Source organism: Mycobacterium sp. ITM-2016-00317 (assembly GCF_002968295.1).
Classification (GTDB): domain Bacteria; phylum Actinomycetota; class Actinomycetes; order Mycobacteriales; family Mycobacteriaceae; genus Mycobacterium.
In genome coordinates, this window is record NZ_CP134399.1 from 4,738,582 (window position 1) to 4,969,267 (window position 230,686).

Consider the following 230,686-nt stretch of genomic DNA (forward strand, 5'->3'; position numbering starts at 1 on the left):
GCATCAGGCCGGCGGTGCCGCCGTGCACTCCCCAGGCGATGGACCCGGGGCCGCCGTTGCGGAGCACGATGGCCGCATCGGCCAGCGGAATCACCGTGGCGGCCAGGATGACCCAGCCCAGCAGGTGCGTCGCGCCGGCAGCCAGGAGAATCAGGACGAACAGCCCCGAAGCGATGTCCCGGACGCCCTTCACGCTCAGATAGGCGCCTACGGAGGGCTGTCCGAGATCCGGTTGCACCCCGTATCCGGCCGCGGCGACGCGCGGCGCGACGAGGAATCGGGCACCGACGAAGATGATGGCCGCGGCGATGAGTCCGGCGAGGACGTAGCCGATGGTGGTGGTCATGGTGAAAGCTCCTCAGCTGTCGGCGGAGATCGATGATCCGCGAACGATGCTGTCCTGCAATCGATCCGCCGGCACAGAACCCCCCGTCAGACTGTCAGCGCCACGCACAGGGCGGCCACTGCCAGGCCCTGCAGTGTTGCGCGGGCGTCGATGATCCGTTCCCACCGGGCCTGCAGTGCACGGCCGTCCGGTAGCGACTCGCCGGCGGTCGCCGCCGCTGTCAGTTGCCGGTTGATGGGTGCGCTCACCCGCACGTAGAGCACGATCCAGACCGACAGCAGGACCAGGGCTGCCCCTGCCGCGATCGCCTGGGCCCAGTGGGCGGTGACCGTGGCCAACACGGCGGTCGTCGCCGCGCCGACGATCCCGATCACCCCGGGCACCGGCATCCGCCGGTCCCCGAACCGGTGCATGTTCCCCATCGCCGCGACCAGGGCACCGTCGTCGACGCGTGCCATCGCGGGCCGCACGACGATCGCGCAGAACACGTCCGTGCCGTAGACGACCGCGGTGGCCAGCACTGCGATCAGTGCGGCCGCGCTGGCGATGTGACCGAAGACCATGTCGGCATCTCCTCGGAAGTAGGTGCTAGCAACGCTAACCCCGAGATCGGCTTCGGTCAATAGCGGCGCTAGCACTTCTAGCGGTGCTACTGTGCGGTATGGCCGCCGAAGACCGCCGGGAACGCGAACGCGCCGCACGACGGTTGCTGATCATCACGACGGCGCGTCGGCTGGCCGAAGCCGAAGGCTGGGACGCGGTCACCACGCGTCGGCTGTCCACCGAGATCGAGTACAGCCAGCCCGTCTTGTACAAGCACTTCACCGGCATGGAACAGATCGCCGAAGCCGTCGCCCTCGACGGGTTCGGCGAGCTGACGGACGCGATCCGCGCCGCCCGCTCCGACGACGGCCCGCCACGGGACGCCCTGGCCCGGGTCGCACGCGCATACCTCGACTTCGCGGGCGACAACCCGGCCGTCTACGACGCGATGTTCACCCGCGCGACGACGTTGCGGTTCGCCGCCGACGACACACCGCCGCAGCTGACCGCGGCCTTCGCCGCGTTGCGCCACGCGATCGGGCGAGTGGCCGACGCACAGAGCATCGACACTCACACCGAGGTGTTCTTCGCCGCGCTGCACGGACTTGCCACCCTCGACCGTGCCGCACGATTGCGTCCCGACGCCGAATCGGACCGTCTCGACCAGCTCGTCGAGCAGTTCACCCGCGGCCGGTGAGACCGGCCGCGCGCGCCGGTCGGAGTCGGTGCGGCGGCGCGAGGCGAGGGCTACCGTCGACCAGGTGACGGTGCCAGGATCGCGGATGGCACGGGCGTGCGGAACGGGAGCCGTTCTCGTCGTCCTCGCCGCGGTCCCGTCGTGCGGCCACACCGCGCAGCCGCCCCCGGCGACCGATACGGCCGCGACGGCACCCACGACGACCGTGCCCACCACGAAGATGCCCACCACGAACCCGCCCGTGGCGCCCGCGCCCGAGTTCGCCCCCATCGCCCAGCTGGTGAACGACGCGATCGCGGCACACCGGCTGCCCGGCGCGGTCGTGATGGTCGGGCACGGCGGAAAGATCGTGTTCCGCCAGGCCTTCGGGCAGCGCAAGCTCGCCGGCGAACCCGGGCTGGACGGGACGCCCGCGCCCGCCGAGCCGATGACCGAGGACACCCTCTTCGACCTGGCGTCGCTGACCAAGAGCGTCGCGACGGCGCCGTCCGTCATGCAGCTGTATGACCGGGGCCGGGTGAAGATCGACGAGTCCGTGCAGACCTATCTGCCCGATTTCAACCCGCACAACGACCCGCGGCGGGCCCGGGTGACACTGCGCATGCTGCTGACACACACCTCGGGCATCGCCGGAGATCTGAGCCTGGACGGCCCGTGGGGGCTGGACCGGGCCGACAAAGCCGACGGTCTTCGCCGCGCGCTCGGCGCCTGGGTGGTGTACGAACCCGGCGAGCAATTCCACTACTCCGACATCAACTTCATCCTGCTCGGCGCGATCGTCGAGAAGCTCACCGCCCAGTCACTGGACACCTACGCCCGCGACCACGTCTTCACCCCGCTGGGCATGCAGGACACCCGATACCTGCCTGCAGCCAAAGCCTGCGGGCCACACCGGATCCGGGGCACCGCGCTCGTCGCCGATCCCGGGGCTCCTGCGGCCCGCGACTGCCCGGCGGGCACGTGGAACACCGAACTGCTGTCGCGCGTCGCGCCCACCGCGATCGACGAGGACACCCCGGGCATCAACCCCGACTTCGGCCATCCGCTGCGCGGGACGGTGCACGACCCGACCGCGCGCCGGATGGGTGGCGCGACCGGCAGCGCCGGGGTGTTCTCCACCGTGCACGACCTCGGCCTGTACGCGCAGGCCCTGCTCGACCTCCTCGCCGGCCGCCCCGGCACGTTCCCCCTCGACCGCTCCACCGCACAGCTGATGACGACCCCGCAGCAGCCCGGGCACCATCCGGGCCAGATCGACACGGCGAACGCGAAAGACGCTGTCAGCGTTCACTATCCGGCCATACCGGGACAGAACCTGCGCGGCTTCGGCTGGGACATCGACACCTCGCACTCCCGGCCCCGCGGCACCATCTTCCCCGTCGGCAGCTTCGGCCACACGGGCTTCACCGGGACGACGCTGTGGCTGGACCCCGGCTCGGACACCTACGTGATCGTGCTGGCGAACGTGATCCACCAGCGCGGCGGCCCACCCATCACCCGGTTGAGCGGCGACGTGGCCACCGCTGCGGCCCGGGCTCTACGCCTCTACGGAAGCTGACCGCACGCACCGGCACGCCCTTCTGGATTGGCGATCCTGCACACCCGCCTGGCCCGGTTGACAGGCGACGGATACACCAAATCAGAGACCGCGGCTCATCTGTTCATCAGGCCGCGCACCGTGGAATGGCACCTCGGCAGGATCTTCGCCAAGCTGGGGTGTCTTCGCGGCGGTCAGGCGGCTTGGTTGTCGGGTGGTGCGGGTCCGCCGGGTTGGCCGGGATCGTCGGTCCGTTGAGGGGCGTCTGACGCTGTGTCGCCGGTCTTCCCACCGTCGGCGGGTTCGGCCGGCGCGGCGATGTCGTCGGCAACCGCGGGTTCCGGATTGTCGGGTGGGCGGAGAAGCCGTTCGGGTCGGTGGTAGAAGTTGAGCCGGGTCTGGCCGGTGTCCAGGTGCGGTGGTGGGTCCCATTCGACCTCGCAGCGCTCGTTCATCCGCGTGGTCCAGCCGCCGTGTTCGTCGACGCTGCGGTTGTGCGGCCCGCAGGCCAGGCCTAGTTCGTCGACATTGGTGTTGCCGCCCTTGGCCCAATCAGCCACCACGTGATGGACCTGGGAACCGTACGCCCCGACGGTGCAGCACGGTTTGGTGCACCCGCCGTCACGGGCGATCAGCATGATCCGCTGCGCCGGGGAAGCGACCCGCCTGGTGCGGAACAACTCCAGCGCCGATCCGGTCGCCCGGTCGAACACCGCCAGATAATGATTGGCATGCCCGGCCATCCGGATCACCTCAGCGATCGGCACCACCGTGCCCCCGCCGGTGACACCGACCCCGGCCCGCGACTCCAGATCCTGCAGCGTGGTCCGGATGATCACCGACACCGGTAACCCGTTCAAGTTCCCGAGTTCCCCACTCATCAACGCAATACGGCCAGCCGCAACCAGCGCGTCGTGCTGACGCTGGGCCAGGCTGCGCTGATCGTTGTCGATCTGCGCCTGCGACGGGGTCCCCGACGTACACGGTTCCGGATCGTCGGGATTACACATCCCCGGCGCCGCGAACTTCGCGAAGATCGCCTCCCACACCGCCCACGCCTCCGGCGTCAACGTCGCAGACAGGTCGGTCATCCCGTCGGGGCGTTGCTTGCTCCTGGTCACCGCGCGCTTGCGGGCGCGTTCGGTGTCATCCGGCTCCGGACCGTCCTGATCGAGCAGGAACAACGTGCGGTCGGCCGAGTCCTTCAACTCCTTGGGTCCATTGCCTACCGCAGTACGGACAAGGTCGACCTCGATCTGCTCCCGGGTGGCCGCATCAACCCAGCTCGGCACCTTGTTGAGCGATCGGCGAATCACGTCGACGTGTTCGGCGTTGATCAGCCCGTGTTCCTGGGCGATCGCCGTCGCGGGCAACACCGGCGGCAGGGTCGGCCCGGTCAACGATGGCCGCGGCGCCAACACCGCGGCCTCGGTCAGCCGGCGGTGGGCCTCACCAGTCGAGATCCGCCACCGGACCGTCAACACCTCTTTCCACGACTTCGCACCCATCTGCTGCGGAGTCGCCTCGACCTGCAACCGCGCCAACAACCGATGACCGACCGCCGGCAGCCGACACCACAACGTTTCCAGTTCATCCAGGGCCCCAACAAGATCGGGCCGCGTCAGTAGATCGACCTCACAGCCGGCCACCTCATCGAAGGCAGCCCGCAACGCGGCGATCGCGTCCTGCAGGTCCCCACCCGACATACTTCGAACATACATTCGACCACCGACAAATTTCGTAGACTCGTCGATCGCCGCGGGCACGATCAGTCCGCCGCCCTCGGCCAGCGCCTCCAGCAGCCGCCGACGGTCGGAGTACCTGGCCTTCACCAGCGACCGGCCTTCGAGATACAGGATGTCGAACGCCCAGAACTCCACCCGGGTCGAGCGCGCCCGGTTCTGCATCTGACCGAAGTCGGGTACGCCGGACTCGTCGAGCGCCACCGCCTCACCGTCGAGGACGACATGGTGATCGGCGAGGTCGACGCCGAGCGCCTGCAACTGCGGGTACTCGCCGCTGAGCTCTAGCTGCGCGCACTCACCCCTGAGAGTGTGTTTCACACAGGGGAATCGAGAATTTTCTCACTCAGCGCGGATCTGATCTAGGGATCTCGACGCCTGCGGTGCGCAGTCTTGCCTCAACGAGCGATGCGAATCGGGCGGTCGCGGAGTCGTGTTCTTCGCCGTGGTGGGCGATCAGCCGGTACCGGGTCGCGGTCTCGGTGCCTGCTTGCAGGCCGGTCACGATCCTCAGTCGCTCCGGGTTGGCGAGGTAATACTCGGCCATATCGCCGGCTAGTTCAGCGACACGGGGATCATCCGCTGCCCATGTCGCCAGTTCGGCGCTGCGCTTGATCAGAGCAAGGAACCGGGGGTCACTCAAGGCGTGCTCGATATCAGTGAGGTAGTCGTCGAAGCCCTCGGGGACCAGCGCCTTGGCGAGCACAAACGATTCTCGGGCGGTCTGTACGTCATCCGGTGCGAAGCCGACGCTCGGCATTCCCTCCAGCATCGCTATTGCACGGTCGGGCAACAGGGTTCGATCACCGGATGTGAGCCGACGGAGCATGTCCCGCTGCTGGATCAGCTCGGCAATGCACGCGGTGAGGTGCCGCTCGACATCGGCAAGTTCGTCGGCGAACTGAGCGTCCTCGGAGTCGAGCAACACGGCGATGTCGGCCAACGGCACCCCAGCGACTGCCAGAGTTCGGACTTGCACCAACCTCAACAAGTCGGCCGAACCGTATCGGCGGTAGCCTGAGCCGTCTCGCGAGGGTTCGTCGACCAAGCCGAGCTTGTGGTAGTGCCGCACCGTCTTGATCGTGATGTCAGCGAATGCGGCCGCCTGGCCGATGGTCACCCCGACGGTCATCGACTCAGCGATCCTCTCGATCCAGTGCAGCGACCTCCCGTACGGCAGCGGCGACTGCCCGGAAGTCTTTACGCAAGATTTGTGTGTGGTTGCTTCTAACCTTCGCGCTGACACGCAGATTCGAATTCCGGCGCAGCACCGGCTCGAGGGAGGCACGCATCTTCTGGATCTCCTCCGCGCCACCACCGAGACTCGAACCTGAGCCCAGGACGTAGCGCACCGGGCAGCGTAGTCGCTCCAGCACTGGCTCTATGGCAGCACAGACTTCATTGATCTCGATGTTGACCTCTGCGTGCTGAGCGGCACTCATCGAAGCAGCCAGGCCGAACGGTCGAGCCAGCGGAAGGCCCCACCGCATCATGCGGAACGCACGCCGAATGCGTTCCCGGTTCGCCTGCCCGGTCAGCCCAAAAGGAACCGCGCCGTCGACCGAGACCACACCGGCAACCCGATCCGGATTGCGGTCGGCCCAGTGCACGGCAAGCGCCGCACCGTAGGACCACCCGACCAACAGCGGCCGGTCAACGCCCGTCGCGTCCACAACCGCATCGACATCACGCAGACACCCCTCAAAGGAATAGTCCAGCGAACGCTTCGACCCGCCACGGGCTCGCTCGTCATAGGTGACGTGTCTCCACCCGGGCCCGAGTTCGGCTATCACGCGGAACCAGGAACGCTGACTGGCGTACGAGCCGTTGAGATAGAGAACGGCAACCCCGGCGCTACGGGTGTCGGTTACCGACAAGGCCGTGTCGTCGAAGGGCACCATCCTGCTCCTTGATGCGGTGGACGAACGAATCATGCGCTCAGCATCCACCCTGCCCTCGGGTCAAGGTCAAGAACTGCCGGCGCAATAGACCTCGACGCCAGCACCCGGCGGGTCGCAGACGCGCTGACCGTGGCTACCACTACCAACACACGACCGGTATGCGACACCCGTCGCCTCCACGATGGGATTCAACGATCTGGACTTCATTTGTGTGCACAGACTTTCACCGGCAACTCAATTCCTGCACAACTGGCGGAGGTGCAGTACTCGAAGTGTGCGTTGCGCCAAAAGGTATGGACTCCCCTGCACCCCTACCGGCGCGTATCGTCCAAGCCGGCGAATTGGATCGCCACCTTCATGGGTCGTGCCTGCAGCTACGACATCACCGCTGCAAGAATCGAACTCGGCTACCCTCCGGCGGCGAACCTGGCCCAGGGACCGGCGCAGCAGTATCCGCTCACTCCCACCTGACGTCCTCGGGCACCTTGTCGGTGCGCAGTCCGCGCCAACTCGCCTGTCTCAGCCGGTTGTCCGACGTGCGCTCGCTGTAGCGCACTTCCCCGACCAGCTCGGGCCGCACGAACGTCACCCCCTTGGCATCCTGGGTCGGAAGCCTTGCTGCAAAGGGTGATTCGTCGGTCTGCAACGGCGCCAGCGTCTTCTTCAGCGCCGCCAGTTCCTTGTCGGTGAACCCGGTGCCGACCCGGCCGACGAACTGCAGGCCGTCGGCCACACCGCCTGAGCCGGGGATGCCGAGCATCAGCGCACCGATGCCGCTGGTGCGTCCGCCCTCCCCCTGGCGCCAGCCGCCGATCACCACCTCCTGGGTGTTCCAGATCTTGTCCTTGATCCACGCCGACGACCGGCGGCCCGGCTGGTAGGTGGAGTCGCGCTTCTTCGCGATGACGCCCTCCCACCGCTTCTTGCGGGCAAGCTCAAGCGCTTCGGGCCCGTTCTCGGCGTCGATCGCCGGCGGCACGATGAGACCACCGCCCTCGGCGAGCGCCTCCAGCAGCCGCCGGCGGTCGGAGTAGGTGGCCTTCACCAGTGACCGGCCGTCGAGGTAGAGGATGTCGAACGCCCAGAACTCCACGCGGGTCGAGCGCGCCCGGTTCTGCATCTGACCGAAGTTCGGCACGCCGGACTCGTCGAGCGCCACCGCCTCGCCGTCGAGGACGACGTGGTGCTCGGCGAGGTCGGCGGCCAGCGCCTGGAACTGCGGGTACTCGCCGGTGACGTCGCGTCCGCGCCGCGACCGCAGCGTGAGGTTGCCCCGGTCGGCGTCGACGAGCAACCGGTAGCCGTCCCACTTGCCCTCGAAGGCCCACTGCCCCTTGGTCATCCGCTGCACGGACCCCTCGGTGGCCAGCATCGGCGCCAGATCCGCCGGGGTGGGCTTGTTCTGGTCCTTCATCCGGTGGGCCAGCCAGTTCTTGCCGTCGGTCTGGATCAGCGCGTAGCGGCCCTCGATCTTCTCGCCGTGCAGCGTGACGATCACCTCGCCGCCCTTGGCCGGGCCGTCGGGCGGGTTGTCCCTGAACTTCTCGGTCTCGTAGGTGCCGGTGTCCCAGACATAGACCTCGCCACCGCCGTACTCCCCCTTGGGGATCTCACCGGCGAATGTCAGGTACTCCATCGGGTGGTCCTCGGTGTGCACCGCGAGGTGGTTCTGCGACGGCGATTCGGGCAGGTTCTTCGGTACCGCCCAGCTCACCAGCACCCCGTCGCGTTCGAGCCGGAAGTCGTAGTGCAGCCGCCGGGCGTGGTGTTCCTGGATGACGAACTTGTCGTTGTTCCCGGTCTTGGGCGCATCGGCGGGCACCGGCTCCGGCGTCTTCGCGGTGTCGCGCATGCTGCGGTAGCGGGTGAGCCGGTCGGGAACCGGCACCGGCGGATCGAGGTCGGCGAGCAGGTCGCCGTCCCGGTCGAGCCGGTCGAGCACCTCGTCGAACGTCAGGTGCTTGAGGTCGGGGTCTTCGATCTCCTCCCAGGTGCGCGGCGCCGCCACGGTCGGGTGTTCGCGGCCGCGAAGCGAGTACGGCGCGATGGTGGTCTTGTTGCCGTTGTTCTGGCTCCAGTCCACGAACACCTTGCCTGCACGCAGGCTTTTCGTCATCGTCGCGGTGACCTGCTTGGGCATCGCCTGTTCGAGTTGCTGGGCGACGCGCTTGGCCAGCACCGAGGCGCCGCGGGAGCTGATCGGTTCGTCCAACGGGACATAGAGGTGCACGCCCTTGCTACCGCTGGTCAACGGGAACGTCCGCAGCCCGATGTCGGTGATCAGGTCGCGGACCTCGTGGGCGACCTCGCACAGCTGCCGGAACGTGACCCCTTCGCCGGGATCCAGGTCGAACACGATCCGCGTCGCCGGTCCCACATCACCGTCGGCCGTGAAACGCCACTGCGGCACGTGGACCTCCAGCGCCGCCTGCTGCGCGATCCAGGCCAGTCCCTCCACGGTGTCGATCACGGGGTAGGTGGTGGTGCCGGATTTGTGCACGATGGTCGCGCGGTCCAGCCAGTCCGGCGCGGACGAGGCCAGCTGCTTCTCGAAGAACGCCTCGGCTTCGACGCCGTTGGGCCAGCGTTTCCGCGTGACCGCCCGGCCGGCGATGTGCGGCAGCATCGCCGCAGCGACGTTGATGTAGTACTCGAAAACCTGCACCTTGGTGGTCCCTGTCGCCGGGTACAGCACCTTGTCCGGGTTGGTCAGCTTCACCCGGTCATAACGGTCCACCACAACACGGTATTACCCGCTCTGGGCACGGTAGCGTCGAAATCATGCGGGCACTGGTCATCGGTGAGGCACTCATCGACATCGTGGAACGCGACGGGCAGTCTGTTCGCGAGCACGTCGGCGGCAGCCCCCTGAACGTCGCCGTCGGGCTGGCGCGGCTCGGGCGCGACGTCGACTTCCTGACCCACATCGGCACCGACGAACGCGGCCGGCGGATCGCCGAGTACGTCGAATCCTCAGGCGCGCAACTTGTCCCGGGCAGCACGTCGGCAGCCCACACCGCCACCGCGCGGGCGGTGCTCGACGCGCAAGGTTCGGCGACGTACTCGTTCGACATCGACTGGCAGCTCAGCGGCATCCCGGAGGTGGCGCCGCCGCTGGTCGTGCACACCGGTTCGATCGCGGCGGTGCTGGAACCCGGCTGCCTGGCCACCGAGGCGTTGGTGGCCACCTATCAGCTCTCGGCCACGGTCACGTTCGATCCGAACATCCGTCCCGCGCTGATCGGCGACCCGGACGCGGCCCGTGCGCGGATCGACCGCCTGCTCGAACGGGCCGACCTGGTCAAGGTCAGCAGCGAGGATCTGCACTGGATCGATCCGACGCGCACGCCCGAACAGATCGCCGGCGAGTGGATGGCACTGGCACCGAGGATCGTGGTGGTGACGTTCGGCGGCGAAGGTTCGCTGGCGATGTGTGCGGGCGGAACCGTGCGGGTACCTGCCGGGCATGTCGACGTGGTGGACACCGTGGGTGCGGGCGATGCGTTCATGACCGGCCTGATCGACGCGCTGTGGTCGATGGACCTGCTCGGCGCCGACCGGCGCGACCAGCTGGCCGGGATCGGAACCGACGCGCTCACGGGTGCGGTGCGCGCGGCGACGGTGGCGTCGGCGCTGACGGTGGCGCGTCCTGGCGCTGATCTGCCTGATCGTGTCACCCTCGATCGAGCCGCCGCATCGGACATACTGGGCTGATGCGGTCCATTTGGAAGGGCTCCATCGCGTTCGGACTGGTCAACGTCCCGGTCAAGGTGTACAGCGCCACCGAGGACCACGACATCAAGTTCCATCAGGTGCACGAGAAGGACAACGGCCGCATTCGCTACAAGCGGGTGTGCGAGGTGTGCGGCGAGGTGGTCGAGTACCGCGACATCGCCAAGGCCTACGAATCCGAGGACGGCCAGACGGTGATCATCACCGACGACGACATCGCCACGCTGCCGGAGGAACGCAGCCGCGAGATCGAGGTGCTGGAGTTCGTCCCGGCCGCCGACCTCGACCCGCTGCTGTATGACCGGTCCTACTTCCTGGAGCCCGAAGGCAAGTCGTCGAAGTCCTACGTGCTGCTCGCCAAGACGTTGATGGAGACCGATCGGGTCGCGATCGTAAACTTCGCGCTGCGCAACAAGACCCGGCTGGCGGCGCTGCGGGTCAAGGATTTCAGCAAGCGCGACGTGATGGTCATCCACACGCTGCTGTGGCCCGACGAGATCCGCGACCCCGACTTCCCGGTGCTCGACCAGAAGGTCGACGTCAAGCCCGCCGAGTTGAAGATGGCCAGCCAGGTGGTCGATTCGATGACCGACGACTTCAACCCGGACCGCTACCACGACGACTACCAGGAACAGCTGCACGAGTTGATCCAGGCGAAACTCGAAGGCGGCGAGGCGTTCACCACCGAGGAACAGCCGCAGGACCTCGACGAGACCGAGGACGTCTCCGACCTGCTGGCCAAGCTCGAAGCCAGTGTGAAGGCGCGCAAGCAGCAGAGTTCGTCGAGTAAGTCCGACACCGACGACGGTGACGGTGACGGTGACAAGCCGGCCAAGAAAGCCCCGGCGAAGAAGGCCGCTTCGAAGAAGGCCCCGGCCAAGAAGACAGCGAAGAAGGCGCCCGCCAAGAAGACAGCCGCCAAGAAGTAGACCCACGCCGGCGGCACGTGACGCGGCAGATCGGCCGGCCGCCGGGTACGGCCCATCAGTCCCGCCTATCCGCTTTTTGCGGCACACCACTCGCACGTTCGCTGGGAACAACGGATTCCTGTTACTCATGTGAAGAAGCGGCGGATGACCGGAGCGACGAGCCACCCGAGCGGTCATAGCGCCGAACGCTCCGATTAGAACGTGTTCCAGAATCAGCTCACATCGATCCGGTGTCCTTGCTAGCGTGACGCCCCGTGAGCACAGGGAGGCGCGCGTGATTCTGGACCGGTTCCGACTCGACGATCAGGTGGCCGTGGTGACCGGCGCGGGCCGCGGCCTCGGCGCGGCGATGGCGCAGGCCTTCGCCGAAGCGGGCGCTGACGTGCTGATTGCCGCACGCACGCGGTCCCAGCTCGAAGAGGTCGCCCAGCAGATCGAGGCCGCCGCCGCGCGCGCACATCGTGGTCGCCGACCTCGCCCGGGCGGAGGACACGGCGGCGCTGGCCACGCAGGCCGTCGACGCCTTCGGCCGACTAGACATCGTCGTCAACAATGTCGGCGGCAGCATGCCGAACGCGCTTCTCAACACGTCGGTCAAGGATCTGCGCGACGCCTTCGCGTTCAACGTCGCGACGGCGCACGCGTTGACCACCGCCGCGGTCCCGCTGATGCTCGAGCATTCCGGCGGCGGCAGCATCATCAACGTCACCTCGACCATGGGGCGCCTCGCCGGTCGCGGGTTCGCCGCCTACGGCACGGCCAAAGCCGCGCTGGCGCACTACACCCGGCTCTCCGCCCTCGACCTGGCGCCGCGTATCCGGGTGAACGCGATCGCCCCCGGCTCGATCCTGACCTCGGCGCTGGAGATCGTCGCCGACAACGACGAACTGCGCGATCCGATGGAGAAGGCCACGCCGCTGCGGCGGCTCGGCGATCCGCTCGACATCGCCGCCGCCGCGGTCTACCTCTCGTCGCCGGCCGGCAGTTATCTCACCGGCAAGACACTCGAAGTCGACGGCGGCCTCACCTTCCCGAACCTCGACCTGCCCATCCCTGATCTGTGAGGAGGCGTGATGGCCATCAGAGTCGCCGCCGTCGGCACCGGAAACGTCGGCAGGCACGCGCTGGCGCAGTTGATCACCGATCCCCGCTTCGAGCTGACCGCGGTGTGGGTCTCCTCGCCGGCCAAGGCCGGCAAGGACGCCGGCGAACTTGCCGGACTGCCGGATCTGACGGGGGTTTCGGCCACCACCGACCTGGACGCGGTGCTGGCGACGCAGCCGGACTGCGTGGTTTACACCGCGCTCGCCGACAACCGGCTGCCCGATGCGCTCGAAGACTATCGGCGCATCCTCGCCGCGGGCATCAACGTGGTCGGCAGCAGCGCGGTGTTCCTGCAGCACCCATGGCAGGTGCTGCCCGCTGAGCTGATCTCGCCCATCGAGGAGGCCGCCGAGACGGGCTCGTCGACCATATTCGTCAACGGCATCGATCCCGGTTTCGCCAACGACCTGCTTCCCATGGCGCTCGCAGGTACCTGCCAGCAAGTTCACCAGATCCGCTGCATGGAGATCATCAATTACGACACCTACGACAGTGCCGCGGTGATGTTCGACGTGATGGGTTTCGGCGGGAATCCGGACGACACGCCGATGTTGCTGCAGCCGGGCGTGCTCAGCCTGGCGTGGGGGTCGGTAGTACGGCAGTTGGCGGCCGGGTTGGGCATCGAACTCGACGAGGTCACCGAGACGCACGTGCGAGTGCCCGCGCCGGAGGCGTTCGACATCGCGGCGGGCCGGATCGAGAAGGGCACCACCGCGGCGATCCGTTTCGAGGTGCGCGGGATGAAGGACGGAAACGTCGCTGTAGTGCTCGAACACGTCACCCGTCTGCGCGACGACCTGTGCCCGGACTGGCCGCAGCCGGCCCAGCACGGCGGTTCGTACCGCATCGAGATCACCGGCGAGCCGTCCTACACGCTCGAGCTCTGCCTGAGCAGTCCCCACGGCGACCACAACCACGCCGGACTGGTCGCGACCGCGGCCCGGGTGGTCAATGCGATTCCGGCGGTGGTCGTAGCTGCGCCCGGAATTGTGACCGCCCGGGAGTTGCCGCCTATTACGGGCCAAGGTCTGTACGCTGGAGCTTGACAATCGCTGGAAGGATCCTGAAATGAAGGCTCGCCTGACTACTCTCGCCACTCTTCTCGTCGCTGGCGGCGCCTCCGTCGCGATCGCCGTGGCCCCCGCCGCGGGCGCCCAGCCGAGATGCTCCACCACTTCCGCCGGCGCCGGCGGCGAAACGCAGGTCTGCGAATCGCCCGGCAACGCTCAGATCAGTTCGACGCCCGGCATGTACGCCTTCCCGTGGTACGGCGGCGGCATGTTCCCGTGGGAGGGCTACGGCCCTTACATGTTCTGATCGGACATGAAAGTCCCTTCGCGAACTGCCGCAGTGTTTTTCGCGGGCTTCGGCGCGCTCGCCATGCTCGTAGCCCCCACCGCTGCGGCCTCCCCTGACTGCACGGACGTCGGCAAGACGGTGACGTACTGCACGACCAACGGAAGCACTCAGATCACCAGCACGCCGCCGCCCTGGAACTACGGCGGCTGGATGGGCTTCGGATTCTGGCCGCTGGTCGGCGCGTACGGTCTCGGCCCCTAAGCGCTCAGCCCGGTAACCGCCGGAGCCGGACGCTCCTATCACCTGCCGCGGCGGGTCCCCGGTGCAAGAGTGGGGACCGTGACGCGGGAAATCCGGCCCGGGGCCCGATCGCGCTTTGCGCTCCTCGGGCCCGCGTTCGTCGCGGCGATCGCCTACGTCGACCCCGGCAACGTAGCGGCGAACGTCAGCGCCGGCGCGCAGTTCGGTTTCCTGCTGCTGTGGGTGATCGTCGCCGCCAATCTGATGGCCTGTCTGGTGCAGTATCTTTCGGCCAAGCTCGGCCTGGTGACCGGCGCCTCGCTGCCCGAGGCCGTCGGTGCCCGAATGGGGCGTCCGGCGCGGCTCTCCTTCTGGGTCCAGGCCGAATTGGTCGCGATGGCAACAGATCTCGCCGAAGTGGTCGGTGGCGCCATCGCGCTGTATCTGCTGTTCGATCTGCCGCTGCTCGTCGGCGGGGTGATCACCGGTGCGGTCTCGCTGGCACTGCTGCTCGTCAAGGACCGCAGCGGGCAGCGGGTGTTCGAGCGGGTCATCACGGGTCTGCTGCTGGTCATCGCGATCGGATTCCTGACCAGTCTGTTCGCCTCCCCGCCGCCTGTCGACGAGGCGGTCGCCGGCCTGATCCCGCGTTTCGACGGCGCCGAGAGCATCCTGCTCGCCGCGGCGATGCTCGGGGCGACGGTGATGCCGCACGCGGTGTACCTGCATTCGGGTCTGACCCGGGACCGGCACGGTCATCCGGACGCCGGACCCGCACGCAAGGCACTGCTGCGCATCACCCGCTGGGATGTCGGCATCGCGATGCTCGTCGCGGGCGCGGTGAACCTGTCCATGCTGCTCGTCGCCGCCACCAACCTGCAGGGGGTCGACGACACCGACTCGATCGAGGGCGCGCACGCCGCGGTGCAGACCGCGCTCGGCCCGACCGTCGCGCTACTGTTCGCGATCGGTCTGCTGGCCTCGGGGCTGGCCTCTTCCTCAGTCGGGGCCTACGCCGGCGCGATGATCATGCAGGGTCTGATCCGCCGGTCGGTGCCGCTGCTGACGCGCCGGCTGGTCACGCTGCTGCCCGCCCTGGTCGTCCTCGCGGTCGGTGTGGACCCGAGCCGTGCACTGGTGTTGTCCCAGGTCGTACTGTCGTTCGGCATCCCGTTCGCGCTGATCCCGCTGATCCGGCTCACCGCCGACACCGGGCTGATGGGCGCCGACGTCAACCACCGGGTCACCACGACGTTGGGCTGGATCGTCGCCGCGCTCATTACCCTGTTGAATGTGGTGTTGATTTATCTGACCCTGACCGGCTGAATGGGTGCCCGGCACTTTTACTTCGCGTACGGCTCGAATCTGTGCGTGCAACAGATGGCGCGCCGCTGCCCCGACGCCACCGAGCCGCGCCGGGCGATGCTGGCTGACCACGACTGGCTGATCAACGAGCGCGGGGTCGCCACCGTCGAACCGTTCGCCGGCGCCGAGGTGCACGGGGTGCTGTGGCGGCTCTCCGATCGCGACCTGGCCACCCTCGACAGCGCCGAGGGGGTGCCGGCGCGGTACCGGCGCGACGAGCTCACGGTGATGACCGAGCACGGGCCGTCGAAGGCGTGGGTCTACATCGACCATCGCGTCGAGGCGGGGCCGCCGCGTCCGGGCTACCTGGAACGGATCCTCGACGGAGCCCGCCACCACGGCCTGCCGCACCGATGGATCCAGTTCCTGGAGCGGTGGGATCCCAACCGCTGGCCGCAACGCTCGCAGCACACCGCGTCCGTTGCGCCGCAGAGCCTCTCCGAGCTCCTCGCCGATCCCGCCGTCGCCGAAGACTCGGTGCTGCGCTCCCGGTTCGGGTTCCTGGCGATTCACGGCGGCGGGCTGGAGCAGATGACCGACGTGATCGCCGAGCGCGCCGCCGACGCCGCGGGCGCGTCGCTGTACGTGGTCCGCCATCCCGATCACTATCCGCACCACCTGTCGTCGGCCAAATACGATCCCGCGCAATCGGATCGGCTCGCGGAGTTCCTCGACCACGTCGAGGTCGTGGTGTCGCTGCACGGCTACGGCCGGCTGGGCCGCAGCAACCAGATCCTGGCCGGCGGGCGTCACCGCGACCTGGCCGCACATGTCGCCGGCCACGCCGACATCCCGGGGTACCGGATGGTCACCGATCTGGAGGCGATCCCGAAGGAGTTGCGCGGACTGCACCCGGACAATCCCGTCAACCGCGTCCGCGGTGGTGGCACCCAGCTGGAACTGTCGGCCCGGGTACGCGGCATCAGTCCCCGCAGCGGGCTGCCCGGTGACGACGGACTGTCCCCGGCCACCTCCGCGCTGGTTCAGGGTCTGGTGCGCGCCGCCCGCTCCTGGCAACTACCGTCGCGGTAGTGCGTCTCACCGCCGCTGCTGCCGCCCTGGTGTTGGTGACCGTCACCGCTCCGGCCGCCGGCGCCCAGCCGGACCCGGTCGAGGCCGCCGTGGCGGCCGTCGTCGCCGCCGACGGCCTGGCCGGCGCGGTCGCAGTGGTCCGTCACGGTGACGACATGACGACCACCACCGCCGGATACGCCGACGACGAGGCCGGGGCCGCATTCGTGCCGAACACCCGTGTCCGCGTCGCCAGCATCACCAAAACCTTTGTCGCCGCGGCGATCCTGCAACTCGTCGGCGAGGGCAGAGTCGACCTCGACGCGTCCGTCGAGCGGTATCTGCCCGGCCTGTTGCACGGTCGGGGCATCGACGGCAACGCCGTCACCGTGCGGCGGCTGCTGCGCCATCAGAGCGGCCTGCCCGAGTACTACGGCGCGGACACCGAACCGCTGACCGGGCCGGTGGATCCGCGCGACCTCGTGGCGCGGGCCATGGCCCGTCCGGCCGCGGACCCGTCTCCTCCGGTGGCGATCTACACCAACACGAACTACGTCGTGGCCGGGCTGCTGCTGGAGTCGGTGACCGGCCGCCCGGCGGCCGAGGAGATCACCCGGCGCATCATCGACCCCCTCGGACTGACCCACACCTACTTCCCCGCTGCCGGGGACACCTGGCTGCGCGCACCGATGGCGCACGGCTACGAGAACGTCGCCGGGCAACGACAGGACGTCACCGCCGGGGAGCCCTCGGACGAGTACATGGCAGGGTCCTTGATCTCCACCAACGAGGACACCACCACCTTCATCACCGCGCTGCTGGCCGGACGAGTGGTGGCCGCGCCCGAGCTGGCGCAGATGACGGACACCGTGCCGTGGCCCCTGCACGGACCCGGGTTCCGCTACGGGCTCGGGCTGGTGAGCATCGACCTCGGATGCGGGGTCACGGTCTGGGGGCACAGCGGGGACCTGGCCGGCTACCACAGCATCATGGTCGCGGCACCAGGCCACCCGGCGGTGTCCGCGACGTTCACCCAGGGCAGCCCAGGAGTGAAGACCCTCGCCGACGATCCACGGGCGCAGGTGCTGGCCGCCACATACTGCCCGGGTTAGCCACACCCATCCGGGGCCGTCCCGGTACCGAATACAGGATGTGAAATCCGAGTGTCGAGGCCCGGACCGTGCGAGGGTGGCCCTGTACCGCACGCGCATCACCCACCTGCGCCGCGCGCCCGTCCACCACTACTTCGAGCATCGCAGCTACAGCTGGCTCGTCGATCTCGATGCGTTGCCCCGGTTGCCGTGGTGGCTTCGGCCGTTCGCCCGTTTCGACGCACGCGACCACCTGTGGGCGGCACCCCAGGACACGCTGCGCGGACGGGTCGACGCCTTCCTGGCCGAGCGAGGAATCCACCTCGACGGCGGCACGGTCACCGCGCTGACGCAGGCCCGGGTGCTCGGTCATGTGTTCAATCCGCTGACCCTGTACTGGTGCCATGACTCGCGGGGAGTGCTGCGCTGCGTGGTGGCCGAGATGCAGAACACCTCCGGTGGCCGCCACGCCTACCTGCTTCCGCCGTCGGGAGACCGACCGGCCTTGGTGGACAAGACTTTTCGCGCGTCCCCGTTCAACGGCGTGGACGGCCACTACCTGGTGCGGGCGCCGCAACCCGACGAGCACCTCGACGTGACGATCTCACTGCACCGCGACCAGCAGCCCGCCTTCGTCGCGACGATGCGCGGTTCGCGCCGCCCGGCCGGTGTCCGACAGATCCTCGCGCTGCAGGTGGTCGCGCCGCTCGCGCCGTTGATGAATCTGCTGAGCATGCGCGTGCAGACCACGCTGTTGCGGCTGCGCAGGGTGCCGATGGCGCCCGAGGGCTCCGCCGGCGAGCGCGCGGCAGTCCGGGAATGCCCGCGCGAGCGGGTGCCGATCAGGAATCCGCAGGAGACACGGTCTCCGTGACCACATCGGTCCTGGTAGCTGCCGCTAGGCTACCGGTCGTGACCGCCGAACTCGACGCACTTCTGCGCCAGGTGGCCCACCGCGACGCCGAAGCCTTCGCCGCGTTCTACGATCTGACGCGCGCGCGGGTGTACGGCCTGGTCACCCGGGTGCTGCGCGACCCCGGCTACAGCGAGGAAACGACGCAGGACATCTATCTGCAGGTGTGGCGCAACGCCGCCAACTACGACCCTGCGGCGGGTTCACCGCTGGCCTGGCTGCTGACCCTGGCCCACCGGCGCGCGGTGGACCGGGTGCGCTCCGAGCAGGCGGCCAGCACCCGGGAGTCCCGGTACGGCGCCACCACGGTCGAGCCGCCGTCGGATCACGTGGCCGACGAGGTGATCCTCGACGACGAGCGGCGCCGGGTCGCCGACTGCCTGGGCTCGCTGACCGACACCCAGCGCGAATGCATCCAGCTGGCTTATTACGACGGTCTGACCTATGTCCAGGTGTCCGAGCACCTGGCGGCGAACCTGGCCACAATCAAGTCCAGAATGCGCGACGCGATCCGGGGTCTCCGCAGATGTTTGGGGGTGGCATGACCAGCCCGCAGAACGACCTTCTGTCCCTCGCCGCGCCGTATGCTCTGCACGCCCTGAGCGCCGACGAGCGGGCGGAGGTCGACCGGCAGCTGGCCGACGCGCCGACGGAAGTCGCCGAGTCGTTTCTCGCCGAGGTCCGCTCCGTGCAGGAGACCATGGCGGTGCTCGCCAGCGTCACCGCCGTCGAACCGCCGGCACATCTGCGCGACACGGTGCTGCGCCAGATCACCGACGACCGGGTGCGCACACTGCCCACCCAGCCGCGTTCCCGCCGGCGGGCGGCCGCGGTGCTGACCGCTGCGGCGGCCGTCGTGATCGGGCTGGCCGCCGTCGGGGTCGGCTACGCGCTGCGACCGGCCCCCGCGCCGACCACCGCCGAGCAGGTTTTCGCGGCGCCCGACGTGCGCACGATCTCCGGTGAGATCCCCGGCGGCGGCACCGCCACCGTGGTGTTCTCCCGTGAACGCAACTCCGGGGTGCTGGTGATGAACAACGTTCCCCCGCCACAGCCTGGCACCGTGTACCAGATGTGGCTGGTCGACCCGGACGGTTCGCATTCGGCGGGCACCATGGACGCCGAGGCGGTCGCTCCGTCGACCACCGCCGTACTGCCCGATCTCGGGTCGTCGAAGGCCCTGGCGTTCACCGTGGAGCCCCCGGGCGGTTCTCCGCAGCCGAGCGGCCCGGCGTTCGCCGAACTACCGCTCACTTAAGGTCTTCCAGCGTCGCGGCGGCCGCCTCGGCCAGCACGTCGGCGATGTCGTGATTGCGCTGCCAGGCCCGCCGCTGGCGGACCGCGCCGTTCCCGACCTCGGCGATGCGGTCCAGCCCGGCGGTCACCACGGCCAGATCGCCTGCGGTTTCCAGGGCGGGGCGGATCTGCTCGACCAGCCCGGTGAGCAGCGCAGTCATGGGCGCCGCGGTGTGGTTCTCCAGGTCCACCCCGTCGCCGTCGACCCCTTCCCGGGCGGCCTTCCAGTACGCCGCCTTGAGCATGTAGGGCGTCAGCGGGAGCACCGGCTCGCCGTGACGTTCGGCCTCCAGCGCGGTCATCACACAGCCCCGGACCACCGCGGCGAACAGGACCGTCTCGGCCACCGTCGCCGGCACGTCGGCGACGCGCACCTCGACGGTCGGGAAATTCGCCGAGGGGCGCACGTCCCAATAGACCATCCCGTCGTCGCGGATCACGCCGGTGTGGGACAGCATCTGCACCGCGGCGTCGAACTCGTCGGCGGACTCGAAGTGCGGCGGCGGACCGGCACTGGGCCAGCGTGCCCACAGCACGCTGCGCCAGCTCGCGTGCCCGCTGTCGGCGTTGCGGTAGATCGCCGAGTTCGCGGTGAGCGCGAGCAGCAGCGGCAGCCACGGTCGCAGCCGGTTGCTGACGGCGACTGCGGCGTCGCGGTCGGGCACCGCGACGTGCACATGACAGCCGCAGATGCCCTGCTCGCGGGCGATCATCCCGTACCGCTGCCCGATGTCGCGGTAGCGCGGGGTGTCGGTGACCGGGAACTCGTGCGGCAGCGTCGGGGGCAGCCCCACCGCGAGCAGCCGCGCGCCGGCGTCCTGAGCCGCCTCAGCTGACGTACGGCGCAACCGCACCAGCTGCTCACGCAGGTCGCCGACGTCGTCGACGACGCCGGTGGCGGTCTCCACCTGGCAGCTGGTGAGCTCGAGCTGCAGCTCGACGTCCTTGGCGGCGGCGCGGTCGGCGACGTCGCGGTTGCGGGCGACGGGTGCGCCGGAGGCCGGGTCGACGAGGAGGAACTCCTCCTCGACCCCGAGGGTCGGAACGTCTGCCATACCTGCCTTACATTGAAAAATTTGATCCGGCCCGTCGGATAATTCGACGACGGGCCGGATCGGGGTGATGAAAGCCGACGCGTATATGCCCGTGCCCTTGCCGGTTCAAACCTCGACCTACGATCACGATGTGGCAAAGACGTTCCGCTTCGGTGTCGGGTTGACCCGCACCGGCTCGCGGTCTCAGCTGGTGGACAGCGCGCGACGGGCCGAGGACCTCGGGTACGACGTACTGCACGTGCCCGATCACCTGGGCGGTCCGGCGCCGTTTCCGGCACTGGCGGCGGTGGCGATGGCGACCTCGACGTTGCGGGTCGGCACGTTCGTGCTGAACGCGGCGTTCTACCGGCCGGCACTGCTGGGGCGCGACGTCGCGGCGCTGCGCGACGTCAGCGAGGGACGCTTCGAAGTGGGGCTGGGCACCGGCTACGTGCGGGAGGAGTTCGAAGCCGCCGGGATCCCGTTTCCCAGTGCCGGCGAGCGCGTCGACCATCTGAAGCTGACGACGGAGTACCTGGCCGCGCAGCTGCCCGACGTCCCGATCATGATCGCCGGCAACGGCGACCGGGTGCTGCGGATCGCGGCGCGCTCGGCCCAGATCATCGGCCTGACCGGCGGGGATCGCGCGGCGTCGGGCGACGAGGATCCGCTCGCCGAGCGGATCGCGTTCGTGCGGGACGCTGCCGGCGCCCGGTTCGACGACCTGGAGCTCAACCTCGCGATCACCGCGATGCCCGTCGACGGCAGCGGCCGGCCCGATCTGACGATCCCGCGGATCTCCCTACCCGGGCTGTCCGACGAGGAGCTGCTGCGCCATCCGGGGGTGCTGGCGGGATCCCCCGACGAGATCGCCGAGCGGATCGGCCGGTACCGCGATGTCTACGGCATCAGCTACCTCATCGTGCAGATGCGCCACGCGGAGGCGTTCAGCACGGTGATGGAGCTGCTCAGGTAGCACCCACCCCGGCGCGAGCCGTCCCGGAGTCCGCCGGTGTCGGCGCGGCGCCGCGGGCGGGTAAGCTGCCTCCGGCAATGCCCTCGTAGCTCAGGGGATAGAGCACGGCTCTCCTAAAGCCGGTGTCGCAGGTTCGAATCCTGCCGGGGGCACTTTTTTCGGTGTATTTGATGGCTGACCCGCGCGGCTACCCGTGCCGGTGCGGCGGCTCGGCGCCGATCGCGCCCTCGCCCAGGGTGGCGACCTCCTCTTCGGCGGGCAGCTCCGGGACACCGCGGCCGCGAGCCACGTTGACGCCGAAGATGATCGCACCGATCGCCAGCCACACCAGGCCGCCGATCTTGGCCAGGACGTCGGCGTTGAACAGGACGTAGGCGATGATCACGAAGCCCAGCGCAGGCACCACGAGATGCAGCAGGTAGTTCTTCGATTTCTGTTTGACGATGTAGTACCAGAACACCGAGATGTGCAGCAGACAGAATCCGAACAGCGCGCCGAAGTTCACCAGCGATGAGATCAGCCCGATCTGTCCGACGAAGAACAGCACCAGCACGAGGCTGAGCGCGCTGACCGTCAGCAGCGCCAACGTCGGCACCTGGCGGCTGCTGATACGTGACAGGTAGTGCGGCAGCTGCCGGTCCCGGCTCATCGAGTACAGCAGCCGGCTGGTGGCCGCCTGCGCGGCCATCGCGTTGGCGAATCCGACAGCGAGCACGTTGACGACGAAGAAGGCGTTCATCCAGCCCGTGCTCGACGCCGCCTGCACCAGCGTGAAGAACGCGTTGCCCACCTCGTCGTCGCTGAAGGATTCCCGACCGCCGGCCAGCAGGCTGGCCAGCCAGGTCTGCGTGATGAACAGGGTGGCCACCACGAACAGCGCGATGATCATGGCCCGGCCCGCGGGATTGCGCCGCCCCGTCGACTCCTCGGCCAGCGTCGAGATGCCGTCGAAACCGAGGAAACTCAGCACCGCGATCGACAGTGCCGCGGCGAGCAGCGGGGCGCTGACCAGGTTGGAGTCCCAGATCGGGGTGGTGCTCCAGCCGGCGTCGGGCAGCGACTGCCCGTTCAGCGCGCGTACCGCGATGACGATGAAAATCGCGACGAACACCAACTCGATGGCCAGAAAGACCCGGTTGGCGAGTTTCAGCGAGCTGATGCCGGCGACGTTGATCGCCGTGTTGACGAGGACGAACACGACCGCCCACAGCCACCGCGGTGTGCCCGGGAACAGGCCGATCATCGATTCGGCGGCGAACACGTAGAGGAGCGTCGGGACGAGCAGATAGTCCAGCAGGATCGCCCACCCGGCGAAAAAGCCTGCGGCCGGGTGGATTCCGCGGCCGACGTAGGAGAACACCGATCCGGCGAGCGGGAAGGACCGGGCCATCTGCGCGTAGGCCAGGGCGGTGAACACCATGGCGACCAGGCCGATCAGATAGACCAGCGGCACCATGCCCGACGCGCTGTTGTACACGGTGCCGAAGATCGCCCAGGGCGCGATGGGCACCATGAACACCAGGCCGTACACCACGAGGTCGGCGGTGGACACGGACCGCTTGAGTTCCTGCCGGTAGCCGAAGGATTCGAGGGCGCGCTGCCCCTCGAGTCCCGTCTGGGCAGCGCCGTGAGCGTCGTTGATGGCCATGGGTCGTCCTGTCGCTTCGGGCCGTCAGGCCTGGGTGTCGTGGGCGGCGAGGAATTCGGCGACGACGGCGCGGAACTCCCCGGGTTTCTCCAGATGGCTGCAGTGGCTGGCGTCGGCGAACACATGGCTGCGGGCATCGGGGATCAGGTCCACATACGGAGCCCACGTCGCCGGGGTGGCCTCGTCGAACTCACCGGCGATCACCAGCGTGGGGACGGTGATGTTCGGCAGCCGGTCGACGATGCTCCACTCACGCAACGTGCCCAGCACGTGGAACTCGTTGGGGCCGTTCATGGTGTGGTAGACGGTGGGCTCGGCTTCCATCTGCTCGACGGTCTCCACGAAGTCCTGCGGCGGGGGCACAATCCGGCACACGTGACGGACGTAGAACTCCTCGGTGGCCGCGAGGTACTCGGGGTCGGTGACCGTCCCGGCCTGCTCGTGCCGGTCCAGGGCGGCCTGGGTCTCCGGCGGCAACTGAGCCCGCAGCTCGGCGGCACCCGCCATCCACAGGGCCATCGAAGCCGGCGAGTTGCAGATCGACAGCGAGGCGAGGCCGGGGGGCTGCAGCGCCGCGATCTCGGCGCCGAGCATGCCGCCCCAGGACTGCCCGAGGAGGTGGTAGTGCTCGATGCCGAGTGCCGAACGCACCGTGTGGAATTCGTCGACGAACAGTGCGGGGGTCCAGAAGTCGGCGGGCGCGTCGGGCAGGTGCGTGCTGTTGCCGCAGCCCAGCTGGTCGTAGTGGATCACCGTGCGACCGGTCTCGTCGGCAAGTTCGGCGATGTTGCGCACGTAGTTGTGCGCCATGCCCGGGCCGCCGTGCAGGACGAACAGCGGCAACAGGCCGGGTCGCTGTTCCTCGGGGGTGGTGATGCGGACCCACGTCTCGTACTCGCGGAAGGGCACCATGCGTGTCGCAACGGGCATGGCGCTCAGCATGGACCCGATAAGGTCTCATCGCAAGACCATTAAGGCGAATTAACATGCCCGTATTCGAGAAGGACGGGGACGATGACGGACGGCGTCACAGTGATGACCGGGCTGCTGGGTCAGCAGCTCGACATGCCGTCGCGCGTCGACGAGATCACCGATCGCCTGGTCACCGCGATTGCCATCGGCGAGTACCTGCCCGGTGCCCGGCTGCCCGTGGAGCGTGACCTGGCCGCGTCGTTGGGCGTGGGGCGGATGACGGTGCGGGCCGCGCTGGCCCGGTTGGTCGACGGGGGCCTGCTGGAGACGCGCCGCGGCCGCGGCGGCGGCTCCTACGTCCTGCAACAGTGGCGCGAGTCGTCCACCGACGCCGTCAACCGGACGCTGGTCAGCCGGCTCGGTGAGCTCAAGGACCGGTGTGACGCGGTGTGCCGCATCCACGGCGCGGTCTGCCGTGCGGCCGCCGAATCACGCACCGACGCCGATGTGACCGCCCTGTCCGACGCGCTCGAGAACTTCCGCACCGCCCGCAGTGGCGCCGACGCCCAGCTCGCCGACAGCCGTCTGCATCTGGCGATCATGGATGCCGCGCACAACCCGGTCCTGAAGAAGGTGCTGATCGATCTCGAGGCCTCGGTGAACGTCGGCGCCCCGGTTCACCCGTGGGGCGAACCCGACACCATGGCCGCGATGGAGCGCCGGGCGCTGCACGACCACGAGCACCTCGTCGCGGCGATCATCGCGGGCCGTGCGGACGAGGCCGAGAGCATCGCCCGCGCCCATGTGGCGATCGATTTCGAGGTGATCGTCGCCGCCTCGCGCCGCGCGGGGACCACCGGCTGATCGATGATCAATCCTCCCCCAGCAGTTGATGATTGAACGTCTCGAGGAGCCACCCGTGGTAGCGGCGTTGGCTCCAACCGCGCACTTCGACAAGCGCGTAGTGCATGCCGGGATCGTTGTAGACCCAGATGAGGTCACGGGCGATGGCCGTGGTGAGTCCCTTTCGTAGCCCGCCCTTCTTCTTCAGCAAGGTAGCGAGGACGTTCGCCGCTTCCAGTCGCTGACTGCCGACCTCGGTCCACAGTTGATGCACCTCGCCGTCCACCCCGGCAGCTGAGCGCACCACTTCGTAGAGGCGCGACACGCGCAGCGCAGCCTCACTGAGGACCTCGACATACCCCTCGACGATCTGCGCCGGATCGGCCATCGAGAACAGTCTCTGAATGCGCGGGCGGTCGACCATGGGGACCTGTTCGTCGTCGCCGACGATCGCCCTGTCGTAGGCGGTCTTCAGCAGCCACGGCTTGCCGCCGGCGGCAGTGAAGACGGTGGAGCGGGCGACGCCCGCGGTTTCGGCGATCAGGTCGATCGACGTGGCGGTATAGCCGCGTTCGATGAACAGCCTGGTCGCGGTGTCGAGTATCAACTGCCGAGTCGCCGACGCCTGCTTTGCCCGCAGTGTCGAGCGGTAGGGATGCCTGGTCGCCGGCTCGGGTTTCATCGGACCTTCCACGCATCGGGAATTAATCGTCACTGCAGATCATTCATCATACCGACAGTCTGATTCAGCACACGGACGATGACGCCCGTGGAAATGCACACCCAGCACCACAGGAGGAGTTCCACCATGAAGATCGGAATCATCGGGGCCGGCAACATCGGCGGAACGTTGACACGTCGCCTGCGGGCACTCGGTCACGATGTGGCCGTCGCCAATTCGCGGTCTCCGGAGACTCTTTCCGCTCTCGCCGAGGAGACCGGCGCAACGCCCGTGTGGGCCGCGGACGCCGCCGCCGACGCCGATCGCGTCATCATCAGCATTCCGCAGAAGAACGTTCCCGACCTCGCCGACGGAATCGTCGACAAGCGCAAACCGGACGCTCCGGTAATCGAGACCAACAACTACTACCCGCAGCAGCGGGATGGCTACATCGGCGCGATCGAAGACGGCCTCACCGAGAGCGAGTGGGTGGCGGAACAGATCGGCGCGCCCGTCTACAAGGCCTTCAACGGGATCTGGTGGAAGCACCTCCTGGAGAAGGGAACACCCAGCGGGACACCGGACCGTATTGCCATCCCGGTCGCCGGCGAGGAGGGGCCGGGCCGCGAGCTGGTCCACGACATCATCGACCAGCTCGGATTCGACCCGGTCGACGCCGGTCCGCTTTCCGAATCCTGGCGCCAGCAACCCGGAACCCCCGTGTACGGGAAGGACTTCGACTCGGACGGTGCCCGCACGGCACTGGCCGAGGCGACGCGCGAGCGCACGCCGGATTGGCGCGCGCTCCCCGACTGAGAAACGGCCCTCACCCCGTCCTGCGCCGGGCGGGGCGAAGTGCCGCCCGGCATCCGCCGGCTAGCCCGCTGAATCCGAGGTGAAAATGCCCGCCGTCGCAACCGCCACGCGCCGGCGCGCCGCTTCAATGTCATCTCCGAAGCGGTCCACGCCCCATGACAATGCGGTGACCAACTCGAATATCTCGCCGGCGGTGATGGATTCGATCGCATCTCCGGTGGACTTGGCCGCGTCCAAGAGGGTTGCCGTCTGAGTGAGCAGCGGATTGCAGGCTTCGTTCATGGGCGATGCGGAGTCGACGCGTGCGGTGGAGATGCAGTACGGCAGGTCGTGCCAGATCCGCATCTGCCATGTCAGGCGGAACAGCCACTCGGCAAGGGCTTCGCGAGGGGTGAGCGAGCGCGACAGTTCCTCGGCTTCGGCGAGAGCTGTTTCGGTATTCGCCTCCATCACCGCCGCGAGCAGATCGTCGCGGGTGGGGAAATTGCGATACAGCGTTGCGTTGCCGACCCCAGCGCGCAGCGCGATGCCGTCGATCGAGGCGAGCACGCCCTCTTCGTCGAATGTCTCGCGGGCGGCCGCGAGGATGGCGTCGCGGTTTCGTCGGGCATCGGCACGCATGGGGCGCGCCGACTTCTGGGCGGCACCGTGTGCAGCTGCCATTGCACTCCTTGACTAAGTGGGGAGTATCCCCACATAGTGGTACTGGGGATGGACCCCACTTGTTGAGGAGTTTAGATGAACCAGTCACTCGTTGGTCGCACAGTGCTCGTGACGGGCGCAAACGGCGGCCTTGGTGAGCAGTTCGTGCGGCAGGCGCTCGATCGCGGCGCGAGCAAGGTGTACGCGGCAGCACGCGCACCGCGCAGCTGGGAGGACACCAGGATCCGACCGCTGAGCCTCGACATCACCGACCGAGACGATGTCGCGAGTGCGGTGGCAGCGGCACCCGACGTCGACCTGTTGATCAACAATGCCGGGATCGCACCCGCCGGGGATTCGATCTCCGGGCCGGAGGAGGAGCTTCGCCGGATATTCGAGACCAACTTCTTCGGCACCGTCCGCGTCGCGAACGCGTTCGCCCCGGTTCTCGCCGTCAACGGTGGAGGAGCCATGTTGAACGTCTTGTCGGCAGCGAGCTGGATGAGCGTTCCGACCGGTTACGGCGCATCGAAAGCCGCGATGTGGTCGGCGACCAATGCGCTGCGGGTGGAACTGCTGGGCCAGGGCACGCAGGTGATCGGGCTGCTGGTCGGAATGGTCGACACCCCGATGGCGGCTCGGTGGGACGTCCCGAAAGTCAGCGCTGCCGACGTCGTGGCCCAGGCATACGACGCGGTGACGGACGGCTCCCTCGAAGTCCTGGCCGACGAGTCCACCCGCGACCTCAAGAGGCGGCTGAGCACCAGGGCCGAAGTCATCTACCCGTGGATGATGGAAGAACTCGCGTCGTTTGTGTCGTGATCCGGTTGTCCGACTACCACGGCACTTCACCGGCGTCTTCGAAGAACCGGCCGGTAGGACCGCCATCGGGCAGGGAGGCGAGGCGGACGGCGACGGCCGCGCCCTGTTCCGGGGTGCGCACGCCGCGGAAGCCGTTCAGATCGGTGGCGACGTAACCCGGGCAGGCAGCATTGATCAGGATGTCGGTGTCGGCCAGTTCGCGGACGTACTGCAACATCACGGCGTTGAGGAAGGCCTTCGACGGCGTGTAAGCCACTGCTATGGGCCCCATCTGAGCTTCGGTGCCCGCGCCCGCCTGACGGGTCGACGACCCCGCGCTGCTCGACACGTTCACGATCCGTGGGGAGGCGCCGCGACGAAGCAGCGGCAGCATCGCATTGGTGACGCGGATGACGCCGATGACGTTCGTCTCGACCACGGTGCGAATGACGGCCGGATCCACCGTGGTCGGCTGTTGGTCTGCGCCGCCGGTGATCGCGGCGTTGTTCACCAGAGCGTTGAGGTGCCCTTCGCGCTCTGCGATCAGTTCGGCGGCGGACGTCACGCTCTCGTCGTCGGTCACGTCCAGCGGCACCCCGAAGGCGTCGACGCCGGCAGCGCGCAGTCGCGCCACGGCGTCGTCTCTCCGGTCTCGGTCGCGGGCTCCTACGCCGACGGTCCATCCCAATGCGCCGAGACCGTTCGCAATCTCGTAGCCGATGCCCTTGTTCGCCCCGGTCACCAGCGCCACCTTGTTTTCATCCATGCCGTCGATGGTGCGAGGCATCGGCCGGCACGGTCCAACACCGAACGGGTCTCGACCATTACTTTGACGGTATCGGCTGTGGTCACACGCGGTTAGCCTGGCGGTGTGGAGACCAGAGAGCTGCGCTACTTCGTGGCCGTCGCCGAGGAGTTGCATTTCGGGCGCGCCGCCCAACGACTGGGTATCGCCCAACCGCCGCTGTCCCGAGCAGTCAGTCAGCTCGAACGGCGTCTCGGCGCCAAACTGCTCCACCGCAACAGCCGGTCGGTCACCCTCACGGAAGCGGGCGCGGTCCTGCTCCGCGAAGGACGCCTCGTCCTGGAGGCTCTGGAGGCCGCGGAGCGCCGCACGCAACGGGCCGCGCTCGCCGCGACGGGCGAGCCACGGCTCGTGCTGGCCGCCAAGGCAGGCGCCTCCAGCGATCTGCTCGCGAAGCTGTTGCACGCCTACGCGGCCGAACCCGGGTCGGTGCACGTGGACGTGGTCCTGTGCGGACCCGGCGAACAGGAACCGCTCCTGAGGAACGGGCGGGCAGACGTCGCTCTGTTGCATCGCCCTTTCGACCGGACGACGGGACTCGATGTGGAGGAGTTGATCACCGAAGGACAGGTCGCGGTCCTTCCCGCGGGGCACCCATTCACCGCGCAGCGGTCTCTGCACCTGAGCCAACTCGACGAGCAGGCCGAACTCCCCGCACCTCGCTGGCCGAATCGGGACGGAAAGTATCCAGACGGGCCCGGGCCCGCCGTTCGCGACCACGCCCAGTTGCTCCAACTGATTTCGCTCGGGCGCACGTACATGCTGGCGCCGGAGTCGTACCGGGCCCAGTTGCGCGAGGGCGTCGCCGCCGTCCCGGTCCTCGACGCGCCGCAGGTGACCACCGTCATCGCCTGGCCACCTCACAGCCGCTCGCGCCCCGTCGCGGACCTGGTGCGTGTCGCGACGAGCACCTGACGCCGTCTCGATTCGGTTCCCCGCGGCGGACCAGCCACGTGTTTCCCCCGATCTGGGGGATGTCCACGTGCGCCGTGACCGGCAGATTGAGCGTCAGCGCAGCCGGTCACCGGCCCGCGCGGCGTCGGTTGATCGGGGGTCGGAGGTAGTGATGCGCAAGTCGTACTACGCAATTCCGTTTCTGGTAGCTGCAGGTGTGTTCACCGCGTTGACGGCGGCCCCGTTGGCCGGTGCCACGCCGGCGTTGTCCGGCCCGTTGCCCACCGAGTATCCGTGGTGCGAACTGGACCTCTACTGCTACGACGACGACATCGACATCGCGCTGAACCCGGCGCGCGATCGGCGCGACGTGGAGTACGGCGGCGGCTCCGCATTCGGCGGCAACTGATCAGCACAGTCCGGCACATTGACTCGACCAGGTAGAGGAGTGGGTATGTCTGTTCTCGTCCGATCCGCAGGCGCGGCGATGCTCGTCGGCGCGGCGTTGCTCGGTTCCGGGGCCGTGGCCACGGCGCAGCCGACCCCGACCCCGGCGCCCGCTCCGCCCCAGAACTGTTCCGTCGCCGACCAGTCCATCGTCCTGTCCGGGGTGTCGGCGTCGTTGGCGGATTACATGTTCTCCCACCCGGATGTGAACGGATTCTTCACCAGTCTGCGCGGGCTCCCGCCGGACGAACGCCGGGACAGGGTCACCGACTACATGGAGAAGAACCCCCAGGTGGCCAACGAGCTGCAGGGCGTCCGGCAACCCATGACCGACTTCCGCGCCCGCTGCGGGTTGCCGCCGGCGAGCATGCCGGACGAATAAGCGACATTGCTGACGCGGCTTCCCGATAGCCGGTAGTGCGGTCTGCCGGATTCCGAACACCGGGATGGCGGTCACCGTTGACGACATCGCGGCCGGTTCGGGTCAGAGTCAGATCCGAACCCGCGGAACCAGACCGCGGGTCGTCAACGAAGGAAGCCGGTGATCCCGATGTCCGATGAGAAGACCGTCCACGACGTCACCTACAACCTCCTCCGGAAGCTGGGACTGACAACAGTTTTCGGAAATCCCGGGTCGACAGAGCAGACATTTCTGAAGAACTTTCCCGACGATTTCACCTATGTCCTTGCGCTGCAGGAAGCTTCGGCATTGGCGATGGCCGACGGCTTCGCGCAGACCACCGGCAAGCCGGCACTGGTGAATCTGCACACCGCAGCAGGCACCGGGAACGCTATCGGCAGCCTGGTCGCGGCGTACAAGGCCAATACCCCGATGATCGTCACCGCCGGTCAGCAGACCCGTGAAATGCTTTTGAGCGACCCGTATCTGGCCAATCGTGACGAGACGACGATGCCCCAGCCCTGGGTCAAGTGGGCGTATCAGCCGGTCCGCGCCGAAGACGTGCCTGCCGCGTTCATGCAGGCCTACACCGTGGCCATGCAGCCTCCGATGGGACCGGTGTTCCTGTCCATCCCGCTCGACGACTGGGACAAGCCCGCTCTCGGTCCCGCGGTGGTCCGCACCGCCAGCCACCACACCGAACCCGATCGCGCGCGGCTATGCGAGTTCGCCGCCAGGATCGACGCCGCGCAGCGTCCGCTGCTGGTCGTCGGTCCCGAGGTCGACCGCAACGGCGGCTGGGACGCCGCGGTGACCTTCGCCGAGAAGCTCGGCGCGCCGGTACTGGGAACCGCTCTGCCCGACCGCATCTCGTTCCCCGAGGATCACGAACTGTGGGCCAGGCCAACTTCCGATGAGCATCGCCGGGGTCAACCAGGCGGTCTACGGCCACGACCTCGTCATCGTGGTCGGGGCCCAGGTCTTCCGGTACTACCCCTACATCGCCGGCGAGTATCTCCCGGAGGGCACCGGCCTGCTGCAACTGACCGCCGATCCGCACCTGGCCGCGGTGGCGCCTGTCGGCGACAGCACGCTCGGCGATGTCAGGGTCGCCCTCGAAGAGCTCGTGGACATGATCGGCGCCCGCTCCGACCGCTCGGTGCAGACGCCGCCGCTGGGCGCGATCCCGGTCGAGGACTCCGAGCGCACCGCACCGATGACGGCCAACGCCGTGTACCACACCCTGGGCGCCCATAAGCCCGACGACGCCGTGGTGGTGATGGAATCCACCTCGACGATGCTCGACCAGAAGCGCTGGCTGCCCACCACGCGCTCGGCCAGCTTCTTCGCCACCGGCAGTGGCGGCATCGGGTGGGGTGTGCCTGCGGCCGTGGGTATCGCGCTCGGCGACCGCGAGCGGGGGGTCAAGCGCACCATCGTCGCGACCATCGGCGACGGCTCGTTCCAGTATTCGGTACAGGCGATCTGGACCGCGGCCCGGCACAAGCTGCCGATCGTGTTCGTGGTGCTGCGCAACGGCGAGTACTCGGTGCTCAAGTCGTTCGCCGCGCTCGAGGAAACCCCGGGCGTTCCCGGTCTGGAACTTCCGGGGCTCGACATCGCGTCGCTGGGCACGGGTTTCGGGTGCCGGGCGGTGACGGTCGACGACACCGACGGACTCGCGCGCGAGTTCACGGCGGCCGTGCAGGCCGACGGCCCCACGGTCATCGTGGTGCCGACCCGTCCGCAAGACGCCGGCCTGAGCTGAGAGACGACCATGCCCGTCCACCGACGGCATACCTGCCGCGCCGGTGCTCGCCCTTCAGACCCCCGAGGTCACGTGCCCCTGGTGTCGATCACCTTGGCCGCGACGTCGACGAGCTTGGTGTTGGTGTCCTGCGAGAGGCGCCGCAGCATCTCGAATGCCGCCACGTCGTCGACGTTGAAGCGCTCCATGATGATGCCCTTGGCCTGACCGATGCGGTCCCGTGTCGACAGCGCCGAGACCAACTGCTCGCTCTCCCTGCTGGCCAGGATCGCTGCGGCCGCGTGCGCGGCCAGCACAGCGCCGATCGTCTCCGCCTCACCGTCGAACGCGTTGGGCGTGAGCGCGAAGAGGTTCAGCGCGCCCGCGGTCTGAGCGGTGGTGTACAGCTTGAACGACAGTCCGCTCAGCACGCCGATCTTGAGGACCGCGGCGGTATACCGGGGCCAGCGCTGCTCGGTCCGGAAGTCGTCGGTACGCACGATCAACTGATCCAGGGCCGCGTCCAGACACGGTCCTTCGTGGTACAGCATCTGCAGCTCGTCGAGCTTGTGCGGCAACTCGGAGGTGCCCGCCACCGATTCGAACCGGCCCTCTTTGCCGACGAACAACACGCCCGCGGCATCGGTACCGGGGATCAGCTCCATGACCTCCTTGGTGACATCGGAGAGCACATCCTCGACGCGGCGAGGGGCTGCCACCGATCGCGCCAACTCCGCCATTCGCGTGGCGAGGGCATGGCTCACTGTTTCGTCCATGGGGTACACACTCCCCTACTCGGCGCCCCCACGTACACACCGCCGGGTTTGCGTCACCCGGATGGGGGCAATGCAGGGCGGCAGACACCGACGATGGTCGACCGTCTTCGGTGTTGAGGTCTCGTCGGTTCAGACAGCAGCCGACGGGGCCGCCCTTTTAGTCACTCTGTTAGTTGTAGTACGTTCCCAACTGTGAGCGGTGCGACCGGTGTGTGGATCCTGGGCGGCTACCAGAGCGATTTCGCGCGCAACTACGCCCGGGAAGGGCTCGATTTCGCCAGGCTGACCGCCGAGGTCGTCGACGCGACATTGCACGCGGCGAAGATGGACGCCGAGGACATCGGCGTCGTCCATGTCGCCAACGCGTTCGGTGAGATGTTCGCCCGCCAGGGTCACCTCGGCGCCATGCCCGCGACCGTCAACGCAGGTCTGTGGGGCACTCCCGCGGTGCGCCACGAAGCGGCATGCGCATCGGGCAGCGCCGCGACACTCGCCGCGCTCGCCGATCTCCGGTCGGGCGCCTACTCCAGCGCCCTGGTGGTCGGGGTGGAGCTGGAGAAGACGGTCCCCGGTGACACCGCGACCTCGATCCTCGGAGCGGCGGCCTGGACCGGGCACGAGGGCCTGGACGCGAAATACCTGTGGCCGCACATGTTCGAGGCCGTCGCCGCGGAGTACGACCGGCGCTACGGACTCGACGAGGCCCATCTCCATGCCATCGCGGCGCTGAACTACGCCAACGCCAAGGCCAACCCGCGGGCACAGACCCGGCACTGGTCCGTCCCCGATCCCGTCACCGCCGACGACGTCACCAACCCCGTGGTCGAGGGCAGGCTTCGCCGCCTGGACTGCAGCCAGCTCACCGACGGCGGCGCCGGCGTGGTACTGGTCAGCGACGACTGGCTGCGCGAGCACCCCGGCGCGCGCCCGCTCGGCCGCATCGACGGCTGGGGGCACCGCACCGTGGGCCTGGGATTGCAGCAGAAGCTGGACCACTCCGCGGGGGACCCCTACGTGCTGCCCCATGTGCGCGCCGCCGTGCACGACGCGTTCGGCCGCGCCGGCGTCACCCTCGACGACGTCGACGGTTTCGAGGTACACGACTGCTTCAGCCCGAGCGAGTACCTGGCGATCGACCACATCGGCCTCACCGGGCCCGGTGAGTCGTGGCAGGCGATCGAGCAGGGCGAGATCCAGATCGGCGGCCGGCTCCCCATCAACCCGAGCGGCGGGCTGATCGGGGGCGGACACCCGGTCGGCGCGTCCGGGGTGCGGATGCTGCTGGACGCGGCGCGGCAGGTCAGCGGCACCGCCGGGGGCTACCAGGTCGACGACGCGAAGACTTTCGCCACCTTGAACTTCGGCGGCAGCACCGCCACCACCGTCAGCTTCGTCGTCGGAAGGACCCCGTGACCATGGCTTTGCGCCCCCACCCCGAGATCGTGGGCAAGTTCCTGTCGACACTTCCCGAGGACGACGACCACCCCTACCGCACCGGACCGTGGCGGCCGCAGACCAGCGAGTGGGACGACGACGACGTGCGCGTCGTGGAGGGGCAGATCCCGGCCGATCTCGACGGGGTGTACCTGCGCAACACCGAGAACCCACTGCACCCGGCGCTGAAGTACTACCACCCGTTCGACGGCGACGGCATGCTGCACATCGTCGGGTTCCGGGACGGGAAGGCGTTCTACCGCAACAGGTTCGTCCGCACCGACGGGTTCGCTGCGGAGAACGAGGCCGGCGGCCCGCTCTGGCCCGGGATCGCCGAACCGATCGAGTTGGCCCGCCGCGACCACGGCTGGGGCGCGCGCACCCTGATGAAAGACGCGTCGTCCACCGACGTCGTCGTGCACCGCGGTGTCGCGCTGACCAGCCACTACCAGTGCGGCGACCTCTACCGCATCGACCCCTGCACCGGTGCGGACCTCGGCAAGGAGGACTGGCACGGCACCTTCCCGGCCGATTGGGGGGTGTCCGCTCACCCGAAGGTCGACGACCGCACCGGCGAACTGTTGTTCTTCAACTACAGCAAGCAGGCGCCCTACCTGCGTTACGGCATCGTCAGCCCCGCCGGCGAGGTGGTGCACAACGTCGACGTGCCGCTGCCCGGCCCGCGGCTGCCGCACGACATGGCCTTCACCGAGAACTACGTGATCCTCAACGACTTCCCGATGTTCTGGGACACCGCGCTGCTCGAGCACAACATCCATCTGCCCCGATTCCACCGCGACCTGCCCTCACGGTTCGCCGTCGTCCCCCGCCGCGGGGACACCTCGCAGATCATGTGGTTCGAGACCGACCCCACCTACGTCCTGCACTTCCCCAACGCCTACGAGGACGGCGACGAGATCGTGCTGGAAGGGTTCTTCCAGGGCGATCCGGAGCCGACCCAGGGCGTCGACAACGGGATGAGCCGCAAGTGGCAGCAGATCTTCCGCAGCCTCTCGCTGGACGGCATGCAGACCCGGCTGCACCGGTGGCGCTTCAACCTCGTCACCGGGCAGGCGCGCGAAGAGCGGTTGTCCGACAGCTTCACCGAGTTCGGCATGATCAACCCCGATTACGCCGGACGGCCGCACCGCTTCACCTACGCGGCCAGCGGTAAACCGGGCTGGTTCCTGTTCGACGGTCTGGTCCGCCACGACCTGCACACCGGTGCCGAACAGCACTTCGGATTCGGCGACGGGGTCTTCGGCAGCGAGACCGCGATGGCGCCGCGGGTCGGCGGCCAAGCCGAAGACGACGGCTACTTGATCACGCTCACCACCGACATGACGGCCGACCAGTCGTACTGCCTGGTGTTCGACGCGGCCCGGGTCGAGGACGGCCCGGTCTGCAAACTGCAACTGCCCGAACGGATCTCCAGCGGCACGCACTCAACGTGGGCGCCGGGCGCCGACCTGCCCCGGTGGCGCGACGCCGACGAAGCGGCCGCCGCGATCGGCCTGTAGTTGCCCGCGCCGCCCAACGCCGTCGCCCGCATGCTGGGCCTGCTCGCCGACGAGTGGACGCTGCTGATCATCCAGCGGGCGATGTTGGGGGCGCGCCGCTACGGCGACTTCGTGGAGGCGCTGCCGGTGTCCAACGCGGTGTTGTCGGGCCGGCTGAACTCGCTGACCACCGACGAACTCCTGGTCCGCAGCCGATATCAGGACAACCCTCCGCGTTTCGAGTACCTGCTCACCCCGAAGAGCCGTTCGCTGTGGCCGATCCTGACCTCGATCTGGGAATGGGAACGCCGCTGGGTGCCCGAGCACACCGAGCCGCTGCCCGGCATGCGCCACCGCGGATGCGGGCGGCCGTTCCGGCCCGAGGTGACATGCCGGTCGTGTGACGAGCGGCCGGGGCAGACGACGTGGCCGCCCGGTGGGGCCCCAGCGGATCGTGGGAGCGGTCGATACCGTCGGGCACCAACCGCAGGCGGTCCAGCGGCCGCCGCTCCGGTGCCGCGCTGCTGTTTCCACAGACCATGAGCGTGCTCGGCGATCGGTGGGCGTTCGCGCTGCTGGTCGCCGCGTTCGTCGGAGCCGGCCGGTTCACCGACTTCCAGACGCAGTTGGGTGCGCCACCGGCCACCATCGCCGGGCGTTTGGCGGTGTTCACCGACGAGGGAATCCTCACCCAGCACGACAACCGTTACCTGCTCACCGACAAGGGGCGGGCCTTCTTTCCGGTCCTGGTGTGCGCGCTGGCGTGGGCGCAACGGTGGTTTCCGTCCCCCGAGGGGCGGGCGGTGGCGCTGACCCACGCGTCGTGCGGACGCACGTTCACCCCGGCCCTGGTCTGCGATCAGTGCGGGGGCCGCCTCCGCGGCACCCAGATCGAACCCGTTTCGTAGTGCCGGCACCGCCTGCGGCGGACAATGTGGTGATGACCTCCTTCGAGAACCGGCCCCACAGTGCACTTCTCGTCGTCGACGTGCAGAACCTCGTGGTCGACGGCGCCCACCGCAGTACCGAGGTCGTCGCCACCATCGCATCGCTGATCGAGCGGGCGCGCCGCGAACACGTGCCTGTGGTGTGGATCCGCCATCACGATGCCGACCTCGTCCGGGGCAGCGCTGGCTGGCAGATCGTCGACGAATTGTCCCCCGGCGACGGGGAACCGGTGATCGACAAGAGCTACGGCGACGCGTTCGAGGACACCGATCTGGACAGCGTGCTGGCCGACAGGGCGGTGGGGGCTCGTGGTCACCGGCGCGGAAACCGATGCGTGCGTTCGCTCGACGCTGCACGGCGCCTTCACCCGCGGCTACGACGTGACCCTGGTCCGCGACGCGCACACCGCCGGCGACAAGACGCAGTGGGGTGCCCCGCCGGTGGACGCGGTGATCGCCCACACCAACCTGTACTGGGCGCATCAGGCCGCACCGGGGCGGACGGCCGAGGTGGCGGATGCCGCCGACGTCGTGCTGACGGCCGCCCCCTGAACAGCCCCGCACGCGGAGAAAAATTGCCGGGCAGACGGCCGGAAAACTCTTGGCACTCTCTCGCCTCGAGTGCTAATCTCGCTGGTGCACAGTGATTTAGCGGCCCGTCGGGGTGGCGGGCCCTGAGTGACATAGGAGGTGGATTGCTGTGCTCCGCTTTGATCCGTTCAGTGACCTTGACGCGTTGACCCGGGGCTTGCTGACCAGCCAGGCCGGATCAAACCGCGCTCCTCGGTTCATGCCGATGGACCTCTGCAAGATCGACGACCACTACCTTCTGACCGCCGACCTGCCCGGCATAGATCCCGGCTCGGTCGACGTGAACGTCGACAACGGCACCCTCACGATCTCGGCGCACCGCACCGCCCGGTCCGAGGATTCGGCGCAGTGGCTGGCCAACGAACGATTCTTCGGCAGCTACCGCCGCCAACTGTCCCTCGGCGACGGCATCGACACGTCGGCGATCTCGGCGACCTACGAGAACGGCGTGCTGACGGTGACGATCCCGGTCGCGGAGAAGGCCAAACCGCGCAAGATCGAGGTCAGCCACTCCGGTAACCAGAAGTCGATCGAGCCCACCACGGTCGAGGCCGGGTAGGCCCGTTGTCGGTCAGCCGTGGCGGTCCAGCCTGAATCGCAGGTTGGACCGCACGGCCGGCCATTCGTGGTCCAGGATCGAGTACACCACGGTGTCGCGGCGGGATCCGTCGGGCATCAGCTGGTGACTGCGAAGAATCCCGTCGCGTTTGGCGCCCAGGCGTTCGATCGCCGCGCGGCTGTCGAAGTTCAGGAAATGCGTCCGGAATTCCACTGCCACGCAACCCAACACGTCGAACGCATGACCCAGCATCAACAGCTTGGTCTCGGTGTTGACCCCGGTGCGTCGCACTGCGCCGACGTACCAGGTGTTGCCGATCTCCAACCGCCGGTTGGGTCCGTCGACGTTGAGGTAACTCGACGACCCGACCAGCGTGCCGTCACGCCCGCGCACCACGAACGTCAGCCCCGAGTCCGGCCGCTGCACAGACAACCGCATGTCCACCCAGTCGCCGGCCCGGCCCGCCTTCGGCGCCGCGGTGAACCACAACCGCCCCAGCTCGCCGTCCGCTGCCGCCGCCTCGACCTCCGGGAGGTGTTCACGGGCAAGCGGTTCCAGCGTGACCCCGCGTTCGCCGGTCAGCGTGACAGGTTCGACGAAGCCACTCACAACGGCGCGTGCGCCTTCGGGACCGGCGACTTCCACGCCGACAGCATCGCCCACACCGACAGCAACACCGACGCCAGCGCGAGTCCGCCTGCGACATAGAGGCCGTACCCGGCCGACACCGGCGGGTAGACGTAGAGCCGATAGAACCACGCAGTCAGCACGACCAACACCACCGAGATCGCCAGCGCCGCAGTGGAAGCCATCCGAGCCGAGATACCCCGGGCCGCCATCGCGCCCGCCACCACCAACGTCGAGGCCAGCAGCACGACCAGCTGACCCACCCCGAATCCGGGCGGCGGCACCGGCATGGCGCCTGCCACGCCGCCGATCGCGTTGGCCCGCCCACCGCCCTCGGCGGATCTCAGCCACGGCAGCCACGCACTGACCGCTACCAGCGCAGCACACAGCGCAACCAGCCACCCCGGAAGCGCGCGACCCATGCCCGGCAGCCTACTAGGGTGGTCCGATGACCGATCTCCCCGAATGGGCGCGTCGTCTGGACCTTTCGCCACATCCCGAGGGCGGCTGGTTCAAGGAGACGTGGCGCAGCGAGCTGACGATCCCGCAGTCGGCTCTCCCGCCCGACTACACCGGGGTGCGCAATGCGGGGACAGCCATCCTGTTCCTGCTCATGCCGGGGCAGCAGTCCGCGTGGCACACCGTGCGCAGTTCCGAGCTGTGGCTGTTCCATTCCGGCGGGCCGCTGGTGCTGGAGGTCGGGGCGGAGCAGGACTCCGCGACCGCCCACCTGCTCGGCGCCGACATCGCGGCCGGCCAGACGCCGCAGTTCGTGGTGCCGCCGGGACACTGGCAGCGCGCCCGCCCCCGGGACGATCAGCCCTGCCTGGTCAGTTGTGTCGTGGTGCCGGGATTCGACTTCGCCGACTTCGCGCTCGGGGCCCCTACCGGCTGAGCAGTTCGACCGCGGCGGCGACCAGCGCCGCGTTGCCGTCGGCGACGGTACCGTCCGGCAGCAGCAGCGTGTCCTCCAGGCCGATCCGCGCCTGCACGCCGCGCGCACCCGCATGTCCCAGTAGTGGCCAACAGCTTTCGTCGAGCCCGTGCAACAACACCGGCGCCGGCGAGCCGGCCGACGCGACGATGCCCAGCAGTTCGTCGGCCGTCGCCACGTCACCGTCGGCGCCGAGCTCGATCATCACGCGCATGCAGTGCGCCGCGATGTCGGACGCCGCCCACGACCGCGCCGCCTCTGCGTGGAAGATCCCGGCCTCCACACCCAGCCCCCGGCCCAGCAGCACTTCGGCCAGCTCCGGGGAGCCGGGTTCGTGCCAGTTCAGCGACGCGAAGTCCGGCAGCACCGTCCAACTCTGCACGGCCCGCAGACGTTGGCCGGGGTCCGGCAACGCCCAGAATCCGGTCGTCACGCCCAGCGGCAGCCCCGGCAGCGCCTGCCGCACCGCGGCCACCGCCGCGTCGACCTCGGCAGCGTGCAACGAGTCCACGCCGTCGGCGTTCTTCGGATGCATGTGCACGGCCCTGGCCCCCGCCCGGTGGGCGGCCACCGCTTCGGCGGCCAGTTCCTCGGGGGTGACCGGCAGATTCGGATGCTGGTCAGGGGTGCGGGCGCCGTTGATGCACGCTTTGACGTAGATCTGCGGAGTCGGGGTCATGGACACCATCTTCGCGTCGGTTGGCGTGGGACGTGCGGCACAGCACAGTCTCCGCGTACATTCAGATCCGGACCGTTTCGCGTTCCCCGGCAGGGTAGTGGAGACCCAGCGCCCCGCCCGGGCGTGATATCTGCATGTCGACAGGACACTCGATGCCGAACAGTTCCACCGAACAACCGAACGAGACCGCCGAATCCGCCTGGCTGTCCAAATCCGCGTCTCAGACCCGCGGTTCGGACAAAAAAGAAGTCCAGTTCCACTACGACATCTCCAACGACTTCTTCAAGCTCTGGCAGGACCCGTCCCAGACCTACAGTTGCGCCTATTTCGAGCGCGACGACATGACCCTCGAAGAGGCCCAGCTGGCCAAGGTGGACTTGTCCCTGGGCAAGCTCGGCCTGCAGCCCGGGATGACGCTGCTCGACATCGGCTGCGGCTGGGGTTCGACGATCGCGCGGGCAGTGGAAAAGTACGACGTCAACGTCATCGGGCTGACGCTGTCGGAGAATCAGAAGCAGCACATCGAAGACAACCGGTTCCCTCAGCTCAAGAGCGACCGGAAGATGGAGGTGCGGCTGCAGCCCTGGGAGGAGTTCGACGGCAAGGTCGACCGCATCGTGTCGATCGGCGCGTTCGAGCACTTCGGGTTCAACAAGTACGACGACTACTTCAAGAAGACGTTCAGCTGGATGCCCGACGACGGGGTGATGCTGCTACACACGATCATCATCCCCAGCGACGAGGAGATCAAAGCCAAGAAGCTGCCGCTGACCATGTCGAACGTGCGCTTCATCAAGTTCATCATGGACGAGATCTACCCCGGCGGACGGCTGCCGCTCGCCGCTCAGGTCACCGACGCGGCCAACCGCAACGGCTACAACGTGACGCGCGAACAGCACCTGCAACCGCACTACGTCAAGACGCTCGACACCTGGGCCGCGAACCTCAAGGAGAAGAAGGACGAGGCCATCGCGATCACCTCCGAGGAGATCTACGAGCGGTTCTACAAGTATCTGGCCGGCTGCGCCGACCTGTTCCGCGACGGCTACACCGACGTCGTCCAATTCACCTGTGAGAAGCCATGACTGACCGCGGTGTAGTAATTTGAGTACACGCGTTACCTGATTTGCACACGCAACGAGGATCCGTTTTGTCGGATGGAGGTCGGTCGGGGATGGCCAAGCAAACGGTGAGCGCAGCCGAGACGGGCAAGGGCATGGAGCCCCATTTCGAAGAGGTCCAGGCGCACTACGACCTCTCCGATGAGTTCTTCGGGCTGTTCCAGGATCCGTCCCGGACCTACAGCTGCGCCTACTACGAGCGTGACGACATGACGCTCGGCGAGGCGCAGATCGCCAAGATCGATCTGGCGCTGGGGAAACTGGAGCTGCAGCCGGGCATGACGCTGCTCGACATCGGCTGCGGCTGGGGCTCGGTGCTCAAGCGTGCCGTCGAGAAGTTCGACGTCAACGTCATCGGTCTGACGTTGAGCCGCAACCAATGCGGGTTCGCTCAGCAACTGCTGGACGGCCTCGACACCGACCGGTCCCGCCGCATCCTGCTGCGCGGCTGGGAGCAGTTCGACGAGCCCGTCGACCGCATCGTCAGCATCGAGGCGATCGAGGCGTTCCCGCAGGAGCGCTACGCCCCGTTCTTCACGATGTGCAGTAATGCGCTGCCCAGCGGCGGCCGCATGCTGTTGCAGGCCATCCTCGGTCATCCGCTGAAGAAGTGGCCGGAGATGGGCATCCCCATCACGATGACCGATCTGAAGTTCATGCGGTTCATCGCCAAGGAGATCTTCCCCGGCGGCTCGGTGCCCGGCGAGGAGAACATCGTCGAACTGTCCGCCGACGCGGGATTCACGCTGGCGGACAAGCAGTACCTGAACCAGGACTACGTGCGCACGCTGGACACCTGGGCCGAGGGGCTGGAAGCCCATCACGACGAGGCGGTCGCCGCGACGTCCGAAGAGGTGTATCAGCGCTACATGAAGTACCTGACCGGTTGCAGCGACTTCTTCAACCGCGGCATCAGCGAACTGGCGCAGTTCACGCTCGTCAAGAGCTGACGGTCAGGGCAGGCCGAACACCAGCGACACGTTGTGCCCGCCGAACCCGAACGAGTTGTTGATCGCGTAGTGGTAGTCACCCGGGCGCGGGCTGCCTGCCACCACGTCCAGATTGATCTCCGGGTCCAGGTTCTTCAGATTCCGGGTCGGGGGGATGACGCCGTCGCGCAGGGCCAGCAGCGTCAGGATCGACTCCACCGCGCCGACCGCGCCGACCGAGTGCCCGAGCGCGCCCTTGGGCGCGTACACCGCGGGCGCGTGGCCGCCGAGCGCCTTGTTGATCGCCACGGATTCCGCGAGGTCACCCACGCTGGTGCCGGTCGCATGGGCGTTGATGTGGTCGATGTCGGTCGGTGACAGACCTGCCAACTGGATTGCGCGCGTCATCGCGTATCCGGCTCGTTCGCCGTTCGGGTCGGGCGCGACCATGTGGAACCCGTCCGACGTGATGCTCGCCCCCATCACCCGGCCCAGGATGTTCGCGCCGCGTGCTTTGGCGTGCTCTTCGGTCTCGATCACCAGCAGCGCGCCGCCCTCCCCGAACACGAAGCCGTCGCGGTCCCTGTCGAACGGCCGGCAGGCGCCGGCGGGATCGTCGTTGTTGGTCGACATCACGATGCGCATCTGGGCGAACCCGGCGATCGGGACGGCCTCGATCCGCGACTCCACTCCCCCGCAGATCGCGACGTCGGCCTCGCCCAGGATGATCTGCCGCCACGCCTGCGCCACCCCCTCGGAGCCCGACGCACAGGCCGAGACCGGGGTCAGGATGGCTGCGCACGCGTGGCGTTCGACGGCGACCGACGTGGACGGAGCGCTCGGGATGTACTTCTGCACCGTGGTCGGGGAGATGACCTGGTACCCGCGGTCGCGCATGTCGTCGTAGGCGAAGGCCATCACCTCCAGGCCGCCGATCCCGGTGCCGATGGACACCGCCAGCCGCAGCGGATCCACCTCGGGTGCGCCGGCGTTCTCCCAGGCCCGCCGGCCGAGCACCAGCGCCATGCGCTGAACGTACGAATTGCTCTCGACCTCTTCGGGGGTCATCTGTTCGTCGAAGGTCTCCAGCAGATGCCCGCCGATGCGGACCGGCAGGTCGAATTCCTCGACGAAGGGGTCGTCCAGGGTTCTGATGCCGCTGTGCCCCGCCAGCAGCCCCTGCCAGGTCGATTCGACGCTGGTGCCCAGTGCGGTGGTCATGGCGACCCCCGTCACCACCACGTCCGGAAACTTCGCCATGGTCCCCCCATGTTGCCGATGCGGTCGACGTCATTGCCCCCCACCCGCCATCTTCCTCGCGCGCGGGCGGTCCCGCTACGGGGTATTCGCATCGGCTCACCGGGGAGAGCCCCTCAGCCCTCCACCGACGACAGGTTGAAGGCTGCGCCGGTCGGATCCGTGACCGCCGCCAGCCTGCCGTACGGGGTGTCCTCCGCGCCGCGCAGGACCCCGCCGCCGTTATCGGTGATCAGCTGCACGGTCTTGTCGACGTCGTCGGCGCCGAGGAAGAAGCTCCAGTGGGACGGCCAGTCCCCCGGGAGGTTGCCGCCGTCCATCACGCCGATCAGCGCCTCCCCGTCGAAGGTTGCTGTGCTGTAGCGGAATTCGTCGGAGTCGGCGACTGTGTCGGTGGTCCAGCCGAAAACGTCCCGGTAGAAGGTCAGCGCAGCGCGGTAGTCGCGGGTGGTGAGTTGGTGATAGACCGGAGCACCGGGTTCGCCGACGACGTCGTAACCGCGGTGGCCGGTAGGTTGCCACAGCCCGAAGAGCGCGCCCGCAGAGTCGGCTGCCATGCCCATCCGGCCCTTGTCGGGGACGTCCATCGGGGGCACGCACGACGTGCCCCCGGCCGCGACCGCTTTGGCGACGGTCGCGTCGGCGTCTGCGGTGTGCAGGTAGGTGGTCCAGCCGTCGGGCGCGTTCCACTGCGGTTCGTTGGCCATCAATCCGGCCACCGGCCGTCCGTCGAGTAGCGCGGTGACATAGCCGCCGTACTCGGGCGCGGCGGTGTCAAAGGTCCAGCCGAAGACCGTGCCGTAGAAATTCCTTGCGCGGTCGAGGTCGGAGGTGGCCAGGTCGACCCAGATGGGTGCGCCCAGCGGGGCGGTGGTGCGGACGGGCATTGGATTCTCCTCGGTGGTGGTGGTCACCGATGCAGACCAGGCGCCCCGCGGGAACTCATCGCGCCCCCGCTCACGACCCTTCTGCGAATCGGGCGCGCTCGAGCACCGTGAGGGTGCCTGAGCGCGCCCGATTCACCTGACTAGGCGGGGGTGTACCCCAGCGCGGCCTTGACCTCGAGGAACTCGTCGAACGCGAACGGCCCCCACTCGCGGCCGTTGCCGCTGCGCTTGTAGCCACCGAACGGCGCGGCCAGGTCGAAGCCGTGGTTGATCGCGACCGATCCGGCCCGGATCCGGCGGGCCACCGCGCGTGCCTGCTCCAGGTCGGCGCCCGAAACATAGCCGGCCAGACCGTATTCGGTGTCGTTGCCGATCGCGACGGCCTGGTCGAGGTCGTCGTAGCCCAGGATGCACAGCACCGGGCCGAAGATCTCCTCGCGTGCGATCGTCATGTCGTTGGTGACGTTGGCGAACACCGTCGGCTTGACGAAGTAGCCCTTGTCGATGCCGTCGGGACGTCCGGTGCCGCCGACGACGAGCGTGGCGCCCTGGTCGATGCCGCTCTGGATCAGGCCCTGGATCTTCTCGAACTGTGCCCGCGACGCGACCGGCCCGATCGCGGACTTGTCGGACGGGTCACCGACCTTGACCGCCGACGCGGTGTCCCGGGCGACCGCGATGGCCTCGTCCATCCGCGAGTTCGGCACCAGCATGCGCGACGGCGCGTTGCAGCTCTGCCCGCTGTTGACCATCATCACCGAGGTGCCCGCGGCCACGCTCTTGGCGAAGTCGTCGTCGTCGAGCACGATGTTCGGGCTCTTGCCGCCCAGTTCCTGGGTGACGCGCTTGACGGTCGTGGCTGCGTTGCGGGCGACCTCGACGCCGGCGCGAGTCGAACCGGTGAACGACACCATGTCGATGTCGGGGTGACTGGAGATCGCCGCACCCACACCGGGCCCGTCGCCGTAGACCAGGTTGTACACACCGGCCGGAACCCCGGCGGCGTCGATGATCTCGGAGAAGATCTGCGCCGAATACGGCGCCACCTCGGACGGTTTGAGCACCATCGTGTTACCGGTGGCCAGCGCCGGGAACACCTTGCACGCGATCTGGTTGATCGGCCAGTTCCACGGCGTGATCAGCCCGCAGACCCCGATCGGCTCCTTGACCACCAGGGTGCTGCCGTGCTGTTCCTCGAACGCGAAGTTCTTCAGCGCGTCGATCGCGGTGGCCAGGTGCCCCATGCCGAGGTTCACCTGCGGCCCGGACGCCAGTGACGCGGGTGCGCCCATCTCCTCGGTGACGGCCTCGGCCAGTTCGCCTGCCCGCTTCTGGTACTCGGCCATGATCGCGCCGAGCAGCTCGAGGCGCTCCTCCCGGGTGGTCAGCGCCCAGCTGTCGAACGCCCGCCGCGCCGCGGTGACCGCGAGGTCCACGTCGGCCGACGAGCCCAGTGCGATCCTGCCGGAGATCTCCTCGGTGGCCGGGTTGTCGACCTCCAGGGCGTTGGGCCGTACCGGCTCGACCCACTGCCCGTCGATGTAGTGCTTCAGATAATCACGCATGTCCCTACTCTTCCCTAGAACGCATCTCTACTGTGTGCCTTCGGCATACCAGGTACGGAAACGGTCGTATTTCGGCATCTCCTCGGAGTTCGCCTTCGGGTCGATGCACACATGCACCACCGCGGTCTTGCCGCTGGCGTACGCCCGTTGGATGGCCGGGCCGATCTCGTCCTCCTTCTCGACGTATTCGCCGTGGCAGCCGAAGCCCTCGGCGATCTTGTCCATCCGGACGTCCTTGCTCCAGTGCACGCCGGGCTGCGGTGACGGCTGCTCGAACGTGCGCTTGTACACGCCCACTTCCAGACCCCACTGGTGGTCGACGCCGACCACGCAGACCAACGGCAGGTTCTCCCGGGCCGCGGTCTCCAGTTCGGCGATGTGGAACAGGAACGCCGAGTCGCTGGTGAGCAACATGACCGGCCGCTTGCGACCCTCGGCGACCGACGCGCCGACGGCGTAGGGCAGGCCGGTGCCGAGGTGGCCGAAGTTCTGGTTCCAGATCACGTCGCGCGGCTTGGTCTGCGAATAGGTCCACTGGAAGATCACCGTCGCCCCGCCGTCACGGACCATGATGCCGTCGGGCGCGTACTCGTCGAACGCCTTGGTGGCCTCGACGACGAACCGGGCCGGGTGCACCGGGGTGCGCCCGCTCGGGGCCTCTTCGGCGACCCGGGCCAACTCGGCGGCATCGTCGGCAATCAGCTTCTGCAGGTTGGCCGACGCGGTCCGTGGGGCGTCCCGCAGCGCCTCGACCAACTGCGGCACCACCCCGCGCAGATCGCCGACCAGCGGCACGTCGAATCGGCGGTTCACCCCGATCGCGGTGGGATCCTGTTCGACGTACACCCATTTGCGGTTCGCGTCGTTGGCCGCCCAGTGCTGGGTCCGGCCGTAGTGCATCGGTTCGCCGAGTTCGGTGCCCAGCGCCACGCACAGGTCGGACTCCTCTACCGCGGCGTTGGCGGCCGGGGAGAACAGGTACGGGAAGGTGCGGTCCTCCAGGCCGGGGATGAACGAGGTGCCGCCGGAGGTCTGGATCACCGGGCAGGCCATCAGCTCGGCCAGCTCGCGAACCTGCTCCTGGGTCCGTGAGGTGTGAACGCCGTGGCCCACCAGCAGGATCGGGCGCTCGGCCTGCCGGATCAGTTCGGCCGCCTCGGCGACCTCGCGGGCGCCGGCGCCCTGGTTCACCAGCCGGTACGCCGACGGCTCGGGCGCGTCACCGAGGTCGAGTTCTTCGAGGATGACGTGCGACGGGAACTCGATGTAGGCAGGCCCGGGGGTGCCTGACATGGCCCGGCGGATGGCCTCGTGCACGATCTCATCGGTCTGGTCGGCGTACTCGATCGAGCTGCTGTACTTCACCGACGGCGCGAAAAGGCCCTCCTGCTGGACGAACTGGATGCGACCGCGGCGCACCCGGCGTTCGGTGATGCGGGCGCGCTGCCCGCCGAGGAAGATCACCGGCGAGTTCTCCACCAGTGCGCACATCATCGCCCCGGCGATGTTGGCCACGCCCGGGCCGAGCGTGCCGATGCACAGGCCCGGCGCGCCGGTCATCCGGGACGCCGCCTCCGCCATGAAGCCGGCGCTCAGTTCGTGGTGCGGCGCGACGACCGACCACCCGCGGGCGTCCGCCTCGGTGAACATGTGCACGAAGTTGGGGTCGGGGATCCCGAACAGCGTGTTGACGCCCTCGGCCTCGAAGAGGTCGAGAATGCGCTTGTACACGGGTACACCCATGGTCATATCCCTTTCGAATATCTCTGCGAGAGTCTTTTCCGTTGTGCTGCAGCAGAACCGAACAACGACCGGTTCAGCGTGGCGCGTTTGAGGTAGACGTGGATGCCGCTCTCCCACGTGTAGCCGATACCGCCGTGCAGCTGCATCGCCTTGCCTGCCACCTCGACCGCGGCCGAGCATGCGTAGGACTTCGCCATTGCGGCCGACACGGCGGCGTCGCCTCCGTCGGCGAGCACACCGACCGCATCGGAGATCAGCCTCCGGGCCACCTCGACGGCGACGAGCATGTCGGCACACGCATGCTTGACGGCCTGGAACGATCCGATGGGCAGGCCGAACTGGTGCCGCATCTTCACGTAATCGACAGTGGCGGTGAGCATCTGCTCGGCCAGACCGAGGCTGTCGCAGGCGACGGCGACCTCGGCGCGATGCCGTAGCGCCTCCGGGTCACCGTCGAACGTCAGCAGTTCGGTGATGCCTGCCGCGTCGGCGGTGACGGTCGCGAGCCTGCGTGTCTCGTCGACGACGGGCTGTGCCGCGACGGTCACCTGCGTGCTGTCCACCACCGCCATCGTGCCGCCGGCCAGCACCAGCAGCCGGTCGGCGCCGATGGCGTCGGGGACGAACGCCGCTTGTCCGGTCAGTCTCGCCCCGTCGACGGTGAACCCGTCGGTGACCACTGCCAAGCGGCCCCGTCCCGACGCGACCCCGGCCAGCAGCTCATCCCGACCAATGCTGGGCGCCGACAGGTTCAGCGCTCCGGCGGCCAGTACCGCGCTGCCCAGGTAGTGGCTCGCGGCTGCGGCCCGCCCGATCTGTTCCAGGACCAGCGCGGCCTCGACGAACGTCGCCCCGGCCCCACCCAGTTCGTCGGGAACCTCCAGGCCGGTCCATCCGGCCTCGACCAGCACCGCCCAGTCGGGTGCGCGGTCCTTGGCCAGCAGTTCTGCTGCGGCCGAGCGGAGTTCGTCGTGGAACTCGGAGAACGCGGTGGCTGTCACGCGACGCTCGGTTCCCGCGGCAGCCCGAGCCCGCGCTCGGCGATGATGGTGCGCTGGATCTCGCTGGCGCCGCCGGGGATCGTCCACTCCCAGGAGCCCACGAAATCGAGCACCCACGAACCGGATTCCCATCCGCTCGACATCGGCTTGGCCAGCACGGTGTGCGCTTCCAGACCGCCGATCTCGGCGCCGAAGTCGGTGAGTCGTTGCAGCAGTTCGCTGTAGTACAGCTTGACGATCGACGCGTCGGCCGGCCCGGCCGCCCCGTGTTCGACGATCTGCCTGCACAGCCCCCGCAGCCCGGTGATCTCGGTGTCGAACGCAGCCAGCCGGTCGGCGACGACCGGGTCGTCCAGCGGCGCGGTCTCGACCAGCCGGCGGAACCCGGCGTTGCCCAAGCGTTCGGCGAGCTCCAGCATCGTCATCCCGCGTTCGGCGCCCAGCGTCGCCTGCGCCACCTGCCAGCCCTCGTTCTCGGCGCCGACCAGGTTGGCCGCGGGGATGATGACGTCGTCGAGGAAGATCTCGCAGAAGTGGGAGTCGCCGACCGCGTTGCGGATCGGACGGACCTCCACCCCGGGGCTGGTCATGTCGAGCAGGAAGTAGGAGATGCCCTTCCGCTTCGGCGCACCCGGATCGGTGCGGGCCAGCAGCAGGCACCAGTCGGCGTGCATCCCGCCGCTGGCCCAGACCTTCTGCCCGCTGACCACGAACTCGTCGTTACCCACCCGGCGGGCGGTGGTGCGCAGCGCGGCCAGGTCGGAGCCCGCCTCGGGTTCGGAGAAGCCTTGCACCCAGATCTCGCCGTCGAGGATCGCGGGCAGGTGCCGCCGACGCTGTTCCTCGGTGCCCGCGATCAGCAGCGTGGACGCGGCGTGGTGGATGCCGACGAACGCCAGCACCAGTCGCGGTGCGTCGTGGGCGGCCAGCTCCTGGTACAGCACCACCTGCTGATCGACGGAGAGCCCGCCGCCCCATTCCGCCGTCCAGTGCGGCACCGCGTAGCCGGCGCTGTGCAGTTCGGCGAACCAGGCTTTCTGGAAGCGGACGAACTCGTCGTCGCTCGCGCCGGTCTGGGAGGCACGCCAGTCGGCCGGGATGTGTTCGCGGCACCAGGCCCGCACCTGCTCGCGAAACTGAGCTTGTGACTGAGAATCCGCCGGATGATCGCGTTGATCTTCAGTTTCGGCGGTCATGCGAACAGCCCTGTCAGGCCGCGTGTTCCGGCCGCCCGGGTGAGGTGGTCGCGGGTGCCGGACGCGCCGAACGGCAGCCGGCGCAGCGGCTGGCTGTACCGCGACAGCCACGACAGCGTGGTCTCGTCGCAGAAGCCGACCGCGCCGTGGAGCTGATGGCACACCCGGAACACCACGTCGGCCGCCTCGATCGCGGCGAGCCGCAGCGCCAGCGCATCGGTGACGGCGTGCGCTTCGTCGGTCGAGATACTCCACAATGCGTGCTTGGCCAGGATGTCGAGGCCGCTGCGCTCGACTTCGGCGTCGGTGAGCTGGAACTGCACGCCCTGGAACGACGACAACGTCTGGCCGAACTGCTTGCGCAGGCCGACGTGTGCGACGGTCAGCTCCACGGCGCGATCCAGCATGCCCAGCAGGGTCCAGCACGGCAGGACCAGTCCGAGTGCGACGTCTGCAGCCCCGGACACGTCCGCCGGTGTCAGCTCCAGTTCGGTGACGAACCCCGGCTGTGTGTCGCCCCGGCCGGTGACCGTCGACCGCCGACCGTCGAGTGTCACTGCGGCCCAACGTGTCCGGAGCCCGGCGAGGGCGCCGGCCGGACGGGGGCCGCCGACCACGACCAGTCCGTCGACGTCCGGGTCGGCGGGGGCGGCCAGCCGCTCGGCCAGCGGGTAGGGCACCGCCCAGTAGCCCGCGCTGCGGCACAGCGCAGCTGCCGCCTCCAGCCCGTCGGCGTCGGTGCGGGGGTCCAGATCCCACGCGCCGAGCCCGTCGAGCACCGGTGTCACCATCGCTTCCCGGTCGTCGGGTGCGTCCTGCGCGTGCATCACCAGCGCATCGCCGCCGGCCGCACCGAACGCCTGCCGCGCCTGCCTGCCGTACTCGAGGGCGTCCTCGCTGAGCTGAGGATCACCGCGACGCCCCCTTCAGCATCGACCTAGACAGTAGAATACGTTGCATCTCAATGCTTCCCGACGACACCGTGGACGCCTGCGAGTAGCGCCAGTGGTCCTCCACCTCGCCGAGGAACCAGGCTGCCCGCGGTTGGCCGCGCTCGACCTCGGCCGCGATGTCCATCAGCACCTCGGCGCTGTCCTGGTCCAGTGTGGTCACCGCGATGCGGTAGGCCGCCGCATCACCCGGGGTGACGCGGCCGCTGCTCTGCTGAGCGACGACGCGGTAGGCCATCAGGCGGGCCCTGCGGCAGTGGGTGAGCATCCGGATCCAGCGCCCGCGGAGCTCGTCGGACAGCATGTCCCAGCGCTCGCCGAGTACTGCAGGCGCCGCGGCGAGCAGCCGTTCGCACCGCGCGTATCTCGCGATACCGACCCGCTCGAAGGCCATCACGTCCTGCACGATCGACCAGCCCTGGTCGACGGTGCCGAGCACGTCGGCCTCGGTGACCCGCAGGTCGTCGAAGAACACCTCGTTGAGGTGGTGCGGACCCATCATGCAGTCGATCGGGCGGACCGTGATGGCCGGATCGTCCATCGGCACCAGGAAGATCGTCAGGCCCTGCTGTTTCTTGTCCCCGCGGGAGGTGCGGGCCAGCAGGAAGCACCACTGCGCCATCGTCGCGTAGGACGTCCAGATCTTCTGGCCGCTGACCGACCAGCCGCCGGAGCCGTCCTCGACCGGGCGGGCGTGGGTGCGCAACGACGCCAGGTCCGAGCGGCCTCGGGCTCGGAGAAGCCCTGGCACCAGATCACCTCGCCGGCCGCGATCGGCGGCAGATGCCTGCGCTGCAGCTCCTCGGTGCCGTGGCGCATGATGATCGGCCCGACCCAGTTCACCCCCATGTACTGGGCACCGCGCGGTTCGTGGTGGGCCCACATCTCCTCGCGCACGACGGTCTGCTCCCACACCGACGCGCCGCCGCCGCCGAACTCCGGCGGCCACGCCAGGCACAGCAGGTTGCGTTCGGCCAGGATGCGGCAGAACGCCTGGGCGGTTGCCAGATCGGCCGGGTCGTCGGTGAACGCACCCAGAAAGTGTTCGGGCACATGGTCCTCGACCAGTTGCCGCAGTTCGCGGCGCAGGTCCGAAGCCCGCTTGCCCATGTCGAAGTCCACGATGCCTCCTACCCCGCACCGAGGCCGAGTTCGTCGAGCACCGCCGCGGTGTCGGCGCCGAGTTCCGGTGCGGGCCCGCGCACCTTGCCCGGTGTCCGGGAGAACCATGTCGGCACCCCGGGGAACCTGACCGGCCCCTGCGGGGTGTCCACGGTCTCGAACAGCCCGACCGCGTTGAGGTGCGGGTCGTCGAACAGCGCGTCGGGGGTGTTCAGTGGGGCGGCGGGGATCTCCAGCGCCCGGAACAGATCCAGCCATTCGGCGGTCGTGCGTTCGGCCAGCGTCTCGGCGACCAGTCCGTAGACGGCGTCGATCTGATGTGCGCGGGCTTCCAGCGTCGCGTACAGGTCCGAGTGCCACGACGGTTGCACGGCGTTGACGAACGCGTTCCAGTGCTTGTCGTTGTAGATCAGCGCGGCGATGTAGCCGTCCTTGGTGCGGTAGGGCCGCCGGTTGGGCGCCACGGTCCGTGGATAGACGGCCGGCCCGAGCGGGGGGTCGAACATGGCGCCGTTGGCATGCTCGACCAGCATGAAGGACGCCATCGTCTCGAACATGGCGACCTCGACCTCTTGCCCCTGCCCGGTCCGCTCGCGGTGGAACAGCGCCATCATCGTCGCGTACAACGCCGTCAGGCCGGCGACCTTGTCGGCCATGATGGTGCCGACGTAGTCGGCCTCACCCGTGAGTTGTCTTTGCACCTCCGGGATTCCGCACTCGGCCTGGATGGTGTCGTCGTAGGCGGGACGGTCCCGCTCCGGTCCGCGCCTGCCGTAGCCGTAGCAGTTGGTGTAGACGATCGACGGGTTGAGGGCCGCGACGTCGTCGTAGCCGAGGCCGAGCTTGGTGATCGCTTTGGCGCGCATCGAATGGATGAACACGTCGGCGCGTTCCACGAGGGCCCGGATCGCGTCACTGCCCTGGTCGGTGCGCAGATCGAGCACCACGCTGCGCTTGCCGCGGTTGACGTTGACGAACACCCCACTCATCCCGGGGATCGGGCCGACCGAGATGAACCGGGTGTTGTCCCCTTCGGGTGGTTCGACTTTGATCACGTCGGCGCCCATGTCGGTCATGATCTGCGTGCAGTAGGGACCCATCACCATCGCGGTGAGGTCGACGACGCGGATGCCTGCGAGTGGGCCGTTCTCAGGCATGGCCAGCCCCCTGGGCTGCCATCCCGAAGCTGTAGCGGATGTGTTCGTTGTGGCCGTCGGGCACCACCGGGAACAGCACCGGCTCGGAGAAGTCCCGGATCGCGTCGATCTGCCCGGCGAAATCCTCGATCGTCCACGACGGCCGGTACACCCCCGGTGTCTCGGCGATCACCGCGCGCGCCATCCGTCCGGCCAGCGCGATGAAGATCTCCCCTGTCACCGAACACGATTCGTGGGCCAGCCAGCCGACGGCGGGGGCGACCAGCTCCGGCCCCATCGGCGGGTAGGCCGAGGTGTCGATGCCCTCGGCCATCCGGGTCACGGCCGCGGGAACGATGACGTTGCTGCGCACCCCGTGGGCCGCGCCCTCGACGGCGGCCACGTTGGACAGTCCGATCACGCCGGCCTTCGCGACGGCGTAATTGGCGACGTCGTGGTTGCCGTACAGCCCCCCGATCGAGGACGTCAGCACGATGCGGCCGTAGCCGTTGTCGCACATCACCGGGAACACCTGCCGCACCAGGTGGAACGCGCCGCGCTGGTGCACGTCGACCACGGCGTCGAAGTCCTCGTAGCTCATCTCCCGCAGCGAACCGCGCCGTACGTTGCCGGCGTTGTGCACGAGCACGTCGGCGCGGCCGTAAGCCTCCAGCGCGGCCGCGACGATCGCCTCGCCCCCGTCGGCCGTGGCCACCGAGTCGGCGTTGGCGACCGCGTCGCCGCCCGCGGCGACGATCTCGTCGGCGACCTGCGCGGCAGGCCCGGCGTCGGCGCCGTCACCGGTCAGGCTGCCGCCGGCGTCGTTGACGACGACCTTGGCGCCGCGCGCGGCCAGCGTCAGCGCGTAGCAGCGGCCCAGGCCGCGGCCGCCGCCGGTGACGATCGCGACCCGACCGTCGAATCGCAGCTCAGCCACGGAGTTCCAGGCCTTCGAGGTCGCCCTTGGCGCGCCAGCCGGCGATCAGTTCGTCGAAGGCGTAGAAGCCGGGCGAGTAGAAGTCGCCGAGGAACGAGCCGTTGCCTTCCGCGCCGCCGCGTCCCTCGTTGTTGTAATAGCCCGGCGTGCAGGACAGTTCGAACGCGGAGTTGTCGATCGCGAGCTCGCGGACCGTGTGCACCCAGTCGTCCTGCCCTTCCTGGGTCGGCTCGACGACGGTGGCGCCCCGGTTCTGCGCCTCGGCGATGATGTAGGCGATGTGCTCGGCCTGCTGCTCGAACATCGCGGTGGTGTTCGCAGACACCCCGCCCTGGATGAACCCCATGAAGAACTGATTCGGGAAGCCGCGGCTGGTCATCCCGTGCAGGGTCTTGTAGTCGTCGCGCCAGTAGTCGAACAGCGAGAGCCCGTCGCGGCCGACGATGCGGTCGATCGCGTAGCGGCGGCTGATCTCGGTGGAGATCTCGAAGCCGCTGGCGAAGATCACGCAGTCCACCTCGTACTCGACGCCGTTGGCGACGATCCCCTTCTCGGTGAGCCGTTCCACGCCTTTGCATTCCGACACGTCGACCAGCGTCACGTTCGGCCGGTTGAACGTCGACAGGTAGTGCTCGCTCGAACAGGGCCGCTTGCACATGAACCGGTAGTACGGCATGAGCGCCTCGGCGGTCGCGGGGTCCTCGACCACGGCCGCGACGCGGCGCCGCAACCGCTCCATGATCTTGTAGTCCTCTTCCTCCCGGAAGGCCATGATCTGCTCGATGGTCACCGCCATGGGATCCGCGCTGCCGGCGATGCGCGCGGTCAGGTTGCGCCCGAGCTCGGTCCAGAAGTCGCACACCAGATCGGGCTCGCCGAACACGACGCCGACGAACGGCGACCAGTTGTGGAAGTTGCGCTTGCGCTCCTCCTGCCAGCCCGGCTGCAGCGAGGCCGCCCAGTTCGGATCGGTGGGTGTGTTGACCCGCTCGTCGACCGACGAGGGCGTGCGCTGGAACACGAAGAGCTGCTTGGCGTCCCGGCCGAGGTGCGGCACCAGCTGGACGCCGGTCGCGCCGGTGCCGACGAGCGCCACCCGCTTGTCGGCCAGGTTGACCAGGCCGCCGTCGGCGTCGCCTCCGGTGTAGTCGTAGTCCCAGCGGGCCGAATGGAACACATGTCCCGTGAAGTCTTTGATGCCGGGGATTCCCGGCAGTTTCGGGCGGTTGTAGGAGCCCTGCGCCATCACCACGAAGCGGGCCCGCACGTCGTCGCCGCGGTCGGTGCTGATCCGCCACCGCTGCAGGTCGTCGTCCCAGTGGAGTTCGCGAACCTGGGTGGAGAACAGTGCGCCGTCGTAGAGGCCGAAGTGCTTGCCGATGTTGCGGCAGTGGCCGAAGATCTCGGCGCCGTCGGCGAACTTCTTGCTCGGCATGAAGCCGAGCTCTTCGAGCAGCGGGACATAGCAATACGCGTCGTTGTCGCACTGGATTCCAGGGAACCGGTTCCAGTACCACACGCCCCCGAAGTCGCCGGCCATCTCGATGACGCGGATGCCAGTGACGCCGGCCTTCCTCAGGTACGCGCCGGCGAGCAGCCCGGCGAAGCCCCCGCCGAGGATCACCACGTCGACGTCCTCGGCGACCGGATCGCGTTCGGTCACCGTCGTGTACGGGTCCACCTCGTAGAACTCGGCGAAGTCGCCCTCGAGCTCCAGGTACTGCGAGCCGCCCTCCGGACGCAGCCGCTTGGCCCGCTCCTGGGCGTACTTCTCGCGCAGTGCCGGGATGTCGATGTCGGTGGGCGTGTCAGTCGGCCCGCAAGTCTCCACAGTTCCTCCTTCTCGGGGCGGATTCGGCGCGCAATACGACGCTGAGGGTGCTTCAGCGCGCCGGATTCGCTAAAGCTCGCGGGGCGCGCCTGTCCCCATGTACTTGGCCAGCTGGTGGTGCAGGTTCACGGTGCTGCGCTCGCGGTACGGGTTGGGCCGCGTGCCCGGGAAGCCCGCCGACTTCATGCCCTGCTGCACCGCGGCCATGTTCGAGAAGTCCTGGGGCAGCACCGACAGCCAGTTCGGCGAGTCCTTCGGGGTGTAGGCCCATTCCGTCGGCGGCTCTTGGCCTTTCGGGTACAGCTCGAAGACCGCGACCTCGAAGATGCACTTGTTCGGGTCGTAGCTCGGATCGGGGCGCGCGCTGTAGCACAGCGCGCTGGTCAGGCCCTGGCCGATCTGGAAGTTCGGGAACAGCTGCCACGCGGTGCCGCTCTGCCCCAGGATGTCCGGCGGGATCGTCGGCCAGATCACGCCGCGGGTCTCGTCGTCGCGTCGTGCCGAGGCCAGCCAGTGCTGCAGCACCTGGTCGGCCGGGGTGCCCTCGGGGAGTTCGTCGACCAGTCGCTTGGCGGCGTTCACCAGCGTCTGCGTGGTGGTCGCGTTGGTCTCCTCCATGGTGTAGACCTGCATCTCGGCGGTCGAGATGCGCGGATCACCGGTGCCGAGGCGGATCTTCGACTTGGTCTCGTCCATGCCCTTGGGCGCGTCGTAGCCGATGTTGCTGTGCCTGCCCTGCGCTTTGGCCCAGCCCTTGAACTCGCCGAACTTGTTGAACTCCGGGTGGGTGGTGAACACGTGGTAGGTCTCGTTGAAGGCCTCCATCGCGACTTTCCAGTTGCAGTCGAAGTTCAGCCATTTGCGCCACTTGTAGCGCATGTTCTCCAGCCCGAACGGTTCCAGGATCTTCGATGCCGGGAACAGGTAGTCGGCCAGCGGCTCGCACTCCGGGTCCATGTTGACGAACAGCCAGCCGCCCCAGGTGTCGACCTGCACGGGGGCCAGGTGAGTGTTGCGTGCGGTCAGCGTGCCCTTCCAGTCGTCCTGCTCGCGGATGTGGGTGCACGTGCCGTCCAGCCCGTAGGTCCAGCCGTGGAATCCGCAGACGAACGACTTGCGGGCCCGGCCGACGGCGTTCTTCGCGCCGTCGGGGGTGTCGACGAGCTTGCGCCCGCGGTGCATGCAGACGTTGTGGTGGGCGGCGAAGGTGTTGTCACCGGTGCGCACGATGATGATCGAGTCGTCGAGGATGTCGTAGGTCAGGTAGCTGCCGACCTCGGGGATCTCCTCCACCCGCCCGACCTGCTGCCACACCTTGCGCCACAACCGGTCTCGCTCGGCGCGGGCGTACTCCTCGGAGATGTACGCCTCGACCGGGATGGTCGTCGGATCCGACAGGTCCTCGGCGATCCGCCCCGTCGAGTCGTCCGGATCGGCTTCGACCTCGATCGCGGCGTCGAGATCGGATTCTGTGTGGGTCATTGCTCTTCCTTTCAGGGCCTGCTGATGGCTTCTCGGAAGGACTCGTCTTTGAGGAACAGCGACGTGTTGTCGGCGCCCAGGTGGCTCCACTTCAGGTTCAGCCCGCCGTCGACGAGCAGGGTCTGGCCGGTGATGTAGCTCGACAGGTCGGAGAGCAGGAACAGGATCGCGCCCGCCTGTTCCTCGGGCGTGCCGCGCCGGCCCATCGCGATGGCGGTGCGGTCCCGCTCGGGGTCCTCGTCGACATACATGCGCGACGCGGCCGTCTCGGTGACGCCGGGAGCCACGGCGTTGACCCGGATGCCGGCGGTGGCCAGTTCCACGGCCATCGTGCGGGTCATCGCGACGACGGCCGCCTTGGCCGTCCCGTAGGCGATGTGGAACGGCGCGGTGTTCATGCCGCTGATCGAAGACACCGAGACGATCGACCCCGTCAGCCCTTCGGCGCATAACTCCCGACTCACGGCCTGGCTCATGAAGAACGCGGTCTCGAGGTTCGCCGCGAACAGTGCCCGCCAGTCCTCACGGGTGACGCGGGTGGACGGCATCCACGTCGACGGGGCGGCCCCGCCGGCGATGTTCACCAGCCCGTAGAGGTCGCCGTCGAGGCCACGCACCCGATCGAGGACCGTGGCGATCCCGTCGTCGGTGGACGCGTCGGCGGCGACGGGCACCACGGCGAGGCCTCGGTCGGCCAGCGGTGCGATGTGCTCGTCGAGGTTGTCCGCCGACCGACTGACCGCCACGACGGTGGCCCCGGCCTCGGCGGCCAGCCGGGTGACCGTGGTGCCGATACCGCCGCCGCCCGCGCCGGACACGACCACGATGCGGCCGTCGAGGGTGAGTGCGATCCCGGTTGCTGTCACGTCACTTGTCCGGACAAATAATGATGCTCTGCATATTGCAGAACACTATTCCGCAGGCATTATGCGGGCGTCAAGCCCTCTTTGAGCGTCGGCGGCGACCTATTGTCTGGACTAGAGACGCTTGCTAACGTCCGACGCATGAATGCCCGGTACGCCGCGTCCGACCCGTCTGTCGCCGAGGGCTGGCAGGTCCGCAGGATGACCGCGCCGAGCCGCTTGTTCGGCGCGAACGGCCTGCGCACCGCGCCCGACGGGCGCGTCTACGTGGCCCAGGTGACCGGCAGCCAGATCAGCGCGCTGGACCTCGCCACCGGGGAACTGGCGACGGTCAGCGCCAAGGGCGGCGACATCGTCGCACCGGACGACGTGGCCTTCGGCGACGACGGCACCTTGTTCGCCACCGAGGTGATGGACGGCCGCGTCAGCGCCCGCGACACCTCGGGCCGCACCCGGGTGCTGCGCGACGACCTGCCCTGCGCGAACGGCATCACCGTGCACCGCGGGCGGTTGTTCATCGGCGAGTGCCGGGACGGTGGCCGGTTGATGGAGTTGCCGCTCGACGGCGGGACGCCCCGTATCCTGCTGGAGAACCTCCCCTCCCCCAATGCGATGGAGGTCGGCCCGGACGGGCTGCTCTACTACCCGCTGATGACGGCCAACGAGATCTGGCGGGTGGACCCTGACGGGGGCGAACCGCAGCGGGTGGCCGCCGATCTCGGGGTGCCCGATGCGGTGAAGTTCGACGCCGAGGGCTTCATCGTGTCCACTCAGGTCGCCAGCGGCCAGGTGCTGCGCATCGACCCGCGCACCGGCGAGAAAACCGTCCTCGCCCAACTCAACCCGGGGCTGGACAATCTGACCCTGGTCGGCGACCGGCTGTTCGCATCGAACTTCACCGGGGAGATCACCGAGATCCACCGGGACGGGCACACCTCGACGCTGCTGCCCGGCGGGCTGAACTGGCCGCTGGACCTGACCGTCTCCGACGGCGTGCTCCACGTCGCCGACGGCACTTATTTCTACCGGGTGGCCCCGGACGGGTCGTTGCAGACCGCCGGGATGCTGTTCTCCCCCGGCTATCCCGGGTTCCTGCGCGGGGTGACGGCCGCCGGCGACGGCGAGTTCGTGGTCACCACCTCGGGTGGCCAGGTGGCCCGCTACCGGCCCGCCGACGGTGAAACCGACTTCCTGGCAATCGATTTCGATCAACTCTACGGGGTCGACGTCGACACCGACGGCACGATCGTGTTCGCCGAGCTCGGGACCGGCCGGGTGCTCGCACTGCGCAACGGCGCGACCGAGACACTGGCCTCGGGACTGCGGGAACCCGTCGGTGTCGCGATCGACCCGCAGGGAGCGCCGCTGGTGGCCGAGTCGGGGGCAGGGCGGGTGGTGCGCATCGGCCCCGGCGGGGTGGACACCGTCGTCGACGGGCTGCAGCGGCCGCAGGGCCTGCATGTGCGCGACGGCAGGCTCTACATCGTGGACGCCGGCGCCAAGGAGCTCGTCGAGTTCGACCTGGACACCAAGGCGCGCAACACGATCGCATCCGGCCTCGCGGTGGGGCCGCCACCCGGGGTCGAGCCCAAACCGCTCAAGGGCATGCCGCCGTTCTCCGGTCCGCAGGGCCCGTTCGCCGGGATCACGTCCGGACCCGACGGCACGCTCTACGTGTCGGCCGACGGCGACGGCAGCGTGCTGGCGGTCGCCCGGATATGACCGCCACGGCCGGGGATCACCGCTACCTGCAGGTGGCGCGCACGCTACGCAAGGAGATCGTCGACGGGGTGTACCCGGTGGGCTCGCACCTGCCCACCGAGCACGAACTGTGCGAGCGGTTCGCGGTCAGCCGGTACACGATCCGCGAGGCGCTGCGCCGGCTGCGGGATGACAACCTGGTCGAATCCCGGCCCCGCTCCGGCACTCTGGTGGTGCCCCGGCCCAGCACGAACTCCTACGCCCAGGATGTCGTGTCGATCGACGACCTGCTCGCGTTCGCCCAAGGTGCGAAGTTCGCGATCGAGACTAATGCGATGCTGACCGTCGACGACGCCCTGGCCGCGCGCACCGGGTTGACCGCGGGCTCGGAATGGCTTGCGGTGACGGGCTTTCGGCGCGTGGACGACGCCACAGCGCCGATCTGTCGCACCGAGTACTTCATCAACCGCAGTTTCGCCGCGGTGGGCCGGCTGCTGCAACGCCACAGCGGCCCGATCTTCCCGTTGCTCGAGGACCTGTTCGGTGTCAGCATCGTCGAGGTGCACCAGGAGATCTCGGCGGTGGTGCTCAACGCCGGCCTCGCTGCCCGGCTGCAGTCCGCGACGGGCACCGCCGCACTGCAGATGCAGCGCAGCTACACCACCTCCGACGGGGAGGTCGCCCAGGTGACGGTGAATACGCACCCGTCGTCGAGGTTCCGGCACACGATGACGATGCGCCGGGTGAACCCGTCAAGCCAGACCCGGGACGCGTCGTGAGTGTCCTGCTGGCCGACGCGCTGCGCGACGCCGCCCGTGACACTCCGGACCGGGTGCTGGTGCGCGACGGCGCTGTAGCGCTGGGTTGCGCGGAGCTGCTCTCGTCGGCGACGGGTCTGGCGCATGCGCTGCTGCGCCGGATGCCGGTGGGCAGCGTGGTGTCGTTCATGATGCCGAACTGGCACGAGGCCGCGGTCGTCTATCTCGGCGCGACGCTGGCCGGCATGGTGGTCAACCCGATCCTGCCGTCCCTGCGCGACCGTGAGCTGTCGTTCATCCTGGCCGATGCGGGCAGCCGCGCCGTCTTCATCCCGCAGACCTTCGGCGGCCACGACTACGCCGCGATGCTCGACCGCGTGGTCGCCGCGCTGCCGTCCCCGCCGGAGGTTCTCACCGTCCGGGGTGAGCCGGGACGCCTGTCGCTGACCGATCTGTGCGCCGGGGAGCGCGACCAGCCGCTGTCCGAACCGGACCGGGCTGCCACCCGGATGATCATGTACACCTCCGGCACCACCGGGCGGCCGAAAGGTGTTCTGCACAGCCATGAGTCGCTGGGTGCACTGATCGGACAGCTCGGCACGCACTGGCGCATCGACCCGGGCGACACCTTCCTGGTCCCGTCCCCGATCGCGCACATCGGCGGGTCGATCTACGCGTTCGAATGCCCGCTGCTGCTCGGTACGCAGGCCGTGCTGATGGACCGCTGGGATCCTGACGCGGCGGTGGCGTTGATGTGTGAGCACCGGTGCACCCACATGGCAGGGGCCACCCCGTTCCTGGACGGGCTGTTGGCCGCCGCCCGCCGGGCCGACACCAGGCTCCCGGACCTGAAGGTGTTCATCTGCGGCGGCGCGTCGGTGCCGCCCGCGCTGATCCGCGACGCCACCGACTATTTCGACAAGGCGGCGGTGAGCCGGGTCTACGGCTCCACCGAGGTTCCGGTGACCACAGTCGGCTCGCTCGACGACGTCGACCGCGCCGCCGACACCGACGGCCGCCCGGGTATCGCCGACGTCAGACTCATCGACGGCGAGATCCGGACCCGCGGCCCGCAGATGTTCACCGGATACCTGCACCCCGAGGACGGCGACGAATCGTTCGACGACGCCGGCTATTTCCGCACCGGCGATCTCGGCCGGCTGACCGACGACGGTCATCTCGTGGTGACCGGCCGGGCCAAGGACCTGATCATCCGCAACGGTGAGAACATCTCGCCCAAAGAGGTCGAGGACATTCTCGTCACGCATCCGCAGATCGCCGAGATCGCGGTTGTCGGCGTCCCCGACCCGCGGACCGGGGAGCGGGCGTGGGCGGCGATCGTGCCCGCCGGTCCGCAGGCGCCCGGCGTCACCGAACTCAGGGATTTCCTGGTGGCGCACGGCGTCGCGAAGTTCAAAGCCCCCGAGCAGGTGCTGTGCGTCGACACCCTGCCCAGAAACGATGCGGGCAAGGTCCTCAAGCACGCGCTCAGAGCCGTGCTCGTCGGAAACCCGCGCGAAGGAGAAGCATGACATGCAGGTAGCGATCGTCACCGGCGCCAGCAGCGGAATCGGATTCGGCTGCGCGACGACACTGGCCGAGCAGGGCATGGCGGTGCTGGGCACCGGCCGCGATGCCGGCTCGCCGAACTGGAGAAGGCCGCGCCGGAGCCGGGCCGGATCGCCACGCTCGCGGTCGACCTGACCGACGACGACGCCCCGCAGCGCATCGTCGCGGCGGCGCTGGAGCGTTGGGGCCGCATCGATTTCCTGGTCAACAACGCCGGTATCGGCAGCCCCAAGCCGCTGCACGAAACCGACGACGAGACCCTGGACCGCTTCCTGGGGATCATGCTGCGGGCGCCGTTCCGGTTGGCGCGCGACGTGCTCGCGCACATGCAGCCCGGCTCGGCGATCATCAACGTGACGTCGACGTTCGCCGTGGTGGGCGGGCTCCGTGGCGGGGCCTACTCGGCGGCCAAGGGCGGGCTGGCCGCGCTGACCAATCACATTGCGTGCCAGTACGGCGCGCAGGGGATCCGATGCAACGCCGTGGCGCCCGGTGTCACCCTGACCCCGATGGTGGCCACCCGGCTGGAGGACGAGCGCTTCCGCAAGATCAACACCGAGATGACCCCTCATCAGCGGCTCGGCCGCGTCGAGGACATCGCGTCGACAGTGGCGTTCCTGTGTTCGGAGGGCGGCAGTTTCATCAACGGGCAGACGATCGTCGTCGACGGCGGCTGGAGCTCGACCAAATACCTGTCCGAGTTCGCACTCACCTCGACCTGGGTTCCGGACGGGTCTGCGTCGTGAACCTGTTCGCCCTGCTCGACCAGGCCGCGGCCAGGCACGGCGACCGCGGCGCGGTGTATCACGGTGAACACCAGGTCCATTCGTGGACGTCGCTGCGCGACCGGGTGTTACGGCTCGCCGGCTCGTTCGCAGGGTTCGGTCCGGGCGCGCGGATCGCGGTGGCCGGCCAGAACAGCCCCGAGATCATCGAGCTGATGTTCGCGATCTGGGCGGCCGAATGCGTGTTCGTCCCGGTCAACTACAAGCTGCATCCACGGGAGATGCAGCAGATCCTCGACGACTCCGGTGCGGCCCGGGTGTTCGCGTCACCGACGATCGGCGCCCGGCTGCGGCCCGTCACGTCGGTCCCGATCGAGGTGTTCGGCGCCGCGGAGTACCGGAGCCGCCGCGCCGCAGCGCCGCTCACCCCGCCCCGGCACACCGACCCGGGTTCACTGGCCTGGCTGTTCTACACCAGCGGCACCACCGGGCGGTCCAAGGGCGCGATGCTGTCCCATCGGAACCTGATGGCGATGACGGTGTCGCATCTGGCCGACTTCGACTCCCCCGACCAGAACTGCAGCCTGGTGCACGGCGCCCCGATGTCGCACGGCTCGGGTCTTTATGTGCCGCCGTATGTTTCGCGCGGTGCGCGGCAGGTGGTGCCTGCGTCGGGGGCGTTCGATCCCGACGAGTTCCTGGACTTGTGCGAGCGGCATCCGGGCTGCAGCGCGTTCCTGGCGCCGACGATGGTGGCACGGCTGGTGCAGACCGGACGCGCGTGTCCGGCGAACCTGAACACGATCGTCTACGGCGGCGGGCCGATGTACGTCGACAGTCTGAAGAAGGCGATGGCGGCGTTCGGTCCGGTCTTCGTGCAGCTGTACGGGCAGGGTGAGGCGCCGATGACGATCACCGGGCTGCGGCGCGCCGACCATCTCGCCGGGGAGGGGTGGGCGCCCGACGCGCTGCTCGGCTCTGTCGGCTACGCGCGCTCGGGCGTCGAGGTCGCGGTACTGGGCGCCGACGGCGCGCCCGCGGCGATCGACGAGATCGGCGAGATCGTCTGCCGGGGGGACGTGGTGATGTCGGGTTACTGGAACAACCCGAGCGCGACCGAGGCGACGTTGCGCGACGGCTGGCTGCGCACCGGGGACATGGGGTCGTTCGACGCGCACGGGTTCCTGACCCTGCGGGACCGGTCCAAGGACGTGGTGATCAGCGGCGGCAGCAACATCTATCCGCGCGAGGTCGAGGAGGTGCTGCTGGAGCATCCCGGCGTCGTCGAGGCGGGAGTGGTCGGGGCGCCCGACCACGAATGGGGCGAGGTGGTGGTCGCATTCGTCGTCGGTGAGGTCTCCCCCGCCGACCTGGACGCCCATCTGCTGGAGCGCATCGCGAGGTTCAAGCGCCCCAAGCGTTACGAGTTCCTCGACGAGTTGCCCAAGAACAGTTACGGCAAGGTACTCAAACGCGAACTGCGCGACCGGCTCCGGTGAGAACTCTGCGCCCCGTAGCCGGGCGGGCACCGGCGGGGTGACCCGCTCGTGGTGTCTGCCCCACCGCGCGTGGCCGAGCCACCCGATACCGGCGGCCCCGCCAGCTAACATGTCGACGTGGGGTGGGTGCGGGCTGGGCAGGCCGCGGTGAAACGCGCGCAGAGGTGGCCGGGCATCGCGACGCCGACGCTCATGGCCCGCACCGCCGGTGCCTGCTTCCTCCTCGGCGGGGTCCTGGTCGCCCTGGTGACCACGGTGGCACCCGCTCACTTCCACAGCGCCGAGGTGCAGTACCGCAACGCCGCCGTCGCCGCGTTCATCGGGGTATGCGTGCTGCTGATCGGAGCGCGGCTGGCGTGGTGGCATTTCCATCTGCTCGTGCTGTCGGCGATCGCACTGATCACCGTGTCCGTCAACGGATCCATCGGGCCGGCCGCGGTGTCTTTCGCGACGCTGTATGTGTTTGTGGCCTGCGCGGCGTTCTTCGTCACCTGGCGCACCGCGGTGGTGTACCTGGGACTGGCGATCGCGTGCTGTCTGACCGTGCTGACTTTCACCCCGGGAGTGCCCCGCTGGTCGGGCGTGATCACGTCCGCTGTGGCGACCGCGATCGGGACGGTGATCGTCATCCTCGGCCGGATCGTGTCCAAGGCCGAGCTCGACGAGGTGACCGGTGTACCCAACCGCCGTGGGTTCGATCGGGCGGTCAACGCCGAGATCCTTCGGGCTCCCTCGTCCGGGCGCGGACCTGCGGTCGTCCTGATCGCGGTCGACGACTACACCGCGCTCCACGACGGATTCGGCGACCGGGCCTGCGGTGCACTCATGCGCCAACTCGCCGCGACATGGCAGAGCACCCTGGCCCCGGACCAGGTCCTGGCCCGGCGCGGCGAGAACGAGTTCGCGCTGCTGCTGCCCGGAGCGACCGAGCAGTCCGCGTTCGAACTGACCGAGACGCTGCGCGCCGACTCCGCACGGGAGTTCTCGGCCGGGGTCAGCGCGTGGGATCACGGAGAGTCGGCGTCGCCGGTGGTGGAACGCGCCGAACTCGCACTGCGCCGGTCACGATCGATCGGCCGTGGCCGCACGATGGTCGAATCCTCGCGGCTGCCGCCGCTGGCACTGCAACTGCACGACGCGCTGGCCGCCGAGACCATCGGCGTCCGGTACCAGCCCGTCGTCCGCCTGGCGGACGACTCCGTGGTGGGAGTCGAGGCGTTGCTGCGGTGGTCGCCGGCGCTGGGACCCGAGCTCAATGCCGCCGAGGTGGTCCGGCTCGCCGAGGACAACGACCTGATCGGTCCGCTCGATCTGTACGTGCTGCGCCGGGCCTGCCTGGACGCGGGCTGGATGCAACAGCAGTGTCCGGAGCCGGAACTGTCCCTCAGCGTGAACGTGTCCGGGCTGGAACTGGTCGAACCGGGCTACGTCGGCCGGGTGATCCAGACGCTGGCCGCGACGGGCTGGCCTGCCGGGCAACTGGTCCTGGAGGTCACCGAGAGCGTGCTCGACGTCGACAGGCCCGCGTCGATCGACGCCCTGCTGCAGCTTCGGCGGCACGGAATCCGGATCGCCATCGACGATTTCGGCACCGGTTATTCGTCGCTGTCGAGGCTGCAGAATCTGTCCACCGACCTGTTGAAGCTCGACGCGTTCTTCATCGCCTCGATCACCCCGGCGTCGTCGCCACCGCCGCTGCTGCAGGCTGTCGCGAGCCTTGCCGACGCGCTCGGCCTGCCCGTCGTCGCCGAGGGCGTGGAGACCGAGCACCAGGCCGACGTGCTGCGGGAGATGGGCTGCGACCTGGCTCAGGGCTACTACTTCGGGCGGCCGCAGACCCGCGAGGACGTGGTGGCGGCGATCGTGCGCGCCACGCGCTGACCGCCACCGGTCAGCGGCGGCCGAGTCGACCCTCCCACGGGTTCCACGACCGGCTGCCCTCGACCACGTGCAGGTAATAGGCGTAGTTCGCCGTCGCCATCGCCAGCACGGGCACGGGCACAATCAGGACGACAGCCCGCACCAGGGCGGCGCCGGGATCTACGGCCAGCACAGCCGCCGACAACGCACACGCCACCAGCAGGAGCGTCACGCCCTTGCGCCACATGCCTTTAGCCAGGAAGTAAGCAGGCCCGAACAGGAACGCCAACACATTCCACGAGATGCACACCCTGTCCCAGGCACTGAGGGCACGATAAGCCTGCTTGCCCTCCGGGGTGGACCACACGGAGCCGTAGGTCTCGAAGTACGCGAAGCGGATGCGCCACGACTCCGACAGTTGCCAGACGTCGTAGCCCCCCATCCACCCAGCCTAAAGTCCGACGGAAGGTGCGTGAGACAGTATTCTGTCCGGGCCCCACCCACGTCGGCCCACAGATCATCTCGGCGGGCGGGTTGGTCCCCGTTGAGTCCAGCGACGTCTAGCTGTACTGACCACGGACGTTAGGTACGGCGTGGCGTGGTGACATGACGAAGACCTCCGAGTGAAGTGCGAGCTGTCTAGGAACACACCGCTCACTCCGGAGGTCTTCGTGGTCCACCGTAATGCCCCTCTGTCAGAAACAGGCCGTCTGCGGCTGGCTCAGTGTGTTGTCGATCAAGGTTGGTCGCTTCGACGAGCTGCTGAGCGCTTCCAGGTGTCGGTCAGCACCGTGCGCCGCTGGGTCGATCGGTACCGCCTCGAAGGTTCGGCCGCCATGGTCGACCGCAGTTCACGACCCCATAGCAGCCCCAACCGGACGCTGACGCGCACCGAACGGCGCATCATCAAGATCCGTGTGCTGCGCCGATGGGGACCAGCGCGGATCGGCTACCTCCTGGGGATCCACCCCTCCACGGTGCATCGGGTGTTGACCCGCTTCGGCCTGGCCAGACTGCGCTGGCTCGACCGCCCAACCGGACGGGTGATCCGCCGGATGGAGTCGGCTCACCCTGGCGACCTGGTGCACATCGACGTCAAGAAGCTGGGCAAGATTCCCGCCGGCGGTGGCTGGCGCATGCTCGGGCGCACCGCCGGAAAACGCAATTCTCAAGCCGATAAGACAGGAGTGAGCAACAAGTACCGCCAGCCACTACGGGGCTATCACTTCTTGCACACCGCCATCGACGCGCACTCTCGGCTGGCCTATAGCGAGTTGTTGGCTGATGAGCGCAAGGAGACCGCCGCGGCGTTCTGGCAGCGCGCCAACGCCTGGTTCAACCATTGCGGCATATCGGTGCAAAAAGTGTTGACCGACAACGGATCCTGCTACCGATCGCATGCTTTCCGCGATGCCCTCGGAGGCATCGAGCATCGCCGGACCCGACCCTATCGACCCCAGACAACGGCAAAGTCGAGCGTTTCCACCGCACCCTGGCTGACGAATGGGCCTACGTCCGGCTCTACACCAGTGACGCCGAACGCTGCAACGAGTTCCCCAAGTGGCTCCACACCTACAATTACCACCGCGGCCACACCGCACTCGGCGGCCAACCACCCGCCACCCGGGTACCTAACCTCTCAGGTCAGTACATCTAGAACAGCTCACCGTATCTGCGCATCAGGTCGGCGATGTCGCCGTCGAGTGGGAGTTCCAACGAACTGAACAGGCGCGCCAACGTGTCGTAACCACACACGGTGAAGATCAGGTCGAGCAACTGCTGGATGTCGAGTTCACCGGCCAGCGTGGCCCAGGTCGGTTCTCCGATGGCGCCCTCATGGATCAGTTCGTCGGTGGCCCGCAGCATGGCGGCCTCCAACGGCGTCCAGAACGGTGCGTCCGGTCCGTAGGCGATCCGCCCGATCTCTTCGTCGGTCAATCCGGCGTCGCGAGCGACAAACAGGTGTTGGGCCCATTCATAGCCGCACTTGCGCACCGCCGCGACGCGCATGACGAGTAGCTCGCGCTGGCGTTCGGACAGTGTGGTGGCCAGCAACAGATGCCCGTTGAAGGTGAAGTAGGCCTGCGCCAGCGCAGGATGATGAGCCAGCGTCCCCAAGACGTTGAGCGCTTTAGGGCGATCGTCGGTGGGCAGCGAAGGGTGCCGGGGGTTCGGCGGTCGTAGCGCAGCGAGTGCCGCCCGCATCTCCGGCGGATACTGCCCAGGGGCGAGAGGCTGGATGCGGGGGCCGGTCATGAGACGGCCTCCTCGCCAACCAAGGTGGTGCGGTGCATAAGCCGTCGTGAGGTCGGCTCGTACGGTATCGCGCGGTGCAGCATCCCGGTGTTGTCCCAGACCACCAGATCCCCCACTGACCATCGGTGGCGCAACACGAACTCGGGTCGGGTGGCCCAGTCCAGGAGTTCGTCGAGGAACTGCCGCCCCTGCGCGACAGGCATCCCCACGATCTCGGCGGCCGTCGCGCCGATGAGCAGCGAGTCCCTGCCGTCTCGGTGCCGCCAGACCAGTGGATGCTCACGCACCGGGATGCGGTTCCAGCTGGCCCGTTCCTCGTCGCTCGGATCGGGGTTGAGCAGCAGCTGTGAGGCCGCGACGCTGTGGATCACCCGCAGCTGTCGCAGTTCGGCCTTCTTGTCTTCGGGCAGTGCCGCGAAAGCGGCGTAGGTGTTGGCGAACTCGGTGTCTCCGCCGTCGTCGGCGACCTCACGCGCCGTCAGCAGCGTGGCCTTCTGCGGGATCTCGTCTGTCAATCCGTCGGTGTGCCAGAAGACGGTGCTGCGCCGCAAACCGGCGAGAACGCTCTTGGCCGGATCGAGGGTGACCGGCGAGATTTCCGGGTGATCCGGGTGGGCTCCGGCTTTGGCCATGACGACCTCGCCGAGCCCCCGGCTGAAGGCCACCAGATCGGCATCGGAGATGTGCGCGTCACGGTAGACCACCACCCCGTGTCGGGCGAGCAGGTTTCGGCATTGCTCGGCTGCCTGTGCGGTGCCGAAAGCATCGCTGGTGAAACCACAGACCTGCACCCCGATCCCGTCCGAGATCGGCGAGACCGTCGTCGAGGCCATCAGTTCTCCTTGTCAGTGATGTTCATTCCACCGCAGCCGGCTACTGCGCGGCCGTCGGAGACTGGAGATAGACCCCGAGGTGGCGAACTTGCCGCCGTCGTTGCCGCACCTATCCCGAAGTAAGGGTACGGGCCGGTGACGAGCGCGGTTTCGGTGAAGAAGTCGAATTCCTCGATCTCCCTTGTAGCCGTGGCCATTCGGTCGTCGACAGATCTGTTCTCACTCGCCACGAACCCCTGCTTCCGCTCATCCCAAGTGCTTGTACACCTGCATAGTCCATACGGGTGTACAAGCGCAAGGAGTACCGCTAGCCCCACGGAATCGGCTCGCGGAGAATGCCTCACGCGTCAGCGGTAGTGCGAAAGACGCTCTCGCCAGGGCCGGGTGATGTGCCAGCGTCCCCAGGATGTTGGCGCCTCTCGGGCGCCCTTCGCTGACCAGCTGGTACCGCGGATCGGGTGGAGTCAGCGCCGCCAGCGCTTCGCGCATCTGCGGCGACCACCGGTTGGGGGGTACAGGCTCCGTACATGGGACATGGGCGACCTCTCGGGATCGTGGGGGGCAGCGGGTATCACGGGTCAAAGCCGTTGCACAGCTTCGGAGATACGAAGCCCGGTGTATAAATCGCCCGCGGTGGGGCCGCATGGCGTGCTATTAGGCCTACCATCGTGCCATGAGCACGTTCGACTCCCCGATACCGCGGTTTCATCTCGCAATGCCGGTTGACGACCTGGACACAGCCCGACACTTCTACGGGGAGGTCCTCGGTCTACCCCAGGGTCGCAGCGCGGATACCTGGGTGGACTGGAACCTGCGTGGGCACCAGTTCGTCACACACCTGGCACCGGACCGGACCGCAGCCGTGCACAACCCGGTGGACGGCCACGACGTCCCGGTGCCGCATTTCGGGTTGATCGTGACCATCCCGGAGTTCCAGACGCTCGCCGAGCGACTCCACGCCGCAGGCGTCACCTTCGTCATCGAGCCGTATGTGCGGTTTGCCGGCGAACCCGGCGAACAGTGGACGATGTTCTTACTCGATCCCGCCGGGAACGCTCTGGAGTTCAAAGCGTTCGCCGACGACGCGCAGGTGTTCGCCACCTAGCTGTGCTGCGGTGCTTCACCACATCACCCCGCGGATCATCGCCGTCGGCGGAATGTCCTCCACCGCAACCAGCCCCGGAGGTGCGGCGCACACCCAGTCGATCGCGTTGACGGCCCTGGCCGCCGTTGAGACACATCCGGCGTCGGTCACGTCGAGCACCGGATGGGACAGGTGCGTACTGACCTCGACGCGTGGCTCCCCGGCAACGATGACCTTGTGTACGCCGACCTGGCCGTCTGGCGGATATTCCCAGTCCGGGGCGGCCGCCGGGGTCAACCGGGTGGTGTGTTCGACGGTGATGACAGGGATCCCGCCACGCATGCCTTCTACGGCGAACCGGACGCCGGCGAGCTGCCCAGGCTCGACGGTCGTCATCGTGCACTCGATGCGCTTGTCGGTGTACCACGGTTCATAGCGCTGACGGACGTCCTCGAGTTCCACATCCAGGTGGCGGGCGAGATTGGACACCAAGCCCCCGAACATCGACGTGATCACTCCGGGTCGAAACGCCATCGGCAGGTCATCGTCCGGCGTCGTCCCGAAACCCATTGCCGTTCCGGTGTATTCGTAGTCATCATAGTTGCCGTAGTCAAAGATCTCCTTGACGGTCACCGACTCCGCGCGGGTGGCCAGGCTCAACGCCGCATGGACCGCGGTGTCGGCCGAGTAGCCCGGGTCGATTCCGTTGACGTACAGCGACGCGGCGCCGGCCTTGCACGCTTCCTCCAATGGGCCGCGCAGCCAGTCGTCTGCCTGATGCGGCGTCACCAACCACACCATCGACGTGCCGACGACGTTGATCCCGGCGGCGAGCAGTTTCGACATCTGTTCGATCGCCTCGATCGGCCGGGTCTCGCCCAGCGCCGTGTACACCACGCAATCAGGTGCCAGCGCAATCAGTTCGTCGAGATCGCCGGTGGCGACGATCCCCGTCGGTTCGGTGAGCCCGCACAACTCCGCGGCATCGCGGCCGATCTTGTCGGCACCGGAGGCATGGACGCCGACGAGGTCAAGGTCCGGGCGCCCGATGATGGCGCGCAACGAATGCCTGCCCACATTGCCGGTGGAGAACTGCACGACTCTTCGCATCGATGCATCATCGCCGGGCCCTCCTCCTCCGCGCCACAGAACGCCGAACTTACGTTCCGCCCGCGGAAGAGCCAGTGCACGTCTGCCCACGCTCACGTTCGGCGCAGCGGTGGTATGGCGCCAAGACGATTGACTCAGCCCATTCACTGACTATAGTCAGTCTCCATGAATCTGCCGACGCGGAGCAGGGGCAGCGGTGGCGCTACCCCGCGACTGCCGGCCGGTGGGCTCGACGAACACATGGAGGCCTCGCGGCGGGCGCAACGACAGGCCGACAAATGGCTCATCTGCGGCAGTCTGCTGATCGGCACCGCCGCCCTCGGGATCTTCGGCCTGCCGCTGTTTCTCCGCGGCGTGTGGTTGTTGCGCAAAGCCCAGCGTGACGGGCTCACGGTCCGGCCGATGCTGGTCACCCTCATCGGCTACCTGGTGATCATCGATGCCGCGATCAACACCGTGGGCTGGGCACTGGACCTGGTCGCCAGCCACACCATTCTGGCCCGAATCCTGTTGAACGGCTGGGGTGCGATGTTCAACGCCGGCTACTTCTGGCACTACAACGAGCTCTGGCTCGGCGGGGCGGCGGGCCCCGGCGAGAAGGCGATGGAAGTCGGCATGATCCTGACCGTCTTCACCATGCGGATTGCCGCGGGCATCGGGTTTCTGCAGATGAAGCGCTGGGGTCACCAGTGGATGATCGTCACCTGCTGGATGGGAGTGCTGATCTGGTGCCTGTACGTGTTCAACATGACCATGTACGCCGACGTACGCTACGCCGGCGTGGTGCTGCCGGTGGTGGGTTGGTGGCTCTACGACATCTTCTACATCACCCCGTTCCTGGCGATCCCGTACCTCCATTCGGTCAACCGCGAGATCTTCACCGACTGAACTCAGTGACCATGCCCCCCGATCCGATGACGACACCGAAACACCACGACGACAACGACGACGACGACGGGAATTGACGTGAGCGGCTGGCTATTCGAGATATTGCGCTATGTGGCCGCGTGGGGCGGCACCGGACTGATCATCTGGTTCTGGTACTGGATGTTCTCCAACATCGGGACGTTCTGAGCCTGATGGACGAACTCTCGCATGCCATGGCGTTGGAACGCAGCTGTGCGGTGACTGCCGTCGCGCTCAGCGAACAGCGCCGCAGCGGCGTCCGCCTGGTCAGTGGGCAGCACCGCGGCTTCGGGCTGAGCTCCGCGCTCGATGTCGTCCATGTCCCGTACCCGGTGCCCAACCGGGATTGGACCCGCAGAAGCGTGACATGTGGTGTGGCCCTGCAGTGTTCGCCCAGCAAGGAACGCCTGTCCGAGTACCGGCTCAACGAACTCTCCGCTCGCGAGCTCAACGCGCTGTCCCTCGTCGAAGCCGGAGTGGCTCTGGGCTGGATAGCCGCGACCTGGCCCGGCCTGCTGCCCGCGGTGCGCCGACATGTTCCCGCGCTGGTGCCCGCCGACGCGGAGATGGACGCCGAGGAGATGCTCAACCGGGCCGTCGTATTGGCCCGCATCTCGCAGTCACTCGACATCGACCCGCTGCTCGGGACGCTGCCGCGCGCGTTCATCGCGCCGCAGGGGCTGACCGACAGATTACGCCGCACCTTCGGGCGGATGCCCTGGACGACGAACCAGAAGCGGCTCCCGCGGCCTTACTCGGTGCGCCGGCGGCGACGGCGGCGTCCGCAACTCCAACCTGCCGCCGCCGAGCCGGCCCCAGGACAACGACCTCGACGTCACCCCCGAACACCGCCCGGGCATCCCCTATCCGGAATGGAACGAGTGGACCAGCAGCTTCATGCCCGACCACGTCGCCGTCGTCGAACGCACCCATGACGGCCGCACCGGCGAGGCCGGTGTCATCACGGTCGACGTCCGGAAGTGGTTCGAGAAGAACACCCACCGGGCGATGAAGAACCGCCTCGAAGACGGATCCGACATCGACGTCGACCGATACGTCGGCCACTACCTCGACGTGTCCATCGGCGAGGCCGTCGAACCGCGCATCTTCCGCGAGCTGATGCCGGCCGGCCGCGACGTGACGACCGCCCTGCTGCTCGACGGAAGCTCGTCGCTGGGCGTGCACGGCGGCTCCATCTTCAGGCTCGAGCTGGCGTGCGCCGACGCGCTGTCCAGGGCGATGACGGCTGCCCGCGAACGGCACGGCATCTTCGTCTTCACCGGCAACACCCGCCACCGCGTCGAAGTCGACTGCCTCAAGGACTTTGCCGACCGACGCTTCGTCCCGCCGAGCAGCCTGGGTCTGTCCACCGGCGGCTATACCCGCCTCGGCGCGCCGTTGCGGCACCTGACCAGCAGGTTGCTCGCTCAGCCGTCCGAGCGCCGGCTGCTCATCGTCATCGGCGACGGGCTGATCTCCGACGAGGGCTACGAAGGCCGCTACGCGTGGGCCGACGCCGCCCACGCTGTCGAAGAGGCCGATGAGGCCGGCGTGGCGGTGTACTACGTCGGCATCGGCCCCGCGACGGTCGACCCGTTGCCGGAGGTGTTCGGGCCCCGACGATCCCAACGGATCCGCCGGGTCGAAGACCTACCGCGTGTCCTCGCCCATGTCCACAGAGAGTTGGTTTCGGCATGAACGACACCTACTACGCGAACGGCGCCGAGGTGCGGCTGTTCGAGCAGGCCTACCGACAGCGCTTGCCCGTCATGCTCACCGGCCCGACCGGCTGCGGCAAGACGCGGCTCGTCGAGCACATGGGTCTGCTGCTGCGCCGTCCCGTTGTGACTATCAGCTGCCACGACGATCTGACCAGCTCCGATCTGGTCGGCCGGTTCATGGTCACCGGCGGTGACGTGGTGTGGACCGACGGGCCGCTGACGCGTGCCGTCAAGGCCGGCGCCATCTGCTACCTCGACGAGGTCGTCGAGGCGCGGCACGACTCGCTCGCCGTGCTGCACTCACTGACCGATCACCGGCGCACTCTCTACCTCGACCGGGCGGGCGAAGTGGTGCAGGCGCCCGAGACCTTCATGCTGGTCTGCTCGTACAACCCCGCCTATCGCAGCTCCCTCAAGGAACTCAAACCCTCGTTCCGGCAACGCTTTGTGACGCTGCCGATGAGCTACCTGGCGCCCGACCGGGAGGCCGAGGTGATCGTCGCCGAGGCAGGCATCACGCCGGGCAGTGCCCAGCGGCTGGTGCGGTGTGCCACGGCGATCCGTACCGCTGACGAAGCCTTCCGCTTCGAGCCGCCGTCGACCCGGGTGCTGGTCACCGCTGCACACCTGATCGCCGCGGGCGCAACCGAACTCGAGGCCGCGCAGGCATGCATCCTGGCCCCGCTGTCCGGTGACGGCGCCGTCACCGACGGACTGCGCGAGGTCGCCGCGGCCGGCCTGGCCGACGCAGACAGCCCCATCTAGAGCACGAGGAGGAGACCGAGATGGTGGACCAGAAGGAAAAGAAGCGCAAGCGGGCACTGATCGTGTTGCAGATCGTCATCTACGGCTACCTGCTCACGATGTTCCTGATCCAGCTCTACATGTCCTTTGCGCGCGGATGGTGGTATCTGTGAATCTCCCCATGCTGAAACGGAAGTCGGGGGTAAAGGTCACGGCCGGTGTCCCGGCGCAGGGCTCGGGCAATCTCGAAGAGCACCACGAGCGGTCCCGGCTGGCCCAGCGCGGGGCGGACAAGTGGATGATCGCCGGTGCCGCGCTGATGGGGATGTGGGCGCCCGGTCTCATCGGGCTGCCGATCTTCCTGCGCGGCGTGTGGCTGCAGCGGCAGGCGCTGCAGGCAGGGCTTTCGGTCCGGCCGATGATCGTCACGCTGATCGGCTATCTGGTGTTGATCGACGGCATGCTCAACAGCCTCGGCTGGGCGCTCGACCTGGTCGCCAACCACACGCTGATCAACCGCGTGCTGATGGTCGGCTGGGGCGCCATGTTCAACGCCGGCTACTTCTGGCACTACAACGAGGCGTGGATCGGCGGGGCCGCCGCTCCGGGCGAGAAGTCGATGGTGTTCGGCATGATCCTCACGGTCTTCGCTATGCGGTGCGCCGCGGCGATCGGCTTTCTGCAGATGAAGCGCTGGGGCCACCAGTGGATGATCATCACCTGCTGGATGGGCGTGCTCATCTGGTGCCTGTACGTGTTCAACATGACCATGTACGCCGATGTGCGCTACGCCGGCGTGGTGTTCCCGGTCATCGGCTGGTGGCTCTACGACATCTTCTACATCACCCCGTTCCTGGCGATCCCCTACCTGCACACGGTCAACCGCGAAATCTTCACGGACTGAACACCTTCAAGGAGCCGATCATGACCACCACAGACGAGAAGACCGCCGAGGACCTGCCGCCGGGCACCACCCCGTATTACGCGCGGATGCACAAGTGGATCAAGCGCGCGGTGCTGGTGTGCCTGGTCGCGCTCGTCATCGAGGGTGCGTTCACGTTGCCGTTCATGGCCGTGTACTACGGCTACCCCACCCTGAGCCTCACCGAGATCTGCAGCGAACTCCTCAAGGTCCGGTACTCCGACGACGCACTCGAATGCCAGGTGCCGTATCCGGCGTTCGGCCCGCCGGAGGGCGCGGAGGGTAAGGACACTGCGCAGGACCAGTGGGGCATCCAGCCGGTCCCGCAGTACAACCGGATCGGTTTCCGTGAACTGGTGCGCATCCATGAGGAGCGCGAAGCCCGTGCGGCGGTGTCGCCGTGACGCTGACGCCGGACCAGCATGCCGACAACTGGGATCTGCGTCATGAGGACTTCAACGACCCCGACCTGATTTACGACGTCTACTCGGTGATGCGGAAGGGATGCCCGTTCCCCCACACCGGCACACCGTTTCTCGGCGACCCGCCAGGCGGCGCGTGGGTCGCGACGCGCTACGCCGACTGTTACCGGATCGCCCAGGACTGGGAGCACTTCTCCAGCAACCCCTTACCCGGATCCGCCGAGTTCGTCGTCGGGGATCTGGTGGTGATGATGGATCCGCCGCGCCAGCAGAAGTTCCGCAGGGTGCTCAACCCGTACTTCTCGCCGGCGCGGATGAAGGCGCTGCGGCCGCAGATCACCGCCGAAACCGACATGCTGATCGACGATTTCGCCGCGGCAGGCGTCGGTGACCTTGCCCGCGTCGCGTGGCTTCAGCCCGGCATCGTGCTGTTCAAGTACGTTCTCGGCATGCCGACCGAGGACGTGACGGTGTGTTTCGACCTCACGGACACCGCGCTCAACGGCGACACCGAGCCCATCCGCATGTCCGCGTGGGGCGAGCTGTACCAGCACATCCACGACACGGTCACGGCGCGCGGCGGGCGACCCGCACGCGACGACATGGTCGACGTGCTGCTGTCGGCCGAGATCGACGGCGAAAAGCTGACTTTCGAGGATATCGTGGCCAACGCGATGCTGCTGGTGCAGGCCGGGCTCGAAACCACGGCCAGCGCGATGTCCTTCGCCTTCCATCACTTCGCCGCCCATCCCGAGGACCGGCAGCGGATCCTGTCCGAACCCGATCTGCTGCCGCGTGCTGTCGAGGAACTGATCCGCTACGCCGGGTCGATCCACGGGCTGCACCGCACCGTGGTCGAGGACGTCGAACTCGACGGCCACCTCTTCCGCGCCGGCGACACCGTGGTGGTGAACTTCGCGTCGGCCAACCGTGACGACGACGTGTTCCCCGATGCCGACCAATGCCTCCTCGACCGCAGCGAGAACCGCCACCTCGGCTTCGGCGCCGGAGTGCACCGGTGCCTCGGCTCCAACCTGGCCCGCCTCGAGCTCCAGGTCGGCGTGCAGCAGGCGCTCACCAGACTGCCGGACCTCGCGCTGGACCCCACCCGTCCGGCCCGGTTTCGCGGCAACTCGATCACCCGCGGATTCCTCTCCGTCCCAGTCACGTTCACACCCGCTGGCCGCGACGCCGGAAACCACGACTGAACCGGCGGGGTTACGATGCGGCGGCCGGCACGTCGCGGTCCACCATCGTGGATACATTGGTGGTGTCGCTCGTGTTCACATCTGGGAAAGAGGTAGGTCATGCGGGTCGTCATCGCCGGCGGGCACGGCAAGATCGCTCTGATCACCTCGCGACTGCTGTCGGCGCGCGGCGATTCGGTGGCGGGCTTCATCCGCAATCCCGACCAGGCCGACGACCTTCGTGTCGCGGGTGCCGAGCCGATCCTCCTCGACCTGGAGAACACCACCAACGGCGTGGTGTCCACCCATCTGCGCGGTGCCGACGCGGTCATCTTCGCCGCCGGCGCCGGACCGGGCAGCGGGGCGGCCCGCAAGGAGACCGTCGACCGTGACGCCGCGATCCTGCTGGCCGACGCCGCCGAAGCCGCCGGTGTGCGGCGCTACGTGATGATCTCGTCGATGGGCGCCGACGCCGAGGCCCCCGACGACGCCGGCGATGAGGTCTTCGTCGCCTATCTGCGCGCCAAGGGCGCCGCCGACGACGTGATCCGCGCGCGCACAGGTCTTCTCACCACGATCGTGCGGCCAGGACTGCTCACCGACGGCGACCCGACCGGTCGGGTCACCATTGGCGAGCACACCGGCCGTGGCAGCATTCCGCGCGCCGATGTCGCGGCAGTGCTGGTCGCGGTGCTGGATGCGCCGGCCACGGCGGGCCACACCTTCGAGGTGATCGCGGGCGCCACCGAGATCGCGGTGGCGCTGGCCGAGTCAGTCGGCGACGCGTAGCAGCGCCACGTCGGAGGCTCAGGACGGCGCGAAGACGGCCTTGAAGCGGTTCAGCGACTCCTGGATGTCACCCTTGAGCGCACCGGCGACCACCATCCCGATCGGCCCGAACAGGGCGGGCCCACCCAGATGGACGTCGAACGTGACGGTCGACGCCGCCGGATCTTGCGGGCTCGGCTTGATCTTGCCGATCAGCTTGACCTTGACACCACCCTTGCCGTCACCGTTGAGCGTCATCGCCTCCGGCGGGCGGTAGTGCACCACCGTCCAGCTCACCCGGTTGGGCATACCTTTGACCTCGACGATCGAGTCGAGCTTGGTGCCCTTTTCGATGACGTCGGGCAGCTTGGACCGCCACACCCGGTGGATGGACAGCCACTCCTTGTAGCGGGACAGATCCGACGCGCTCTCCCACGCCTTCTCGGGCGGCAGCGGAACGTCGACGGAGACCGAGAGTTTGGCCATACCTCAATGTCCGCCTACGAGGTCGGCGGGGCCGTCGGCGGCTGCTGCGGAGGCGTTGTCGGCGGCGGGTTGTTCGAGGGCGGGCTGCTCGGGGGCGGCGTGCTCGGGGGCGGCTGAGTCGGCGGCACCTGGCCGGAGTCCCCGCCCGGCGGCACGTCACCGGCATTGTTGGCGACGGCCTTCCTGGCCGCTTCCTGCACCTTGTCCACGTGCGACGCGTACTTGCCGTGCGTCCGCTTGTCGACCATCTCGCCGGCCTTGTCGATCACCGTGTCGACCTTGTCAGCATTCTTCGAGAGAAGAGCCTTCGCCTTGTCCAGAAATCCCATACCCAACCTTAGCCCTCGCGCGGTCGCCACAGTCTGCGACTTTCCCCCAGCACCCGGCCCTCGACCCACCACAACAACTCGATCGCCGCGGCGCCGGCGAACCCGATTCCCAATGCCATCGACGTGATCGCCGCATTCGACGGATCAAGGATGAACAGCTCGCATGCGGCCGGGATGCTGAAGATCACCACATAGGCCAGGGCAGAGACCGCCACCAGCAACACGCGCCACCATTCGTAGGGGCGTGCCACCACCGAGAGCACCCACACCGCCGACACCAGCAGGGTGATCAGCGCCGCGGTGGAGGCCTGCGTCTGCTCGGTCTCGGTGGCCGCCCGCCCCTGGTAGGCGAGCAGGTACGACGTGAACGTCGCCGCGCCGACGACGATGCCGGACGGCAGCGCCGCGGTCATCACGCGGCGCACGAAACCCGGTTGCGCGCGTTCGTTGTTCGGTGCCAGCGACAGGATGAACGCCGGGATACCGATGGTGAACCACGCCGCGATCGTGACGTGGATGGGCTGGAACGGGAAGAGCAGCGGATCGGAGCCGAACAACTTCGCCGACAACCCGGCCAGACCGACGAGCACCGCCAGCAACACCGAGTACACCGTCTTGGTGAGAAACAGATTCGAGACCCGCTCGATGTTGCCGATCACCCGCCGGCCCTCACCCACGACATAGGGCAGCGTGGCGAACTTGTTGTCCAGCAGCACGATCTGCGCCACCGCACGCGAGGCCGAGCTGCCCGAACCCATCGCGACGCCGATGTCGGCGTCCTTGAGCGCGAGCACGTCGTTGACGCCGTCCCCGGTCATCGCCACGGTGTGCCCACGGGACTGCAGCGCATGCACCATCGCGCGCTTCTGGTCGGGCCGTACCCGGCCGAACGTCGTGTACTCCTCCAGCGTCTCGGCGAGCGCATCCTGCTGCGCCGGCAGCCGGCGGGCGTCCATCGTCTCGCCCTCCAGCCCGAGCGAGCCCGCCACCGCCCCCACCGACACCGCGTTGTCACCGGAGATGACCTTGATGAGGACCCGCTGGGCGGCGAAGTACTCGAGGGTGTCCCGGGCGTCGGGACGGACACGCTGCTCCAGCACCACCAGCGCGGCCGGGGTCACCGTGCCCGGGGCGTCGGGCGCGTCGACCGGCCGGTCGCTGGACGCGAGCAGCAGCACCCGCAATCCCTGCGCACCGATCCGCTCCGCCTCCTCGGCGACCGGCGAGGCCGGGTCCAGCAGCACGTCCGGCGCCCCGATCACCCAGTTGCCGTGGTCCCGGTAGGTGGTCCCGCTCCACTTGGTCGCCGATTTGAACGGTGCGGCGGCGGTCGCGGTCCAGCCGGGTGGGCTCGGGTAGGCCTCGGCGATCGCGGCCATGCTCGCATTGGGCCGGGCGTCGTCGGCGGCCAGCTGGGCCAGCACGTCGGTCACCGCCGACTCACCGAACTGTTCGAGGTTGCTGACCCGCATGCCGTTCTCGGTCAGCGTGCCGGTCTTGTCCGCGCACACCACGTCGACGCGGGCCAGGCCCTCGATCGCGGGCAGCTCGTTGACAAGACACTGACGGCGGCCCAGCCGGATCACCCCGACCGCGAACGCGATCGAGGTCATCAGCACCAGCCCTTCGGGCACCATCGGCACCAGTGCGCCCACCATGCGCAGCACCGACTCCCGCCAGCCGGCGTCCGTGGTGAACAGCTGGGTGTAGATGATCAACGCGCCGGCCGGGACCAGCAGGTAGGTGATGAACTGCAGGATCTTGTTGATCCCGTTGCGCAGTTCGGATTTCACCAACGTGAACTTGCTGGCCTCCTCGGCGAGTTTCGCCGCGTAGGCCTCCCGGCCCACCTTGGTGGCCCGGTAGGCGCCGCTGCCGGCCACCACGAAGCTGCCCGACATCACGTGGTCGCCGACGACTTTGGCGATGGGGTCGGCTTCCCCCGTCAGCAGCGATTCGTCGACCTCGAGGTTGGCGTCCTCCAGGATCACGCCGTCGACGACGATCTGGTCGCCGGGGCCCAGTTCGATGACGTCGTCGAGGACCACCTCGCTGGGCGGCAGCGGAGCGGTCCCGGACTGCCTGCGCACCAACGGTTTCGCCTGCCCCACGATGGCGAGCTGGTCCAGGGTCCGTTTGGCCCGCAACTCCTGGATGATGCCGATCGCGCTGTTGGCGACGATCAGCAGCCCGAAGGCGCCGTTGATCACCGACCCGGTGGAGAGCACGATGATCAACAGCACACCGAGGATGGCGTTGATGCGGGTGAACACGTTGCCGCGGACGATGTCCGACACGCTTCGGGCCGCCCTGGTGGGGACGTCGTTGGTCTTGCCCTCAGCGACACGCTGGGCGACCTCGGCGTCGGACAGGCCGGCGACCACCGACGTCGTCATCGGGTGAAGACCCCCCTGCCCTCGTCGTCGAAGTACTCCAGAGTGAGCGTGCCCCCGGCGAAGGTCGCCATGGAAATCGTTCCGGGCGGGGCGTTCTCCGACGACACCGGGAACGTGAACACGTCACCGTCCCACGGGGTCAGCTCGAAGACGCCGCGCGGGCCCATCGTGAGCTCCAGCCGTCCGTCGCGTTCGGCGACGGTCGCGGGCCCCCAGTACTCGTTGCGGTACACCCCGGTATAGGACGGCAGCGGTGCGGACGGCTTCGCCGCGGCGGGCCGCTCACGACCGACGAGACTGCCCACCGGCTCGTCCATGTCCCCGAAAGCCTTGCCGTACAACCCATACCAATCCTCGCGGACCTCCCCGAACTGCACCAGGTCGGCGAACTGCGCGGTCAGCGCCTCCGGGATGCCTGCGGGGGTCGCATTGGTGAGCGCGATGATCGCGACGTCGGCCGCGGGCAGGAAGACCACGGTGCTCGCCGCCCCGAGTTCGAACGCGCCGGAATGGCTGAGCTGGGTGCGCGCACTGGAGGTGGTGCTCACGTTGAAGCCGTAGCCGTAGAAGCCCGACCTCATCGCCGGCTCCGTGCCGCGCGCCGAGACCACCTGCGGGGTGAGCGCGGGCAGCAGCGCCTCCGGGTCGACCAACGCCTTGCCCTCGTGCTGCCCGTCTGCCAGCACCATCGCCATCCACCGGGTCATGTCGTTGACCGACGAGCTCGCACCGCCGGCCGGTGACTGTGCCTGCGCGTCGCGAACATAGCGCGGCACATATTTGCCGTCGAGGTGGATGTGGCCCACCGCGCGGTCCGGCCTGGCCGCGTAGTCGCTGAACTGGTAGCTGGTGACGCCCATGCCCAACGGATTGAGCATCGTCTCCCGCGCCAGATCCTCCCAGCTCTTCCCGGTGCCGGCCGCCACCGCCTCGGCGCCCGCGGTCAGGCCGAAGTTGGTGTAGGCATAGGAGATCCGGAACGGGTCCAGTGGCAGGTCGCGCAGCCGTTCCAGGATCTGCCGCCGGTCGTAGCCGAGATCTTCGAGCCGGTCCCCGGCGTGATCGGGCAACCCGGAACGGTGCGAGAACATGTCCCCCACCGTGACCATCTGGGTGACGGCGGGATCCGACAGCGCGAACCACGGCAGCCTGGACACGATCGGGGTGCCCCAGCCGACCTGCCCCTGCCCGACCAGCCCGGCCACGACCGTCGCGCTCAGCGGCTTGGACAGCGAGGCCAACTGGAACACGGTGTCGGCGTCCACCCGATTGTCCGGGCCGTCCGGGAGGTCGAGGTTCTTCACCCCGAACCCCTTCGCGTACACAGTCTTTCCACCCTGTACCACCGCTACGGCCATGCCTGGGATCCCGGACTCGGACATCAGCTCCTCGGCGATGCCATCCAGTTTGCCGACGGCGTCCGCGACGGCGTTCTCCGGTAGCGGCATCGCCGGGACCAGGGGCGGCGGCACGTCGGAAACCGGACTCGCCGACGGACCCGCGGCAGGCGTCTCGGCGTCCTTACCGCCGCACCCTCCCAGTAGCGCGACTGCCAGGACGAGCGCGCCGAACCTGACCGGTGAATTCATCCCAGCACCGTAGCGTGTCGCCGCGGTTCAGAACCGCCACCACGGGTCGAATGTCGACTCCGGGTCCACCCGCTGACCGGGAATCGGCACGGTCAGGCGTACCCGCTCGGCATCGGCGGCGCTCAGCAACCTCTCGGCGGGCTCGGCCCACGGATGCGGCGCGAGGCGGAACGTGGCCCAGTGGATCGGCACCATCAGGCTCTTGTCCACCTCGGTCAGGTCCAGATGCGCGCGCACCGCCTCCTCGGGGTTCATGTGGATGTCGGCGAACGCGGGATGGTAGGCCCCGATCGGCAGCAGGGTCAGATCGAACGGACCGTACTGGTCGCCGATCTCGGCAAAGCTCTTCGTGTATCCGGTGTCGCCACCGAAGAACGCCTTGTGCGACGGGCCGGTGATCACCCACGACGCCCACAGCGTCGAGTCGCGGGAGAACAGCCGGCCGGAGAAGTGCCTCGCCGGGGTGCAGATCAACGTCAGGTCGCCGATGCGGTGGGCTTCGTGCCAGTCCAGCTCGACGATCCGCCCCCCGGGGATGCCCCACTTGCGCAGGTGCGCGCCGATGCCCAGCGGCACCACGAACGGGGCCCGCTGCGTGTGCGCCAGCGCGACGATGGTGTCGATGTCGAGGTGGTCGTAGTGGTCGTGGCTGATCACGACGGCGTCCACGGCGGGAAGTGCCTCCAGCGGCACCGGCACGGCGTGCAAGCGCTGCGGTCCGACCGCACGCGAGGGCGAGCACCTGTTGCTCCACACCGGGTCCGCCAGCACCCGGTACCCGTCGACCTCGACCAGCACGCTGGAGTGGCCGTACCAGCTGGCCGCCGCAGGCACGGGCGTCGGATCCATCGCCGGCGGTGCGGCCAGCGGGATCGGCCCGGGCGGCTTGCCCTGGGACGCGGCGTTGGCGAGGTCGCGCAGCAGCATGCGCTGCAGGTCACGATCCATCGTGATGCCCGACGGCGGCTCCAGGTTGACGAACTTCCCGTCCCGGTAGTGCGGTGAGCGGCGGGCCACCGGCGCGACTTCGGCCGGGGTGGCCCCCAGCGAGGCGGGCGTGCCCTGCAGGGCACGCAGCACCCATCCACCGGCAAGCAGTGACGCTGTCCCGAACCCGTAGCGCAGAGCCGTCCGCGTCATGATCAGGCGCCCGTGAACCGGGGTGGGCGCTTCTCGATGCGCGCCACCTGCGCCTCGATGATGTCCTGGCTGGCCCACGCTCGGTCGAAGAGTTCCTGGTGCGCCGGCCAGGGGTCCTCGTAGGCGCCGTCGTCGTTGAGCACCCGCTTAGCGTGCTGCAGGGCCAGCGGCGCGAAGCCGGCGATCTCCTGCGCCCACGCCTGTGCGTCGGCCAGCGTGCCGATCCGGTTGGCCATGCCGGTCTGCAGCGCGACGTCGGCGGTGAGCCGCTCGGCGGCCAGCAGCATGCCCCGGGCTCGGCCGGCCCCGACCAGCGAAGTCAACCGGCGGATGCTCCAGTTGTCCAGCGCGATACCGTATTTCGCGACGGGGAACTGGAAGTAGGCTTCGGGCGCGACCACCCGCAGGTCGCAGATCATCGACAGGATGACGCCCGCGCCGATCGCCGGGCCGTTGATCGCGCCGATGACCGGCAGCGGGGCGCGGTCGATCGCGAGGTTGAGCTCCTTGGCCTTGCCGGGCAGCTCGTCGGCGACGCCCTGACCGCCCGACAGATCCGCCCCCGAGCTGAACACGTGGCCGGCGCCGGTGATCACGATCGCGCGGACGTCCTCCGTCGCGGCCTTCTCGATCGCGTCGCGCAGGCCGTCGACGAGTTCGGCGTTGAGCGCGTTGCGCCTCTCCGGACGCTGCAGCTCGAGTGTCATCACGTTGCCGTCGCGGGTGACTCCAATCATGTGGACAGACTATTAGCCTTTTCCTGTGAGCCGGATCCGCGCCCTTGCGCTGCGTGACGCCCTGCTGGACGAAGGGTCTTTCCTCAGCTGGGACGGACCTCCGCTGGCCGTGCCGACTTCGGCGGCCTACCGCGAAGAACTCGACGAGGCCGCGGCCGAGACCGGCCTCGACGAGTCGGTGGTGACCGGCGAGGGCCGGGTATTCGGCCGGCGGGTGGCGCTGGTGGCCTGCGAGTTCGACTTCCTGGCCGGCTCCATCGGGGTGGCCGCGGCCGAACGCATCACCGCCGCGGTGCAGCGCGCCACCGCGGAGCGGCTGCCGCTGCTGGCGTCCCCGAGCTCCGGCGGCACCCGCATGCAGGAGGGCACGGTCGCGTTCCTGCAGATGGTCAAGATCGCCGCCGCCGTCGAACTGCACAAGAAGGCCCACCTGCCCTACCTGGTGTACCTGCGGCATCCGACCACCGGCGGGGTGTTCGCGTCGTGGGGTTCCCTCGGGCACGTCACCGCCGCCGAACCCGGCGCGCTGATCGGTTTCCTCGGTCCGCGGGTGTACGAGCACCTCTACGGCGAGCCGTTCCCGTCTGGAATCCAGACCGCGGAGAACCTGCAGCGACACGGCGTCGTCGACGCCGTCATCCCACTCGACGCGCTGCGCGCCACGCTCGACCGCGCGCTCAAGGTCGTCTCCGACTCCCCCGGCGAGCCGCCCGAGACCCCGGAGCCCGAACCGCAGCCGGACGTGCCGGCCTGGGAGTCGGTGGAGATCTCCCGGCGCCCGGACCGGCCCGGGGTCGGCGCGCTGCTTCGGTACGGCGCCACCGAACGGGTGCTGCTGTCGGGGACGGGCCAGGGAGAGGCGGCGACCATGCTGCTCGCGCTGGCCCGGTTCGGCGGTCAGCCGGCGGTGGTGCTCGGGCAGCAGCGGGTGGTCGGCGGTCTGGTCGGCCCGGCGGCGTTGCGGGAAGCGCGCCGAGGCATGGCGCTGGCGGCCGGCTTGAAGCTGCCGCTCGTGCTCGTCATCGACACCGCGGGCCCGGCGTTGTCGGCCGAGGCGGAAGAGGGTGGGCTGGCCGGCGAGATCGCCCGCTGCCTGGCGGAGCTGGTCACCCTCGACACCCCGACGATCTCGGTGCTGCTCGGGCAGGGCAGCGGCGGCCCGGCGCTGGCGATGGTGCCCGCCGATCGGGTGCTGGCCGCGCTGCACGGCTGGCTGGCGCCGCTGCCGCCGGAAGGGGCCAGCGCGATCGTCTTCCGAGACGTCGACCATGCCCCGGAACTCGCTGCCGCCCAGGGTATTCGGTCGGTGGACCTGCTGCGCAACGGCATCGTCGATGCGATCGTGCCCGAGCACCCGGATGCCGCCGACGAGCCCAAGGCGTTCACGCAGCGGTTGTCGGCGACGATCGCTGCCGAACTGCACCGGATTCGCGAAGTTCCCGACGAGCAGCGACTGGCCGCCCGGCTGGAGCGCTACCGCCGCATCGGCCTACCCACCTGAGCGCGCCGAAATTGCATTCCGTGCGGGCGATTTCGTGAAATCGGCGCACGGAATGCAATTTCGGCGCTTGACCGGGTAGGTGCGGTCAGGGGGTGCGGCTACTCGCCGGCGTCGGAGCCACCGGTCGAGCCCGAGTCGCTGTCCGAGCCGCTGTCCGAGTCGCCATCGGAGTCGCTGCCTGCGTCGTCGCTGCCCGCGTCGGCTGCATCGCCGGCCTCGTCGTCGGCTGCATCGCCGGCCTCGTCGTCGGCTGCATCGCCGGCCTCGTCGTCGGCTGCATCGCCGGCCTCGTCGTCGGCTTCTTCGTCGGGCACGGTCTCCTCGTCGGCACCCGCGTCGAGCTCGGGCTCGGCGGCCTCCTCGGGCTCGTCCCCGACGGCTTCCTCCTCGACCGTCTCATCCTCGGCGGATTCGGAAACCACTGGCACCGTGACGAACTCGGGGTCACCACCGGTGGTGACGGCCGGGTCGGCCGTCACCGCGTCATCGGCGACCGCCTGGTCATTGGTGTCCAACGTGATCGTTTGGCCGGCAAGGATCGACGTGTCAGCGGCATCCCGCAGCGACGGCGCGGGGGTGGTCAGCGGCGGTGCCAGCGGGTTGCCCTCGCCGTCCCAACCGATGGCCTTCGCGATGGCCTTGGTCAGGCCGATCAGGGATCCGATGAACCCAGCAGCCTGCCCGGGAAGCACCTCGGCGGGATTGTTCGGATCGAAGATGATGTCGAGGCTGTTGAACATCGAGCCGCCCGGGCTGAGCAGGCCACCGAAATTCAGCTCGACCTCCATGCCGGGGATCGGGAGATTCAGCCCGAGCGCGGTCAGCAGCGGCGTGACATTCATCGACTGCCCACCGTTGAGGAACGCGTTGATCATCGTGGTGGGGATGTTGATCAACGTGTTCAGAGCAGCTGCGAAGTCCGCGTTCTCCCCGCCAAGGCTCTGGAAGACCGAGTGGATACTCCCGCCCAAGGCCAGCACCGGGTTCATCACGAGGCCGGCCAGTCCGACCAGCGCACCGCTGAGGTAGGTGGTGGTGAACTTCAACAGCGGCACCAGCTGCGGCGGCGCGGGCTCGATCGCCCCTGGCACTCCGTCGAGGATGAGGTCGTAGACGGACGCGTGCAACGGCGCGAGCGTGCTCATGTCCTCGGCGAACGGAGCCTGGAGCGCGGCGCCGACGTTGGTGCCCATCTGCCTCAGAATCGCGCCGATGTCGGGCAGCTCGCCGAGGTAGCCGATCTGGTTGGCGATGATCTGCTGCAGGATCGGCGCCGGGGCCTCCAGCCAGGCGCCGGCCAGGTTCGCGAAGTTGACCTCGGACTTGTTGAACAGGTCGAGCAGCGGCGTCAGCGGGTCGATCGCCGCACTGAGCGCCACCGCCGGGTCTGCCACCCTGAGGTCAGGCATCGCCGGGGCCACCACCACGGGGGCGATGGCGATGGCACTCGCGCCGAGCATCGCGACACCGGCGGTCGCATACGGACGAAGGGTGGTGTACATACAGCTCCTGTTTGTCGAGTTGGATCCAGCAAGCCGCGATATTACTGCGAAGTAAGTTCAAGTTGTTGTGTTTTCACGAATGTTGCTGGAAGTTTTTTCGACGACGTCAGAATCGCCCTCGATAATGCAATGCAGTGTCCTCAGCTGCACAAATATGGCGTCGACGGCCATATCACGCACGCATGTTCCCAGCTGCAGGCACTCAGTGGGTTCGCTACGCAGAGTGGAGCGTCATACCTCTATCGGAGGGTGCAGTCGATCCATCGTGTACTGCCGGTTGCGGTGTGCCGCCCACGCGCTCGCCGCCAACGAGATGACCAACAGACCTGAGAGCACCGCGATCGCGATCCACAGCCGCGAGTCGATCCCACCGACGGTCAGCTGACGCAGACCGTTGACCGCATAAGTCATCGGGTCGAACGGATGGATGATCTGGAACGGTTTGGCGGTGGTCTCCACCGGATAGATGCCGCCGGCCGAGACAAGCTGCAGCATCAGGAAGGCCAGGGTCACGACGCGGCCCACGGCAACCCCGAAGAGCGCGTTGAACGCCTGGATCAACGCCAGGAACGTTCCCGCGATCAATACCAGGAATGCCAGGGTGGCCCACGGGTACTTGGCGTTCAGGCCCACTCCGAAGTGCACGACCGCGTACATCACGGCCACCTGGCAGACCGCGACCAACAGCCCGGGCCAATAGGAGGCCAGCACCACGCGCAGTACCCCGAGGCCGTTGACGACAGGCCGGGATTGCAACGGGGTCAACAACATCCAGATGATCAACGCACCGATGAACAGTGCCAGCGGCATGAAGAACGGGGCAAAGCCGGTGCCGAACGTGGCCGCCGGGTTGGTGTTCACCACGTCCAGCCCCACCGGCGCCGCCAGAGTCTGTGCGACGTCGGCGCGCTGCTGCGGAGTCCACGACGGCACCTGCCCGGCGCCCTCCTGCAGCTTGGTGGCCAGCTCCTGGCTGCCGTCGCGCAGCTTCCCCGTTCCGTCCGCGAGTTGACTTGCCCCCGAGTGCAGCTCGCGTCCACCGGCGGCCAACTGCACCAGCCCGGAGTCGAGTTGCCGTGCGCCCGCGTTCAACCGGTGCACCCCGTCTCGCAGCGTGACGACATCGGAGCGCAGCCCGCCGTTGAGCGCTCTGGTCAGGAAGACACGCAGTTTGCTGCCCGGGTCGCCGAACTCGCTCTCCAGCCGGGCTGCGCTGTCACGCAGCCGAAGCAGGCCCTCATCGGTGGTCGGGTCGATGCCCTGAGACCGCAGCAGCCGCTGCGCCGCGGCCAGCGCCTGGCCCGCGTCGCGCACCGTCGGATCCGGATTGGTCTGCAGGAACCAGACGGCTTGATCGACGATCGCCGCCGCCTGCGCGCTGTTGAAGTTCAGCGCGGCAATGCGTTCGGTCGTCGAGCGGACTGCCCCGGACAGATGCTGGGCGGCGATCGCCACGTCGTCGGGGTTCAGTTGCAGGCCGCCGACACGATCCAGGACCTCCAGCAACGGGTCCGTCGCGGTGTCCACGGCATCCGTCAGTTGTTTTGTGCCCGAGGCCAGCTCGGCTGAACCGGCGCGGGCACTGTCCAGACCCGACGACAACGTGCCCGCGCCGGTGGTCAGCCGTCGGGCGCCGTCGTCGGCGGTATCCAGGCCGGTGGCCAACTGCTGCGCGCCGTCGGCGGCCTGTTCGAGTCCACGGCCCGCGTCACCGAGTCCGGTCAACACATTGCCGACCGTGCCCTGGCCGATCTTCGCGTTGACCTCGTTGAGCACATCCCGGGACGCGTTCTGCCCGATGATGGTGGCCAGGTAGTTGTTGGCGTCGTTGAAGGTGAACCGGATCTGGGCCTGCTGCGGGTCATCGCCCTCGGGCGACGCGACACGCTCGCTGAAGTCCGGTGGCAGGGTGATCGAGAAGTAGTAGTCCCCGCGCGCCACCCCCTCGGCGGCCTGCTGCCCCGACACCTCGGTCAAGTCGAGTTGCCCCGACTGCATCAGCGCGGTGGCGACCTCGTCGCCTGCGCGCAGCGGCTGACCCTGAGCCGACGCACCGCGGTCCTCGTTGACCAACGCCACCGGCACCTTGTTCACCTCGGCGAACGGATTCCAGAACGCCCACAGATACATCGCGCCGTACAGCAGCGGCATCAGGATGATGGTGATCAACGCGACCCGCGGCATGAGCCCTCGGGAGTAGCGCTTGAGATCGGTACCCAGCGACATTCCGGCAAGCGCCATCAGGCACCACCTTTCTGAGGTTCCGCAAGCTCGGCGCGGGTGACGTTCTCGACCGCGATCTGGACGACGGGATGGCCGCGCACCTCGTTGACGCCGGCGGTGACGACGGTCTGGTCGCGGCCGAGTTCGACCAGCCTGGCCACCAGCAGATCGCGGCTGCGGTCACTGGTGACCTGCTCCAGGTTGCCGACCACGAGCAACGGCGGCCGGGCGGTGTTCGCCAGCGCGACACGGAGCAGCAATCCGTCGAGTTCGGTCAGCTCTTCGACGAACTCAGACAACGGGGGCAGTGGCAGCTCGCCGAACACCGGGCCGCACACCCGCGCCAGGTCGTCCTCGTCGGCGCGTCCGATCAGCTTGTACCACTTGGCATCCCAGCGCAGTTGCTCGGTGATCAGGTCCCGCACCGTCACCGATTCTGCAACGGTGTCGAGTTCGTCGATGCCTGCGAGGGCGGCGTGGGCGAAGATGTCCCGGGCCCGGGTGTGCCCGAACACCGACAACGAACCAGAGATGGGGCGCATCCGGCCCGCCAGCGTCATCAGCAGCGCGGTGCGTCCCGAACCAGGCGGGCACAGCAGCACCGTGACCCCGCCTGCGGTGATGTCGAGGTTCACTGGACCGTAGACCGGGCCCCACGGCCCTCGCATCGTGATCGCCCGCGCCGTTACCGCCATTTCGGGCGTTGAACCTTCTGACACCTGCCAATCCCATCACACCGGCAGCGAGAGTCCCATACTTCGCCGGTCGCGATCAGGCGAGTGTCAGCGCGGTCAGCATCGCGCCCGACGTGAGCATCAGCAATGGAAGCCGCAGCAGGTTCCTCCTCGTCCACCGGACCGCAGCGACTCGTCGACGGCGGCGGGGTCGGTGCGTTCGAACTCCGCCGCCCGCGGGATCAGGTCGAACAGCGCCCACAACCGCATCACCACCTGGCCGGCCAGCGCGATCAGCAACGCGACCCCGACCTCGGGGTCACCCCACGTCACGACCAGGGTGACGACCAGCAGCACCCCGAAGACCAGCGGTGCGGGCAGCAGAACCGGACGCGCGCGATGCCGCCGTTGCGCGACTGGATGATGCCCGGCCGCCTGGGCCAATACGGGTCGACGACGAGCGCCTCGTAGATCGCGGCACCGAGGCAGACGCAGGCGGCCAAGGTCGTCGCGGCGATCAGCATGAGCGTCGGGGTCCCCACAACCTGTGATTATGCAAGTGTCAGAAGGGACGTGGGCCGGCATGTGGCCGCTGTGCCAGGATGTGTCATGAACCCCATCCAGCCGTTCCGCATCGATATCGCCGACTCGGTACTGACTGACCTCGAAGACCGTTTGCGGCGCACCCGCTGGCCGGAACCCGAGTGCGTCGACGATTGGACCCAGGGCATCCCGCTGGCCTACACCCAGCGGCTGGCGGACTACTGGCTGACCGAATATGACTGGCGGGCAAGGGAAGCCGCTTTGAATCGATTCGATCAGTTCACCACGGAAATCGACGGCCTCGACATTCACTTCATCCATCAGCGCTCGGCACGTTCCGATGCCTTCCCGCTGGTCATCACCCACGGGTGGCCCGGCTCAATCGTGGAGTTCCACAAGGTGATCGGTCCGCTCGTCGACGCCGGCTTCGACGTGGTGTGCCCGTCGCTACCCGGTTACGGGTTCTCCGGCAAGCCGACCGCCACCGGGTGGGGGGTGCAGCGCATCGCCGCCGCGTGGGACGAACTCATGGTGCGGCTGGGGTATGACCGCTACGGCGCACAAGGCGGCGACTGGGGCGCCGCGGTGACCACGCAGATCGGACGCGACGTCGGGCACTGCGTGGCGATCCACACGAACATGCCGTTCGGGCGGCCGCCGAAGGATCTCACCGATCCGACCGCCGACGAGCAGGCGGCGTTGGAACGGCTTGCCCACTACCGGAAGTGGGACTCGGGATACAACAAACAGCAGTCGACGCGGCCGCAGACGCTGGGCTACGGGCTGGTCGACTCACCGGTCGCGCAGTTGGCCTGGATCGTCGAGAAGTTCTGGTCATGGACGGACTGCGACGGTGATCCCGAGAACGTGCTCACCAAGGACGAGATGCTCGACAACGTGATGCTGTACTGGGCCAACGGCGCAGGCGCCTCGTCGGCGCGACTGTACTGGGAGAGCTCGGGCGCGTTTGGTGCCGGCGACCGCGTCACCTTGCCCACCGGGGTGGCGTCGTTCCCGAAGGAGATCCTGCGTTCGCCCCGAGATTGGTGCGAGCCCAACTACGACATCACCCGGTGGACCGACATGCCGCGCGGCGGTCACTTCGCGGCGTTCGAGCAACCGGAGTTGTTCGCCGAGGACGTCGCCGCCTTCTTCACCGACTTCCGCTGATCGAGTCGAAAGACCGCTTCCTGAATGCGATTTAGGCGAAAACGACGCTCACAGCGCAGTGGGGGCGGTGAACGTGCGCACCGTCGTCACGAAGGCGCCGTCGACACGCTCCGACACCGTCACGAACGCCCTGCCGTCGGGTCCGAACTTCACCGGCTCGACGAGCTCGCCGGGTCCGAGGTCGAGGTCGAGGACCTGCACCGGCCCTGTCGACGTCAACGCCCAGACCCCCTGATCGGCGCCGGTCAGGGTGACGTACGGCGTGCCGTCGGGCCCGAACACCACCCCTTCCTGCCAGGAGACGTAGTCCTGTTCGGCCGCCTGCAGGAACCCGGAAAGGTCCCCGGTGGCGATCGTGTCGCCGTTCTGATCGAACCGCAGGAAGTGGTATTCGAACGGCGACTGGCCGGATTCGACCGTGATCAGCACACCGCTGCCGTCCGGCCCGAACTGGATCGCCGGGAAGTTCGGGCGCAGCGGATTGCCCGGCAGCGCGGGCGTCACCGTGTCGTTGGCCAACGCGAGCACCGCCCGTGACGTGACCCGGCCCTGCGCGTCCCGAGTTTCGATGACCTGGTACGCCGCGCCGTCCGGACCGAACTCCACCGGGGTGGCGACCGTGGTGCCGGCGGGCAAGGTCACCGTGCGGGCGATGGTCCCGCCGGGGTTCACCACGGCGAGGTGGCGGACGCCGCCGGACTCGTAGACGACGTAGCCGTCGTCGCCGGTGTTCGGGCTGGCGTCGTAGCCGCCGACCACCGGGCTCACACTCGGCAGCACCGGGACGATCGTGCCCGGGATCTCGACGATGACCAGGTCACCGGTATCCCTGATGACCGCGACGCTGTCGGTGCCGGTCGCGGAGTCACGCACCGACACGTACACCGTGCCGTCGGGGGTGACGCTGATCGGGTTGATGACGCGTCCGTCGAGCGCAGCGAAGGTGGTGATGGCGTCCGCGGTGACCCGGGAGATGTAGGACGTCCCGGTCGACTCGTCGTAGGTGTACTGGTAGACGCCGTCTGCGGTGATCACCGTCGCGCCGTCCGGCGTGCCGGGCAGGCGCCGCACGGTGTGGGCCGTCCCGTTGAACGTGTACACGCGAGTTGTATTGACTCCCAGTACGTTTCGCTCGACCGCCAGGTAGCCCCGACCGTCCTGACCGATGACGACGTCGTTGACGATGCCCGCACCCCACGGCAGCGACACCCGCCGCGAGTCGCCGCCCGGGCCGACCGCCAGCACCGACGTGACGCCGAACGAACGGGACACGAGGTAGACACTGCCGTCGGGTGCGACACTGGGCGTGTCGGCGGCGGTCCCGAGCCGATAGACCCGCGGCCAACCGGCGGCGGAGACGCGGACGAGCCGGTCGCCGGAACCCGACGGGAACTGCCGGGTCGTGAAGAACACCACCCCGTTCGGAGCGAGCACCATCGGCGCCGACGGTTGCCCGATCACCGTTCCGACCCTCTGCACGGCACCCTGGCCGTCGACGATGGAGATGGTGGACGTGTTGGACGACGCCTTGAAGGTCGTCACCACCAGGCTGCCGTCCGGCCGGACCACCGGAAGTGATTGTTCCACCGGGTATCCGGCCAGGACGTCGGTGGTCCTGAGCACCCGACCGTCCTCGTCGAGGATGCTGACCCGGGTGCGGATCGGTGTATTGGTCGAGTCGAGATCGTAGGTGACCTGGTAGATGGTGCCCGTGGAGCTCACCAGGACCGGGCCCGCGGCCCGCCCCGGGGTCGACGCGCTCGCCTCGACATAGGCGGCAACGACCACATCCACTGTGGCCGTTCGGATCCCGCCGTGGCCGTCATCGACGGTGAAGGTCAGGGTGTCGATCCCGGCACCAGCCGGCGCCCCGACCGCACCTGCGGCTTCCCGGGCGGCGGCGGTCGGAGTGTAGGTGAAAGTGCCGTCACCGTTGTCGACCAGCGTGCCCTTGTCGGTCGAGAGAGGCCCGGTGATGTGCAGTGTGTCCCGGTCGAAGTCGTAGGCACTGACGCTGACGATCGCTGTGCCGGTGGTCAGGCTCGGGTTGCCTGCGCGGGCGCGTGCACCGATCGGATCGGCGTTGCGGGGCAGGATTTCCACGGTGACGGGGACTTCCACCGCGTTGCCGGCGGCGTCCCTCACCGTGACGGTGAAGCTGTCGGCCTTGTCCTGTGCGCTCGCCCCAGCCGCAGCGGCGGCGTGGCGGGCCGCGGCGGTCGGGGTGTAGCGGAAGGTACCCCACGCCGTGACGGTGACCTTGCCCTTCTCGGTGTCGGCCGAACCGCTGTAGGTGAGCCAGCCGCCATCGGGATCGGTGGCGTTGACGCGGCCGCTGACCGAGCCGGTGAAGACACCCGGGTCGCGGGTGGTGACCTGTCCCGGTTGCGGGGCGGCACTGCTGCTGCCGTCCGCGAGTCCGGTCGTGCCCGTGGGTGTGCCGCCGTCACCGAGTTCGGTTCGCGGCTGCCCGAACTGCCGCCGGGCGAATGCCAGCAGCGCCCACAGCAGAGGCGACTCGACCGGCGCGGTCGGCGCAGGTCCGTCGGACGACTGCGGGGCGAACAACGTCCTGACCACCGGGGCCGGTGTCGACGTCCGCTCGCGGTCGGGTTCTTCGGAAATCTCGACGGCGTGTTGCGGTGTCACGTCCTCGGCGGGCGGGACGGGCTCCTGGGCCGGTTCTGCGGCCGCGTCCTCGGCTTCGTCGCGGTCACCCTCGACCGGGTCCTCGGCTTCGGCGTCCTCGATCTGCGTGTCGTCAGGGCCCAACTCCTCGTGCTCGCCCCCGTCACGATTGCTGCCGTACGTGCCTTCCTTCCCGTCCTCGGCCGGTGGCTCGTCGTCGGTCTCGTCCTCGACCGCGGAATCCTGCGCGTCGGCGTCGTCCGCGGAATCGACATCAGCGTCAGCATCATCGGTGGGCCGGGCGCCGGTCTCGGCGGTCGAATCCTCGGAGTTGTCATCTATTTGCGCATGCTCGGCGCTGGTCGAAGTGTCGGTCTCGCCAGGTTCGGCCCACGCCACCCCCGGCAGCGTGACCGTCGCCGCACCGATGCCGAGGGCGACCGCCAACGCCCCGACCCGTCCCACGAACCGTGCATGCCCCATACGAACCCCCCGTTTGCTGATGGCAGGGACAGCGTAGGGCGCGATGTTGCCAATTGGAACAACTTCGACATTTCCATCCTCGGCGAAATTGCATTCTGGTAGGCCGCCACCCGGATTTCGGCGCGTGGAATGCGGTTTCGGCGAGAAGGGGGCGCTACGCCAGCGACTGCACCCAGGAGCGGTGCAACGCCGCATAGTGCCCGTCGGTGCGGGCGGTGAGTTCGTCGGGCGCGCCGTCCTCGACGATGCGACCGTGCTCCAGCACCAGCACCCGGTCGGCGATCCGCACGGTCGAGAGCCGGTGCGCGATCACCACCGCGGTCCGGTCGGCCAGCACGGTTTCCAGCGCGCGCTGCACCATCCGTTCACTCGGGATGTCCAGCGATGACGTCGCCTCGTCGAGGATCAGCACCGCGGGGTCGGCCAGGAACGCCCGCGCAAACGCGACCAGCTGACGTTGCCCGGCCGACAGCCGGCCGCCGCGTTTGGCGACGTCGGTGTCGTATCCGTCGGGCAGCGCCTCGATGAAAGTGTGCGCCCCCACCGCGCGGGCCGCTGCCCGCACCTCGTCGTCGGTGGCGTCGGGCCTGCCGAACCGGATGTTGTCGGCGATGGTGCCGCCGAACATGAAGTTCTCCTGCGTCACCATCACGACGTTGCGGCGCAACTCGGACTGGGTCACGTCGCGCAGGTCGACCCCGTCCAGCGAGACCGTGCCGGACACCGGATCGTAGAACCGGGTGATGAGTTTGGCGATGGTCGTCTTGCCCGCGCCGGTGGTGCCGACCAACGCGACGGTCTGCCCCGGCGGGATCACCAGATCCAGCCTGGGAAGCACCGGTCTGCCCGGGACGTACTCGAACCGCACGTCGCGCAGGGCGATTTCGCCACGTACCGCGCCGAGCTCGACCGGATGAGCGGGATCGCTGATGCCCGGCTTCTCGGCCAGCACCCCGGCGAGCTTCTCCAGCGCCGACGCCGCCGACTGGAACGTGTTGAAGAACTGCGAGATCTCCTGCATCGGCTCGAAGAACATCCGCAAATACAGCAGGAACGCCGCCAGGGTGCCGATGGTCATCTCGCCGTGCAGCACCCGGTAGCCGCCGTAGATCAGCACCACGCCGGTGGTCAGGTTGCCGACCAGCTTGACCGCAGGCATGAAGACGGCCAGCAGCTTGAACGTCTTCTCGTTGATCTCGCGGTAGCGATCGGCGATGTCCTCGAAGATCTGCTGATTCCGCGGCTCGCGCCGGTAGGCCTGCACCGCCTTGATGCCCGTCATCGTCTCGACGAACTGCACGATCACCAGTGCCGAGACCTCGCGGACCTCACGGTAGGTCTTGGACGACTCCCGCTGGAACCACCACACCAGCAGCACCAGGATCGGGAACGCGGCCAGGCACATCAGGCCCAGCTTGACGTCGAGCACCACCAGCAGCACGGCGGTGCCGAACATGGTGAGCACCGCGGTGATGAGGCTGTCGAAGCCGGTCTCCAGCATGTCCTGGATGGCCTCGACGTCGTTGGTGGACCGGCTCACCACCCGGCCCGAGGTGTAGCGGTCGTGGAAGGCGATGTCGAGCCGGACGAACTGGCGGAAGACCCGGCGCCGCAGTTCCAGCAGCACCTTCTGGCCGATCCGCCCGGACCGGCGCAGGAAGTACATCCGGCTGGTGGCCTGAACCACCACCACCGCGCACAACGCGACGACGACGGTCAGCAGGGTGGTGGCCGGTCCCCCGTCGAGCAGCGGCGGGATCCCGTCGTCGATGCCCTTCTGCACCAGCAGCGGAACCGATAGGCGCGCCGCGTTCTCCACCACGACGACGACGGCGAGCGCGGCGACCACCCAGCGGTAGGGACGCAGCAGCGAGTACAGCAGCGACCGCGCCTCGCGCTGCCGCGGCACCGTCTCGTCGATCGGCAGATCCTGGCGTTCGTCGAACTTTCCGCGCCAGTCGGTTCCGGAACTCACCCGCGCCTCCCCAGGATCTCTTGGTCGAGGCGGCCGAGTTCTTCGTCGTGGTCGAGTCGGGCGCGCTCCTCCTGTCCGATCGCCTGTTCTTCGCGCGAACGGTCGTCCTCCCAGTCGCATTCGCGTTCGCTGCCGTCGTCGAGCTCGTCGTCGGCGGCCAGCAGGTAGCGGTACGCGGGCACCCCGGCCAGCAGTTCGGCGTGGGTGCCGGTGTGGGTGATGGTGCCGTTCTGCAGCAGCGCCACCCGGTCGGCGAGAAGCACCGTCGACGCCCGGTGCGCCACCACGATGCCCGTCACCTGGTGCAGCACGCGGCGCAATGCCTCCTCGACGATCGCCTCGGTGTGCACGTCGAGCGCGGACAGCGTGTCGTCGAGCACCAGGATGCGGGGTGCGGCCAGGATCGCGCGGGCCAGCGAAAGACGTTGGCGCTGACCGCCGGACAGGCTCATGCCCTGCTCGCCGATGCGGGTGTCCAGGCCGAACGGAAGGTCGTAGACGAACTGCGCGGCAGCGACCTCGACGGCGCGGCGGACCTCGTCGTCGGTGGCCCGATCCTCACCGGAACGGCCCAGCGTGAGGTTCTCGGCGACCGACATCGAGAACAGCGTCGGATCCTCGAACGCGGTGGCCACCGTGCGGCGCAGCGCGTCCAGCGACAGCTCGCGGATGTCGTGCCCGTCAATGAGGATCTGGCCTTCGGTGACGTCGTAGAGCCGCGACATCAGCCCGGCCAGCACCGACTTGCCCGACCCCGTCGCACCGACAAGCGCCACCGTCTCCCCGGGTTCGACGGTCAGGTTCACGTGCCGCAGGACCCATTTGTCCGGCTCGCCGGACGGCGCCACTCGGTCCGAGTCGGGGAACCGGAAGCCCACGTCGACGAGTTCCAGCCGGCCGCTCTGCGGGGCCTGCGCGCGCGGGCCGTCGGTGATCTCCAGCGGCGCGTCGAAGATCTCGGCGATGCGGTTGGCCGCGGTGAACGACTCCTGGGTCATCGACAGCAGAAAGCCCAACGACGCGATCGGCCACACCAGCGACAGCATCATCGTGATGAACGCGACCAGGGTGCCCATCGTGACGTATCCATGCCCGGCCGCGTAGGCGCCGAAGCCGAGCACCACGATCAGGGTCAGGTTCGGGATGATCTCCAGCAGCGTCCAGAATTTCGCCGACACCGACACCCGGCTGACCTGGGTGTCGTACAGGTTGGTGAGCTGCTGGTCGAACCGCTCGTAGACGTAGTCCTCGCGGCCGAACGACTTGACCACGCGCAGGCCCAGGGCGGCCTCCTCGACGTGGGTGGCGACGTGGCCGGCCTGGTCCTGCGCGAGCCGGGACAGCCGGGTGTACTCCTGCTGGAAATGCAGCACCGTCAGCGTGATCGGCACGATCGAGACCAGCACGACCACGCCCAGCGGCCAGTACATCACCAGCAGGATCGCCGTCACGATGGTGATCTGCAGGACATTGAGCATCAGGAAGATCAGACCGAACGACGAGAACCGGCGAATCGTGCTCAGGTCGTTCATGATTCGAGACAGCAGCTGACCGGACTGCCACCGGCCGTGGAACGACATCGGCAGGATCTGCAGGCGCGCGTAGAGCTGCTTGCGGATGTCGGCCTCGACGCCCATCGTGGCGCGGGCCACCAGCCAGCGGCGGATGAACCACAGCACCGCTTCGGTGACGCCGACACCGACCGCCGCGGCACCGACCACCCACAGGCCCTGCTGGTCCTGGTGGCGCACCGGACCGTCGATCACGGCCTTGGTCATCAGCGGGATCGAGATGGTGGCCGCCAGGCTGGCCAGTGCGATGACGATCATCGCGATCCAGCGGCCCCGGTAGGGCAGCAGGTATGGCAGCATCCGCCACAGATCCGAGCTCGGCTTCACCCGTTCGGGTGGGGGCGCGATCGCGGGCGGCGCATACAGGGAGTCCCGGGTGTCAGCCACTTAGGACATCTTCCCATTGCGCGCAAGCGGTTAACTCCTCCGCCGAACCGCCGTTCCGGCACCGGGAGCTTGCGTGCGTGCCTGCCGGCGGGCACGTCCCGCGGGAGATCCCGAACTGGGTGCGGTACAGCTCGGCGTACCGGCCGCCGCGCGCCAGCAGCTGCTGGTGGTCGCCACGCTCGACGATGCGCCCGTCCTCGACGACGAGGATGACGTCGGCGGCGCGCACCGTGGACAGCCGGTGGGCGATCACGATCGACGTGCGCCCGGCGAGCGCCTCGGCCAGCGCAGCCTGCACCGCGGCCTCGGACTCGGAGTCCAGCGACGCGGTGGCCTCGTCGAGGATCACCACCTGCGGGGACGCCAGCAGCACCCGCGCGATCGTCAGGCGCTGCCGCTGCCCGCCCGAGAGCCGGTAGCCGCGCTCCCCCACCACCGTGTCCAGACCGTCGGGCATCGCCGCGACGACGTCGTCGAGCCTGGCCCGGCGCAGCGCCTCCCACAGCTCGTCGTCGGTGGCGGCCGGCACCGCCAGGGTCAGGTTGGCGCGGATGGACTCGTGGAACAGGTGACCGTCCTGGGTGACCATGCCGACGGTGCGCTTCAACGACGCGAACGTCACGTCCCGGATGTCGACGCCGTTGAGTCGGATCGCACCGTCTTGGACGTCGTACAGGCGGGCCACCAGCGACGCGATCGTGGACTTGCCCGCCCCGGACGATCCGACCAACGCCACGACCTGCCCGGCCCGCGCGGTGAACGAGATGCCGTGCAGCACCTCTTCCCCGCCTCGGTCGTCCAGTTCGGCGACCTCCTCCAGCGAGGCCAACGACACCTGGTCGGCGGCCGGATACGAGAACCGGACATCGTCGAATTCCACGGTGACCGGCCCCCGCGGCACCTCGACCGCCCCGGGACGTTCCCGGATCAGCGGCACCAGGTCCAGTACCTCGAAGACCCGCTCGAAGCTGACCAGCGCCGTGGCGATCTCCACCCGGGCGTTGGCCAGCGCGGTCAGCGGCGCGTACAGCCGGGTCAGCAGCAACGCCAGCGACACGATCTCGCCCGCCTGCAGGTGCCCGCCGAGCGCGAGCGCGCCGCCGAGTCCGTAGACCAGCGCCAACGCCAGCGCCGACATCAACGTCAGCGAGTTCATGAACGTCGACTGCAGCATCGCGGTGCGCACCCCGATGTCGCGCACCCGACCGGCCCGTACGGCGAACTCGCGTGACTCGGCGCCGCTGTCGCCGAACAGTTTCACCAACGTCGCGCCCGGCGCGGAGAAACGTTCGGTCATCTGGGTGTTCATCGTCGCGTTGTGGGCGGCGGCCTCGCGTGAGAGCCGGGCCATCGCGGAGCCGATGCGGCGCGCGGGGATCAGGAAAAGCGGCAGTACCACCAGCGCCGAGAGCGTGATCTGCCACGAGATGCTGAGCATCACCGCCAGCGTCAAGGTCAGCGTGACCAGGTTGGACACGATGCCGGACAAGGTGTCGGAGAACGCGCGCTGAGCGCCCATCACGTCGTTGCCGAGTCGGCTGACCAGCGCGCCGGTGCGGGTGCGGGTGAAGAACGCCACGGGCATGCGCTGCACATGGTCGAACACCGCGGTGCGCAGGTCCAGGATCAGGCCCTCACCGATGTTCGACGACAGCCACCGGGTGAGCAGCGCGACGCCCGTCTCGGCGACCGCGACGGCGGCGATGATCCCGGCCAGCGCAACCACCACGCCCACGCTGCCCGCGCCGGTGATCTCGTCCACCACGCGCCCGGCCAGCAACGGGGTCGCCACCGTCAACACCGCACCCACCACGCTGACCGCGACGAACACCGCTAACCGCCGGTGGTGGCGGGCGGCGAACCGCCAGATCCTGCCGAGCAACCGGCGGTCGGCCAGCGAATGCAGGTCGCCGCCGCGCGCGTGGGTCTGCCGGTACAGCGACTGCCGGGCGACCGTTTCCAAGCTCATATTTTCACCGTAGAACCTCAACGAACATTGAGGTCAATCGCTTCCCCAGGCCACCGTCGGCGATCCGCGGGCACTACCTCCCACGACGGCGCCGCTTCATCGGGCAAGATTGCGTGCATGGAAAGTGGCGTGGGCTCACCCAGGGTGCTCGTGGTCGACGACGATCCCGACGTGCTCGCCTCGCTCGAGCGCGGCCTGCGACTGTCCGGATTCGAGGTCTACACCGCCGTCGACGGCGCCGAGGCGCTGCGCAGCGCCACCGAGACGCGACCGGACGCGATCGTCCTCGACATCAACATGCCCGTGCTGGACGGGGTGTCCGTGGTGACCGCGCTGCGGGCGATGGACAACGACGTGCCGGTGTGTGTGCTCTCGGCGCGCTCGTCGGTCGATGACCGGGTCGCCGGGCTGGAAGCCGGTGCGGACGACTATCTGGTCAAGCCGTTCGTGCTGGCCGAGCTGGTGGCCAGGGTGAAGGCGCTGCTGCGGCGGCGCGGTTCGACGGCGACGTTCTCGTCGGAGACCATCACGGTGGGCCCGCTCGAAGTGGATATCCCCGGCCGGCGCGCGCGGGTGGACGGCGTGGACGTCGACCTGACCAAGCGTGAGTTCGACCTGCTGGCCGTGCTCGCCGAGCACAAGACCGCCGTGCTGTCCCGCGCGCAGCTGCTGGAGCTGGTGTGGGGATACGACTTCGCCGCCGACACCAATGTCGTCGACGTGTTCATCGGCTACCTGCGGCGCAAGTTGGAGGCCAACGGCGCCCCGCGGCTGTTGCACACCGTGCGTGGGGTGGGATTCGTCCTCAGGCAGCAGTGATGAGCGCTTGCGCGAAGAACAGACGGCAGTAGGACATGGTCGCGCTGTCCCGCATCTTCCGTCGCACACCGTCACTGCGCACGCGGGTCGCGTTCGCCACCGCCATCGCCGCCGCGATCGTCGTCGGGATCGTCGGCACCGTGGTCTGGGTCGGCATCACCAACGACCGCAAGGAGCGGCTGGACCGCCGGCTCGACGAGGCGGCCGGCTTCGCCATCCCGTTCCTGCCCCGCGGGCTCGACGAGATCCCGAAGTCGCCGAACGACCAGGACGCGGTCATCACCATGCGCAGTGGCGGGCAGGTGACCTCCAATTCGGACGTCGTGCTGCCCGAACTGGAACCGGGTTACGCCGACACCTATGTCGACGGGGTGCGGTACCGGGTGCGCACGGTGCAGTTGTCGGCGCCGGAGCCCATGTCGGTGGCCGTCGGCGCCACCTACGAGTCGACGATCGCCGACACCAACAACCTGCACCGCCGGGTGCTGATCATCTGCACGCTGGCGGTCGGGGCCGCGACGTTCGGCGGGTGGCTGCTGGCTGCGTTCGCGGTGCGCCCGTTCCGGCGGCTGGCCCAGCAGACCCGCCAGATCGACGCGGGCGACGAGGCCCCGGACATCGACATCCGCGGCGCCACCGAGGCGGTGGAGATCGCCGACGCGGTCAAGGGACTGGTGGAACGGGTGTGGGAGGAGCAGGGCCGGACCAAAGCCGCGCTGGCGTCGGCGCGCGACTTCGCGTCGGTGTCGGCGCACGAACTGCGCACCCCGCTGACGGCGATGCGCACCAACCTCGAGGTGCTGGCGACGCTGGACCTCTCCGAGGAGGGCCGCAAGGAGGTCGTCAACGACGTCATCCGCACGCAGTCGCGGATCGAGGCCACCCTCGGCGCGCTGGAGCGTCTCGCCCAGGGTGAGCTGTCCACCCAGGACGATCACGTGCCCGTCGACATCACCGAACTACTCGACCGGGCGGCGCACGACGCGATGCGCGTGTATCCCGACCTGGAGGTGTCGTTGGTGCCCGCGCCGACGGTGATCATCGTCGGACTGCCCGCCGGGCTGCGGTTGGCCGTCGACAACGCGATCGCCAACGCAGTCAAGCACGGCGGCGCGTCCCGGGTGCAGTTGTCCGCGGTCAGCTCCCGTGAAGGTGTGGAGATCGCGGTCGACGACGACGGCGTCGGGGTTCCCGAGGAGGAACGCACGGTGGTGTTCGACCGGTTCGCGCGCGGGTCGACGGCGTCACACTCGGGTTCGGGCCTTGGTCTTGCGCTGGTCGCGCAGCAGGCCGAATTGCACGGCGGCACAGCGACGTTGGAGCCCAGTCCGCTGGGCGGGGCGCGCCTGCTGCTGCGCCTGCCCGGACCGGGCGGGCAGCGCTAGCGGGCAGTTCTTATCGGGCGTTGAGCAGGTCGATGACGAAGATCAGAGTCTTGCCGGAGAGCCGGTGCCCGCTGCCTGCCGGACCGTAGGCCAGCTCCGGCGGGATGATGAGCTGGCGGCGACCACCGACCTTCATCCCGGGAATGCCCTCCTGCCAGCCCTGGATCAGGCCGCGCAGCGGGAACTCGATCGACTCACCGCGGTTCCAGGAGCTGTCGAACTCCTCGCCGGTGTCGTACTCCACCCCGACGTAGTGCACCTCGACGTTGCCGCCCGGGACCGCCTCGGCGCCGTCGCCCACCACCAGGTCGGTGATGACCAGCTCGGCCGGCGGGGGTCCGTCAATGAACTCGATCTCGGGTTTGGAAGCCACGACGCCACAGTACTGCGTGGCGGAACCGGCCGGTCGCGGCACAGGCGGGCGCGCAGACGAGCGATCCGTTTTACCTGTGAGCGCTGAGGGTATGCGCCGCAGATCGTGGGGACATTCGGAGACAACGACGACGGCAGGCCGGCACCGCCTTCAGCAGAGAGCGGTTCCTAGGCACGTGTCGGCGCGCCGGATCCGGTAGTGGGCGAGGGGGTGGAGATGTCGTCAGAGACCGGCGCGGCCCCCGTCCAGAGCATCGTCGATGCGTGGCGTGCGCGGGTGCGGCGCCACCCCGAACATCCCGCACTCGCCTACTTCGACACGGTGCTCACCGCCCGCGAGGTCGACGACGCTTCCGATGCGCTCGCCGTTGCGTTTTCGGACATGGGCGTCTCCCGTGGTGACCGCGTCGGGATCTATCTGCAGAACATCCCCCAGTACGCGATCACGTTCCTCGCGCTATGGAAGATCGGTGCGGCTGCGCTGCTCCTCAACCCGATGTACCGCGGACGCGAACTGCGCACCATCGTCGACGACGCGCAACCGGTGGGAATCGTCTGCGACGAACACGACGTCGAGGCCACCACGGAAACACTGCGCGGCAGCAGCGTCCGGTTCACGATCAGCACCAGCGGTCTCGATTTCCAGTCGCGCAACGACCCACGGGTGTTCCGGTCCACGGCGCGGCCCACAACGGCCGCCGACGATCTGGTGGATCTCATCCGGCGCAACCGCGGCCGCAGGCCTGCAGCGGACCCGCCCGCCGGTGCTGATCTGGCGCTGCTCGCCTACACCTCGGGTACCACCGGTCCGCCCAAGGGTGCGATGAACTCCCACGCGAACCTGCTCGCCACGGCACTCGACTTCGGCGAGCGCGTCGGCCTCGCGGACGGCGACGTGGTGTTCGCCGTCGCTCCGCTGTTCCACATCACCGGCGCCATGCTCAACGCCGCGGTGGCGCTCGTCCGCGACTGTCTGCTGGTGTTCGCGAACAGGTTCGACGCCGCAGTGACCCTCGACGCCTTCGTCGAGCACCGGGTGACCTACACCATCGGCTCGATCACGGTGTTCAACGCGATCTCGGCGCTGCCGGAGGCGAGCGCCGAGCACTTCGAATCGGTGAAGGCCTTGTACTCGGGCGGCGCGCCCATCCCGCCAGCCACCGTCAAGGCGTTCGCGGCACGCTTCGGCCATTACATCCACAACGCCTACGGCATGACCGAGACCACCGCCGGCGTCGTCGCCGTCCCCCCGGGCACCGAGGCACCGGTGGACGCGACCAGTGGATCCCTGTCGGTCGGGCTCGCCCTGCCCCGGGTGCGCCTGCGCACCCTCGATCCGGCCGGGGAGCCGACACCTCCCGGGATCGCCGGTGAGCTCGAAGTCTCTGGGCCGCAGGTCGTTTCCGGCTACTGGCGCAACCCCGACGCATCCATGTCGACGATGCCCGATGGCCGGCTCCGCACCGGTGACGTCGCAATCATCGACGAGCAGGGCTGGGTGTACATCGTGGATCGGCTGAAAGACCAGATCAACGTGTCCGGCTACAAGGTGTGGCCCCGCGAGGTCGAGGACGCCCTCTACGAACATCCCGCGGTGTTCGAAGTCGCAGTCGTCAGTCACCCCGACGACTACCAGGGCGAGGCCGTGGTCGCCTACGTCGCGCTGCAACCAGGCGCGACCGCAAGCGAAGACGAGCTGATCGACTTCACGCGCGAACGACTCGCCGCCTACAAGCGACCGAGAACCGTGCACGTCATCGCCGAACTCCCCAAGACCCCCACCGGAAAGATCAAACGAGCCGAACTCCGGCAATAACCCCGCGATGCTGCGGTATCTCGCGAGAAAGTGACCCACGATGAGCACCAGGATCACCGGCGAGACAAAAGCCGCGCCGACCATGTCCTCCCGCAAGAAGTCCCTCGTCGCGAGCTCGGTGGGAAACGTCCTGGAATGGTACGAGTGGAGCGCTTACGCGGTCTTCGCGCCCTTCATCGCGGCCGCCATGTTCAGCCAGGACAATCCGGTGTCGGCTCTGCTGTCGACGCTCGCCGTGTTCGCCGTCGGTTTCCTGATGCGCCCGTTGGGCGGCATTGTGTTCGGACGGATAGCGGACAAACGGGGCCGCAAGTTCGTACTCGTGACGACCATGCTCATGATGGCCACCGGCAGCCTGCTGATCGGAATCATGCCGACCTACGCCGCGATCGGCACATGGGCCTCAGCCTTTCTGTTGCTGGCCCGCATGATGCAGGGGTTCGCCCACGGCGGCGAGTCGGCCACCGCGTACTCCTACGTCGGCGAGATCGCCCCACCCGATCGTCGCGGCATGTGGGGCAGCGTCGCCTTCATCGCGATCTTCGGCGGTTCGATCCTGGCGTACACCGTCGGCGGGGTCATCACCACCACCCTCACCGAATCCGCTGTCGGCCAATGGGGTTGGCGCATCCCGTTCCTGCTGGGCACCGTTCTGGCCCTGGTCGCGCTGTACCTACGCCGCAGCATGGACGAGAGTGACGTCTTCGACGCCGACCAGCAGACCGCCGAGCCACCCTCGGTGCCGCGCAGGACGGTGGTACGGGCCATCCTGCTGATGATCGCCATGACCTCGGGAATCACTGCGGCGCATTACACCTGGACGTCGTATGTGTCGACGTACGCGATCACGCAGCAGGACATGGATCCGGACACCGCCTACTGGATGCTGGTGATCGCGCAGGCGGTCGCGTTGCTGTCACTGCCGTTCCTGGGCCGTCTGTCCGACTCGATCGGTCGCCGGCCCATGCTGGCCGCGTTCGCCGTGTTGATGTTCGTCCTGCAGATCCCGTTGACGATGCTCATCTCGTCGGAAGGTTGGACGTTGCTGGTCGCGACGACGGTGGCGCTGCTGGTGGTCGCGATCCCGGCATGCATCCTGTCCTCGACGCTTTCCGAGAGCTTTCCCACCCACCTCCGCACGCAGTCCATCGGGTTCGCCTACTCGTTCTCGGTCGCAGTATTCGGCGGTACCGCACCGTATTTGAACCAGTTGCTGCTGAGCTGGGACCTCGGCTGGGTGTTCGGCGTCTACATCATGGTCCTGTCGGCACTCACCGGCCTCGCGTGCATCTTCATGAACGAGACCAAGGGCATCAGACTGGAGGATGTCTGACGCCCACGAGCGATCAGTCCTCAAAGCACTGGGCAGACAGGACCAGGTGGGGCAGACTGGCGGAGTGGCATCTGACCGAGACATCCTCGAACGGGTCAACGAGTTGATCGCCGAGGAGAAGACCCTGCGTGACAAGATGCAGCACCGCGAGATCGACGAGTCCGAGGAGCACAAGCGGCTCCAGTCGATCGAGGTGCAGCTCGACCAGTGCTGGGATCTGCTGCGGCAACGCCGGGCCCTGCGCGCCAGCGGAGGTGACCCGCAGGACGCGGCGGTCCGGCCCGAAGGCGAGGTCGAGGGCTACCTCAACTGAGCCGGAATCGACGTGACACGTGTTGACGTCGTCGTGGTCGGCGGCGGGCACAACGGGCTCGTCGCCGCGGCCTACCTGGCGCAGGCCGGGCGCAGCGTGCGGGTCCTGGAGCGTCTCGGCCATGTCGGCGGCGCCGCGGTGTCGCAGCACCCGTTCGCCGGGGTGGACGCCCGCCTGTCCCGCTACTCCTATCTGGTCAGCCTGCTGCCGCGGCGCATCGTCGACGACCTCGGCGCGCGGGTACGGCTGGCCCGGCGCCGGTACTCGTCCTACACACCCAACCCGTCCGACGGCGGCCGCACCGGCCTGCTGATCGGGCCCGAGCCGACGTTCGCCGCGATCGGGGCGGCCGCCGACGAGACCGGCTTCGACGAGTTCTACCGGCGCTGCCGGGCCGTCACCTCGACGATGTGGCCCACGCTGACCGAGCCGCTGCGCACCCGCTCGGAAATGCTCGCCGCGGTGACCGGCGCCGCCGGCGACGAGGCGCGGACCGGCTGGCATCAGATGATCGAAACCCCCGTCGGCCGAGCGATCACGTCGGCCGTGCACGACGACCTGGTCCGCGGCGTGATGGCCACCGACGCGTTGATCGGGACGTTCGCCCGCCTCGACGACACCTCCCTGGCGCAGAACCGCTGCTTCCTCTACCACCTGCTCGGGGGCGGCACCGGGGACTGGGACGTGCCGATCGGCGGGATGGGGGCGGTGTCCGGCGCACTGGCGGCCGCCGCCAGCGGATTCGGCGCCGAGATCGTCACCGGAGCGGAGGTCTCCGCGATCACCCCGGACGGCGAGGTGCGCTACCGCTACGGCGAGGCCGAGCACGTCGTCGCCGCCGGGCATGTGCTGGCCAACGTGACACCTGCGGTGCTCGCCGGCCTGCTCGGCGAGGACGAGCCCGAACTCGCTCCCGGCGCGCAGGTCAAGGTGAACCTGATGCTCACCCGCTTGCCCCGGCTGCGGGACGGGTCGGTGACGGCAGAACAGGCTTTCGGCGGCACCTTCCACATCAACGAGACCTACGGGCAACTCGACACCGCGTACCGGCAGGCGGCAGCCGGGTCGGTGCCCGATCCCCTTCCGTGCGAGATCTACTGCCACACACTGGCCGATCCGACGATCCTGTCCGAGCCGCTGCAGGCGGCGGGTGCGCACACGCTGACGGTGTTCGGCCTGCACACCCCGCACGACTTGACCGCAACGGCACTGCCGGAGCGCCTGCGCGACACCTTGACCTCGGCGGCCTTGAAATCGCTCAATTCCGTTCTTGCCGAACCGATCCAGGACGTCCTCATGCAGGACGGCGAGGGCCGGCCGTGCATCGAGACCAAGACCACCGCCGATCTGGAGCACACCCTGGGCATGACGCGCGGCAACATCTTCCACGGCGCGCTGTCGTGGCCGTTCGCCGAGGACGGCGAGGAACTCCGCACGCCGGCTCAGCGCTGGGGCGTGGCCACCGCACACGAACGAATCTTGTTGTGTGGATCGGGTTCACGCCGTGGTGGCGCGGTATCGGGAATCGGCGGGCACAACGCCGCGATGGCCGTGCTGAACAACTAGCCCAGCTTGTCCAGGATCGCGCGCAGCGCCGCGAGGTCGGCCGGGTCGAGCGCGGCCAGCACGTCGGGCGCCGGGTCGTGCACCGCGGCGATCGCCCGCACCGTGTCGCGGCCTGCGTCGGTCAGCGACACCAGCTTGCACCGCCGGTTCGACGGGTCGGTCCGGCGTACCACCAGCCCGCGCTCCTCCAGATCGTTGACCGCGACCGTGGCCGCCGGCGCGTCGACCGTGGCGGCCGCGGCGAGCTGCTTGACCGTCATCGGGCTGCCGCTCAGCCGCTTGAGGATGCGGATCCGGCTGAACGGCAGGCCGGTCTCCTCGACCACCGCGCGTCGCCACCCGTCGCGGTGATCGAGCACCAGCGACGCGAGGTCGCGCCAGACGTCGTCAGCGGCCGGGTTACCGGACATGAGCACCGGTCACCGGATCCGCCGCGCCGGCCACCAGCGGCGCCAGCCGCTCCGCCGAGCGCATCGCCCGCTGCGACGTCGCGAACAGACCCACCCCGAGGATCACCAGCCCCAGCGCCATGCAGACGAACCACAGCGGACGGGCGGCCGCGGTGAAATCGGCGCCGCCCACGGCCATCGCCGACCCGGCCAGCGAACCGCACAGCGCCACACCGACACTCACCCCGACCTGGCGGCTCGTCGACGTCACCGCCGACGCCGCCCCCGCCCGGTCCAGCGGCATCCCGCTGACCGCCGCGTTGGTGATCGGCGCGTTGACCATCGAGAACCCGATGCCGAACACCGCGAAGATCACCAGCAGCAACCACACCGGCGTCGTCGCGGTCAGGAACGTCAACATCGTCGCCGCCGCGGTGATCAACACCCCCGCCACCACCAGCGAGGGCCGCGCGCCGTAGCGGCCGACCAGCCGGCCCGACAACGGCGAGAACAGCAGCGCACCCAACGCGATCGGCAGGTAGATCAGGCCGGTGTGCATTGCCGAGAACCCGCGCTCGCCCTGCAGGTACAGCGACATCATGAACAGGAACGCACCCCACGCGGCAAAGGCACTGACCGCGTTCACGGTGGCAGTGGCGAACGGGATGCTGCGGAAGAACCGCAGATCCAGGAACGGGTCGTGGCGGCGCGATTCGAACCGCAGGAACACCGCCAGCGCCACCACGGCGACGACCACGATCGCGATCAGGCGCGGATTGGTCCACCCCAGCACCGGCCCCTCGATCAGGGCGAACACCGTGCCGAACAGGAACAGGATCGCCAGGCCCTGACCGATCGGGTCGACGTTGCGCATCGTGGCCGATTTCGACTCCGGGACGAACAGCGCGGTGAGCAGGATCGCCGCCGCGCAGATGGGCAGGTTGATCCAGAACACCCAGCGCCAGCCGATGGTCTCGATGATCAGACCGCCGACGATCGGACCGGCGGCCATCGAGATGCCGGTCACCCCGCCCCAGATCCCCAGTGCCCGCGCGCGCTCCACCGGCTTGCTGAAGATCTGCGAGATGATGGACAGTGCAACGGGATTGAGCATCGACCCGCCGATGCCCTGCAGGAAGCGCGCCCCGATCAGCGCGTCGATGGTGGGCGCCAGGCTGCACGCCAGCGATCCGAGCGCGAACAGGGCGAGTCCCGTCTGGAACACGCGGCGGCGACCGAACCGGTCCCCCGTCGCCCCCGACAGCATCAGCAGCGAGGCCAGCACCAGGGTGTAGATGTCCACGACCCACTGCATCTGCGCCGGTGTCGCGGACAGATCCTGGCGGATCGACGGGATCGCGACGTTGACGATGGTCGCGTCCATCGACACGATCAGCAGGCTCAGGCAGCAGGACACCAGGATGGTGGCCTTGCGCCTCGGTGTCATCGCGCCGACGGTGGTACTCACTCAACGATTGTGAAACTACAACTGTCGTGACGGCAAGTGACGCTGCTGTGACATTCGTCAGTGACGAGCGTGCGCCGAATCACCCCAGTCCGCGGCGTGCCGCCCGCAGACACGCACACTCGCGGCTGGGGAGCCGGCGGTGGTGGGCTAGCGGGAGTCGATGGGGTTGTAGTCGCGCTCGGTGTAGCCGGTGTAGATCTGCCGCGGCCGGCCGATCTTGTTCGGCTCGCCGTGCATCTCCCGCCAGTGCGCAATCCAGCCCGGCAGCCGCCCGAGCGCGAACAGCACCGTGAACATCCGGGTCGGGAAGCCCATGGCCCGGTAGATCACGCCGGTGTAGTAGTCGACGTTCGGGTAGAGCTTGCGCTCGACGAAGAAGTCGTCGGTCAGCGCGATCTCCTCGAGCTCCTTGGCGATGTCGAGCAGCTCGTCCTGGACGCCGATCTTGCCGAGGATCTTGTCGGCCTGCTCCTTGACGATGCGCGCCCGCGGGTCGTAGTTCTTGTACACCCGATGGCCGAAGCCCATCAGCTTGACGTTGTCCTCGCGGTTCTTGACCTTCTTGACGAAGGTCGCGACATCGTCGTCGCCGTCGCGGATCTTCGACAGCATCTCCAGCACGGCCTGGTTGGCGCCACCGTGCAGCGGACCCCACAGCGCGTTGATGCCGCCGGAGATCGACGTGAACAGGTTGGCCTGCGACGAACCCACCAACCGGACTGTCGATGTCGAGCAGTTCTGCTCGTGATCGGCGTGCAGGATGAACAGCATGTCCAAGGCCCGCACGATCTCCGGATCCACCTCGTAGGGCTCGGCCGGAAACCCGAACGTCATCCGCAGGAAGTTCTCCACCAGCGTCAGCGAGTTGTCCGGGTACAGGAACGGCTGCCCCTCGGACTTCTTGTACGCATACGCCGCGATGGTCGGCAGCTTGGCCAGCAACCGGATGGTCGACAGCTCGACCTGGTGCGGGTCGAACGGGTCCAGCGAGTCCTGGTAGTACGCGCTCAGCGCGTTGACCGCGCTGGACAGCACCGGCATCGGGTGCGCGTTGCGCGGGAAACCGTCGAAGAATCGCTTGAGGTCCTCGTGCAGCAGCGTGTGCCGCTGGATCTGCGTGGTGAACTTCTCCAGTTGCTCGGCGGTCGGCAGTTCGCCGTAGATCAGCAGGTAGCTGACCTCGATGAACGTCGACTTCTCGGCAAGCTGCTCGATCGGGATTCCGCGGTAGCGCAGGATGCCGGCATCACCGTCGATGTAGGTGATGGCGCTCTTGGTCGACGCCGTGTTGACGAAGCCACCGTCGTACGTCGTGTAGCCGGTCTTGGCCAGCAGCGAACCCAGCGCAATGCCGTCTGCGCCTTCGGAAGCTTTGACGATGTCGAGTTCGAGCTCGCCGCCTGGGTAGACCAGGGTGGCGTGCTCCTGCCCGGCGTCGGCGTTATCGGCCACTGGATTCCCTTCAAGTTTGTCGGGTGGGTCGCAAGTCGCGGAGTCTGCCTACAGAAGGTAGTCCCATTCCAGGATGCACGCCCGCGGGGGGCCGCCACAGCGTCAGACGGGCTGGCCGAGACCCGCGATTTCGCCGATGAACTCCGCATAGGTCGACTCGAACGCCGCGATGAGGTCGTCGACGGTGACCGGTGCACCCGCGGCGGCCTGGATGCCCAGGTCCTGCAGCGCCGTCAGCAGCAGCGCGCCCCAGACCGCGGCGAGCAGCTTCACCCGCCGGTCGTCGACGGTGGCGCCCATGCGCGCCGCGACCGCCTGGTCGACGGCGCTGGCACGGTATTCCACGGCGGCCTGCCGCAACGTCGGCGAGGATCCCGTGATCCGCAGGATCTGCAGCAACCGCTTGGCCGACAGTCCGTGTTCCGGGGCCCGCTTGGTCGCCTCGGCCATCGCCACATAGGCGCGCCGCAGCGCCTCCAGGTGGGTCAGGTAGCGGGGCTGCACGGTCAACTCGGCGGCGGTGCGGGCATGCACCTCGTCGATGAGGGCGAGTGCGATCGCGTCCTTGGTGGCGAAGTAGCGGCTGAACGTCCTGGGCGACACCTCGGCGATGGAGGCGATCTGGTCGACCGTGGTGCGGTCAAATCCCTGACGGTCACACAGCCCGAGCGCGGCGTCGATCAGCGTCGCGCGGGTCCGGCGCTTCTTGCGTTCCCGCAAACCGAGCGCCGGTTCCCCCCACGAATCACCCACGACCCGGATGCTATCCCGGTAAAGGCTGCCCACAGGGCGGAACGAGCACCTTGCGACGAATGCCCGGGCCGCCGATTCAGCAGGTCAGGGCTGAAGACGCTCGAGGTGCCCGTCTCGGACGCGGATCCTGTTGTGCACCCGGTTCTCCCGTCCCTGCCAGAACTCCACCACCTCGGGTGCGATCAGGTAGCCGCCCCAGTGCGGCGGCACCGGAACCTCGTCGACGTCGGCGAACCGCTCGGTGACGTCGACAAGTTGCTGCATCAGCTCGGCGCGCGACGCGATCGGACGGCTCTGCCGGGACGCCCACGCCCCCAGCTGCGAGCCGCGCGGGCGCTTGCGCCAGTAGTCGACGGTCTGCTCGGCCGACACCTTGGTGACGGGGCCCCGGACATGGACCTGCCGACCGACCAGGTACCACGGGAAGGTGGCCGACGCGTACGGCACGGCGGCCAGTTGCTCGCCCTTCTCGGAGTCGTAGTTGGTGTAGAACGAGATCCCGCTCTCGTCGACGCTCTTGCACAGCACGGTGCGGGTGACGGGGCGGCCCCGACCGTCGACGGTGCCGACCACCATCGCGTTGGGTTCTGCGACACCGGCCTGCTCGGCGTCGGCCAGCCACCGGTGCAGCAGCGCCACCCAGCCCTCGTCGAGCCAGTCGGTGTCGAGGTCGCCGCTGCCGTCTTTCTCCACCGACCCGTACTCCACGCGCATCCGCGCCAGGTAGTCAGAAGTGCCCACATGCCAGACGCTACGCCGCGATTGGGTGCAACAATCGGCCCATGACCACGGTGCCGAAGGATTTCGCCCCCGGACTGGCGGGCGTGGTGGCGTTCGAGACCGAGATCGCCGAACCGGACAAGGACGGCGGCGCACTGCGCTACCGCGGCGTCGACATCGAGGACCTGGTGGCCCACCGGGTCACCTTCGGTGACGTCTGGGGGCTGCTGGTCGACGGCCGCTTCGGCCCGGGGCTGCCGCCCGCCGAACCGTTCCCGCTGCCCATCCACAGCGGCGACGTCCGCGTCGACGTGCAGGCCGGATTGGCGATGCTCGCGCCGATCTGGGGTTATCCCCCGCTGCTGGACATCGACGACGACACCGCGCGCGACCAGCTCGCCCGCGCGTCGGTGATGGCGCTGTCCTACGTCGCCCAGTCCGCGCGCGGGATCTACCGGCAGGCCGTGCCGCAGCGCGCCGTCGACGAATGTGACACCGTCACAGAACGTTTCATGACGCGGTGGAAGGGCGACCCGGATCCGCGGCACGTCGAGGCGATCGACGCGTACTGGGTCAGCGCCGCCGAGCACGGGATGAACGCGTCGACGTTCACCGCCCGGGTCATCGCGTCGACCGGGGCCGACGTCGCCGCCGCGCTCTCGGGTGCGGTCGGGGCGATGAGCGGCCCGCTGCACGGCGGGGCGCCCGCGCGGGTGATCCCGATGATCGAGGAGGCCGAGCAGACCGGTGACGCGCGCGCCGTGGTCAAGGGCATCCTGGACCGCGACGAGAAGCTGATGGGTTTCGGGCACCGCGTGTACCGGGCCGAGGACCCGCGGGCCCGGGTGCTGCGCGCCACGGCCGAACGACTGGCCGCACCGCGCTACGAGGTCGCGGCGGCGCTGGAACAGGCCGCACTGGCCGAACTGCGGGAACGCCGACCGGACCGGGCGATCGAAACCAACGTCGAGTTCTGGGCGGCGGTGATCCTCGATTTCGCGGAGGTGCCGCCCAAGATGATGCCTGCGATGTTCACCTGCGGCCGCACCGCCGGCTGGTGTGCCCACATCCTGGAGCAGAAACGGCTCGGCAAGCTCGTGCGGCCGTCGGCGATCTACACCGGCCCCGAACCGCGCGGCCCCGAGTCGGTGCCGGGCTGGGACCTGCTGAACCGCCGATGACCGCGCTCGGGCCGCAACTGGTGTTCGCTTCGGCGGCAGACCATTTCGTGGGCCTGGTCCGGCAGATCCCGGATGCCGCATGGGGCGACCCGGGTCTGGGCGAGTGGAACGTGCGCGACCTCGTCGGCCACGCCTCGCGATCGCTGATCACGGTCAGCACCTACCTGCAGGCCCCGGCACAGCGCGAAGACGTCCCCGACGCAGTCGACTACTACGTCAGGATGCGCTCCTACGCCTCCGACATGGGCGAGGCGGCCGTCGTGGAACGCGGCAGGCAGGCCGGCCGGGGGCTGGGCGACGATCCGGCCGCCGCGGTCGAGACGCTCGCAGCGCGGGTGCAGGCGGAGCTGGCGGCCGTCGACGACCCGCTGATCGAGGTGATCGGCGGCCTGGGCATCCGGCTGAGCAGCTACCTGCCCACCCGGACCTTCGAGCTGGCCGTGCACGGTCTGGACATCGCACGCGCAGTCGGCATCGACGTCGAACCGCCTGTCGAGGTGCTCGCCGACGCCGCGGCGCTGGCCGCCCGGATCGGTGTCGCGCTCGGCCAGGGCCCGACAGCCCTGCTCGCGCTCACCGGGCGCACCGCTCTACCCGTCGGGTTCTCCGTGGTCTGACCGCGCCGATGAGTTCTTCGACCGGTGGTGGTCTGTATCGGAAATCCACCACCGGTGAGGAGAAACCATGGCGATCGACAACCAACCCATGCTGGTACCGCATCTCGTCGTCGAGGACGCCGCGGCCGCGCTCGACTTCTATGCCAAGGCGTTCGGCGCCGAGGAGATGGTGCGGATGCCCGGCCCGGAGGGCAAGCTGATCCACGCCGCCACCCGGATCAACGGCGCGATGGTGTTCCTCAACGACGACTTCCCCGAGTTCAACGGCGGAAAGGCGAGCACGCCGACCGCGCTGGGCGGGTCGCCGGTGACCATCCACCTGCACGGCCCCGACGTCGACGGCCGGTTCCAGCGGGCCCTCGATGCCGGGGCCACCGTGGTCAATCCGCTCGAGGACCAGATCTGGGGCGACCGCTACGGGGTGCTGCGCGATCCGTTCGGTCACCTGTGGTCGCTGGCCGAGACCGTCCGCGAGGTCGACATGAACGAGGTGATGGAGCAGATGTCCGCGAGCGGCTAGCTCGGGATGTGGTTCTGTAGCAGCGCGACGGGCAGACCGTTCGCGACGGTGATCCCGCTCAGCGCCGCGATACTGGCCGGCTTCGGGATGCGTTCCAGCTCAGGGGTGTCCGGGTCCGAGCCGTACAGTCCGAACTGCAGTTCGTAGCCTTCGGACCATTCCAGATTGTCGACGAATGACCAGTAGGTGTAGCCGCGGATGTCGGTACCGTGGGCGACCAGGTCCTGCACCACCGCGACGTGGTTGACGATGTAGGACGGCCGCTTGGTGTCCTCGTCGTCGGCGATCCCGTTCTCGGTGACCCACAACGGTTTCCCGTAGGACGCCGCGAGTTCGAGCACCTCCCGGAAACCACCGGGGTCGGTGGGCTGGTTGAAATCACTGCAGGTGGGTTCGTCCGCCGAGCACCGGATCGGGAACCCGCGCAGGAACGGGAAGCCCGGCAGCGGTGCGACCCCGAAACCCACCATCGGCTGCGACCCGTAGTACTGCACGCCGAGGAAGTCGACCTTGCCTGCCATGTCGGGATCGACCTCGTCGGCGGTCTTGATTCCGTCGAAGTTCGCGTCGACCCAGCCGTCGATCACCGCGTTCGGGAACCATTGGTTGTAGAAGTGGTTCCAGGCGTCGGCGGCCTGCACGTCGAGCGGGTTGACCGGATTGGCCGGCCGGGCCGGGATCATGTTGTGGGTGAAGCCGACGAACGCCGCCGGCCCTCCCGGAGTGGTGGCGGTGATGTCCCAGGCGTGGATCGCGTCGTAGGCGGCGACGTGGCCGACGGCCTGGTTCACCAGGAACGTCGACGCCAGATCGGGCCGGATCACCCCGGGCGGCCAGTTCGGCACTACCCACGGGATCGCGAGGAACTCGGTGAGCACCGGCGGGAACGGCTCGTTGAGCGTGGCCCAGTTGTCCACCTGGTCGCCGTACTTCCATGCGACATAGGCGGCGTACTTCTCGAATTCGCGGGCGGTGGTCGGCGACAGCCAGCCCGCCGCGGGTGCGGGCAGACCGAGCTGGATCAGCGGCCGCGCGACGATCGGGTCGTGTACCCACACCGGCAGCGTGAAGTGGTTGACGGTGACGAACGGGTCCAGGCCGTACTGCCGAAGCGTCGCGAACACCGACCGGTAGTGCGCCACCTCGTCCTGGTCGGCGAGCGCGTCGAGGGCCTCCAGGTCCGCGAGGCTGAGCGTTCCGCCCTCGTCGGAGATGTCCACCGCCGCGGTGGAGTCGGGGAAGATACGGCTCCATTCGATGCTCATCCGGAAAGTGTTCATCCCGAGCTCGTCGCGGGCGAGCGCCGCATCGCCCTCGTAGGAGACGTAGGCGCCCGGCCCGTTCTCCGGCACCCCCTTGACGAGGCCGAGCAGCCGGTTCAGCGGGTCGTGCACCCAGCGGTACCAGTCCGAGCGGGTGTCCACGGGCGAGCCGGGTCCGCCTTCGGCCTGGAACCCTGAATGCGCGACACCCCAACGGAAGTCGTCGGGCAGGGACAGGTCGACACCGGCCACAGGCGTGACCTTGACGGTCACGGTGACGGTGCGGCCGTGGCCGCCGCCCGGGTTGAGCAGGTTGCCGAGGATCGGGACGAACTGCAGCAGGCCGAACAACCCGTGCACGTGCGAGCCGTCGTGCTCGTCGCTGACGGCCACGGTGAACGTGTCCGTGCCGCCGACCGCGGCCATCGCGTTCATCGGCCGGTAGACGAAGTTGCCGTCGGCGTCGACGGTGACGGTTCCGCCGTTGTGTGGGCGTCCGATCACCGTGTAGGTCAGCTCATCGCCGTCGTTGTCGACGATGCCGAGGTTCCCGGTGATCCGGACCTCGCCGTCGGCGGTCAGGCTCTGGGTGTGGGGCGGCGGATCCCCTGCGAGAGTGGGCGTGCTGTTGAAGAACTCGCGGCGCACCCAGGCCAGCAGCGCCCAGCCCGACGGGTCGGCCGGCGGCCGGGGCGGGCCGGCGGCGAACGGCTTGAACACCGCGCCCAGGAAGCCGGTGGCGAGGTCCACCACGTAGGTCACGGCGCTGCGTAGATCGAACGCGGTCGGCCAGGGCCGCCATGACGGCACCGCCGGCGGGGTGGCCAGGGTCGTCGAGACGGTCGAGGCCGCGCCGGCCGACTCCGGGGTCAACGGCTGTGGGGTGGACGGCTCCGGAGTGGATCGCTCTGCCGCGGTGCGCATCTGGACCGATGCGGCCCCGTCATCGTCGATCGTGGCGGCGTCGGATTCAGCAGCGTCGGATTCAGCGGCGTCGGATCCGGCGTCGGATCTATTGTCGGCCACGGCATCCCCGAGCGCGGCGTCGCGCCGCGGGCCGTCAGGGTCGCCGGTTCCGGCGGCCGTCTCTTCGCGAACCGCGGCGGGCTCGTCGTCCTCGACCGGAACGTCGGGTGGCCCGTCATCGGGCACCTCACCCTCGGCCTCGCCGTCAGCCGGCTCGGGCTCGGGGTCCGGTTCGTCGACGTCCTTGGTGTCGTCGACGTCCTTGGTGTCGTCGCCATCCTCGGTGTCGCCATCGGCCTGGTCGGCCGATTCGCCGACCGGGCCGGCCCGTTCGCCGGTGGCACCGCCGGCCTCCGAAACCGTTGCTGCGGGGCCGTCCTCACCGGCCCATGCGACGCCGGATCCGGTGAGGACCGCTGCACCGACCCCCAGCGCGACCGCGAGAGCTCCGACCCGACCCACGCACTGCGCAGAACCCATGTCTTTGCATACCTCCGGCAGTTGGTCCCGGTTGGCGGTTTGCTCAAACTCAGGCTGAAGGTACGTGCCAACGGTAATAATTGGCGGGCTGCGTCGCGCACGCCGGTGCAGTTTCAAGGGGGGCAGGTCCGTGCTGTGGTTACTCCAGATTCCTCCGCTTGTGCTGGGCACGTTGTGGGTGACCGTCATCGTCGGCATCTCCGTCGGCGGGCTGCTGCTGTTCCGCAAGGTGATGCCGGCAGAACGGTTCGACAGCGCCAACACGGTGTCCACCACCATGTTTCAGCTAGCCGGCACGCTGTATGCGGTGCTGGTCGCGTTCGTCGTGGTGGTGGTCTGGGAGCAATTCAGTGACGCCGAGGACGCCAGTGGGCAGGAGGCCGCCGCAATCGCCGACCTGCTGCGCGACTCGGCGGCGCTGCCGGCGCAGTCACAGTTGGCGGTGGAGCAGGCCCTGATCGACTACACCAGAACCGTGGTCGACAGCGAGTTCCCGCGCATGCACCACGGCGAACACGTCGCCGAGCAGTCCCCCGAGCTGATCGCGGTGTGGGAAAACTATCTGCAGGTACAGCCGGAGACCCGTAATCAGATCGCGTTCTTCGACCACGCCATCGTGCGGCTGAACGACATGACCAGCTTTCGCAAGGCCCGGGTGTCCACCGGCGACTCGTCGGTACCCGTCGAGCTGTGGGTGCTGCTGGTTGGCGGCGGCGGCGTCGTGATGGCGTTCACGTTCCTGTCCGGCACCCGGGACCGGCTCGTGCACTCGCTCGGGGTCGGGCTGACCGCGGCGCTACTGTCATTCGTGCTGTACCTGATCTTCGCGCTGGAGCACCCGTACGTGGGCAAGCTCTCGGTGCAACCCACCGCCTACCTCAGCGTGCTGCAGTCCTGGGCCGACTGATCACCCCTAGCGACGCAGCGCGGCCAGCACCCGTTTCGGTATCGGCGACGACGCCTCGCTCGCGGCCTCGGTCATGTCGGCGATCGAGGTGAACTTGTCCCGCGGGCGCAACCCGGCGCCCCGGGCGGTCTCGGCCTCGTCGATGGCCTTCCAACCGGCGGCGTCGATGACTGCCGGCTGCCTGCCACGGACGAAGCGAGGCAACGCGGACGGCTTGTGCACCGGCGCCGGGAGGCGGCCGTCGTTGTAGTCGGCGACAAGGTTGTGCACGGTCTCGGCGGCACAGGATTTGTTGGTGCCGATGAAGCCGGTGGGTCCGCGTTTGATCCAGCCGGCCACATAGCTGCCCCGCACCGGTTCGCCCGCCTCGGGCTCGATCACGCGTCCGCCGTCGTTGGGCACGACCGCGGCCACCTCGTCAAAGGGCAGCCCACGAATGGGCTTGCCGCGGTAGCCGATCGAGGTCAGCACCAGCCCCGCGGCGATGTCACAGGTCTGGTCGGTACCGGTCACACCGAACCGCACCCCGGCGGCGCGCTGCTCCCCCAGCACCCGCTGCGGGGTCAGGTGATAGGCCAGCCTGATGCGCGGCCCGGTGATCGGTGCGGTCGCGTCACCCAGTTTGGCCAGCACCTCGAGCTTGTTGCGGGTGAGCGGATCGGTCGTCTCGGCCAGCGCGGTGAGCACGCGGTCGTGATCGGCAGGGTCGAGCACCACCTCACAGGTCGAGGTCAGGCCGATCAGTTCGGGCAGCGTGAACGCCGACGCTTCGGGTCCGCGCCGCGCCGCGATCACCACCTCCCGCACGCGTGAGCCACGCAGCGCCGTCAGCGCATGATCGGCGATGTCGGTGCGCGCCAGCACGTCCGGATCCGTCGTCAGGATCCGGGCCACGTCGAGGGCCACGTTTCCGTTACCGACGATCACCACGCGTTCGTCGCCGAGGTCGACCGGCAGATGCGCGAAATCGGGATGGGCGTTGTACCACGCCACCACCTCGGTGGCCGTCGCCGTGCCCGGCAAGCCCATGCCGTCGACGTCCAGGCGGCGGTCGTCGGGGGCGCCCACCGCGTACAGAACAGCGTGATGGTGGGCCAGCAGCTCGTCGTGGGTGACGTCCGAGCCGACCTCGACGTTGAGGTAGAACGTGAACCCCGGCCGGGCGGCGATCTTGTCGAACAGCCCGGTCACCCGTTTGGTGCTCTGGTGGTCGGGCGCGACACCTGCCCGCACCAGCCCGTAGGGCGTCGGCAGTTTCTCGAACACGTTGACCCGCACACCCTTCTGGGTGAGCAGTTCGTCGGCGGCGTACATCGCCGCGGGTCCCGACCCGACGATCGCGACGGTCAACGGACCACCCGGTCGCGGATGGACCACGGGCGCTTCCTGCACCGGCGCCAGCTTCGACGTCGGCGGCAACTTACCTTCGCGCTTCGGGTAGAAGGCGGCGTTGAGCTCGACGAACGGCAGCTGCTCGGGTTCCAGCCGGGTGTCCGCGGAGATGGCCCCGACGGGGCAGGCCGAGACACACGCCCCGCAGTCCACACAGGCCACCGGGTCGATGTAGAGCATCTCGGCGGTCGCGAAGCCGGGCTCGTCGGGGGTGGGGTGAATGCAATTCACCGGGCATGCGTAGACGCAGGACCCGTCGCTGCAGCACGACTGGGTGATGACGTGAGGCATGGCTCAGGCGGCGCTCACCACGTGCTGGCGGGCGGGCTCGCTGCGGTACCGGCTGGGCGGGCCGTCGATCTTGCAGATCCGCCACATCAGCTTCGCGAACGGATTCATCAGACCGGTGTCGTGACACAGCATCCGGACGTCGCCGAACATGTCGCGCAGGAACTGGCGCGCCTCCGGGGTGCCGAAGAAGATCTCCTTCTTCACCGAGCGTGGGATGTCGAACTCCCGCCAGAACGCCTTCGGCGGCACGATGATCGCCTGGCACAGCACCCGCATGATGATCGGCACGTTCACCGACAGCAGGAACTTCTGCCTGCGGTTCAGCTGCGGCACCCGCTTACGCAGGTACTCGTGTGCGAACGAGATGTGCCGGGCCTCCTCGGCGACGTGGATGGCCATCACGCGTTCCATGATCGGATGCACGGCCTTGCCTTCGCGCAGGACGTTCTTCTGGGTGTGGTCGATCGGCTCCTCGCCGGCCAGCACGCCGAAGAAGAACGGGATCGGCAGCGGACCCGCCACCAGCGGGATGAACGGCGACAGCCACTTGAGCATCCGCGGCATCCCGGGGACGTCGGCGCCGATGCGGTTGACCATCTCCTGGAACATCATCGTGTGGTTGCACTCTTCGACCGATTCGTGCAGGCAGTAGCGGTACTCCGGGGAGCCGTTGGGCACCCAGAACGCGTAGTTCATCAGCCCGCGGATCAGGATCGACTCGAAGTGCAGACCGACCTTGGCGACGTTGGCCTGCCGCCACATGCCGATCTCGATCTGCTTCTTCCTGGGCTGGGCCTGATACCAGGGATGCTTCCCGAACGGGTCGGTGGCGGGCAGGATCCACCGCTCGTCGTCCGGCGTCACCGCGAACTCCGGCGAATCCCAGTCGATGTCGGTGTAAGGGTCGAAATTCCGGCGCACCGAGCCCTCGGACAGGGTGTTGAGCATGTCCACGTACTCGGTGTCGTCGAGCACGTCCATGTTCCTGCGCCAGCGCCGGATGATGCGCGTCCGAGCTTCCTTGACAGCCATTGCGGCCTCCCGTCGGGGTTTACATACTTCTGGTCGCTGTCCAATGACAGTACCCGCGGTCCCAGTAATTCACCAGGCCCTTCCGAGCGGGTGTGCGCCAGCCGGGTAATCCACGTCACATGTGCCCCGGATCACAGGACAGGCCGGTCGGCGCGGTCCCCGCGACGCTCGATTTCTTCAGGCTGACCTCCGGTTCTAGGCTTGTCCGCATGGCCGAGAACCTGACCATCCCCGCCGACCTGAAGCCCGCAGACGGACGATTCGGCTGTGGGCCGTCCAAGGTCCGGCCGGAGCAGCTGCAGGCGTTGGCCGCCGCGGGCCATCTGTTCGGCACGTCGCACCGGCAGGCCCCGGTGAAGAACCTCGTGGGCCGCGTCCGCGACGGCCTCCGCCAGCTGTTCTCGCTGCCCGACGGCTACGAGGTGATCCTCGGCAACGGCGGATCGACGGCGTTCTGGGACGCCGCCGCGTTCGGCCTGGTCGACAAGCGCTCGCTGCACCTGACCTACGGCGAGTTCAGCGCGAAGTTCGCCTCCGCGGTCGCCAAGAACCCGTTCGTCGGCGACCCCATCGTGATCAAGGCGGACCCGGGCAGCGCGCCCGCCGCGCAGTCCGACCCGTCGGCGGACCTGATCGCCTGGGCGCACAACGAGACGTCGACGGGCGTCGCGGTGCCGGTCGTGCGGCCGGACGGCGCCGGCGACGCGCTCGTGGCCATCGACGCGACCTCCGCGGCCGGCGGCCTGCCCGTCGACATCACCCAGGCCGACGCCTACTACTTCGCGCCGCAGAAGAACTTCGCCGGCGACGGCGGCCTGTGGCTGGCGATCCTGTCCCCCGCCGCGCTGGCCAGGGTCGAGGCCATCGCCGGCAGCGGACGCTGGGTGCCGGAGTTCCTGTCGCTGCCGATCGCGATCGAGAACAGCCTCAAGAACCAGACCTACAACACCCCGGCGATCGCCACGTTGATCCTGCTGGCCGAACAGATCGACTGGATGCTCGGCAACGGCGGTCTCGACTGGGCGACCTGGCGCACCGCGGACTCGTCGGCACGGCTGTACTCGTGGGCCGAGGCGTCGTCGTTCGCGACCCCGTTCGTCGCCGATCCGGCGCTGCGGTCGCAGGTGGTCGGCACCGTCGACTTCTCCGACGACGTGGACGCCGCGGCCGTCGCCAAGATCCTGCGCGCCAACGGCATCGTCGACACCGAGCCCTACCGCAAGCTGGGCCGCAACCAGCTCCGGGTCGGGATGTTCCCCGCGGTCGAACCCGACGACGTCAGCGCGCTGACCGCGTGCGTCGACTGGGTTGTGCAGCGGTTGTAGCCGGCTGCCGCGTGTCATCGCGGTTACGGGTTGATAACGCAGTAGGGTGACCTCTGTATCGGGCTCGCGCAAGCCCGGAGGAGGTCGCTATGAGAGAACTCAAGGTCGTCGGTCTGGATGTCGACGGCAGGCGCATCATCTGCGAAACCAGCGACTCCGACGAGAAATTCATCCTGCGGACCGACGACCGGCTCAAGGCCGCCGTGCGCGGCGACCGCGCCGGCTCGAACCAGACAACGATCGATGTCGAGGTCCCCAACTTGCTGCGTCCCAGAGAGATCCAGTCGAAGATCCGCGCCGGCGCGTCAGTGGAGCAGGTCGCCGCGGCCGCCGGCGTCGACTTCGCCCGGGTCGAACGCTTCGCCCACCCGGTGCTGCTGGAGCGCGCCCGCGCTGCCGAGCTGGCCACCGCCGCGCATCCGGTGCTGCCGGACGGCCCGTCGGTGCTGACGCTGCTGGAGACCGTCACCTCGTCGCTCATCGCGCGCGGCCTGGATCCCGACGGCACGAACTGGGACGCCTGGCGCAACGAGGACGGTCGGTGGACCGTGCAGCTGTCCTGGAAAGCCGGCCTGTCGGACAACGTCGCACACTTCCGGTACGCCCCCGGTGCGCACGGTGGCACCGTCACCGCCTTCGACGATGCCGCAGCCGAGCTGATCGATCCGAACTTCGCCCGCCCGCTGCGCCCGCTGGCCGCGGTCGCGCAGCTCGCCCTGGGCGAGCCCGAAGAGGTGCACGCCCCGGCTCCCGAACCTCAGCGCGCGCCCGAGCCCGAGCCGCAACCCGAGCCGGTCGAGGTGGCCGAAACCGCCCCGGCCGCGAAGGCAACCCGCCCACGCAAGAGCCGGCCCACCGTTCCCGCCTGGGAGGACGTGCTGCTGGGTGTCCGGTCCAGCGGAGGCGGACAGCGCTGAAGTCCTACCCGGACAACGTTTTCACACGCCCGAAGCGGTAATCGCGACCAGCGCGATCCACGCCACGGCGACCCCGACACCGGTGCCGAGCACGAACCACCGCCACACCGGGATCCGGCGCCACCCCCACACCGTGGGCGCCAATCCGCCCACCGCAACCAGATTCAGTCCGGCCGCGAGCAGCGGATGCACCCGGATCAGCCCGATGCTGAGCACGATGACCGCGGCGGCGACCACCGCCGCGACGAACGCCGCGACCGTCAGGCCGGTCGCCCACGGCGTCTGATCGCTCACCGGGCGAGCCTATCCCGCTCATAGAACGCCAGGGCCGCGGCCGTGGCGACGTTGAGCGAGTCCGTGCCCCGCGACATCGGAATGCGCACGCGCACATCGCTGGCCCGCATGGTGTGTTCCTTCAGCCCTGGCCCCTCGGCGCCCACCAGGATGGCCAGGCGTTGCTCGGCGAGACCCGTCATCGCCTGGGCGAGGGTCTGCGCCGCAGGATCGGGGGTCATCGCGAGAATGCGAAAGCCGTTCTCCCGCAACAATTCCAGATCACCGGGCCAGTTCCCGGCCTTGGCGAACGGCACCAGCAGCGCATGCCCCATCGACACCCGCACGGCCCTCCGATACAGCGGGTCGGCACAGCCGCTGCCGAAGATCACCCCGTCGACGCCGAGCCCGGCGGCGTTGCGGAAGACCGAGCCGAGATTCTCGTGGTCGTTGACGCCTTCCAGCACCGCGACGGTGCGCGCCCGGTCCAGCACCTCGGGCACGGTGAGGTCGGGCGCGCGCGAGGCCGACGCGAGCACGCCGCGGTTGAGGTGGAAGCCGACGACCTCGGCCATCACCTCCGCCGACGCGCGGTAGAACGGTGCGGCAACGCCGTTGAGGTCGGCGCCGAGCTCGGTCAGCCGTCGATCGGTGCCCAGCAGCGCCCGCGGCACGAACCGTGACGCCAGCATGCGCTGCACCACCAGCACACCCTCGGCGATCACCAGACCCTTGCCGCTGGGCAGATCCGGTCTGCGGTCGACACTGTTGAGGTCGCGGAAGTCGTCGAGTCGCGGGTCCGCCGGGTCACTGACGTCGACGACCTTAACGTCGTTGACGATCACGCTGTTTCGAGACGGACGGCGACGAACACAGCGCTGAGAGTACCTACCACCGCGCGGTTGTTAAGTTGGAGGCGATGGACACCGACTCCGCACCGCAGCCACCTCCGTTGCCCGCGGCGCTGCTCACACCGTGGCCGGTCATCGTGGTGATCGCGTGCGGGTGGCTGGTCGCGGCGGTGCTGGCGTTCACCGTCGGCGCGCTGCACGAATGGCGTCCGATCACGGTGGCGGGGCTGGGCGTCGGGGTGCTTGGCACGACGATCTTTCTGTGGCAACGTCACGCGGTGCGCCGCGGGCACCGCGGTGCGCAACAGGGCTTGACCTAGGAGGAAATACGATGGCAGCGCCGGTCTTGCAGGCCGAGATCGACATCAACGCGCCGGTGTCCAAGGTCTGGGCGCTGGTCTCGGACCTGAGCAGGATGCCGCAGTGGAGCCCTCAGTGCCGGCTGATGAAGCCGCTCGGACAGCTGCGCCAGGGTGCCCGCACCGTGAACTTCAACAGGCGCGGATTCCTGTTCTGGCCCACCACATGCCGCATCACCGAGTTCGTCCCGGAGGAGAAGCTGGCGTTCCGGGTCAACGAGAACCACACGGTGTGGACCTACGAGCTGGAGCCGACGGAGGCCGGGACCCGGCTGGTCGAGACCCGCCACGCCGAGAACGGCACGACGGCGGTGTCGAACTTCCTGGTCGGCAAGTTCATGGGCGGCGTGCCCAGTTTCGAGCAGGAACTCCTCGAGGGGATGAACGCGTCGCTGACGCGCATCAAGTCGGCCGCCGAGAGTTAGCGCTGCCTACTCGCTCCGCTCGGAGCTGTCTACTCGCTCCGCTCGGAGCTGTCTACTCGCTCCGCTCGACGAGATCGAGGACCCCGTCGTCGTACGGATCGAACTGCGGGGACCCGGTACCCGGGGGTGCCGGCGTCTCCGAGTGCGCACCACACCCGTATTCGGCGTCCACGACATGGCCGTCCGCGGAGTACTCGTTGGCGCACACCCCGAACATCACGCCGAGCGCGCCGCCGAGCGGCAGGTAGAAGCCGCAATCGCGGCACATGCGGCGGGTCGCGCGGGCCATCGCGGAGCCAGGGCCGTACTCGCCGTCGTGCCAGCGCTGCGCGGCGTCGCCGCGGCCCCACAGGCTCAGCACCTGACGCCGGCCCAGGCCCACCTCGACCGCGACCTCGTCGATCTGCGGGTCGCCGGTGGCGGTGTAGCCCGGCACCAGCCGCGGATCCTCGGCAGGCGGCGCGAGCAGATCACCGGGACCGAGGTCGCCCGGGCGTACCCGTTCGTCCCAGGGCACCCACTTCGGGGCCAGCAACGCCGTCGGGCCGGGCACGAGGACGACCTCGCTGATGGTGGCGTGCGCCGCGCCGGGGCAGGCGGCCACCACGACGGCCCACTGCCACCCGCGATAGCCGGGCATCTCCGCCAGGAATCGGTGGGTGGCCGAGCTCGGATCCTCGAACTCCACGCCGAGGTACTCGCCGACGGCGTCCTCGCCGCTGCCCTCGATGATCGCGGCGCGGGCCTGCTCGACCGCGCCCGAGAGCACGGCCTCCTGGTCGGGGCCGGGGGCGTCGAGCGCCGGTTGTTCCGACGCGTGCCCGGGGTCGGTTGCCTGCGGATCGGGTTGGGTCATGCTGTCCATCGCCTCCAATACTGCCTGAGCCGGGCTGGGGCCAGCCACACCGGTCGGCCAGACGGCCGCTGTCGTTCGCATAGGGGAGAATCGACGGCGTGACCGGATCGCGGAGTGACCACCGGGACCCTGACGGTCAGCAGGGCGGACGCTACTACCCGCCGCGCCCCCCTGCGGGCGAACATCCGGGAATGGCGAACTACCCGAGTGACCCGGCGATGCGTCCGGGCAATCGCGGATCGCGCCCCTACTCGCCCAGCCAGGGCGGCAACCGGTGGCTGCCGCCGCTCGACGACCACGGCGGCGATCACGACCGCTACCCGCCGCCACCGCCGGGCCGGGCCGGCGACAAGGTCACGGTGACGCGCGCGGCCGCACAGCGCAGCCGGGAGATGGGCTCGAAGATGTACGGCCTGGTGCACCGGGCCGCGACCGCCGACGGCGCCGACAAGTCCGGGCTGACCGCGCTGACGTGGCCGGTGGTGGCGAACTTCGCGGTGGACGCCGCGATGGCCGTGGCACTGGCCAACACGCTGTTCTTCGCGGCGGCCTCCGGTGAGAGCAAGAGCCGGGTGGCCCTGTACCTGCTGATCACCATCGCCCCGTTCGCCGTCATCGCGCCGCTGATCGGACCGGCGCTGGACCGCCTGCAACACGGTCGACGGGTCGCGCTGGCGGCGTCGTTCGCGCTGCGCACGGTGCTGGCCGTGGTGCTCATCGCGAACTTCGACAGCGCGACAGGCAGTTTCCCGTCGTGGGTGTTGTATCCGTGCGCACTCGGGATGATGGTGTTGTCCAAATCGTTCTCGGTCTTGCGCAGCGCCGTCACGCCGCGTGTGCTGCCACCGTCGATCGACCTGGTCCGGGTGAACTCCCGGTTGACGACGTTCGGGCTGTTGGGCGGCACGATGATCGGCGGTGGCATCGCCGCGGCCGCCGAGTGGGGATTCCAGCTGTTCCGGATGCCGGGCGCCCTGTATGTCGTGGTCGCCATGACGATCGGCGGCGCGGTCCTGGCGATGCGCATTCCGAAGTGGGTGGAGGTCACCGAGGGCGAGGTGCCCGCGACGCTGAGCTATCACGGCCAGACCGAGGTGCTCGGGCGTCCACCGCACGGAGGCGTCTCCGCCAAGGCCCGCCAGCCGCTGGGCCGCAACATCATCACCTCGCTGTGGGGCAACTGCACCGTCAAGGTGATGGTCGGCTTCCTGTTCCTGTACCCGGCCTTCGTCGCGAAGGCCCATGACGCCGGCGGGTGGGAGCAACTGCGGATCCTGGGAATGATCGGCGCCGCGGCGGCCATCGGGAACTTCGCCGGAAACTTCACCGCGGCCCGGCTCAAACTCGGGCATCCCGCCCGCCTGGTGGTGCGCTGCGCGGTTGCGGTCACCGCAGCGGCGCTGGTGACCGCGCTGACCGGCAGCCTGCTGGTGGCCGCGGTCGCGACCTTGATCACGTCGGGCTGCAGCGCGATCGCGAAGGCGTCGCTGGATGCGTCACTGCAGGACGATCTGCCCGAGGAGTCGCGCGCGTCGGCGTTCGGCAGATCGGAATCGCTGCTGCAGCTGGCCTGGGTCGCCGGCGGCGCCACAGGGGTGCTGATCTACACCGAGCTGTATGCGGGCTTCACCACGATCACCGCGATCCTGATCCTCGGATTGGCCCAGACGGTGCTGAGCTATCGTGGCGAGTCACTGGTACCGGGCTTCGGCGGCAACCGACCGGTGCTTGCCGAACAGGAAGGTGTACGGACGGATGCGGCGGTGACCCGGGAGTGAAACGTGTGGTCGCTGTACTCGCTACGGTGGCACTGCTCTCGTCGATCGGTACCGGCGTACTGATTTGGCAGATGTCCCGCGATCATGGTCCGCAGTACCCCGAGATCTCGGCGTTCTCGCACGGTGAGCTGACCCGGGTGGGCCCCTACCGGTTCTGTCAGGTGCTCAACCCGACCGACTGCGTGGTCCCCGCCGACCAGGGTGAGCTTCCGATCTCCGGCGGCTACCCCGTCCAGCTGTCCATCCCGGGCGAGATCGGCCAGGCGCCGTGGGTGCTGATCCGGGCCTACGAGGACGCGGACGTGATCGAGGAGTTCCGCCCCGGCACCCGGCTGGCGGTGACGATCCCGACCGTGGACGCCCAGCACGGCCGGCTCACCGGGTTCGCGGTGCAGCTGCCGACGCTGGTCCGCGATCAGGACGGAAACGAGTTCCCGGTGCCGCACGCCGAGTGGTCGGTGCGCACGGTGTGGCAGCAGGCCTAGCCAGACGACGGTGGCGCGGCCGCTGAGTGGGCGTCGGGCACGCGCTCGGACCCACGCGGCGGGCCCGGCGGTGTGCCATCACCGAATGGTCTGCCGCCCAACGCTTCCCGACCGTGCGGGGTCAACCAGTTCGACAGGTCCGGCCCCTTCGGCACGACGCCGGTCGGATTGATGTCCGAATGCACGATGTAGTAGTGCTGCTTGATCTGGACGAAGTCGGTGGTGTCGCCGAACCCTGGGGTCTGGAACAGGTCACGCGCGTAGGCCCACAGCACCGGCATCTCCGAGAGCTTGCTGCGATTGGTCTTGAAATGGCCGTGATAGACCGGGTCGAACCGCGCCAGCGTGGTGAACAGCCGCACGTCGGCTTCGGTGATGGTGTCCCCGACCAGGTAGCGCTGGTTCTCCAGTCGCTCCGTCAACCAGTCCAGCGCGGTGAACAACCGGTCGTAGGCCTTCTCGTACGCCTTCTGTGAGCCGGCGAACCCGCACCGGTATACGCCGTTGTTCACCTCGGTGTAGATGCGCTGGGCGACCTCGTCGATCTCGTCGCGCAGCGGCTCGGGGTACAGCTGCGGCGCGCCGTCACGGTGGTAGGCGGTCCACTCGGTGGAGAAGTCGAGGGTGATCTGAGCGAAGTCGTTGGTCACCACCTGCCCGGTCTCGATCTCGACGATCGCCGGAACGGTGACGCCCTTCGGATAGTCCGGGATGCGCTTGTTGTAGGCGTCGCGCAGGAAGTGGATGCCCAGCACCGGGTCCACCCCGCCGGGGTCCAGGTCGAAGGTCCAGCTGCGTTCGTCGTGGGTGGGTCCGCAGAAGCCGATGGACAACGCGTCCTCCAGCCCCAGCAGCCGCCGCACGATGATCGTCCGGTTGGCCCACGGGCAGGCGCGCGCCACGATCAGCCGGTAGCGGCCGGCCTCGACGGGGTATCCGTCGCGCCCGTCCGCGGTGATCCGCGTGGCGATGTACTCGGTGTCCCGGCTGAACTCGCCGTCGGAACTCGAGGGGTCGGCGACATAGCTCATAGCTGCCTTGATACCCGCATCCGGCGCCCAATCTGAACTTGATGACGATTCCCGGCCGCGACATGACGAACAACTTCAGAGTCGGGCACGGAGGAACCCGCGGGCCGACGCCCACGTCCTATAGCCGTGGACCCGTTCCTCGGCACAGAAGCCCTCGACGCGGGCACGGTCACCCGCTACCAGCTCTCGACGCGGTACCGGTCGGTGCACCGGAATGTCTATGTGCCCAGGGATCAGCACCTCGACCCGGTGCAGAGAGCGAAGGCAGCGTGGCTGTGGTCGCGGCGGCGGGCCACCGTGGTCGGAGTGTCCGCCGCCGCGCTGCACGGCGCGCTGTGGATCGACCGACGGCTGCCGGCCGAGCTGAACCAGGCAAGTCAGCACAAGACCGCCGGGATCGTCCTGCACAACAACACCCTTGCCCCGCACGAGCTGGCGCGCCTGCGAGGTATCACGGTGACGACGCCGGCGCGGACGGCCTTCGACCTCGGCCGCCGGGCAGGTCTCACCCGCGCCGTGGTCCGGCTGGATGCGCTCATGCGGGCGACCAGGATCACCGCGGCCGACGTGCGTGGCGTCGCCGACCAGCACGGCGGCGCCCGCGGGATCGTGCAGCTGCGCGCGGCTCTCGACCTCGCCGATGCCGGCGCCGAGTCACCTCAGGAGACGCGCACCCGCCTCGTCCTCGTCAAGGCCGGGTTGCCGCCGGAGCACACCCAGATCGACGTGTACGACCGGTACGGCTACCACGTCGGCCGCGTCGACATGGGCTGGGAGAGCTGGAAGGTCGGCGTCGAGTACGACGGAGAGCACCATTGGGCCGACCCCCGGCAGCGCGCCCGCGACATCGACCGCATCGCGGAGTTGGAGAATCAGGGCTGGCGGATCATCCGCGTCAGCGCCGAGATCCTCCGCAACCGCCCGGCCACCATCGCAGCCCGCACCTACGCGGCGCTGTGCGCGGCGGGGGCGCCGGTGCGGCCGCCGAATCTGAACTTGTGAGCGTGTTGCCGGCCCCGGCTCGCGAACAAGTTCAGTCTCGGCCGCAGCGGACCGACGGTTTAGGCGTCGAGCTCGCGGGCGACGGCCTTCACCACTTCGGACACCCGGCGGGCGACCTTGCGGTCCGGGTACTTGCCCTTGCGGAGCTCGGGCTGCACCGCGCTCTCCAGCAGCGTGATCATGTCCTCGACCATGCCGTGCAGCTCGTCGGGAGTGTGCTTGTGCTCGACGGTGGTGGCTTCGCGTCGGGTCTTGCTCAGGCTCGGCGGCGGGTCGATCAGCTTCAGGCTCAACGCCTGCGGACCGCGACGGCCCGCGGCCACCCCGAACTCCACACGCTGACCCGCCTTGAGCCCCTCGACACCGGCGGGCAGCGCCGAGGAACGCACATAGACGTCCTCTCCCTCTTCCTGCGAGAGGAATCCGAAGCCCTTCTCGGCGTCGTACCACTTCACCCGGCCGGTCGGCACTGGTCTCACCTGCTGTCTGTCTGAACCGATAGATATCTGCACCCGTACGGGTACATAAAGTAAGCGTCCCGCCTGCGTCGGGACGCGTCCTGGGAGATCCTACTCGGACGGCAGCACAGCCAGCATCCCCTTATGTCGGTAGGCTGCGGTTCACCGCTGGAGGAAGAAAATGCGACTGATCCTGAACGTCATCTGGCTCGTCTTCGGCGGGCTGTGGCTGGCTCTCGGCTATCTTCTCGCCGCGCTCATCTGCTTCGTGCTGATCGTCACGATCCCGTTCGGGTTCGCCTCCCTGCGCATCGCGGCCTACGCGCTGTGGCCGTTCGGCCGCACCATCGTCGAGAAGCCCGGGCCCCGTCCCGGCGCACTGATCGGCAACGTCATCTGGGTCATCGTGGCCGGGGTGTGGCTGGCGATCGGGCACATCGTCAGCGCGGTCGCGATGGCCGTCACCATCATCGGGATCCCGCTGGCGCTGGCCAACCTGAAGATGATCCCGGTGTCGCTGATGCCGCTGGGCAAGGAGATCGTGCCGGTAGACGAGGCGCAGGCGCAGGGCCGCGTGGTCGGGGCGGTGCCGTGACAGTCGTCGGCCTGGGCGTGCCGTCGGTGCACCGGCCGTCGTCGCCGGCCCCGGGCGAGGGGCCGCTGGTCGACACGTTCGGCCGGGTCGCGACCGATCTACGGGTCTCGCTGACCGACCTGTGCAATCTGCGCTGCACCTACTGCATGCCCGCCGAAGGGCTCGACTGGCTTCCCAACGACCAGAAGCTGCACCCCGACGAACTGATCCGGTTACTCGGCATCGCGGTCACCCGCCTCGGCATCACCGGTGTCCGGTTCACCGGCGGCGAGCCGCTGGTGGTGCCGCACCTGGAACGCATCGTGGCCGCGACGGCCGCGCTGCGACCGCGACCCGAGATCACCCTGACGACCAACGGCATCGGCCTGGCCAAGCGCGCAGTCGCCCTCAAGGCGGCCGGACTGGACCGCATCAACGTCTCGCTGGACACCGTCGATCCCGCGCGGTTCGCCGCGATCACGCGTCGCGACCGGTTCACCGACGTGGTGGCCGGGCTGCAGGCGGCGCAGGACGCCGGCCTGCACCCGGTGAAGGTCAACGCCGTGCTGGATCCGGTCACCGGCCTCGACGACGTGGTGTCGCTGGCGAGGTTCTGCGTCGACCACGGATACCAGTTGCGGGTCATCGAACAGATGCCGCTCGATGCCGGACACTCCTGGCAGCGCGAACGCGCACTCAGCGCCGAGGCCATCCTGGGCGCGTTGGAGGCTCACTTCACGTTGACGCCCGACCCACGTCCGCGGGGGTCGGCGCGGCCCAGCTGTGGCAGGTCCACGAGGGCGGCGAGGTGGTGGGCCACATCGGGGTCATCGCGTCGGTCTCCCACGCGTTCTGCGCCACCTGCGACCGCAGCAGGCTGACCGCCGACGGGCAGGTCCGCAACTGTCTGTTCGCGCGTGAGGAGACCGATCTGCGTGCGCTGCTGCGTTCCGGCGCGGACGACGCCGCGCTGGAGGCCGCGTGGCGTACCGCGATGTGGGAGAAGGCCGCGGGTCACGGCATCAACGATCCGGGTTTCGTCCAGCCGGATCGCCCGATGAGCGCAATCGGAGGATGAGTGGCGTCAACTGACAGCGGTACCCGGGTCACCATCCGCTATTTCGCCGCCGCGCGCGCGGCCGCGGGCACCGAATCCGAGACGCTCGACATCGGCGACGGCGCGACGGTGGCCGACCTTGTCGGCGTCCTGACCGCGCGGGATGCCGCGCTGGCCCGGGTGCTGGCCCGCTGTTCTTATTTGCGTGACGGAGTTGCGGTGCGGGACATGGATTCTGAACTGCGTGATGCACAGACCATCGACGTGCTTCCACCGTTCGCCGGGGGTTGAGCCGGCCTAACCGTTTCTATTTCGTGATTTGCATCACATAACGGAATGGTCACGAGATGGCTACAGCGCGGTTGAGGCGTGGTGCACCTGCAGGAACAACGGTCCTTCCAGGTCTTTTAGAGAATTTTTAGTATTTGCCGCCGCCGGACACACGGCGTCGAGCAAAAGATGACGGGACCCAGGCGAGCCGTTACGGTCTTGAATCAGGCCGATCAACCCCCCACTTCGCGACCGGCCTGCCGCGACACCAATTGCGCCGAGCTCCATCCGTTGGTGCGCGGGGACAACGAGATACAACTTGGATGGAGGCGGGGGACCCACCGGTCCACCGACATCAGGACCAGGGACTTCGGTTCCTTGGGGTGAAGCCGTCGCCGTTTCGACGACGCCGGCCGGGCGACCTCTCCAGCCCGAACCCGACAGCTGACCTCGCGGGCGCTTCAGAGAGGACCACACACACGTATGAGTGGACGACACCGCAAGCCCACGTCTTCTGCCGTGAACGTCGCGAAGATCGCGTTCACCGGCGCGGTCATCGGAGGCGGCAGCGTCGCCCTCGCCGGACAGTCCGGCGCGGCGACCGACAACGAATGGGACCAGGTCGCCCGCTGCGAGTCCGGCGGCAACTGGGCCATCAACACCGGCAACGGTTATCACGGTGGCCTGCAGTTCTCGCCGAGCACCTGGTCGGGCCACGGCGGCGGCGAGTTCGCCCCGGCCGCCTACCTGGCCACCAAGGAAGAGCAGATCGCGGTCGCCGAACGGGTCCTGGCATCGCAGGGCAAGGGTGCGTGGCCGACGTGCGGCGGGCCGCTCTCCGCCGCAACGCCGCGCAACGTCATCGAGGAGCCGCCGGCCCCGGTCGATCCGCTCGGCCTCAACGGGCTGCTGCCGCCGCCCCCGCCACCGCTCGACCCGTTCGCTCCGCCGCCCCCCCGGCCGCCGCACCGTTCGATGCGATGGCCGCCCCTGCCCCGGCTCCGCCGCCGCCCGCCCCCGAGATGCTGCCGCCCGCGCCGCCTGCCGATCTGCTGGCCGCCCAGGCGCCGCTGCCGCCGGCACCTGAAGCCCTGCCGCCCGCTCCCGCGCCGTTTGACGCGATGGCCGCCCCGGCCCCGCTGCCGCCGGCACCTGAAGCCCTGCCGCCCGCTCCCGCGCCGTTTGACGCGATGGCCGCCCCGGCCCCGCTGCCGCCGGCACCTGAAGCCCTGCCGCCCGCTCCCGCGCCGTTCGACGCGATGGCCGCCGCGGCCCCGCTGCCGCCGGCACCTGAGGTGCTGCCGCCGGCCCCCGCGCCCGTCGAGCCCGTCAACGTCGCGCCCCTGGACGCACCCCTGCCGCCTGCCCCGGCGGACGCGCCGCCGAGCGCAGTGATCATCGCGGCTGCCAACTGGGACACCGCCCCGGCCTCCGCGGACCATCCCCAGACGTGGTCCCTGGGTGTGGACGCGCCGCTGCAGCCCGCGCCGGCGCTCGACCCGCTCCTGCCCGCACCCGCGCCTGTGCCCGCCCCGCCGGCACCCGCACCCGTGCCCGCCCCGGCACCCGCTGCGGTCGCTGCACCAGCACCCGATCCGCTGGCCCCGATCGGCGCCGTCGACGTGCCTGCCCCGGTGGGCGACATCGTCAACCAGGCGGTCAGTGGTGACCTGCCGGTGCCGACCGAGGTTCCGCATCTCGCCAGCCCCGAGAACCTGCCGCCCGGCACCGCGATGGCACCGCCGGACGCCGATCGCAGCCCGAACGTGACGTACCTCAAGGAGATCTGGCACGCCATCCAGACCCAGGAGATCTCGGGCGCCGACGCGTTGCTGGCCCTCACGCAGCGGCCGCTGTCCACCCCGGATCCCGGCGGTGTGCGGCCGAACGCTCCGGTCGGCCCGGTTCCGCCTCCGGCCGCGGCGCCTGAGCCGGTTCCGGCCCCCGTGCCGCCGCCCGCCTGACTAGGCGGAGTTGACCCACTCGTCGGAGCCGTCGGCGAAGTGCTGGTGCTTCCACACCGGTAGCCGTTCCTTGACCCGGTCGACGAGGCGCGCACAGGTGTCGAACGCCGCGCCGCGGTGGTCTGCCGCGACCGCGGCGACGAGTGCGGCGTCCCCGATGTTCAGTGTGCCCACCCGGTGGCTGACGGCGATCGCGCGGACGCCCTGACTCTCGGCGGCGATCTCGGCGGCCACTTCGGCCAGGGTCTGTTCGGCCAGCGGGTGCGCCGAGTACTCCAGCCTGGTGACGGTCCGTCCACCGTCGTGGTCACGCACCACTCCGGCGAAGGCGACCACCGCGCCGGCGGCGTGGTGGGCCACGAGACTCTCGTGCTCGGCCGAGTCGATGGATTGATCGGTCAACGCGGCGCGCAGGACGGCGGTCATCGCGGGTGATCCTTGCCTTGGAGTTGGTCCAGGGCATGCTCGAGCACCTCGGCGAGAACGGCGATGCCGTCCTTGACGCCGCCCAGCGAGCCCGGGAGGTTGACGATCAGCGTGTGGCCCGCGACACCGCAGACCCCGCGGGACAGGACGGACGTCGGCACCTTGGGGAGCCCGGAGCGCCGGATAGCGTCGGCCAGGCCGGGGATCTCGTAGTCCAGCAGTGCGGCGGTCAGTTGTGGGGTGGCGTCGGTGGGCGAGATTCCGGTGCCGCCGGACGTCAGGATGACGTCGTGCCGGGCGCTGATGCCCGCGCGCAGCGCCGCGGCGACGGGCTCACCGTCGGCCACTACGACGGGCGCGGCGGTCCTGATGCCCCGTTCGTTGAGCCAGTCGGCCAGGACCGGGCCGCACCGGTCTTCGTACACACCGCCCGCGGCCCGGGTCGACGCGATGATGACCAGGCCCGAACGCGTCATCTGACCCAGGTCCCTGTCTTGCCGCCTTCCTTGCGCACGACGCGGATGTCGTCGATGCGGGCCGCGCGGTCGACGGCCTTGATCATGTCGTAGACGGTGAGCGCGGCCACGCTGACCGCGGTGAGCGCTTCCATCTCCACGCCCGTGCGGTCGGTGGTACGCACGGTCGCGGTGATTCGGACCGCGCCGGGGTCGTCGTCACCGCCGACATTGAAGTCGATGTCCACGCCCGTGATCGCGAGCGGGTGGCACAGCGGGACGAGGTCGCTGGTGCGCTTCGCGGCCAGGATCCCTGCGACACGGGCGGTCGCCAACGCGTCGCCCTTGGGCAGCCCGTTGGCCGTGATCATCGCGACCACGTCCGAAGTGGTGTGCACGGTTCCGGCGGCCACCGCGACCCGCTTGGTGGCGTCCTTGGCCGTGACGTCGACCATGTGAGCCGCGCCGGTCTCGTCGAGATGCGAGAGGCGGTCGGTCACCGTTACCTGTTGACGACGGTGACGGCCTGGATGAAGGGCAGTTCCTCGGCCGGTAGCGGGAACGTCACGTCACCGAACGGCGACAGTGCGCCGGTGCGGTCGGTCGCGAGCTCGCTGACCGCGTGGTCGTCGGGGTCCGTCGTGGGCCAACCCGGGTCGACGTATCGGTTCTTCTTGTCATCAGCCACGGTGCCATTGTGGCAAACCACTCGTCGGCGGGCGACCTCGGGAGCCTCCTTTACGCTGGTCAGCAATGAGCGCGAAGAGTCCGGGTGTTCCGCTGGGCGCCTGGTTGGCCGAACTGGACGACGAGCGGCTGATCCGGCTGCTGCGGTTGCGGCCCGATCTGACCCAGCCGCCGCCGGGCACCGTCGCCGCGTTGGCGGCGCGCGCGGCCTCACGCCAGTCGGTGAAAGTCGCGACCGACGACCTGGATTTCCGCCACCTGGTGGTGCTCGACGCGCTGCTCAGCCTGCATGCCGACACCACGGTGGTGAGTTTCGCCGAGCTGGCGGGAGCCTTGGCCGGGCGGGGCGCAGATACCGCGGACGTGCGCGCCGCGGTCGACGATCTCGCCGCGCGCGCTCTGGTCTGGGGTGATCTTGAGGGCGGGGGTGCGCTGCGGGTGGTGGCCGAGGCGGCGTCGAGCCTGCCCTGGTACCCCGGGCAGGCCACCGCCGAGAACACGTCGCAGACCGGCGCCGAGATCACCGCGGCCCTCGAGTCGGTGGACGAGACCGCCCGGGATCTGCTGGACAAGCTGTTGGAGGGGTCGCCGATAGGGCGGACCCGCGACGCCATGCCGGGAACCCCGCCGGACCGCCCGGTCCCCCGCCTGCTGGCGGCCGGGTTGCTCCGCAGGATCGACGACGACACCGTGATACTCCCCCGCCTCGTCGGCCAGGTGCTGCGGGGCGAGCACCCGGGTCCGGTCAGCCTGGCCGATCCCGACCCGACCGTGACGTCCACCACCGCGACCGACGTGGACGCGGTGGCCGCAGGCGCTGCGCTCGACTTTCTCCGCGAGGTCGAGGTCGTTCTCGAAACACTCAGTGACACACCGGTTCCCGAGCTGCGAAGCGGCGGGCTCGGCGTACGCGAGGTCAAACGGCTGGCCAAGGTCACCGGTATCGACGAGCGGCGTCTCGGACTGATCCTGGAGGTCAGCGCCGGCGCCGGGCTGATCGCCCCGGGCGTGCCGGAGCCGGACCCGTCCGACGGCGCGGGGTCACACTGGGCGCCGACCGTGGCGTTCGACCGGTTCGTCGAGTCCCCCACCTCCGCGAAATGGCACCTCCTGGTGTCGGCGTGGCTGGAGCTGCCCAGCCGCCCGAGCCTGATCGGCACCCGGGGAGTGGACAACAAACCCTATGCGGCGCTGTCGGATTCATTGTTCTCGACCGCGGCGCCGCTGGACCGCCGACTGCTGCTCGAGCTGCTCGCCGAGCTGCCGCCGGCGCCGGGGTCGATACGGACAGCGCCTCGCAGGCGCTGGTCTGGAAGCGGACGCGCTGGGCGGCGCGGCTGCAACCCGGTCCGGTCGGCGACATGCTCACCGAGGCCCACGCCGTCGGCGCAGTCGGCCGGGGCGCGATCGCGTCCCCGCTGCGCCGCCTGCTTGCCGGTGACGGCGACGATGCGGTGGTCGCGGCGATGGCCAAGGTGCTGCCCGCGCCGATCGATCATTTCCTGTTGCAGGCCGATCTGACGGTCGTCGTGCCCGGCCCGCTGGAACGCGGGCTCGCCGAGCAATTGGCGGCGGTGGCCAACGTCGAGTCGGCGGGCGCGGCCATGGTGTACCGGATCGACGAGGCGTCGGTGCGCCGCGCCCTCGACAGCGGCAAGACCGCAGGCGAGATCCACGCGTTGTTCGACCGTCATTCGAGAACGCCTGTGCCGCAGGCGCTGACCTACCTGATCGACGATGTTGCGAGGCGCCACGGCCAGCTTCGGGTCGGGATGGCATCAGCGTTCGTGCGGTGCGAGGACGCCGCGCTGCTCGCCCAGGCCGTCGCGGCGCCCGCAACCGAGTCGGTGGAGCTACGCCTGCTGGCGCCGACCGTGGCGGTGTCCCAGGCGCCGATCGCGGACGTGCTCACCGCGCTGCGCACCGCCGGCTTCGCCCCGGCGGCCGAGGATGCGAGCGGCGCGATCGTCGATCTGCGCAGCCGGGGCACCCGCGTGCCGTCCCCGGGCCGACGGCGCGGATACCGGCACAACCCGGTGCCCACAGATCAGACCCTGGCCGCGATCGTGGCCGTCCTGCGTAAGGTCGCGTCGACGCCGTCGACCGGCTTGCGGCTGGATCCCGCGGTGGCGATCTCGGAGCTGCAGCAGGCGGCGCACCTCCAGGAGTCGGTGGTCATCGGCTACGTCGATCCGGCGGGTGTGGCCACGCAGCGGGTGGTGGCCCCGATCAACGTGCGGGGCGGCCAGTTGACCGCCTACGACCCGGCGTCTGGCCGGGTGCGCGAGTTCGCCATCCACCGGGTCACATCGGTGGTGTCGGCGGAATCCGGATAATGGGTGGGATGACTTACCACCGAGGTGCCGCGTGACTGACGGCCCGCTGATCGTGCAGTCCGACAAGACGGTGCTGCTCGAAGTCGACCACGAGCTCGCCGGGGAGGCCCGCGCGGCGATCGCGCCGTTCGCCGAGCTCGAGCGTGCGCCTGAGCACATCCACACCTATCGCATCACCCCGCTGGCGCTCTGGAATGCCCGCGCCGCAGGTCACGACGCCGAACAGGTGGTGGATGCGCTGGTCACGTACTCCCGCTACGCGGTGCCGCAGCCCCTGCTCGTCGACATCGTCGACACGATGGGCCGTTACGGACGGCTGCAGCTGGTCAAGCACCCGGCGCACGGCCTGACCCTGGTCAGTTTCGATCGCGCCGTGCTCGAAGAGGTGCTGCGGAACAAGAAGATCGCGCCCATGCTCGGCGCCCGCCTCGACGACGACACCGTCGTCGTGCACAACAGCGAGCGCGGCCGGGTCAAGCAGATGCTGCTCAAGATCGGCTGGCCGGCGGAGGACCTCGCCGGCTACGTCGACGGGGAAGCCCACCCGATCGAGCTCGCGCAGGACGGCTGGCAGCTGCGCGACTATCAGCAGATGGCCGCCGACTCGTTCTGGGACGGTGGATCCGGTGTGGTGGTGCTGCCCTGCGGTGCCGGAAAGACGCTGGTGGGCGCCGCCGCCATGGCCAAGGCGGGGGCCACCACGTTGATCCTGGTGACGAACACCGTCGCCGGCCGGCAGTGGAAACGCGAGCTCATCGCGCGGACCTCGCTGACCGAGGAGGAGATCGGCGAGTACTCCGGCGAGCGCAAGGAGATCCGGCCGGTTACCATCGCGACCTACCAGGTGATCACCCGCCGCACCAAGGGCGAGTACAAGCACCTGGAGTTGTTCGACAGCCGGGACTGGGGCCTGATCGTCTATGACGAGGTGCACCTGCTGCCCGCGCCGGTGTTCCGGATGACGGCCGACCTGCAGTCACGCAGGCGCCTCGGCCTGACCGCCACCCTGATCCGTGAGGACGGGCGCGAGGGCGACGTGTTCTCGCTGATCGGCCCGAAGCGCTACGACGCGCCGTGGAAGGACATCGAGGCGCAGGGCTGGATCGCCCCCGCCGAGTGCATCGAGGTCCGCGTCACGATGACCGACAACGAACGCATGCTCTACGCCACCTCCGAACCCGAGGAGCGGTACAAGTTGTGTGCGACGGCACACACCAAGATCGCCGTGGTGAAGTCGATCCTGGAGCGACATCCCGACGAGCCGACGTTGGTGATCGGCGCCTACCTCGATCAACTCGACGAGTTGGGTGCCGAGTTGGACGCCCCGGTGATCCAGGGGTCGACGAAGAACGCCGAGCGTGAGGCTCTGTTCGACGGTTTCCGGCGCGGTGAGATCCGCACCCTGGTGGTGTCCAAGGTGGCGAACTTCTCCATTGATCTGCCCGAGGCCAGCGTGGCCGTGCAGGTGTCCGGGACGTTCGGGTCGCGGCAGGAAGAGGCGCAGCGGCTGGGGAGGTTGCTGCGACCGAAGGCAGACGGCGGCGGCGCGGTTTTCTACTCGGTGGTCTCCCGGGACAGCCTGGACGCCGAGTACGCCGCACACCGGCAGCGCTTCCTCGCCGAACAGGGGTATGCCTACATCATCAAGGACGCCGACGACCTGCTCGGGCCCGCGATCTGACCGTCCGGCCCGTCCGCGCGCGGTCGAACCCTGATGTAAACCTGGGCACGAGCGAAGTGCAAATCGAATTCAGGACCTTGCTGGGCGATAACCTGAAGTCAGTAATGATCGCCAGAAAATATTTGCTAGCCAACGATCAAGCATCTCTACATCAGTAGAGCCGAGGGACTATCGGCATCGGCGCACAATCGGGCACCGACGGCTCAACACATATGCCAATCGAGTACATCGGCACTGCCAGACCATAATTCCGTCACGTCTTGCTGAGACCCTGGAGAGTGGCTGACCAAACAGCCGCCACCGCGTCCCCACCTCGCCATTAGCGCTCAGTGGAAATTCTGGCAATGACATTCGGGTTTGCTCTAATTGCGTTTATGTGCGCGGAGTTCGAAATTGCTGCACAAATTCTTCTCATGGCAGAGCATGTGGATGCCGGGGCTGCAGCCAGGGGAGATTTCTACATCACGGGGGTCGCACATGGACCGCGTCGTTCGCGATACGAACAACACGGGGAACATTCCGTCACCGCCAGTCGCTCAGCAGCCCCACCGGCGCAATCACCGCAAACACCGACGGGTCGAGCCCTATGCGTGGCTGGCCGCGGGCGCGGTGAGCGTCGGTATCGCCGCCGCGATCTCCGGCTCCGGAATCGCCTACGCCGACGAGACGGCCGGATCCGTCGGGCCGGCCAGCAGCCCGTCGTCGCAGAGCGGTGCGACATCCGGTGGAGCCGCCGACGCCACGGCTGACCAGGATCCTGAGCCGCAGGATGACAGCGACTCCGAAGAAGAGGCCACCGACCTCGACGACACCGACGGCGGGCACACCGAACAGGACACGCCCGAGGTTCCGGCCGAGGACACCGTCGACGACGATTCCGACGCCCCGATCGACCCGGATGCCGATGACGAAGCAGCCGACTCGGACAACGACGGACCCGCACCGACCCGGCCGGACGCCGCGGAGGTCGAGGAACGCGACACCACACGACCGAAGAGTGACGCCGACGAGGACCTGGTCTCCGAGGGTTCGGCTTCCGAGGACACGGTCTCCGGGACCGACTCCGAGCCGGTCGTCGACGCCGATCCGGAACCGGTCACCCCGCGCGAGGAGGACGCGGCCGCGAGCGAGCCGGCGGCTGCTCCGGCGGTGACGGTGGCGCCGGCCGCCGCCCAGGCCGGCCGCTCGACGGTGTCCCAGGCGTCGCGAACGGTCACGACCCTGCAGACAGCGGCCGTGTCGGCGGCGGAGACACCGGCAGCGCCGAAGACTCTGGCGGAACTTCTCCGAGCACTCTTCCTGAACTTCCAGCGCACGTACTTCAACAAGACGCCGACGGCGAAACCTGTTCAGAAGCCAGGCCAGTCCAGCCAGGGTGTGGTCACCGGCACTGTCGGCGCGAAGGATCCCGACGGGGATCCCCTCGAGGTGGAGCTGTCGACCGGACCCAAGCGCGGCAGCGTGCAGGTAGACGCTGCCGGCAACTACACCTACACCCCCTCGGAGTCGTTGGCGGCCAGCGGAGGGACCGACACGTTCACAGTGGTGGTTCGCGAAACCAACGCCGACTCCCACACCCACGGTTTCCAGGGCATGTGGAACAAGATGGTTCGCGCGTTGACCGGCGCGACGGTGGGCATGCCCGACGGCACCGTCCTGCAGACGGTGACCGTGACCATCGCGAAGGTGGGCACGGGCACGCCGGGCGGTGGCCCGGGAGAACAGCCCTCCCAGAGTCCGGGCGGCTACGACGCAGGGCTGAAGGATCCGTTCCAGCACCCCGACGAGGCGACCGGAAAGACACACAACGTCCGCGATTACGGTGCCACGTCGGACAAGCGGGGCGACAACGACGCCGCCGCGATCCAGCGGGCCATCGACGCCGCCGAAGCCGGTGACGTCGTGTACATCCCCGACGGCGTGTATCACGTGAAGTCGAGGATCACGCTCAAGACCGGGGTTTCGCTGATCGGTCAGTCGCAGGAATCGACCGTACTGGCCAGCGCCTTCTCCGGACTCTCCTATCTGTTCACGAACCCGTACGCGGTGATCTATGCAGGCGCCGGCACGACCAACCTGACGGTTTCGAGCTTCACCATCACGAAGGCCTCGGGCAAGATCTACAACGCCGCGGTCAGTCTCGGCTCGGAGAACGGCGGTCAGGTCTCGCGAATCGCGGTCAAGGACCTGTTCATCGAGAAGCACCGCCGCTTCGGCATCCAGCTGCAGAACGCCGACAACGTCCTGGTCGACGGGAACGTGATCAGGAATGCCTCCGCACTCGACGGCGGCGGGTCGGGGTACGGCGTGATCATCGATCAGGCGGGCTCGCACAACAATTGGGTCAGGAACAACACCATCGGCCCGGTCATCCGTCACGGCATCCTCATCCAGGAGTATGCGCACCACAACCTGATCGAGCACAACACCATCACCGGCGCGGTGTCCGGCGCGATCGACCTGCACGGCGAGGACGAGTACAGCAATGAGATCCGGTACAACACCGTCTCCGACTGTGTCCGCAACGGAACCTCGGTGAGCCCCAACGGGGCCGGTATCGAGATCGGTGAGTACAGCGGAGTCATCGGGACCGACAAGTTCCACGACAATTCCGGACCCAACAACTGGATTCACCACAACATCGTCTACAACTGCACCTGCGGCCTGCGGATCGTCAACAACAGCAACAACACCTGGATCGAAGACAACATCTTCTACGACAATCTGGAAGCCGGCATCAAGGCCGACCTGGCCCCGCTCGAAGACCTCTACATCCGACGCAACACGATCTACGGCAACGGCAACGGCATCCTGCTCAACGATGTCCGCGGCGCCGTGCTCGAAGACAACAAGGTGACGGACAACCGCAAGTACGGCATCTGGACCAACAGTGGTGTCACCGAATTCCTCATCTCCGGCAACACCGTCACCGGCAACGGGACGAACCTCGTCATCGGTAGCGAAGACGGGACGGTGACCTAGTCGCAGCGATGACAATGTCGGGCCCTGCCTGACCGGACCGTGTGGTCACGGTTGCTACAGACTCGATCGAAGTCAAGCCTCCGAGACCGGCCCAGCGACGGTGGCGGTAGGAGCATTCGATCCAGATTTACCGTTGAGCGCGCGGAGAAACGTTTCAGCTGCGAACCGACTCGCCGGGTCGGTCACGTCGCCGATCAATTCGCTAGGCTGCAGACAGATATCAGACTTCGCCACCAGCCCGCCTCGGCCGGGCACAACGGGAAAGGGCTGACTGCGATAGCTACTCGTGCGGTTGACTATCGCGGCGCCGGTGGCACACTCCGCGGTAGCGAATAGATGCGTCATCGTCAGAGCAGCAGAAGTACTGCGCCACGCGCGGCGCTGGCAGCTTTCGCCAGATCGAGCTGGCGTCTGGTCTTTCCACTTCTCTTGATTCTTTCGATGTTCGGCTTGACCACCGCTGACCCGCCGTTTCCGTCCGCACCGATCGCTACCCCGATCGTGGTGCCGTTGCCTGATGTCCCCGCAGATGTCTGGCAGAGCCGTGGCCTGATCGTCCGCAAGGAATCCTACGACCCGCCGCTTGCTGACCCTGAGTCGGTACTTGGTGGCGCGTGGCGTGCCGTCTATAGGTCGGTCTCCGGCGTGGACGGCGGAGAACGCGAGGTTACCGGGGCATTCTTCCTCCCCGCGGAACCCGCCGGCTGATGGCTGGCCGGTTGTTTCGCTTGCACACGGAACGACCGGCATCGGCACCGACTGCGGTCCCTCCTACCAGCCGGATCTTCAGGGATACTCGCCGATCGTCGAGTCATTGCTCGACAGGAAGTACGCCGTCGCGCTCAGTGATTACGAAGGACTCGGCCCCTTTGGTACACATCTGTACCTCGAACAACGGACTGCGGCATTCAACACGATCGATGCCGTCCGTGCCCTACGCGAGATCTCGCCCACTGTGTCCACACGCTGGGCAGCGATCGGTTATTCACAGGGCGGACAGGCGGTGTGGGCCGCCAACGAGTTGAACCCGTACTACGGCGGTGGTCTCGACCTGGTGGGGAGCGTCGCGCTCGCTCCAGCGGCGAATGTGACGGCCACGGCGGACCTCATCTGGTCGCGTTCGGTCACGGAAGAACAGCTAGCGCTGTACCCGCTGTTCATCGTCGGCTTGGGCCGGTACAACCCAGATCTCGACCAGAAGGCCTTTCTGCATGGTGCAGCCGAGGCCCAGCGGAAACGCCTGAGCCACTGTGCGCAACGGCGTGAGCCGCAGCAACCCCAAGAAGCATCCCAGCGCCGGTCCCGTGGAAAACCGTCGTCGATCAGCTGAGCGGGACGAACGAGACCACGCCGAACTCCCCCCACGACATCGCCGACCTGCGGAATGCGATGCGCAAAATCGCGCTACCCCAACGCCCCTTGGACCGGCCGATGCTCGTCGTCTCCGGTGCCGTGGACACCCTCGTCTTTCCGCAATGGGTGCGCACCGCGGTAGCCGGCAGCTGCTCACTAGGCGGACACGTCGAGTACCGACAGATTCCGGGCGCCGATCACGCCAATGTTCTGTGGAAAGCCTCCTCGATAGTGGCGAGGTGGGTGGCCGCTCGATTCGACGGGGTCCCTGCGCCATCGAACTGTCCAACCCGGCATTGAGGCTGAGCACGTCCGCCGGCCAAGGGTAAGAACGCGATCACCCGCCTGCAACGGCTGTTCCGGTTATCCGGCCAACGCTCCGGCGAGCGCGGACATTTGGCTTGGGTTGACCGGTGTTGGAACAGCAGGCCTAGCCGGTCAGAATAAGTTGTTTGCCGAAGTATGTTGCGGCGGTGCGCAGATAGTCGCCTTTGGCGTGGGCTCCGCTACGTGGATCACACCCGCGCTAATGCGCAACTACCCGCTCAGCCGCACAACTGTTAGGCGAAGCTCCCCTCCAGGGGTTCGAAGGTGACGCGCTGACGAAACAGGCGCCAGCGCTCCACGCGTCTGAATTGTCGTGTCCATCCGGCTCTTTCAGCCACCTTGAACGTGCCGAGATTCTTCTCGCCCGCGACGCCGATTGCAGATCGCATGCCGAGTTTTCGAGCCTCGTCCAATATCTTGGTGCCGGCATCCATGAACACCCCCAGCCCTCGATGACGCTCCGACGTGAAAATGCCCTCGACCAACGCTTCACCCGGCTTGAGCACCGGAGCCAGTGGGCCCCACAGCGCTTGCATGCGCGGGTTGTCTTCGGCCGTGAACAGATACGCGATAAAACACACAGCTCCGTCGGGATCGACGGCGACCCAAGGCGCAGGAAGGTCGGAGTTCAACAGCCAACGCTGGTCCGCGCGATGTCGGGCAACCTCTGGGGGCAGGCCCGGGACGTCGGCGACCAGCGAAAGGTCATCGTCGGGTTGAAGCTTTCGCACGACCAGGGGAATCTTCGCCGACGGCGCAGGAAAAGGGACACTCAGGTCATCGCGAATTCCGATCGACACCGTAGTCGAGTGGAAACGCTTGCGCGCGGTCCGCCATAGCCACCGGCGTCCCCGCCCGGTGCGCAGGAGCTCGATGAGGAGTCCGATGTTGTCCCGGAGTCGCTTCATGCGGTTTCGCCACCGCGTCCGGGGCCTGCTTGAACATCGCCGGCTCGACAACCGAAGTTCGCCCAAACCATCGGAATCGGATCACTCGCCACGTCTTTCCCCCTCAACGACCGTGTGCCCAGATGTCAACCACGCCCCCCGTTGCGAGACGCTATCACGCGCCATGATGTGGTGTTTTCGTCTCAGCGAACTTCGTTCGGTGAAACGACGACCGATATGCAACGGCCCATCCTCAACGGTTGATCTGACCACCGGTGACGCACTCAGCCTCCGTTGCTGTGCTCTCCGCTGCGGTACCGTATCGACATGCCAGAGGTCCGCCCCGTGGAGGTCCTGCCGATTGCCGAAGCCGACATACCTGAGGTGGCTGAATTCCTGCACAGCGAGATCGGGCCGGAAGTGTCAGCGGCCGACTGGCGTCGCGCCATGACCGCGACATGGGATTTCGTCCAACCCAACTACGGTTACCTCCTGCGCGATAACGGGCGCCTCGTCGGCGCGCATCTGGCGTTGTATTCAAAACGAACGATCGATGGCCGAGAGCACCGCATCTGTAACCTCGGGACCTGGTGCGTCGCAGAAGAACACCGCGCTGCCGGATTGCGATTGCTGCGGAAACTGCTTCGCCAGAAGGGATACACCTTCACCGACCTGACGCCGAACCGCAAGATCGTGGCACTGAACGCCCGCCTCGGGTTCGCAAAACTCGACACGACGCGATCGCTGGCCCCCAACATTCCGTGGCCGTTGTGGTCGAGTGGGGTACGAGTTGTCCGTACCCCGAAGGGGATCGAGGACTTGCTCCACGGGCAAGACCGGACGATATATCTCGACCACTCCCGGGCTGCCGCTGCTCACCATGTGGTGCTCACCAAGGGTGAGCGCAGCTGTTACGTGATGTTCCGGCTGGACTATGGCCGGATCAAGCGTCGACCGACGTTCGCGTCGATCCTCTATGTCGGCGATCCCGACGTGTTTCGGGACTGTGCGCCGCACTTCTACCGTTACCTTCTGCTGCGGCACGGGATACCCGCTACCTTGGGCGAGATCAGGGTGGTGGGGCACCGACTGCCGAGGTCGGTTCCGGTGGCAGGTCCGGCGAAGATGTACCTGTCCGATGACCTTGAGGCGGCCCAGATCGACGATCTCTACAGCGAGCTGACCTGTTTCGAGTTCCAGGGCCGCTTTCCCCATCACGACGCACCGAAACCCGGCCTGTCGCACGTCTCGGAGAACGCGCTCGGCAGTTAGTTCGTACTCTGCTCGACGAATTCGGCGAGAGAGCCGATCGTCTCGAAGACGTCTCCAGTGAAGTCCTCGTCGTCGATCTCGAAGTCGAACTCTTTCTCCAGATTGACGGAGAGGGCGACAACGGCCATCGAATCGAGTTCCGGCATGCTGCCGAACAGTTCAGTGGACGCATCAAGGGTGTCGGCGCGATCCTGGATCGCGAGGGTCTTCACGAGTACCACCTTCACGCGTTCCAGCGTGTCCGTGCTGTAGGTCATCGAACTGCTTCCTCCCTAATGCGTTACAAAGCCTATAACCAGTGTGCGACCCGCGGTGCGGCCCCGGGGCGCGCGGTCGCTCAGTGGACATCTCGGTTCGGTGCTTTGCAGACGAATTCGTCATTGAAACTGGCGCTCAAAATTTTCACCGCCTGCTCGCTCTCGGCCTTACCGAGGTGATTGGGCGGGCCACACGGAGTGTTGTTCACATCGACGATGTAGATCTGCCCGTCGTCGACGTCCCTGAGGACGTCGAGCTCACCGAAATCCAGCCCGAGTTTCTTCGCGAATTGCCGTATCAGGACCAATTCGTGATCCGAGAACGCCGAATCGGGGGATCCGACCTTGGCGCGGGCGTTCCGGTTGCTGAACCGATATCTCGCGTCGCGGTACTTCCAATAGACAAGCGGTATCGAGCTGCCGACGATCGGAACCCTGATGTCGACAACCTCATCTCCGGTCGTGTTGTTTATCAGTCTCTGGAACACGACATCGTTTCTCGTAGTGATCGTCGGACATTCGATGAGAGTCCCGTCATGCATCGCGTTGTCGTCGGACTTCATGACACATGCCCCCTCGTATGTGCGGGGATCGACGAAAGTGCCGTAGCCAAAGACGTCTCGAAAGACCTTCTCCACGTGGGTCTTGCTGATGTCGTTGCAGTGTTGATTCACCACGAAGTGGTCGTCGGAGAGTTCGGCGAGGAGTGGGTTGTGCCGACGTTTGGTCACATCCTCGAAGGACACCACCACATCCGGGCGAATCGTGGCCGAGGACGTGATCGTAAGGCCCAGTGAGTTGCAGATCTTGTAGAGGATCTGAGAGTAATCGGGGCGGTCCGGATGGAACAGAACGGTGGCGGCACGATGATTCTGGTCGAACCTCTTCCGAAGGTATTTCGTGCGGTATTTGATTCTCACTGTCGTTCCGATGATCCTGTCGTGATAGATCTTTCCCGCGTACTTGTAGGCAGGGTGCTCCTGGAGTTCTTTCACGGTGAACCCCCTGTCAGAAATGAAATCTCTCAGTCTCATCGCGCTACACCAGTACTTCGGCGGGTGCGGGATGGCCCAGGAATGCAGTGGGGCTTGCGGTCAGACCGTAGGCGCCCGCCTGGAACAGCACGATCGAGTCGCCGATCTCGGCGTCCGGCAGCCGGACGCCGTCGCCCAGCAGATCCAGCGGGGTGCACAGGCAACCGACCACGGTCACCTCCGAGTCCGGCGCCTCGGTGAGGCGGTTACCGACCGCGATCGGGTAGTTCCGCCGGATCACCTGCCCGAAGTTTCCGGATGCGGCCAGCTGATGGTGCATACCGCCGTCGACGACGAGGTATGTACGGCCACGAGATATCTTGCGGTCGACGATCCGGGTGACGTAGACACCGCACTCCCCGACGATGTAGCGGCCGAGCTCGATCACCACCTTCGTATCCGGCAGCTGCGGCTGGATACGATCCTGTACGAGCTCGGTCAGATTGTTCCCGATCGCGCCGAGGTCGAGCGGAGAGTCCTTGTCGAAGTAGGGGATACCGAAACCGCCGCCGAGATTCACATACCGGACCGGGGCGGGCGACTTGTCGGCCAGTCCGAGAACAAGCTCCACCGTCTTCTGCTGTGCCTCACAGAGAATCTCGGCATTGAGGTTCTGCGAACCTGCGAACACATGGAACCCGAGGAACTCCAGATCGGCGGTGTCGACCAGGCTGAGCAGTTCGGGCACCTGTTCGGCGTCGACACCGAACTGCTGTGGCCCCCCGCCCATTCGCATCCCGGAGCCCTTCACCTGGAAGTCGGGATTCACCCGGACCGCGACGCGCGGTCGCACCCCCAACATCTCTCCGGCCTCGATGACACGTCGGGCTTCCGTCGAGGATTCCATCTCGATGGTCACACCCGCCGCGACGGCCTGTGCGATCTCCGCGACGGTCTTGCCCGGTCCGGCGAAGCTGATCCGGTCCGCGGACAGCGGAGTGTCCAGGGCGGTTCGCATCTCGAGCGTCGAGGCCACATCCAGGGCATCGACCAGGCCGGCGAGGTGTTGCACGACCGCCGGCATTGGGTTTGCCTTGACCGCGTAGCTCAGATGTATCGCCGACGGCAGCGCGGCGCGCAATGCCGCGACACGATCACTCAGCAAGCGCCTGTCGTAGGCGAAATAGGGCGTCGACCCGACGCGGGCGGTAAGTCGGTCGAGTGGCATTCCACCGACCGCGAGTTGCCCTTCGGCGGTGCCGAAGGCAGCGATCATCGGGCGCAGGTTCATGTGGCAAGCTCCTCGCGCAGTGCTGTCCGGTCGAATTTCCCGTTGGGTGAACGGGGGATCTCCGCACGAATCACGACGGAGCCGGGCACCATGTAGAGCGGCAGCCCGGAGCGCATCGCATCGAGCAGGGCATCGATGGCAAAGTCCTCGGCGGTCGGTGCCACCACCAGCAGCACCCGTTCCCCTAGCGCGGCGTCCTCGACACCGAGCGCCACCGCGTCGCGGACCATGCCGGTGGCATAAGCGGCTTCTTCTATCTCGGTCGGGCTGACGCGGTACCCGGACGTCTTGATCATGTCGTCGCGGCGGCCGACGAAGTACAGGTATCCGTCGGCGTCGGCGACCACCGCGTCGCCCGAAAAGACCGCGAGCTCCGGTGTGCGCCAGGGCTCGTCGCGCCCCGGAACCGGACGAAACCGTTCCGCGGTTCGTGCCGGGTCGTTCCAGTAGCCCAGCGCCACATGTGGACCTCGATGGACGAGTTCGCCCTCTTCGCCCGGATCACATGTCGACCCATCGGGCCGGACCACGAGGATCTCGGCACCCGGGATGGCCTTGCCGATTGAGCCGGGCCGTTGATCGATCTGGGCGGGATCGAGGTAGGTAGATCGGAATGCCTCGGTGAGCCCGTACATGAGATACGGCTTCGCCGTGGGGAACACCTCACGTAGTCGGTCCAGGACCGGCTTGGGCATCCGGCCGCCGGTGTTCGCGAAGTACCGTAGCGAGGCCCGCGCGTTATCGGGCCAGTTCTGCTCTGCGATCTGGATCCACAGTGGTGGCACGCAGGTGAGGCCGGTCACCCGGTGCCGAGCGCAGAGCCGGGGAATGTCGCCGGGCAGAAGGTAGTTCGTCAGGATGACGTGGGCGCCGACCGAGAAAGATGTCGTCAGCTGGCTGAATCCCGCGTCGAAACTCAGCGGCAGCGCGGCCAGTAGGATGTCGTCCGCCGAGTTCTCCAGATACGTCGACACGCTCTCCGCGCCGGCGATCAGATTGCGGTGGCTGAGCACTACGCCTTTGGGCTTGCCCGTACTCCCGGAGGTGTACAGGATGGCCGCGATGTCGAGGTCGATGGCCGCGACCGGGTCAGGGCTGCCACCGTGTGCAGCGACCAGCTGATCCCAGCTCAGGGTCGGCAGTCGCCCGCCGGGGCCAGGCCCCCCGGCTCGGGCACCCACGAGCACGATGTTCTCGAGTGCCGGACAAATCGCCAGTTCGTCGGCCAACAGCGTCAGCCGATCGGGAGTGGTGACGAGGACGCTGACGTCGCAATCGCGCAGGATGTGGCCGACCTGCGGGGACCTCAGCAACGGGTTGATCGGCACAAACACGCCGCCCGCCGACGATGCACCGAAGATGGCCGTCACCGTCTCGATCCTCTTGTCGAGGTAGACCGCGACTCGCTGTCCGCGCCCGACGCCGAGCTCGGTGAACCCAGCCGCCACGTCCTGCACCTGCGACCACAGCTCACCGTAGGTGAGCGTTGCCTTCTTGAACGTCAGCGCGGCGAGCTCGGGACAGGACAGCGCGCGATCCTGAACGAGGTGATGGAGGTTTGTCCGCACAGTTCACCCCGCTGCCGCAGGAGGCGCCGACAGCGTCTCCCGCCACGTCTCGACCGCGCCTTGGTAGCGCGGATTGATGCACTCGATCGCCCAGAGTGTCGGTAGCGGGCCGAGGTGCGTGTGGCTGTGGATCTCCAGCGGTCTGGTCGCCAGTGCCGGCGCGAGGCGCAACAGGTTCAGTTTGCGCAACACGCGGTAGGTGAAGGATCGCGACGATTCGGCTGCCGCGTCGAGGAGGTAGCTCAGGCGGGTACGCAGCGGCAGCCGCTGCGCCCGGGCGTAATCGCGAACGGCGTCCCGCGTCCGTGCCGTCCACGCGGCGTCCCCCGGCACGTGCAGGAGCGCGGTCGTCGCACGCTTCTTGTGCCCGAAGTCGTCGCGTGGCACACCGGCGTCCTCGGCGATGCGACGGGGAACGGGGCGGTCGTAGTCGGTTCCGGTCGACCAGGCCTTCATCGTGTCGCTCCGGGCAATCTCAAGGAGCTTCGGATGCCGGCGCGCGCCGATGAACGGAGCCGGCACATGAACGAAATCGGTTCGCAGCCGGAACTCGTTCATCGAAGCGCCGCTCATATCCCCCCGGCGCAGCAACTCGTCGGGATAGGTGTGCAGGTCCCAGACCCGGCCTCCGTAATGGCCACTGAAGAAGACGGTCCGGCCTACCACGTTCTCCAATCCCGCCATGTTCAGATCTTCACCACTCATACCGGTCGCGAGGAACTCGGCTTCGGGGAATCCACCGGCGTCGCGGTACGCCATTCGGTCGAACTCCTCGAGTTCATAGCCCAGAGCCGCCGCTATCGGCTTTCCGGAGTCGTCCTCCTGATGGCCACCCCGGGTGCGGGCGTGGGTGAAGGTGAACGCCTTGTCGCAACCGACCCGGCGGGCCAGGGCTGCCACCGCCGGGGAGTCGTAACCGGAGGAGATGGACGCCAGCGGCGAGTACGTCACCGAACGGCACGGCGCCACCGCGTTGTCCACCGTTCGCTCCAGGACGTCGGCGAGCAGTGCGACGTACTCGTCGTACGTCTCGTATGGCCGCCCTGAGGATTTGTCCAGGAAGGAGATCCGGCCGTCGTGGTGAAAGCGCACGTTGTGCACATAGACGAGGTGTGCTTCAGCCCCGCCCGGTCCGGGATCCCCGGTGAAGCGGACGGGGATGATCGTGTCGAACTCGCGGATGCCGTCATAGATGATCCCGGCGAAGTCGGTCGCGTAACCGGGATGGTGCGGATCGAGTTCTGCGCGGGCGGCCGCCAGGAGGAACACCAAGGAATTCGAGACCAGGATCTCGGCCCCGCGCCTGATGTACTGGATCCGCTCCAGGGTGTGACTCGGGGGCACGACGATCAGATCATCTCCGGCGATCCGGCCGCCCGAGCCGAAAACGTCGACCGCATCGGCGAACCCGAAGGAGCGCGCGTCGCCAGCCCACGCTCCTTCGAAGAAACCGTCGTCACGGACCTCGACGCTGGTGCCACACAGGAGTTCGGCATCGCCGCGACCCAGCCTCACACACCACGCCAACGGTGGGAGACCGGGTTCACAGCTGACGCTCATTCGCATAGCGGATCCTTACGTGACGGGTGGAGCGGACCTGAGGTGCCCTGCAGCCAGGTGTCGTGCGCACGCTCAACTGATCGAGTCATTCCAAACACGTCAATTCGCTGTAGAGATAGTCCACCTGTGCTGCGTCGACGTCGTCGCTGAAGTACATCCTGGGACGGCCCGGAACCGATACCGACCTGGGTGGGCGTCGCCCGGCGACCCTGACCTCCACCAATGTCGCCAGAATTCGTTGCCTCACCAACAGGTACCGGTGGAAATGCGGCGCCCACCGCGTGAACAACTCGGTGTCGCCGACGTGAAGTATTGAGGCGAGAACCCAGAGATGCCTGTACCGCTCACGCCGGTACATCACATAGCAGTTCTGATCGCCGTCGGTGAGCACGACGTGGCGCGCGGCCGTCGTCGCGTGGTCGCGGTAAATCTGTTGGTCCCGGCCCGAGAGCAGCCCATCGATTTCGTTCGTGGTGTCGATGACCCGGACCCCTCGCGACCACACCGGCCAGGGCAAATTGGGCACCAGCATCGTCGCGGTGTCGAGCGCGGCGAACCCGAGCCGCGTGTTCAATGTCACGACATTCGGGTTCGGGGTGAGATCCGTGAAGGTGTAACCCTTTTGGCGGAGCAGCGACCGGAGCAGGCGCATTCCGGACGCGCGGTGCGGTTCTTCAACACACCACACACCGAGGTTGCAGATACGTCGCACGCGGTCATCGATTACACGTTCCGAGTACAGCGCGAGATGCACGCCGACGACACGCCCGTTTTCGCGCAGCAGATAGCCGTGGTTGGGCTGCTCAACGGCCCAGGGCGGGTTCATCACCCGTAGCCAATCGGTGACCGGTCTGGTTCTCGTGACGCCGAGGTTCAAGAACTCGGCATGCAAGAACTCGGCAACCGTCCGCACGTCGGCATCGGTGATCGGCTTGACCTCGAGGACTGGAACGTTTGACACGAACAGCTTGGACACCGTGGATGCTCCTACTCCATAGCGGGTGCAAGTGCCTCGGCGACGGCACCGCTGAGGTAAACGGCGTACCTCTTCGTGAAGTGGAACGGGTTGTAGTAGACGATGGTGTCGGCGACGACCGGCTGGCATTTCTCGGCGCACACCCATGGCACGGTGTCCACGTAGTGAGCGCCCGCCGCGGCCGCCGCCGCCTTCTCGGCGTCGAAGAATTCCGACACCGCATTCGCGCGGTCGGTGCTGCATGCCTGGACGTCCTGGGTGTGGGCGGCGAGGCATTGCGCATCGTTGTTGGCCCAGGTGGGGATGGCCCCGAGCATCGCAAGCCGGGTGCCCGGCTGCGTCAACTTCTGGAATGTCGACACCCACGCGTCCTGCCATTGGGCGGGTGTGGGTGTTTCGCCAGTGGCGAGTTTGTGGCCGACGTTGCTCGCGGTGACCACGAGCTGCGGATGCAGTTTGTTGATCTCGTCGATCGCGGTCGCGTGGAACTCGTCGCACGCGGCATCCGGCACCCCCGTTCTGTTGTCCCGGAATTGCAGATCCGCCACGGGGCAGCCGCCCTGCGCGAACATCCGCACCTTCCAGCCGGTGATCGCGCTGACTCTCTCCAGGGCGCTCACCCACATCTGGGCGCGCGAATCCCCGTAAATCACCATGAGTTTCGTTCCGTTCGGATCGCCGTACGCGCAGTCGCCGAGACTCGTGTAGGGCGCCGAGGACTTGATGTCGAGCTTGTCGAAGCACTTCTCCGGCCCGGCTTCCTCAGCGTTGCTGTTGGAGCGGGCCACCTGACTCATCGCGACCAACTGTTCGGAGGCGCCGGGCGTGAGCGCCTGGGTACTTTGGGCGGCGGTCACGGCCGCCAGCACTTCCGCCGTGGTGGCGTACTTCTGGTTGGTCAGATCAGTGTTCGCCGATTCGGCAGCGTACTGGTCCGACTGGTATGCAGGCATGTCGGATCCCCCGCCGGACGACGAACACGCCGCCAAGGCGACGACGACACCCGCGAGCAGCGGGATGATTCGCCCGAGCCGCCGCCTGCCCGACGATGAACGACGGATTGAATCAGTGCTCGTCACGATCTTTGCTCTCCCGTTCTAGTTCCAAACTCGACGACAAGGTTGACATCCCGCTGGGGATCAGTTGAACAGATCCCACGACCCGTAGTGGGACGCGATAAGCCACTGCGCGGCAAGAATTGTGATGGCCACGAGGGATGCGCCCATCGCCAAACTCAACCCGGTACGTGCGGACAGGAATCTGGATCTGCGGATCGGGTCCTCCACCAGACGAAACGTGAGCGCGGACGCCAGCACGGCCAGCGCAACCAGACCGGTCGTCTGCAGTAGGTCGAGATCCTTGTTCAGATACCGGGCGGGAATGATGAGAAGTGGCCAGTGCCAGAGGTACATCGAGTAGGACCGGGCGCCGATCCACTGCATCGGTCGTACCGAAAGCACCCGACCGATCCAAGTGGGCTTGGCGATGCAGCCAGCCGCGACCAATGCCGCGCCACCGGCGACGGGCAGGATCACAGCCGAGCCCGGATAGCGGGTGTCGGGAGTGAGCAGGAATGCGGCCACGGTGATTGCGCACAGACCCCCAACCGACAAAACCGTTGGCAGCCAGGCATATTTCAACCGAGCGATACTAGGCGCCAGCACGGCGACCAGCGCGCCCAGTGCCAGCTCCCATGCTCGTGTCAGAGGCGAGAAGTAGGCCCAGGTCTCATTGATCGCCGTCTGGAGGATCGACCAGGACAAGGAGGCGACGATGATCACCGACAGGGCCCCGGCGAGTGCCCGACGATGCCGGGCGCCGCGGGCAATGAAGACCAGGATCAGGAACAGGGCCGGCCACACGAAGTAGAACTGCTCCTCGACACCGAGCGACCACATGTGCTGCAGCGGCGACGGGGGCAACTGGGCGCCGAAGTAGTCCGTCCCGAGGACAGCGAAATGGACGTTGGCCGCGAATATCGCGGTCCATTTGGCGTCCTCGGCCACGTTGTTCCCATTGATGAACCCCAGCCAGTGATACGTCGCCAACACCGTCACCAGAACCACCACGGTCGACGCCGGCAGTATTCGCCGCACGCGTCGGGCATAGAAGCGGGATATGGAGACGCGACCTTCTCTTTCGCTCTCTCTCACAAGCAGACTCGTGATCAGGAAGCCGGAGATCACGAAGAAGATGTCGACGCCGACGAAGCCGCCGGTGAATGGCTGGTGGTAGGCGTGGAACAGGATCACCAGGACCACGGCGATCGCGCGCATACCCTCGATGTCCGGCCGGAACTGTGCCCGAGCCCTGTCTACCGTCGCACGGTGTCTTCCCGGGGCCGCGACTGTGCTCACGGAGCCTGCAAGGGGCTCCGCGGTCACGGTGCCCACCACCGGCGTATCACGGCTTCGGCTTCCTTACCGCGAGGCGAGAAATCCAGTGGTTCGGCTTCGGTGTACGGCGGGGTTGCCCACACCCACCAGAAGATCCCGGCCCAGAACGGCTGGTCGCTGGCGGCCGCCAGCAGCGCTTCATATGCCGCCGCCTGCTCAGCCTGGGCCGGTACCGTGCTGATCCGCCAACTGGAGGGATCGGTCGCCGTCCCCCGCTGGCTGGTGTAGCCGGCCTCGGTGAAAAGGATCTTGCGGTCGTATCTCGCCGACAGCGCGGCGATTCGGGGAATGAAGGATTCTGCGGCCTGCTGCAGCGCCTGTACGTCCGTCGTGGGCGTAGCGCTCAACGGCGCGTAGGCGTCCAGGCCGATCAGATCGAGGGCATCCCAGAACGGGACCCGCTCCCAGTCGGTGCTGGACGCGTAAGTCAGTTGGCCGTCGTAGCGTTCGCGCACGGCCTGGATCACTTGCAACCACGCCGGGCGGTCGTCGGTCATCCGGGCCAGCTCTGTGGCGATGGCGAACTGCTCGACCCCGAGGCGCTGCGCTATCGAGGCGTAGTGACTGATGAATGCGGTATATGAGGCGAACCACGCCGGACGGTCCTGCGCGGCGATCTTGTTGCTGCCGTGCGGTGACAGATTGAGATGAGGCTTCAGCAGCACCTTCAACCCCAGATCATGGGCCAGCGTGATCGCCCGCTCCTGGCCGGAGTCGCTGACCGTCCTGTCCGTTCGGTAGATGTCGCTGGAAGTTGTCGTCTGCTGATACCAGGTGGGCGTGAACTGCACCCAGTTCGCGCCCAGCGCACGGATTTCCTTCAGGGACTGCTCAACCGCGGGTCCGTCGTAACCGTTGACCTCCCAACTCGGTAACGCGAATCCTCGCTGTTGTCCTGCGGGCACCTCGGCACCCGAAGGCTGGCAACCCAGCGACATAGCCAGCACCGACATGATTGTCAGGAAGATCGCGACGACCGTCGCCGGGCGTGCTGTCCGGCGCTCAGAGATGCATGACACGGGGACCCCTGACTCGGTGGCGGCAATCGAGGACGAGTCTCGAGTGCTCGACGACCGCGTCGTACTCGAACGCATCGTGGTCGGTGAGCAGCACGACGGCGTCGGCTGCCGCGAGTTCCTCAGGGGTGACTTCGACGCGCGTCAGCAGCCCGTCGACAGAGGCGGTCTCGACCACATGGGGGTCGGCGCCGCAAACCTCGGCGCCCATCCCGGCGAGCAGCTGGGCAACCCGCACCGCCGGCGACTCCCGGGCATCTCCGGTGTTCTTCTTGTAGGACAGGCCCAGCAGCAGAATCCGCGACCCGTTGACCGAACATTTCTGGTCGTTCAGGGCTAGCGTGACCCGGCGTACCACATGGTCGGGCATGTGCTCGTTGATGTCGTTGGCCAACTCGACGAATCGGAAACTGTGACCGAGTGTCCGCTCCACGCACCACGACAGATAGGACGGATCGATCGGAAGGCAGTGCCCGCCGACTCCCGGTCCGGGCGTGAATCGCATGAATCCGAACGGCTTCGTCGCGGCGGCGTCGATCGCTTCCCAGACGTCGATGCCGAGTTCGTGCGCGAATATCGCGACCTCGTTGACGAGCGCGATGTTGACGTGCCGAAAGGTGTTCTCCAGCAACTTGGCCAATTCGGCCTCGCGTGGCGAGGCCACCGGGATCGTGGTGTCCACGATCGTGTCGTAGAACGCCTGAACGGATGCCAGTGAGGCCTCGTCTACACCCGAGATGATCTTCGGTGTGTTGACCAGGGTCCAGGTGACGTTGCCCGGGTCGATGCGCTCGGGACTGAACCCGAGGTGGAAGTCACTACCGGCGAGCAGGCCGGAGCCATCCTCGAGGATGGGCGCGACCAACTCCTGGGTGGTCCCCGGGTAGGTGGTCGACTCCACGATGACGGTCGCACCGGGCCGGAGGTAGCGCGCGAGTGTCTGCGCGGATTCCTCGATGTAGCGCAGATCGGGCACGCCCTCGCGAAGCGGCGTCGGTACGGCGATGATCGCGACGTCGAAATCGACGCAGGCGCCTGCGTCTGACGACGGGTGGAAGGCGCCCGACTCCAGGATCGCGCTGAGGACGTCGTCCGCGATGTCCTCTATGTACGAGTCCGCGGCCAGGAGCCTCTTCATGCGATTCTCGTCGATGTCGTACGCCACCACGCGATGGCCGACCTGGGCGGCGCGAACCGCGAGCGGCAGGCCGACATAGCCCTGCCCGACAACAACGACTCTCATCAGTGACCTCCCCGGTACCGTCGGACGCCATGGCGGTTACCGACCGTGAGCAGTGAGACGACCCGCTTCGCGTCGAGGCGCCACGTCGTGTCCCCCTCGTGCACCAGCGTTCTGGGTATGGCGTGGCGGCCGATCTCGGGGCCCGCCTTCACCGCGCATGCGTAGTCGTAGCCCGCGCCCCGAGCAGCATCCACGACGCGCGCATCCAGGTATCCGTACGGGTAGCAGAAGCCCTGCACTGGTCGAGAAATCAACTCCTGCAGCACCTCTCGGCTTTGTGACACTTCCGATGTGAGCATTGCTTCGTCCGCCTTCAGCAGTGAGATGTGCTTGAGCCCGTGCGACCCGATCTCCATTCCGGCCTCGGCAATCTGCTTCACCTCGTCCGCGGTCAACAGTGCCTTGTTCGGTCCGGGACGGCTCCACTCGTTCTCCCCGCCGAGCCGCCCTGCAAGAATGAAAACTGTTGCGGTGTAACCATATCGTTGCAGCACCGGCAACGCGTTGGGGATGAAGTCCTGGTAGCCGTCATCGAACGTCAACCCGACCAGCCCGCGCGCCCGGCCCTCGGCAGAGGCTCGGAGGAGTTCCTGCATCGAGACGCCGCGCAGTCTCCTTCTCCGCAACCAGCGCATCTGACTCTCGAATCGCTGCGGAGTCATCGTCACTTCGTACGGATCCTCGTCGTAGGTTGCGATCGAGTGATACATCCACACCAGCGGGACAGTGTCCAGGTCGCGAGATGTGGACGCCCCTCCAGCGATCGAAGCGGTCATGTTCGACTCCCATCTCTGCCGCAAGGCTGACCATCTACCACACTGATAGGGAACGGAATTCGCGTGGGGAGGGCGGACGCCGCCTTGTGGTCCAGGGCTCGTAGGTAGACCTCGTCGAGCGCAGGTATCACCTGAGACAGCGTGAAACGAGCGGCTTTGGCAGGTCCGGCCGCGCCCAGTCGCAGCCGCAGCGGTTCGTCCTCCAGAATCCGCCGGATGGCCCCGGCCAGGGCCGCCGCGTCTCCCGGCGGCACGTGAAGCCCATCCACCTCGTCCGTGACGATGTCCAGCAGACCACCCAGGGCTGAGACCACGCACGGCGTTCCCGCCGCCAGGCATTCCACAGCCACTCGACCAAATCCCTCGGGAACCACGCTCGGTACGACCCCGACAACGGCGTGCCGCCATGCAGCGATCACATCCGGCATTGCGACGTTGGTCGCGACCATCACCCCCGGTCGGTTGTCGATCTGGAAATCTTCACGGGGCAGGCCCGCGAGGACCAATGGGATGTCGAGACCGCCCGCACGAAGGCGTTCGTGGGCATCGAGCAGGACGTCTACTCCTTTGTGAACGCCCAGCGCGCCCGCGTAGAAGATGTACTGCCCGTCCGCAGGGACGAAGCCGGGGCGCCGTACAGTTCGCTCGTCGTTGACGAGCGCGATCAGCTGATCGTCGATGAACGTCGGAATCACCGTCAGGGGCCCACTGTCCGCGGGGCGCGGCGCCGAGCCGCGGGCTGCGAGAGCAGACGACGTAGCCGTCCACTGGGCCACGCCCCGGTGCCGTCGGGATCCCAGTTGATGCAGCCCGGCGGCCAGGGGAATTCCTTTGAGTCCGTACTGCGAGCGGGCGCACCCGATGCACTTGCTCAGACCCGGTTTCGAACAAAGGCTTTCGCCCCGATAGAGCATCACCTTGGTGGCGCAGACCTGACTGTGATCGTGTGCGCTCGCCACCACCGGGATGCCCATGCGGCGGGCGGTGCCGAGCACGCTGTAGAGGATCCATCCGCGGACGTTGATGACGTCCGGCCGGAATTGCCGAACGAGTCGAGCGAAAGCGCGCGCGAACATGGGGTCCGGCACGGGTGGGAAGAACCGATGGGTCGTTGACTCGTAGGCGCCGGGAAGATGGGCCATCGCCATCGGCAGCCGGTGCACCTCCACACCGTCCATGTCTTCGCGGGCGGCGCATCCGGGTGCTCGGCCGTCACCACTGCCACCGAACGGCCGTGCCGCACTTGCTCGCGGGACAGTGCGTGGATCGACAGCTCCAGGCCCCCGACGTTGGGGAGGAAACTGTCGGTCGCGTGCAGGATGCGCAACCCGTGGAGCCGGTCATTCGTCATGACAACCCTTGTCCTCCAGCGATGAGGGGACTGGGCGCCGGGATCGGCGTCGCAAGCGGCGCGACCGGCGCGACCGGCGGTGGTTCGAAGAGGAAACGACGTGCGCCAACCGCAGCGAATGCCGCCGCGGTGACCGTCTGCGCGGCCACGGCAGCCAGGGCTGCGCCGATGACCCCGGTATGCAGCATCAGGAACCACGCCCCGCCGACGATCATGATCGCCTGGGTCACCGTCAAGATGGTGATGATGCGCAGTCGTCCCTGCACGCGCAGGATCGACATGGAGACGTTGATGATCGCGTCCGGGAACGTCGTCAACAGCAGCACGATGAGAAGCGTGCTGCAGCTGGTGTATTCGCTGCCGAAGAAGCCGAGCACCTGCTTGGCGAACACGCAGGTTCCGGCTACGGGCAAGACCAGCAACAACCCGATCAGGAGCATCGCGCGACGTGCCTGCGCCTGGAGCCGTCCGGGATCGTGGGCGCAGTCGGCCAGCAGCGCGTTGGACACGGCGGCGGAGATAGCGAGGAAGACGCTCGCGATCATCACGGTGACGGCGTAATAGCCGAGTTGCGTGGCGGGGAATATCGCGGCGGCGAGGATCGGGATGATGAACGCCGGCGATCGGACCGCGAGAACGGCGATGTGATCCCACCCGACTGTCCGGCTGATGCGCGTCAGCCACTCCATGCGGGGCCGGAACCGGAAATCGGGGTTGGCACGGCGCAGCAGTAAGAGGGCTACGGTGTCGGAGACCACCAGAGAAGCCACGTAGATGACGAGCATGGTGTGCGTCGCGCCGCTGTCGATGGTCGCCGCAAGTGCCCCGAGCGCCACCATCGACGCGATGGCGCCCAGCCGTAGTACGGCTCCTGCGCTGCTGGCGTACAGCGAGAACTCAGCCCGGCGTACGCCCAGCAGTGACGAATTGATCACCATCTGCATCGCCGTGGCCACCGAACCGATTGCCAGCAATGCCACGAGCCAGCAGGTGCCGACTGTGGTGTGCAACCGGGTGGGCAGGAAGAACGCACCGACGGCACCGACCGTTCCGGAAGCGATGGCGACGACGACGAACGCTGTGCTGCAGAGGCCGCTACGTTCGTCCGGACTGGCACCCGGCAGCAGTCGCGTGAGGTACGGCAGGAAGCCGGCGACACAGACGATCGACACCAGGCTCATCCCCGAGATCGCCGTGTTCGCGATGCCGATTGCGCCTGGGGAGACATTGCGCGCGCACAGCGTCCAGAAGACGAAGCCGAGGACCGATGTGACGTTGGTGAGGGCCAGCAAGGCGAAGCTGTTCCCCACCATTCCGCGAGTCTTCTGTGGCTGCGTTGTGCTCATCTGGCGCACCAACCGTCCGGGACGAAAGCCTGCACCTGCAAGCCCGACGCCTGGTCACGCACGGTGACTTTGGCAGCCTGGATCGATGTGCACAGCATCGGCCGCGCATCAGGGGCCAGAACGACGTCCAGCGTCCCCTGGGCCGCCGAGGTCTCCGATGCTTCAATCCGGGTGGAGGCGGGCACCGGGCGCCCGGTGTCATCGACAACGGTGAAGGCGGCGTGCTCGAAGAGACGGACACCCTCCGGGCCGATGGCGTTCAGTGTGAAGGTCAGTTCTGTACCGGGCCGTGCAGTGACTTGCTCCGCGCTGATCACCGACGGCATCTGCTGCGCCGGGGACCACATGGCGCTCGTGAGCCGGATCGCCCCGAAGGTGGCCGCTACAACGGCGATGGCCACCAGGATCTGCACGAGCTGGCGCTTCGTCCTGACCGCAGGCATCTTGGGCTTGGTCAGCGTCCCGAGGATCACGAACAGAGCGCCGCAGAGCACGATCAGCCAGTCCAGCCGCCGGATGTGCTCGTAGTTCATGTCGAATGTCCAGACCCGCATCCACACCCAGATCGTGGTTTGCGCGCCCACGGCTCCGACGATGGCCGGGATGAGAAGACGCATCCACAGCCGGGAGGGCCACCGCGACAGGCCGAGCGCGACACCGATCAATACGGCGGTGGTCACTGCCACGGTCGCGATGAGCAGGCCGCCCGTGGTGACCTTGGCGCCCTCTGCCGACCGGTGGATTACGGGACCCAGCAGCGCGTACCAGACCAGCGTGGTCGCTATTCGAGCTCCCAGCCACGCCGGCTGGCCTGCACCGGTGCGTGCGACGAGCGCCGACAACCACAACCCGGGAACCAGCGAGAGCCCGGCGATACCGAACAGCAGTGCTGTCCAACCGACGGGATCCCCAGGTAGCGCGAACAGTAAGCGGTGTTCCGGTTGCATCCAATGTGCTGTCAGCAGGCATCCGATGCCGAACACCGACCACGCGAGCAGTCGCACTCTGTCTCTCGACTCTGGCGTCAATCGGTGTCGTGATTCCGTAACCCGTCGGCGCCGGCGGTGTCGCGCGCGCCGCTGGGTCCGACTCTCCGTGGCCAGGTCGTTCGACTGCTCGTCCTGTGAGGACTCCGCGAACGGACCCGCTGCCTCGCCGTCCGTCCGATAGGTCACGCTCATATCGCCGGCCTCTCGCAACTGAGAGCTTCCGTGCGGAGCAGGGCATCGCGGTCGACCTCGTACACCGTCAACGTCCCCGCCGCGAACACACCCGTCAGCCACGGCAGGCAGTTGAAGCGGTCGAGGGCTGCCTGTGAAACCAACGAATTGGTCCCGCGCCCCGGCTCGTCCTTGACGAACCAGGTACCGCTTTTCGGCCGAATGGTCGCCATTCGGGAGTCGACAACGAAGTAGCCGATCTTGGAATCCCAGATCATCTTGAGCACCTCGGGACGTAACGGGCCGGGGGTCATATAGATGTCCCAGACCGGGAACGCCTTGCTGGGCCGCAACGCAGAGACTCGTCCAAGCGAACCGACCAGGGTCGACACGTACCGGTCGGCCATCACCGGGGTGTCGGCCGGTACGTGTGCCGCGAACCAGTCGGCGACCGCCCGGCCCTCGTTCGTCGCCGCCCGGGCGTCGTCGCCCACGCTCGAGCTACCCGGGAATCGGTGCGACACAGTGACGCCCAGCGCTGCGCCACCGAAGACCATGACGACGTAGACGGCGACCGCGATGCCGACCCGGAAACTGGGCTGGGCCAACGTGAGCGCTGCCCGTGACCACCTCGCGGCAAGCAGGCCGGGGGTCCGGGGGCCGAACGACCACGCGAAGCCGCACAGCACCGCGATCCCGATGAAGCTGAAGCCCCAGGATCGGTGCGCCCCTTCGGCACCGCCCGAGGTCAGCAACATCGGCATGCTCCCGAAGAACATTGCCCCGACTACGGCGAACGCCCACGGCGTGGAGCCGACCCGGTGCCGGTTGCGCCACAGAACCGCGAGAGCCCACAGGAACAGCGCCAACGTCACGAAAGGGAACAGGTAACCGCTGGCGATTTCGTAGATTGGGTTCTGGGAATTCGCGAACAGAGACCGCTGACCGCTCGTGGACTTGCTGACGCCTTCGAGGATGCGTTGCAGCTGTGCGTAACTCTCGCTCAGGGCAGGACCGAGGTAGCTGATCAGCCAGTCGTACTTACCGGCCCACCAGAAGGCGATCGACGCGATCAGAGAGGACCAGATCAGTACCAGCGGCCAGATCCGCTCCCGGCGGATGTCGAGGGTGCCGGCCGCCGCCCTGGGAAACCACGGCACCAGCCTGGCGCCGATCAGCACCACCAGGATCAGCACGAGCATGATCGTGCTGAGATGGTGCGTCATCGGCAACACCGCCACGACCAGCATGGCCGCCGCGATCGCTCTGACGGGCAGTCTTTTCGTCCCGCGTCCGGCCGCGACTGTTGCCGCCAGGCACCACACGAGCAGCGGCGAGGCCAGGCTCTCGTAGGAGAAGGCGACGTTGAAGTACATCCAGGACGGGTTCAGCGAATAGATGACCGCGCCGACGGCCGCGCCTGCGGCAGGGACGTTGACCATTCGGACGAGCTGGTAGATGCCCAGCATCGACAGGACGTGTGCCAGCACGACTACCGACACGGCGGCGACCCAGAGCGGGATTTCGCCGAGGTGACCGAAAGCGCTTGTGGCTTGGTGAAGACCGAAGAATTCCTTGGTGATCGGCAGCAGCTTCAAGGTGTGGCCGACGTCGCCGTAGAGGTAGGTCTCCATGGCCTGCCGTAGGTGGATGTACTCGTCGGAACCCACGGGCACGAAGTGCACCGCCCTCGGCAGCATGCTGAACAGGCCCATGCCAATCAGGGCAAGTGCCCGGATCGCACCGGAGGTGCCCCGTGCGCAGGCCAGCCAGATGAGTGACATCATGCCGACCAGAAACCCGGCCCAGAACAGGGCGAACATCAACTCGTCAGGTTGCTCCAGGCCCGCCGCATGGTGATGAGAGAGCACGATCAGGAAGGCCCCGATCGGGGGCATCACCACAGCCATTGCGATACGGAGTTGGTGTACGTGCGATCCAGTCCGATGGGGACGGTGAGCACGGGCCGACGGCCCGGCCGGTTCGGAGTCGGTGACCGTGTCAAGCGTCGTCGTCACACCCGACTCTCAATCTGACTGACCGCCGAAAGTGTCGCGAGTAACTGCTGCCCCACATCCGCGGAACGCGGCAACGCACATTCGGCCGCGCGCTGCGTGCGCGACCCGGGGGTCGACAACATCCGAACGATTGCCTCGGCATAGAGCGAGGCCGCATCGGAGTCAGAGGCGGTGTGCGCACACAGGCGGACAGCGGCGCGCGGTCCCGCGCGGTCAGCGACCTCTCGATGAGCAGGAATGCCGCTCGCGACCACCGGTAGCCCTGACAGCAGTGCTTCGGCGAGTCCGATCCCGTACGCCTCCTGCTCACTTGCTGTGGCGTACAACGACGCCGACGCCCACCAATCCCCCAGCGTGTCCTCGTCAACGAAGCCGGTAAATGTCACTGTCCGGTCTGCGTTGAGCTGAGACGTGAGGGCGCGCAGCGAGCCGAGTGCGGCACCGTCTCCGATGACCACAAGATGCACGGGCTCGCCTTCGTCACGCAGGCGAGCGACCGCACGGATGAGAAGGTCGGTGCGCTTGTACGTTTCCTGCCGGGCAACGGTCAACACGACGCGTCCATCTGCGTACGGTCGGGGCAGGCCGAGTCTGGGTTTCGCAACGGCCGGCGGAATGATCACGAGGTTGGCCGCCGACACCTGGCCGGCGAAGTCCCGGAGAACCAACCTCGCTTCAGCTTCCGTGTCGACGACTACACGTCGACTCGCCGCCATCAGCCGACGTCCGGCAGGCCGATAGGCGAAGTGAAGCACATGACGTAGAGGGGTGTGTCCGACACCGTGGTAGTGCGGAGTGAAAACGACTGGCGCCGTAGCCCGCTCAGCGCCGAGCCATGCCAGCGGGGTGTGGTAACTGTGCAACCAGACGACCTCGAAGCGCCCGGGTGTGGCTGCGGCACGCGCCGCCGCAGGCGCAGATACATCGAAAAAATCTCCGAGCGGAAGCGGGTACCGCTCGATGGCGTATCCGTCGCACAACTCCCGCCGGGGCAGCGCCGCACTACGCGGCGCCTGGGTGATGACGGTGACCTCTGCGCCTTCCGCTGCCAGCGCGGCGGCCGCGGAAGCCACGTAGGTTTCCATGCCTCCCCGGAAAGGTGCGAAGCGCGGGACGAGAATGCCTACGCGCAATGCGGACTTCGTCATGCCCACCGCGCCTTGTCGGCCCGGACGTTCCGTCTGCTCGGCGCTCGTACGGCTCGGCATGCAGCGCTCAGGGCTCAGCGCCGTCCAATCACGTCCACTAGGCATCGATCCACTCCCCCGGTCCAGCTTCTGAGTGACGGGCCCGCCTCCCCTAGCGCGCCCGTCGATCACGCAGTGACCCCGACGCGCTCGCCGGCATGGACCTGTCTGCGCACCGACTGGACCAGTCGGCCACTGAGGCCGGAACGATGCCCGCGCAGCACGGTCCGCAGTACGCGGATGCCGTCCCGGATCGAATTCAGGTTGGACTTGCCCGCACGCCGCGGCAACTCAAGGCTCGGCACCTCGGCCACCCTCAGGCCCGCCTGCATCGCACGCACGACCATCTCGGCCTCGATCTCGAATCCGTTGGCAGACAGTGCGAGGACCTCCAGATAGCGACGGTGGAATCCGCAGAATCCGTAGCAGAGATCCGTCAGCTCAGCGTCGTACAGCGTATTGAAGACACCGAGCAGAAACTTGTTGCCCAGGCGCCGAAACCTCGTGATGTCCAAGGACCCACCGCCGGGTATGAAGCGGGAGCCCTTGACGAAGTCATAGCCGTTCGCCAGGAAGTGCAGATAGTGGGTGATCTCGTCGGGCGTCATGCTGCCGTCGGCGTCCATCATCACGACGACGTCGCCCGTCGCTGCCAGAAAACCGGCCCGGAGCGCATCGCCCTTGCCGACACCTTCTTGCAAGACCACTTTGAGGTCCGGACGGCAGCTGCGGGCCGTTATCAGCGTCGCGTCTGTCGAGTTGCCATCGACCAGGATCACCTCGTCGACGTCGTCGGCGATCTGCTCCAGCACCCAGGCGATATTCCGAGCCTCGTTCTTCACAGGGATCACCAAGCTGACGGTCATAGCCTCGGCGTTTGGCACCCGGTCCCGCTTGTGCGCGCCCCCGACGTGGGTAACGGCGTCTGCGACGTAAACGCTCCGGTTTGCCATGTGCGTTGAAGTTGCCGCCCCGCCCTGTCCGTTATTGGAAAGATGCCCCGCCATACTCGCCCCCTGCGTATTGGCCTGCGAATTCAGTGAAGGCCAATTGATTAGCTATAACGGCACACTTCGGCCCGTTAGCCCTGCAACGGACCCGACGCTAGCACCAAGATATGTGGCCTGCAACACTGCTAGAGCCCGCTTTTTAGCCAGTGACTCCAACACTGGTTGCGATTGCAATAAACAGCACAGTCAATATTAGCTGCGCACTGACGCAGCGATTCTTGCGACATCAACAGTCGCCCTTCCGGCAGGAGCCGCTGTTACCCCACCGTGACCTGCGCGTTCTGCCGGGACGTTCGTAACTTCAGTCATGCGTCAGCGGATGGTCCGACCATCACTGGGTCCGCAGCCGCCCTGGCAGCTTCCGGTCAAAATTGATGCGACTGGAAGGGAAGATGACGGCGAACGAAATTGCTCCCACTCACGCGACCGGTGGGGGCACGGCAACGGACCCGGCGCTGTGCGGCACCTCGACCGGTATTGCTGGCGGATGTCCCGCGACACCACGAACCCTGGTCAGCTCGCGCTGGGTTCGACGCCGGCGCCTCGCTAGAACTGCACGCTGAGCAGCGACGTACCCGAACCCGTCCGCCCCGTCTCGTCCGTGACCGTCCAGGACAGGTTGCGAACCGCGCCGAAGCCGCTTTGGGACGCCGAGAACTTCACTGCTTCCATGGCGGCTTCGTACTGATTCTTCGTGGCGACGCCTGTCAGTGTCAGTGTGTGTGTGGACGCGTCGAACACCGCGGTGATCGGATTCCCCGAGATCGGTGTGAACATCAGCTTGTCGTTGCTGCTGGCGTTCGTGATCCGCACAGTCGCTCCGGCCATGTAGTCCGAATCCGTGTCGAAGATGCTCGCCGAAGCCAACGCTGTGGTGGCCGAGCCGTTACGCGTGTGCGAGGGCCACCCCGTCGTTGTCAGAGTGGGCGATACAGGGTTCCTGACCCCAGCCGTCGCCACCCCGTTGAGCAACCCACTGCTGCTGACTCCGGTCTCGTCGGATACCGAGATGGAGAAGCCCCGGATGAGCCCGGCTCCCTGGGTGGCCGAGAACGTCACCGCCTTGAGCGCTTCTTCGTACTGAGCCTTGGTCGCCGATCCCGACAGTGTCAATGTTCTGCTCCCGGCATCCCATTCCGCTGTGATCGGGTTGCCTGGCTGGATGTAACCGAGCCTATCCCCCGACTGGCCAAGGGATTCGATCGTCACCCGAGCTGAGGACAGGCGGTCAGAGTCGGCGTCGCTGATCGACGCGGAGGACAGCAATCGAGTCGGTGCCCCGCCGATTGTGTGGGTCGGCGCACCAACCGTCACGACCGACGGCGGCAACGAGTACCGGACGTTGGCCGTCGCCACCCCGGGCAATGCGCTGTCCACATCGGTGTCGTCCGTCACCGTCACCGAGATACCGCGGACCAGTGCAGCTCCCCCGGTTGCGGAGAATGTCACAGCCTCGAGGGCCTGCTCGTACTGTGCCTTCGTCGCGATCCCGGACAGTGTCAATGTGCGACTCGTGGCATTCCACGTCGCGGTGATCGGATTACCCGATATAGCAACAAACCCCAGTACGTCGCCGGACTGACCCAGGGAACTGATTCTGACGGTCGCCCGCGACATGTTGTCCGAGTCGGCGTCAGCGATGCTGACCGACGCCAGCAGCTTCACGGGTGCGGTCCCGATGGTGAAGGTGGGGGCGCCGATCGTCGTCACCGATGGCGGCAACCCCACCACGGTGACGATCGCAGATCCCGGCAGCACGCTTCTCACGTTTGTTTCGTCGATGACGTGGATCTGAATGCCCCGGGACACACCACCCTGATCAGTCGTGAAGGTGACGGACTTGATGGCCTGCTCGTACTGAGCCTTGCTCGCTACACCCGACAACGTCAGAGTGCGCGTGGCCGCATCCCAGTTGGCCGTGATCGGGCTCCCCGACGGCACGACGTACCCGAGCACGTCGCCGGACTTGTACGCCGTCGCGACCACGATCGTCGCGCCAGAGAGGTTGTCCGAGTCCAGATCACTGATATCGACCGACGACACCACCTTCACCGGCGCCCCACCCAACCGGAAGATCGCAGCGCCCAGCGCCGTCACCGAGGGCGGCAACCCCACCACCATCACCGTGGCAGCCCCGGGCACCAGGCTCTCTTTGTTGGTGTCGTCGGTGACGTTGACCGAGATCGACCGTGACAGACCGCCCTCGGTTGCGGTGAAGGTGACCGCCTTGATCGCCGCCTCGTACTCGGCGATCGAGGCCACCCCCGACAGCGTCAACGTCCTCGTGGCCGCATCCCAACTCGCGGTGATCGGACTTCCTTCAACCGCGTTGTAGGCCAGCACGTCACCGGACTTATAGCCGACCGAACCGATGGTCAGCGTCGCCTTCGACAGACTCTCTGAGTCGGCGTCGGTGATCGTCACCGACGAGACCACCTTCACCGAAGTGCCGCCCAGCCGGAAGATCGGAGCACCCAGAACAGCCACCAACGGGGGCAGTCCGATCACGGTGACCACCGCAGCACCCGGGACCAGCGACTCCTTCTCGGTGTCATCAGTTACCGAGATCGAGATCCCCCGTGAGACTCCGCCCTCGGTCGCGGTGAAGGTGACCGCCTTGATCGCCGCCTCATACTCGGCAATCGAGGCCACACCCGAAAGCGTGAGCGTGCGGGTCGCGGCATCCCAGCTCGCCGTGATCGCGCTTCCCTCAACAGTGTTGTACGACAACACGTCGCCGGACCTATAGCCGGCCGCACCGATCGTCAGCGTCGCCTTCGACAGATTCTCCGAATCAACGTCGGTGATGTCCACCGACGACACGACCTTCACCGCAGAGCCGCCCAGCCGGAAGATTGGCAGACCACCCACCACCACCACCGGCGGCAGACCGATAACCGTCACCACCGCAGCGCCCGGCCCCAACGACTCCTTGTCCGTGTCATCAACCACCGACACCGAGACCGAACGTGAGACTCCGCCCTCGGACGCCGAGAACGTCACCGCCTTAATCACCGCCTCATACTCGGCAATCGAGGCCACACCCGACAGCGTCAACGTCCGGGTCGCCGCATCCCACGACGCAGTGATCGCGCTGCCTTCACCCGCGGTGTAGGCGAGCACGTCGCCGGCCTTGTAGCCGGCCGGACCAATCGTCAACGTGGCCTTCGACAACTGATCGGAGTCTCCGTCGGTGATGTTCACCGACGAGACCACCTTCACCGGAGCGCCACCCAGCCGGAAGATCGGCAGACCGCCCACCACCACCATCGGCGGCAGACCGATCACCGTGACCACCGCAGCACCCGGAACCAACGACTCCTTCTCCGTGTCATCGGTGACGCTGACCGAGACCGAACGCGACACTCCACCCTCGGACGCCGAGAAGGTCACCGCCTTAATCGCCGCCTCATACTCGGCAATCGAAGCCACACCCGACAACGTCAACGTCCGGGTCGCCGCATCCCAGCTCGCCGTAATCGCGCTTCCCTCAACAGTGTTGTAGGACAACACGTCACCGGACCTATAGCCGGCCGGACCAATCGTCAGGGTGGCCTTCGACAGGTTCTCCGAATCAACGTCGGTGATACTCACCGACGACACCACCTTCACCGGAGCGCCACCCAGCCGGAAGATCGGCAGACCACCCACCACCACCACCGGCGGCAGACCGATCACCGTCACCACCGCAGCACCCGGAACCAACGACTCCTTCTCCGTGTCATCGGTGACGCTGACCGAGACCGAACGCGACACTCCACCCTCGGACGCCGAGAAGGTCACCGCCTTAATCGCCGCCTCATACTCGGCAATCGAAGCCACACCCGACAACGTCAACGTCCGGGTCGCCGCATCCCAGCTCGCCGTAATCGCGCTTCCCTCAACAGTGTTGTAGGACAACACGTCACCGGACCTATAGCCGGCCGGACCAATCGTCAGGGTGGCCTTCGACAGGTTCTCCGAATCAACGTCGGTGATACTCACCGACGACACCACCTTCACCGGAGCGCCACCCAGCCGGAAGATCGGCAGACCACCCACCACCACCACCGGCGGCAGACCGATCACCGTCACCACCGCAGCACCCGGAACCAACGACTCCTTCTCCGTGTCATCGGTGACGCTGACCGAGACCGAACGCGACACTCCACCCTCGGACGCCGAGAAGGTCACCGCCTTAATCGCCGCCTCATACTCGGCAATCGAAGCCACACCCGACAACGTCAACGTCCGGGTCGCCGCATCCCAGCTCGCCGTAATCGCGCTTCCCTCAACAGTGTTGTAGGACAACACGTCACCGGACCTATAGCCGGCCGGACCAATCGTCAGGGTGGCCTTCGACAGGTTCTCCGAATCAACGTCGGTGATACTCACCGACGACACCACCTTCACCGGAGCGCCACCCAGCCGGAAGATCGGCAGACCACCCACCACCACCACCGGCGGCAGACCGATCACCGTCACCACCGCAGCACCCGGAACCAACGACTCCTTCTCCGTGTCATCGGTGACGCTGACCGAGACCGAACGCGACACTCCACCCTCGGACGCCGAGAAGGTCACCGCCTTAATCGCCGCCTCATACTCGGCAATCGAGGCCACACCCGAAAGCGTCAACGTCCGGGTCGCCGCATCCCAGCTCGCCGTGATCGCGCTGCCTTCACCCGCGGTGTAGGCGAGCACGTCGCCGGCCTTGTAGCCGGCCGGACCAATGGTCAGCGTGGCCTTCGACAACTGATCGGAATCAAGGTCGGTGATGTTCACCGACGAGACCACCTTCACCGGAGCGCCACCGAGCCGGAAGATCGGCAGACCACTCACCACCACCATCGGGGGCAACCCAATGACGGTCACCACCGCAGCACCGGGAACCAGCGACTCCTTGTCCGTGTCATCGGTAACCGACACCGAGATCGAACGAGAGACTCCGCCCTCGGACGCCGAGAAGGTGACCGCCTTGATCGCCGCCTCATACTCCACAATCGAGGCCACACCCGAAAGCGTCAACGTCCGCGTCGCCGCATCCCACGACGCAGTGATCGAACCGCCCTCGGCTGCGACATAACTGAGCACATCCCCCGCCCTATAGCCGGCCGAACCGATCGTCAACGTGGCCTTCGACAACTGATCGGAGTCTCCGTCGGTGATACTCACCGAGGAGACGACCTTCACCGGGGCGCCACCGAGTCGGAAGATCGGCAGACCACCCACCACCACCACCGGCGGCAGACCGATCACCGTCACCACCGCAGCACCCGGAACCAGAGACTCCTTCTCCGTGTCATCAACCACCGACACCGAGACCGAGCGTGAGACTCCACCCTCGGACGCCGAGAACGTGACCGCCTTAATCGCAGCCTCATACTCAGCAATCGAGGCCACACCCGACAACGTCAACGTCCCCGTCGCGGCATCCCACGACGCGGTAATCGGGCTTCCCTCAACAGTGGTGTAGGACAGCACGTCACCGGACCTAAAGCCGGCCGGACCGATCCTCAGCGTGGCCTTCGACAACTGATCGGAATCAACGTCGGTGATCGTCACCGACGACACCACCTTCACCGGAGCGCCACCCAGCCGGAAGATCGGCAGACCACCCACCACCACCACCGGCGGCAGACCGATCACCGTGACCACCGCAGCACCCGGAACCAACGACTCCTTCTCGGTGTCATCAACCACCGACACCAAGATCGAACGCGAGACTCCACCCTCAGACGCAGTGAACGTGACCGCCTTGATCGCCGCCTCATACTCGGCAATCGAGGCCACACCCGACAACGTCAACGTCCGCGTCGCCGCATCCCACGACGCAGTGATCGAACCACCTTCGGCTGCAACATAACTAAGCACATCACCGGACTTATAGCCCAGCGAGCCGATCGTCAGGGTCGCTCTCGACAGGTTGTCCGAATCAACATCGGTGATACTCACCGAGGAGACGACCTTCACCGGGGCGCCACCGAGTCGGAAGATCGGTAGACCGCCCAGTGTCACTATCGGCGGCAAGCCGATCACGGTCACCACCGCAGCACCCGGGACCAGCGACTCTTTCTCGGTGTCATCAGTCACCGAAACCGAGATCGAGCGCGAGAGTCCACCCTCGGACGCTGAGAAGGTGACCGCTTTGATCGCCGCCTCGTACTCGGCAATCGAGGCCACACCCGACAACGTGAGCGTGCGGGTCGCGGCATCCCAACTGGCCGTGATCGGACTATCTGCCGTCGCGTTGTAGGCCAGCATGTCACCGGACTTGTAGCCGGCCGGACCAATCGTCAACGTGGCCTTGGACAGGTTCTCCGAATCAACGTCGGTGATACTCACCGACGACACCACCTTCACCGGGCTACCGCCCAACCGGAAGATCGGCAGACCACCCACCACCACCACCGGCGGCAAGCCAATGACGGTCACCACCGCAGCACCCGGAACCAGAGACTCCTTCTCCGTGTCATCAACCACCGACACCAAGATCGAGCGTGAAACTCCACCCTCGGACGCGGTGAACGTGACCGCCTTGATCGCCGCCTCATACTCGGCAATCGAGGCCACACCCGACAACGTCAACGTCCGCGTCGCCGCATCCCAACTCGCAGTAATCGGGCTTCCCTCAACAGTGTTGTACGACAACACGTCGCCGGACCTATAGCCGGCCGCACCGATCGTCAGCGTCGCCTTCGACAGATTCTCCGAATCAACGTCGGTGATGCTGACCGACGACACGACCTTCACCGGGCTACCGCCCAACCGGAAGATCGGCAGACCACCCACCACCACCACCGGCGGCAGACCGATCACCGTCACCACCGCAGCCCCAGGAACCAGAGACTCCTTGTCCGTATCATCGGTGACGCTGACCGAAATCGCCCGAGACACTCCACCCTCGGATGCCGAGAACGTCACCGCCTTGATCGCCGCCTCATACTCGGCAATCGAGGCCACACCCGACAACGTCAACGTCCGCGTCGTCGCATCCCAACTCGCAGTAATCGGGCTTCCCTCAACACTGTTGTAGGACAACACGTCGCCGGACCTATAGTCCAGGGAACCAATAGTCAGGGTCGCTCTCGACAGATTCTCCGAATCAACGTCGGTGATGCTGACCGACGACACGACCTTCACCGGGCTACCGCCCAACCGGAAGATCGGCAGACCACCCACCACCACCACCGGCGGCAGACCGATCACCGTCACCACCGCAGCCCCAGGAACCAGAGACTCCTTCTCCGTATCATCGGTGACGCTGACCGAAATCGCCCGAGACACTCCACCCTCGGATGCCGAGAACGTCACCGCCTTGATCGCCGCCTCATACTCGGCAATCGAGGCCACACCCGACAACGTCAACGTCCGCGTCGCCGCATCCCAGCTCGCAGTAATCGGGCTTCCCTCAACAGTGTTGTAGGACAACACGTCACTGGACCTATAGCCGACCGGACCAATGGTCAGGGTGGCCTTCGACAGATTCTCCGAATCAACGTCAGTGATGCTGACCGACGGCACGACCTTCACCGGGCTACCGCCCAACCGGAAGATCGGCAGACCACCCACCACCACCACCGGCGGCAGACCGATCACCGTCACCACCGCAGCACCCGGAACCAGGCTCTGGGTGTCGGTGTCATCAACCACCGACACCGAGATCCCCCGCGGCAACCCCCCACCTTCAGTCGTGGAGAACGTCACCGCCTTGATCGCCGCCTCATACTCGGCAATCGAGGCCACACCAGACAACGTCAACGTCCCCGTCGCCGCATCCCACGACGCGGTGATCGGACTGCCGTCAGCGGCAACATAACTCAACACGTCGCCGGACTTGTACGCGGTGGCGATCACGACCGTGGCGCCGGAGAGGTTCTCCGAATCCCCATCGGTGATGCTCACCGAGGACGCAACTTTCACCGGCGCGCCGCCCAGTCGGAAGATCGGCAGACCACCCACCACCACCAACGGCGGCAAACCGACCACCGTCACCAGCGCAGCACCCGGAACCAAACTCTGCACGCCACTGTCATCGGTGACGGATATCGCCACCCCGCGAGGCAAACCACCCTTGGTCGCGGAGAACGTGACCGCCAAGAGTGCTTGTTCGTACTGCTGGGCCGTCGCTAGCCCCTCCAACGTCAGGGTCTTCGTCACCGCATCCCACGACGCGGTGATCGGGCTTCCGTCCGGGGCGACATAGTTCAGCAGGTCGCCGGTCTGTCCCGACGTGGCGATTTTGATCGTGGCCTTGGAGATCCGGTCGGAGTCGGCATCGGCGATGACGGCTGAGGAGAGCAGTCTCACCGGTGAGTCCCCGAGCTTGAACACCGGCAGTCCCCCGGTGACCACCGTCGGCGGCAGCTGAACGATGGGGTTGATGGTGACCGGAACGGTCACGGTCACGTTGTCCTTCTGGGCAAGACCGAAAAGCCTTGCCACACCGTGCAAGAACTTCTGGAAGGACCCCAACGGGCCGGTGAGGTGTTCGGAGTCATCACGGATCACCACCTGGAACGTGTCCTGACGCGGTGTGCCGGTGACGATGGACGTCGGCGTGTAGATGAACTTGCCTGTGATCAGGTCCCGCACCACGAGCCCGTACTTCGGCTGGATTATCTCGTAGGTCAGCGGATCGCCGTTGGGATCGGTGGCGTTCAGATCGATGAAGAGCTGCCCGGGAAAGAGCTCTTCGATCGTGATCGGTCCGTAGATGGGAGTCTTGTTCGAGAACGTATGGGTGATCTGTCGCCGGACCCATGCCAGCAACGCATCGAACCAGGGCGCTTGCGCGGGCGCATTCGGATTGGCGAACGGCGACACCACAGTCGACACCAACGCAGAGACGATGTTGACCTTCTCGGCGCTCTGCTCCGGCGCAGCGGAAGCCTGTGCGACGGGTTCGACCACAGGCGCGACGACGTCGACAATCGCGACATCCCGCGACGGTTCTGACTCGTCGGATTGCGGTGACTCGATCACGTCGTCGTCGACGGCGGGTGGCTCGTCGTCGGGAGCGGTCGCCTCCTCGACGTCCCGGGCCGGGACCGAGTCGCCGGCTGAAGGCTGTTCCACCGGCGCATCGTCGACGTCGCCGTCTTCCGGTGCCTCCTCGTCCGTGCCCTCCGGCGGCCTTGTTGCGGAGTCGCCGGGTTCCAGATCCGTTCCGTCAGAGGGCTCTTCTTCGCCGTCCGGATCGATGGCGGTTTCTTCGTCCTCCGGGAGGTCCTCTCCGGCGTCGGAATCGGCGTCGTCTGCCGAGTCCTCGTCCGCATCGTCCTGCGGCGCGGGCGCCTGTAGCGGACCGTCGTCGGATTTTGGACCGGTCACCGATGTGTCCGGATCGCTGTCTGCATATGCCACACCGGCATTGGCCACCGCCAGCCCTACGCCCAACGACACAGCCAGCGCGCCGACGCGTCCGATGTGCAGAGCGTATCGGGACGGCGCTCTCCGCGCGTGCTTGCCTGACCTGCCGGCAGTGGCAGAGCCCAGGAGTTCCTTGGCCTCCCAGAAGCCGCAGCCGACAGACGACTCGTCATTACGCTGGGCGCGGTGGCGGGCCGGGTTTGCACACATACGCAGTCCTTCATCGTGCATCGAGTTCGATCCCTTTGCAGGGACACGGTTCCGGAGGCCTCGAGGGCCCTGTGCGCACCGAGAGTGCGCAAGGTGGGCAGGACCCGGCGGCCCATGGGCCGCCGGGCGTGAGCCGGGAATCTAGATGATCACCACACCGACAGAGTCAGCAATCCTGCCGCACTCTGGACACCGGCGTCGTCGGTCACCCTGATCGCCAAAGTCCTTGTGGTCCAACCACCGCTGGTCGCGGTGAACGTGATCGCTTTCAGTGCCGCTTCGTACTGCGACTTGGTGGCGGTGCCCGACAGGGTCAACTTCCTGCTGCCCGCGTCATAGGTGGCGGTGATCGGCACGCCCGCCAGTCCGCTGAACTGCAGGACGTCTCCGGATCTGCCGAACAGGGTCACCTCCACGGTGGCGCGTGTCAGGTAGTCCGAGTCTGCGTCGATGATGTCCACCGCGGCGACAGGTTGCACCGGTTGCTTGCCGATGGTGTACGACCGGCCGCCGAACGGGGTGACCAGGGGCGGTAGCGGGTTCCTGGCGCCGGCGAGAACGATGCCGGATGTCAGTGTCTGTACGCCGGTGTCGTCGCTGACGTCGACGGTGATGGTGCGGAGGATGCCCACCCCCTGGGTGGCCGAGAACGTCACCGCCTTGATCGCTTCCTCATACTGGGCCTTGGTCGCGACACCGGTGAGGGTCAGGGTCCGGGTACCGGAATCCCACACTGCGGTGACCGGATTGCCGGCCGGTGCGACGTAACCGAGAGCGTCCCCGTTCTGACCGAGGAGCGCGATCCTCAGTACCGCTTTGGAGAGATATGCCGAGTCGCCGTCAGCGATGTCCACGGCGGAGACGAGCTTCACCGGTGCCGAGCCAACAGTGTAGGTCGGCGACCCGACCGGTGTGACCAGCGGCGGCAGCGACCATCGCACCCCGGCCAGCACCACGCCAGAGGTCAGGCTCTGCACCCCGGTGTCATCGGTGACATCGATGGTGATGGTCCGCACGATTCCGGCGCCTTGGGTGGCCGAGAACGTCACGGCTTTGAGCGCTTCCTCGTACTGCGCCTTGGTCGCGACACCCGAGAGCGTCAGCGTCCGTGCGGCCGCATTCCACGACCCGGTGACCGGACTGCCGGTGGGTGCAACATAGCTCAGCAGGTCGCCGGACTGCCCCAGCAGCGCGATCCTGAGCACCGCTTCGGACAGGTACTGCGAGTCGCCGTCGGCGATGTCCACTGCGGCCACGACCTTGACCGGGGTCGAGCCGAGCGTATGGGTGGGCGCTCCCACCGGGGTCACCAACGGCGGCAATTGTGTTGCCATCCAGACGCCGACGGTCACGAATCCGGGCGTGATGTTCTCGACCCCGTCGGCGTCGGTGGCCGAGATCGTCACACCACGCACCAGCAGCGCGCCCTGGGTCGCCGAGAACGTGACCGCCTTGAGCGCTTCCTCGTACTGCGCTTTGGTGGCCACCCCGTTCAGGGTCAGCGTCCTGGTTTCGGCATCCCAGGACCCGGTGATCGGATTACCCGATGGCGCAACATAATCGAGCACGTCGCCGGACTGCGCCAGGGTGGCGATCTGGAGCACCAGCTTCGACAACGAAGACGAGTCCCCATCGGCGATGTCCACCGCCGAAACCAGCTTGACCGGAGCTCCGCCGAGCGTATAGCCCAGTCCGGGGAGAGGGGTCACCAATGGCGGCAACTGAATTGCGGGCAGGACCGCGACGGTCACGAATCCCGGCGTGAAGTTCTCCACGCCGTCGGCGTCGGTGGCCGAGATCGTCACACCACGCACCAGCAGCGCGCCCTGGGTCGCCGAGAACGTGACCGCCTTGAGCGCTTCCTCGTACTGGGCCTTGGTGGCCACCCCGTACAGGGTCAGCGTCTTGGTCTCGGCATCCCAGGAACCGGTGATCGGATTATCCGAGGGCGCAACATAACCGAGTACGTCGCCGGACTGCGCCAGCGTGGCGATCTGGAGCACCAGCTTCGACAACGAAGACGAGTCGCCGTCGGCGATGTCCACCGCTGATACCAGCTTGACCGGATCGTCTCCGATCGTGTGGCCGAGGCCAGGCAGCGCAGTCACCAACGGCGGCAACTTGATCTCCGGCCACACACCGACCGTCACGAAGCCGGGCGCAAGGTTGTCCACACCGTGTTCGTCGGTCGCCGAGAGCGTCACACCGCGCACCAGCAGCGCGCCCTGGGTCGCCGAGAACGTGATCGCCTCGATCGCCTGCTTGTACTGTGCCTTCGTCGCCACCCCGCTGAGGGTCAAGGTCTTCGTCTGCGCGTCCCACGCCGCGGTGATCGGATTGCCGTCGATGGCCGCGTACTCGAGCAGGTCGCCATCCTGGGCCAGAGTCGCGATCTTGATGATCACCTCGGCGAGATGATCCGAGTCCCCGTCGGCGACAAGGACCGACGAGACCAGCTTCACCGCGTCGCCGCCGAGCGTGTAGCCCAGACCTGGCACCGGTGTGAGCAGCGGCGGCAGCTGGATCACCGGGTCGACGTACACCGGCACGGTGACGGTGACATTGTCCGCCTGGGCGAGGCCGAACATCCGGGCGACATTGTGCAGCAGACTCTGGATGCTTCCCAGGGCGCCGGTCAGGTGGTCGGAATCATCGCGGATCACCACCTGGAAGGTGTCCACGAGCGGATCACCGGTGACGAGTTGGTAAGGCGTGTAGATGAACTGACCGGTGAGGACGTCCCGGAACACCCAGCCGTGCTCGGGCTGAATGATGTCGTAGGTCAGCGGGTCACCGTTCGGATCGGTGGCGTGCAAGTCGATGAGCAGTTGACCGGTGAAGATCTGCTCGGTCGTGATCGGTCCGTAGATCGGTGTCTTGTTGAAAAAAGTGTGGTTGATCTGGCGGCGGACCCACGCCAACAGCGCGTCCAGCCACGGAGCGCGGGCGGGGGTGTCCGTATCGGCAAACGGCGCGACCACGTTGGAGACGACCGCGGTGAACAGGCCTACCGAATCGAGGCTCTCCTGCTCAGCAGCCGACTCCGGCGCCACCGCTCCGACGCCTGTCAGCGGCACCACCTCGGTCACCGCTCCTGCGGACTCCTCCGCATCCGACGGCTCGTCGGCATCGGCGCCCGGGACCGTCTCGGCGAGATCATCTGTGGGCTCGGCCTCCCGGGGAGGTGCAGACGATGGCGCCGGTGACGTCGACGCCGGAGTGTCGTCGGACTCGGCCGGATCACCCGCGTGATCGGCACCGGGCTCCTCGCCCGGCGGCTCACTCTCTGACTCGGGGTCGAGATCGGTAGTCTCGTCGTCCCCGGCACCTTCCCCGTCCTCGTCGTCGGCGTCCTCGTCGATCTCGGCGTCGGCATCGTCCTCGATGTCATCGTCACCTGCGTCGGCGGCGTCCTTTTCGCCATCCTGCGCGGACTCGTCGGCGCCTGGAACGGAGGGGCCCGGGGCCGCGGAGTCGTTGCCCGGGCTCGACACCGATGACTCGGTGTTGCTGTCCGCGTAGGCCACGCCGGACGAGGAGTTCGCGACAGCCAGACCCACGCCGAGCGAGACGGCGAGGGCGCCGACCCTGCCGATGTGGCTTGAGTAGGTCGTGGTCTTGCGTGCATGCCTGGCGGACCGTCCCCGCCCCGCGTCGCTCAGGTCCTCGGTGACCCAGAAGTTCGACTCGGAACCCGAGGCGCCCCTTCGTGCGGCGCGGTGACGGGCTGGGGCTGCACACATATACACGACCTCCGTTGCTGAAACTGCATCCCGCTGGATGTTCAGTTGCCCCCGCGGAGTAGAGCTCGGGTGACCGAGGTGATGCCGCCGCCGCACGCGAGCCTGTACATCCCCAGGCTCACCCACAACTCCCCGGCCGGTCCGTGCCCACTGCGCTTGGTTTGCTGGACGTGCACCGTGGCGTCCAGTGCACGCCCAGCTACGGGTGAGCTTAAGACAATAACGTGACCTGGATAACGAAATTTGCAATGTTTTTTGCAGTTGCAACTATCCGGCTATCGGCACGCACGCAGTTGTCCGGGCAAATATCAAGGTCAACACAGCCGGCGCGGCGCCGGCCGCAAATTTGCCGCAGCGAAAATTGTGATCGAAACGAGTCCTGGTACTGTGCTGGAAGTGCGACTATCCGGCATTTTTCGCCACCCGCCGGGCAAGAGCGACGGAATCATTCGCGCGGTCCGCCCGCAGCCGATGGTGCGTCGCCAAATCCTCACCTAGTGGCATACGACGTTGCTCAAAATGCGCAGCTCGGCCGCACCGCAGCGGGCTTCGATCATCAAGCCGCCACGTTGCGTCCATCGGGACGGCACAATCGGCCTGCTGCGGACATGACTGTTGCCGCGTTCATTTACCGAAGGCGTCAGTATTTGCCCAGGTGACGGCCCAGCCGAGCCCGCCGATCACCCGAGCGCCGGAATGATCTCCCGCTCGAACATCTCGATCCCGGAACGGTCGTAGGCGGCCTCGGGGAAGTAACAGATCACGTACTCGCACCCCAGGTCGCGGAGGCGCTGAAGTGTCTCGACCAGCTGTTCGGGCGTTCCGCTTCCGGCCTGTGGGCTGCTCATCGAGCTCAGCATGGCGTCGGCGGCCGCCTCCCCGGTCAACCCACTGATGCGGGATCGCACCTGCGCCAGCCGGTCCTTGACGTCGCCCTCGGTGGCCCCGACGACGACGTTGATGTTCGCCGAACGGACGATGCCGTCGAAATCCGTTCCGACGTCACGGCAATGACCGGCGAGAACCTCCGACTTGTGCGCGAAACCCTCAGGGTCGGAGGTGAAGTTCGTGTACTGGGCGTACTGCGCGGCGATGCGGAGGGTGACCTTCTCGCCGCCGCCGGCGATCCACATCGGGATGCCGTCACGCTGCAGCGGCCGGGGCTCCACGATGGCCCCGTCCGTCTGATAGTGCTTCCCGTCGAATGAGACGATGCCGTCGCGCCAGGCGGCCTGCATGATCTGGACGCCTTCGTCGAGCCGTGCCAGCCGCACCCCGGCGGATGGAAAGCCGTATCCGTATGCCCGCCATTCGTGCTCGTACCAGCCGCCGCCGATGCCCATCTGGATGCGCCCGCCGGAGATGATGTCGGCGGTGGCCGCCACCTTGGCGAGGTAGGCCGGATTGCGATAACTCATCGCCGTGCACATCTGTCCGAGCTTGATCCGGGATGTGGTGGCCGCGTAGGCCGACATCAACGTCCACGCCTCGTGGGTGGCCTCGGCAGTGGGCACCGGCACCGTGTGAAAGTGGTCGTACACCCACAGCGAGTCCCACACGTTGCCTTCGTCCGCATACGTCGCCAGATCACGCATCACAAGCCACTGGTCCCGCGGTTCGATTCCGACCAGGTCGAGTCGCCAGCCTTGGGGGATGAAGAGTCCGAAGCGCATGAATCCGACTCTATGCTCTTGGCCGAGGTCACCTCGAGAGTCAACGCCGATCAGTAGCTTGAGAGTTATGGCCCTTTCCAAAGACGAGCGCGAGAGCTTCCTCGCCGAACCCCATATCGCAGCCCTTTCCGTGTCCGCGGGTGACGGACGCGGCCCGTTGACAGTTCCGATCTGGTATCAGTACACCCCCGGCGGTGACCTGTGGTTCACCACCGGTGCCGGATCACGCAAGCACCTGCTTATCCAATCCAGCGGCTACGTCTCGCTGATGGTGGACCGCGCCGAGCCCACCGTGCGCTACGTCGCCGTCGACGGTCCGGTGCTGCGCATCGAGCCCGGCACCGACGAACAACTCGTCGAGATGACCAAGCGCTACCTCGCTCCCGAGAAGGTGGACGGCTATCTCGAATTCGCGCGACGCGAGCACGGCGAGAGCGTGGCCGTGTTCGTCGAGCCGAAGCACTGGCTGTCGGCCGACTTGGGTGCGGTGTAAGCCTCAGTCTGCGGCGTGGCCGGCATACAGTGCCGCCACGGCGGGCAGGCTCACCTTCAGAGCCGGAGTGCGTGGCAACTCGTCGACCGTCGCGACCGCAACGGGCACGTTGTAGACGGGAAGTGTCTGGCGCACCAGGTCTTTGAGATCTTCCTCGCTGGGTGCGGCCGCACCCGCGGCGACCTCGACGGCCGCGAACGGCACCTGCCCGAGGCGCGCGTCGGGAACCCCGACCACGCACGCGTCGCGCACCGCGGGATGCGCGACGAGGACCCGCCTGACGGTTTCCGGCAGCACCTTGAACCCGCCGCGGTTGATGGCGCCGTCGGCCCGGCCGTGCAGGTAGACGAAGCCGTCCTCGTCGATGCTGGCGATGTCGGTGGTCCTGATCCAGTCCGGGCCGATCGGGCCGACCCTGGCCTCCAGCAGGCCGGGGATGCCCACGGCCACCTCGGTGCCGCTGTCGGGATCGACGACACGCAACTCGGTGTCGGGCAGCGCCCGCCCGACACTGTCACGCTTGGACTCCTGGTACGCCTGCACCATGTCCGGGGTCCACGCACACAACGAGCCCCCGAATTCTGTTGCCCCGTAGGCCAATCGGATCGGTATCTGGTACTTCTGCTCGAACTCGTCACGGGTCTCGGGGTCCAACGGCCCGGACGCACTGATGAGGAACTCGAGCGAGGCGAGGTCCGCCTTGGGCACGTCGGCGTCGAGGAGCATGCGGATAACGGCCGGCTGCACCCCGCAGCGCGCCACCCGGTGCCGGCGCACGGCGTCGACCCACCCGTCGACGGTGAACCGCTCCAGCATCGCGATGCGGCGCCCGTTGTAGAGCCCCGCGATCAGCTGGCACACCCCGATGCCGCCGAACTGCCAGTAGGCGAACTCCGGGGGCGCACCCACAGACGCCTTCTCGCCGGAGGTGACGCTGAAGACCGTGCGCTCCAGCACATTGAATCTGATCGCCTGCCGTTTGGGTGGCCCGGTGGTGCCACTGGTCAGGATCTCCAGCGCCACGCCGGGCTCGGCGGTGGCGTGCGGTCGCGCACCGTCAGACCGTTCGAGACCGGGCATGATGGTCACGGTCGGCTCGGTCAGCGAGATCGCCACTCCCGCGGAGCCGGCCCGGGAGGCCGCGGCCACTACCGGCTCCGTCCAGTCCTGCGGGTCGGCCACCACCGCGGACAGGTTCAGCCTCTCGACATCCCCGGCGATCGTGTCCGGAGACTGAAATGAATAGATCATCACCACGGCGCGCCCGGCGGCGAGGAACCCGCCGATCGTCGCCGCGTGCGGTAGCCGGTTACGGACGATGAGGCCGACGGGAGCGTCCTCGGCGACCCCGGCGCCGGCCAGAAGCGCCGCGATCTGCGTGCCGTAGGCCACCACTTCTCGACCCGAGTACCAGCGTCGGTCGAACTCGATGCACGGCCGGTCACCGTAGCTGTGCAGTGCTGCCGCGAAGCTTCCGGTAAACCCTTCGGTCACGTTGCCATTGTGGGGCACCCGAGCGCAGAGTCAAGACACCTCACGGCCGGTGAAGGCTGCGCGATAGTCACTCGGGGTGGTGTGCATCTGCCGGACGAAGTGATGCCGGAAGGTCGCGGGCGACTCGAATCCGACCCGAGCGGCGATCTGCTCGATCGACAACGCCGACGCTTCCAGCAGCGCCAGACTGGCCTGGATCCGCTGCGCGATCAGCCATTTGATCGGTGTGGTTCCGGTGGCCTTGGCGAACTGCCTCAGGTAGCTCCGCCGCGACATCGCCGACTGCTCGGCCATCTCGTCGAGGGTGATCGGCCTGTCGAGATTGGCCACGGCCCAGCTCATTCCGGCCGCAATGCGGCCGTCGTCGGTCGGCTCGGGTACTGGAGACTCGATGTACTGCGCCTGCCCGCCCGAACGGTGCGGCGACACGACCAACCGCCGTGCGACGTCGTTGGCCACCCGGCCGCCGTGATCGGAGCGCACGATGTGCAGGCAGAGATCCAGCCCGGCCGCGCAGCCCGCGCTGGTCAGCACCCGCCCGTTGTCGACGTAGAGCGGCGCTGCGTCGATCTCGATGGCCGGGTAGCGCCGTGCGAGCAGGTCCGCGTAGATCCAGTGCGTGGTGGCCCGACGCCCGTCGAGCACGCCGGCAGCGGCGAGCGCGAACGCCCCAGAACAGATCGACACCAACCGGGCGTTGCGCGCGTCGGCGGCCTTGATCGCGTCGATGAGTTGCGGGGACACCGGTTCGGTGACGTCGCGGACGCTCGGGATCACCACGGTGTCCGCGGCGGCCAGATCGTCCAGCCCGTAGGAGGTGCGCACGACCGCGCCGCCGAGGAGACCGATCTCCTCGCGTTCCGCGCATAGCTTGACCGAGTACCAGGGCCGTACCAGCCCGGCGGAGAACCGCTCGGACAATTCGGTCATGCCGAAGATCTCGGCGGCCAGGCCCGATTCGAATCCCGACATGCCGTCGTAGGCGAGGACCGCGACAGTGTGCATGTCACTATCTTAACGAACGGCGGCACCAGGGCCACTGTTGTCGGCGGAGTTCTGCAGGCAGCATCGACGGTATGTTCCGCAAACGACCCTCACCCTGGACACGGACTCGATCGATTCTCTTGCGCCACAGAGTGTTACGACCGGTCGTGAAGTTCGCCTCCGGGGTGCACGACGGTAATGGGCTGGCGCACGGGGTGCAGCCGTCGCCGGAGTCGCAGGCACGCCCCAGATTGAGGGGCACGCGCTGATCTGCGGGCTCACGCCCGGGCGAATGCCGCCCAGAAGTCGTCGAACCCTTCCTGGGCGTCGGCGAGCATGCGCTGGGACAGGAAGATCGCCACCCCGCCGTCCGGCTGCACGTGCGCCGTGGTTCCGGTGCCGCCTATCCACCCCCACCGGCCGGGCGCCAGCCAGGGCTGCGTCGACTCGACGGCGACGGCAGTGCCCAGACCCCAGGAGTGCCCGTCGCCGAGGATGTCCTGTCCTTGTCGGCGTTGGTCGTCGGAGAGATGGTCGGCCGTCATCAGCCGCACCGACTCCGGGCGCAGCACAGGATCACCGCCGTCGGCCAGCGCCGAGAAGAACCGCAGCAGATCCGGGCCCGTGGACACCAACCCGCAACTGAGATCCTCGAATGCCGGGGGCTGCGCGAAGATCCCGTCGGGACGGTCGAACACCTCCAGCCCGCCGTCGGGCGTCGGCACGTACTGGGTCGCCAGCCGGGCCGGCGACCGAGCCCAGAAGCCGGTGTCCGCCATGCCCAGTGGGCCGGTGATGTGTTCGGTGAGCAGCTCCCCCAGCGACTGGTCCGTCACCCGGTCGAGCAGCACGCTGAGCACTTTGATCGGCATGTCGTAGAGCCACCCGGTACCCGGCTGGAATGCCAGCGGAAGCTCGGCGAGACGACGCACGTATTCGTCGCCGGACATCGGCGGCGGCACCGGGCCCGGACCCAGTCGGCGGTCGTCGACAGCCGATTGCAGGGGCGAGGCCTCCAGCAGCAGTCCCCACCCGGCCGTCGACGTCAGCAGGTCCGCGATGGTGATCGGCCGGTCGGCGGGAACCGTGTCGTCCAGTGTGCCGCCGGGCCGCCGCAACACCGCGGGCGTGGCGAACTCCGGCAGCCAGCGGCAAATCTCGTCGTCCAGGCTCAGCACCCCGCCGTCGACGAGCGCCAACGTCAGCGCCGCCGCGAGCGGCTTCGACAGCGACGCGATGCGGAAGGGAGTGTCGGGAGCCATGGGTGCGGCGTTCGGGTCGAAGGACACGTGGCCCGACGCGTGTACTTCGGAGGTGCCGCGACATCGCACGGCGGCCACATATCCCGGGATGCGGCCGTCGTCCACCCGCCGGTCCAGCACTGCCCATATCGAATCCGCATGCACAGGGGTTCTGACCGGGAATCCTGCCGGAACTCATCGCGGCCCGCAAACGAAAGTGCCCCCGGCCGGTGGCCGGGGGCACTTCGCACATCGCGTTAGCTGGTCAGCGACGCGGGCGGGTTGAACCGCTCGCCGTAACGCTCGGCGAGCTGCTTGGCACGGGCGACGAACGCCTCCTTGCCGACGCCCAGCTCACCCTGGTAGCCAACGATGAACTGCGCGCTGCCACCGGTGTACGGCGGGAAGCCGATACCCATGATCGAGCCGATGTTCGCGTCGGCGGTCGAGGTGAGCACGCCCTCGTCGAGGCACTTCTGGGTCTCCAGCGCCTCGGCGAACAGCATCCGATCGATCATGTCCTGCAACGGAATGTCGGTCTTACCCGAGCCGAAGGTGTCGGCGAGGCCGGGCCACAGGCCGACGCGCTTGCCGTCGACGTACTCGTAGAAGCCCGCGCCCTTGAGCCGCGACGGACGACCGATCTCGATCATCTTGTTGACGACCTCTTCGGCCGGGTGCGCCACGTGGGTGCCGCCGGCCGCCTCGGTCGCCTTGCGGGTCTCGGTGGCGATCTTCTGCATCAGCTCCAGGTTGAGCTCGTCGGAGAGCTGCAGCGGAGCCGCCGGGTAGCCGGCCTGCGAACCTGCCTGCTCGATGCTGGCCGCGGGCACGCCCTCGCCGAGCATCGCCAGCGCCTCGTTGACGAAGGTGCCGATGACGCGGGAGGTGAAGAAGCCGCGGCTGTCGTTGACCACGATCGGGGTCTTGCCGATGGCCAGGGTGTAGTCGAACACCCGGGCCAGCGCCTCGTCAGAGGTCTTCTCGCCCTTGATGATCTCCACCAGCGGCATCTTGTCGACGGGGCTGAAGAAGTGGATGCCGATGAAGTCCTCCTGGCGCTTCACGCCGGTCGCCAGACCCGTGATCGGCAGCGTGGAGGTGTTGGAGCCCAGCAGCGCGTTCGGCTCGACGATGTCCTCGATCTCCTGGAACACCTTGTGCTTGAGTTCCTGGTTCTCGAAGACGGCCTCGATCACGAAATCGACGCCCTTGAGATCGGCGGCATCGGCGGCCGGGGTGATCCGGGCCAGCAGCGCGTCGGACTTCTCCTTGGTGGTGCGACCGCGCTCGAGCGCCTTGGCCTCGATCTTCTCCGAGTACGCCTTGCCCTTCTGGGCCGCCTCGATCGTGACGTCCTTGAGCACGACGTCGTAGCCGGCCTTGGCCGACACGTAGGCGATACCGGCGCCCATCATGCCCGCACCCAGCACACCGATCTTCTTGATCTCCTGCTTGGCGATGCCGTCGGGCCGCGATGCGCCGCCGTTGATGGCCTGCAGGTCCAGGAAGAACGCCTGGATCATGTTCTTCGCGGTCTGGCCGGTGACCAGGCCGACGAAGTAGCGGCTCTCGATGCGGGTGGCGGTGTCGAAGTCGACCTGGGCGCCTTCGACCGCGGCGTCGAGGATGGCCCGCGGGGCCGGCATCGGCGCGCCCTTGAGCTGCTTCTTCAGCAGCGCCGGGAAGGACGGCAGGATCGACGCCAGGCCGGGGCTGCTCGGCGTGCCGCCGGGCATCTTGTAACCCTTCTGATCCCACGGCTGGGTGTGTGCATCCGGATTGGCCTTGATCCAAGCCTTGGCGGCGGGCACCAATTCCTCGACGCTGCCGACCAATTCGTCGACCAGACCAATCTCCTTGGCCTTGCCCGGCTTGAACCGCGTGCCCTGGCTCAGGATCTCCATGAAGGCCTTCTGGATGCCGAACATGCGCACGGTGCGGGCCACGCCGCCACCGCCGGGCAGCAGGCCCAGGGTGACTTCGGGCAGGCCGATGACGACGCCCCTGGTGTCGGCGGCGATGCGGTGGTGACACGCCAGCGCGATCTCCAAGCCGCCGCCGAGCGCGGCGCCGTTGATGGCCGCGACGACCGGCACACCGAGGGTCTCCAGCTTGCGCAGGTCGGCCTTGATGAACTCCACCTCGGCGAAGGACTCCGCGGCGTTGTCCGGGCCGACGTTCATCATGCCCTTGAGGTCACCGCCGGCGAAGAAGGTCTTCTTCGCGCTGGCGATCACCACACCGGTGATCGAATCCTTCTCGGCCACAAGGCGTTCCACCGCATTGTGCATGGATTCCTTGTAGTGCTCGTTCATCACGTTGGCCGACCCGGTCGGGTCGTCCAGCGTCAGCGTGACGATGCCGTCGGCATCTTTGTCCCACTTGATCGTGTTCTCAGCCATTGGTTTTCAGACCTCTCTAGACGCGCTCGATGATGGTGGCCACGCCCATGCCGCCGCCGACACACAGCGTGATCAGCGCACGGCGAGCGCCGCGGCGCTCGAGCTCGTCGACCATGGTTCCGGTGATCATGGCGCCGGTGGCGCCCAGCGGGTGACCCATCGCGATGGCACCACCGTTGACGTTGAGCTTCTCGTCCGGGATGCCCAGATCCTTCTGGAACTTCAGCACCACCGACGCGAACGCCTCGTTCAGCTCGAACAGGTCGATGTCATCGACCGTCAGACCCGCGCGGTCGAGCACCTTCTTGGTGGCCGGGGTCGGGCCGGTCAGCATGATGACCGGATCGGCGCCGCTGGTGGCGGTCGCGACGATGCGCGCCCGCGGCGTCAAGCCCTGCGACTTGCCCGCAGCCTCGCTGCCGATCAGCACCAGCGCGGCGCCGTCGACGATGCCCGAGCTGTTGCCACCGGTGTGGACGTGGTTGATCTTCTCGACGTAGTGGTACTTCTGCAGCGCCACATCGTCGAAGCCGCCCATCGCGCCGACACCTTCGAACGCGGACTTCAGCTTGCCCAGGCTCTCGACCGTGGTGCCGGGGCGGATGTGCTCGTCGTGGTCGAGGACGACCAGGCCGTTCTGATCCTTGACCGGCACGACCGACTTGGCGAAGTAGCCGCCCGACCACGCTGCGGCCGCGCGCTCCTGCGAGCGCGCCGCGTAGGCGTCGACGTCTTCGCGGGAGAAGCCCTCGATGGTGGCGATCAGGTCGGCGCCGATGCCCTGCGGCACGAAGCCGATGCGGTAGTTCGTTTCCGGGTCGGCTGCCCAGGCGCCGCCGTCCGAGCCCATCGGCACGCGGCTCATGGACTCCACGCCGCCGGCGAGCACGAGGTCGTCCCAGCCGGAGCGCACCTTCTGCGCGGCCATGTTCACGGCCTCCAGGCCGGAGGCGCAGAACCGGTTCAGCTGGACACCGCCGGTGGTCTCGGGCAGGTTCGCGACCAGGCCCGCGGTGCGGGCGATGTCGCCACCCTGGTCGCCGACCGGCGAGACGACGCCGAGGATCAGGTCGCTGATCAGGTTCTCGTCCAGGTCGGGGAAACGGGTGCGAATCTCGTCGATCAGGCCGACGACAAGGTTGACGGGCTTGATCTCATTCAGGGCGCCGCCGCGCTGCTTGCCGCGCGGGGTGCGGATGGCCTCATAGATGAAGGCTTCTTCGGACATGTGTTCTCCAGGTCCTGTTCAGGGGTTTCGCGGATTTGGTACCCGCGGGGAGGCTGCTCCTCTGTGCGCGATGCTAGCAGCCTCGCCCAACCGCTTGGTTGGGCGGCCTGGAGCGCGTCTCCTGCGCGAGCAGACACAAACTCGCACGATTCAGGTGCGAATCGTGCGAGTTTGTGTCTGCTCGTGCAGGGACTGTTAGTTCGAGGTGCCCTCGGTGTCGTCGAAGAACGACCACTCGCCGTCGTGCTCGACCTCCATGCGCCACCCGAGCTCGGAGTTGTCGGCCTTCTGATCGACGAACCAGGCGTGCGCGTCGTCGGCGCTCTCGATGTCCTTGGTGTCGACGACGTCGCCTTGGGGATTCAGAACACGGTAGGTAGCCATGCAGGAGGTGTTTCCACTCCCGACCGGTTCACACCTACGCCGACCTTGGCGTCAGCAATTCGTCGAGCGTCGGGTAGTCGATGTAGCCGGCCGGGCCGGGTGCGTAGAAGGTCGCCACGTCCGGCGCGTTCAGTCCGGCGCCGACCCGCAGGCGCTGCACCAGGTCCGGGTTGGCGAGAAAGGCCCGCCCCACCGCCGCGGCGCTGATCACGCCCCACTCGGCAAGGTTCTCCAGCAGCGCGAAATCGGTGTCGACCTCCCGCGGCGTGTTGAGAACCAGCCGGCCCTCCCACTGCGTGCGCACCGCCGCGAAGGCCGGCTGCGACGGCTCGATCAGGATGTGCAGGTATGCGATGTCCAACGGGGCGATCCGGCACAGCAGCGCCTCGTAGGTGCTGATCTGGTCGATCTCCCGCACGTCACCGGCGCCGTTGCCGGGCGAGATGCGCAGCCCGACGCGGTCCGGACCGATCTCGGCGGCGACGGCCTCGACCACCTCGGCGGCGAACCGGGCCCGGTTCTGCGGGGACCCGCCATAGGCATCATCACGTTGGTTGACGACATCGGACAGGAACTCGTGGAGCAGATATCCATTGGCCGAATGGATTTCGACGCCGTCCATGCCGGCGTCGACGGCGCGCCGGGCGGCGGCGCGGAATTGACCGACGATCTCGCCGATCTCGCGCACGGACAGGGCACGCGGCGTCGGCAAGGGCTTCTTGCCGGTCGGCGTGTGCGCCAACAGGTCCGCGGCGACCGCGGACGGCCCCACGTTCTCGAAGCCGCTGATCTCCGGGTGCGCCATCCGGCCGACGTGCCACAACTGGACGAACATCGTCCCACCGGCGCGATGCACCGCCGACGCGATGTCGGACCACCTGTCCTGCTGGCGGTCGGTGTAGAGGCCGGGCGTGTTCAGGTATGCGCCGTTGGCCTGCTCGCACACCGCGGTGGCCTCGCTGATGATCAACCCCGCCGCGGCACGCTGGGAGTAGTACTCCGCCGCCAGTGCCGACGGGGTGCCGTCGGCATCGGCACGCGAACGGGTCAACGGCGCCATGAAAATCCGGTTGCGCAGTGTGGCGTTCCCCAGAGTGACCGGGGCCAGCAGGGCAGAGTTCTCACTGAGCGTGAAGGCCATGACTCACTCAAGCGCCTGGACGCCCCGGTTCATTCCCCCTCAGCGGCCGACGATCGCGGTCACCCGGATCTCGACCCGCATCTTCGGAGCCCCGAGCGCCGCGACGCCGGTCTGCGTCCAGATGGGCGGCTGGTCCGGCATCCGCTTGCGCAACTGGTCGGCCATCACGTCGTTGTGCGCGTCGCCGATCGAATCGTCCGCGCTGGGAAGGTGATAGGAGTTCACGTGCACCACGTCGCGCCATGTCGCCCCCGCGGTCGCCAGGGTGCGCTCCACATTGTCGAACGCCCGCACGATCTCTTCCTCGAGCGACTCGGGAAAGTTCAGGTCGTCGTCCCAGCCGCCCTGGCCCGAGATCTCCACGCGGTCGCCGATCCGCACCGCCTGGCTGTAGTGCAGTAGTTGCCGCATCTTCGCGCCGTAGCCGGGGGTTTCGAAGAACGTCACGTCAGTTGCCTCTTTGACTTCATTCATGAAGTGAACGTAGCACGCGATTACTTCAAGCGTAAAGTCATGGCTCGCTCGATAGAGTGCAGGGATGGCGCCCTCGGACGACGACACCCAGTGGCTGACTCCCGACGAGAAGGAGGCCTGGACGGGTCTGGTCTCGTTGATGATGCTGCTGCCCGGCAAGCTCGAGTCGCCGCTGCGCGAGGTCGATCTGACCCTCTTCGAGTACCTCGTGCTCAGCCACGTCTCCGAAGCGCCCGATCGGCGGATCCGGATGAGCGAGTTGGCATTTCTGACCGGTGGTTCGCTGTCGCGCCTGTCCAACGTCGTGAAGCGGTTCGAAGAGCGCGGCTGGATGATGCGCTTTCCCGATCCCACCGACGGCCGCTACACCCTGGCAAGTCTCACCGACGTCGGCTACGCACTGGTGGTCGAAGCCGCACCGATCCACATGCGCTCGGTGCGACAGTTCGTCCTCGACCCCCTCACCACCACCGACAAGAAGGCGCTGGCCAGGATCGCGGCCAAGTTGCGGGTCCGACCAGGCGACCTGACCTGACGCGCTCCCCCGCCGGGTTCGGCGCTCTCACGCGGTCAGCGACACGCCACTTCCGAAGCCGCACAACACCCGCGCTGAGAGCAGGCCCAGCGACACCGCGCGCGAGGCGCACGACGCACGGTTGGTGGCGCCGAGTTTGGCCGACGCGCTCTCCAGATGATGGCCGGCGGTGCGTGCGCTGATGAACAGCCTGGCCGCGATCTCGGTGTTGGTCAGCCCGCACACAGCCAGGGTCAGTGCATCCAGCTCGCGCGGGGTGATGCCCGCCGGCAGCGGGCTGCGGGTCACCAGCAACACCGCCCCCAGACTGTCGCCGCGGTATCTCGCGGTCGTCGCGATCCGCCGTACGTACAACCAGGACACGCCGTCGTGGTGACGCAGCACGTCCGGTTTGACGCCGGCCGCCGACGCCACGAACGCTGCGGCAAGGTCGGCGATCAAAGCGGGATCCAACACCTCGTCGAAGGTGTTCCCGCCCCGCAGCAGTAGAGCCCGCCCGAGGTCATCGACGGCCCAGGCCTGGGCATCGGGAGCAATCAATTCGGCGACCATGCGGGGTCGAAGCGCGAAGTCCAGTTGCTCGGCCATCTGGCGGCGCAACGCGTTGATCTCGGCCACGTCGTCGTCGCTGGGGTACCGCGCGTCGTCGCAGTTGACGTGGATCGTGCCGACATAGGCCCCGTCGCTGGTGACCAGCCGCGCCGACAACCCCTCGTCGAACCCGGCAGGCCGGAACACGTTGCTGACCGAGTATCCGCTGCGATACTCGGGGAAGTCCCGCCAGCGCAGCGCGCCCAGACCGTGGACCCGCATGGCGTCGAACAGCGGGTCGTTGTCGACGAACCAGCTGTTGAAATGGTCCATCACTGCGTCTGGATAGTCGTGGTTGGCCACGCCGACGTGCCTGCGCTGGATCGGATCCCACAGACAGATCGCCGAGGCCGAGGATTCGGCACGAGCGGATAACAGATCGAGGAGGTCGTGGGCGCGGTCCTCCATACTGGCGCCACTGCTCAGCACGTCACCGTAGATGCCCGACATGGCACGCGTCCTCCGCTCAGCGCTCGCTGTGTGCGCACATCATCGGCAGGTCATGTTTCGGCCACGTTTCCGGGTTGAGGCGGTGGCGAAAACCGTTCGCGGAATTGGGAGATTCCTCCTATAGGCACTGTCCCGCACTCGTTTCTACGCTGACGGGCACCGACCATGCGGCACAGTGCAGTGCCTTACCCGACAGCACGAAGCAAAGGGCATCAGGATGTTCAGGTCATCGAGACGTTCCATGAGCGATTTCCGGCGTTGTTCCGTCGCGGTGCTGGCAGCGGCGGCACTTCTGACCGCCGGGTGCGGCAGCCGGGCGGGCGACGAGGGTGCGGCCGCAGCGCGCGAAAGCTGCGTCGACACCTCCGGCGACACCATCAAGGTCGGCGCCATCAACTCCCTCTCGGGCGGACTGGCGGTCAGCGAATCGGTGATCCGCGACGCGATCACGCTGGCCGTCGAGCAGGTCAACGCCTCCGGCGGCGTGCTGGGCAAACAGCTCCAGCTGATCAGCGAGGACGGCGCCTCCGAGCCCACCATCTTCGCCGAGAAGGCACAGAAACTGGTCCAGTCCGACTGTGTCGCCGTGGTTTTCGGCGGCTACACGTCCGCCAGCCGCAAGGCGATGCTGCCCGTTTTCGAAGACAACGACGCCCTGCTCTACTACGGCCAGCAGTACGAGGGGCTGGAGAGTTCGCCGAACATCTTCTACACCGGCGCCACCACCAATCAGCAGATCATCCCGTCGCTGGACTACCTCAAAGAGCAAGGGGTGAAGTCGCTGTACCTGGTCGGCAGCGACTACGTGTTCCCGCGCACCTCGAACGCGATCGTCAAGGCCTACGCGCAGGCCAACGGCATCGAGATCAAGGGCGAGGACTACACGCCGCTGGGCAGCACCGACTTCTCCACCATCGTCAACAAGATCCGCACCGCCGACGCCGACGCGGTGTTCAACGTCGTGGTCGGCGACTCCCTCAACGCGTTCTTCCGGGAATACCGCAGCGCTGGCCTGACCGCCGAGGCCATGCCGGTGATGTCGATGTGCGTCGGCGAGGAAGAGGTGCGCAGCATCGGCGCACCGACGCTGGTGAACCAGCTGTCGTCGTGGAACTACTACCAGACGCTGGACTCGCCGGCGAACAACACGTTCGTCGAGGACTTCAAGGCGCGCTTCGGCGCCGACCGGGTCACCTCCGATCCGATGGAATCGGCCTACGCGGCGGTGATGCTGTGGAAAGCGACTGTGGAGAAGGCGAACTCGTTCGCCGTGCCGGACATCCAGGAAGCCGCCGACGGCGTCACCGTCGACGTCCCCGAGGGCACCATGACCGTCGACGGCGAGAACCACCACGTCACCAAGACCGCACGGATCGGGCGCGTCGCCCAGGACGGCCTGATCTACCAGGTGTGGGAGTCCCCGGCGCCCATCGAGCCGGACCCGTACCTGAAGGACTACCCGTGGGCCGCCGGGATCACAGGCTGACGCGATGCATCTGACACCGAAGGACGAGGACCGGCTGCTGCTGTTCCTGGCCGCCGAGCTGGCGCGCAAGCACCGCTCGGCGGGCCTGGCCCTCAGCTACGCCGAGGCGCGGGCCCTGATCGCCGACGAAGTGGTCGAGGCCGCGCGTGCGGGTGCCAGTGTCGCCGAGGCCGCCGCCCACGGCGCCTCGGTGCTCACCGACGACGACGTGCTGCCGGGCGTGCCGACACTGCTGGGTTCGGTCCAGGTCGAGGCGTTCTTCGAGGACGGCCAGAAGCTGGTCACCGTGCACGACGCGATCGGCCCGGGCAGCGGAGCAACACCGCAGCCCGACGTCGTTCCCGGCGAGGTCCTGCCGTGTGACGGCGAGCTGGAACTCAACGCAGGCCGCGCCGGGACGACGGTGGTGGTCGACAACACCGGCGACCGCCCGATCCAGGTCGGTTCGCATTTCCACTTCTTCGAGGTGAACCGCGCGCTGCGTTTCGACCGGGCCGCGAGCTTCGGCATGCGCCTGGACATTCCGTCCGGCACCGCGGTGCGCTTCGAACCCGGTGAGCAACAGGAGGTCCGGTTGACCAGCTACGGCGGTCAGCGCACCGTGATCGGCCAGAACGACGTGACCAACGCCGACACCTCCGGACCTGCCGGCCCCGAACTGATGGCCCGCATGCACGAGCTCGGGTTCCTCGACGCCCCGAGGAGCAGCTGAGATGGGCCATCGGATCTCCCGCAGCCATTACGCCGAGCTCTACGGCCCCACCACCGGGGACCGGGTCCGGCTCGCCGACACCGAACTGCTGGCCAAGGTGGAGCACGACGCCACCGTGTACGGCGACGAATCGGTGTTCGGCGGCGGCAAGACCATGCGCGAGGGCATGGGAGTACACGGGGACATCACCAACGGCCAAGAGTCCAACGGCGAAGGCGCACTGGACTTCGTCATCACCAACGTGCTGATCATCGACGCGGTGCTCGGAATCCGTAAGGCCGACATCGGGATCCGCAACGGGCGCATTGCCGGGATCGGCAAGTCCGGCAACCCCCGCACCATGGACGGGGTCGACCCGGACCTGATCATCGGTGCAGGCACCGACATCCGCGCCGGCGAGGGCATGATCGCCACGGCGGGCGGCATCGACGTGCACGTGCACTTCGACAGCGCCGGGCTGGTCGAGGAGGCGATCTCCAGCGGCATCACGACGATGATCGGCGGTGGCCTCGGCCCCGTGACCGTCGGCATCACGTCGTCCGGGCCCACCAACCTCGCACGGATGCTGCGTGCCGCAGAGGGATTCCCGATGAACTTCGGGTTCATCGCCAACGGCAGCGCGTCGAGCACCGCGCCGCTGATCGAGCAGGGCCTCGCGGGGGCGATCGGGTACAAGATCCACGAGGACTGGGGTGCCACCCCGGCCGCGATCCGCGCATCGCTGGACGCCGGCGACGAACTCGACCTGCAGGTGCAGATCCACACCGACACCCTCAACGAGTCCGGCTTCTTCGAGGACACCATGCGCGCGATCGGCGGCCAGGCCGATCCACACCTACCACGCCGAAGGCGCAGGCGGCGGCCACGCACCGGACATCATGCGCGTCGTCGGCGAACCGTTCTGCCTGCCGTCGTCGACCAACCCGACCAACCCGTACACGCTCAACACCTTCGACGAGCACCTCGACATGGTGATGGTGTGCCACCACCTCAACCCGCGCATCCCCGAGGATGTCGCGTTCGCGGAGTCCAGGATCCGCCGCGAGACCATCGCCGCCGAGGACGTGCTGCACGACCTCGGTGCGATCTCGGCGATGGGATCGGATTCGCAGGGCATGGGGCGCATCGGTGAAACCATCGCCAGGACCTGGCAACTCGCCTCCCACATGCGCGCCACCCGCGGCGCGCTGCCCGGCGACGAGGGCACCGGCGCCGACAACGCGCGCATCCTGCGCTATGTCGCCAAGCTGACCATCAATCCGGCGCGGCTGTTCGGCATCGACCACGAGGTCGGGTCACTGGAGCCCGGCAAGCTCGCCGACATCGTGCTCTGGGAACCGAAGTTCTTCGGCATCAGGCCCGAGGTGGTGTTCAAGGGCGGCTTCCCGGCGTGGTCGGTGATGGGTGAGGCCAACGCGTCGCTGATGACGTGTGAGCCGCTCCGCTACCGCCCCCAGTGGGCGGCGTTCGGCCGCACCCCCGCCGACGTGTCGGTGAACTTCGTCGCCGGCGCCGCGATCAACGCCGGCCTGGGTCAGCAGCTGGGCCTCGACACCCGGCTGGTCGGGTGCCGGGGCGCCCGGGCCCTGACCAAAGCCGATCTGCTGCACAACGACTACCTGCCCGACATCACGATCGAACCCGACACCTACCGGGTCACCGTCGACGGCCAGCCCTGTGTGAGCACCCCGATGACCCGCGTTCCACTGGGGCGTCGGTACACGCTGAAATAGTCAGGAGGACAACATGTCTGAGCCAGTGCGCATCGGCATCGGCGGTCCGGTCGGATCGGGCAAGACCCGTCTCGTCGAAACCCTGGTGCCGCGGCTGTCCGGCGCCGGGTACAGCGTCGCCGTCATCACCAACGACCTGGTGACCGACGAGGACGCGCAACGCGTCCGGCGCAGCGGCGTCATCGATCCCGCGCGTGTGCTCGCCGTGGAGACCGGCGCATGCCCGCACACCGCGATCCGCGAGGACCCGTCGGCGAACCTCGCCGCGGCCGACCGCCTGAGCCGACAGTTCCCCGATCTCGACGTGATCCTCATCGAGTCGGGCGGCGACAACCTCGCGGCCACGTTCACGTCCGACCTGGTGGACTTCTGGATCTTCGTGATCGACACCTCCGCCGGCGATGACATCCCCCGTAAGAAGGGCATCGGTCTGCTGCAGGCAGATCTTCTGGTGGTCAACAAGATCGACCTCGCGCCCATGGTCGGCGCGGACCTCGACATGATGCGACGCGACTGTGCCGCCGCGCGGCCGGTGAAACCGACTGTGTTCACCGACCTGAGGTCCGGCCACGGCCTCCCCGAGCTGACCGAACGCCTGATCGACGGGGCGATGCTCGGCGTCGGAGTCCCGTGACGGCGCCGACCATCCGGCCCGGCGAACTCGGTATCGAGGTCGTCGCCGACGCATCGGGGCGCACCAGGGCCACGTCGCTGCGGCAGCGCTACCCCCAACGCGTCACGATGCCGCTGCACTGCGACCCCGTCCACCCCGGAGCGGCCACGCTGTGTGTGCAGAGCCCCAGCGGCGGCACCTTCTCCGACGACGAGTTACGCACCGTCGTGTGCTGCCGCACCGGCAGCCACCTGCACCTCACCACGCAGGCCGCCACGCAGGTGTTCGCCGGCGACGGGGACGGCGCCCGGCACCACCTCGAGTTCACCGTGCATTCCGGTGCGGTGCTGCAGTACTACCCGGGAACGGTGATCCCGCACACCGATTCAACGTTCACCCAGACGATCGAGGTCGGCGTCGAGCCCGGCGGGATCTACCTCGGCTGGGAGGCCGTCGCCGCGGGACGGATCGCCCACGGGGAGCGGTACGGCTACCGGGTCTACGACAGCGCGGTCGTGGCCCGGGTCGCCGGCCGCGCCGTCGCCAGGGACCGGCAGGTCATCCGTCCCGGAAGCGACGCCATGTGCCTGCTGGAGGGCGACTATCTGGCGACGTTCCTGGTGCTGGCCCCAGGCCGGGACGTCGAGTCGCTGGTGGCACGGTTGCGCACGACCCTCGACGGCACCCAGGCCTATCGGGGTGGCGCCGGCCGACTGCCCGGCGCATCGGGTGCCTTCGTCCGGCTGATCGCACAACGCGCCCCGGCTCTGCAGCGCGCCCAGCAGGAACTGTTCGCCGCCACCCGTGCCGACCTGCTCGCGGAAAGAGAGGAACGATGAAGGCACAGAACGTCCTCGGCGACATCTCCGAGCCGAGATTCGCCGGACGCGCGCGTCATCACGTCGACATCGGCTGGGGGGACGCGGCGAAACACCGCCAGGTCGTGACCGCCGACACGGGGCTGGTCGTGCAGCTCACGTTGCCGCGGGGCACGTTCCTGCGGGCGGGTGCGGTGATCGCCGAAGACGATGCCTCGGTGGTGGTGGTCCGGCGTCCCGCCGAAGACGCCATCGCGGTCCGCTTCGAGGACAACGACGGTGTGGCCGGTGCCCGCAGGATGCTGCTGCTCGGCTATCTGCTCGGCAACCAGCACGCCCCGATCGACGTCGGTGAGCACACCGTGGCCGCCCCGCTGTTCACCAGCGCGCACGCCGCCCGCGAGTTGCTCGCCGAGCTGGGCGTCGTCGGCGACGTCACGACGGTCGCCCTTGCCGGTGACGGCTGGTCCCGAACCTCCTCGGATGCCCATGCCGGCCACCGCCACTGACCCCGACATCGCGCTCGTGCTGTGGATGCAGCTGCACGACAGCGCCTTTCCGACCGGACGCATGGTGCACAGCCAAGGCCTCGAGCAGTGGCTCGCCGAGCGTCCCGACGCCGGCCACGACGCCATCGGGGCCGCGGTGCTCGCCTACCTGGCGAGCAGCTACGCGCCGCTGGACGCCACCATCGGTGCGGCGGCCTGGCGCGCGGGCACCGACGATCGGGCCCTGTGTGAGCTCGACGAGCTCGCGGCGACCTACAAGCTGTTCGACAACGCCCGGATCGCGTCGGAATCCGCGGGCCGCCAGCTCGCGACGGTGGCCCGGCAGACCGGGCTGGCCGCCGACTGCCGGTACCTGGACGCGGTGGTCGACGGAGTGACGCCCGGCCACTGCGCGGTGGTCGAGGGCGCACTGCAGGCCAGGCTCGGCATCCCGGTGCGCGTCGCCGCGCTCGGCTCGATGCGTTCGATGATGGCGTCGATGCTCAGCGCCGCGATCCGGCTCGGCCGCCTCGGGCCCCTGCACAGCCAGCGGATCCAGGCCCGCAGCGCGCCGTGCCTGGTCGAGCTGGCACGCCAGGCCTGTGAGCGCGACGTGGGCGACGTGTGGAGCGTGGCCCCGACCCTGGAGATCAGCGGGATGCGTCACGAGAGCCGTTCGGCCCGCCTGTTCACCACGTGAGCCGGCTGCCGGCGTCCTCCGGCGGGTCCGGTCCCACGTAGGCTTCGAGGTCGTGACGGTGCAACGGCTCCAGCCCTACGCGGTGACGGTCTTCGCCGAGATGTCGGCGCTGGCCACCCGCGTCGGCGCGGTCAACCTCGGTCAGGGATTCCCGGACGAAGACGGTCCGCCCGCCATGCTCAAGGCGGCCGAGAACGCGATCGCCGAAGGCGTCAACCAGTACCCGCCCGGCCTGGGCATCGCGCCGCTGCGACAGGCCATCGCCGACCAGCGCAGACGCCGCTACGGCACGGTGTACGACCCCGACACCGAGGTGCTGGTCACCGTGGGCGCCACCGAGGCCATCGCGGCGTCGGTGCTCGGTCTGGTCGAGCCGGGTTCCGAGGTGCTGCTGATCGAGCCGTTCTACGACTCGTACTCCCCCGTCATCGCGATGGCCGGCTGTCACCGTCGCGCGGTCCCGATGCGGCGCGACGGCCTGGGCTTCGCGATCGACATCGAGGGCCTGCGCGCCGCGGTGACCCCGAGGACCCGTGCGTTGATCGTCAATTCACCGCACAACCCGACCGGCGCCGTGGCCACCGACGACGAACTGCGCGCACTGGCCGAACTCGCCGTCGAGGCGGACCTGCTGGTGATCACCGACGAGGTCTACGAGCACCTCGTCTTCGACGGCAGACAGCACCGGCCGCTGGCCAACTATCCGGGGATGGCCGAGCGCACCGTCACCATCTCCAGTGCAGGAAAGATGTTCAACGCGACCGGCTGGAAGATCGGGTGGGCATGCGGGCCAAGCGATCTCATCGCCGGCGTGCGTGCGGCCAAGCAGTACCTCAGCTATGTGGGCGGTGCGCCCTTCCAGCCCGCGGTCGCGCAGGCGCTGGACACCCAGGACGCGTGGGTGGACGCGCTGCGCGTGACGTTCCAGAACCGCCGCGACCGGCTGGGCTCGGCGTTGACCGACCTCGGGTTCGAGGTGCACGACACTCACGGAACCTATTTTCTCTGCGTCGACCCGCGTCCTCTGGGATATCCCGACAGCACGGCGTTCTGCGCGGACCTGCCCGAGAAGGTCGGGGTGGCGGCGATCCCGATGTCGGCATTCTGCGATCCCGCGGGGGCCCATGCCGAGGAGTGGAAACACCTGGTGCGCTTCGCATTCTGCAAACGTGATGCCACGCTCGACGAAGCGATCCGGCGGCTGCGGACCCTAGAGCGTCGCGGCTAGCTCCCAGAGTTCCTCGTCGGGCCGGGTCCGGTCCACGGGACTGAGCACGATGTCGGTGGCGCCGGCATCGAGGTAACGCTGCACTGTGCGCCGTATCGCGCCGGCGTCCCCGAGGGCGGCCAGGTCGGCGATGCCGGCCACACTGTCGATGCCCTCCCGGGCAAGGACCCTCTGATAGGACGGGATGGTGGCGTAGAAGCTGAGTTGTTCAACGGCCTCAGCCCGTGCCGCGGCGACGTCGTCGGAGAGCAAAGCCGGCACCATCGCGACGACCCGCGGCGCCGGTCGGCCCGCATCGGCGGCGGCCTTCGTCACGGTCGGCACGATGAACTCCTCGAGCGCGCGGGGCCCGGCCAGATAGGGCAGGGTGCCGTCGGCGAGTTCCCCGGTTACCTGCAGCGCCTTGGGTCCCATCGCCGCGACGTAGATGGGTACCTGCGAACCGCCCGCCAGGTTCACCGGCCATGCCGGTGCCGCGGTGAATTCCTCACCATGGAAATCGACTGCGCCGGCGTCGAATACCGCGCGCAGGACGGTCAGGTACTCGCGCAACCGCTTGATGGTGTTCGGCCAGGACGACCCGAAGGTGACACGTTCGATCTCATGGGCGCCCAGACCCAGCCCGAGGCTGAAGTTGCCGTGCGCGGCCGCCTGGGCGGTCTGGGCCTGCGCCGCCAGGGTGAGCGGATGCCGCGGATTGAACGGCACCGCTGCGGTTCCGGTGCCGAGCCCCGGGACCGCCGCGCCGATCAGCCCCGCCAGCGAGATCGCGTCGTGGTCGTTCTGCTGGGCCACCCAGACCTGCCGGACGCCCCGCCGGTGGGCACGGCGGGCCTGGTCGATGTAGTCGTCGACGGCGTTCTGCGCCTGTGCGTTCGCGAAAAGCATGATTCCAGCGGCCATACGGCGACCAACCGCCCGCGCGCTCGGACTATTCCGGCGACCGGTGATCGACTCAACGCGAGCCGAAGGGTTGCCCCACGATGCGCGCTCCGGTAACCCGTTCGCGCCCAAATCTATTGCGCGGCCAGCACACGCAGACGGAGATTCTCCAGCGCGACGTCGAGCACCATCTTCTTGGCGCGTTTGACGAGGAATTTCGGGAAAGGGGCGGCCAGGTCGAGGAGCAGGTCGAAACGCACCCGGGTCCGACCCTCCCCCACCGCGGTCAGGTTGTACTCGCCGTGCTGACAACGCTGCCGCGACGTGCGTTCGGCGTCCCACACCACCCAATCGTCGCCCCAGTGGTACTCCAGCATTTCGTGGTCGGTCAAACCCATGATCGCGACCGTGGTCCTGACGTGGTGCGGCCGGCCGTCGGGATGACGATCCACGACCTCCGCGTCCTTGTGCAGCGACGACCACGAGGACACCGCCTCGATGTCGGCCAGGGCATCCAGGATCGCCTCGGGTGGGGCCTCGATCACCACTTCGCTGGACGCGCGCACCGCCATGTGGCAAATGTTAGCCAGGCGAACGGCCTCGCGCAGAGAAACCCGCAGCTAATTTCCGTTGACTTTGAGCACCTGCTTGCGCAACCCGTCGGTGGCGGTCTCCACGCCGCCCTTCATCGTGCGCTTGATGATGAACCCCGGCAACGGCACCGACAGGTCGATCGCGATGTCGAACTTCACCCGGGTCTTGTCACCGTCCGGAGTGAGGCGGTAGCCGGCGTCCTGGGCTTTGAGCTGGGTGGCCGAGACCAGCGTCCACCTGACTTCGTTGTCGCCCCAGGTGTATTCGATGACCTGTTCGTCGGTGAGGCCCGCGGCTTTGACGGTCATCTTGACCTGCTTGGGCCTGCCGTCCTCGTAGCGCTCCAGGATCTCCGCCTTCTGGTACTGCGGCGACCAGCTCGGCGTGGCCTCGACGTCGGCGATGACGTCGAGAATCTGCTCGGGAGTTGCCTCGATCACGACCTCGCGGGAATCCTTGGTTGCCATGGCGAGACCATAGACCACCGCGATCGCCATTCGGATCGAGATCACCGCAGCAGGCACGTACGCTCACCGTCGTGGGCGACGTTCGCGGCGAGACAGTGGATCCCTCGGTGCCGCCCACCGGCACCGGTTGTGTGGAGTGCGATGCCGTCGGCGGCTGGTGGGTGCATCTGCGCCGGTGCGCGGCCTGCGGCCACATCGGCTGTTGCGACGACTCCCCGGCCAAGCACGCGTCGGCGCACTGGCGCACCACCGGCCATCCGATCATCCGGTCGTTCGAACCGGGCGAGGACTGGTTCTGGAATTACGACACCGATGCGTACTACGACGGACCCGAACTGGCCCCGCCGCAGAGCCGACCGGCCGACCAGACGGCACCGGGCCCGCGCGGACGGGTGCCCGCGGACTGGGTTGCCCGGCTGCAGGCCGGTCGCGGCTGAGTGAACCCCGGCCGGCGCGGGTAACCCAGCGCCGTGACCAAAGACAAGCCGAAGACGGCCCAGACCGATGCGGGCTCCACGCACGCCGACGACGACGTGATGAGCGATCCGTCCAAAGGCGACGACGATCGAGTGGACTGGGCCGACGAAGGCGGGGCCACCGAGAGCGGGCCGGCCACCTGACGTCCGGCGTCCGGGGGTGCGCGAGAAGGCCGCTGGCTGAACACCATTCCTGTTCATCGTGCACCTCGCACACCTGGAACGGGCCGTCATCCGGTCTGACCGAAGTTCCGCACATTGCCCCGTAAGGGTCGTCCCGCCGATTAGCGTTGATCGCAGGTCGATGTCGGCGACACCGGGGGGTATCTGTGCGAGTCCACCACCTCAACTGCGGGACGCTACGACCCCCGGGCGTCGACACGATGGTCTGCCACGTTCTGCTCGTCGAGTCCGACGCCGGACTGGTACTCGTGGACACGGGTTTCGGGATCCGCGACTGTGACGATCCGGGGCGCTACGGACGCATCCGGCGTCGGCTGGTCCGGCCCCGATTCGACCACGACGAAACCGCGGTCAGACAGATCGCGCGACTCGGGTTCCGCACCGCCGATGTTCGCCACATCGTGGTGACCCACTTCGACGCCGACCACATCGGTGGACTCGCCGACTTCCCCGACGCGGACGTGCACGTCACCGCCGCAGAAGCCCGCGGAGCGATGCGGTCGCGCAAGATCTCGAACCGGATGCGCTTCCGGCCCCCGCAATGGGCGCACGGCCCGAAGATCGTCGAGCACGACGTCGACGGCGAAGCCTGGCGTGGCTTCGCGGCCGCGAAGGAACTCACCCCGATCGGGCCGGGCTTCGTGCTGGTTTCCCTGCCCGGTCATACCGAAGGCCATGCCTGTGTCGCGGTCGACGCCGGACACCGCTGGGTGCTGCACGGCGGCGACTCGTTCTACCACCCCGGCACCCTCGCAGGCTCCCCGCCGGTGCCCGCGCTGACCACGCTGATGGAGAATCTCGTCGCCTCCGACCGGGCGAAAGTCCGGCAGAACCACGTCCGCCTCGCCGAGCTCTACCGGCACGGCCACCCCGACCTCATGATGCTGTGCTCACATGACCGGACGCTCTACGAGCAGGCCAGAGCCACCGCCACGCCCGGTCAGTGACCGGGCGGGCTCAGCAACGCGATCGACGCGTCGACCGCCTCATCGGTGACGTCACTCATCCGGCCGCCTTCTTCGACGGTGATGGCCGTCAGCTCACGCAGCCCGCCGAGCAACATGATGACGCGCCGGCGCGAGACGGGGCCGACGCCGGCGGCCCGGAACTCGTCGGTGGCGCCGAGCGTCCCGACCATGTCGATGAAGTGCTCCATCGCATCGCGCTGCAGCCCCCGCGCGGCGGCGCCCAGCGACGGCACGTCACGGATCCAGCTGAGCATCAGCGCCGACCGCGCCTCCCCCGACGAGATCCAGGCCTCGATCGCCTGCCGCACCTGCTTCTGCCACGGTGCGCTGGGGTCGACGGCTTCGGAGATCTGCCTGATCTGCTCGGCGTTGGCGTCGGAGAGCAGAGCGACGAAACACGCCTCCCGGCTGTCGAAATGCTCGTAGAAGGTGCGGCGCGAGGTCCTGGCCCTGCGCACGATGCCTGCGACCGTCGTCTTGGCGTAGCCGTCTTCGGCGATGGAGGCCTCAAGCGCGTCGAGCAACCGTTGGCGGAAGTCGGTCATGGCAGCGGGGTGCTCGGGCGCTCAGCGGCAGTAGCTGCGGGTGGCGTGGTCGAGGGCTTGCCGGTAGAGCGGATCGAGCCCGCGCTGCGCGGCGACGGTCGCCTTGGCCTGGTCGAGCTCGGGGCGGCAGGTCGGCGCGTGCAACTTGTCCCACTCGTCGGCCATCCGGGTGACCATCTCCCGGTTCAGCGCGTCGATGATCCCCCTCGAGGCTGTGAGATCGGGCACGTCCACCGGGGCGGCGGCCGGATCGAACTTCCACTGCGCCAGCCGGGTGTACTCGATCGCCACGGTGGCGTCGATCTGGTCGCGGAAGGCGGTGGCCACGTAGGCCGGATCGATCTGCAACGCCGCTGCTTCCGCCGACACCGCGTCGAGCACCTGCGTCTCGCGCGCCGGGTCCTCGATCAGCCCGCCGGTGTGGAACTTGTTGGCCGCGATCGGTTCGGCGACCTGGAGGCGGCGCGTCGCCGCATCCACGAGATCGACGAGGGTGGTGTGTGGCTGGGCCGCGGCGGCCGGTGCGAACAGCGACAGCAACATCGCCAGGGTGGCGGCCAGAGCGGGAAGGCGCATCATCGGGAACATCATCCCCGGAGGGAACCCCGCGGCCAAGCCGGGGGTCTCGGTGGCCAGGGCCGGGATCGAACCGGCGACCTTCCGCTTTTCAGGCGGACGCTCGTACCAACTGAGCTACCTGGCCGGACGGCACGATCACTTGCATGGCAAGTGCCTCGCCGTAATGGCGACCCTGACGGGACTCGAACCCGCGACCTCCGCCGTGACAGGGCGGCGCGCTAACCAACTGCGCCACAGGGCCTTACTGTGTTGCTCCTCCCACCGAAGTGGTCGTTGCGTGTACCCCCAACGGGATTCGAACCCGTGCTACCGCCGTGAAAGGGCGGCGTCCTAGGCCACTAGACGATGGGGGCCTATTCCGAATTCCTCCGGGGTACTCACAACGCTCGTTCGTTGGGAGCTTCGATAGCTTAGGGTACGGACACCCAAATCCTCAAACGGGCTGGGTGTCGTATCCTTTTCGGGGTCACACACCCGTGACCGACGCCCCTATAGCTCAGTTGGTAGAGCTACGGACTTTTAATCCGCAGGTCCCAGGTTCGAGCCCTGGTGGGGGCACCACGCAGGAATGGCGGCGCAGCCGGCTTCGGCGCGATGTGAGCTCCGCGTCAGCGGAAGTAGACCTCGTCGCCGTCGGGGTATCCGCCGCCGGTGGTCGTCACGTGGACGTGGTCGTAATGTCCGTAGCCGCCGGCCTGTGCGCCGCCCGGCGTGTAGTACACGCCCCGCCAGATCGCGTCCTGGATGCCGAAGCGCTCGGCGTTCGCCAGCACGTACGCGACGATCTGGTTCCCCAGCGAGATGCCGGCGTCCGAGGACGGGTTCGGGATCATCACATCCAGCGCCAGGCCGTTGGGGTGCCAGCGCAGCGAATCCTGTCGTACACCGCCGATGCTGTTGATCTCCGGGAAGACCTCGCTGAGGCTGCGGGCGGTCAGGATGGTGCGCACCTGCAGCCCCCTTTCGGGGGCCACTCCGGCGGGCAGGGTGCGGCTCACCACGCGCCAGCGGGACGCCGACACCAGCGAGGCCGACTCGACGGAGCCGTCGTCGGTCAGCCGCTCCGGGACGTGGCCCGACGCGGGGGCCGCGACGATCTCCACACAGCAGGGCGGCGCCAGATCCTCGACGGGCGGCGCCGGGGCGGCGACAGGCTTCTCCTCGACGGGGACGGGAACGGGGCCGGTATCTCCCTTCACGGCGAGGAACACCGCGGCAGGGGCAAGCGCGGACACCACGTATGCCGAGGGGTTGCGCCTTTTCTTGGCGATCGAGTGCCGACCCACGCTCAGCAAGATAGCGAAAAATCTCGCAACATACCGCACCGTTGACGAAAACTGAATGCGGCTCGCAGATCGTTACCTGACCGGAATCACTCGGTGAGCAAGTGTATATCTGCTGGTCAACCGCGCAATGTGGTCACACGACGACCAGCAGTGCCGCCAGCACCAGAATCACCGTGAACGCGGTGGCCGCGAGCAGTCCCCCGGCGCGTCGGGGCGGTTGCGCCGGAGAATTCAGGGAGGCCAACATCTGGTCGGCGGTGGCGAACCGCCACCGCGGGTCGCGCGACATCGACCGCTCGATCGTCGTCGCCAGCGCGGGGTCGACGTCGGGCCGCAGCGCGCTCAGCGGCGGCAGGTGGCCGACCGCGATCGCGTCGGCCAGCGCCGCGAGGTTGGCCTGCGGATAGGCGCGCCGGGCCGTCAGCGCCTCGTAGGCCACCACGCCGAGCGCGTACAGGTCGTCGCTCGGCGTCGCAGGCCGCCCGGCGATGCGATCCGCGGGCAGATACGCCATCGTCCCGAAGACCCGATTGGTCAGCGTCTGCGGACTGTCGGCACTCTTGGCCACCCCGAAGTCGGCGAGCTTCACGCGGCCGAACTGGGTGAACAGGATGTTCGCGGGTTTGACGTCACGGTGCAGCACGCCACGGGCATGCGCTGCGCTCAACGCCGACAGCACGTCCTGCATGATCGAGCGCACCTGGTCGGCGGGCAACGGCCCCTGGCGCGACAACACGTCCGCCAGGCTCTGCCCAGGCAGGCGTTCCAGCACGATGTAGTGCCGGCCGTCGTGCACACCGGTGTCGTGTACCTCGACGACGTGCGGATGGTTCAGCGCCGCGGCCGCGCGCGCCTCCGTGGCGAACCGGCGCCGGGTGTCGGGCTGCGCACCGACCGCCGGGTGAAGCAGTTTCACCGCGACCGGGCGGCCCAGTCGTTTGTCCCACGCCTCACGCACCTCGGCCATGCCGCCACGGCCCAGCACACCGCCGAGTTCGTAACGACCGCCAATGACCTCCGGCGCCTGCATGCCTCTGAAGCTAGCCGGTCTTCGTCCGCGGCAAACCTGCGACGCGGTCCGGCGCAGGTCACCGCGCAGATCCGCGGATCGCCGCGCGCCATCGCAGGTTCTGTGATCAAATCTCGTCAAGATGTGATCACAAATTGGCGGTTAGTGATCACACTGGTATCCCGTAGCGACGGAAGGCACCGTGCATGACCGACACCCCCACGCTTCCCGCACCCGTTGACGACCGGTCGGCCCGGCACGTGGTCGCCGGCGCAGGCGTCGGGACGTTCGTCGAGTACTTCGGCGACGCCGTGTACGCCTTCATGGCGGTCACCCTGGCGGCGGTCTTCTTCCCGACGGACAACCCGTCGGTGGCGATCCTGCAGACCTTCGCGATCTTCGGGGTGTCCTTCCTGATGTATCCCCTCGGCGGCATGTTCTGGGGCCATTACGGCGACAAGATCGGCCGCAAGAAGGTTCTCGCCATCACGATCCTCGGGATGGGCTCCATCACCTCGCTGATCGGCTTGCTCCCCACCTACGAGTCGATCGGGTGGACGGCGGCTCTGCTTCTCCTGGTCGCGCGCCTGCTCCAAGGGTTCTGCGCGTCGGGCGAATACTCCGGCGCGGCCGTGTTCATCGGGGAGTTCGCTCCCGCAGCCAAGCGGGCCCGCTACATCAGCGTGGTGCCGATCGGCGCCGCGTCCGGTTTCCTGGTGGCCTCGCTGCTCATCACTGCGATGTTCTCGATTCTCGGCGACGCGGCGATGCAGGACTGGGGCTGGCGTATCCCGTTCCTGATCGCCGGCCCGCTGTGCCTGATCGGCTGGTACATCCGGTCCAACCTCGACGAGTCGCCGGCGTTTCTGGCGCTGCAGTCCGACGACAGGATCGCCGAATCCCCGGTGGCGCAGGTCTTCCGGCACCACTGGCGGAGCGTGGTACGGATGCTCTGCATCATGGCGGTCAACGCCGGCGGCTACTACCTGGTGTTGTCGTACATGGTGACGTACTTCCAGGAGGAGGTCGCGTTGTCGGCCACCCAGTCCAACCTGATCGCCACCATCGCACTGGTGCTCTACCTGCCTTTGTTGTTCGGTGCCGCCGCGCTGTCGGATCGGATCGGACGCAAACCGGTACTCATCGCCAACGCCGCACTGTTCATCCTCGTCAGCTACCCGGCGTTCCTGCTTCTCGGCGCGGCGGGCTTCGGCGCGGCACTGGCCGTGCAACTGCTGTTCGTCGCGATGTTCAGCCTCAACGACGGGACCTTCGCCACCGCCTTCGTCGAAGGCATGCCCACCGAGATCCGCTTCAGCGGCTTCGCCATTCCGTTCACCCTCGGTATCGGTCTGTTCGCCGGCGGCACCCCGTTCCTGGCGACGTGGCTGATCAGCACCACCGGAAGCCCCGTCGCTCCCAGTTTCGTGCTGATCGCGATCTGTGTCATCGCACTCTTCGGCCTGGTCACGATGCGTGAAACCGCGCCGGCGAAGATCGCCGCCGACGAGGTCGCACAGCGATGATCGGTGTCCTGCAGTGCAGGTGAGTGAGTACTCCTCGTTCGACGCCACCGCGCTGGCCGGGTTGGTCACCGCCGGTGAGGTCACCGCAGCCGAACTCGTCGAGTCGGCGCAGCGGGCCTGTCAGTCGGTCAACGCCGAGCTCAACGCGGTCGTCGAGGTCTACGAGGATCCACGGATCCCGCAAGCGGTGGATCCCGCGGCGGTCTTCGCGGGAGTGCCGTTCCTGACGAAGGACTTCGGCGCCCACGAAAAGGGCCGTCGGCAGTGGATGGGGAGCCGGGCCGTCGACGACCGGCTGACCGCCACCGAGTCGCCACTGGCGCGCCGCTTCGGCCGAGCCGGCCTGATATCGATAGGGCGTTCGGCGACATGCGAATTCGCGGTGACGGCCACGGTCGAGTCTGCGCGGTTCGGGCCGACGCGCAACCCCTGGGACCTGTCTCGCACCGCGGGCGGATCCAGCGGCGGCGCGGCCGCGGCGGTGGCGGCAGGCATCGTGCCGATGGCACACGCCACCGACAGCGGGGGCTCGATCCGCATCCCGGCCGCATGTTGCGGCCTCGTCGGCCTGAAGCCGACGAGAGGTGTGATACCCACGGGAACAACAGATTCCGTTCAGGTCGATTTCCACACAGAGTTCGTCATCACCCGGTCGGTGCGGGATGCGGCGAGAGCATTGTCGTCATTCCGGCATTCCTCCGCCGGGTCGCCGGGACTGCCCACCGGTCACCGCAAGCGCAAGATCGCCGTTGCCACCCAGGCGTCCTGGCTGCCTGACGTGGATCCGGCGATGGCCGCCGCGACGTGGCACACGGCCCGAATCTGCGGGGATCTGGGCCACAGCGTCGAAGAGGCGGCGCCCCAGGTGGATTGGCCCCCACTGTTCGAAGCGATGAAGGATGTGTGGGCACTGGGCACGCTCGACACCGTCCGGGCATGGTGTGACCTCTCCGGCGCGGCGCGCCGGCCCGCCGGCATCGAAGGCCTGACCTGGGATCTGGTGGTGCGCGCACAGCGCCTCACCCGCACCGGCATCTTGGATGCGATATCGAAGATCGACGGTGCCGTAGGGACTTTCGCTGCGTTCTTCGACGAGTACGACATGCTGTTGACCCCGACCCTGCCGTCACCGCCCCCGCCGATCGGAGTGTTCTCCCCCGACATGGACCTCGACTCCTACTACCGCAGCAGCGTCGGCATGATGGAACCTGCCGTAGCCATCTTCAACGCGACCGGCCAGCCGGCGATCTCCGTGCCCGCCGGTCTCTCCGATGGTCTCCCGGTCGGCGTGCAGATCGCAGCGGGCAGCCATCAGGAACCGGCGCTGCTGTCGCTGGCCGCCATGCTGGAATCGGAGATCGGCTGGGCACGGTGGACGCCGCCGGTCCATGCCGGACCGCACGCGCCGACCCCAGACGCACCCGACGAGGAGGGGCACTCCGAATGACCGACACGTTCCGTCTCAGCCCGCCTCAGGCCGCGTTCGAGCAGCTCCGGTCCTGGATCCTGGCGGGATCGCTGCCGCCCGGACAGCGACTACAGGTGCGCGACGTCGCGCTCGGAATGGGCTTGAGCACCATGCCCGTTCGTGAGGCGTTGATCCGGCTGGAGGAGGCAGGCCTGGTCACCCAGGAACCGCGCAAAGGCGCGGTGGTGTCGCAGCTGTCGCTGGACGACCTGCACGACTACTACGACCTGCGCCAGATCCTCGAGCCCCCCTCGCTGCAGGCCGGGGTCGAACGCATGACACCCGAGCGGTCGGCCCGGTTGCGGTCCACCATGACCGCCCTGCAGGAGGCTGTGGACGACGGCGACCTGATCACGGTCCTCGATCTGGACGAGCAGTTGCTGCTCCTCATCCACGGCGCCGTCGCCAACAGACAACTGACCAGAGTGATCAAGTCGACCTGGGCCCGCGTGCGGCCCTACAAACTGCTGTTCACCACCACCGCCCAGGACGACGCCGGCGCCTACATCGCCCGTGAAGACGCACGGTTCGTCGAGCTCGCCGAAATGCGGGACGGCCCAGGCGCGCATGAGCTCATGACGCAGAGCCTGGCCAACGCGAAACTGCGGCTGTCGGAGCTGTTGCGCAGCCACGACGGCACCCCACCCGGCCGCGCCAAGGGTGACTCCCTGGTCGATGTCATCGCCCGCCTCGCCGCCGCAGACGGGACCGACGTTGGCGGCTGACATCGCACGCCTGCGTGTCCTTGTGATCGGGGGTGGCGTCATCGGCCTCAGCAGCGCCTACCACCTGGCTCAAGCGGGTCACCGCGTCACCCTGATCGAACGGGGCACGTGCGGCCGCGGAGCTTCCTGGGGCAACGCGGGCTGGATCGTGCCGTCACTCGTGGCGCCGTTCAACGCCCCGGGGGCCGTGCCCCAGGCACTGCGCGCGATGCGAAACCCGGACGGCCCCATTGCGTTACGTCAACTTCCGACATGGTCGTTGGCGCGCTGGGGCCTGGCTTTCCTGCGCAACAGCAGGGCCGACCGCAGCCGGGCCTCGCTGCAGGCGTTGACCGCGATGGCCTCCGGCGCCACCGCCGACGTCACCGCACTCGCGGACGAACTCGGCTTCGAGACACATCGCACCGGTCTGCTCCTCCCGTTCCGCTCGCAGACCGCACTGGACGCCTATCTCGCCACCCACGCCGAGGTGGTGGCGGCCGGATACCGCGGCCGCGCAGAAGAACTGAGCGCCGCCGACACCGCCGCGCGGGAACCCGAGCTGGCCTCCGATGTCATCGGCGGGGTCTACCTGCCCGACGAGGTGAGCGTGCGGCCCGACGCCATGACCGGGGCGCTGTTCGAGGCGTTCACGGGACTCGGCGGCGACGTCGCCGAACACGAGGCCGCCGCCTCGGTCGAGCGCTCGGCTGGCGAGTGGCGCGTGACGACCTCTCGGCGCGCACTTTCCGGTGATGCCGTGATACTCGCCGCCGGGGAACACTCCGCCGCGCTGGCCCGCACGTGCGGGGTTCGGCTGGCGTTGCAATCCGGACGTGGGTGCAGCATCACCCTGCCTCCCGTGCTCGAGCTCCGCGGACCGGTCAAGATCGCCGAAGACCGGATCGCCTGCACCCCGTTCGCCAGCGGCGAGGTCCGCATCTCGGGCACCTTCGACCTGGTCCGCCCCGACGCCGGCACCGCGCGCGGCAGGATGCAGGCCGTGCTGAGCGCAGCGTCCGCCACCCTGCCCGCCCTGCGGGACCTCGATATCTCCCACCTCGACGTCTGGAGCGGCGCGCGCCCGTGCACGCCCGACAGCGTGCCGATCGTCGGACCGGTCGGGTCCGCGCCCGGGCTGTTCGTCGCCTCCGGCCACGGCACGTTGGGGATGACGCTTGCACCCGCCACCGGACGGGCCATCACGGCCATGGTGGGCGCCGCACCGATCCGTCACACCGCGAAAGGAAACACGATTCCGTGACCCGCATTCCCCAGCAGCTGCACTTCTCCGTCGAGGAGTACCGGGCCCGGCTGCTCCGCACCCAGGCCGAGATGGAGCGACGCGGCCTCGACGCGCTGCTGCTGCACCAGCCGGAGAACATCGCCTGGTTGAGTGGCTTCTGGCATGACGGGTTCTTCGCTTACCACTCGCTGGTCATCCCGGCCGAGGGAGAACCGATTCTCGTCGAGAGATCATTGGAAGATCCTGTGGCGCAGGAACTCTCATGGGTGTCGGACCGGCGCGGATACTTCGACGGCGAAGATGCCGAAGCCCTGGCCGCGGCTGTGGTCGCCGAGGTGACCGCGACCGGCGGCCGGATCGGTGTCGAACTCAACTCGGCGTTCCTGACGGTGAACAGGTATCGCCGCTTGGCCTCGCTGCTCGCCGGCCGGGAGCTGCTCAGCCATCACGACATCGTCGAGGACCTGCGCCAGATCAAATCCGAGCAGGAGATCTCCTACATCCGCACCGCGGGCCGGATCGCGTCCGCGGCGGTCACCGCGGGACTGCGGGCGGCGCAGGTCGGCGCCACCGAACTCGACGTCGCGGCCGCCGTCGCGCAGGCGCAGGCCGCGCACCGTCACGACTCGTTCTTCGGGGGCGTCGGCGGCACCATCTGCAGCGGCTGGCGCACCATCCAGCTGCACGGGCAGCAGACCGGCCGCACGCTGGAGGCCGGTGACCGGCTGCGCCTCGAGCTGCCCGGGATCTATCGGCAGTACTGGGCAAAGCAGATGCGCTCGGCCGTATTGGGCCGCGCCGATGCCGACCTGCTACGCGCTCACGACATCCTCTGCGCTGCCCAGGATTCCGCCATCTCGGCGATGGCGCCAGGAGTCCCCGCGGCGCACATCGCGGAGTTGTGCCGCCGTCCGGTGCTGGACGCCGGGCTCATCGACCGCTACGAGAACCGCGTCGGTTACGGCCTCGGACTTCAGTTCCACCCGACCTCCGGCGATTTCGCGCTGGACATCGACCATCGCACCCCCCGTAAGCTCGAGGCCGGCATGGTCTTCCATATGCTCCTCTTCGCCGCCGGTGCCGCGATCAGTGAAACCGTCGTGGTCACCGACGACGGCTGCGAGGTGCTGACCGAGGGGTCGCGGTCCCTGCCGCAGGTCGGCTGATGCGCGTTCCGACGGTCGCCGTGATCTCGATGGGCGGCACCATCTCTTGTGCACCCGGTGACACCGGGACCGGCCTGGTGCCGCGCACCGATGCCGGCGACATGGTGTCCGTGGCCGGGGTGGACATCCGCCCCGTGCGGTGGAGTCTGACCGACTCCTCCGAGATCACGTTCGACGAGATCGCCCGCCTCGGTCACGAGGTCCGCAGGCAGACAGCCGAAGGCGCGGACGCCGTCGTCGTCACCCAGGGCACCGACACGCTCGAGGAGACCTCCTACGCGCTGAGCCTGTTGCGCCCGCTGGACCGCCCGGTGGTGTTCACCGCCGCGATGCGCGCACCGACCGTCCCGGGTTCCGACGCCGCCGCGAACCTGTCCGCGGCGATCACCACGGCCCTCAGTCCCGAGCTCGCGCACGCGAGCGCCGGGGCCGTGGTGGTGATGAACAACGAGATCCACTCCGCGAAATGGGTGCAGAAAACCCACACCCAGCGCGTCGACGCGTTCGGTTCCGGCGACCGGGGCGTCCTCGGCGTGCTGTACGAGGGCCGACCGACCTTCCTGCGCCGCGACCCACCGCCGGTCGTGCCCCCGCTTCTCGACACCGATGCCGGAGGTGACGTCAGGGTCGCGCTGCTGACCGCGGCCCTCGATCAGGACACCCATCTGTACAGCGCTGTCCAGCGGGCCGGCTACCGCGGCCTGGTGGTCGAAGGCCTGGGCGGCGGACACGTCAGCGGTGCCGCTGCCCGGGTACTCGGTGACGCCGCGCAGGAGATCCCGGTGATCTACGCCTCGCGCACCCGGGCGGGCGCTGTGCTCGAACGCACCTACGGCTCCCCCGGCGCCGAACTGGATCTGCTTGAGCGGGGGTGCATTCCGTCAGGGGAACTGCCCGCGGTGAAGGCCCGCGTGCTGCTGACCGTCCTGCTGCGGTCGGGGCACGGGCGCCAGAGCGCAGAGGCTGTGCTGCGGGCCGAGGGCGGGGCGTACGGCGCTACCGCGCAGGCACCGTCGGCACCACTGATGTGTTCGGCCAGCAGCCCAGTGGGCTGAGCGAAGCTTCCCTCGCCGCGTCGAGGCATTTGCTGACCAGCACGTTCGGGCTGTCCGAGACCGAACCGGCCAGGATCTCGTTGGCCCGCGCCTCGGCCTCGGCGGTCTTGGCCCGCTGTTCGGCGACGCGCGTGTTGGCCCGCTCGGCGTTGAGCGCGTTGATGCGGCCCTGGGTGGCTTCGTCGTAGCTGACCAGCGGAATGATGACGTTGATGATGTCGACCTGGTCGCCGACCTTGGCGCGGAGGTTGTCGGCGACATGGTCACCCAGCGCCTGGACGTCGGTGCCCTCGACGTTCTCCGGCGCCAGCGGGTCGAAGTCGGCGAACACCTCGTTCAGGGCGGCCCGCAACTCCCGGGTGACGAGGTTCTCGCGGACGTTGTCGAAGTCCCGGTAGTCGAGGAACAGCTCGTCGGCGGCGGCCGCCCGGATCCGCCACCGGACGCTGTTGTCCACATACGCGGTCGAGTTGTTGCCGAGCCGGACCATGGTGGCGTACTCGCCGGTGTGGTTGTCGATCTGGATGGCGCCGTCCATCTCGGTCACCGACTCCCAGGGCGCCTTCAGGTGCAGGCCGTTGCTCAGGGTGCCGCTCGGCCGCCCGAGGGTGGTGACCACGCCGATGTTGCGCGTCGACACCATCGTCGTCGACCCGAGGATCAGCACCAGGACCGTCAGTGCTGCCGCGCCGGCGGCGATGCGGGTCCCGCGGATATGGCCCGTCTCCTCCGATGCCGTCGCTCGCGACACGAGCCCGAAAGCGCCGAGAAGCACCAGCACGATTGCTGCGTAGATCTCCCACGGCACGTCGGCGACCTCTTCTCTGGCGACATCGGGTTAGCCGAATCGTACGATCAAGATCATTTGTCGGCATGCCCGGCGCGCAGTCAGACCTTCGGGCTGTAGTAGTGCGGGTTGTCGCGATATTCGACCGGCGGCAGGTTGCGGGCCGGCGTCTCGACCAGCGGCGCGTCCGCGGGCAGCCGTCCGTAGGCGCGGTCCATCGCGGAGCGCTTGCGCGGGTGCATGAGCCACCGCTTGGGCAGCACCTTCGTCGCCAGCGTCACCACGTCGCAGAACCGCCGGTGCAGGAACTCCTGGCGCGGCGACCAGGTGTAGCCCATCAGCTCTCGCACCGGCGGGTCGTAGAGCGCGACGGTCATGAAGGTCAGGAAGCGCTGCATCACCATGAGGTTCAGCTTCCACAGCGGATCCGGAACCCATTCCAGCGACGGATGTTTGGGCATCGTCGACAGATCCATCACCTCGCGGGCCGCCCAGTTGTTCTCCAGGACCTCGGTGCACATGTGGTCCCAGTACTCCTGGAACTCCTCCCAGGTCTTGGGCACCGGCCGCATGCTCATCCCGTACATCCGGTACCAGGTGATGTGCTCGTCGAACAGTTGGCGTTTGTCGGCCTCACTGATCCCGCCGCCGAACTTCTCGGCGGCCAGCAGCGTGGACTTGAAGAACGTCGCGTGCGCCCAGTAGAAGACCTCCGGGTTCAGCGCGCTGTACCGCCGGCCTTGCTCGTCGACCCCGTTGAGGCCGATGTGGTAGTCCCGCACTTGGGCGCCGGTCTTCGGGGCCCGGTCGGCGTCGAACACCACCCCGCCGATCGGGTAGATCGACCGCAGCAGTCGCGGGATGCGCTCCATGAAGAAGATGGAGTGATCCTTGACCGCCGCCCCGAGCTGCGGATGCATGTTCTGCATCGACCCGGCCCAGGTGCCCTGGAACAGGCCCGTCCACTGGCCGAAGTACTTCCAGGTCAGCGAATCGGGGCCGAGCGGCGCCGGCGCGGAGTCGTAGCCACCCGAGCTGACCGGACAGCCGGCGGCCAGGGGCACTGCATCCGGTGCGGATTCATCGCTGGTGACAGGGCCCGCCGCGGAAGTATCTTGAGTCACTGGTGCTCTTCCCTGGTGAAGTTGTGCCGCACGATATTCTGACTACATGCGTTGTCAGTAACAAAGCTTAGGAGGACCGTGGCGTCGGGTCAACGACGCGGTAGGTGGTCGGGCGTTCCGCTGCAGGACCGTCAGGCGCTTCGCCGCGACGAACTGATCGCCGCGGGCGTCGCTCTGCTGGGCCGCCCCGAGGGGCCGCACCTGACCGTGCGCGCAGTCTGCAAAGCCGCCGGTCTCACCGAGCGCTACTTCTACGAGAGCTTCTCCGATCGCGACGAGTACGTCGCTGCCGTCTACGACGACGTCTGCACCGCCGCGATGGCCGCACTGATGAAGTCCGAGAGCATGCGCGACGCGGTGGAACGGTTCGTGGCGTTGATGATCGACGACCCGGCCCGCGGCCGAGTGCTGCTGTTGGCCCCCGAAGCCGAACCGGTACTGGCCCGGTCGGGGGCGCGGTGGATGCCCAACTTCATCGACCTGCTGCAGCGCAACCTCACCCAGATCAGTGATCCGACCACCCAGGCGATGGTCGCGACGGGCCTGATCGGGGCACTCACGGCGTTGTTCACCGGCTACCTGGACGGCCGACTGGATGTGACCCGGGAGCGGTTCATCGATCACTGCGCTGAGCTACTGCTCAGCAGATCCGTTACCTAATCGAGCCCTTCACCTCGGCGCCAACCGCAGCGCGGCGACTTGAATGTCACCGAGATACACAGATATATTGACTGCAACCACTAGGTACAGATAACTGGGAGGTGTCGTGTCGCAAGACCTGACCGACCTGCAACTGCTCAAAGAGCTCGAGCCCGTAGTCGAGCCTCTGGTCAACCGCCACATGCGGATGAAGAAGGACTGGAACCCGCACGACTTCATCCCGTGGTCCGACGGCAAGAACTACTACGCCCTCGGCGGCCAGGACTGGGACATCGAGCAGTCGAAGCTGTCCGAGGTCGCCCGGGTCGCGATGTTGACCAACCTGCTCACCGAGGACAACCTGCCCTCGTATCACCGCGAGATCGCGATGAACTTCAGCATGGACGGCCCGTGGGGTTTCTGGGTCAACCGCTGGACCGCGGAGGAGAACCGGCACGGCATCGCGCTGCGCGACTACCTCGTGGTCACCCGCAACGTCGACCCCGTCGAGCTGGAGATGCTGCGCATCGAGCAGATGACCCGCGGCTTCAGCCCGGGCCAGAACCAGCAGGGCGGGATGGAACTGTTCGCCGAGAGCCTGTTCGACTCGGTGATCTACGTGACGTTCCAGGAGCTCGCGACCCGCGTCTCGCACCGCAACACCGGTAAGGCGTGCGACGACCCGATCGCCGACCAGCTGCTGCAGCGCGTCTCGGCCGACGAGAACCTGCACATGATCTTCTACCGCGACGTGTCGGAGGCCGGCTTCGAGATCGCCCCAGACCAGGCGATGAAGTCCCTGCACAAGGTGCTGCGCAACTTCAAGATGCCCGGGTACACCATCCCCGACTTCCGGCGTCGCGCGGTGACCATCGCCTCCGGCGGTGTGTACGACCCGAAGATCCACCTCGAAGACATCGTGATGCCGGTGCTGAAGAAGTGGCGCATCTTCGAGCGCGAGGACTTCAACGGCGAGAGCGCGCGCATGCGCGACGACCTCGGCCTGCTGGTCGAGGAGCTGCAGGCGACCGTCGACAAGTTCGAGGTCGCCAAGCAGCGTCGCGAGGCGCGGCTGGCGCAAATGGCCGAGAAGAAGGCGGCCAAGGCACAGCTGGTGGGATCATCAGCGTCGTAACAGACAACACCCGGCCGGCCCGATCCGCACTGCGGATCGGGCCGATCGCGTTGCACAGTCCGGTCGTGCTGGCGCCGATGGCCGGCGTGACCAACGTCGCGTTCCGGACGCTGTGCCGTGAACTGGAGATCAGCCGCGCGGGCACCGTCAGCGGGCTCTACGTGTGCGAGATGGTCACCGCGCGCGCGTTGGTGGAACGCCACCCGGTCACCATGCACATGACCACGTTCGCGCCGGAGGAATCGCCGCGCTCGCTGCAGCTCTACACCGTCGACCCGGTAAACACCTATGCCGCGGCCAAGATGATCGTCGACGAGAACCTCGCCGACCACATCGACATGAACTTCGGCTGCCCGGTGCCCAAGGTGACCCGCCGTGGCGGCGGCGCCGCGCTGCCCTACAAGCGCCGGCTGTTCGGCCAGATCGTGGCGGCCGCCGTCCGCGCCACCGAAGGCACCGACATACCGGTGACGGTCAAGTTCCGGATCGGGATCGACGACGCCCACCACACGCATCTGGACGCGGGACGCATCGCCGCCGAGGAAGGCGCCGCGGCGGTCGCGCTGCACGCCCGCACCGCCGCCCAGCGCTACTCCGGCAGCGCCGACTGGGACCAGATCGCCGCGCTGAAGGCCCATGTCACCAGCGTTCCGGTGCTCGGCAACGGCGATATCTTCGACGCTCGTGACGCGCTGGCCATGATGGTCGCGACAGGCTGCGACGGGGTCGTGATCGGCCGCGGCTGCCTGGGGAGGCCGTGGCTGTTCGCCGAGTTGTCCGCCGCGTTCAACGGCACCACCCCGGCCACCCCGCCCACCCTCGGGGAGGTCGCGCAGATCATCCGCCGGCACGGCGAGCTGCTGTCCGCCCACTTCGGAGAGGACAAGGCGATGCGGGACATCCGCAAGCACGTCGCGTGGTACCTGCACGGATTCCCCGCGGGCGCGGATCTGCGCAGGTCGCTGGCATTGGTCAAGACGACCTCCGAGCTCGACGAGCTGCTCGATCAGCTCGACCCCGACGTGCCGTTCCCGCCGGCGGCGAACGGTCCGCGGGGTCGGCAGGGCTCGGCCGCATCGGTGACCCTGCCCGAAGGTTGGCTCGACGATCCGGACGACTGCACGGTGCCCGCGGGCGCAGACGTCATGCACTCGGGAGGCTGATCCGGGCATCGAGACGGTTCTGAGACACATCTGACACCAGGGTTCGGCTGGAGGTCTCTCAGGATGTCTCAGTACGATGAGAGATCAAATGCCTGTCTCCACTGGCGGAGGCGGGCTCGATGCTCTAGACAATGAACAGGCACTCGGCAGTCTGCGGCCGGTGCGCAACGACGCGCACGGCCCTCATGACGCCGTGACGCTGGGAGGCCGGTAGGAACATGAGCGACGGCGACATGGAAGATGCCGCTGCCACTCCGGGCCGCGCACGTACCGGCGACGACGGATCGGGCGACCGGTCCGACAGTGACTGGCTTACCCGATCGCGGCGCCCGAAGCCAGGCGCCGCGCCGTGGGAGCGCGCAGCAGACGCTCCCCCCGACGCCGACTCCCAGGACACGGAGTCCGCGCCGATCACCGTCGCCGACCTGATCGCCAAGATCCACGGCGACGCCCCGTCCGTCCCGATCCCCCGGCGGCGCCGCGCCCGGCCCGAACCCGACGACGAAGCAGAGCCCGCCGAGACGCCGCACCCCGCGCCCGGACCCGAGGCCGAGCTCTACCCCGACACCGCCGACCTGGACACCACGGTCCTTCCGGCCGTCGACCTGAGCCGCGCCGAACTGCCGGATCTGGCCGCCTTCCCCGCCCCCGCGCACACGTCCCCGAAGCCCCGGATGCGTCCGTCCCACCGGGTCGCTGTCGCCGGCCGGGTCGCCGCAGCGCTGGTCGCGGTCCTCGCCCTGGTGCTGACCGGTGGTGCGTGGCAGTGGCAGTCCGCCAAGAACAACCTGCTCAACAGGGTCTCGGCGCTGGACCCGGATTCCCGCGACATCCTCGACGCCAACGCGCAGTTCGGCGACGAGAACTTCCTGATCGTCGGCACCGACAGCCGCATCGGCGCGAACAGCGAGATGGGTGCGGGATCCACCGACGACGCCGCAGGCGCGCGGTCGGACACCGTGATGCTGGTCAACATCCCGGCCAACCGCAAACGCGTGGTCGCTGTGTCGTTCCCCCGCGACCTCGAGATCGACCCGATGCAGTGCGAGCCGTGGAATCCCGAGACCCGCGAGTACGGCACGATCTACGACGAAGAATCGCCGATGTACGGCATGGAGAAGGTCTACACCGAGTACAAGCTGAACTCGGCGTTCGCCGTGGGTGGGCCGAAGTGCCTGGTCAAGGTCATCCAGAAGCTGTCCGGCCTGCACGTGAACCGGTTCATGGCCGTCGACTTCGCCGGCTTCTCCAAGATGGTCGACGCACTCGGCGGTGTGGAGGTGTGCAGCACCACCCCGATCGAGGACTACGAACTGGGCACCGTGCTGGCCACCGCCGGCCGCCAGACGGTCGACGGCCACACCGCGCTGAACTACGTGCGTGCCCGCCAGGTGACCACCGAGACGAACGGCGACTACGGGCGCATCAAGCGGCAGCAGCTGTTCCTGTCGTCGCTGCTGCGTTCGCTGATCTCCAAGGAGACCTTCTTCTCGCTGTCGAAGCTGAACAACGTGGTCAACATGTTCATCGGCGACAGCTACGTCGACAACGTCGACACCAAGGACCTCGTCGACCTGGGCCAGTCCGTGCAGGGCGTGAACGCCGGGCGCATCACGTTCGTCACGGTGCCGACGGTCGGCTACGCCGACGAGTGGGGCAACGAGATCCCGCGCACCGACGACATGCGGGCGCTGTTCGACGCGATCATCAACGACGATCCGCTGCCCGAGGAACGCAACGCCGACAACACCCCGGTGTCCGGCCCCGAGGCGCTGGCGAATTCGACAGCGACGCAGCCCGGTCAGTCCGACGACAGCCAGGTCGTCGACGCCATCGCCACCGACCCCGAGAGCGTCACCGTGCAGGTGTCGAACTCGACCGGCTCGGCGGGGCTGGGGGCCAGCACGTCCACCGCACTGGAGGCCCACGGCTTCAACGTGGAGACGCCCGACGACTACCCGGGGCCGCTGTCGCGCACCACCGTGTTCTTCTCCCCCGGCAACGAGGAGGCCGCCGCCACCGTCGCCTCGGCGTTCGGCGACGCCGCCATCGAGCGCGCCACCGGGCTGGGCGACGTCGTGCAGGTGGTCCTGGGCACCGACTTCGACGCGGTCAACGCGCCGTCCCCCAGCGGATCGCCGGTGCAGGTGCGCGTCATCCGCGGCACCAAGTCCCCGGCCACCGCGCTGCCGGAGGATCTCACCGTGACCAACGCCGCCGATACCAGCTGCGACTAGCATTCCCATCATTTCGGCAGGTGGCATTCACCTTTCGTTCACCGCCAGCTCGTGACTGCGGTTCAACGGCCCCGGTAGGGTTTATCCATGCGTACCGCCTACCACGAGCAGTTGGAGGCCCTGTCGAACAGGCTCGGCGACATGTGCGAGCTTGCCGGGGCCGCGATGGAGCGAGCCACCCAGGCCCTACTCCAGGCTGACCTGGCGTTGGCCGAGCAGGTGATCACCGACCACGAACAGATCGCCGCCCTCAGCGTCCGCGCCGAGGAGGAAGCCTTCGTCATCCTGGCGCTGCAGGCCCCCGTGGCGGGAGACCTGCGCGCGATCGTGAGCTCCATCCAGATCGTCGCCGACGTCGACCGGATGGGCGCACTGGCGCTGCACGTCGCCAAGATCGCCCGCCGCCGCCACCCCCAGCACGCGCTTCCCGAAGAGGTCAACGGCTACTTCGCCGAGATGGGCCGGGTCGCCGTCGAGCTCGGCCACAGCGCCCAGGAGGTGCTGCGCACCCGGGACCCGGAGAAGGCCGCCCGGATCCGCGAAGAGGACGACGCGATGGACGACCTGCACCGTCATCTGTTCACGGTGCTGATGGATCGCGAGTGGAAGCACGGGGTGGCCGCCGCCGTCGACGTGACCCTGCTCGGGCGCTTCTACGAGCGCTTCGCCGACCACGCCGTGGAGGTGGCCCGGCGGGTGATCTTCCAGGTCACCGGGCGCACCGGCGACGACGAGGAACTGCCCGCCTCGCGCTGACCGCGCGCTCGCGTGAGCTGACGAAGAAACCGCCCCATTTCCGGTGGAATGGGGCGGTTTCTCCGTTCGCGCGGGGCCCGGTCAGCCGAAGCGCCCCGAGATGTAGTCCTCGGTGGCCTTCTTGGTGGGGTTCGAGAAGATCTTCTCGGTGTCGTCGATCTCGATCAGCTTGCCCGGCTTGCCGGTGGCCTCGAGGTTGAAGAACGCCGTCTGGTCGCTGACCCGCGCCGCCTGCTGCATGTTGTGCGTGACGATCACGATCGTGAAGTCCTGCTTGAGCTCGGAGATCAGGTCCTCGATCGCCAGCGTCGAGATCGGGTCGAGCGCCGAGCACGGTTCGTCCATCAGCAGCACGTCGGGCTGCACCGCGATGGCCCGGGCGATGCACAGCCGCTGCTGCTGACCACCCGACAACCCGCCGCCGGGCTTGTCCAGCCGGTCCTTGACCTCGTTCCACAGGTTGGCGCCCTTGAGGGAACGCTCGGCGACCTCGTCGAGCGCCTTCTTGTTCCGGACGCCCTGCAGCTTCAGCCCGGCCACCACGTTGTCGCGAATCGACATGGTGGGGAAAGGATTCGGCCGCTGGAACACCATGCCGATGGTCTTGCGCACGCCGACCGGGTCGACGCCGGCGCCGTAGATGTCCTCACCGTCGAGCAGCACCGAACCTTCGACCCGGGCACCGGGAATGACCTCGTGCATGCGGTTGAGCGTGCGCAGCACCGTCGACTTCCCGCAGCCCGAGGGACCGATGAACGCGGTGACGCTGCGCGGCTCCACTGACAGCGAGACACCCGCCACCGCGTGGAACGCGCCGTAGTAGATGTTGACGTCCTTGAGGTCGAGACGTTTGGCCATGAGGGGTTTCTCCTAAACCTGCTCAAACCTTTTTAGGGGCGAAGAATTTTGCGAGGAAGCGGGCGCCGATGTTCAGCGCGGCGATGAGCACGACGAGGGTGAGCGCCGCACCCCACAGCCGGTCGGTCGGCACCGGGTTCGCGCCGGCGCCCGCGGAGGTCTGGTCGAACATCATGCCGGGCAGCGAGCCCATGAAACCGCTGAACATGTCGAAGTTGATGGCCTGCGAATAGCCCACCAGGATCAGCAGCGGCGCCGTCTCGCCCATCACCCGCGCCAGCGACAACAGGATTCCGGTCACGATGCCCGACAGTGCGGTCGGCACGACGATCTTGGCGATCGTCTTCCACTTCGGGACGCCGAGCGCGTAGCTGGCCTCGCGCAGGTCCATCGGCACGATCCGCAGCATCTCCTCGGTGGAGCGCACGATCACCGGGATCATCAGCAGCACCAGCGCCAGCGACACGGCGAAGCCGGACCGCTCGAACCCGAACGTCGCCACCCACAGCGCGTAGATGAACAGCGCGGCCACGATGGACGGCACACCGGTGAGGATGTCGACCATGAAGGTCGTCACCTTGCCCATCCGGCTCCCGCCGGCGTACTCGACCAGATAGATGCCGACGAACACCCCGACCGGGATCGAGATCACCGCGCAGACGGCGGCCTGCAGCAGCGAACCGACGATGGCGTGGTAGGCGCCGCCACCCGCGGCGAACGCCGTCATGCCCGACTGCGAGTACAGCCACCAGGTGCTCGACGTGACCGCGCCGATCCCCTTGGCGACCACGGTGTAGAGCACCCACACCAGCGGCACGAGCGCCACCACCACCGAGGCGGTGACCAGGACGGTCGCGAAGTGGTCGGTCAGCTTGCGACGCGTGCTGACGCCCTGAAACGTCGGCGCTTTGACCGGCTGGTCCAGCGTTGCGGAGGTCATGAGGCGGACCTGTCCTTTCCGGAGACCGCGGCGCGGGCCAGCGAGTTGACCACGAAGGTCAGGATGAACAGCACCAGGCCCGCGGCGATGTAGGCCCCGGCCTTGTACTGGTCGTTGAACTCCGAAGCGGCGGAAGCGATCTTGCTCGCGAAGGTGTATCCGCCGTCGAACAGCGACCAGCCGAACGCCTGCTGGGTGCCGCGCAGGATGATCAACAGCGCGATCGTCTCGCCCAGCGCACGGCCGAGGCCCAGCATTGCGCCGCTGATGTAGCCCGACATGCCGAACGGCAGCACCGTGGTGCGCACCACCTCCCAGCGGGTGGCGCCCAGCGCCAGCGCGGCCTCGATCTGCCCCCGCGGCGTCTGGACGAACACCTCGCGGGTCACCGCGGTGATGATCGGCAGGATCATCACGGCCAGCACGATGCCCGCGGTGAAGATCGTGCCGCCGCCGGCCACGGACGCGGTGCCTGTGGCGAACAGGAAGAACCAGCCCAGGTTCTCGTTGAGCCAGACCGCGAACGGTTTGATCACCGGGGCCAACACGTACAGGCCCCACACGCCGTAGATGATCGACGGCACCGCGGCCAGCAGATCCACCATGTAGGCCAGCGGGCCCGCGATCCGCTTCGGCGCGTAATTGGTCTGGTAGATCGCGATGCCCAGCGCGACCGGCATCGCCAGCAGCAACGCGAAGACGGACACGAACACCGTGACCTGCAGCAGATCCAGAATGCCGAACTGCATCGACGAGGTGTCGGTGGTCACCCAGTTGCCGCCGAAGAGGAAGAAGTTCTCCTCGTTGCGGGCCAGCGCAGGCACCGCACGCCACAGCAGGAAGATGCCGATCGCGGCGATGATGGCGACGATCAGGACGCCCGACCCCTCGGCCAGGGTGCGGAAGATACGGTCCCCGACACGCTCTTTGGCGTTCCTGGACGGATCGGTCGATATCGGGGTCGGCTCGGGGAAGGGGGCGGCCAAGGCCTCCCCCGACCCCGCGTCCGACGGATTCGGCGTTGTCAATGCGAGCCCATCGCGCTTGTAGGTCATTCGGTCAGAACCCATCCTCGCCGCTGCCCGTCAGTTGCGCCAATAACCTAGGCGCTCGACCCGATGGCCTCGATCGAGGTCAGCAGGCGCTCTTTGAACTTCTCCGGGAGCGGCACATAGCCGGCCGCCGACAGATCCGCCTGGCCGTCGTTGGCCGCGACGGTGAGGAACGACTTCACCGCGTCGGCGGTCTCGGCGTCGTACCCGTTGGAGCACACGATCTCGTAGGTGGCCAGCACCAGCGGGTACGCGCCGGACTCCTGGGTGCCGTACAGCGAGCCCAGATCCAGCGCGAGATCGTTGCCCTCGGCGGCGAACTGGGCGGCGTCGATCGCCTTGCCCGCGGACTCGTCGGTCAGCGCGACCGGTCCGCTGCCGTTGTCGATCTGGGCGTAGGGGATGCCGGCCTGATCGGCGAAGCCCTTCTCGACGTAACCGATGGCGCCGGGGGTGGACTGCACCGCCTGCGCGACACCGGCCGACTTCTGGGCGCCCTCACCGGCGCCGCCCTGGAACTCGCTGCCGTCACCCTTGGTCCACGCGCCGCCCGAAGCGGCTTCCAGGTACTTCTGGAAGTTGTCGGTGGTGCCGGACGAGTCGGAGCGGAAGATCGGCGTGACCTTGCTGTCCGGCAAGGTCTTTCCGTCGTTGAGCGCGGCGATCGCCGGGTCGTTCCAGGTGGTGATCTGGCCCTGGAAGATCTTGGCCAGTGTGTCGCCGTCGAGCACCAAACCCTCGACACCCTCGAGGTTGTAGGCCATCGCGATCGGGCCGAACACCAGCGGCAGGTTCCACGCCGGGTTGCCGCCGCACCGCTGCGCGGCTTGGGCGGCCTGCTCCTCCTTGATCGCGGAGTCCGAGCCGGCGAAGTCGACGTTGCCTGCGACGAACTGCTCGCGGCCCGCGCCGGAACCGGTCGGGTTGTAGGACAGGTTCTTGCCCTGACACTTCTGAGACCACACCTGGTTGAACAGCGCGATCGCGTTCTGCTGGGCGGTCGACCCCTCGGCGGTCACCGAGTTCTTGCCGGAGCAGTCGGCGGCGGAGGCAGGGGCGGCACCGGTGTTGGAGGATCCCGCAGGCACGTTGTTGTCACTGCCACAGCCGGCGAGCGTCAACGCGGTGATTGCTGCGACCGAGACGGTCGTACCAAACGTCCTGCCGAACATGTTCAGCTTCACTGATCCCACTTTCCTGTTGGGGTGCCCAGACGGCTCCGAACTCTCCGGCAACGTATGCGGCCGGAGTGGACGGATCGGGGATGGTGGGTTAACGCGAAGTGAACAGGTGCGGTGATCTCACAGGTCGGCGGGTGCGGCCTGTGCGTAGGCCACGTCGGTGTTGGCCACCTCGAAACCCAGTCGACGGTAGGTCTTCACCGCGGCGGTGTTGTCGGCCTCGACGTACAGCATCACCTCGGCGGATCCGCCGGTGCGCAGCAACCGTTCGGCCAGATGGTGCACACCGATCAACGTCAGTAGTCCGCCGAGTCCCCGGCCCTGCGCGGACGGGTCGACACCGACCACGTACACCTCGCCCAAGGTCGCGGAATGCGTCTTGGTCCAATGGAATCCGAGCAACCGCCGGTCGGTCTCGTCGAACGCCAGGAAGAAGCCGGCCGGGTCGAACCACGGTTCGGCGCGGCGGGCGGCGATGTCGTCGGCGGTCCAGCCGCCCTGTTCGGGGTGCCAGGAGAACGCGGCGTTGTTGACCCGCAGCACCTCGGCGTCGTCCTGTGGTCCGGAGTACGTGGTCACGCGCACCCCCGGGGCCGACGGCACCGGCGGCAGGTCCCGCAGCGACCGCCGCATCTGCAGCAACTCCCGGACCGGTTCCAGGTCCAGGGCGCGCGCAGTGGCCTGTGCCGGCGCGAGATTGCCGTGCGCCCACAGCCTGGTGTCGGGTCCGCCCGCCTCCAGCGCAGCGCGGATCATCTGCGAGCCGATGCCGCGACGCCGGGCGTCCGGGTGGACCACGAGTTCACCCATCGGCGGGGCGTCCTCCCCGGGCGGTGTGAGGTTCAGATAGCCGCGGAGCCGGCCGTCGGCGACGGCCACCAGGTGCCGGGTGCGCTGCCCACCCAGTTCGCGCAGCACCTGATCACCGACAGGCGCGATCGAGTCGTGCGCGGCGGCGTCGGCGATCAACTCGCGGATGTGTTGCTGGTCGGCTTCGGACAGGGTGTCCTGCCACCCGACCGAGGGCTGCGCGGTCACTGACTGCGCAGCGCGTCACCGAGCGCTTCCGGCACCTCGTCGGGCGCCAGCGCCCCGATCCCGTCGTCGTAAGGGTCCTCGCCGTCGAGATCGTCGGGGATGTCCGCGGCGGGGGCCCGTCCCCGGGCTGGCCGCACGGCCTTGTAGCCGACATTGCGGACCGTGCCGATCAGCGATTCGTACTCGGGGCCCAGTTTCGCGCGAAGACGCCGCACGTGGACGTCGACGGTGCGCGTGCCACCGAAGAAGTCGTAGCCCCACACCTCCTGCAGCAACTGCGCGCGGGTGAAGACGCGTCCGGCGTGCTGCGCGAGATATTTCAGTAGCTCGAACTCCTTGTAGGTCAGGTCGAGCGGGCGCCCGCGCAACCGCGCGGTGTACGTGCCCTCGTCGATGACGAGCTCGCCGAGGCTGATCTTGCCGACGTTCTCCTGGCTGGCCACGCCG

Annotated in this window: 198 protein-coding genes, 5 tRNA genes, 13 pseudogenes and 1 riboswitch (2 of these 217 running past the window's edge); of the genes and pseudogenes, 102 read left to right on the forward strand and 114 right to left on the reverse strand. The window is 67.8% G+C overall.

Going from position 1 to position 230,686, the window contains the following annotated elements:
* Positions 1-346, reverse strand: partial view of a DUF4267 domain-containing protein gene (locus C6A87_RS22710; RefSeq protein ID WP_311114309.1) — the 5' portion only. 29 nt of this gene lie to the left of the window's left edge; the window shows 346 of its 375 coding nt (coding positions 1-346); its start codon is at positions 344-346; its stop codon lies off the left edge, out of view.
* A gap of 86 nt (positions 347-432) precedes the next feature.
* A complete protein-coding gene (locus C6A87_RS22715; RefSeq protein WP_311114310.1) occupies positions 433-909 on the reverse strand; it encodes a DUF1772 domain-containing protein in 477 nt (158 codons plus the stop codon).
* A gap of 98 nt (positions 910-1,007) precedes the next feature.
* On the opposite strand from C6A87_RS22715, the gene C6A87_RS22720 reads away from it, so the two are divergent.
* From C6A87_RS22720 to C6A87_RS22730, 3 genes are all read left to right on the forward strand, one after another.
* Entirely contained in the window at positions 1,008-1,586 is a 579-nt protein-coding gene (locus C6A87_RS22720) for a TetR/AcrR family transcriptional regulator (RefSeq protein ID WP_311114311.1), read from the forward strand.
* Positions 1,587-1,650: 64 nt separating this feature from the next.
* The gene (locus C6A87_RS22725) at positions 1,651-3,144 is read left to right on the forward strand and encodes a serine hydrolase domain-containing protein (protein ID WP_396836923.1); all 1,494 of its coding nucleotides are present in this window, start codon (positions 1,651-1,653) and stop codon (positions 3,142-3,144) included.
* A gap of 57 nt (positions 3,145-3,201) precedes the next feature.
* Entirely contained in the window at positions 3,202-3,381 is a 180-nt protein-coding gene (locus tag C6A87_RS22730; RefSeq protein ID WP_311118049.1) for a LuxR C-terminal-related transcriptional regulator, read from the forward strand.
* Here C6A87_RS22730 and C6A87_RS22735 read toward each other — a convergent pair.
* The 4 genes from C6A87_RS22735 to C6A87_RS22750 form a co-directional block, all read right to left on the reverse strand.
* Positions 3,318-5,186 carry a DUF222 domain-containing protein gene (locus C6A87_RS22735; RefSeq protein ID WP_311114312.1) on the reverse strand — a complete coding sequence of 623 codons (1,869 nt, stop codon included), beginning with the start codon at positions 5,184-5,186 and terminating at the stop codon, positions 3,318-3,320. The two genes, C6A87_RS22730 and C6A87_RS22735, sit on opposite strands and share 64 nt — an antisense overlap.
* Before the next feature lie 25 nt (positions 5,187-5,211).
* Positions 5,212-5,997 (reverse strand): MerR family transcriptional regulator, encoded by a 786-nt coding sequence (locus C6A87_RS22740; RefSeq protein WP_311114313.1) that lies wholly within the window; start codon positions 5,995-5,997, stop codon positions 5,212-5,214.
* A gap of 4 nt (positions 5,998-6,001) precedes the next feature.
* Positions 6,002-6,766: an alpha/beta fold hydrolase gene (locus C6A87_RS22745; protein ID WP_311114314.1), complete on the reverse strand. Its 765-nt coding sequence runs from the start codon at positions 6,764-6,766 to the stop codon at positions 6,002-6,004.
* Between the two features lie 457 nt (positions 6,767-7,223).
* Complete coding sequence (locus C6A87_RS22750) at positions 7,224-9,506, reverse strand: ATP-dependent DNA ligase (protein ID WP_311114315.1); 2,283 nt, start codon at positions 9,504-9,506, stop codon at positions 7,224-7,226.
* A gap of 41 nt (positions 9,507-9,547) precedes the next feature.
* Here C6A87_RS22750 and C6A87_RS22755 point away from each other — a divergent pair, with 41 nt between their 5' ends.
* The 12 genes and pseudogenes from C6A87_RS22755 to C6A87_RS22810 all read left to right on the forward strand — a co-directional run bounded on the left by C6A87_RS22755 (position 9,548) and on the right by C6A87_RS22810 (position 19,708).
* On the forward strand, positions 9,548-10,480 hold the full coding sequence (locus C6A87_RS22755; protein WP_311114316.1) for a carbohydrate kinase: 933 nt from the start codon (positions 9,548-9,550) through the stop codon (positions 10,478-10,480).
* Positions 10,480-11,427 (forward strand): Ku protein, encoded by a 948-nt coding sequence (locus C6A87_RS22760; protein WP_396836924.1) that lies wholly within the window; start codon positions 10,480-10,482, stop codon positions 11,425-11,427. Before C6A87_RS22755 ends, C6A87_RS22760 begins: the two co-directional genes overlap by 1 nt.
* A 274-nt stretch (positions 11,428-11,701) precedes the next feature.
* Positions 11,702-12,491, forward strand: a pseudogene (locus C6A87_RS22765) (SDR family oxidoreductase).
* A 9-nt stretch (positions 12,492-12,500) separates the two neighbouring features.
* Positions 12,501-13,577, forward strand: coding sequence for a diacylglycerol kinase (locus C6A87_RS22770; RefSeq protein ID WP_311114317.1), 1,077 nt, complete (start codon positions 12,501-12,503; stop codon positions 13,575-13,577).
* A 22-nt stretch (positions 13,578-13,599) separates the two neighbouring features.
* Positions 13,600-13,848: a hypothetical protein gene (locus tag C6A87_RS22775; RefSeq protein WP_003930295.1), complete on the forward strand. Its 249-nt coding sequence runs from the start codon at positions 13,600-13,602 to the stop codon at positions 13,846-13,848.
* Between the two features lie 63 nt (positions 13,849-13,911).
* A complete protein-coding gene (locus C6A87_RS22780; RefSeq protein WP_311114318.1) occupies positions 13,912-14,091 on the forward strand; it encodes a hypothetical protein in 180 nt (59 codons plus the stop codon).
* A 69-nt stretch (positions 14,092-14,160) separates the two neighbouring features.
* Positions 14,161-15,396 carry an Nramp family divalent metal transporter gene (locus tag C6A87_RS22785; protein WP_396836925.1) on the forward strand — a complete coding sequence of 412 codons (1,236 nt, stop codon included), beginning with the start codon at positions 14,161-14,163 and terminating at the stop codon, positions 15,394-15,396.
* Positions 15,397-16,467 (forward strand): poly-gamma-glutamate hydrolase family protein, encoded by a 1,071-nt coding sequence (locus C6A87_RS22790; RefSeq protein ID WP_311114320.1) that lies wholly within the window; start codon positions 15,397-15,399, stop codon positions 16,465-16,467.
* Entirely contained in the window at positions 16,467-17,558 is a 1,092-nt protein-coding gene (locus tag C6A87_RS22795; RefSeq protein WP_311114321.1) for a serine hydrolase domain-containing protein, read from the forward strand. Before C6A87_RS22790 ends, C6A87_RS22795 begins: the two co-directional genes overlap by 1 nt.
* A gap of 40 nt (positions 17,559-17,598) precedes the next feature.
* On the forward strand, positions 17,599-18,411 hold the full coding sequence (locus C6A87_RS22800; protein ID WP_396836926.1) for a DUF1365 domain-containing protein: 813 nt from the start codon (positions 17,599-17,601) through the stop codon (positions 18,409-18,411).
* Positions 18,408-18,995, forward strand: coding sequence for a sigma-70 family RNA polymerase sigma factor (locus tag C6A87_RS22805; protein WP_311114323.1), 588 nt, complete (start codon positions 18,408-18,410; stop codon positions 18,993-18,995). Before C6A87_RS22800 ends, C6A87_RS22805 begins: the two co-directional genes overlap by 4 nt.
* Positions 18,992-19,708: an anti-sigma factor gene (locus C6A87_RS22810; protein ID WP_311114324.1), complete on the forward strand. Its 717-nt coding sequence runs from the start codon at positions 18,992-18,994 to the stop codon at positions 19,706-19,708. Before C6A87_RS22805 ends, C6A87_RS22810 begins: the two co-directional genes overlap by 4 nt.
* Here C6A87_RS22810 and C6A87_RS22815 read toward each other — a convergent pair.
* Positions 19,701-20,801: a glutamate--cysteine ligase gene (locus C6A87_RS22815; protein ID WP_311114325.1), complete on the reverse strand. Its 1,101-nt coding sequence runs from the start codon at positions 20,799-20,801 to the stop codon at positions 19,701-19,703. The genes C6A87_RS22810 and C6A87_RS22815 overlap by 8 nt on opposite strands.
* A 130-nt stretch (positions 20,802-20,931) precedes the next feature.
* On the opposite strand from C6A87_RS22815, the gene C6A87_RS22820 reads away from it, so the two are divergent.
* Complete coding sequence (locus C6A87_RS22820; RefSeq protein WP_311114326.1) at positions 20,932-21,756, forward strand: LLM class F420-dependent oxidoreductase; 825 nt, start codon at positions 20,932-20,934, stop codon at positions 21,754-21,756.
* A 79-nt stretch (positions 21,757-21,835) separates the two neighbouring features.
* Positions 21,836-21,908: transfer RNA gene (locus C6A87_RS22825), tRNA-Arg, on the forward strand.
* Positions 21,909-21,943: 35 nt separating this feature from the next.
* On the opposite strand, the gene C6A87_RS22830 is transcribed toward C6A87_RS22825, so the two are convergent.
* Positions 21,944-23,404 (reverse strand): APC family permease, encoded by a 1,461-nt coding sequence (locus C6A87_RS22830; RefSeq protein WP_311114327.1) that lies wholly within the window; start codon positions 23,402-23,404, stop codon positions 21,944-21,946.
* 24 nt (positions 23,405-23,428) lie between these two features.
* Entirely contained in the window at positions 23,429-24,334 is a 906-nt protein-coding gene (locus C6A87_RS22835; protein ID WP_396836927.1) for a proline iminopeptidase-family hydrolase, read from the reverse strand.
* A gap of 84 nt (positions 24,335-24,418) precedes the next feature.
* Between C6A87_RS22835 and C6A87_RS22840 the strand changes: the two genes are divergently transcribed.
* Complete coding sequence (locus C6A87_RS22840) at positions 24,419-25,180, forward strand: GntR family transcriptional regulator (protein ID WP_311114329.1); 762 nt, start codon at positions 24,419-24,421, stop codon at positions 25,178-25,180.
* A gap of 7 nt (positions 25,181-25,187) precedes the next feature.
* Here C6A87_RS22840 and C6A87_RS22845 read toward each other — a convergent pair whose 3' ends face one another.
* The gene (locus C6A87_RS22845) at positions 25,188-25,841 is read right to left on the reverse strand and encodes a helix-turn-helix domain-containing protein (RefSeq protein WP_311114330.1); all 654 of its coding nucleotides are present in this window, start codon (positions 25,839-25,841) and stop codon (positions 25,188-25,190) included.
* Positions 25,842-25,967: 126 nt separating this feature from the next.
* Between C6A87_RS22845 and C6A87_RS22850 the strand changes: the two genes are divergently transcribed.
* Entirely contained in the window at positions 25,968-26,636 is a 669-nt protein-coding gene (locus tag C6A87_RS22850) for an NADPH-dependent F420 reductase (protein WP_396836928.1), read from the forward strand.
* A gap of 60 nt (positions 26,637-26,696) precedes the next feature.
* Here the strand turns inward: C6A87_RS22850 and C6A87_RS22855 are convergent, their stop codons facing one another.
* Entirely contained in the window at positions 26,697-27,299 is a 603-nt protein-coding gene (locus tag C6A87_RS22855) for a TetR/AcrR family transcriptional regulator (protein WP_311114331.1), read from the reverse strand.
* A 75-nt stretch (positions 27,300-27,374) separates the two neighbouring features.
* Between C6A87_RS22855 and C6A87_RS22860 the strand changes: the two genes are divergently transcribed.
* Positions 27,375-28,100 carry an SDR family oxidoreductase gene (locus tag C6A87_RS22860; protein ID WP_311114332.1) on the forward strand — a complete coding sequence of 242 codons (726 nt, stop codon included), beginning with the start codon at positions 27,375-27,377 and terminating at the stop codon, positions 28,098-28,100.
* Between the two features lie 13 nt (positions 28,101-28,113).
* On the opposite strand, the gene C6A87_RS22865 is transcribed toward C6A87_RS22860, so the two are convergent.
* Entirely contained in the window at positions 28,114-28,830 is a 717-nt protein-coding gene (locus C6A87_RS22865; protein WP_311114333.1) for an SDR family NAD(P)-dependent oxidoreductase, read from the reverse strand.
* 120 nt (positions 28,831-28,950) lie between these two features.
* Here C6A87_RS22865 and C6A87_RS22870 point away from each other — a divergent pair, with 120 nt between their 5' ends.
* The 4 genes and pseudogenes from C6A87_RS22870 to mdlC all read left to right on the forward strand — a co-directional run bounded on the left by C6A87_RS22870 (position 28,951) and on the right by mdlC (position 32,393).
* Complete coding sequence (locus C6A87_RS22870) at positions 28,951-29,799, forward strand: LysR family transcriptional regulator (protein WP_311114334.1); 849 nt, start codon at positions 28,951-28,953, stop codon at positions 29,797-29,799.
* Between the two features lie 151 nt (positions 29,800-29,950).
* Positions 29,951-30,187 (forward strand): hypothetical protein, encoded by a 237-nt coding sequence (locus tag C6A87_RS22875; protein WP_311114335.1) that lies wholly within the window; start codon positions 29,951-29,953, stop codon positions 30,185-30,187.
* Positions 30,188-30,232: 45 nt separating this feature from the next.
* A complete protein-coding gene (locus C6A87_RS22880) occupies positions 30,233-30,607 on the forward strand; it encodes a heme-binding protein (RefSeq protein WP_311114336.1) in 375 nt (124 codons plus the stop codon).
* Between the two features lie 168 nt (positions 30,608-30,775).
* Positions 30,776-32,393: pseudogene (mdlC, locus tag C6A87_RS22885) on the forward strand (benzoylformate decarboxylase).
* A gap of 68 nt (positions 32,394-32,461) precedes the next feature.
* Here the strand turns inward: mdlC and C6A87_RS22890 are convergent.
* On the reverse strand, positions 32,462-33,148 hold the full coding sequence (locus C6A87_RS22890; RefSeq protein WP_311114337.1) for an ANTAR domain-containing protein: 687 nt from the start codon (positions 33,146-33,148) through the stop codon (positions 32,462-32,464).
* Between the two features lie 192 nt (positions 33,149-33,340).
* On the opposite strand from C6A87_RS22890, the gene C6A87_RS22895 reads away from it, so the two are divergent.
* The 5 genes and pseudogenes from C6A87_RS22895 (at position 33,341) to C6A87_RS22920 (ending at position 38,178) form a co-directional block, all read left to right on the forward strand.
* The gene (locus tag C6A87_RS22895; RefSeq protein ID WP_311114338.1) at positions 33,341-34,561 is read left to right on the forward strand and encodes an acetyl-CoA acetyltransferase; all 1,221 of its coding nucleotides are present in this window, start codon (positions 33,341-33,343) and stop codon (positions 34,559-34,561) included.
* A 2-nt stretch (positions 34,562-34,563) separates the two neighbouring features.
* A complete protein-coding gene (locus tag C6A87_RS22900) occupies positions 34,564-36,102 on the forward strand; it encodes a carotenoid oxygenase family protein (protein ID WP_311114339.1) in 1,539 nt (512 codons plus the stop codon).
* A gap of 30 nt (positions 36,103-36,132) precedes the next feature.
* Positions 36,133-36,989 (forward strand): annotated as a pseudogene (locus C6A87_RS22905) (winged helix-turn-helix transcriptional regulator).
* A gap of 32 nt (positions 36,990-37,021) precedes the next feature.
* A pseudogene (locus tag C6A87_RS29230) lies at positions 37,022-37,580 on the forward strand (isochorismatase family protein).
* 148 nt (positions 37,581-37,728) lie between these two features.
* Positions 37,729-38,178 carry an Hsp20/alpha crystallin family protein gene (locus tag C6A87_RS22920; protein ID WP_311114341.1) on the forward strand — a complete coding sequence of 150 codons (450 nt, stop codon included), beginning with the start codon at positions 37,729-37,731 and terminating at the stop codon, positions 38,176-38,178.
* A 12-nt stretch (positions 38,179-38,190) separates the two neighbouring features.
* Here C6A87_RS22920 and C6A87_RS22925 read toward each other — a convergent pair whose 3' ends face one another.
* Positions 38,191-38,787 (reverse strand): GNAT family N-acetyltransferase, encoded by a 597-nt coding sequence (locus C6A87_RS22925; RefSeq protein ID WP_311118051.1) that lies wholly within the window; start codon positions 38,785-38,787, stop codon positions 38,191-38,193.
* Complete coding sequence (locus C6A87_RS22930) at positions 38,784-39,227, reverse strand: hypothetical protein (protein WP_311114342.1); 444 nt, start codon at positions 39,225-39,227, stop codon at positions 38,784-38,786. Before C6A87_RS22930 ends, C6A87_RS22925 begins: the two co-directional genes overlap by 4 nt.
* A gap of 26 nt (positions 39,228-39,253) precedes the next feature.
* On the opposite strand from C6A87_RS22930, the gene C6A87_RS22935 reads away from it, so the two are divergent.
* On the forward strand, positions 39,254-39,700 hold the full coding sequence (locus C6A87_RS22935; protein ID WP_311114343.1) for a cupin domain-containing protein: 447 nt from the start codon (positions 39,254-39,256) through the stop codon (positions 39,698-39,700).
* Here the strand turns inward: C6A87_RS22935 and C6A87_RS22940 are convergent.
* Positions 39,690-40,427: a 3-keto-5-aminohexanoate cleavage protein gene (locus C6A87_RS22940; RefSeq protein WP_311114344.1), complete on the reverse strand. Its 738-nt coding sequence runs from the start codon at positions 40,425-40,427 to the stop codon at positions 39,690-39,692. The two genes, C6A87_RS22935 and C6A87_RS22940, sit on opposite strands and share 11 nt — an antisense overlap.
* A gap of 143 nt (positions 40,428-40,570) precedes the next feature.
* Between C6A87_RS22940 and C6A87_RS22945 the strand changes: the two genes are divergently transcribed.
* Both C6A87_RS22945 and C6A87_RS22950 read left to right on the forward strand, forming a co-directional pair.
* A complete protein-coding gene (locus C6A87_RS22945; RefSeq protein WP_311114345.1) occupies positions 40,571-41,503 on the forward strand; it encodes a cyclopropane mycolic acid synthase family methyltransferase in 933 nt (310 codons plus the stop codon).
* Between the two features lie 89 nt (positions 41,504-41,592).
* The gene (locus C6A87_RS22950) at positions 41,593-42,489 is read left to right on the forward strand and encodes a cyclopropane mycolic acid synthase family methyltransferase (protein WP_311114346.1); all 897 of its coding nucleotides are present in this window, start codon (positions 41,593-41,595) and stop codon (positions 42,487-42,489) included.
* Between the two features lie 3 nt (positions 42,490-42,492).
* On the opposite strand, the gene kasB is transcribed toward C6A87_RS22950, so the two are convergent.
* From kasB to C6A87_RS23015, 13 genes and pseudogenes are all read right to left on the reverse strand, one after another.
* Entirely contained in the window at positions 42,493-43,728 is a 1,236-nt protein-coding gene (gene kasB / locus C6A87_RS22955) for a 3-oxoacyl-ACP synthase KasB (protein ID WP_311114347.1), read from the reverse strand.
* 113 nt (positions 43,729-43,841) lie between these two features.
* A complete protein-coding gene (locus C6A87_RS22960; RefSeq protein ID WP_311118052.1) occupies positions 43,842-44,612 on the reverse strand; it encodes a VOC family protein in 771 nt (256 codons plus the stop codon).
* Between the two features lie 140 nt (positions 44,613-44,752).
* On the reverse strand, positions 44,753-46,177 hold the full coding sequence (locus C6A87_RS22965; protein ID WP_311114348.1) for an aldehyde dehydrogenase family protein: 1,425 nt from the start codon (positions 46,175-46,177) through the stop codon (positions 44,753-44,755).
* Positions 46,178-46,204: 27 nt separating this feature from the next.
* Entirely contained in the window at positions 46,205-47,920 is a 1,716-nt protein-coding gene (locus tag C6A87_RS22970; RefSeq protein WP_311114349.1) for a thiamine pyrophosphate-binding protein, read from the reverse strand.
* 2 nt (positions 47,921-47,922) lie between these two features.
* Entirely contained in the window at positions 47,923-48,921 is a 999-nt protein-coding gene (locus tag C6A87_RS22975; RefSeq protein ID WP_311114350.1) for an acyl-CoA dehydrogenase family protein, read from the reverse strand.
* Positions 48,918-50,117, reverse strand: coding sequence for an acyl-CoA dehydrogenase family protein (locus C6A87_RS22980; RefSeq protein ID WP_311114351.1), 1,200 nt, complete (start codon positions 50,115-50,117; stop codon positions 48,918-48,920). Before C6A87_RS22980 ends, C6A87_RS22975 begins: the two co-directional genes overlap by 4 nt.
* Positions 50,114-50,947 carry an acyl-CoA dehydrogenase family protein gene (locus C6A87_RS22985; RefSeq protein WP_311114352.1) on the reverse strand — a complete coding sequence of 278 codons (834 nt, stop codon included), beginning with the start codon at positions 50,945-50,947 and terminating at the stop codon, positions 50,114-50,116. The genes C6A87_RS22980 and C6A87_RS22985 overlap by 4 nt, the downstream gene beginning before the upstream one ends.
* A gap of 79 nt (positions 50,948-51,026) precedes the next feature.
* A pseudogene (locus C6A87_RS22990) lies at positions 51,027-52,177 on the reverse strand (acyl-CoA dehydrogenase family protein).
* A 20-nt stretch (positions 52,178-52,197) separates the two neighbouring features.
* Positions 52,198-53,346, reverse strand: coding sequence for a CoA transferase (locus tag C6A87_RS22995; protein WP_311114353.1), 1,149 nt, complete (start codon positions 53,344-53,346; stop codon positions 52,198-52,200).
* Complete coding sequence (locus C6A87_RS23000) at positions 53,339-54,262, reverse strand: SDR family NAD(P)-dependent oxidoreductase (RefSeq protein WP_311114354.1); 924 nt, start codon at positions 54,260-54,262, stop codon at positions 53,339-53,341. The genes C6A87_RS22995 and C6A87_RS23000 overlap by 8 nt, the downstream gene beginning before the upstream one ends.
* Positions 54,255-56,093 (reverse strand): NAD(P)/FAD-dependent oxidoreductase, encoded by a 1,839-nt coding sequence (locus tag C6A87_RS23005; protein ID WP_311114355.1) that lies wholly within the window; start codon positions 56,091-56,093, stop codon positions 54,255-54,257. Before C6A87_RS23005 ends, C6A87_RS23000 begins: the two co-directional genes overlap by 8 nt.
* A gap of 69 nt (positions 56,094-56,162) precedes the next feature.
* A complete protein-coding gene (locus C6A87_RS23010) occupies positions 56,163-57,575 on the reverse strand; it encodes an aromatic ring-hydroxylating dioxygenase subunit alpha (RefSeq protein ID WP_311114356.1) in 1,413 nt (470 codons plus the stop codon).
* An 11-nt stretch (positions 57,576-57,586) separates the two neighbouring features.
* Positions 57,587-58,441 (reverse strand): SDR family oxidoreductase, encoded by an 855-nt coding sequence (locus C6A87_RS23015; protein ID WP_311114357.1) that lies wholly within the window; start codon positions 58,439-58,441, stop codon positions 57,587-57,589.
* A 138-nt stretch (positions 58,442-58,579) separates the two neighbouring features.
* Here C6A87_RS23015 and C6A87_RS23020 point away from each other — a divergent pair, with 138 nt between their 5' ends.
* The 6 genes and pseudogenes from C6A87_RS23020 (at position 58,580) to C6A87_RS23045 (ending at position 66,571) form a co-directional block, all read left to right on the forward strand.
* Positions 58,580-60,160: an SMP-30/gluconolactonase/LRE family protein gene (locus C6A87_RS23020; RefSeq protein WP_311114358.1), complete on the forward strand. Its 1,581-nt coding sequence runs from the start codon at positions 58,580-58,582 to the stop codon at positions 60,158-60,160.
* Positions 60,157-60,918, forward strand: coding sequence for a GntR family transcriptional regulator (locus tag C6A87_RS23025; RefSeq protein ID WP_311114359.1), 762 nt, complete (start codon positions 60,157-60,159; stop codon positions 60,916-60,918). Before C6A87_RS23020 ends, C6A87_RS23025 begins: the two co-directional genes overlap by 4 nt.
* On the forward strand, positions 60,915-62,429 hold the full coding sequence (locus C6A87_RS23030; protein ID WP_311114360.1) for an AMP-binding protein: 1,515 nt from the start codon (positions 60,915-60,917) through the stop codon (positions 62,427-62,429). Before C6A87_RS23025 ends, C6A87_RS23030 begins: the two co-directional genes overlap by 4 nt.
* Position 62,430: 1 nt before the next feature.
* Positions 62,431-63,212: pseudogene (locus C6A87_RS23035) on the forward strand (SDR family NAD(P)-dependent oxidoreductase).
* Positions 63,209-64,690, forward strand: a complete 1,482-nt coding sequence (locus C6A87_RS23040; protein ID WP_311114361.1) for an AMP-binding protein — start codon at positions 63,209-63,211, stop codon at positions 64,688-64,690. The pseudogene C6A87_RS23035 and the gene C6A87_RS23040 overlap by 4 nt, the downstream one beginning before the upstream one ends.
* A gap of 117 nt (positions 64,691-64,807) precedes the next feature.
* Positions 64,808-66,571 (forward strand): EAL domain-containing protein, encoded by a 1,764-nt coding sequence (locus C6A87_RS23045; RefSeq protein ID WP_311114362.1) that lies wholly within the window; start codon positions 64,808-64,810, stop codon positions 66,569-66,571.
* Between the two features lie 10 nt (positions 66,572-66,581).
* On the opposite strand, the gene C6A87_RS23050 is transcribed toward C6A87_RS23045, so the two are convergent.
* Positions 66,582-66,992, reverse strand: coding sequence for a DUF2628 domain-containing protein (locus tag C6A87_RS23050; protein ID WP_311114363.1), 411 nt, complete (start codon positions 66,990-66,992; stop codon positions 66,582-66,584).
* Positions 66,993-67,221: 229 nt separating this feature from the next.
* Here C6A87_RS23050 and C6A87_RS23055 point away from each other — a divergent pair.
* A pseudogene (locus C6A87_RS23055) lies at positions 67,222-68,207 on the forward strand (IS481 family transposase).
* Here C6A87_RS23055 and C6A87_RS23060 read toward each other — a convergent pair.
* From C6A87_RS23060 to C6A87_RS23070, 3 genes are read right to left on the reverse strand one after another with little or no spacing between them, the layout of a single operon-like run.
* Positions 68,204-68,806 (reverse strand): carboxymuconolactone decarboxylase family protein, encoded by a 603-nt coding sequence (locus C6A87_RS23060; protein ID WP_311114364.1) that lies wholly within the window; start codon positions 68,804-68,806, stop codon positions 68,204-68,206. The pseudogene C6A87_RS23055 and the gene C6A87_RS23060 sit on opposite strands and share 4 nt — an antisense overlap.
* Positions 68,803-69,639, reverse strand: a complete 837-nt coding sequence (locus C6A87_RS23065; protein ID WP_311114365.1) for a TauD/TfdA family dioxygenase — start codon at positions 69,637-69,639, stop codon at positions 68,803-68,805. The genes C6A87_RS23060 and C6A87_RS23065 overlap by 4 nt, the downstream gene beginning before the upstream one ends.
* Entirely contained in the window at positions 69,639-69,869 is a 231-nt protein-coding gene (locus tag C6A87_RS23070; protein WP_311114366.1) for a hypothetical protein, read from the reverse strand. Before C6A87_RS23070 ends, C6A87_RS23065 begins: the two co-directional genes overlap by 1 nt.
* A gap of 443 nt (positions 69,870-70,312) precedes the next feature.
* Here C6A87_RS23070 and C6A87_RS23075 point away from each other — a divergent pair, with 443 nt between their 5' ends.
* On the forward strand, positions 70,313-70,744 hold the full coding sequence (locus tag C6A87_RS23075; RefSeq protein ID WP_311114367.1) for a VOC family protein: 432 nt from the start codon (positions 70,313-70,315) through the stop codon (positions 70,742-70,744).
* Between the two features lie 15 nt (positions 70,745-70,759).
* Here the strand turns inward: C6A87_RS23075 and C6A87_RS23080 are convergent, their stop codons facing one another.
* Complete coding sequence (locus C6A87_RS23080) at positions 70,760-71,833, reverse strand: dihydrodipicolinate reductase (RefSeq protein WP_311114368.1); 1,074 nt, start codon at positions 71,831-71,833, stop codon at positions 70,760-70,762.
* 165 nt (positions 71,834-71,998) lie between these two features.
* On the opposite strand from C6A87_RS23080, the gene C6A87_RS23085 reads away from it, so the two are divergent.
* The 8 genes and pseudogenes from C6A87_RS23085 (at position 71,999) to C6A87_RS23120 (ending at position 78,524) form a co-directional block, all read left to right on the forward strand.
* Positions 71,999-72,721 carry a hypothetical protein gene (locus tag C6A87_RS23085; RefSeq protein ID WP_311114369.1) on the forward strand — a complete coding sequence of 241 codons (723 nt, stop codon included), beginning with the start codon at positions 71,999-72,001 and terminating at the stop codon, positions 72,719-72,721.
* A 191-nt stretch (positions 72,722-72,912) separates the two neighbouring features.
* A pseudogene (locus C6A87_RS23090) lies at positions 72,913-74,437 on the forward strand (nitric oxide reductase activation protein NorD).
* Positions 74,434-75,225, forward strand: a complete 792-nt coding sequence (locus C6A87_RS23095) for a CbbQ/NirQ/NorQ/GpvN family protein (protein ID WP_311114370.1) — start codon at positions 74,434-74,436, stop codon at positions 75,223-75,225. The pseudogene C6A87_RS23090 and the gene C6A87_RS23095 overlap by 4 nt, the downstream one beginning before the upstream one ends.
* 20 nt (positions 75,226-75,245) lie before the next feature.
* Positions 75,246-75,377 carry a hypothetical protein gene (locus C6A87_RS23100; protein WP_311118168.1) on the forward strand — a complete coding sequence of 44 codons (132 nt, stop codon included), beginning with the start codon at positions 75,246-75,248 and terminating at the stop codon, positions 75,375-75,377.
* Entirely contained in the window at positions 75,374-76,108 is a 735-nt protein-coding gene (locus tag C6A87_RS23105; RefSeq protein ID WP_311114371.1) for a hypothetical protein, read from the forward strand. Before C6A87_RS23100 ends, C6A87_RS23105 begins: the two co-directional genes overlap by 4 nt.
* A gap of 20 nt (positions 76,109-76,128) precedes the next feature.
* A complete protein-coding gene (locus C6A87_RS23110; RefSeq protein ID WP_311114372.1) occupies positions 76,129-76,530 on the forward strand; it encodes a hypothetical protein in 402 nt (133 codons plus the stop codon).
* A complete protein-coding gene (locus C6A87_RS23115) occupies positions 76,527-77,756 on the forward strand; it encodes a cytochrome P450 (RefSeq protein ID WP_311114373.1) in 1,230 nt (409 codons plus the stop codon). Before C6A87_RS23110 ends, C6A87_RS23115 begins: the two co-directional genes overlap by 4 nt.
* Positions 77,757-77,855: 99 nt before the next feature.
* A complete protein-coding gene (locus tag C6A87_RS23120) occupies positions 77,856-78,524 on the forward strand; it encodes an NAD(P)H-binding protein (RefSeq protein WP_311114374.1) in 669 nt (222 codons plus the stop codon).
* 18 nt (positions 78,525-78,542) lie between these two features.
* On the opposite strand, the gene C6A87_RS23125 is transcribed toward C6A87_RS23120, so the two are convergent.
* The 6 genes from C6A87_RS23125 to C6A87_RS23150 are packed head-to-tail and all read right to left on the reverse strand — an operon-like array spanning position 78,543 to position 85,180.
* Complete coding sequence (locus tag C6A87_RS23125) at positions 78,543-78,989, reverse strand: SRPBCC family protein (RefSeq protein WP_311114375.1); 447 nt, start codon at positions 78,987-78,989, stop codon at positions 78,543-78,545.
* 14 nt (positions 78,990-79,003) lie between these two features.
* Positions 79,004-79,318, reverse strand: coding sequence for an antitoxin (locus tag C6A87_RS23130; RefSeq protein ID WP_311114376.1), 315 nt, complete (start codon positions 79,316-79,318; stop codon positions 79,004-79,006).
* A gap of 8 nt (positions 79,319-79,326) precedes the next feature.
* A complete protein-coding gene (locus tag C6A87_RS23135; RefSeq protein WP_311114377.1) occupies positions 79,327-81,714 on the reverse strand; it encodes a cation-translocating P-type ATPase in 2,388 nt (795 codons plus the stop codon).
* On the reverse strand, positions 81,711-83,303 hold the full coding sequence (locus tag C6A87_RS23140; RefSeq protein ID WP_311114378.1) for a serine hydrolase: 1,593 nt from the start codon (positions 83,301-83,303) through the stop codon (positions 81,711-81,713). The genes C6A87_RS23135 and C6A87_RS23140 overlap by 4 nt, the downstream gene beginning before the upstream one ends.
* 27 nt (positions 83,304-83,330) lie before the next feature.
* Complete coding sequence (locus C6A87_RS23145; RefSeq protein ID WP_311114379.1) at positions 83,331-84,443, reverse strand: MBL fold metallo-hydrolase; 1,113 nt, start codon at positions 84,441-84,443, stop codon at positions 83,331-83,333.
* A 2-nt stretch (positions 84,444-84,445) separates the two neighbouring features.
* Positions 84,446-85,180 carry an enoyl-CoA hydratase gene (locus C6A87_RS23150; protein ID WP_311114380.1) on the reverse strand — a complete coding sequence of 245 codons (735 nt, stop codon included), beginning with the start codon at positions 85,178-85,180 and terminating at the stop codon, positions 84,446-84,448.
* Between the two features lie 25 nt (positions 85,181-85,205).
* Between C6A87_RS23150 and C6A87_RS23155 the strand changes: the two genes are divergently transcribed.
* Entirely contained in the window at positions 85,206-86,681 is a 1,476-nt protein-coding gene (locus C6A87_RS23155) for a carboxyl transferase domain-containing protein (RefSeq protein WP_311114381.1), read from the forward strand.
* A gap of 98 nt (positions 86,682-86,779) precedes the next feature.
* On the opposite strand, the gene gjpA is transcribed toward C6A87_RS23155, so the two are convergent.
* From gjpA to C6A87_RS23175, 4 genes and pseudogenes are all read right to left on the reverse strand, one after another.
* Entirely contained in the window at positions 86,780-88,183 is a 1,404-nt protein-coding gene (gene gjpA, locus C6A87_RS23160; RefSeq protein WP_311114382.1) for an outer membrane porin GjpA, read from the reverse strand.
* 231 nt (positions 88,184-88,414) lie between these two features.
* Positions 88,415-90,424: a YhgE/Pip domain-containing protein gene (locus C6A87_RS23165; protein WP_311114383.1), complete on the reverse strand. Its 2,010-nt coding sequence runs from the start codon at positions 90,422-90,424 to the stop codon at positions 88,415-88,417.
* A complete protein-coding gene (locus C6A87_RS23170; RefSeq protein ID WP_311114384.1) occupies positions 90,424-91,101 on the reverse strand; it encodes an ATP-binding cassette domain-containing protein in 678 nt (225 codons plus the stop codon). Before C6A87_RS23170 ends, C6A87_RS23165 begins: the two co-directional genes overlap by 1 nt.
* A 76-nt stretch (positions 91,102-91,177) precedes the next feature.
* A pseudogene (locus C6A87_RS23175) lies at positions 91,178-91,622 on the reverse strand (hypothetical protein).
* 67 nt (positions 91,623-91,689) lie between these two features.
* On the opposite strand from C6A87_RS23175, the gene C6A87_RS23180 reads away from it, so the two are divergent.
* Positions 91,690-92,793: an alpha/beta fold hydrolase gene (locus C6A87_RS23180; RefSeq protein WP_311114385.1), complete on the forward strand. Its 1,104-nt coding sequence runs from the start codon at positions 91,690-91,692 to the stop codon at positions 92,791-92,793.
* A 48-nt stretch (positions 92,794-92,841) separates the two neighbouring features.
* On the opposite strand, the gene C6A87_RS23185 is transcribed toward C6A87_RS23180, so the two are convergent.
* The 4 genes from C6A87_RS23185 to C6A87_RS23200 all read right to left on the reverse strand — a co-directional run bounded on the left by C6A87_RS23185 (position 92,842) and on the right by C6A87_RS23200 (position 101,806).
* The gene (locus tag C6A87_RS23185) at positions 92,842-95,904 is read right to left on the reverse strand and encodes an Ig-like domain-containing protein (RefSeq protein WP_311114386.1); all 3,063 of its coding nucleotides are present in this window, start codon (positions 95,902-95,904) and stop codon (positions 92,842-92,844) included.
* A gap of 154 nt (positions 95,905-96,058) precedes the next feature.
* Entirely contained in the window at positions 96,059-97,879 is a 1,821-nt protein-coding gene (locus C6A87_RS23190) for an ABC transporter ATP-binding protein (protein WP_311114387.1), read from the reverse strand.
* Positions 97,876-99,837: an ABC transporter ATP-binding protein gene (locus C6A87_RS23195; RefSeq protein ID WP_311114388.1), complete on the reverse strand. Its 1,962-nt coding sequence runs from the start codon at positions 99,835-99,837 to the stop codon at positions 97,876-97,878. Before C6A87_RS23195 ends, C6A87_RS23190 begins: the two co-directional genes overlap by 4 nt.
* Positions 99,830-101,806, reverse strand: a complete 1,977-nt coding sequence (locus C6A87_RS23200; RefSeq protein WP_311114389.1) for an ABC transporter ATP-binding protein — start codon at positions 101,804-101,806, stop codon at positions 99,830-99,832. Before C6A87_RS23200 ends, C6A87_RS23195 begins: the two co-directional genes overlap by 8 nt.
* Positions 101,807-101,923: 117 nt before the next feature.
* Between C6A87_RS23200 and prrA the strand changes: the two genes are divergently transcribed.
* Positions 101,924-102,625, forward strand: coding sequence for a two-component system response regulator PrrA (gene prrA / locus C6A87_RS23205; RefSeq protein WP_396836929.1), 702 nt, complete (start codon positions 101,924-101,926; stop codon positions 102,623-102,625).
* Positions 102,626-102,660: 35 nt separating this feature from the next.
* Complete coding sequence (locus tag C6A87_RS23210; protein ID WP_311114390.1) at positions 102,661-104,010, forward strand: HAMP domain-containing sensor histidine kinase; 1,350 nt, start codon at positions 102,661-102,663, stop codon at positions 104,008-104,010.
* A 10-nt stretch (positions 104,011-104,020) separates the two neighbouring features.
* Here the strand turns inward: C6A87_RS23210 and C6A87_RS23215 are convergent, their stop codons facing one another.
* Positions 104,021-104,383: an FKBP-type peptidyl-prolyl cis-trans isomerase gene (locus tag C6A87_RS23215; protein ID WP_311114391.1), complete on the reverse strand. Its 363-nt coding sequence runs from the start codon at positions 104,381-104,383 to the stop codon at positions 104,021-104,023.
* A gap of 216 nt (positions 104,384-104,599) precedes the next feature.
* Here C6A87_RS23215 and C6A87_RS23220 point away from each other — a divergent pair, with 216 nt between their 5' ends.
* The 4 genes from C6A87_RS23220 to C6A87_RS23235 all read left to right on the forward strand — a co-directional run bounded on the left by C6A87_RS23220 (position 104,600) and on the right by C6A87_RS23235 (position 109,410).
* The gene (locus C6A87_RS23220) at positions 104,600-106,198 is read left to right on the forward strand and encodes an AMP-binding protein (RefSeq protein WP_311114392.1); all 1,599 of its coding nucleotides are present in this window, start codon (positions 104,600-104,602) and stop codon (positions 106,196-106,198) included.
* 40 nt (positions 106,199-106,238) lie between these two features.
* Complete coding sequence (locus tag C6A87_RS23225) at positions 106,239-107,531, forward strand: MFS transporter (protein ID WP_311114393.1); 1,293 nt, start codon at positions 106,239-106,241, stop codon at positions 107,529-107,531.
* A 64-nt stretch (positions 107,532-107,595) separates the two neighbouring features.
* Positions 107,596-107,844 carry a DUF2630 family protein gene (locus C6A87_RS23230; RefSeq protein WP_311114394.1) on the forward strand — a complete coding sequence of 83 codons (249 nt, stop codon included), beginning with the start codon at positions 107,596-107,598 and terminating at the stop codon, positions 107,842-107,844.
* Between the two features lie 12 nt (positions 107,845-107,856).
* Positions 107,857-109,410 carry a phytoene desaturase family protein gene (locus tag C6A87_RS23235; RefSeq protein WP_396836931.1) on the forward strand — a complete coding sequence of 518 codons (1,554 nt, stop codon included), beginning with the start codon at positions 107,857-107,859 and terminating at the stop codon, positions 109,408-109,410.
* On the opposite strand, the gene C6A87_RS23240 is transcribed toward C6A87_RS23235, so the two are convergent.
* From C6A87_RS23240 to pdxH, 5 genes are all read right to left on the reverse strand, one after another.
* Positions 109,407-109,820 (reverse strand): MarR family transcriptional regulator, encoded by a 414-nt coding sequence (locus C6A87_RS23240; RefSeq protein WP_311114395.1) that lies wholly within the window; start codon positions 109,818-109,820, stop codon positions 109,407-109,409. The genes C6A87_RS23235 and C6A87_RS23240 overlap by 4 nt on opposite strands.
* Positions 109,810-111,246 (reverse strand): MFS transporter, encoded by a 1,437-nt coding sequence (locus C6A87_RS23245; RefSeq protein ID WP_311118055.1) that lies wholly within the window; start codon positions 111,244-111,246, stop codon positions 109,810-109,812. The genes C6A87_RS23240 and C6A87_RS23245 overlap by 11 nt, the downstream gene beginning before the upstream one ends.
* Positions 111,247-111,414: 168 nt before the next feature.
* Positions 111,415-112,719 carry a citrate synthase gene (locus tag C6A87_RS23250; protein ID WP_311114396.1) on the reverse strand — a complete coding sequence of 435 codons (1,305 nt, stop codon included), beginning with the start codon at positions 112,717-112,719 and terminating at the stop codon, positions 111,415-111,417.
* A gap of 102 nt (positions 112,720-112,821) precedes the next feature.
* Positions 112,822-113,472: a TetR family transcriptional regulator gene (locus C6A87_RS23255; protein ID WP_311114397.1), complete on the reverse strand. Its 651-nt coding sequence runs from the start codon at positions 113,470-113,472 to the stop codon at positions 112,822-112,824.
* Positions 113,473-113,556: 84 nt separating this feature from the next.
* Positions 113,557-114,186 (reverse strand): pyridoxamine 5'-phosphate oxidase, encoded by a 630-nt coding sequence (gene pdxH, locus C6A87_RS23260; RefSeq protein ID WP_311118056.1) that lies wholly within the window; start codon positions 114,184-114,186, stop codon positions 113,557-113,559.
* A gap of 68 nt (positions 114,187-114,254) precedes the next feature.
* Between pdxH and C6A87_RS23265 the strand changes: the two genes are divergently transcribed.
* From C6A87_RS23265 to C6A87_RS23275, 3 genes are all read left to right on the forward strand, one after another.
* Positions 114,255-115,373, forward strand: a complete 1,119-nt coding sequence (locus C6A87_RS23265; protein WP_311114398.1) for a citrate synthase 2 — start codon at positions 114,255-114,257, stop codon at positions 115,371-115,373.
* Complete coding sequence (locus tag C6A87_RS23270; RefSeq protein WP_311114399.1) at positions 115,370-115,990, forward strand: maleylpyruvate isomerase family mycothiol-dependent enzyme; 621 nt, start codon at positions 115,370-115,372, stop codon at positions 115,988-115,990. The genes C6A87_RS23265 and C6A87_RS23270 overlap by 4 nt, the downstream gene beginning before the upstream one ends.
* A gap of 67 nt (positions 115,991-116,057) precedes the next feature.
* Positions 116,058-116,510 (forward strand): VOC family protein, encoded by a 453-nt coding sequence (locus tag C6A87_RS23275; RefSeq protein ID WP_311114400.1) that lies wholly within the window; start codon positions 116,058-116,060, stop codon positions 116,508-116,510.
* Here C6A87_RS23275 and C6A87_RS23280 read toward each other — a convergent pair.
* A complete protein-coding gene (locus C6A87_RS23280; protein ID WP_311114401.1) occupies positions 116,507-119,218 on the reverse strand; it encodes a family 1 glycosylhydrolase in 2,712 nt (903 codons plus the stop codon). The genes C6A87_RS23275 and C6A87_RS23280 overlap by 4 nt on opposite strands.
* Positions 119,219-119,348: 130 nt before the next feature.
* Here C6A87_RS23280 and C6A87_RS23285 point away from each other — a divergent pair, with 130 nt between their 5' ends.
* Positions 119,349-120,125 carry a DUF4239 domain-containing protein gene (locus C6A87_RS23285; protein WP_311114402.1) on the forward strand — a complete coding sequence of 259 codons (777 nt, stop codon included), beginning with the start codon at positions 119,349-119,351 and terminating at the stop codon, positions 120,123-120,125.
* Between the two features lie 6 nt (positions 120,126-120,131).
* Here the strand turns inward: C6A87_RS23285 and C6A87_RS23290 are convergent, their stop codons facing one another.
* Positions 120,132-121,808: an FAD-dependent oxidoreductase gene (locus tag C6A87_RS23290; protein WP_311114403.1), complete on the reverse strand. Its 1,677-nt coding sequence runs from the start codon at positions 121,806-121,808 to the stop codon at positions 120,132-120,134.
* Positions 121,809-121,811: 3 nt separating this feature from the next.
* Positions 121,812-122,840 (reverse strand): diiron oxygenase, encoded by a 1,029-nt coding sequence (locus C6A87_RS23295; RefSeq protein ID WP_311114404.1) that lies wholly within the window; start codon positions 122,838-122,840, stop codon positions 121,812-121,814.
* A gap of 209 nt (positions 122,841-123,049) precedes the next feature.
* On the opposite strand from C6A87_RS23295, the gene serC reads away from it, so the two are divergent.
* On the forward strand, positions 123,050-124,165 hold the full coding sequence (serC, locus tag C6A87_RS23300) for a phosphoserine transaminase (RefSeq protein ID WP_311114405.1): 1,116 nt from the start codon (positions 123,050-123,052) through the stop codon (positions 124,163-124,165).
* Positions 124,166-124,254: 89 nt separating this feature from the next.
* The gene (sepH, locus tag C6A87_RS23305) at positions 124,255-125,082 is read left to right on the forward strand and encodes a septation protein SepH (RefSeq protein ID WP_311114406.1); all 828 of its coding nucleotides are present in this window, start codon (positions 124,255-124,257) and stop codon (positions 125,080-125,082) included.
* Positions 125,083-125,103: 21 nt separating this feature from the next.
* Here sepH and C6A87_RS23310 read toward each other — a convergent pair whose 3' ends face one another.
* Together C6A87_RS23310 and C6A87_RS23315 are read right to left on the reverse strand one after the other, a co-directional pair.
* Complete coding sequence (locus C6A87_RS23310; RefSeq protein ID WP_311114407.1) at positions 125,104-125,376, reverse strand: DUF2537 domain-containing protein; 273 nt, start codon at positions 125,374-125,376, stop codon at positions 125,104-125,106.
* Complete coding sequence (locus C6A87_RS23315) at positions 125,373-126,200, reverse strand: RNA methyltransferase (RefSeq protein ID WP_311114408.1); 828 nt, start codon at positions 126,198-126,200, stop codon at positions 125,373-125,375. Before C6A87_RS23315 ends, C6A87_RS23310 begins: the two co-directional genes overlap by 4 nt.
* 74 nt (positions 126,201-126,274) lie before the next feature.
* On the opposite strand from C6A87_RS23315, the gene C6A87_RS23320 reads away from it, so the two are divergent.
* Positions 126,275-126,526, forward strand: a complete 252-nt coding sequence (locus C6A87_RS23320) for a DUF2530 domain-containing protein (protein WP_311114409.1) — start codon at positions 126,275-126,277, stop codon at positions 126,524-126,526.
* A gap of 11 nt (positions 126,527-126,537) precedes the next feature.
* On the forward strand, positions 126,538-126,990 hold the full coding sequence (locus C6A87_RS23325) for an SRPBCC family protein (RefSeq protein ID WP_311114410.1): 453 nt from the start codon (positions 126,538-126,540) through the stop codon (positions 126,988-126,990).
* 52 nt (positions 126,991-127,042) lie between these two features.
* Here the strand turns inward: C6A87_RS23325 and C6A87_RS23330 are convergent, their stop codons facing one another.
* The gene (locus tag C6A87_RS23330) at positions 127,043-127,855 is read right to left on the reverse strand and encodes a DUF3027 domain-containing protein (RefSeq protein ID WP_396836932.1); all 813 of its coding nucleotides are present in this window, start codon (positions 127,853-127,855) and stop codon (positions 127,043-127,045) included.
* A 182-nt stretch (positions 127,856-128,037) separates the two neighbouring features.
* On the opposite strand from C6A87_RS23330, the gene C6A87_RS23335 reads away from it, so the two are divergent.
* Entirely contained in the window at positions 128,038-129,624 is a 1,587-nt protein-coding gene (locus C6A87_RS23335; RefSeq protein WP_311114411.1) for an MFS transporter, read from the forward strand.
* Positions 129,621-130,109 (forward strand): DUF2771 domain-containing protein, encoded by a 489-nt coding sequence (locus tag C6A87_RS23340; protein WP_311114412.1) that lies wholly within the window; start codon positions 129,621-129,623, stop codon positions 130,107-130,109. The genes C6A87_RS23335 and C6A87_RS23340 overlap by 4 nt, the downstream gene beginning before the upstream one ends.
* On the opposite strand, the gene C6A87_RS23345 is transcribed toward C6A87_RS23340, so the two are convergent.
* Positions 130,106-131,140: a glutathione S-transferase C-terminal domain-containing protein gene (locus C6A87_RS23345; RefSeq protein WP_311114413.1), complete on the reverse strand. Its 1,035-nt coding sequence runs from the start codon at positions 131,138-131,140 to the stop codon at positions 130,106-130,108. The genes C6A87_RS23340 and C6A87_RS23345 overlap by 4 nt on opposite strands.
* A gap of 126 nt (positions 131,141-131,266) precedes the next feature.
* On the opposite strand from C6A87_RS23345, the gene C6A87_RS23350 reads away from it, so the two are divergent.
* Positions 131,267-132,142 (forward strand): DUF559 domain-containing protein, encoded by an 876-nt coding sequence (locus tag C6A87_RS23350; RefSeq protein WP_311114414.1) that lies wholly within the window; start codon positions 131,267-131,269, stop codon positions 132,140-132,142.
* 59 nt (positions 132,143-132,201) lie between these two features.
* Here C6A87_RS23350 and C6A87_RS23355 read toward each other — a convergent pair whose 3' ends face one another.
* A complete protein-coding gene (locus C6A87_RS23355) occupies positions 132,202-132,612 on the reverse strand; it encodes a cold-shock protein (RefSeq protein WP_311114415.1) in 411 nt (136 codons plus the stop codon).
* A 169-nt stretch (positions 132,613-132,781) separates the two neighbouring features.
* On the opposite strand from C6A87_RS23355, the gene C6A87_RS23360 reads away from it, so the two are divergent.
* The 4 genes and pseudogenes from C6A87_RS23360 (at position 132,782) to C6A87_RS23375 (ending at position 136,465) form a co-directional block, all read left to right on the forward strand.
* Entirely contained in the window at positions 132,782-133,195 is a 414-nt protein-coding gene (locus tag C6A87_RS23360; RefSeq protein ID WP_311114416.1) for a YccF domain-containing protein, read from the forward strand.
* Positions 133,192-134,252: pseudogene (moaA, locus tag C6A87_RS23365) on the forward strand (GTP 3',8-cyclase MoaA). The gene C6A87_RS23360 and the pseudogene moaA overlap by 4 nt, the downstream one beginning before the upstream one ends.
* Complete coding sequence (locus C6A87_RS23370; RefSeq protein ID WP_311114417.1) at positions 134,253-134,522, forward strand: MoaD/ThiS family protein; 270 nt, start codon at positions 134,253-134,255, stop codon at positions 134,520-134,522.
* 244 nt (positions 134,523-134,766) lie between these two features.
* Positions 134,767-134,975: riboswitch (cyclic di-AMP (ydaO/yuaA leader) on the forward strand.
* A gap of 9 nt (positions 134,976-134,984) precedes the next feature.
* A pseudogene (locus tag C6A87_RS23375) lies at positions 134,985-136,465 on the forward strand (transglycosylase family protein).
* Here C6A87_RS23375 and C6A87_RS23380 read toward each other — a convergent pair.
* From C6A87_RS23380 to C6A87_RS23395, 4 genes are read right to left on the reverse strand one after another with little or no spacing between them, the layout of a single operon-like run.
* On the reverse strand, positions 136,466-136,891 hold the full coding sequence (locus tag C6A87_RS23380; RefSeq protein ID WP_311114418.1) for a molybdenum cofactor biosynthesis protein MoaE: 426 nt from the start codon (positions 136,889-136,891) through the stop codon (positions 136,466-136,468).
* Positions 136,888-137,367, reverse strand: coding sequence for a MogA/MoaB family molybdenum cofactor biosynthesis protein (locus tag C6A87_RS23385; RefSeq protein WP_311114419.1), 480 nt, complete (start codon positions 137,365-137,367; stop codon positions 136,888-136,890). Before C6A87_RS23385 ends, C6A87_RS23380 begins: the two co-directional genes overlap by 4 nt.
* Positions 137,364-137,801 carry a cyclic pyranopterin monophosphate synthase MoaC gene (gene moaC / locus C6A87_RS23390; RefSeq protein ID WP_311118058.1) on the reverse strand — a complete coding sequence of 146 codons (438 nt, stop codon included), beginning with the start codon at positions 137,799-137,801 and terminating at the stop codon, positions 137,364-137,366. Before moaC ends, C6A87_RS23385 begins: the two co-directional genes overlap by 4 nt.
* A 47-nt stretch (positions 137,802-137,848) precedes the next feature.
* Complete coding sequence (locus tag C6A87_RS23395; RefSeq protein ID WP_003930253.1) at positions 137,849-138,034, reverse strand: hypothetical protein; 186 nt, start codon at positions 138,032-138,034, stop codon at positions 137,849-137,851.
* 65 nt (positions 138,035-138,099) lie between these two features.
* Here C6A87_RS23395 and C6A87_RS23400 point away from each other — a divergent pair.
* The 5 genes and pseudogenes from C6A87_RS23400 to C6A87_RS23420 all read left to right on the forward strand — a co-directional run bounded on the left by C6A87_RS23400 (position 138,100) and on the right by C6A87_RS23420 (position 146,362).
* A pseudogene (locus C6A87_RS23400) lies at positions 138,100-140,369 on the forward strand (helicase-associated domain-containing protein).
* Between the two features lie 31 nt (positions 140,370-140,400).
* A complete protein-coding gene (locus tag C6A87_RS23405; protein WP_311114420.1) occupies positions 140,401-142,050 on the forward strand; it encodes a DNA repair helicase XPB in 1,650 nt (549 codons plus the stop codon).
* Positions 142,051-142,479: 429 nt separating this feature from the next.
* Entirely contained in the window at positions 142,480-145,032 is a 2,553-nt protein-coding gene (locus C6A87_RS23410) for a right-handed parallel beta-helix repeat-containing protein (RefSeq protein WP_311114421.1), read from the forward strand.
* Positions 145,033-145,482: 450 nt separating this feature from the next.
* Complete coding sequence (locus C6A87_RS23415; protein ID WP_311114422.1) at positions 145,483-145,740, forward strand: hypothetical protein; 258 nt, start codon at positions 145,483-145,485, stop codon at positions 145,738-145,740.
* A 106-nt stretch (positions 145,741-145,846) separates the two neighbouring features.
* A complete protein-coding gene (locus C6A87_RS23420) occupies positions 145,847-146,362 on the forward strand; it encodes a lipase family protein (protein WP_311114423.1) in 516 nt (171 codons plus the stop codon).
* Positions 146,363-146,945: 583 nt separating this feature from the next.
* Here C6A87_RS23420 and C6A87_RS23425 read toward each other — a convergent pair.
* Positions 146,946-147,620: a hypothetical protein gene (locus tag C6A87_RS23425; RefSeq protein ID WP_311114424.1), complete on the reverse strand. Its 675-nt coding sequence runs from the start codon at positions 147,618-147,620 to the stop codon at positions 146,946-146,948.
* 306 nt (positions 147,621-147,926) lie between these two features.
* Between C6A87_RS23425 and C6A87_RS23430 the strand changes: the two genes are divergently transcribed.
* Positions 147,927-148,871 (forward strand): hypothetical protein, encoded by a 945-nt coding sequence (locus C6A87_RS23430; RefSeq protein ID WP_311114425.1) that lies wholly within the window; start codon positions 147,927-147,929, stop codon positions 148,869-148,871.
* On the opposite strand, the gene C6A87_RS23435 is transcribed toward C6A87_RS23430, so the two are convergent.
* The 20 genes from C6A87_RS23435 to C6A87_RS23530 form a co-directional block, all read right to left on the reverse strand.
* The gene (locus tag C6A87_RS23435; RefSeq protein ID WP_311114426.1) at positions 148,868-149,128 is read right to left on the reverse strand and encodes an acyl carrier protein; all 261 of its coding nucleotides are present in this window, start codon (positions 149,126-149,128) and stop codon (positions 148,868-148,870) included. The two genes, C6A87_RS23430 and C6A87_RS23435, sit on opposite strands and share 4 nt — an antisense overlap.
* A gap of 80 nt (positions 149,129-149,208) precedes the next feature.
* Entirely contained in the window at positions 149,209-150,123 is a 915-nt protein-coding gene (locus C6A87_RS23440) for a hypothetical protein (protein WP_311114427.1), read from the reverse strand.
* A 43-nt stretch (positions 150,124-150,166) separates the two neighbouring features.
* Positions 150,167-151,393 carry a pyridoxal-dependent decarboxylase, exosortase A system-associated gene (locus tag C6A87_RS23445; protein ID WP_311114428.1) on the reverse strand — a complete coding sequence of 409 codons (1,227 nt, stop codon included), beginning with the start codon at positions 151,391-151,393 and terminating at the stop codon, positions 150,167-150,169.
* On the reverse strand, positions 151,390-152,961 hold the full coding sequence (locus tag C6A87_RS23450) for an acyl-CoA ligase (AMP-forming), exosortase A system-associated (protein ID WP_311114429.1): 1,572 nt from the start codon (positions 152,959-152,961) through the stop codon (positions 151,390-151,392). The genes C6A87_RS23445 and C6A87_RS23450 overlap by 4 nt, the downstream gene beginning before the upstream one ends.
* Positions 152,962-152,964: 3 nt before the next feature.
* On the reverse strand, positions 152,965-154,521 hold the full coding sequence (locus tag C6A87_RS23455; protein WP_311114430.1) for a hypothetical protein: 1,557 nt from the start codon (positions 154,519-154,521) through the stop codon (positions 152,965-152,967).
* 85 nt (positions 154,522-154,606) lie between these two features.
* Positions 154,607-155,497 carry a hypothetical protein gene (locus tag C6A87_RS23460; RefSeq protein WP_311114431.1) on the reverse strand — a complete coding sequence of 297 codons (891 nt, stop codon included), beginning with the start codon at positions 155,495-155,497 and terminating at the stop codon, positions 154,607-154,609.
* 11 nt (positions 155,498-155,508) lie between these two features.
* Positions 155,509-156,576 carry an SGNH hydrolase domain-containing protein gene (locus C6A87_RS23465; RefSeq protein ID WP_311114432.1) on the reverse strand — a complete coding sequence of 356 codons (1,068 nt, stop codon included), beginning with the start codon at positions 156,574-156,576 and terminating at the stop codon, positions 155,509-155,511.
* A 60-nt stretch (positions 156,577-156,636) separates the two neighbouring features.
* Positions 156,637-157,773 carry an acyltransferase family protein gene (locus tag C6A87_RS23470; RefSeq protein ID WP_396836933.1) on the reverse strand — a complete coding sequence of 379 codons (1,137 nt, stop codon included), beginning with the start codon at positions 157,771-157,773 and terminating at the stop codon, positions 156,637-156,639.
* Between the two features lie 104 nt (positions 157,774-157,877).
* Positions 157,878-158,684, reverse strand: coding sequence for a glycoside hydrolase family 113 (locus C6A87_RS23475; RefSeq protein WP_311114434.1), 807 nt, complete (start codon positions 158,682-158,684; stop codon positions 157,878-157,880).
* 211 nt (positions 158,685-158,895) lie between these two features.
* Entirely contained in the window at positions 158,896-160,152 is a 1,257-nt protein-coding gene (locus C6A87_RS23480; RefSeq protein ID WP_311114435.1) for a nucleotide sugar dehydrogenase, read from the reverse strand.
* Positions 160,152-160,928, reverse strand: coding sequence for a polysaccharide deacetylase family protein (locus C6A87_RS23485; RefSeq protein WP_311114436.1), 777 nt, complete (start codon positions 160,926-160,928; stop codon positions 160,152-160,154). The genes C6A87_RS23480 and C6A87_RS23485 overlap by 1 nt, the downstream gene beginning before the upstream one ends.
* Positions 160,925-162,106, reverse strand: a complete 1,182-nt coding sequence (locus C6A87_RS23490; protein WP_311114437.1) for a glycosyltransferase family 4 protein — start codon at positions 162,104-162,106, stop codon at positions 160,925-160,927. The genes C6A87_RS23485 and C6A87_RS23490 overlap by 4 nt, the downstream gene beginning before the upstream one ends.
* 169 nt (positions 162,107-162,275) lie before the next feature.
* Positions 162,276-163,625 (reverse strand): hypothetical protein, encoded by a 1,350-nt coding sequence (locus C6A87_RS23495; RefSeq protein ID WP_311114438.1) that lies wholly within the window; start codon positions 163,623-163,625, stop codon positions 162,276-162,278.
* On the reverse strand, positions 163,622-164,608 hold the full coding sequence (locus tag C6A87_RS23500) for a hypothetical protein (protein ID WP_311114439.1): 987 nt from the start codon (positions 164,606-164,608) through the stop codon (positions 163,622-163,624). Before C6A87_RS23500 ends, C6A87_RS23495 begins: the two co-directional genes overlap by 4 nt.
* Before the next feature lie 194 nt (positions 164,609-164,802).
* Entirely contained in the window at positions 164,803-166,695 is a 1,893-nt protein-coding gene (locus C6A87_RS23505; RefSeq protein WP_311114440.1) for a hypothetical protein, read from the reverse strand.
* Between the two features lie 104 nt (positions 166,696-166,799).
* Positions 166,800-167,951, reverse strand: a complete 1,152-nt coding sequence (locus C6A87_RS23510; protein WP_311114441.1) for a glycosyltransferase family 4 protein — start codon at positions 167,949-167,951, stop codon at positions 166,800-166,802.
* 167 nt (positions 167,952-168,118) lie between these two features.
* Positions 168,119-168,841: a glycosyltransferase family 2 protein gene (locus C6A87_RS23515; protein ID WP_311114442.1), complete on the reverse strand. Its 723-nt coding sequence runs from the start codon at positions 168,839-168,841 to the stop codon at positions 168,119-168,121.
* Positions 168,842-169,546: 705 nt separating this feature from the next.
* On the reverse strand, positions 169,547-178,561 hold the full coding sequence (locus C6A87_RS23520; protein WP_311114443.1) for a hypothetical protein: 9,015 nt from the start codon (positions 178,559-178,561) through the stop codon (positions 169,547-169,549).
* A 149-nt stretch (positions 178,562-178,710) separates the two neighbouring features.
* Positions 178,711-182,121: a hypothetical protein gene (locus tag C6A87_RS23525; RefSeq protein WP_311114444.1), complete on the reverse strand. Its 3,411-nt coding sequence runs from the start codon at positions 182,119-182,121 to the stop codon at positions 178,711-178,713.
* An 863-nt stretch (positions 182,122-182,984) separates the two neighbouring features.
* On the reverse strand, positions 182,985-183,977 hold the full coding sequence (locus C6A87_RS23530) for an LLM class F420-dependent oxidoreductase (RefSeq protein ID WP_311114445.1): 993 nt from the start codon (positions 183,975-183,977) through the stop codon (positions 182,985-182,987).
* A gap of 67 nt (positions 183,978-184,044) precedes the next feature.
* On the opposite strand from C6A87_RS23530, the gene C6A87_RS23535 reads away from it, so the two are divergent.
* On the forward strand, positions 184,045-184,470 hold the full coding sequence (locus tag C6A87_RS23535; RefSeq protein ID WP_311114446.1) for a pyridoxamine 5'-phosphate oxidase family protein: 426 nt from the start codon (positions 184,045-184,047) through the stop codon (positions 184,468-184,470).
* Positions 184,471-184,473: 3 nt separating this feature from the next.
* On the opposite strand, the gene C6A87_RS23540 is transcribed toward C6A87_RS23535, so the two are convergent.
* The 8 genes from C6A87_RS23540 to C6A87_RS23575 form a co-directional block, all read right to left on the reverse strand.
* Positions 184,474-185,964, reverse strand: a complete 1,491-nt coding sequence (locus tag C6A87_RS23540; protein WP_311114447.1) for a fatty acid--CoA ligase family protein — start codon at positions 185,962-185,964, stop codon at positions 184,474-184,476.
* Between the two features lie 30 nt (positions 185,965-185,994).
* Positions 185,995-186,969: a helix-turn-helix domain-containing protein gene (locus C6A87_RS23545; RefSeq protein WP_311114448.1), complete on the reverse strand. Its 975-nt coding sequence runs from the start codon at positions 186,967-186,969 to the stop codon at positions 185,995-185,997.
* Between the two features lie 257 nt (positions 186,970-187,226).
* Positions 187,227-188,330 (reverse strand): serine hydrolase domain-containing protein, encoded by a 1,104-nt coding sequence (locus C6A87_RS23550; RefSeq protein ID WP_311114449.1) that lies wholly within the window; start codon positions 188,328-188,330, stop codon positions 187,227-187,229.
* Between the two features lie 116 nt (positions 188,331-188,446).
* Entirely contained in the window at positions 188,447-190,594 is a 2,148-nt protein-coding gene (locus tag C6A87_RS23555) for a 3-hydroxyacyl-CoA dehydrogenase NAD-binding domain-containing protein (RefSeq protein ID WP_311114450.1), read from the reverse strand.
* Positions 190,595-190,610: 16 nt separating this feature from the next.
* Positions 190,611-191,822 carry an acetyl-CoA C-acetyltransferase gene (locus C6A87_RS23560; RefSeq protein WP_311114451.1) on the reverse strand — a complete coding sequence of 404 codons (1,212 nt, stop codon included), beginning with the start codon at positions 191,820-191,822 and terminating at the stop codon, positions 190,611-190,613.
* A 195-nt stretch (positions 191,823-192,017) separates the two neighbouring features.
* On the reverse strand, positions 192,018-192,206 hold the full coding sequence (locus C6A87_RS23565) for a hypothetical protein (protein ID WP_311114452.1): 189 nt from the start codon (positions 192,204-192,206) through the stop codon (positions 192,018-192,020).
* Positions 192,207-192,240: 34 nt separating this feature from the next.
* Positions 192,241-193,347 (reverse strand): alkene reductase, encoded by a 1,107-nt coding sequence (locus C6A87_RS23570; RefSeq protein WP_311114453.1) that lies wholly within the window; start codon positions 193,345-193,347, stop codon positions 192,241-192,243.
* A 39-nt stretch (positions 193,348-193,386) separates the two neighbouring features.
* Complete coding sequence (locus tag C6A87_RS23575) at positions 193,387-193,821, reverse strand: RidA family protein (protein ID WP_311114454.1); 435 nt, start codon at positions 193,819-193,821, stop codon at positions 193,387-193,389.
* A gap of 64 nt (positions 193,822-193,885) precedes the next feature.
* On the opposite strand from C6A87_RS23575, the gene C6A87_RS23580 reads away from it, so the two are divergent.
* Entirely contained in the window at positions 193,886-194,356 is a 471-nt protein-coding gene (locus C6A87_RS23580) for a MarR family transcriptional regulator (RefSeq protein WP_311114455.1), read from the forward strand.
* A gap of 27 nt (positions 194,357-194,383) precedes the next feature.
* Here the strand turns inward: C6A87_RS23580 and C6A87_RS23585 are convergent, their stop codons facing one another.
* Positions 194,384-195,397, reverse strand: a complete 1,014-nt coding sequence (locus C6A87_RS23585) for a helix-turn-helix transcriptional regulator (protein WP_311114456.1) — start codon at positions 195,395-195,397, stop codon at positions 194,384-194,386.
* Between the two features lie 241 nt (positions 195,398-195,638).
* Between C6A87_RS23585 and urtA the strand changes: the two genes are divergently transcribed.
* The 8 genes and pseudogenes from urtA (at position 195,639) to C6A87_RS23625 (ending at position 203,175) form a co-directional block, all read left to right on the forward strand.
* Positions 195,639-196,883, forward strand: a complete 1,245-nt coding sequence (gene urtA / locus C6A87_RS23590) for an urea ABC transporter substrate-binding protein (protein WP_311114457.1) — start codon at positions 195,639-195,641, stop codon at positions 196,881-196,883.
* Between the two features lie 4 nt (positions 196,884-196,887).
* Positions 196,888-197,595: an urease subunit beta gene (locus C6A87_RS23595; protein ID WP_311114458.1), complete on the forward strand. Its 708-nt coding sequence runs from the start codon at positions 196,888-196,890 to the stop codon at positions 197,593-197,595.
* 1 nt (position 197,596) lies between these two features.
* A pseudogene (ureC, locus tag C6A87_RS23600) lies at positions 197,597-199,328 on the forward strand (urease subunit alpha).
* Between the two features lie 13 nt (positions 199,329-199,341).
* Entirely contained in the window at positions 199,342-199,962 is a 621-nt protein-coding gene (gene ureG / locus C6A87_RS23605; protein ID WP_311114459.1) for an urease accessory protein UreG, read from the forward strand.
* A complete protein-coding gene (locus tag C6A87_RS23610; RefSeq protein ID WP_311114460.1) occupies positions 199,959-200,780 on the forward strand; it encodes an urease accessory protein UreD in 822 nt (273 codons plus the stop codon). The genes ureG and C6A87_RS23610 overlap by 4 nt, the downstream gene beginning before the upstream one ends.
* Positions 200,777-201,268: an urease accessory protein UreE gene (locus C6A87_RS23615; protein ID WP_311114461.1), complete on the forward strand. Its 492-nt coding sequence runs from the start codon at positions 200,777-200,779 to the stop codon at positions 201,266-201,268. Before C6A87_RS23610 ends, C6A87_RS23615 begins: the two co-directional genes overlap by 4 nt.
* On the forward strand, positions 201,249-201,947 hold the full coding sequence (locus tag C6A87_RS23620; RefSeq protein ID WP_311118059.1) for an urease accessory UreF family protein: 699 nt from the start codon (positions 201,249-201,251) through the stop codon (positions 201,945-201,947). The genes C6A87_RS23615 and C6A87_RS23620 overlap by 20 nt, the downstream gene beginning before the upstream one ends.
* A 52-nt stretch (positions 201,948-201,999) precedes the next feature.
* Positions 202,000-203,175: a pyridoxal phosphate-dependent aminotransferase gene (locus tag C6A87_RS23625; RefSeq protein ID WP_311114462.1), complete on the forward strand. Its 1,176-nt coding sequence runs from the start codon at positions 202,000-202,002 to the stop codon at positions 203,173-203,175.
* Here the strand turns inward: C6A87_RS23625 and C6A87_RS23630 are convergent.
* The 3 genes from C6A87_RS23630 to C6A87_RS23640 form a co-directional block, all read right to left on the reverse strand.
* A complete protein-coding gene (locus C6A87_RS23630) occupies positions 203,158-204,078 on the reverse strand; it encodes a TIGR03564 family F420-dependent LLM class oxidoreductase (RefSeq protein WP_311114463.1) in 921 nt (306 codons plus the stop codon). The two genes, C6A87_RS23625 and C6A87_RS23630, sit on opposite strands and share 18 nt — an antisense overlap.
* Before the next feature lie 113 nt (positions 204,079-204,191).
* Positions 204,192-204,629: an SRPBCC family protein gene (locus tag C6A87_RS23635; protein ID WP_311114464.1), complete on the reverse strand. Its 438-nt coding sequence runs from the start codon at positions 204,627-204,629 to the stop codon at positions 204,192-204,194.
* A gap of 48 nt (positions 204,630-204,677) precedes the next feature.
* The gene (locus tag C6A87_RS23640; protein WP_311114465.1) at positions 204,678-205,118 is read right to left on the reverse strand and encodes an SRPBCC family protein; all 441 of its coding nucleotides are present in this window, start codon (positions 205,116-205,118) and stop codon (positions 204,678-204,680) included.
* Between the two features lie 71 nt (positions 205,119-205,189).
* On the opposite strand from C6A87_RS23640, the gene C6A87_RS23645 reads away from it, so the two are divergent.
* The 3 genes from C6A87_RS23645 to C6A87_RS23655 all read left to right on the forward strand — a co-directional run bounded on the left by C6A87_RS23645 (position 205,190) and on the right by C6A87_RS23655 (position 206,724).
* Entirely contained in the window at positions 205,190-205,555 is a 366-nt protein-coding gene (locus C6A87_RS23645; RefSeq protein ID WP_311114466.1) for a UBP-type zinc finger domain-containing protein, read from the forward strand.
* A gap of 33 nt (positions 205,556-205,588) precedes the next feature.
* The gene (locus C6A87_RS23650) at positions 205,589-205,738 is read left to right on the forward strand and encodes a hypothetical protein (RefSeq protein ID WP_311114467.1); all 150 of its coding nucleotides are present in this window, start codon (positions 205,589-205,591) and stop codon (positions 205,736-205,738) included.
* A 185-nt stretch (positions 205,739-205,923) separates the two neighbouring features.
* Positions 205,924-206,724 (forward strand): MBL fold metallo-hydrolase, encoded by an 801-nt coding sequence (locus C6A87_RS23655; protein ID WP_311114468.1) that lies wholly within the window; start codon positions 205,924-205,926, stop codon positions 206,722-206,724.
* Here C6A87_RS23655 and C6A87_RS23660 read toward each other — a convergent pair.
* The 5 genes from C6A87_RS23660 to C6A87_RS23680 all read right to left on the reverse strand — a co-directional run bounded on the left by C6A87_RS23660 (position 206,718) and on the right by C6A87_RS23680 (position 208,222).
* Positions 206,718-207,290 (reverse strand): helix-turn-helix domain-containing protein, encoded by a 573-nt coding sequence (locus tag C6A87_RS23660; RefSeq protein WP_311114469.1) that lies wholly within the window; start codon positions 207,288-207,290, stop codon positions 206,718-206,720. The genes C6A87_RS23655 and C6A87_RS23660 overlap by 7 nt on opposite strands.
* 21 nt (positions 207,291-207,311) lie before the next feature.
* Positions 207,312-207,881, reverse strand: a complete 570-nt coding sequence (locus tag C6A87_RS23665; RefSeq protein WP_311114470.1) for a chorismate mutase — start codon at positions 207,879-207,881, stop codon at positions 207,312-207,314.
* A 38-nt stretch (positions 207,882-207,919) separates the two neighbouring features.
* Positions 207,920-207,993, reverse strand: a tRNA-Phe gene (locus tag C6A87_RS23670).
* A 40-nt stretch (positions 207,994-208,033) separates the two neighbouring features.
* Positions 208,034-208,110 (reverse strand) — tRNA-Asp (locus C6A87_RS23675).
* Between the two features lie 39 nt (positions 208,111-208,149).
* Positions 208,150-208,222 (reverse strand) — tRNA-Glu (locus C6A87_RS23680).
* A 132-nt stretch (positions 208,223-208,354) separates the two neighbouring features.
* On the opposite strand from C6A87_RS23680, the gene C6A87_RS23685 reads away from it, so the two are divergent.
* Positions 208,355-208,430: transfer RNA gene (locus C6A87_RS23685), tRNA-Lys, on the forward strand.
* Positions 208,431-208,477: 47 nt separating this feature from the next.
* Here the strand turns inward: C6A87_RS23685 and C6A87_RS23690 are convergent.
* Positions 208,478-209,155: a hypothetical protein gene (locus C6A87_RS23690; RefSeq protein WP_311114471.1), complete on the reverse strand. Its 678-nt coding sequence runs from the start codon at positions 209,153-209,155 to the stop codon at positions 208,478-208,480.
* 133 nt (positions 209,156-209,288) lie between these two features.
* Positions 209,289-210,185: a serine/threonine-protein kinase gene (locus C6A87_RS23695; protein WP_311114472.1), complete on the reverse strand. Its 897-nt coding sequence runs from the start codon at positions 210,183-210,185 to the stop codon at positions 209,289-209,291.
* A gap of 185 nt (positions 210,186-210,370) precedes the next feature.
* Here C6A87_RS23695 and C6A87_RS23700 point away from each other — a divergent pair, with 185 nt between their 5' ends.
* From C6A87_RS23700 to C6A87_RS23725, 6 genes are read left to right on the forward strand one after another with little or no spacing between them, the layout of a single operon-like run.
* Entirely contained in the window at positions 210,371-211,690 is a 1,320-nt protein-coding gene (locus C6A87_RS23700) for an MFS transporter (protein WP_311114473.1), read from the forward strand.
* Positions 211,691-211,709: 19 nt separating this feature from the next.
* A complete protein-coding gene (locus C6A87_RS23705) occupies positions 211,710-213,137 on the forward strand; it encodes an amidase family protein (RefSeq protein ID WP_311114474.1) in 1,428 nt (475 codons plus the stop codon).
* Positions 213,134-213,883 carry a GntR family transcriptional regulator gene (locus tag C6A87_RS23710; RefSeq protein ID WP_311114475.1) on the forward strand — a complete coding sequence of 250 codons (750 nt, stop codon included), beginning with the start codon at positions 213,134-213,136 and terminating at the stop codon, positions 213,881-213,883. The genes C6A87_RS23705 and C6A87_RS23710 overlap by 4 nt, the downstream gene beginning before the upstream one ends.
* Positions 213,834-215,126, forward strand: a complete 1,293-nt coding sequence (locus C6A87_RS23715; protein WP_311114476.1) for an FAD-dependent oxidoreductase — start codon at positions 213,834-213,836, stop codon at positions 215,124-215,126. Before C6A87_RS23710 ends, C6A87_RS23715 begins: the two co-directional genes overlap by 50 nt.
* On the forward strand, positions 215,123-216,274 hold the full coding sequence (locus tag C6A87_RS23720; RefSeq protein WP_311114477.1) for a Xaa-Pro peptidase family protein: 1,152 nt from the start codon (positions 215,123-215,125) through the stop codon (positions 216,272-216,274). The genes C6A87_RS23715 and C6A87_RS23720 overlap by 4 nt, the downstream gene beginning before the upstream one ends.
* Positions 216,274-217,329, forward strand: coding sequence for an asparaginase (locus C6A87_RS23725; protein WP_311114478.1), 1,056 nt, complete (start codon positions 216,274-216,276; stop codon positions 217,327-217,329). Before C6A87_RS23720 ends, C6A87_RS23725 begins: the two co-directional genes overlap by 1 nt.
* Here the strand turns inward: C6A87_RS23725 and C6A87_RS23730 are convergent.
* Positions 217,271-218,137 carry an SPFH domain-containing protein gene (locus tag C6A87_RS23730; RefSeq protein WP_311114479.1) on the reverse strand — a complete coding sequence of 289 codons (867 nt, stop codon included), beginning with the start codon at positions 218,135-218,137 and terminating at the stop codon, positions 217,271-217,273. The genes C6A87_RS23725 and C6A87_RS23730 overlap by 59 nt on opposite strands.
* Positions 218,138-218,217: 80 nt before the next feature.
* Positions 218,218-219,240, reverse strand: coding sequence for an oxygenase MpaB family protein (locus C6A87_RS23735; RefSeq protein WP_311114480.1), 1,023 nt, complete (start codon positions 219,238-219,240; stop codon positions 218,218-218,220).
* A 78-nt stretch (positions 219,241-219,318) separates the two neighbouring features.
* On the opposite strand from C6A87_RS23735, the gene C6A87_RS23740 reads away from it, so the two are divergent.
* The 5 genes from C6A87_RS23740 (at position 219,319) to phoU (ending at position 225,170) form a co-directional block, all read left to right on the forward strand.
* Entirely contained in the window at positions 219,319-219,900 is a 582-nt protein-coding gene (locus C6A87_RS23740; protein WP_311114481.1) for a TetR/AcrR family transcriptional regulator, read from the forward strand.
* 106 nt (positions 219,901-220,006) lie between these two features.
* Entirely contained in the window at positions 220,007-221,014 is a 1,008-nt protein-coding gene (locus tag C6A87_RS23745; protein WP_311114482.1) for an acyl-ACP desaturase, read from the forward strand.
* Positions 221,015-221,091: 77 nt separating this feature from the next.
* Positions 221,092-222,177 carry a tRNA dihydrouridine synthase DusB gene (gene dusB / locus C6A87_RS23750; protein ID WP_396837115.1) on the forward strand — a complete coding sequence of 362 codons (1,086 nt, stop codon included), beginning with the start codon at positions 221,092-221,094 and terminating at the stop codon, positions 222,175-222,177.
* Between the two features lie 218 nt (positions 222,178-222,395).
* On the forward strand, positions 222,396-224,414 hold the full coding sequence (locus C6A87_RS23755) for an LCP family protein (protein ID WP_311114483.1): 2,019 nt from the start codon (positions 222,396-222,398) through the stop codon (positions 224,412-224,414).
* A gap of 87 nt (positions 224,415-224,501) precedes the next feature.
* Positions 224,502-225,170, forward strand: a complete 669-nt coding sequence (phoU, locus tag C6A87_RS23760; protein ID WP_311114484.1) for a phosphate signaling complex protein PhoU — start codon at positions 224,502-224,504, stop codon at positions 225,168-225,170.
* Positions 225,171-225,251: 81 nt separating this feature from the next.
* Here the strand turns inward: phoU and pstB are convergent, their stop codons facing one another.
* The 6 genes from pstB to C6A87_RS23790 all read right to left on the reverse strand — a co-directional run.
* Entirely contained in the window at positions 225,252-226,028 is a 777-nt protein-coding gene (gene pstB, locus C6A87_RS23765; RefSeq protein WP_311114485.1) for a phosphate ABC transporter ATP-binding protein PstB, read from the reverse strand.
* Positions 226,029-226,050: 22 nt separating this feature from the next.
* On the reverse strand, positions 226,051-226,968 hold the full coding sequence (gene pstA / locus C6A87_RS23770; protein WP_311114486.1) for a phosphate ABC transporter permease PstA: 918 nt from the start codon (positions 226,966-226,968) through the stop codon (positions 226,051-226,053).
* Positions 226,965-228,023 (reverse strand): phosphate ABC transporter permease subunit PstC, encoded by a 1,059-nt coding sequence (pstC, locus tag C6A87_RS23775; RefSeq protein ID WP_311118061.1) that lies wholly within the window; start codon positions 228,021-228,023, stop codon positions 226,965-226,967. Before pstC ends, pstA begins: the two co-directional genes overlap by 4 nt.
* A gap of 47 nt (positions 228,024-228,070) precedes the next feature.
* A complete protein-coding gene (gene pstS, locus C6A87_RS23780; protein ID WP_311114487.1) occupies positions 228,071-229,204 on the reverse strand; it encodes a phosphate ABC transporter substrate-binding protein PstS in 1,134 nt (377 codons plus the stop codon).
* A 117-nt stretch (positions 229,205-229,321) separates the two neighbouring features.
* Positions 229,322-230,239: a mycothiol synthase gene (mshD, locus tag C6A87_RS23785; protein ID WP_311114488.1), complete on the reverse strand. Its 918-nt coding sequence runs from the start codon at positions 230,237-230,239 to the stop codon at positions 229,322-229,324.
* Positions 230,236-230,686: the 3' portion of a response regulator transcription factor gene (locus C6A87_RS23790; RefSeq protein WP_311114489.1), read on the reverse strand. 344 nt of this gene lie beyond the right edge of the window; 451 of the gene's 795 nt are visible here — the last part of the coding sequence; its start codon lies beyond the right edge, outside the window — the gene reads right to left on this strand; it ends in the stop codon at positions 230,236-230,238. Before C6A87_RS23790 ends, mshD begins: the two co-directional genes overlap by 4 nt.

Bases quoted from the DNA above. Each gene is read 5' to 3' on its own strand.
- C6A87_RS22715 (WP_311114310.1), bottom strand. From the start codon at position 909: ATGGTCTTCGGTCACATCGCCAGCGCGGCCGCACTGATCGCAGTGCTG.
- C6A87_RS22720 (WP_311114311.1), top strand. From the start codon at position 1,008: ATGGCCGCCGAAGACCGCCGGGAACGCGAACGCGCCGCACGACGGTTG.
- C6A87_RS22740 (WP_311114313.1), bottom strand. From the start codon at position 5,997: ATGACCGTCGGGGTGACCATCGGCCAGGCGGCCGCATTCGCTGACATC.
- C6A87_RS22745 (WP_311114314.1), bottom strand. From the start codon at position 6,766: ATGGTGCCCTTCGACGACACGGCCTTGTCGGTAACCGACACCCGTAGC.
- C6A87_RS22755 (WP_311114316.1), top strand. From the start codon at position 9,548: ATGCGGGCACTGGTCATCGGTGAGGCACTCATCGACATCGTGGAACGC.
- C6A87_RS22760 (WP_396836924.1), top strand. From the start codon at position 10,480: ATGCGGTCCATTTGGAAGGGCTCCATCGCGTTCGGACTGGTCAACGTC.
- C6A87_RS22770 (WP_311114317.1), top strand. From the start codon at position 12,501: ATGGCCATCAGAGTCGCCGCCGTCGGCACCGGAAACGTCGGCAGGCAC.
- C6A87_RS22775 (WP_003930295.1), top strand. From the start codon at position 13,600: ATGAAGGCTCGCCTGACTACTCTCGCCACTCTTCTCGTCGCTGGCGGC.
- C6A87_RS22780 (WP_311114318.1), top strand. From the start codon at position 13,912: ATGCTCGTAGCCCCCACCGCTGCGGCCTCCCCTGACTGCACGGACGTC.
- C6A87_RS22790 (WP_311114320.1), top strand. From the start codon at position 15,397: ATGGGTGCCCGGCACTTTTACTTCGCGTACGGCTCGAATCTGTGCGTG.
- C6A87_RS22810 (WP_311114324.1), top strand. From the start codon at position 18,992: ATGACCAGCCCGCAGAACGACCTTCTGTCCCTCGCCGCGCCGTATGCT.
- C6A87_RS22815 (WP_311114325.1), bottom strand. From the start codon at position 20,801: ATGGCAGACGTTCCGACCCTCGGGGTCGAGGAGGAGTTCCTCCTCGTC.
- C6A87_RS22830 (WP_311114327.1), bottom strand. From the start codon at position 23,404: ATGGCCATCAACGACGCTCACGGCGCTGCCCAGACGGGACTCGAGGGG.
- C6A87_RS22835 (WP_396836927.1), bottom strand. From the start codon at position 24,334: ATGCCCGTTGCGACACGCATGGTGCCCTTCCGCGAGTACGAGACGTGG.
- C6A87_RS22840 (WP_311114329.1), top strand. From the start codon at position 24,419: ATGACGGACGGCGTCACAGTGATGACCGGGCTGCTGGGTCAGCAGCTC.
- C6A87_RS22845 (WP_311114330.1), bottom strand. From the start codon at position 25,841: ATGAAACCCGAGCCGGCGACCAGGCATCCCTACCGCTCGACACTGCGG.
- C6A87_RS22850 (WP_396836928.1), top strand. From the start codon at position 25,968: ATGAAGATCGGAATCATCGGGGCCGGCAACATCGGCGGAACGTTGACA.
- C6A87_RS22855 (WP_311114331.1), bottom strand. From the start codon at position 27,299: ATGGCAGCTGCACACGGTGCCGCCCAGAAGTCGGCGCGCCCCATGCGT.
- C6A87_RS22860 (WP_311114332.1), top strand. From the start codon at position 27,375: ATGAACCAGTCACTCGTTGGTCGCACAGTGCTCGTGACGGGCGCAAAC.
- C6A87_RS22875 (WP_311114335.1), top strand. From the start codon at position 29,951: ATGCGCAAGTCGTACTACGCAATTCCGTTTCTGGTAGCTGCAGGTGTG.
- C6A87_RS22880 (WP_311114336.1), top strand. From the start codon at position 30,233: ATGTCTGTTCTCGTCCGATCCGCAGGCGCGGCGATGCTCGTCGGCGCG.
- C6A87_RS22890 (WP_311114337.1), bottom strand. From the start codon at position 33,148: ATGGACGAAACAGTGAGCCATGCCCTCGCCACGCGAATGGCGGAGTTG.
- C6A87_RS22900 (WP_311114339.1), top strand. From the start codon at position 34,564: ATGGCTTTGCGCCCCCACCCCGAGATCGTGGGCAAGTTCCTGTCGACA.
- C6A87_RS22930 (WP_311114342.1), bottom strand. From the start codon at position 39,227: ATGGGTCGCGCGCTTCCGGGGTGGCTGGTTGCGCTGTGTGCTGCGCTG.
- C6A87_RS22935 (WP_311114343.1), top strand. From the start codon at position 39,254: ATGACCGATCTCCCCGAATGGGCGCGTCGTCTGGACCTTTCGCCACAT.
- C6A87_RS22940 (WP_311114344.1), bottom strand. From the start codon at position 40,427: ATGGTGTCCATGACCCCGACTCCGCAGATCTACGTCAAAGCGTGCATC.
- C6A87_RS22945 (WP_311114345.1), top strand. From the start codon at position 40,571: ATGCCGAACAGTTCCACCGAACAACCGAACGAGACCGCCGAATCCGCC.
- C6A87_RS22950 (WP_311114346.1), top strand. From the start codon at position 41,593: ATGGCCAAGCAAACGGTGAGCGCAGCCGAGACGGGCAAGGGCATGGAG.
- kasB (WP_311114347.1), bottom strand. From the start codon at position 43,728: ATGGCGAAGTTTCCGGACGTGGTGGTGACGGGGGTCGCCATGACCACC.
- C6A87_RS22960 (WP_311118052.1), bottom strand. From the start codon at position 44,612: ATGCCCGTCCGCACCACCGCCCCGCTGGGCGCACCCATCTGGGTCGAC.
- C6A87_RS22965 (WP_311114348.1), bottom strand. From the start codon at position 46,177: ATGCGTGATTATCTGAAGCACTACATCGACGGGCAGTGGGTCGAGCCG.
- C6A87_RS22970 (WP_311114349.1), bottom strand. From the start codon at position 47,920: ATGGGTGTACCCGTGTACAAGCGCATTCTCGACCTCTTCGAGGCCGAG.
- C6A87_RS22980 (WP_311114351.1), bottom strand. From the start codon at position 50,117: ATGACCGCCGAAACTGAAGATCAACGCGATCATCCGGCGGATTCTCAG.
- C6A87_RS22995 (WP_311114353.1), bottom strand. From the start codon at position 53,346: ATGCCTGAGAACGGCCCACTCGCAGGCATCCGCGTCGTCGACCTCACC.
- C6A87_RS23010 (WP_311114356.1), bottom strand. From the start codon at position 57,575: ATGACCCACACAGAATCCGATCTCGACGCCGCGATCGAGGTCGAAGCC.
- C6A87_RS23020 (WP_311114358.1), top strand. From the start codon at position 58,580: ATGAATGCCCGGTACGCCGCGTCCGACCCGTCTGTCGCCGAGGGCTGG.
- C6A87_RS23025 (WP_311114359.1), top strand. From the start codon at position 60,157: ATGACCGCCACGGCCGGGGATCACCGCTACCTGCAGGTGGCGCGCACG.
- C6A87_RS23050 (WP_311114363.1), bottom strand. From the start codon at position 66,992: ATGGGGGGCTACGACGTCTGGCAACTGTCGGAGTCGTGGCGCATCCGC.
- C6A87_RS23060 (WP_311114364.1), bottom strand. From the start codon at position 68,806: ATGACCGGCCCCCGCATCCAGCCTCTCGCCCCTGGGCAGTATCCGCCG.
- C6A87_RS23065 (WP_311114365.1), bottom strand. From the start codon at position 69,639: ATGGCCTCGACGACGGTCTCGCCGATCTCGGACGGGATCGGGGTGCAG.
- C6A87_RS23075 (WP_311114367.1), top strand. From the start codon at position 70,313: ATGAGCACGTTCGACTCCCCGATACCGCGGTTTCATCTCGCAATGCCG.
- C6A87_RS23080 (WP_311114368.1), bottom strand. From the start codon at position 71,833: ATGCGAAGAGTCGTGCAGTTCTCCACCGGCAATGTGGGCAGGCATTCG.
- C6A87_RS23085 (WP_311114369.1), top strand. From the start codon at position 71,999: ATGAATCTGCCGACGCGGAGCAGGGGCAGCGGTGGCGCTACCCCGCGA.
- C6A87_RS23095 (WP_311114370.1), top strand. From the start codon at position 74,434: ATGAACGACACCTACTACGCGAACGGCGCCGAGGTGCGGCTGTTCGAG.
- C6A87_RS23100 (WP_311118168.1), top strand. From the start codon at position 75,246: ATGGTGGACCAGAAGGAAAAGAAGCGCAAGCGGGCACTGATCGTGTTG.
- C6A87_RS23110 (WP_311114372.1), top strand. From the start codon at position 76,129: ATGACCACCACAGACGAGAAGACCGCCGAGGACCTGCCGCCGGGCACC.
- C6A87_RS23120 (WP_311114374.1), top strand. From the start codon at position 77,856: ATGCGGGTCGTCATCGCCGGCGGGCACGGCAAGATCGCTCTGATCACC.
- C6A87_RS23125 (WP_311114375.1), bottom strand. From the start codon at position 78,989: ATGGCCAAACTCTCGGTCTCCGTCGACGTTCCGCTGCCGCCCGAGAAG.
- C6A87_RS23130 (WP_311114376.1), bottom strand. From the start codon at position 79,318: ATGGGATTTCTGGACAAGGCGAAGGCTCTTCTCTCGAAGAATGCTGAC.
- C6A87_RS23135 (WP_311114377.1), bottom strand. From the start codon at position 81,714: ATGACGACGTCGGTGGTCGCCGGCCTGTCCGACGCCGAGGTCGCCCAG.
- C6A87_RS23140 (WP_311114378.1), bottom strand. From the start codon at position 83,303: ATGAATTCACCGGTCAGGTTCGGCGCGCTCGTCCTGGCAGTCGCGCTA.
- C6A87_RS23145 (WP_311114379.1), bottom strand. From the start codon at position 84,443: ATGACGCGGACGGCTCTGCGCTACGGGTTCGGGACAGCGTCACTGCTT.
- C6A87_RS23150 (WP_311114380.1), bottom strand. From the start codon at position 85,180: ATGATTGGAGTCACCCGCGACGGCAACGTGATGACACTCGAGCTGCAG.
- gjpA (WP_311114382.1), bottom strand. From the start codon at position 88,183: ATGTACACCACCCTTCGTCCGTATGCGACCGCCGGTGTCGCGATGCTC.
- C6A87_RS23165 (WP_311114383.1), bottom strand. From the start codon at position 90,424: ATGGCGCTTGCCGGAATGTCGCTGGGTACCGATCTCAAGCGCTACTCC.
- C6A87_RS23170 (WP_311114384.1), bottom strand. From the start codon at position 91,101: ATGGCGGTAACGGCGCGGGCGATCACGATGCGAGGGCCGTGGGGCCCG.
- C6A87_RS23180 (WP_311114385.1), top strand. From the start codon at position 91,690: ATGAACCCCATCCAGCCGTTCCGCATCGATATCGCCGACTCGGTACTG.
- C6A87_RS23185 (WP_311114386.1), bottom strand. From the start codon at position 95,904: ATGGGGCATGCACGGTTCGTGGGACGGGTCGGGGCGTTGGCGGTCGCC.
- C6A87_RS23200 (WP_311114389.1), bottom strand. From the start codon at position 101,806: ATGAGCTTGGAAACGGTCGCCCGGCAGTCGCTGTACCGGCAGACCCAC.
- prrA (WP_396836929.1), top strand. From the start codon at position 101,924: ATGGAAAGTGGCGTGGGCTCACCCAGGGTGCTCGTGGTCGACGACGAT.
- C6A87_RS23210 (WP_311114390.1), top strand. From the start codon at position 102,661: ATGGTCGCGCTGTCCCGCATCTTCCGTCGCACACCGTCACTGCGCACG.
- C6A87_RS23220 (WP_311114392.1), top strand. From the start codon at position 104,600: ATGTCGTCAGAGACCGGCGCGGCCCCCGTCCAGAGCATCGTCGATGCG.
- C6A87_RS23225 (WP_311114393.1), top strand. From the start codon at position 106,239: ATGAGCACCAGGATCACCGGCGAGACAAAAGCCGCGCCGACCATGTCC.
- C6A87_RS23240 (WP_311114395.1), bottom strand. From the start codon at position 109,820: ATGTCCGGTAACCCGGCCGCTGACGACGTCTGGCGCGACCTCGCGTCG.
- C6A87_RS23245 (WP_311118055.1), bottom strand. From the start codon at position 111,246: ATGACACCGAGGCGCAAGGCCACCATCCTGGTGTCCTGCTGCCTGAGC.
- pdxH (WP_311118056.1), bottom strand. From the start codon at position 114,186: ATGCGCGTGGAGTACGGGTCGGTGGAGAAAGACGGCAGCGGCGACCTC.
- C6A87_RS23265 (WP_311114398.1), top strand. From the start codon at position 114,255: ATGACCACGGTGCCGAAGGATTTCGCCCCCGGACTGGCGGGCGTGGTG.
- C6A87_RS23270 (WP_311114399.1), top strand. From the start codon at position 115,370: ATGACCGCGCTCGGGCCGCAACTGGTGTTCGCTTCGGCGGCAGACCAT.
- C6A87_RS23275 (WP_311114400.1), top strand. From the start codon at position 116,058: ATGGCGATCGACAACCAACCCATGCTGGTACCGCATCTCGTCGTCGAG.
- C6A87_RS23280 (WP_311114401.1), bottom strand. From the start codon at position 119,218: ATGGGTTCTGCGCAGTGCGTGGGTCGGGTCGGAGCTCTCGCGGTCGCG.
- C6A87_RS23290 (WP_311114403.1), bottom strand. From the start codon at position 121,808: ATGCCTCACGTCATCACCCAGTCGTGCTGCAGCGACGGGTCCTGCGTC.
- C6A87_RS23295 (WP_311114404.1), bottom strand. From the start codon at position 122,840: ATGGCTGTCAAGGAAGCTCGGACGCGCATCATCCGGCGCTGGCGCAGG.
- serC (WP_311114405.1), top strand. From the start codon at position 123,050: ATGGCCGAGAACCTGACCATCCCCGCCGACCTGAAGCCCGCAGACGGA.
- sepH (WP_311114406.1), top strand. From the start codon at position 124,255: ATGAGAGAACTCAAGGTCGTCGGTCTGGATGTCGACGGCAGGCGCATC.
- C6A87_RS23320 (WP_311114409.1), top strand. From the start codon at position 126,275: ATGGACACCGACTCCGCACCGCAGCCACCTCCGTTGCCCGCGGCGCTG.
- C6A87_RS23325 (WP_311114410.1), top strand. From the start codon at position 126,538: ATGGCAGCGCCGGTCTTGCAGGCCGAGATCGACATCAACGCGCCGGTG.
- C6A87_RS23330 (WP_396836932.1), bottom strand. From the start codon at position 127,855: ATGGACAGCATGACCCAACCCGATCCGCAGGCAACCGACCCCGGGCAC.
- C6A87_RS23335 (WP_311114411.1), top strand. From the start codon at position 128,038: ATGGCGAACTACCCGAGTGACCCGGCGATGCGTCCGGGCAATCGCGGA.
- C6A87_RS23345 (WP_311114413.1), bottom strand. From the start codon at position 131,140: ATGAGCTATGTCGCCGACCCCTCGAGTTCCGACGGCGAGTTCAGCCGG.
- C6A87_RS23360 (WP_311114416.1), top strand. From the start codon at position 132,782: ATGCGACTGATCCTGAACGTCATCTGGCTCGTCTTCGGCGGGCTGTGG.
- C6A87_RS23380 (WP_311114418.1), bottom strand. From the start codon at position 136,891: ATGACCGCCGTCCTGCGCGCCGCGTTGACCGATCAATCCATCGACTCG.
- C6A87_RS23385 (WP_311114419.1), bottom strand. From the start codon at position 137,367: ATGACGCGTTCGGGCCTGGTCATCATCGCGTCGACCCGGGCCGCGGGC.
- moaC (WP_311118058.1), bottom strand. From the start codon at position 137,801: ATGGTCGACGTCACGGCCAAGGACGCCACCAAGCGGGTCGCGGTGGCC.
- C6A87_RS23410 (WP_311114421.1), top strand. From the start codon at position 142,480: ATGCCGGGGCTGCAGCCAGGGGAGATTTCTACATCACGGGGGTCGCAC.
- C6A87_RS23425 (WP_311114424.1), bottom strand. From the start codon at position 147,620: ATGAAGCGACTCCGGGACAACATCGGACTCCTCATCGAGCTCCTGCGC.
- C6A87_RS23430 (WP_311114425.1), top strand. From the start codon at position 147,927: ATGCCAGAGGTCCGCCCCGTGGAGGTCCTGCCGATTGCCGAAGCCGAC.
- C6A87_RS23435 (WP_311114426.1), bottom strand. From the start codon at position 149,128: ATGACCTACAGCACGGACACGCTGGAACGCGTGAAGGTGGTACTCGTG.
- C6A87_RS23445 (WP_311114428.1), bottom strand. From the start codon at position 151,393: ATGAACCTGCGCCCGATGATCGCTGCCTTCGGCACCGCCGAAGGGCAA.
- C6A87_RS23455 (WP_311114430.1), bottom strand. From the start codon at position 154,521: ATGAGCGTCAGCTGTGAACCCGGTCTCCCACCGTTGGCGTGGTGTGTG.
- C6A87_RS23470 (WP_396836933.1), bottom strand. From the start codon at position 157,773: ATGCGCGCGATCGCCGTGGTCCTGGTGATCCTGTTCCACGCCTACCAC.
- C6A87_RS23480 (WP_311114435.1), bottom strand. From the start codon at position 160,152: ATGAGAGTCGTTGTTGTCGGGCAGGGCTATGTCGGCCTGCCGCTCGCG.
- C6A87_RS23485 (WP_311114436.1), bottom strand. From the start codon at position 160,928: ATGACCGCTTCGATCGCTGGAGGGGCGTCCACATCTCGCGACCTGGAC.
- C6A87_RS23490 (WP_311114437.1), bottom strand. From the start codon at position 162,106: ATGGACGGTGTGGAGGTGCACCGGCTGCCGATGGCGATGGCCCATCTT.
- C6A87_RS23495 (WP_311114438.1), bottom strand. From the start codon at position 163,625: ATGAGCACAACGCAGCCACAGAAGACTCGCGGAATGGTGGGGAACAGC.
- C6A87_RS23505 (WP_311114440.1), bottom strand. From the start codon at position 166,695: ATGGCTGTGGTGATGCCCCCGATCGGGGCCTTCCTGATCGTGCTCTCT.
- C6A87_RS23510 (WP_311114441.1), bottom strand. From the start codon at position 167,951: ATGACGAAGTCCGCATTGCGCGTAGGCATTCTCGTCCCGCGCTTCGCA.
- C6A87_RS23520 (WP_311114443.1), bottom strand. From the start codon at position 178,561: ATGTGTGCAAACCCGGCCCGCCACCGCGCCCAGCGTAATGACGAGTCG.
- C6A87_RS23530 (WP_311114445.1), bottom strand. From the start codon at position 183,977: ATGCGCTTCGGACTCTTCATCCCCCAAGGCTGGCGACTCGACCTGGTC.
- C6A87_RS23535 (WP_311114446.1), top strand. From the start codon at position 184,045: ATGGCCCTTTCCAAAGACGAGCGCGAGAGCTTCCTCGCCGAACCCCAT.
- C6A87_RS23545 (WP_311114448.1), bottom strand. From the start codon at position 186,969: ATGCACACTGTCGCGGTCCTCGCCTACGACGGCATGTCGGGATTCGAA.
- C6A87_RS23555 (WP_311114450.1), bottom strand. From the start codon at position 190,594: ATGGCTGAGAACACGATCAAGTGGGACAAAGATGCCGACGGCATCGTC.
- C6A87_RS23560 (WP_311114451.1), bottom strand. From the start codon at position 191,822: ATGTCCGAAGAAGCCTTCATCTATGAGGCCATCCGCACCCCGCGCGGC.
- C6A87_RS23565 (WP_311114452.1), bottom strand. From the start codon at position 192,206: ATGGCTACCTACCGTGTTCTGAATCCCCAAGGCGACGTCGTCGACACC.
- C6A87_RS23570 (WP_311114453.1), bottom strand. From the start codon at position 193,347: ATGGCCTTCACGCTCAGTGAGAACTCTGCCCTGCTGGCCCCGGTCACT.
- C6A87_RS23575 (WP_311114454.1), bottom strand. From the start codon at position 193,821: ATGAATGAAGTCAAAGAGGCAACTGACGTGACGTTCTTCGAAACCCCC.
- C6A87_RS23580 (WP_311114455.1), top strand. From the start codon at position 193,886: ATGGCGCCCTCGGACGACGACACCCAGTGGCTGACTCCCGACGAGAAG.
- C6A87_RS23585 (WP_311114456.1), bottom strand. From the start codon at position 195,397: ATGTCGGGCATCTACGGTGACGTGCTGAGCAGTGGCGCCAGTATGGAG.
- urtA (WP_311114457.1), top strand. From the start codon at position 195,639: ATGAGCGATTTCCGGCGTTGTTCCGTCGCGGTGCTGGCAGCGGCGGCA.
- C6A87_RS23595 (WP_311114458.1), top strand. From the start codon at position 196,888: ATGCATCTGACACCGAAGGACGAGGACCGGCTGCTGCTGTTCCTGGCC.
- ureG (WP_311114459.1), top strand. From the start codon at position 199,342: ATGTCTGAGCCAGTGCGCATCGGCATCGGCGGTCCGGTCGGATCGGGC.
- C6A87_RS23615 (WP_311114461.1), top strand. From the start codon at position 200,777: ATGAAGGCACAGAACGTCCTCGGCGACATCTCCGAGCCGAGATTCGCC.
- C6A87_RS23620 (WP_311118059.1), top strand. From the start codon at position 201,249: ATGCCGGCCACCGCCACTGACCCCGACATCGCGCTCGTGCTGTGGATG.
- C6A87_RS23630 (WP_311114463.1), bottom strand. From the start codon at position 204,078: ATGGCCGCTGGAATCATGCTTTTCGCGAACGCACAGGCGCAGAACGCC.
- C6A87_RS23635 (WP_311114464.1), bottom strand. From the start codon at position 204,629: ATGGCGGTGCGCGCGTCCAGCGAAGTGGTGATCGAGGCCCCACCCGAG.
- C6A87_RS23640 (WP_311114465.1), bottom strand. From the start codon at position 205,118: ATGGCAACCAAGGATTCCCGCGAGGTCGTGATCGAGGCAACTCCCGAG.
- C6A87_RS23660 (WP_311114469.1), bottom strand. From the start codon at position 207,290: ATGACCGACTTCCGCCAACGGTTGCTCGACGCGCTTGAGGCCTCCATC.
- C6A87_RS23665 (WP_311114470.1), bottom strand. From the start codon at position 207,881: ATGATGTTCCCGATGATGCGCCTTCCCGCTCTGGCCGCCACCCTGGCG.
- C6A87_RS23695 (WP_311114472.1), bottom strand. From the start codon at position 210,185: ATGCAGGCGCCGGAGGTCATTGGCGGTCGTTACGAACTCGGCGGTGTG.
- C6A87_RS23700 (WP_311114473.1), top strand. From the start codon at position 210,371: ATGACCGACACCCCCACGCTTCCCGCACCCGTTGACGACCGGTCGGCC.
- C6A87_RS23710 (WP_311114475.1), top strand. From the start codon at position 213,134: ATGACCGACACGTTCCGTCTCAGCCCGCCTCAGGCCGCGTTCGAGCAG.
- C6A87_RS23715 (WP_311114476.1), top strand. From the start codon at position 213,834: ATGTCATCGCCCGCCTCGCCGCCGCAGACGGGACCGACGTTGGCGGCT.
- C6A87_RS23725 (WP_311114478.1), top strand. From the start codon at position 216,274: ATGCGCGTTCCGACGGTCGCCGTGATCTCGATGGGCGGCACCATCTCT.
- dusB (WP_396837115.1), top strand. From the start codon at position 221,092: ATGGCCGGCGTGACCAACGTCGCGTTCCGGACGCTGTGCCGTGAACTG.
- C6A87_RS23755 (WP_311114483.1), top strand. From the start codon at position 222,396: ATGAGCGACGGCGACATGGAAGATGCCGCTGCCACTCCGGGCCGCGCA.
- phoU (WP_311114484.1), top strand. From the start codon at position 224,502: ATGCGTACCGCCTACCACGAGCAGTTGGAGGCCCTGTCGAACAGGCTC.
- pstB (WP_311114485.1), bottom strand. From the start codon at position 226,028: ATGGCCAAACGTCTCGACCTCAAGGACGTCAACATCTACTACGGCGCG.
- pstA (WP_311114486.1), bottom strand. From the start codon at position 226,968: ATGACCTCCGCAACGCTGGACCAGCCGGTCAAAGCGCCGACGTTTCAG.
- pstC (WP_311118061.1), bottom strand. From the start codon at position 228,023: ATGACCTACAAGCGCGATGGGCTCGCATTGACAACGCCGAATCCGTCG.